Raw genomic sequence first — 230,686 nt, forward strand, 5'->3', positions numbered from 1 at the left:
TGATCGCCAACGAAATAACGAAGATGATTGGACAGGAAGGCAAAGTAGTGGTCATGGAGGGTGTGCCCGGCCAGGCCACGTCCGATTTGCGTACCGCCGCCTGCCTGGAGGAGTTTGCCGCATATCCAAACATCGAGGTGGAAAGCGGCGTGACCAAATGGCAGGCCGACGAAGGCCGCAAATTGGCCGAGGACTATATCACCAAATGGGGTGACTCGCTGTCCGCCCTGGTGGCCGTGGGCGGAAACCAGGCTGAGGGCGCCGTGGAGGCCGTAAAAGCGGCCGGTTTGGAAGGCAAGGTTCTGGTCAGCGGCTTTGACGTACAGGAACCGCAGTACGCGGCTGTAAGCAACGGTGCCGAGGCGTTTACCGTATCTCAGGGCGTATATGAGCAGGCTTACCTGAGCGTGGTTGCCGCGGTGCGGGCGCTGAACGGCGAAGAGGTCCCTCGCCAGATCAACTGCCCCATCACCATTGTCAATCAGGACAACCTGGAGAAAATGGACGAGCGCCCAGACGCTCTGCGCAGCCGCTGAGAGGCCGCGCCCAAACACAGGAAAATAATAACAGCGGCAGGGGAGTCTGCCTGAAAAAGAGCTGGGGGCCCGGCCTGCGCCGCAGCCATTGATTGAACCTCTGTGGAGGCGGCGGGCCGAGCTCCATATAATTTTACAACGAATGTATATCGGGGCCGCCCGGTTTGCAAAGGGCGGCGCCCGTTCGTTAGAAATTGCGTTTCCAGTCATGCGCGGCATGCGATTCATTTTTACAAGGAAAACACGACCTGGCGGTAAGTTCGGGACGGATGCAAAGTGGTACGCGCCGGCTGAAGGTTATCAGATAGATCACAGTGGTACTCATCATCTGAAAAGGAGAAAGAGCGGCCTATGGAGACGAATTATTTGATTGAAATGCAGCACATCACCAAGATATTCCCAGGCGTGAAAGCACTCGATGACATCAATTTTACGCTGAAGCCCGGCGAGGTGCATGTTCTGCTGGGGGAAAACGGGGCAGGCAAGTCCACCTTGATGAAAGTCCTGGCTGGCGCTTATACGCCGGACGCCGGCACTTTGTTGGCGGAAGGAAGGGAAATCACGCGCTTTGACCCTATCACGGCGAAAAAAAATGGCATCGGTATTATTTATCAGGAATTTAACCTGGTGCCGTATCTCAGCGTCGCGGAAAACATTTATATCGACCACATGCCCCCGAAGATGGGCGTATTGGTGGACCGCAAGCAGATGCACCAGCAAGCGGACAAGCTGCTGCACGACATGAAAATGAATGTGGACGCCCATGCGCTGGCAAGCGAAATTCCCGTGGCGCAGCAGCAGATGGTAGAAGTGGCAAAGGCCCTGACACATGACTTGAAAGTATTGATTATGGACGAGCCCACGGCTTCTCTGTCCGAGGTGGAGATTCAGCAGCTGTTTGAAATCGTTCGCTCGCTCACAAAACAGGGCATCGGCGTGATTTATATCTCCCACCGCTTGCAGGAGATCTCCCAGATCGGCGACCGCATCACCATCATGCGTGACGGCAAATATATTTGCACTAAAGACGTGAAAGACACCTCCCCGGAGGAAATCGTAAAACTCATGGTTGGCCGTGAGATTGTGGATCTGTATCACCGTAACCGGCAGAAGCCGGGTGAGGTGGCACTCAAAGTGGAGCACCTGTACTCGGAAAAGGAGCGCCTGAGCGACGTTGGCATGGAGCTGCGCCGGGGCGAAATCGTGGGCTTGGCGGGCCTTGTGGGTGCGGGACGCACCGAGCTTGCGCGGGCAATCTTCCACGTGGATCCCTATGAAAAAGGCGATGTTACATTGCTGGGAAAGCTCGCCGATAAAAAGCAGAGCCCGCGCGATATGATTGAACGGGGGCTGTCACTGATCCCGGAGGACAGGAAACGGCAGGGACTGTCTTTGATTTTGCCGATCGCTCAGAACATTGTAATGGCAAGCCTTTCCAAAATCAATCCGCGTGGGTGGATACGGGCCGCAGCAGAGAAAAAATGCGTGGACCAGTACATAAAGGAACTCAACGTCATCACGCCTTCCAGCGAACAGCTGGCTGGCAATCTGTCCGGCGGCAACCAGCAAAAGGTCGTTCTGGCAAAATGGTTGTGTACAAAGGCGGAAGTGATTATTTTCGACGAGCCGACACGGGGCATCGACGTGGGTGCCAAAAAAGAAATCTACGCCTTCATGGACGAACTGGTCAAAACAGGCAAGGCGATTTTGATGATTTCTTCCGAGCTGCCCGAGATCATCGGCATGAGCGACCGGATCTATGTCATGCGTGACCGCAAAATTGTGAAAGAGCTTCAGTCAAACGAGGCCACGCAGGAAATGATCATCTCTTATGCCATGGAAGGAGCCATAGAAGAGGAGCGTCAGGATGGATAAAATAAAATCAACGTTTAAACGGGTCCCTATCATTCTTTGGTTTATCGTGGTTCTTATTGTTTTGTTTAGCATCCGCTCCGACCAGTATCTCACAATGCGGAATCTGCTGGTTTTGCTGCAGCAGGGGTCCGTGTTGCTGGTGGTGGCCTCGGCGTCGACCTTCGTCATCATCAGTGGCGGGCTGGACCTTTCTCTGGGCGGCATTCTGACGCTATCAGGCGTGACGGCCGCGCTGGCAATCAACGCTGGGCTGCCTATTCCGACGGTGCTGATCACGGGCGCGCTCACAGGTTTTGTATGCGGCACGCTGAATGGCTTTTTGATCTCTGTATGCGGGCTGCAACCGTTTATCACGACACTGGGCACACAAGGTGTTTTTTACGGTTTGGCTTTGGTTTTGACCAATAAGCAGGGCATTCCTGTTTCCAACGAGGCATTCATTTCCTTGGGCGGCTTGATCAATCGCACTATTCCCATGGCAGCGATCTGCTGCGCAATATTTTACCTTTTCGCCATCGTTGTGCAGGACCACACCCGCTTGGGCCGGTATACCTTTGCCATTGGCGGTAACGAGGAGGGTGCCAGGCTGTCAGGAATTGATACGCGGCTTTGGAAATGGATCGTGTACGCTTTCGCAGGCTTTTTGACAGGACTTGCCGCCGTGATTCTGGTTGCCCGCCTGGAAGTGGCCGACCCGCTGGTGGGAACCAAGTGGGAATTTGAGGCTATTGCATGCACGATCTTGGGCGGCACCAGCATGAATATCGGTAAAGGTGATGTAAAGGGGACAATTCTGGGTGTTACGCTGCTCACGATTATCCGCAGTGGGCTCAATGTCATCCGCGTGCCTTCTCTGTGGCAGTCGGCAGTCATCGGCACGGTTATTATTCTGGCGATTGTGTTTCAAGTGAGTACAACTGCAAGGGGGGAAAAGAAATGAGCGGATCTCGGCTGAAAAATAGAAAACGATTGTCCACCAGCGCCGTTTCGTCGGTCAGCCGTCTGGCGGTTCTGCTGATCATCATTATCATGGGCTGCATCATCGATTCGTCGTTCCTGAGCATGCGGAATATCAGCAACAATTTGGCCAACGCCAGCATCCTTATCGTTTTGGGGATTGGGCAGACCATCGCAATCATTACCAACGGGCCGGATCTGTCCTCTGGCTCCGTCATGACCATTTGCGGCGTGATCGCCGCGATTCTGATGAAGAGTTACGATGTCAATTTTGTGCTTGCCATACTGCTGGCGGTGTTGGTAGGATGTTTTTTAGGAGCGCTGAATGGATATATGATCGCCTATGTAGGTCTTCCGTCCTTCATCTCCACCTATGGCCTGCAGTGGGCCGTATTCGGGTTTGCCTATGTGATCCTGAAAGGATATGTTCTGTACGATTTCGATCCTACATTCCGTTTCATTGGAAACGGAAGCCTGTTTGGTTTTTTGCAGATGACCACGGTGGTCATGGTCGTGTTTGTGATTTTTGGCACTTTGCTGTTGAAAAAGACGAACTTCGGGCGGCAGTGCTACGCCGTCGGCTCGAACCGGGAGGCAGCCAACATGTCCGGTATCGACCCTCAAAAGGTCATCATGAAGGCATTTATCCTCAGCGGCATGCTTTCCGGAGTAACGGGAATTTTATACGTTGCACGCATGAATACGGTGCAGTCGGACATCGGCAGCGCGTATCTGCTGCCCGTGCTGGCCACCGTCTACATGGGCGGCACCAGCGCCTCGGGCGGTGAAGGCGGCATTTGGGGTACAGTGGTGGGCGCGCTTGTTATGACCATGGTCACCAACTGCCTCAACCTGCTGGCAGTGCCCAGCGAATGGAGAGACGCCATCATCGGCGTGCTGATCATTGTGACGGTACTGCTGGACATCACGGTGAAAAAACGCATGGCCAAAAGAAAGCGTGTGACAGTATGAAGTTTATGATGAAAAACGAAGGCGGGCAGTACACCCCGCCGGGCCACGATGTGAATGTGGTCTCACGATCTGTTTTCAAAGGCGGCGTGGACGTGCATGTGACCGTTTTTCCGCCAAGGGCGGGCATGGCGCAGGAGGTGCATTCGGCCCATGCCCATGTGTTCTTTCTGCTGGAGGGCTGCATGAGCGTTTTGCGGGATGGCATACTGCTGCGGCAGCTTTCGGAAGGGGATGCGGTGTACATCCCTGCGGGAGAGGCGCACGAGATTAAAAATGGCACGCAGGAGCCTATGACATTTCTGGCCATTACATTCCCGGAACAAAACCCGGTGGACTGAACAGAAGGGAGGAACGGACTGATGCGCTATTATATGGGCGTGGACAACGGCGGAACTTTCATTAAGGCCGTGATTTTTGACGAGACCGGCATGGCAGTGGCGCAGGCGCACGAGCAGATTCAGCTGATCACACCGAAGCCGGGCTTCACAGAACGGGATATGGAGCTATTGTGGCAATTGAACGCCAAGGCGATGCGCGCGGCAGTGGAGCAGGCCGGCGTTCCCCCGGAGCAGATCAAAGGCGTCTCTTTCTCCGGCCACGGAAAAGGCCTCTATCTGTGGGGAGAGGGGACACCCGCATACAATGGCATCCTGTCTACAGATTCTCGGGCAGTCGCCTACGCGGACAAAATCAACGGAGGGCCTGCCGCCGACGCGCTGTTTAAAAAAACTGTACAGAAGGCACTGTGCTGCCAGCCGGTGGCGCTGCTGCAATGGTTCCGGGACAATGCGCCCCACGTGCTGGAACACACGAAGTGGATCTTCGGGGTGAAGGACTATATCCGCTACCGGCTGACAGGCCAGGCTTTTGCTGAGATTACTGATTTTTCCGGTTCAAACCTGGTGAACCTGAAAACGCGCAGTTATGACGATGAGATTCTGGAATTGCTGGATCTCTCTGCAATCAAGGGCAAATTACCCCCGTTGCGGGCCTCCACAGATGTCTGCGGGGCAGTCACCAAAGAAGCGGCCCGGCAGACAGGGCTGGCGGAGGGAACCCTCTGTGCTGCGGGCATGTTTGACATCGATGCCAGCGCCATCGCCATGAACATCGTCAATGAGGAGTACCTCGCGGTGATCGCAGGCACCTGGAGCATCAATGAATTTATTGCCCGGCAGCCCATCGACGATCGATCGGTCATGATGAACTCCATTTACTGTACGCCGGGTTATTACCTCGTTGAAGAGAGCTCGCCCACCAGCGCGTCCAATTTGGAATGGTATATGAATACCTTCTTGGCGGATCTTAAAAAGCGTTGCAAAGAGCGGGGCGAAAACGCGTATAGGCTGGCGGATGAGCTGGTGGAAAGCGTTGCGCCGGAGGATACAGAGGTTTATTTCCTGCCGTATATCTATGGCTCTAACTATAACGGCAATGCAAAGGCGTGCTTTATAGGTTTGTCCAGCTATCACACCCAGGCACACGTCATGCGGGCGGTGTTTGAGGGCGTGACCTTTTGCCACATGGCGCATATTGAAAAGCTGTTGGCCCACAGGCCCGGGGTGAAGGCCATCCGCTTGGCCGGGGGCGTGACCAACTCTGAAATATGGAGCCAGATGTTCGCGGATGTGACCGGGCGAAAGGTGGAGATTATCCGCACAAAAGAGCTGGGGGCCTTTGGCGCGGCGCTGTGTGCGGCGGTGGCCTGCGGCGGTTACAAAAGCATGGAGGCTGCTGCGGCCAGCTTGGTAGCGGTGGAGAAAAGCTATACACCGGTGGCTGCATGTGCGGAAATATACCGCAAAAAATATGAGAGGTATCAGCGGCTTGCACAGCTGCTGGAGCCGCTGTGGCATTGAATACGGCTGATAGAAAGTAAGGGGATCATATTTCTGATAAAAAGAAATTTGCCTGCTTACTTATTGGATATCCAACAAGTTGGAAAGTTGAAAAAAGGTAATTCCACTAAACAGGATGTAGATTCATTTAAAAAAATCAGTAAAACAAAGTTTATTTATAAGAGGAGAACTATTATGCAAAAAGTGACAAAACCGTTCAATTTTGCCCGGATGGGTACTGCGGAGGAGTTTAAAAATACCATGACGCAGGCGGGCCTGCCCTTCCCTGTGGACGAGAATGTGGACGTGCTCGCCACTCCGGTCAAACTGGGAAACAAAGTGATCCCCAACCGCATGTGCATTCAGCCGCTGGAAGGCTTTGACGGCAATCCGGACGGCTCGCCCTCCGAGCTGATCTTCCGCCGCTATAAACGCTACGCCGAGGGCGGCGCGGGCCTGCTGTGGTATGAATCCATCACCGTGGCCGACGACGGCCGCTGCAACCCGCTGCAAATGGTAATCAAGCCCTCCACAGTCAGTGAGATCAAGCGGCTGGTGGACGAGTCAAACGCGGCGGCAGTTGCCAAATATGGCCGCCGGCCCTATAACGTGTTGCAGCTCACCCATTCCGGCCGACGCAGTACGGACAAAGACTGGAACCCCACGCCGCTGGCGGTAGTACCCAACCCTTATATCGACCACCACAACAGCATCGATGGCCGCAGCGGCAAAATCACCTTTGCCACCGATGAAAAAATTGAAGAAATCATTCAGGGCTTCATCAACGCCGCCACACTGGCATATGAGGCAGGATTTGATTCTGTTGACATCAAGGTATGCCACGAGTATATCCTGCGTGAATTGCTGGCAGCCTATAACCGTCCGGGCAAATTCGGCGGCAGCTTTGAGAATCGCACCCGCGCCGTCTTCATGATTATTGACGGTATCCGCAAGAACTTGGGAGACAAGTTGGACATCTGCGTGCGCCTGAACGCCTACGACTGCATTCCCTATCCCCACGGCTGGGGCATGAAAAAAGAGGAAGGCGTCATGGAGCCTGACCTCACCGAGACCATCCAGCTGTGCAAGATGCTGGTGGGAAAAGGTGTCAGCCTGATCAATATTTCCACAATGATGCCCCGCTACCAGCCCTACGGCCGCGGCTATCTGGCCGAGCTGGAGGGTTCGGAGATTAATCCCTATGCGGGCACTTATCATCTGCTGAAGGCCACGAAAGAAATTAAAGAGGCGGTGCCTGAGGGTGTGTTTGTGTGTACGGGTCTTACATGGTTGGAGCAGTTCGGCGGCAGTGTGGCGGCCGGCGGCATCAACCAGGGCTGGTTTGACATCGGCGGGTTTGGCCGTCAGGGCTTTGCCTACCCGGATTTTGCCTACGATCTGATGAATGACAAGACCATGCATCGCTATAAATGCTGTGTCACCTGTGATAAGTGCTATGACTTGATTCAGAAAGGGCACTGCCAGACGGGGTGCGTCGTCCGTGACCAGGAGGTCTACCTCCCGTTGTACAGAAAGAACGTACAGGGGAAATAAAATTCTAGGCTGTGTGCGGGGCGTTGCTCCACGCACAGCCTATGCTATGGAGAAAAGTCATGAAACACTATCAGCTGGGACTTTATGAAAAATCAATGCCGGCAGAGCTGACTCTGCCGGAAAAACTGGAACTGGTCCGTACATACAGGTTCGATTATCTGGAGATGAGCATCGACGAGACCGATGAAAAAATCGCCCGGCTGGGAATGCCCCTCACGCAGCGGGCGGAGCTGCTGGCCGCGGTGCAGGCTACGGGCACGCCCGTCGGCTCCATCTGCCTGAGCGCCCACCGGCGCTATCCGCTGGGCAGCGGCCGGCCGGAGGTCGTGGAAAAAAGTCTCGCTATCCTGCGAGGCACTGTGGATTTGGCGGTGCAGCTGGGCGTGCGCACCATCCAGCTGGCGGGCTACGACGTGTACTACGAGCCCTCCGGCGAAGACACGCGCCGCCGGTTTGAAGATAACCTGCGCCTTTGTGTGGAATATGCCGCGGCCCGGGGCGTGATGCTGGGCTTTGAAACGATGGAAACCGATTTCATGAACACCGTGGCCAAGGCGATGCATTACGTAGAACAGATAAACAGCCCTTATCTGGGAGTTTATCCCGACGTGGGCAATCTGACCAACGCGGCGCTGAAAACCGGCGGCAGCATTGCGGTTGATTTGCGTAAAGGCGCGGGCCATATATGCGCCGTACACTTGAAGGAGACACGCCCCGGCGTGTTTCGCGAGGTGTCCTTCGGCACGGGCCATGTAGACTTCCAAGCGGCAGTGGGCATGGCGCTGGCGCTGGGGGTGCGGCGTTTTGTCACAGAATTCTGGTACACCGGCTCGCCCCATTGGCGGGCCGACATTGAATCTGCGAACCGGTTTGCAAGAAACTTGTTCGCGTGACGCAAGGAGGAAAAGCGATGCAGGAACATTTGAAGCAACTAGTCTATGAGGCAAATATGCTGCTCCCTCAGTACGGTCTTGTCACCTTCACCTGGGGCAATGTATCGGCTGTAGACCGTATTGCGGGAGTGCTCGTTATTAAGCCGTCTGGCGTGGAATACGCCGCCCTGCAGCCGGAAGACATGGTAGTAGTGGATCTGGCCACGGGAGAAAAGCGGGAAGGCGCGCTGAACCCATCTTCTGACACGCCTACTCATCTGGCTCTCTACCGCGCCTTTGAGGGGATCGGCGGCGTGGTGCATACGCACAGTCGGTGGGCCACCATATACGCCCAGGCTGGTATGGGGATCGTCCCCTTTGGAACCACCCACGGGGACTATTTCTACGGAGAAATCCCCTGTACGCGGAAGATGACCCCCGAAGAGATCGGCGGTGTACCGGGCCATTACGAATGGGAGACAGGAAACGTGATTGCAGAAACCTTAGCGGAAAAGCGGGCGGAGGACGTTCCGGCGGTTTTAGTGCACAGCCATGGGCCATTCGCATGGGGGAAAGATGCCAAACAGGCGGTACATAACGCCGTGGTGCTGGAAGAACTGGCTTTCATGGCGTGGCATGCACAGATGATAGCCCCGGGTCTTACATCTATGCAGCGAGAATTACTGGACCGGCATTATCTGCGTAAGCACGGGACGCATGCTTATTATGGGCAAAAGTAGCAGCGATTTGGTAGAAAAACATTGGTTTCAGGCCGGCAAGAATGGGGCTGCATTTTTTTCGTTTCCCAGTTGCGCCGGAGATATGATCGACCCGTTTACCGACTCGGACATAGTCAGAGTTATAAAAATTGCGGATTAAAAATGTACTTTGTTCAATAAAGCATAACGAAAGAACGGGGGATATTCCTTCGTTCCAGTCTGTTGAAAAAGTCCAGAAAAATCTGGACTTTTTTGTTGTATAAAGAAAACTCCGCGTTAGACGCGGGGCTGGGTAGAGCTTTAGCGATGAGGCATAACAAAAAGCTCCTTTTGATGTAGAATAAACTTGCGGTCTGGCAACTGCAAGAAACATCAAGAGGATGGATAAACGGCCAATTGACACAGGAGGAGACTGATCCGTCTATACAGGTAGCAGATAACAATCTCTTTGCGTGTGCCAGACCGTGTCCACACCAGTTAAGCGCGGCCAGTAAATAAGGGCTACGCCCGTTAAAATATCTTTATAATAGTATATAGGAAAGTCAGGCACCGTTTTGACACCACATCTTCCTACAATTTCTATTGAACCAGATCCACTCCTGCCTGAAAAACCCTTTGCATAAAACCTTCATCATCTAACGCTTTCGGCCCGCCAGCCGCAAACAGCGTATCAGTGATTTTCACGCCCAAACGCTCCAGAAAGCGGGCGATAGGTTCGACGTTTTGGCAAAACGAGTTCTCGTCCGGGCTGGCATGGGAAAACATAAGGGCTGCCTTTTTCCCTGTCGGCATTTTACCCGGCTGATTCTCGGCTGTACCGAAGGCGTATAGCCGGTCAAGAAATGTTTTGGACTGCGCATTGATACCGCCCATATAGATTGGAGCGGCGAAAACCAGGCGGTCCGCTCTTTTTATTTCTTCCGTCAATGGTGGCATGTTGTCTTTCTGGCTGCATTCAATATGTGATTTACAATACATGCAGGCCTGGCATCCTCGAATATTCAAATCGTTCAGGAAAAACTCCTCAGTTTGCGCACCTGCTGAAGTGGCACCCGCGAGTATCTGCTTGACAAGTTTGTCCGTACTGCCGTTTTTCCTTGGGCTTCCCATAAATGCAATTACACGCATATTTGTTTTCACCTTTATCTCTTGTTCAAATATATCAGTCTGCACATACAACATCAAATTTTATTCAAGTTTGAGCTGCAGCCGGCTGAAGGCTCTTATCCATCATATACAATTTTTTCAAAAACGGTATGCCTAATGAAATAGCGGTCACTGTCGTCAAAATGTCCGCAACGCACTGTGCATACATCAGGCCACTGAGTTGCCATAGTGCATTAAACAGGTAGAGCAACGGCAAATAGAGCAGACACTGACGTCCAAGATTCACGATGGTCGCCTTGATAGCCTGGCCAGTTGCCTGGAAGGTCACCATCATCGTCATCTGAACAGCCATAAGAGGGATGCTCCACGCCTGCGCGTGCATAATCCGCAGCCCAAGATCGATCAGTTCCTGCTGACTGGTAAACACCCGCATAAATATGGGGCCGCAAAAGAGAAAAAGGCCAAGGAATGCGAAACACGCGGCTGTACCGGAAAGTATGGTAAACTTGAAGGCCTGAATCAGCCGGTGAGTGTTGCGCGCGCCATAATTGTAACCCGCAAACGGCATGTAACCCGTCACATAGCCGATAACGATCATTACGACCATAATGAGAAGCTTGCCTGCGACGCCGAAGGCGGAGATTACATTGTCACCGTAGCTGGCGGCCAGATTATTGGTCAGAACATTTGCCATACTCATAACGATCTGGGAGATAGAGGATGGCAGGCCGATTTTCAGAATCTCCCCATAGATGCGGGTACTCGGTTTAAAGTCTCTGGGTGAAATGGACAGGATGCTTTTCCCCCCGGTGTAGACGGTAAGATAATAGATAACTGCAAGGCAGTTTCCAATCACCGTTGCCCATGCCGCTCCGGCGGCTCCCATATGAAAGCCGAGGATGAACAGCGGGTCAAGTATAATGTTAGTCACCGTGCCAATCACCATTCCGGTCACTGCCTGATGTACTTTACCCTCCGCGCGGAGCATCGCCGGCAGGATGATCTGCATAGTCAGGATGACACTGCATCCGCAGATCACGGAGAGGTAATCTTTTGTTGGGCTGATTGAGGTACTGCTCGTACCAATCAGGCCAAGAATCGGGTTCATAAAAAGGAGGCTGATTCCGGTCATGACAACCATGATTGCGGCTGAAGAATAAAACGCCACCGCGCTGGTATGGCGAGCTTCTTTATAATTCTTAGCGCCCAGGCTTCGTGATATGTAGGAGGGTGCACCGCTGCCGACAATATTACCAACGGCCTGGATCATCATAAAAACAGGAAACGCCAGAGAGATCGCTGCCAGCTGCACGGGGTCATCAAGCAGCCCAATAAAATAAGTATCTGTAAGATTGTAGATAAGCTGAATGATTGTGCTGAGCACCGTAGGGATTGCCAGCTTGAGTATGGCTTTGTTGACCGGTGCACTTTCCATAAGTTCAAAATTTGTGTTTTGCAATATAAATGGTTCCTTTCTCGTTGACTTGCACTGATTATTAAAGTAAAATAAAAGTAGTAGCATTGATATGATGGTACAATAAATGCTACTACTTAATGAATATAGCACCCAAATTGCCCGTTGTCAAGAACGGTTATCGGAGGCTGTTATGGAACAAAAACACTTTGTCGAAAAACTGTTATATCTTCTGCCTTACTGGAACAATTTAATTATCCGGCCCTTCAAGAAATCGCTAAAGGACTCCATGAGCCTCCAAATGTACTATGGTCTGCAGCTTTTGCAGCATCACGGGGTTATCAGCATGTCGGAACTTGGGAGGTTACTTGGTACTCCAAAGCAGCACACTACAAAGATAGTGCAAAAATTGGTTCAATACGGTTTTGTAGAACGAATATCAGACGAAACGGACCGTAGAGTCATCAAGATTCAAATTACTCCAAAAGCTCTGGATTATATTGAATATTGCAAACAAGGGGAAACATTTACACAGTGGTTGGAGCATACGCTTGGCGTGGAGGAGATGGACAAGCTGGAAACAGCTATTGAAACAATTTTAAATTTGCTAATAAAGATTGAGAAAAATTTAAATTAAAAATTGATTCACAATTAACTCATGATATTTTAGTATATGATTTCTGTTATGTGCAATAACGAAATACCCTAAAGGATAGCCTGATAACCAATGCCTTTTCTCGTAATTATTTCAAAATTACCCTTATCAGCGAACTTTTTTCGAATCCTGCAGATGTATATGCTGACCATTTTTGAATCGCAATCAGGACAAATGCCCCATGCGCAATCCATCAGCATCTGACGGCTAAATATTTTTTTAGGGTGGGAAAATAATGTGAAGAGTAATAAAAATTCTTTTCTTGTCAATTGAACTGGACCCTGCGGGGTAATCCCTTGGAAACTGTCACAATCAAGGATTGTTTTGCCCAGTGCGACTTGTCCGTTTGTATTGACGCCATATCTGCGTAGCAGTACCCTTATCTTCAACAAAAGTTCCTCAAAATCAATCGGCGGTGTCATATAGTCGTCTGCACCGGCCTCAAATCCAATTTTTTTCTCCTGAAATGAAATCCTTCTGTTTATTGTTAGTATAATAGGGATGAATATTTGATTGGATCTTAATTCAGCAACCAAATCGTAGACTTGCAACAGAAGCGTGTCTGTGTCTGCAATAATTAACTGGATTCTGGTCTCATCCAACGCATCCCGAATTTCCTGTTCTTTATTGGCCAAAAGGACCGCGAATTGTTCCTTTTTCAAAAATACTTTGAGGGATCCGCGGAATAAATAGGAGTCACTAACAATCAAAATTGTTGCATAAACCATTTTGTTACCTCGATTTTGTTATAAACTTTAGAAGAGATGCGGGAAGACTCATTCCCGCATCTCTTCTAGGATTAATCGCCAAGCAGAAGTTCATCCGGGTCAATTTGATTTTGATCTTTCAAAGGGAGTGTGTCAGCTGCCTGCGTTTTTGGAGGGCGATTCTTTTTATTGATGATCAGGTAAAAACTCGGCAGTAAAAATAGAGTAAGCAGCGTGGATGCGGTCAGACCGCCGATGATCGTGACGGCCATACCCTGCATCATTTCAGAACCGGAGCCGATCCCAAGTGACGTAGGAATCATGGAGAGGATTGTTGTAAGGGTAGTCATCAGTATGGGGCGCAGACGGGTACGCCCTGCCATAATAAGCGCTGTCGATACATCAATACTCGCCCGGTACTGGTTCGTGGTATCCACAAACAGAATACCGTTGTTTACCACTGTGCCTACCAACATTAAAAATCCAATTAATGAAGTTATGCTGAGGGTTCCGGTTGTCAGATAAAGAAGGCCGAAAGAACCGATCAGGCTGAATGGGATACACAGCATCACCATGCCGGAGAACTTCATCGATTCGAATTGTATGGCCATGACCATGAATACCAGCAGCACCGCTGTCAGAATCGCGGTCAGCATTGAGGTAAATCCTTCCACCATCATCTCTGTCATTGTGCTTTGTACCAATTCTATCCCTTCGGGCAACTCCATGGAACTCACATGGCTGTTGATGGCTTTTTAGGCGGAGGATTTTGCAGCGTCGGTCGGATCAGCAGTGATGGTGACCTGGTAAGCACCGTTTTTCCGGGTGAGAGTCTGCGGGCTGTCTGAATAAACGAGTGAAGCAACATCCGTCAGCGGAACAGATTTTCCTATGGGGGAAGTCAGTGTGATGCCTTTGATATTGTTGACCGCCTGGTAGCGGCCTTGCGGATACTCAACCCATAGGGTGTAGTCCTGCCCGTCCATCGACAGAATGGCCGTCTCAACACCGCTCATTACTGAGCGTACGCTTGAGGAAATTTGTGCAGGGGTAAAGCCGACCGCTGCTGCCTTGATCGGGTAGATTAGAAGTTCTCCCTGTACGCCGCCGCCGGACGCGCTGGAAGCGGCTTTCAGTATGCCGGGCACATTGCGCATCATCTCAGCGACCTGATCAGCCGTCTCACGCAGGAGATTAAAATCGTTGCCCTGGAGAGCGACATCAATTCCGGAGCCGCCCATCATCATGTCGGTGCTGGAGCTGCTGGAAACGCTGACTGCGCAGCCTTCCATGTTAACCGTAGCCTGCTGCCATTGAGCTACCGTTTCCTTGGTAGAATGTATGCGATCGTCTTTCAGATATGCGGTCAGAGTTGCACTGATTGAGGAATTGGCCCCCAGGCTCTGTGCTCCGGTGGAAAGCAGATAGCGCTCCACATCTGGATTGGAAACCACCAAATCCTCCAGCTTTTTCAGGGTTTTATCGAGTTCTTCCGTCTTCAGGCCGGGTCTTGTTTCTACTTTTACAGAAATGGTTCCTTCATCTACTGAGGGCATTAGTTCAAACTCAAGCTGTGTGCACAGGAGGAAAGAGCCTGCCAGCAAAATTACTGCAAATAGGGCAGCTATAACCTTGTGTGGCAGAATCTTCTGCATGAGCTTTGTATAACCCTTTTCCAGCTTTATCATCAGGCGGGAGATGGGAATGTCCGTTTTTTCACGAGGCTGGTAACGCATAAAGCAAAACGGTACAAACCTGATTATAGATATTCAGTCCCGAATGAAAAACGGGAAAGGCCCCGCCTACGAACGGTGGATGAAAATATTTAATCTGAAACAGATGACCGCGACGCTCCAATATTTATAGGAAAACGGCCTGTTGGAATACGGACAGTTGGAAAAACGGGCAACGGAAGCAGCAGACCGTTTTCACGTTCTTTCTGAACAGATCAAGTCCATCGAGGCCACTATGAGCACCAACGCGGAGTTAAAGGGCGCGGTGGTAGACTACGCGAAAACCCGGCCTGTGTTAAACGGTTACAAGGCCGCGAAATACAGCAAAAAATATCTTGCGGAGCATGAGGCCGAGGTCACGCTTTACCGGGCGACGCAGGAAACATTTCGGCGCGTCCTGTCCGGGGCGAAACTCCCGAAGATGGACGTGCTCAAAGCTGAATATCAAAAGCTGGCGGCGGACAAACGGGCCGCATACAGGGAGTACCGCGCGGTATGGAAGGATATGCAGGAGGTTATTACGGCGAAGGAAAATATCGACCGCCTGTTTAGCCTGACGGATGCGCAGAAAAATAAGGAACAGGAGCGATAGCAACATGACGCAACAAAGAGCGCAACGCGCACACTTCGGGCCAAGTTCCGAGCTGTTGACAAAGGCCCACAAATTTATTTTCTCGTGAGCTGCCGGACATAAAAAACAGCGTCTTGGGAGTTATCCCAGGCACCGGATCATCCGCTTTAAGTTCAATGCGGTCGTGGACAGGAGACAGTGGTCTTCCGCTGCCTCTATTCCTCGTCGCAAAACGCGTGTTAAATTGTGTCCCCACTTCTGCGCTGCGAAAGACCCCTCGCACCAGATCTGCCGCAGCCGAAGGGCCTCCTGGTATTCCGGCTCCTGCTGCCGACTCAGGTCCCGCCGGACCGCCGGCTCGAAATAACTGCGCTCAAGCTTTCGGGCGCCGTTTTTTCGGCACTCGCTCAGGCAGTTCTCCTTCAGGGAACACGTCTGACAATCCCGCCTGTCCGCCGAATAGACCCAGTGCAGCCCGCCCGCGCTCCGCCGCAGCGTATTCAACCAATGGTAACCGTCGTTTTCTTCGTCATAGCGAAAAGCGTCCCGCTTAATTTCCACGCCGGTCTGGTCATGCGATTTTATGGGGCAGACGCAAAAGGTGATTCCGTGTTCGCCCAGCACCTGATGTGCCAGCGGAAAATCGTAGATCGCATCCGCCGTGGCACATTGAATCGGGACGATCTCCCGGTGGACACGCTCAAGCTGGTCGGGATACGGCGCTACGTCGCTGACGTCTCCGGATGTTACCGCCACGTCAAGAATAATCCCATGGTCGGTGTCCAGTGTCTGATGGCTCAGATAGTGCATTCCCTTGGGCTTTCCGGGACGGTTGAGGTAACCGGCCTCCGAGTCCGTCCGGCTTACCTGCCTGTGAGGACGACGGCGGTCACGCTTGATCTGTTTCACACGTTTCTTTTGTCGCCGGCCTGTTTTTCGTGCCAGCTCCGTTTGTGCCGCCTGCTCATATTGGTCCAGACGTTCCCGATAAACGCCCGGCTCCTCCTCGACCTCTCTCAGGTATTCCGAGGCGCGGGAGGCCCGGGCCTTGACGTGCGTCGAGTCCGTGCCGACAACTCGACCACTGACAAGACCCGCCTCCACGCACTGCCGAACTATCTCTTCGAACAATCGGCGGAATACCTTGCGAAATAAGGGCCGTCTCCGCCGGTTCTGAGAAATGGTACTGTGGTCCGGTACCGGCTCGAACAGGTCCAGCGCCGCTTCCAGCTTCCGCAAAAAGTGGTCCTGCGGCACCAGATCCTCGATCGTGTACGTACATAAGCTCAACTGCATCGGCCCCGTTTTCCCCTGCATTTCTCCCGCCCCTTTCCTTTCTTCTATTTTACCATATCTCCGACGGGTATGGGGCCTTTGTCAACACCTCGAACTTGGCCCGAAGCCATAGGACAGAATCGGTGCGGCTTCGACAACATTGTTGCCTCTCTTATATGGATGGTGAAATATGGGTGGAGCCAAGCATGAAAGGGGTTTTTACTATGAAGATTTTGCTTCTGTTATCGAGTGGTTCATCGACAGGCTAGCCGATCTGGACTGTTACCTGAAAGGTTATGTGATGGGATAAACAGAAATGATACCACACAAGGAAAGCGGGCCAAACGGCCCGCTTTCCTTGTGCATAGTAAATAAATCCAACTTCTACATGAAACCAACTATATATCTTGCCAGACATATTCCTAGAATCTTAAAGAAAATATTAAGTCTTCAATCCGAAGGGGATAACCGTGTATAATTTGCTATTTCAATTGTTACAAGCTTTTTCCCACGTCCACATTTTGGTGAAGACAGGGGACAGTTTCTTGAGCAGCCATTGCAATGCTTGGATTGTAAGAAGTGTTGCAATTCACTGTCATTTTCAGCCACTATATTTTTTCGTTTAAACCAAGATAACATAAGACGACCTCCTTACGGTTCGTTTTTAACAGACCAAACTGTGTTGCGAAAGACTTATATCAGCAAAGCCATCTTGGCTACTGTCACATCACAGATTTCATGTTCTATTGCACATGCCTCACGGTTGGCCAGAGCTTCTCCGACATTCAGTATACGCATTAAAAATAGTTTGATGGTTTCGTATTTTAAAACCAAACTTTTAGCTGCTTCAATTCCATATGCAGTTAAAAGAATTGGACCAAATTTCTCATGCTCAATAAGACCCAAGTCCAATAGCTGCGAAACCGCTATAAACGCGCTTGGCTTTGATACGGACATCCTCCACTCAGCTATATCAATCAATCGGACAGACTTGTCATTTTGGTGCAAGAAGCATATTGCTTTCAAATAATCTTCAAGAGAGGCTGTTATACCCTGTTTGTTTTGTCACTCCTTACCGGTGCCATCCCCTGAACCCTCCATATCCGAAATGCTCAAAATCAGGCCCCTTGTCATTATCGCCGCGCCACTCATTAATGATTCGTGTCAAGTATTCGCTTAACTGAAGTTGCTCTTCATCAGAGAGGCAATCAAATAAGGATTCAAGACCAAGTTGCTTATCATCTTGAATTTCAGCATTTGCACCCTTGTCTGTCAAGCGAATTATCATGGCTCTTTTGTCGTTTTCCATTGTGGTGCGCATAATGTAGCCCTTTTGCTCCAATTTTCTCAATAAGGTTCCAAGAGACTGAGGTCGCATATCCAGCAGCTCCAGAAGCTCTCTCTGCGTTATTTCCGGCTTCATTTTCAGGATTTTTAATATCCTCCCTTGCCCACGATATGGGTTTTCCATCAATCCCATATTATGATGGTTATGATGGTGGTTTCGGATCAAAATCCATTGGATTTGCATGAGTTGTTCTACGAGTTTACTATACCTGTTAGTATTCATTATTTTCGCCTCCTTGTCAGTCGGTCAAAATCATTTGATTGTTATTACCAGAATTCAATACGATCAAATTACATCTGACAGGCTCAAAACCAAATACACGGTGCGGTTTGTCAACGTAAAGGATTTTCTGTATGCTGCGCCCGCCTAATTTTCCGGGAGCAAGCAAAAATGTTTGAATCGCTTGTTTCGAATATTCTCCTGACATAGCCAATTTACAAAGGTAATCAATCAATACCCCCGGCAATGCAATCTCCACCTTAGGAGAAATCAGGATATTTTGTATAGCCATTGAGTCGTCCTCCTCATCAGTAGCACAATAGTAAGCTAGCTTCATTTATAATTATAAAGCTAGCTTACTATTGTGTCAAGAATTATTTTTAGAGTAGAACAAAAACAATAGTTAATCGGATAGGATATGAAACGGCTATGCGCTGGGCAAAAGGTAAGTACGCCTTTTTCGTCGCTACCCATATTGACCGCCAGCATATCCATAACCACATTTTACTACAATTCTACGGCCCTTGACTGTACCCGGAAGTTCCGGGATTTTCTCGGTTCGGCACGCACGCTGCGGAGGCTGTCCGACCGCGTATGTCTTGAAAACGGGCTGTCCTATATCGCCCATCCGAAACTGAAAAGCAAGGGCCAGTACAAGCATTACGGACAATGGCTTGGCGGCAGTAAGCCGCTGACATTCCAAGAGCGCCTAAAGGCGCAGATTGATATTTGCCCTCAAGGGAAAATCTTAAAAATGTGCAAGTGTCAATACACTTGCCCTGCTTGCCATTTAGTGGAAAGCCTGAAAATGCACGAAAAGTGAATGTCTGTTTTTACATATTGGTGCCTATAAGATTGATTTGCCCAAGCTAATCGAAGTTTTATTGTCTGGATTATACACCAGCAATTTAAGATTTTGATTATCGAAAATATCAAGGCTTACAAAATCAAAAGTAAGTTTACCTAATGTCGGATGCATAAGATTTTTTACGATATCCGACATGCTATTAACATCATATAGCGCCCACCAAGCAGCAAATTTCTCACTTTTATTTTTCATGTCTTGTATAAATCCACTAAACCATGGGTCATCAATATGCCTTGCAAAAGTTGCATGAAATCTTGCTAATATCTCTTTTGCATGTAATTCCCATTGTTCAAAAAGTGACATGTAATCTTGATTGCAAAACATCATATAGATTATGTTTCGTTCGGATGAGGGAAGCTGGCTGAAATCCCCAAAAACAATCGTCGCATATTTATTCCATTTAACTAAATTCCAATGGCAATCGGTAATATATGCAGGGCAATATAATAAATCCAGCTTTTCAAGAAAATTGATTACTCTATCATTAACAGTTTGATATGCCTCTATTTGTTGCGGTAAAGGCTTATTCGCTAAAGCATATAAATGACTACGCTCTTCGTCGGTTAATGAAAACACTCTTGACAGACTATCCAATACAGCATCGGATACATTTATTGCGCGTCCTTGTTCAAGCCATGTATACCATGTAAGTCCTATTCCTGCCAATTGAGCAACTTCCTCACGACGCAGCCCCGGTGTTCGCCGCCTTGCACCAACTGAAAAACCTATCTTTTCCGGCTTGATTTTGTTCCGGCAAGCTTTAAGAAATTCGCCCATTTCAGTATATCTATTTGGTTCAGCTTTTTTCATTATCTTCCTCCTATCCTATTAGTAATAATAATAGTATAAATAGGCTACTTGTACTAGTATAACACAATTGATACAATAACACCATAAAAACTAGAATGGAGGTTTTAGCATGAAATACTATTTATTAGAGGGGACCTTTGTAGAAAATCATCCCAAAGGGGAAGAGCTGAAAAAAGCAATGGCTAACCACTTCACTTACCTAAAGATAGGATTAGAAAACGGTTCTGTACTGCTAACCGGTCCCATACCCGGTGGTAGTGGCGGCATTGTCATAGTGAAATCGAGTGATATACAAAAATTCTGTGATGATGACCCTGTAGTAAAAGAGGGTATTCAACAATACCGCATTATCGAATTTTCCTCGAACGACTATCAGGAGTGCCTCAAGCAATGGTTTGAATAAGCGTAAAGGCCATACCCGAAGAAATCAAGGGAAAGGCCCAAAAAATTGTTATTGAATTGACAAATCATGATAAGGAGCATTGGAAGTGAGCAATCTTGTAAGCCAGGTATTAGGAATAAAATACCCCATCATTCAGGGGGCAATGGTATGGGCAACTTCGCCGTCTCTGGTAATTGGAGTGTCCGAAGCAGGAGGTCTAGGTGTCCTAGGCACAGGTAACGCTACTCCTGACATACTTCAAACGTTGATACGCGAGGTCAAAAAGGCAACAGATAAGCCTTTTGGAGCAAATTTGTTAATGATTCCCGATTTATTAGAAGCAGTCGGGCCGGTCTGCATTGCAGAAAAACTCCCTGTCATATATGCGGGTATCCTTGCAAACTTGGATATTGAGTTGGCAAAAAAACATTTTTTCCGCTGGCACGAGGCGGGCATGAAAATTGTGTTTAAGGCCTGTTTTATTAGTGACGCTCTAAAAGCGCAGGAGGCCGGGGCGGATGTGATTATCCTAAAAGGTTGGGAAGGCGGCGGTCTTGTAAGCCAAGAAACCACATCAGTTCTGATACCACAAGGCGCCGACTGCATAAATGTCCCCTTAGTAGCCAGCGGCGGCATTTGCGACGGAAGAACAATGGCTGCGGCATTGACGTTAGGTGCACAAGCGATTGAGATGGGTTCAGCGTTCATGCTTGCAGATGAATGCGATATAGCAGATGCTTGTAAGGATGAAATTATCAAAACTGGTGATATGGGAACAGTTATGACTGGTTTTAACATTTACAACACAAGCAGGCAGATACGCAATAAGTACACGAACGACATTACTGCATTTCAAGAGAATAACCCCAAAGAAATAGTCATGGTGGGCTTCAAAGAAAAAACAGCCGGGGCTGTGAAAAGAGCCATGCATGAAGGTGATATTGTGAATGGTTCTATTATGGTTGGGCAAATCGTACCATTGCTGAAAGAAAAACGACCAGCCAAAGAAATTATTGAAACGACGGTATCTGACTGCGAAAGGATATTAGGCCGGACAGTTAGATAATTTGACGGTTATAATTCGTAACCGCTCTAGTGTTTAATACAATAACTAGGTGTACGGTCCTATGGTATAATGGTACAAAGCCAAACAGAGAGGAGACGGAAATACTGTGGGACAAATATTACACGGGAGCGCCCGAACGACAGAGACAACCCGCCGAGCAATACAAAATAGTCAAGAGAGTTTAAGGACGTTGGCAACTCGATATGGCATCAATCCGAAGACGGTTGCCAAATGGCGAAAACGCGACAGTGCAAGCGACCTGCGGATGGGACCCAAAGTACCTTCTTCCACTATTTTGACCAAAGAGGAAGAGGCACTCATCGTTGCCTTTCGCAAGCATACCTTGCTGCCACTGGACGACTGCCTGTATGCGCTTGAAGAACCCATACCTCATTTGACCCGATCTTCATTGCATCGTTGCCTCAAGCGGCATGACATCAGTCGTCTGCCTGATCTGAAAAAGGAAATCGAACCCAAGAAAAAGTTCAAGGAATACCCCATCGGCTTTTTCCACATCGATATCACAGAACTCCGGATGGAACAGGGGAAACTCCACCTTTTCGTGGCAATAGACCGCACTTCAAAGTTTGCAATGGCGAAACTATATGATAGAGCTACAATGAAGTCGGCAAAGGGTTTCTTGGAAGCCCTTAATCGAAGCTGTGCCTTATCGCATCCACACTATTCTGACAGACAATGGCATTCAATTCGCTGATCTTCCAAAGAACCGTAACGGTGCAACTGACATGCTTCGTGGGCATCCTTTCGACCAAATTTGCTGGGCAAACGGCATTGAACACCGGCTTACCAAGCCCAATCATCCGTGGACGAATGGTCAGGTTGAGCGCATGAATCGTACCATAAAGGATGCAACGGTCAACCGCTATTACTATGAGACTGGTGACGAGCTTCAAAAGCATCTGGACATTTTTATTGCCGCCTATAATTTTGCTAAACGCCTAAAAACTATTCGCGGTCTGACTCCCTATGAGTTTATTGTAAAATCATGGGCTGAAAACCCTGATCTCTTCCACTTTGACCCGTCCCATCTCAATCTGGGACTGTACACCTAGTTGACATTTTTGGCTGTATTGGATACAATATCATAAAAATGTGCGGAGGCGTATAATATGTTTACCTGTGCCCAGTGTGGTATGCTCGCTTGCAGCATGGACCATCCCGAGAAAATTCCTAAAAACTGTCCCATGCATGAACAAAAGTTTTTTGATGAGAGCTTGGCTGAATACGAGAAGCCGGAAAATCATGATTTTTACATACAATCGACCATAATAGAGGGCATCGGTTATGGCCAATGGGTGCGATTGAAGGAAATAATTGAGTTATGCAAGCAAATGGGATATAAACGAATTGGTATGGCGTTTTGCAGAGGCCTGAGAAAAGAAGCAAAGATAATTGATGATATTCTTCGTAAAAATGGACTTGAAGTTATCTCGGTCATCTGTAAAACCGGCGGCATTTCCAAGGAGAAGATTGGTGTACCGGAGGATTGCAAAGTGCATCCAGGAACCTTTGAGCCTATGTGTAATCCAGTTGTGCAGGCGCGCTTGCTAAATGAGCAGAATACAGAATTTAATATTGCGGTCGGCTTGTGTGTTGGACACGATTCTTTGTTCTATAAATACTCCCAAGCATTCGTAACTACATTGATCGCAAAAGACCGTGTGCTTGCACATAATCCGATCGGTGCTGTATATTGTGCGGAAGGGTATTACAAAGAAAAGCTAAATTTTTAAATATAAAAGACTGGATACAATCTATGTTTCCAGTCTTTTTTGTTATTCGTTTAAAATGTGTTGACTTGCATTTCGCCAAGAAACAGAGTACAATAGCAAATATAAAAAATGTATCCAAAGTATTTGATTTAACACCAGTGGGGATTGTATGGAGCCGTTAAAAAAGAATCAAATGAAAGATTATATAGTAGCTATGCTCCGAGAGGAGATTTTTTCCGGTTCAATTAAGGACGGGGAAGAACTTGTGCAGGAGTTTCTCGCAGAAAAGCTGGGGGTTTCCCGCATGCCGGTCCGGGAAGCGCTGCTGCAACTGGAACTGGAAGGTGTGCTGCAGCGGCTGCCAAATCGCCATATGCGTGTAGTTGGAATGACAAGCGATACTGTCAAGCAAAATTTTTCCGTACTTTTTGCAGTTGAAAAAGAAATTGTATCCATTTTAGTGCAACAGGGAAAAGATATACAATTCGCACGGGACGCTTTTCGACTCTATCAGCTTGCAGTACCCTTGCAAGGAATAGCAGAATGTGCAAAAAGGGAGCTCTTTTTCCACAATCAGCTTGTTCGCTGCCTTGAAAATCCTTTCTTAACACAGGTGTATCAGAAGCTTTCTTCTGGTTACTTTGCTTATGTGCTGGAACATCGCAAACGTCATTGGAAAAACATATTAAAAGAATTTGAACAATTACTCATTGCCATAGAAGAAAAAAACTTAGCTGCTTCAAATCAGATTCTTCAAAAATATTTTGAACAAGCGACACAAGCCGCAATAGGAGGAAACCCCATTGACAAACCTAAAGCCAATTAAGCTTTTACCCGCCCGAGAGCAAGTTGCGTCTGCGCTTCGAAAGGCTATTCTTTCGCGTGAACTTCAAGAAGGAGCTGAACTGACACTGGAGAGTGTTGCTGCACAGTTGGAAGTTTCCAACACCCCGGTTAGAGAAGCATTACAGATCCTTTCCAGAGATGGACTGATTAAGTTGCGTCCTAACAAAGGTGCTATTGTACTTGGTATTAATGAAAAGACTATCCGTAATCATTATGAAACCCGTGCCATCCTCGAACGGGAAGCCGCGGCATTGGTATGTCGCTACAATGCGGACATTAGCGGGATAGTCAATGCTTATGAACAGGCAGCGGAAGCCTTGGATCAGAACAATTCTAAGGATTATTCGAATTATAATCAATCATTTCATGTTGAAATATGGTCAGCATCAGGAAATGACACCATGAAAACACTGCTATCTTCGCTATGGAATGGGCTTTCAATGGGACATAAGGTAACTGAAGAGGATTATGCGCACCTTTCTATTCAGGAGCACAAGCGGATATTGGACGCGCTGATTGACCGTGATGAGATGCGCGCAAAGGAGCTTATGAACGCTCACATTATTCGCAGCATGGAAAATATCCTTACAAATCTGCAAAAATAACTGACTAGACACTATTTACAATTTATTAAGAAATTATTTTGCAATACGATGAAATTTAGACTAATATGTTGACAATATAGAAAGAAGGGGATAGTATTTGATTAATAAATGGATACATTATCACATATCAATGATGTGTCCAGAGGAGGAGGATTTTCATGAGCCAAATTGCTATTACCCTATTGCTTTTAGTTTTTGCCATCGTTATGTTCGTGTGGGAAAAAATCCCTCTGGCGGTCACCTCAATGATCGTATGCCTCGGTCTGGTCGTAACACGTGTCATCGAGCCGGGGGACGCCTTCAAGGGCTTTATTGACAGCAATGTAATTTTGTTTGTAGCGATGTTTATCATCGGCGGCGCTTTCTTTGAAACAGGTATGGCAAATAAAATTGGCGGGCTGGTCACAAAATTTGCGAAAACTGAGCGCCAGCAAATTGCGGCAGTTATGGTCGTAACAGGTATTATGTCCGGTTTTCTTTCAAACACAGGTACTGCAGCAGTATTAATACCGGTCGTTATTGGTATTGCTTCCCGTTCCGGTTTCCATCGTTCAAAGCTACTCCTCCCGTTGGTGTTTGCGGCAGCAATGGGTGGAAATCTCAGTCTGATAGGTGCTCCTGGAAACGCATTTGCACAGACGGCACTGCAGGAAATCGGGTTGGAATTCGGCTTTTTTGAATACGCCCTGATTGGTCTTCCTGTTCTTATCGTGGGGATTCTCTTTTTTACCACAATTGGTTACAAGATGCTGCCTGTGCGTGAACCAGGCGATGATTCCACATTCCAGGAAAAACAGGATTTTAGCAATGTGCCTGCATGGAAAAGCTGGGGGTCCTTTGTGGTTCTTGCCATTACAATCATATGTATGATTTTTGAAAAGCAAATTGGCATCAAATTACATATTATCGGTTGTATTGGTGCGATCATTCTGGTACTTACAGGAATCATTACCGAGAAGCAGGCCTATAAATCGATTGATATGCGTACAATTTTTCTTATGGGAGGCATGCTGGCACTGGCAAATGCGCTGAATTCCACTGGCGCGGGTAAAGCGATTGCAGATACTGTGCTTGGTTTACTTGGTGCAAATCCCTCGCCATTTGCGATTCTCGTTGCGTTGTTCCTTATTTCCTGCATTTTGACTCAGTTTATGTCAAATACAGCAACAACATCGATGCTTGTGCCAATCGGTATATCCTTGGCGGCTTCGCTTAACGCCGATCCCCGTGCTATCATGATGGCGCTTGTCATAGGTGGTTCCTGCGCATATGCCACTCCAATCGGCATGCCTGCCAACACAATGGTTTACACTGCGGGCGGATACAAGTTTATCGACTATGTGAAAGCCGGATTGCCTCTGGTAATTTGTTCCACGATCGTTTCCCTGATATTGCTTCCTATTTTCTTCCCGTTCTTCCCGGCCTAACAGATATTTGAAATTATTATTTCAGGAGGATCTCTAATGGATAAAGAACAAAGTATTCACAGTATGACCGACAAAATGGCGAAATTTATTGCCCATGTTGGTAAAAAGCTTCCAGACGATGTAGAAGCCAAGCTGCTTGAACTTAGGCAAAAAGAAACCGGTAAACTGGCAGCCACTATTTACGACACGATGTTTCTTAACCAGAAACTGGCATCGGATCTAAATCGTCCGTGCTGTCAAGATACTGGTGTGCTTCAGTTTTGGGTAAAATGCGGCGTGAATTTTCCTCTTATCGGAGAATTGGAAGGACTTTTAAAAGATGCGGTTGTACAGGCAACCTTTTCCGCGCCTCTCCGCCATAATAGTGTAGAGACTTTTGATGAGTACAACACAGGTAAAAATGTGGGGAAAGGTACGCCAACTGTTTTCTGGGATATCATTCCAGACCGCGATGACGTTGAAATCTATACGTATATGGCGGGCGGTGGCTGCACATTACCTGGCAAAGCGATGGTGCTTATGCCCGGCGCGGGTTATGAAGGGATTACAAAGTTTGTTATGGATGTAATGACAAGCTATGGCTTGAATGCATGCCCGCCGCTTCTGGTAGGTGTAGGAGTTGCTACTTCAGTTGAGACCGCCGCTTTGCTTTCCAAAAAAGCCCTGATGCGCCCGATTGGAAGCCATAATGAAAATGAGCGTGCAGCAAAAATGGAGAAGCTGCTTGAAGATGGTATCAATAAAATCGGGCTCGGGCCGCAGGGAATGTCGGGCAACTATTCGGTGATGGGTGTTCACATTGAAAATACTGCACGGCATCCTTCCACCATCGGCGTTGCGGTAAACACTGGCTGCTGGTCACACAGACGTGGACATATTATTTTTGATAAGGATCTAAATTATACCATTACATCGCATACGGGGGTAACACTATGAGTGAAAAAAAAATACTGACGACTCCGATAAAAGATTCTGACCTTGAAGGTATTCATGTCGGGGATATCATCTATTTAAATGGCTATTTGGTTACTTGCCGTGATGTGGCGCATCGCCGCCTGATTGAAGAACATCGTGAACTCCCGGTTGATCTGAAAGGGATTGCTATACTGCATGCGGGACCAATTGTTCGCCCCCTGGAAGATGACAAATTTGAGATGGTGTCTGTTGGCCCTACTACAAGCATGCGGATGGAAAAATTCGAGAAAGAGTTTGTAGAGCAGACCGGTGTAAAAATTATTGTTGGAAAAGGAGGCATGGGCCCCAATACTGAGGAGGCTTGTAAAAAATACAAGGCGCTTCATGTAGTATTCCCTGCTGGTTGTGCAGTGCTCGCCGCCACAGAAGTCGAAGAAATTGAACGTGCGGAGTGGCGCGATCTTGGAATGCCTGAAACGCTTTGGGTTTGTCGCGTTAAAGAGTTTGGCCCCTTAATCGTTTCGATTGATACCGACGGACGCAACATGTTTGAAGAAAACAAAATAGTCTTTAACCAACGCAAAGATGAGGCTATCCAAGAAATCTGTAAGCAGGTTAGCTTTATCAAGTAATTATTGAAGGTTACGTTTAACTATAAAATATGTGGTAATTTGAACACAAAAGCCCGGAAAAACAGTTTTTCATTGTTTTTCCGGGCTTTTTAACAGAAAATTTTTAGACGGAAGAATCGGAATGTTAAAATATGAAATTAACCTTCAATTACCTACAGTGTGGACGGTACCAAGGTTAGTATAGTAGCTGGTTATAATATGTTTCTGCGGCCCTATTAGCTCCAAAAGCATCCACGCCGCCAGCAACAACATACGTACCTACTGTTCCCGCCGTAACCGCTGTAGAAATGGCTCCTGTCGTGCCAATGCTTGCTGCGACTCCGCCTGCTTAAAACACCAACTGCTCCTGCCGATGCAACTACAGCCACTATAAACATTGCAGTCAGTACTGCTATACCTATTGCAGTGCCAATAGAGCCCCATTCAGGTGAAAGACCTGTTTTATCCACCAACATTATGGGGTTATTACCGCATCGAAGTACTCGCCACAGTAGCGGAAGGGATTGGAATCCAGCTTTTCGGGATTCTGTTCGTTGCCGAAGGCATCATAACGGTAGGCTTTCAGCACGTTGCCCCAAGCGTCCGCGCGTTGGATAACATCTCCGTGGGCTTTGAACAGATAATACTGGTTGGTGCCGTCCTGTTTGCGCGTAATCAAGTTATTATTCGCAGTATAAAAAGAAAATATGTTAGCAGCCGCCGGATAGAATCCGGCGGCTGACCATTTTAAGTGTGATTTTAGATAAATATCTCTTTCGATAAAACCATTATCGAATTACAAAGTGCGTAAGCAACACCTAAAGGGAGAAATGCAGGTATGAAAGCCCATTTTTTATAATTTTTTCTGACATATACATAAAGGTTGGAGAGTATCACTTCTATCACGATACTAACAGGCAACATAACTACTGCGGAAGATATTGCTTCCGATAAATTGAGCGCCTTTACGATCAGATCCATTATTACTCCGATAATCAGTAAGAGCGCAATTAAAAGTTTGTTTCCGTTACTAAAGAATTTCATTCGTTAGTTGCTCCTATCACCATATGTTTGCAAGCTTCATAAGAAAAGACTGAACATCAAAATCCGAACTAAAACTACCTCCAATTCCTAGGTAAGCGCTTGCCCCTATAGTGACTTTCCCGCTTGTACCTGTCGTATTTACCCATTGATCGTCTGTAGACCAGGGGACAAATTTCCCTATAACAAATACGTCGTTTTTCTCCTTAGTAACCTGTGCTTTCATCTCGTATTGGAGAAATGAACCACCTATCGAAGCTTCTTGAACCGCTAGAGGTTTAATTTTACCATTAGCTATTCTGAATCCTATAGTATCCAACTTTGCTACTGCCGAAACACCTGTAGGGGAAACATCAGTACTTGCGCCTAACCCAATTCCTGTTCCAGCAGGAAAAGAAAATGAGTTAATAAAGACTTTCCCCGAATCGATTAGGTGTACAGTCCCAGATTGAGATGGGACGGGTCAAAGTGGAAGAGATCAGGGTTTTCAGCCCATGATTTTACAATAAACTCATAGGGAGTCAGGCCGCGAATAGTTTTTAGGCGTTTAGCAAAATTATAGGCGGCAATAAAAATGTCCAGATGCTTTTGAAGCTCGTCACCAGTCTCATAGTAATAGCGGTTGACCGTTGCATCCTTTATGGTACGACTCATGCGCTCAACCTGACCATTCGTCCACGGATGATTGGGCTTGGTAAGCCGGTGTTCAATGCCGTTTGCCCAGCAAATTCGGTCGAAAGGATGCCCACGAAGCATGGCAGTTGCACCGTTACGGTTCTTTGGAAGATCAGCGAATTGAATGCCATTGTCTGTCAGAATAGTGTGGATGCGATAAGGCACAGCTTCGATTAAGGCTTCCAAGAAACCCTTTGCCGACTTCATTGTAGCTCTATCATATAGTTTCGCCATTGCAAACTTTGAAGTGCGGTCTATTGCCACGAAAAGGTGGAGTTTCCCCTGTTCCGTCCGGAGTTCTGTGATATCGATGTGGAAAAAGCCGATGGGGTATTCCTTGAACTTTTTCTTGGGTTCGATTTCCTTTTTCAGATCAGGCAGACGACTGATGTCATGCCGCTTGAGGCAACGATGCAATGAAGATCGGGTCAAATGAGGTATGGGTTCTTCAAGCGCATACAGGCAGTCGTCCAGTGGCAGCAAGGTATGCTTGCGAAAGGCAACGATGAGTGCCTCTTCCTCTTTGGTCAAAATAGTGGAAGAAGGTACTTTGGGTCCCATCCGCAGGTCGCTTGCACTGTCGCGTTTTCGCCATTTGGCAACCGTCTTCGGATTGATGCCATATCGAGTTGCCAACGTCCTTAAACTCTCTTGACTATTTTGTATTGCTCGGCGGGTTGTCTCTGTCGTTCGGGCGCTCCCGTGTAATATTTGTCCCACAGTATTTCCGTCTCCTCTCTGTTTGGCTTTGTACCATTATACCATGGGACCGTACACCTAGTATAACACAGATTTAAAAAAAGCAAATCTGCAAGACTTGTCACATAGGAGATCTCCATGATTTTCTATATACAGTATACAAATCATTTTTGCGGCTACAATCTCATCTGCTATCATCTGTGCCTATGTAGAAATTTGGATACGCTTCAATTATTCTGTCTGAATCCATTCCGACATCTCAAAGGCAATCTTGTCAATGATGGCGCAATGCTCTGTCAGTGAGAAGTAGCTCACGATATATCTCTATCTTATATTCGTGATATTCGTGCAGATAGTTCAGGCGGAGAAGCCCATGTTTCCCCAAGTCACGGGGTTAGGCTATTCCGCCAATTTCGATATTGGGGTACAGCAATTCATTAATCTCTGTCTATTCAAATTCAAAGTTTGCCATAAAACAAATCTTCCAATAAAGATTATTTACAATTCATCGGTAATCGTTTAGCTGTGTGCTAAACAACTATGATTTTCGTAAACATCCTTATCGGAGGACTGCTAAGAATTTGACGCGTTTTTTATAACTAAGATGCGCATAAAAGGATTCAGAACATATTTGTTAGAACTTGGTCAGAACTGGTAGGCATTTGTGTTAGAATTCCCAGAAAGAGAGAAAAAAGAAAGCCCGTAAACAAGCATTACAAGCCTATTTGCGGGCTTTCCTCTTGGTACGAGTGTTCATAGCGACAAACTCGGAAATCCGCATAAAATAAAGGCTTTTGGCATCAGGCAAACGAATATTACGCTTACTGTATGACTAATGGTCTTGTCTAACATCAAAACAGATGATATATTGATGTTGGAAGAGATAAAGATGGCAGGAAAGATTGTAGAAAAAGATCCGACAATCAAAATAGCAAAGCAGCGGCTGAGCGTATTGGAAATGGCCGAGATGCTCGGGAATATCTCTGAAGCATGCCGTCGCGGGGGTATGGACAGGACGAGCTTCTATGAATGGAAGCGGCGATTTCAGACGCATGGGCTGGAGGGGCTCAAGGACATGCCGCCTATTCCCAAGTCGCAGCCCAATCAGACAACCCCCGAAACAGAAGCTGCTATTCTGGAATGCAGCCTCGCTCATGCGTCCTGGGGCTGCGTGAAACTGTCTGATTTTTTGAAATTGCAAGGGATTTCGGTCAGTTCTCCTACCGTACAAAAGATCCTCACCCGCAATGACATGGCGAGTGTCTACGATCGCTGGCTCAAGGTGGAAGAACGCCATCTGGAGACAGGCATAGAGTTGACTGCCGAGCAGGTGGCTAAGATAGAAAAATACAACCCCTGTTTCAAGGAACGGCATGTGGAATCGTCGCACCCAGGTGAACTTTTGTGCCAGGACACCATGTTTGTCGGTAACCTGAAAGGGGTCGGAAAAGTATATCTGCATGCCTGCGTTGATACATACGGCTCCTATGCCTTTGGATTCCTTCATACCGGCAAAAAGCCGGAGTGTGCCGCTGCGCTGGTCCATAATGATGTGCTCCCGTTTTATCAGAAACACGGACTATCTGTCGGTGCCATTTTGACCGATAATGGCAGGGAGTTCTGTGGAACCGAGAACCATCCATTCGAGCTTTACCTTGCCCTAAACGACATCGAGCACCGGCGGACAAAGGTCAAATCCCCCAAAACCAACGGCTTTATTGAACGCTTCAATAAGACTGTGCTGGACGAGTTTTTTCGTATTGCTTTCCGTGAGAACTTTTATGAAAATGTGGAGGCGCTGCAGGAGGACTTAGACCAGTGGCTCGTCCACTATAACACCCAACGACCTCACAGGGGTTACAGAAACCGTGGGAAACGCCCTTTTGATACCGTGTTGGAATTCGCTTCATCTGTTAGACATGACTCTTAGTTATACACGCTTACAATAATTTCAACTTTTTCTTTAATGTCTCGATAAGAACATTTATTGAATCTGCTTCTTTATAATTTATATATTTATAATCCTGCACAAGTGGTGGGAGATCTTCATGTGGTACATCTATATTAAAGATAATAAAAGCTTTATCTGAATTGTGCATTCTTCGCTGGACAAAGAAATTTAATTCATTTTTAGTCCAACCATTGGGTGAATTTAAAAAACTTTTAGATATACATATTACACCTATATCGCTTCTGTCCAAACCCTCATTCAATTTTTCAGTTATGCTATCTCCTGGTTCTATTTTATACTTATCATACCATGCATGTATTTCGCTTTTTTGTAGCTCATTGAATATATCATCCATGATTTTATTATCTTTGCTTGAGTGTGATAAAAATATTCTAGATGCTTTTTTGAAGCCCGAGTTTGTTTTCCATATTGAATTCATTTTTTGTTTGCTTGGGAATAGGAATAAAAAGTTTGGGTTATCTGTAATAATTGAATCAACTTCAGACTCATCAATAAAAGTTGCGGAATTGTAGCCACAACTCTGAAAAGATTCAAAAATATCATCAATAAAATAGTTGAAAATTCTTCTTTTACTTGGATAATTGCTTTTTATAAAAGATTCAAAATCATCTACGCCTTTTTCAAAAGAGGCAAACAGTAGCATTTCCGGATTATATGGATTATTATTTACAAAAAGTCCACAGCCCACTAGGGTGTTAGAGTCATATCGTTTCAAAATATCTTTTATAAATACTTTTTCTTTCATTCTCTCGGAATAATTAAGGCTAAATATGTACATTTTAGTTTCCACTCAAATCATCTCATTAACAATACTATTTTTCCAATAATATCATATTCTTGAATGACTTGCAAGAAAGGTTTATAGACAAAAACAGGCTGACATCATCAGCCTGTCTTTGTCGTTATGACCACTTGAGGGTCATTCGCAGTGGTCCGAATAGCGGGACTTGAACCCACGGCCTCTACCACCCCAATTTGACCTTAGCGGTTTTATAGGAGGTTTTGTAAGTTTATCAAGTCTCTCCTTGTTTTTGGAAAGTGGCTATAAATGTGGTTTTACGGGTGTCAGGCATGGTAAATGCTGTAAGTTCTTTGCACATTGGATAGAAAACTAACTGGCAAAGTGGCTCATCACTGCACAATAAAGCAGCCAAGCATTTGAGCAAAGTTACTATCCGAAAAAGTACCGACGACTCTGATGAATGCGTCTGCGGCCATACCGTTGTGACCAAAAAGCGCTCAAGGTTGGGCAGTAGTACCGAGAACTTGATTGAACTAACTGAACTGTTCCAATTCAAGAGAGTTCATCTGGTGAGCCTCAAGGAGTCTATAGTACTTCACTAGCACCGGGAAGTTGCTGTTTATGCTTATTAGCGCGATTGCGCAGTTCGAACGAGATTTTATTGTTGGCCAGACAATGGAAGATTTAAAGGCCGCTAGAGCATGTTCAATGCAATATCAGATTGATATTCATCATTGATTTGCTATGGCTGGTTAATCTTAATTATTGGAATTGCTATAGACTGTATTTCCTACAAACGTACAAACATTTACTAAAGATTAAATACAAATAAGTCTGCAATCGTTGACTACAGACTTATTTGTATGAACACTTTGTAACAGCTATTTTGATTGTTACACAAACCCATTCATTTAGAACTCGATTGTTTAAAGAATACAGCAAGTCGTGCTAGGTTATATTCATCGTTCTTTTTTATAACTTTGATTGCATTTTTAGCATCTTTTGCAACTAGATATTCAGCAATATTTCTATGGGTTTCAATGCCCCAATTTTGGCTGTCATGAAGCCGGTTCATTTCTTTAAAACAAAACAAAATCATATTTTGGCAGCTTTTTACAGCTTGTGTAAAAAAGACATTGTGCGCACTCTTTATAATCGCAGCATGAAAATCTAAATCGGCCTGTGAATAGGAATTAAGATCTCCCACAGATTTTTTCATTCGCTGCAAAGCACTTCCAATCTCAGCATAATCATCTGCGGTTGCATTTGTGATCGATAATTCAATCGCCCGAAATTCAAAACAGGAACGAAATTCAAGAAAGCTGGTAAAGTCTTCTTCCGATATTTGCAGCGTAGCATTTGCGGCAGGCGCTTGATACCCCGATGGAAAATTCTTGGGATTGGAAACATAGGAGCCCATGCCCCTGCGAGTGACAATTAACCCCTGGGTACGTAATCGTTGCAAAGCTTCTCTGATCACTACCCTGCTAACGTTAAAGAGCTCGCAGAGCTGATTTTCAGAGGCAAGCTTATCTCCTTCATGCCATTGGCCGGAATAAATCTGTTCAGACATCTGACTGTAAACTTCATCCACCAAATTTTTCTTTTCGATAGGTATAATATCCATCCGCTCCGACCCTTCCACCCACTATTCTCTTGTCCTATATTATACAGGTAATTATAGAGCATTCGAATAAATATGTCAATAAAATCAATTCATTATTTGCATATGCTACAAAATTATTGAATCAATAGCTTTTTTATTGACATTTAAATTATTTTAATGTAGTATCATGTAGTACAACGATCAAGTGTCGTTCGCACTCACAAAATAGAAAGGGGAAATGTACTATGAAAAAATTGATTGCAACATTTCTGTCAACGCTTCTATTGGCAACCGTTGCCGGCTGTGGCTCAGCCGGACAACCGTCCTCTCCACCGTCCCCCGAAGCCACATCTTCTGCCTCCACTGAGCAATTGGAGCCCTCATCAGAATCGAATGCTGGGGGAACCGGCGCAACAGATGTCAATTTCCCAACGCGGAATGTTGAGATCATTGTTGCGTCCGCAGCTGGCGGGGGCAGTGACTTGCTTGCCCGTGCCTTGGCAACTGAGCTGAAATTCTCACAACCTGTAGTCGTGGTCAACCGTACCGGCGCGGGCGGCGCAATTGGAACAATGGATGCCCTGACAGCCAAACCTGATGGGCATACGATTCTGCTGGGTATGGTAGGACCTTTTGAAACACAACCCCATCTTTTGGATGTTCAATACAACTTAGATGATTTTCGGTATATTTCTGCCTTGACCTATGAGCCTCTGTTCCTGGTGGTCAAAGCGGATGCCCCATGGAGTTCAGTACAGGAGCTAAAGGATGCCTTTGCCAGCGGAAGCGGCAACACACTGAAATTTGGCAGCTCTAGCCAGGGTAGTGTTCCTCATCTGGCACAAGAGGTTCTCTACAAACAGCTGAATATCTCTGCCGATCATGTGCCATTTGATGGTGCAAATTCCGCAGTGGTTGCCTTGTTAGGCGGACATATCGACGCACTGACAGCTCACTTGGGCGAAATTAACAACTATGTAAGTTCCAAGGAATTAAAAATCCTAGGCGTTTATTCCCCGGAACGCTCTGAACTGGCCCCGGATATTCCCACGATTAAAGAACAAGGATATGATATTGACATCAGCGCTACGAAATTTATTGCAGTGAATAGCCAAGTTCCGGATGAAATAGTTGAAGTTATTCGCAGTGCTGTGGAAGAAGCAAAAAACAGCGACTCTTTCAAAGAGTTTTTGAAGGTTAACTATTCAACGCCTAATGATATTTCAGAGGAGGATCTCAAGGCGCAACTGAAAAGAGAAAGTGAAATGTACAGAGTTGTTATTGAACAATTGGGACTTAAGAACCAGTAAAAATGATTTGCGGTTGCCTGTTATAAACGGCAACCGCACTTAAAAAATGTATAAACCAGGGGGAGAGATCTTGTGAATCAAGCAAAGAACATTCTGCTCATTTTATGTGATGACATGGGGTATTCCGATATCGGCTGTTATGGGGGCCTGATTGAGACGCCAAATATTGATCGTCTTGCCTGGGAAGGGACCCGTTACACAAATTTCTATAACTGCCCCCGGTGCGCACCATCCAGGGCCAGTTTGCTCACCGGTTTGCATCCTCATCAGACTGGGATTGGTATTCTGACTTACAATGACGGCCCATTGGGATATCCAGGTACTTTGAATCAGCAGTGCATGACCATTGCGCAGGTTCTTACCGACAAAGGCTATAGAAGTTATCTGTCAGGTAAATGGCATCTGTCGGGTGATACCCGCAACGAAAATGAAAATTGGCCTTTGCATCGTGGTTTTGATCATCACTTTGGAACGCTGGCTGGATCCGGTAGTTATTATAACCCGCATACGCTGATGCGGGACAATCAGAATATTGAACAGGAGATTGTCGGTCGGGACTTTTATTATACAGATGCCATCACCGACAACGCAGTCAAGTTTATCCGCGAACACCGGCAGGCTTATCCTGAAAGCCCATTTTTTCAATATGTAGCCTATACGTCTCCACACTGGCCCCTACAAGCGCCCGAAAATGTGATAGCCAAATACAAAGGGCACTTTGATGAGGGATGGGATGTTTTACGTACACGCAAGCTTCAGCAAATGGTTAAGCTGGGTATTATCAATCAGGCATGGGCAGAATCGCCCAGAGATCCACAAATTCCTGCGTGGAAAGATATAGCGGATAAGGAATGGTACGCCAGGTGTATGGAAGTATATGCGGCCCAACTGGATGTAATGGATCAGGGAATTGGCAGGATTCTTTCTGTATTGGAAGAAATGGACGAGTTGGACAACACATTGATCTTTTTTCTTTCGGATAATGGTGGTTGCAATGAGGAAATCAAAGCTCATCCACAACCCGGCGCTGATATTATCCCGTATGCCTGGACGCGTGAAAAAGATCCCATTTTGGTGGGTAACCACAAAGACCACATGCCCGGAGGCGAGGACACCTTCCAAACATATACTTATTGGGCGAATCTTTCCAATGCACCCTTTCGCCTTTACAAGTCTTGGGTACATGAAGGTGGCATAGCAACCCCGCTGATTGTGCGCGGAGCCGATGCAAAAGCAGGAGAAATCTCCCACCGGCCTGGACAAATAACGGATATTGCTGCAACAATTTATGAGGTAGCGGGTATAAATTATCCCCAAAAACACCAAGAGCAGCAAATGATCCCGTTGGAGGGTTGCAACCTGTTTGCTAAAGAACAGGAAGGGCGCCCTCTCTTTTGGGAGCATCAGGGCAATGGTGGCGTTCGCAAGGGGAAATGGAAAGCAGTATGCGAATACCCCAAGGCATGGGAACTTTACGACCTGGAAGCTGACCGTTGTGAGTTGAATGATCTAGCTCTCACCCATAAAGATGTGTTGGAGGAACTTGTTTCATTCTACTATCAATGGGCACAGCGGTGTGGCGTCCTACCCAGAGATCGAATTTTGTCTATACCTGGTCGCAAGACGGTACATAATCCCTTTTGCGACTGGATGATTTAGGAGGGTGGATATGGCGAAAAAAACGAGAAATGACCTGATCTTTTATGCTGCATTTGTGGTGTTTGGTATTCTTTTGTGGTTTGCCATTCCACAGTTGATTTCTGGGAAACCGGGGTTCCAAGTTGATTCGCGCCTTTTTCCCAGGCTGATTGCGCTTCTTCTCATTTTTGTCGGTACGTGTAGCGCGATCACAACCTGGGTCGGGAACCGTAAAACCAATCTTGCCGCGGTACTGGCGGGCACTACTGAGAATACTCCTGCCGAGGAGGATGAGGAGGCAGTACCTGCGGGGGACAAAACCGGTACAATCCGGGTAGTGCTCATGGCGGTTTTCATGGTTGCATATTCTCTGATGATTAAACCAGTCGGATTTATACCCACAACTGCAATCATTGTAACCGCTGTTTTGCTGCTACAAGGAGTACGCAAGATTCCTTCTTATATTGCTGTTTATGTTGCAAGTGGAATCCTGTACTGTATATTCCGTTATCTTTTGATGGTTCAATTATAGGGAGGAAAACTAATGGATGTGATTGGAAGCGTCTTCGCATCACTCTTTACTTGGGAAAGCCTATTGTTCCTGAATATCGGTCTGGCAGCCGGGATTATGGTTGGAGCTCTGCCTGGCCTTACCTCTGCAATAGGCGTTGCGCTCTTACTCCCCCTAACCTACGGGTTGGACTCTGTCACCGGCGTACTCCTGCTTCTGGGAGCGTACTGCGGCGCGGTTTATGGCGGTTCTATCACTGCCATTCTTATTAAAACGCCGGGCACGCCTGCGGCGGCGGCTACGCTGCTGGATGGTCACACACTCGCGCAGAAGGGACATGCGGGTCTTGCGCTGGATTCTGCTCTCAAGGCCTCCACATTCGGTGGAGTCTTCAGCGCATTGCTGCTTTTGTTTGTCGCCCCCTTGCTTGCGAAGTTAGCGCTGCAATTTGGGCCCGCTGAATATTTTAGCCTAGCTGTGTTTGGATTGACCATTATTTCCGGGATCAGTGGTAAATCACTTGGTAAGGGACTGCTGATGGGAATCGTGGGTCTGTTGTTCACCACGGTCGGAGTTGATCGAATTTCGGGTAATGCCCGCTTTACCTTTGGCGTCAATGCACTATGGGGAGGCATTACCATGATTCCCGCTATGGTTGGTCTGTTCGCAGTCAGTGAGCTGCTGGTTAAGATGAAGGCCGGCAGGGAAGCCCGCAGTACCGCCATGCAATACCAAAAAGAAAGCCTCTCTATCAAGAAATTCTTTTCTTACAGTAACACACTGGTAAAGTCCAGCCTGATTGGGTCTTTTGTGGGGGCGGTGCCAGGCACAGGGGCTTCTATTGCTGCCTTTATGAGTTATAACGAGGCGAAGCGATGCTCCAAAACGCCCGAGCTGTTCGGAACTGGTCATATTGATGGCATTATGGCACCGGAAAGCGCCAACAACGCGGTAACCGGTTCTGCGATGATTCCACTGCTCACATTAGGAATACCTGGTGATACCGTCACTGCAATTATGGTTGGCGCGTTAATGATGCAGGGAATTGTGCCGGGACCACAACTGTTCGTGGAACAGAAACACTGGGTCTACAGCATTATGGTTGGGCTTTTGATTGTAAATATATTTATGTTTTTGCAGGGTAAGCTCTTTATCAAAGCGTTTGTGCAGGTAACCCGGGTATCTCAGCAAATCTTGATTCCTATTTTGTTGGTATTGTGTGTCATTGGTGCTTATGCGGGCAACAACACAGTTGTTGACATTGTTATCATGGTTGGGTTCGGTATCGTGGGGTATTTCCTGCGCAAGTTTGAATTTCCGCTTACGCCAATGGTTATTGCACTGGTGCTTGGTCCATTGGCGGAAGAAAACTTGCGGCGGGCGTTGATCCTGTCTGATGGCAGTTTCGGCACATTTATTGCGCGACCGATTAGCGCTTTATTTCTGCTGATAGCCCTTTTTACCATTGCATGGCCATTTCTCAAGAAGTATCTAGAATGGAGGAGAGCCGTAAAACAGGCGTAACCAAATGAAAATTACAAATATAAAAACCTACAATGTTCGTCCTCGATGGTGTTTTTTAAAAATAGAAACAGATGAAGGCATTACCGGGTGGGGAGAGCCTATCATCGAAGGCAAGGCAGATACAATTCGGGCTGCGGTACATGAGATGAGTGACTATTTGATTGGTCGTGACCCAAGACAGATTGAAGATATCTGGACCACTCTGTACCGGGCGGCGTTTTATCGGGGCGGACCGATTCTGATGAGTGCCATCTCCGGTATTGATCAGGCATTGTGGGATATAAAGGGCAAGTTTTATAACGCACCTATATATGATTTGCTTGGAGGAAAATGTCGAGATACAGTCAAAACATACTGCTGGATTGGGGGTGACAGGCCTACTGATGTAGCCGCCGCTGCTCTGGATAAGAAAAAGCAGGGATACCAAGCAGTCAAGATGAATGCCACAGAGGAGCTGCAGTATCTAGACAGTTATGAGAAGATAGACGCAGTGCTAAAGCGCGTAGCCTCAATCCGTGAAGCGGTGGGAAAAGGCTTTGGTATTGCCATCGATTTTCATGGAAGGGTTCATCGACCAATGGCGAAAGTGCTTGCCAAAAAACTGGAAGAATTTGATCCGTTATTTTTGGAGGAGCCGGTGCTTTCGGATCATATGGAAGCATTTCCTGAAATCGCCGCAGCCTGTAATATCCCGATTGCAACAGGAGAACGTCTATATTCCCGCTGGGATTTCAAACGGTTACTGCAAACTGGTGGTGTGGATATTATCCAGCCTGATCTCTCCCATGCGGGAGGAATTACCGAGGTGCGTAAGATAGCTGCGATGGCGGAATGCTATGACATTGCACTGGCACCGCATTGCCCTCTGGGGCCAATTGCGCTTTCCGCCTGCCTGGCTGTCGATTTTACGACTTATAATGCGGTCATCCAGGAGCAGAGCGCAGGTATCCATTACAATGTTGGCCGCGGCCTGATGGATTACGTAGTAAATAAAGACGACTTTGCTATAACACAGGGGAAAATATGCCCACCAGTCCGCTCCGGTTTGGGAGTTGTCTTGAACGAGGAGATTATACTGGAAGAAGCGGTACATAACCACAACTGGAAAAACCCCATCTGGAGGCATGAAGACGGTTCCATCGCAGAGTGGTAGAGAAGGTTTGTAATAGATATGCGGGAACGGGTAATTAACGCTATACCGGGGTATAAAATGATTGCAATTATTCGGCGCGATTTACACCGTCCCGGCGTGTGCGCAGGAATACCGGGCCATTACCGCAAAGTTGTAGTCAAGATTAATGTGGACCTTTTATGATATATGAAAGGGGGAGAGGTTTGAAATATGGTAGATATTCTTTTACAGGTGCGTAAATATCGCATCATCGTCGCTCTGCGGGGGATTCAGCCGAAGGATGTAACGGCTGCCGCCCGCGCCCTTTATGACGGAGGAATCCGTCTGCTGGAAATCACTTTTGACCAAGCGGACCCAAATACCGAAGCTAAGACCGCAGATGCCATTTCAGCCGTTCGCCGAGAATTTACCGATCGCATATTGGTCGGCGCCGGAACCATCCTGACTCCTGACCAGGCTAAAGTGGCTGTGGAGGCCGGTGCGGAATACCTTCTGTCCCCGCATTTTGATCCCACCGTGGTTACAGCCGCCCGCGCACTGAATGTTCCTTCCATTCCCGGCGCTTTTACTCCGAGCGAGGTCGCGGCAGCCTGGGAGGCCGGAGCCTCTATGGTCAAGCTCTTCCCGGCGGGAAAGCTTGGTATCCCCTATCTAAAAGACATGGCGGCTCCTCTGGGACATATCCCGCTTTTGCCCATGGGAGGAGTGGATTTGGCCAACATGAACGACTATCTGGCTCTTTCAAACGTGGCCGGTATTGGAATCGGCTCCGCAATCGTGAAACGTTCACTGATCGAGAAAGGCGACTTTGAAGGCCTATGCAAATTGGCGCGCAGCTTCACTGAAAAGCTGCCGCAGTAATGGAAAAGGAGAAAAGCTGATGGGCTCTTACATCATCACGATCGACAGCGGTACTACCAATACACGCGCCTTTCTCTGGAATGATGACCGCCGGGTAGTCGCCCGGGCAAAGCGGGAGGTCGGCGTGCGCAATACCGCCATCGACGGCAACAACAGGAAACTCAGGGAGGGCGTAAAGGATTGTATCCATGAAGTCCTGTCCAAGTCCGGACTCGGGGAATCTGACTTAAAGAGCGTATTGGCAAGCGGCATGATCTCATCCAACGTTGGGCTGGTGGAGATTCCCCATTGTGTGGCTCCTGTCGGTATCGGCGATTTGGCTGCCGCAGCGAAACAAGTATCTCTTCCCGAAGTCTGTTCCGTACCCATCACCTTTATTCCCGGCGTCAAAAATGCCGTTGAAACGGTTGACCTGACTAATTTCGAGTCTATGGATATTATGCGTGGTGAGGAAGTTGAGAGCGCCGCACTTATGGAAATATTCCCTCAGGGACGGGAATATCTGTTCTTACTGCCGGGCTCACACATGAAATTTGTTTCAGTGAATGCCGGTGGGAAAATCACCGGATGCCTTACCAGCATCAGCGGTGAATTGCTTTCCTGCATTACAAACGATACCATAATCGCAGATGCAGTCAATCGGAAATTTGCTTCTGCGGAAACCTATGACCGCCAAATGGTACTCTTGGGCTACGAGACCGCAAGGAAAACCGGTATAGGTCGGGCATGCTTTTCGGCCCGTATCCTTAGCCAATTTTCCGGGCAAAGCTCTGAGATGCTTTCAAATTACATTTTAGGTGTGGCTCTTCAGAGTGATGTGACCAGCATTCGGAACTCTGGTGCCCTGACCGTCGGGCCACAGACCGAAGTGGTGATTGCGGGCAATATGCCCGTGCAGCAAGCTATATCGGATATTCTGAAATATGACGGTTACTTTCGGAACATTCACGCCTACATACCGCAATCCGACATCCCTCTTTCTGCTCTGGGTGCGTGGACTATCATGAATGTACATTGAGAACCTTGCTCTTTCGAACGGCGTTTTGGCGCTCCGGGTTATGCTTATAAAATGATCCCAATGTAGACGAGCAATCGACCGAAAAGCTGCTTCAGCGTACCTGTGGTACAGCTGGAGCAGCTTTTCCTTTCATTAATCTCATCCAGCATCTTTGGTGTCAGCCGCTTGTGAAAGTACGCTATCAGCAACGGGTCGAACGGCGGTCATCTGCAGAAGTATTGGAGAATGGCCCTTTCTAGGTCTAGAGTGCTGCTTCTTCGTCACAATAACCGTTCAGCCTAATGTTGCACATAGCCACTGTCAACCGAAGCGACTTGGCTAACTGCTCTTTTAGTTCGTAAAAAGTTTGGCGTACCGCAGTTCAATCTCCTCCCAAGGGATGATGCGGGACTTTTTGATCGATCTGTTTTCCGGATTTAGCTTCATCCCAAGGCTGCACCGAAATATCTCAGACTGAGTTGATTGTAAAAAATTAAATCTATTATATTTTCCAATGCTTAATGATAACTTTAATAATAGTAAAAAGGCAGATCAGCAGGCTGGTATACCTTGATATTAGGATGTCACGTTCCAATGGACAGGCCATATCCACAACTGGGGTCAGATTTTCCTCTGACTCAGCGTCGATTTCCCAAGCAGGATTAAGTCTTTCCTCTTCGAGGTATTAGCATAGCTTCCTCTACAAATTCTTGTTTAGCCTGTGATTCCAGACCAAGTTTAACCGTGCAGACACCAGCATCACATGGTCTCAGGATTGGAAACAACGATTACCTCGGTACCAAGATTTCTGTAATAGGACAGATACTCTTCCGGAGTATGACTGTCTGTAATCAATGTAAAGTGCTGATTGAGAGCAGAAACGTGAACAAGATTTTTCTTGCCCAGTTTAGTGTGGTCGGCCAGTACGACCACATGCTTTGACGAAGAAATGACAGTAGAAAAAACACCGGCTTCCAACAAGTTATAAGCATATAGATTTCCGTTTTCATCTAAAGCGGAGGAACTGATGAAGGCACAATCAATCGTAAAATCGGAAATCATTTTTTCTGCGATATAGCCGGTTGCATTGAGCGAAGGAAGAATCAGTTGGCCGCCGACCATTATTACGGTGTTTTTATCCGATGCTGCTAAAATGGTAGAGATATATAAATTATCCGTAATGATGGGAACGGAAAGGCCGGGACTCATTTGTTTGGCCATACAATAAATGGTCGATCCAGAACCTAAAAAAATAGAATTCGGGTGGTTTGAGCAAATATGTGTTTGAAGATATTCCACACCGTGGCGCCCAATCGCCGCCTTGCATTCATAATTTACACCAATCCTTAGCTCAAACGCGGCCTCGGATTTCTCGCTTTGCCGAACGCTGGCTCCGCCGTGAAAGCGTGAGATTTTTCCTTGTTTTTCTAAGGCGGCCAAATCTCTGCGTATTGTCATCTCCGAGACTTGAAAAGCCGCAGTCAATTCAAGGGTGCTTACATTTTCGTGATTTTCAATGTAGTCGTAAATTTGTGCCAATCGTTCTCGTTTCATTCATTTCACCCAATGATTGTTGAATTTGTTTAATTTACCCAGTTGTTGACAGGCGAAAGCAAGTCGCTACAGAAAAAAGTCAAAATACAAATTCGTATATGTTTGATATTAATATAACATCTTTTCTTTTTGGATGCAATAGCAATTCGCACATAACAAACATTTCTGAGTTGTGCACCCAAACAAATTTAACCAAATCCAAACACTATTTTGCAAAATTATATTGACTCGTGCAAATATAAATGTAAAAATAAGAGCGCGATCAAAATCCGAACAATCATCAAACAGTATTCGAACATTGGATGCGGGGTGAAGTTCGTATTCGCGGACAAAAATTAATTTTTGGAGGATTGAAAATGAGAAGGTTAATCGCATCTGTTCTTGCAATTGCTTTTGCGCTCTCGATCACGGCCTGTAGCGGCCAGTCTGAAAGTGTTGCATCGACACCGGTATCGGCATCCCAATCAGAAGTGGCATCCCAATCTGTAGCGGCATCGCTACCCGCTGACCAGTATAAATTAACAGAGAAGGGGACTCTGACGCCCGAGACCATCGAGGCGCTTGCAGGGACTAAACTTACCGGAAAAACGATTTCTGTAGGAACCATGGCCATGCCTTTGGGACTTCCTGTTTACATTGCCAAGGAAAAAGGGTTGTTTGAAAAGGCTGGGCTGGATGTGTCAATCGACATTTTTGCTTCCGGAACCCCCATCAACGAGGCGATGGCTGCAAAGCAATTTGATATCGCTGTCAGTGGCTGGGCATCCGCGTTTGCTCTTGCTACCGGTGAATACACTTACATTGGCGACGGATGCATGTCCTACTACGGGCAGAAGATCTTCGGACGTCCGGACGCCGCATATGCGAGCGATACCTCTTCTGGCATCGACGGTGTACTCGGCTCGGCTGAAACCATTAAAAACGCAGTGGTTCTGGCCCCCTCAAATACCTCTTCTCATTTCCTTACACTGCAATATGTGAAGGCACTCGGTCTGGAAACGAGTGACATTGAATTCACAAACATGCAATATGCGGATGCATATTCAGCTTTTATCACTGGTAATGGGGATTTAATTGCAACCACAAACCCGTATAATCAGCAGCTTACTGATGCGGGCTACGTGGAAGTATGCGACCTGAATAATATTCTGGACTGCATGATCGCGGATGCGGTGTACTGCCAGAATGATATGATGGACAAGAGCCGCGCTGCTGACATTTTGGCCTTTATGGACTGCTACTATGTAGCGGCTGACATGCTGGTAAAAGACCCGGATTCGTTATGGTATAAAGCTGGTATGGAGTGGTATGCAGAAAACGGATATACTTACACGGATGAGGATATGTTGCAAGAAATTGACTCCCGTACTTTTAATACTTATGATACGCTGTGCACGCCGGAACATCAATTCGGCTATGGTATGGTCGTTTTGACAGAATTCTACAATAGTGTGGATTCCATTGAGGATGAGGGTGTGGAGAATACTAAGAACTGTATTGATCCTTCCTTTGTAATAACCTTGATGGATGCGCATAAGCAGGCGACCTAACCTGAATTTATCGGAAGCCGATTTATTATGCAAAATGGAGGAACTCAGATGTTGCATTTGAATTCCTCCATACTTTTAGGAAGTGAAGGTAAAAATGAAAAAATTAGCGCGCCATAAATATTTGTTGATTTCATGCCTGTCCATTGTGCTAATTTTGTTGACATGGTATTTATGCGTAGACATTCTCAACATGGTAAGCGGATCAGCATTCCCGAAACTGACCAAAACGATTAGCACATTTATCAAAAAATTCACGACGGCCGCTCCGGACGGGGCAACCTTGACAGTGCACTTTTTCAACAGCATTAAGGTTGCGCTTTGGGGATACGTCATGGGCGTCATCGTGGGGGTACCGCTTGGCATACTAATGGCCTGGTTTCGAAAATTTGACATGTTCGCACGTCCTCTGTTTGACTTGATCCGTCCTATCCCAGGAATTGCATGGATCCCGCTGTTCATTTTGATGTTTGGTATAGGCGTGTTGCCCAAAGCGCTTGTGATTTTCCTGGGGGTACTGATCCCCAGTACAGTCAACGCTTACACTGGCATAAAACAGACTTCTGACGTTCATTTGTGGGTGGGTGATGTTTTCGGGGCAAGCAATGCGCAAAAGCTTTTTAAAATTGCGATTCCGACGGCAACGCCGATGATTTTTACTGGCCTTCGTGTGGCGATGGGATCTGCCTGGTCCGCTCTCGTGGCAGCTGAACTTCTGGCTTCCAGCAGTGGTTTAGGCTATCTCATTCAGATTGGCCGATCGATCAGCCGGTCCGATCTGGTGCTGGTGGGAATGATCTGCATCGGCGTGACGGGGGCTCTGCTGGATGAATTACTGCATCTTGTGGAGATTCGAGTTGCAAAGGGGATGAATGCCAAATGAAAAAGAAGAAAACACCTGAAGTCTGGATCTGCGGCATTGTTTCCGTTTTTGCATTTTTATTATTATGGCAAATTGGTTGTTCGGTATCTGAATTAGGCAAAATGATTCCCGGTCCGATCACTGTGACCGGCGCGGTTTTAAAAAGTATGGTGTCGCGTTCCATCGGCGGGCATACTCTGTGGATCCATATCGGTTACAGCTTGCTGCGCGTATTGACGGGATATATTTTGGGCTCTGCACTGGGGGTTGTAGTGGGTCTGGCAATGGGCTGGAATAGGGTAGTAGAAGCGTTTATTACTCCTATATTCCGTTTGATACGTCCTATCCCCCCCATCGCTTGGATACCCATTTCTATTTTGTGGTTTGGCCTTGGATTTCAAGCAAAAGTCTTTTTGATCGTGTTGGCCTCTTTTTGCAATGTGACGTTGAATGCATGGGCTGGTGCCAAAAGCGTCGACCCCCAATTAATCGGTGCGGCTAAAATGCTGGGCGCCAGCAAATCTCAAATATTTTTTACAATCGTGATGCCTGCCTCGGTGCCGCAAATTTTTGCGGGTTTGCAGGTGGCAATGTCCAGCAGTTGGACAACGGTACTCGCGGCAGAAATGGTACGTTCTACAGAGGGCTTGGGATGGATGATCGTCACCGGACAAACGAATCTTGACATGACGCAAATCCTCGTGGGCATTGTTGCAATTGGTGTTGTCGGCTTTATTCTGGTTGCGGTCATGAGAAGAATGGAGGACATCTTATGCAGATGGAACAAAGGAAAAAGATAGAGCCTGTAATACAATGCGACAATCTCTGCAAAACTTTCCGCACGCCTGGCGGAGATCAGGAAGTCATTCGTAATATTTCACTGGATGTACAGGAAAATGAGTTTGTGGTCCTGTTCGGGCCGGGACAGTGTGGAAAGACGACGTTCTTGAATATGATTGCCGGACTGGAGAAAAGCACCGCCGGTACGGTGACGGTAAGTAGAAAATGTGTGACAGAACCCGGACCGCAGCGTGGAGTGGTTTTTCAGTCTGTTGCACTGTTCCCCTGGTTGACGACGATGGGAAATGTTGAATACGGACTGAAGATGGCCGGTGTTAAAAAGGAAGAACGTCAAAAGCGCGCGCAGAAATATATTGATCTGGTCGGCTTGCAGGGCTTTGAAAACACTTTCCCCGTAGAGCTTTCCGGCGGCATGAAGCAGCGTGTGGGCATTGCGCGCGCATACTGTATTGAGCCGGAAGTGATGCTGCTGGATGAACCATTTGGTGCATTGGATGCTCAAACGCGTTACCTGATGCAGGAAGAGCTGGAACGCATCTGGCAGACGGCAAAGAGGACAGTTGTTTTTGTCACCAATAATATTGAAGAGGCATTGTATCTTGCAGACCGCATCATCGTTCTCAGTCCATGCCCGTGTTCTATTGTCAAAGAGTTTGAGATCGATTTACCCCGCCCTAGAAATTACACGTCCCAGGAATTTCTTCATTTGCGCAAAGAGATCGATGCGACGATAAACAGTTCAACATAAGGAGAGTCTTATGGAAAATGATGTAAAGGTTCAGGTACGTCACCTGACTAAAAAATTTGGCGATTTGCTGGTATTGAACGATGTATCGTTTGATATCATGCGTGGAGAGCTATTGTGTGTCGTTGGACCCACCGGGTGCGGAAAAACAACTTTTCTGAACACGCTGACGAAGATATATGACATCACATCCGGAGAAATATTGGTAGACGGAAAGCCGGTAGATCCCAAGGTACAGAACATTTCCTACATTTTTCAGGGCGATTCCACGATGCCGTGGCTGACAGTAGAGCAAAATGTTGCCTTTGGGCTGGAGATAAAGCACTGCCCGGAAGATCAAAAGAGAGAACTTGTGGAAAAGTATCTCAACGTAGTAGGCTTAACAGATTATCGAAACTATTACCCCAAGCAGCTTTCCGCCAGTATGCTGCAACGAGTCAGCATTGCCCGCGCGTTCGCAACGGAGCCAGAACTGCTGCTGATGGATGAACCCTACGGGCAATTGGACATAGATCTGCGTTTCAAACTGGAAGACGAGTTGGTAAAATTATGGAAAATGACCGGTACCACCGTGTTGTTTATTACGCATAATGTGGAGGAAGCAGTCTATCTGTCCAGTCATGTTATGGTCCTTACCAACAAGCCTACCACGGTCAAAACGATTCTCAAAAATGATCTTTCCCGTCCGCGCGATATCGCGGATCCTGCATTTGTTGAAATGCGCAATGAAGTTACGCGCTTGATTAAATGGTGGTAAGCCGAAAATAGGAGTTGAGCAATCATGGATAAAAAACCTTTAAATGTAGTATGGTTTTGTACAGACCAGCAGCGATGGGACACCATCCACTGTATGGGAAATCCTTATATTCACACGCCGCATATCGATAAATTCGCTTCTGAGGGTGTTGCTTTTTCACGCGCATACACCCAGTCCCCGGTCTGTACGCCGAGCCGTTCCTGCTTTTTGACCGGGCGGTATCCGCGCGCGACACGCGATACATATAACGGCAGCGAGGTTTATTCTAAAGATGAAGTACTGGTTACCAAGATGCTTGCAGACCAGGGCTATACCTGTGGCCTGACAGGAAAACTCCATCTGACGGGAGCTTGCGGAAGAATGGAGGCCCGTACGGATGATGGTTATAGCTACATGCAGTGGAGTCATCATCCCCATGACGACTGGCCGAAGGGGATCAACTGTTACCAAAATTGGTTGGAGGAAAAGGGGCTTAAATGGGAAGATATTTATGGCGGGCGCTACACCAGTCTGGCAAAATTCCCACCGGAACAAAACCCTAATTTTACAGGAAAGGATGTAGGTGTTCCGGCAAAATATCACCAAACAACCTGGTGTGTTGAAAAAGCAATCGAATTTATCGAAACGTGCAAAGATACATCAAAGCCGTGGCTGGTCAGTATCAATCCTTTTGATCCGCATCCGCCGCTGGATCCGCCTCAGGAATATAAGGACCGCTTGAAAGTGGAGGATATGCCGCTTCCCCTGTGGGAGGATGGCGAGCTTTGGAATAAAACGCCTATCCAACAAAAGGACTATTATATTGGCGGGCAAAATGGATCGACAGAATCTATCACCAAAAAAAGTGAATACGACAAAAAAGAATATATTCGAGATTATTACGCGCAAATTGAGCTGATTGACGATCAGTTCGGCAGGTTGATGGAATATCTTGACCGCACTGACCAGCGGGAAAATACGCTTGTTATTTTTATGAGCGATCATGGCGATATGTGCGGTGATCACGGCGTATATTGGAAAGGTGTCTATTTTTATGAAGGCCTTGTCCATGTTCCTCTTATCATGTCTTTGCCTGGCATCATTCAGCAAAATGTTGTAAGTGAGGCATTGATCGAGTTGGTGGACATTGCGCCGACCATCCTGGAATTGCTGGGAAAAGAAGTGCCCCAATATATGCAGGGCAAAAGTTTCGCCAAATTGCTGAAGGGCAAGGCCCCGCTGCACAAGCATAAAGAATCTGTTTATTCAGAATATTACTGGTGCGTCAAAAATGTGGACAGGGAATACGGTACCATGTATTTTGACGGACGCTACAAGATCGTCAATTACCATTACCGTCCCTATGGAGAACTGTACGACTTGCAGGAGGATCCCCACGAATTTCATAACTTGTGGAGCGAACCGCATTATGCGGAGCTGAAGGCAGAGCTCATGAAGAAAAATTTCGACGACGCCATTATGAAAAATATGGATTACATTTTGGAATACAAGTACGAATTCTGAAGCGTAATACATGTTTGCGATTAACGGCAATAGAAAGGAAATATTTTATGGCATTGGTGAGTTCGCTGGAAATTTTGTCGGACGCGCAAAAAGGCGGTTATGCCATCGGCGCATTTAATGTGGAAAATATGGAGATGGCGGAGGCCACTATAATGGCGGCGGATGAAATGAAGGCACCCGTGATTTTACAAACGACGCCCTCCACCGTACGTTATGCGAGTCTTGAACTATACTGTGCAAACGTAAAAGCAATTGCCGACCAGGTGAAAATTCCGGTCGTTATGCACCTTGACCATGGCAGCAGCTTTGAACTCTGTGCTCGGGCATTCCGTGCAGGATATACGAGCATCATGATCGATGGAAGCCATCTGCCCCTGGAGGAAAACATTGCGCTTACGAAGCGTGTTGTCGATATGTGCATGCCGGCGGGCATTCCCGTTGAGGGCGAGATCGGCCGGGTAGGCGGGAAGGAAGATGATACCGTATGCGAAAACGCAGGCTATACGATCCCTGCCGAAGCGATTCGCTTCGAAGCGGAGACCGGGCTCTCGAGCATGGCGGTGGGTGTGGGTACGGCGCATGGAGTTTACAAAACAACACCGGTGCTCAACACCGCGCTCGTCAGCGAATTACGCAACATGCTTACGGTACCCATGGTGCTGCACGGAGCGTCGGGTCTCTCCGACGAAGCGGTACGGGAGTGCATACGGCGCGGCATTTGCAAGGTGAATTTTGCAACCGAGCTTCGCATCGCCTATTCCGACGGTATCAAGGAAGTGCTGAGAGAGGCCCCGGAGACCTTTGACCCAAAGGCATACGGAAAGATCGCCCGCGAGAAAGTGAAGGAACTCGTCAAAAATCGCATCCGCGTGTGCGGATGCGACGGCAAGGCGTAAGAAGGTGAACGTATGGGTGAGGTGCTGCTCGGTATCGATATTGGAACCTCCGCATGTAAGGCGGCAGCTTTTACGACAGATGGCAAGGTGTTGGCGCAGGCTACGGAAAACTACAAAGTTTACTACCCGCAGCCCGGCTGGGCCGAACAGGACCCTGAAGAATGGTGGAGAGCTGTATGTCGTGCGATCCGCGCAGTGCTGGAAAAAGGTGTGTGCGCGCGGGATGTGCAGGGGGTGGGCGTAGATGGACAAAGTTGGAGTGCCATTGCGGTAGACCGAGAGGGAAACGTGCTTTGCCGCACTCCTATTTGGTTCGACACACGCGCGGTCCCTCAATGTGAACAAATGAAAGTATTATGTGGCTGTGAGAAGCTGTTTTCCGTCAGCGGGAATCCCTTGCAGCCAATGTACACCATGCCCAAGGTACTGTGGTATAAGCAGAACAGACCCGAGGTCTATACCAAAGCTGATCAAATATTGCAGTCAAACAGCTTTATCGCCTACCGGCTTACCGGTGTTTGCTCCCAGGAACACAGCCAGGGATACGGCTGGAGCTGCTATGACGTGGCTGCGAAAACCTGGGACGCAGAGCTCTGCGCAGAGCTTGGCGTGCGGCCGGAGCTGCTGCCTTTGCTTGTGCAGAGTCACAACGTGATTGGCGGGATTACCGTCAGGGCAGCGCGGGAGACCGGCCTTGCAGTAGGCACGCCTGTGGTTGCGGGTGGCCTTGACGCGGCGTGCGGAACCCTCGGCGCCGGTGTGACAGGACCCGGCCAAACGCAGGAACAGGGCGGCCAGGCGGGGGGCATGAGCATTTGCATCGGCGCCCCCCGCGCGGAGAAACGGCTGATTCTGAGCCCGCATGTAGTGCCGCAAATGTGGCTGCTGCAGGGAGGAACGGTGGGCGGTGGCGGCGCAGTAAACTGGTTTTTACAGGAATTCGGCGCTGCAGAGCATATGGTTGCAGAACAAAGCGGAACGAATCCTTTTCAGGAGATGGACAGGGGTGCAGCGGATATTCCGGCGGGCAGTGAAGGACTCGTATTTCTGCCATATCTCGCGGGTGAGCGAAGTCCGCTGTGGAACGCAAAGGCTAAGGGCGTTTTTTACGGGATTGACTTTTCCAAAACGCGCGCACATTTTGCGCGCGCGGTGATGGAGGGCGTGGCCTGCTCGCTGCGACATAATCTGGAGGTGGCGGAAGCGGCGGGCGCCCATACCAAAACCTTGCGTGCCATGGGAGGCGCGGCAAACAGTTCACTGTGGATGCAGATTAAAGCGGACATAACGGGCAAGCGCATTGAGGTGCCATCATCCGACACGGCAACGGCTCTTGGGGCCGCCATCCTGGCAGGTGTAGGCACGAATATATATGCGGACTTTGATGAAGCGGTGCGCCGTACCGTGCATATCCGGTGTGCCTACGAACCGTGCGAAACGAATCTGGCGGTGTACAGCAGTACCTATCAGATCTATCGTGAGCTATATGAGAATTTGAAATCTTTGATGAATAGGAAAACGATAATATGAAAGCAGCAGTATTATATGCGAACGAAGATATTCGTTACGATGATTATGAAACACCATCGGTAAAGCCCGGCACGGTGAAAGTACATGTGCGCGCAACGGGGATCTGCGGCAGCGATGTGCCCCGGGTGCTCAACCATGGAGCGCATTTCTATCCCGTGGTGCTCGGGCATGAGTTTTCGGGTGACGTAGTGGAGGTCGGGGAAGGCGTCACGACTATCCGGGTGGGTGATACGGTTTCAGGCGCGCCGCTTTTGCCGTGCATGAAGTGTGCCGACTGCCAGAACGGAAATTTTTCCCTATGTAGACACTACAGCTTTATAGGAAGCCGGGAGCAGGGAAGCTTTGCGGAGTATGTGGTGATGCCGGAGAAAAACGCGGTGAAGTATGACAGCAGTATCCCATATGAGCAGGCGGCCATGTTTGAGCCGTCCACTGTGGCGCTGCATGGGCTCTTTTGCAGTGATTACCAGGGCGGCGGGTGCGTTGCGGTGCTGGGGTGCGGAACCATTGGGATTTTCACGTTGCAGTGGGCGAAAATATTCGGAGCGAAAAAACTGGTGGCGTTCGACATTGACGAAGGACGACTGGCGCTTGCAAAGCGCATGGGCGCGGACGAAGTTGTAAACACCCAAAGCGAAGACTACATAAAGCGGACGATGGAAATCACGGAAGGATACAAATTCGACTATGCGTTTGAAGCAGCGGGAAATCCTGCCACGATCCATATTGGCTTTGAGGTGGCGTCCAACAAAGCGCATGTATGTTGCATTGGCACGCCGCACACAGATATGAGCTTTACGCCCCGCGAGTGGGAAAATATGAACCGCAAGGAATTTAAGCTCACCGGCAGCTGGATGAGTTATTCCTCGCCGTTTCCGGGTAGGGAATGGACTCTTACGGCCCACTATTTTGCTACCGGACAATTGAAATTCGATCCGGATTTTATCTTTAAAAAATATCCTCTGCGGCAAGCCGCAGAGGCGTTTGCAGAGTTCCGTCATCCCGAAAGGGTCCATGGAAAGATTATGCTGATGAACGGGTGAGGTGACGATCACATGATTTTGACAGTTACACTCAACGCATCGGTGGATAAATCCTATGTTGTAGACCATCTGGACCCGTACAAAGTGATGCGCGTCAAGGAAGTGAACAATACCGCGGGGGGAAAGGGTCTGAATGTATCCCGCGTGGCAGCGTTGGCCGGAGAGCCGGTTACGGCCATGGGTTTTATAGGAGGGCACAACGGGCGATTGTTCGAAAGCCTGATCTTCGTACGCGGCATTGAAAAACGTTTTACGCACATCAACGCCGAAACGCGCTGCTGTATCAACGTGCGCGATCTCGCAACCAACAAAAGCACGGAGTTCCTTGAGCCGGGCAGCTTGGTGACAGAGGACGACCTCGCCGCGTTTTTGCACGACTTTGAAACGCAGCTCCCTCTATCCCGCATTGTCACGATCTCCGGTAGCATGCCGAAAGGCGTGCCGGCTGATTTCTACGGCCTTCTCGTGGAGCTGGCACGGCGCGCGGGAAAACCCGTTTTATTGGACTCAAGCGGCGAGGCGCTTCGTGCCGCACTGAGCGCATATCCAACCTTTATAAAGCCCAACGCGGACGAGATCTGCCAATTGCTTGGGAAAACAGTAAGCTCTCGGCAGGAGGTGATTGCTGCTGCGCGGCAGCTGCACGATGGCGGTGTTGATACTGTGGCGGTCTCCCTTGGCAGAGACGGCGTGCTTGTAGTGAGCGGCGAGGGCGTTTATCGTGGCATCACTCCGAATGTGCCCGTGGTGAACACGGTGGGCTGCGGCGACAGCATGGTGGCCGGATTCGCGGTCGGCCTCGCGCGGGGAATGGCTCTGCCGGAGCGGATCCGCTATGCCGTGGCCATTTCCACCGCTAATGCGCTCACGCAGGAAACCGGCAGTTTCCGTGGAGAAGATCTCGAGGCATTGCTGCCGCAGATCCAGGTGGAGAGGCTAAGCGCCTTTGCGTGATGGCGTCACTTTTAAAGCAAGTCTCAGTCTTCCCGGTCCATATTCCTCGATTATTTGCTGCAACCTGCTTTTTCTTTCCCTGCTATAATAAAATCTCCATTGCCTGTTTTATCTTATCAGACAATGGAGATTTACATAATCTATATTCACCTAGTTCCTCAAAAGTCTGTAAATATCGGTAATTGCAGGCCATGTCTTTGTTTTCTTGGCACTTTTAATCTGTAATTTTTGAACCTTGGGGTGGGCACAATTGTCTTAAACAGTTATGTAATGCCTTGACTTTTACCATGCCGATAATCGCTCTCCCATAGGATCCACCGTAAATGCCATTGCATCACTTAATTGTACCAGCTTACTGATCTTTACACTCGTATAGTCAGGGTCGTCCCAAAGGTTATGAGTTTCCTTCGGGTCTTTAGACAGATCATAAAGTTCCCCCTCCTTCGTGCTATGGACATTCACCAGTTTATACCGGCCATCAAAAACCATTGTACACTGAGCGTTGGGGGCTTTGTGCCAAGGCATGGAATTGTAGTATTCACAGTAAATACAATTCTTATGACGATCCTCACAATTTGGGTCTGTCAGCAAATCCCACAGAGATTTTCCCTGCATTTGAGGCTGCGTATCCAAACCGATTGCTTCCGTTAATGTGGGGGACAAATCCACCAGCTCCACCAGTGCGCTGCTGCTGAATCCTTGCCGGATTGTACCAGGGCAGGAGATGATCAAAGGAATGTGGGTGGCACCTTCATAAAAATATGGGCCCTTTAGATAAATACCATGATCTCCGAGCATCTCGCCATGATCGGAGGTAAAGATGACAATAGTGTTTTCTAACTGCCCCAATCGTTCCAACGTATCTATCAGACGGCCAACCTGCTTGTCAATAAGATCCACCATGGCATAATAGGATGCTTTCATCAGCCGATGTTCCCAGTCGCTCATGTTGTCATAGATAATAGCTGCATTGTTGGAATCGTGATTGTTATAAGCACCCTTATGGTCCAGCTTTTGGAACAAAGGCTTGTCATCCAGTTCCCCCGGAGCATAATTCGGCAATGGAAGATCGTCCAAGCAATCCATATAACGATCCAGGTATGCTTTGGGTGGATCAAAAGGATGGTGAGGGTCATAGATGTTCAGGGAAAAGAACCAAGGGTTTTTGTATTCCACATTTGCCTCAATAAAGTTGAGCGCTTTCTCCGTACACCAGGTGGTCTGGTGGTACTCCTCATTCATGCCGTATTGAACCAATTCCGTGCCTTCCACGTTGCAGGCGGAAAACCGTTGCCCTTTTTCCCGCAGCCACTGAAAATATTCGTGTGTGGCCCAGCCATCGTGACCGCCATGGGACCAATGAAATACGTCGTAGCCGTCGTCAATGCGTTCTTCCATGCCTTTGCAGATATCTGGATTACAGGGGTTGAGATGCAGCTTGCCAGACAGGCCGCAGACATATCCCTGCTCGGAAAATATTTTACTGATGAGTTTTTCGTCACGCGGAATCCTTTGGCCGTTTTGGCGGCAGCGGGTTGTACGTGGGTACCGGCCGGTCAAAAAGCTGGCACGGCTGGGAGAGCAGGTAGGGTTTTGACAATATGCCCGCTCAAACCGTGTGCCATTCTGAGCCAAACGATCGAGATTTGGTGTATGCACATACGGGTTCCCGTAACAGCCCAGGGTGTCCCAGCGCTGCTGGTCGGTACAAATCCATAGAACATTATATTGTGCGTTTTTACTCATTTTTTTAGCTCCTTTACCACCACTTGATGAGATCGGTGATGCGGTTGCGCATCTCGACAAAGTCGGGATGCGTGATATCCCTGGGACGGTCAAAATCATCGATAATGACTTCTTTAATGGAAGTGGGCTTGTTGGTGAGCACCAAAATCCGGTCTCCCAGATAAACAGCCTCTTCAATATTATGGGTAATGAAAACAACTGTGGTGTTTGTCTGTTTACATAAGCGGACAACCTCGTCCTCCAGCTTGAAGCGCAGGTTAATGTCTAACTGCCCGTAGGGTTCATCCATCAGCAACAGTTCAGGCTGGGTAGCAAACGCCCTTGCAATCACAACCCGTTGCAGCATGCTGGCGGATAACTGCCGGGGATAATAGCTCTCAAACTGTTTTAACCCTACTAACTCCAGCGCATCATCCACTTTTTTGTCAATACCATCGTACTGCTGCTTGATTTCCAGCCCAAATCGGACATTTTGCCTGACCGTAAGCCATTCCATCGCGGAATACTCCTGAAATATATAGGTAATGTTGTGCTTTTGCAGGTCAACAGGTTCCCCTTGAAACAGTATGCTGCCCGAGGTGGGCTCATACAGATGAGTCAAACTGTTGAGGAAGGTGGTTTTGCCACAGCCTGTCGGGCCCACAATACAAAGAAATTCGCCTTTGTACACGTTAAACGTGATATCATTCAACACCAACAGGTCTCCAAACCGTTTGCTGAGGTTTTCTACTTTAACAATTGCATTCCGGTTCACGGCTGCCCTCCTTCCTTATCAACAACCCGATCCATCGCCGCGGTAATCTCCTTGCGCAGACGGAGAAATTCCGGATCCATCACGCTGCGGGGACGGGGCAAAGCAATATCGTATTCCGCGCAGATACGGCTGGGGCAGTTGGAGAGAAGAATAATGCGATCCGCAAGGAAGATTGCTTCCTCAATGTTGTTTGTAACAAATACCACTGTTCGTTTCTCATTCTGCCAAATTTTTTCTAACGATTCCTGCATCATATAGCGGGTCTGAGCGTCGAGGTGGCCGAAGGGTTCGTCCATAAGCAACACGTCCGGGTTGTTGCAGTAAGCTCTGGCGATTCCTACCCGCTGTTTCATGCCGCCGGATAACTGGATGGGATAACTGTTTTCAAAGCCAGTCAATCCCACAAGATCGATAAAATGCTGTGTATCCCGCTCCCGCCGCTCTTTAGATACGCCGCGTGCTTTTGGGCCAAACTCTACATTTCCCTTGACTGTTAGCCAGGAAAACAGCGCCATGGTTTGGTAAACCACCGCACGGCTGCTGTCCGGCTCCAGAACCTGTTTGCCGCCATGTCGAATCTCGCCGGAGGTAGGCGGCTCGATGCCCGCCAGCATATACAGAAGGGTTGTTTTGCCGCATTGGCCGGGCCCAAACAGCACCAGAAACTCATTTTCACGCACATCAAAGGAGATACCATCCAGAATCAGAAAATTCTGCTTCTTGGAGGGGAAGCTTTTTGTAAGGTTTCTGCAGGACATTTTGCTGTTATCTAAATTCCCTGATTGTTCCACACCAAAAATCTCCTTTCCAAGAGCCGCATGCCAGTCGCCAGTAAAAAACCCACGATCCCGATGGCGATCATGCTGGCAATCATCTGTGCCATATCGTTGACCTGCTGCCCGGCAATGATTACCCAACCGATTCCATAGGAAGACCGGATCATTTCGGCGGCCAGCATGGTCATCCATGCGTTGGATAACGCTACCTGCGCTCCGGAGAAAATCTGCGGAACCGAAGAAGGAACTACAATCTTAAAGAAAAGCTGGTTATTTTTTGCGCCCAGCATTTTAGCCGCGCCAATAAGTTGCCGGTCGGCTTTTATGCTTCCGGCGTAAGCGTTCAGGGTAAAGGGGACGAAAGATGCCACAAAAATTAAGAAGTACTTGGATTTTTCCTCGATACCCATCCAAAGGATGGCTAATGGGATCCATGCCAGTGGCGCGATTGGGCGCAACAGGTCAAACAAAGGCTTGAACGCAGCGCGGACATATGGAAACCAGCCCATTGTCAGGCCCAGCGTTATACCCAGCAGAGCGGCCAGGGAGTATCCCACAAATACGCGGGAAAAGCTCCATGCCACATGACCAATGACTGTATAAGGTCCTATGGGCTCCACCAGGGCGCGAAAAAACCGCACGATTACTGTGGTCGGGCTGGGGAAGCGGGTGGTACCCGTGATCCAAATAGCCGTCTGCCACAGAATAAGCAGGGATAAGAAGGAAATAATACCCAAAACAATGCTTTCCATACGTTTTGGGTCAATGCGCTTTTTCACATCATGCTCCTCCTTTCACAAAAGTAGTTTCCAGATAGTCAAGGATTGCGGAGAGGATAAAACCAATAAAGCCAATGGTAATCATACCGACAACCACTACGTCGGCGCGGATAAGCAGGCGCCCCATTTGAATCATAAACCCCAATCCTTTAGAGGAACCCAACATTTCGGCGGCTAAAAGAGAAGTCCATGCTGCGTTGAGGGACACCTTCATTCCGGTAAAGATAAAGGGCAACGCCGTGGGAACAGCAACTTTCCACAATGTGCGCATACGGGAGGCCCCAAAAGTTTGTGCCACCCAGATATGCACCGGCTTAGTGGCCTTGATACCGGTGTACGTATTGATGACGCAGGGAATAAATGCTGATAAAAATACGATGGAAGCCTTGGCCAGTACACCGATTCCCAGAAGAATAATCATGATAGGGATAAACGCAATGGGCGGGATAGTGCGCAGAAAATCAAACACCGGCTTGGTCAGCAGGTCGAACCGGTGGAACCATGCCATGAAAATGCCCAACGGTATTCCAATCACACATCCCAGCGTAAACCCTGTCAGCGATACCTGGAGACTGGCCAATATATGTACACCAAGTGTCGCTCCGTCTGGAGCTGTGTTGTGCAGTTTTTCGACGAAGGTTTGGCAAACCTTGATCGGTGACGGCAGGGATGTCGGCGGAACTGTTTTCAGCACGTCCGTTGTTAGATACCAAATCAGAAGAAATAAAAGAATGGATAACGCGGATACGATTTTTAGGCAAAATCGTTTTGACACTTGCATACATATCACCTTTTATAAAAGCGCTGAACCGTTCCGTTTTAGATGCCCGGTCCAGCGCTGTTTTTTATGAGGGATGCTGTAACTATTTGCTGTTATAGGCTTCCAGCGCCTTTTCCAACAGCTCCGGACGTATGTTGTTAAACACCCGCTCCAGGTCTTCCTGGCTGATTTGCTCGGTGGAAGCGAAAAACTCGGCCATACGCTTAAAAGAAGCGGTTGTGTCGCTGCTGGTGTAATCGGCCACCGTCAGGAAGGGGCGCTCCAGCACCTGGTTGCGTACATCATCAGGATTTACTTCCTGCCCGTTTACCTTGTACCAGTCCACCATGGCGTCCAGCAGGACCTGATCATCTTGGAATGCATCGGCACAGCGCAGCATCTGTGTCAGTAGGGCTACCAGGGCGTCCTGGTTCTCGGGCTTATCATAGAATTTACGGTTTACCACGACGTTGTCGTAATAAGGGCAGTTGGCGGAACTCATGTTTACCGCGGAGATATAACCCTCTTTAATGTAGTTGTCCGTAGTAGGATAGGCGGTTGCTGAGAAGTCTCCTTGGCCAGAGACAAATGCCTGGTATCCTTCGGCGTGGTTCATGTTGACCATGCTGATGTCCGATTCGGACAAGCCCATGGCGTTCAGGTACTCTGTCAACAGCAGGTGATGTCCGCTGCCGATGGGAAACATGAAGACCGCGCCCTTAATTGTATCGGGGTCGCCGTACATGTCGGGATATTCGGGCAAGTATCCTTTTATTTGAGCAACTGGGCTATCCGGGCGAACCATAAAATCTATGCCTGCAGAACTGTCCTCATGAGACATGATATGTACCGCGTCATATACGCTGCAGGAGAGAACGCCAGCCGCTCCGATGGTAGCAATATCCCATAAATCGGCGCCGAGCGCTTCATTCATGGGGGCCCCGCTTTGGAAGGTGCTCAGTTCAAGTTTAAAACCGTTTTTCACATCCCAACCCTGCTGGCTGATATAATACATGGGAAGACTCAGTTGCTGGGGCATAGCGGCTACGCGGATCTTAACCGGTTCACCAATCGACGTGTTTTCCGAAGCAACTTCGTTTTGTTGCGCTGGCTGGGCATTTGAGGTCCCTTCAGATGCAGGCGCCGACGACAATGAGGTACCGTTCCCTCCGGCGCAACCGCTGATACACGCCGTTAAAAGGCAAAGGATTATTAGTAGGCTCAACCGTTTTTTCATTTGTTAATGCATCCTTTCTCAAAACAATTTTTTAAAGGTCCGCAAAAAACTTAGTGTTATTATGATACACTGTTTTTGCTCAATAGCGTTATCAGGCAAATGACATTACATAATTTTTTTCTGACATTCCATACGATTTAAAAGAGGAATGTTATAAAAAAATTGATCTTTTATTACAAAATTGACAATATTTAAAATTGTAATTCGATAAGAATTTTGTCATAATAATTATGGTGGGTTTTGACTAAGGTTCTGTCTTGTATTGAGATAAAGAGGTATTGTATGTACAGTATAAAACAGATGTTGCAGTATTCGGTATCTGCCATGCTGGTGTTGTTGACTGCGTTGATTACCGTTCCTTTTGCGATCTATAATGAACACAACATGTTGCAGGTGCTCAGCGAAGATAGACAGGATAGCCTGAGCTTGATATCCCAAAAAGCCGACGCCATATTCAGCAGCGCCGGAGCGATCTCGGATTTGCTATACCGCGACGAGTTAATTGCCGGTACGATTATGAGTGACAGTACGGATATGTTAAATCTTCCTTCTATAAAAGCGCAGATTGATCAGACCTACACAAAATATTACGAGGCCTTCAAGCAGATTGATGTTTCGTTTTACATCGTCTGCATCGCTAATAACGGGTTTCAGTATTCTTCCAGAAGCGATTATAAAGACACGGATTTTCAAAGAATCCGTTCTTTTTCCTGGTTTACTAAGCACATTGCCAGTAAAACCAATCGATACATTATTAATACAGTTAACGAAAGGGATGGAAATTTCAGTATTGCGGTCATCCGCAACTTGTTTACTCAGGACGGCGCCTATTCTGGCTCCATTTTTGTATGTGTGCCTGAATCCATATTGAGCAACACCTATAATAATCTGATTGATAAGCAAAATAAAATATACATACTTGATACTTTATCTGTCGCGATCTCCAGCAATGACAAGTCAAAGCTGGGCACGGTTCCCTTTGTCGTCCCCGACTACCGATTTGTAAGAGGCAACGAAAATTACTCGATCCATCAATCTCAGAATCAGAAGTTTTTCAGTGCGAAATTCACATCGGAAACTACAGGATGGACAATCTATGAGCAGATACCGCTTGTCCTGATCCGGCGGCCAATCCGCCAATTACTGGGACAGGTAATTGCCATTGCAATTTCCGGTTGCATGCTGTCCATTTTGCTATCAACATTACTAGCAAAGAAAATATCCCAACCACTACAGGGCTTTTGCAGCGAAATGGAATTTTCTATTGCTAACTATTTCGAACCGATTGCTGTAAATTACAGCCTTTCGGAAGTTCAAACCATGCGTTCACAGTTTAACCGGTTGTTGGATAAAATCGTATCTCTCATGGAAGGAATTCGTCAGAAGGAGGCTGAGGTCAACACTGTAAAGTTCAACTTTTTAAAGGCGCAGATCAACCCGCATTTTCTTTATAATACGTTGTTTTCCATAAAGTGTACCGTTCTAATGAATCAGCCTCAAAAAGCCTCAGAAATGATTGAGATCTTAATTTCACTTCTACGCAATTCCATTAATTCCAACGATAGCGAAAACAGTTTGTTGGATGAATCTATTTACCTGAGGAAATATGTGGAGCTACAAAACCTTCGTTACGATCATAATATTGCTTTATCCATCAATTTGCCGGAACGCTTTTACACAGCTCGTATTTTACGTTTTCTACTGCAACCCATTGTTGAAAATGCAGTCTTGCACGGCTTGCCTCCTGATGGAGGAAAAATTATTATTAACGTAATGGATGACGAACCAGATCTGCTGATTGAAATCTGTAATAACGGCAGGTCTTTTACCGAAAGCGAACTGCAAGCAGTATTACTCAGCAAAGAAAGCGAACAGCCAAAAAGAAAGAATTCGTCCACTCATATAGGTCTAAATAACATTCAGCAGCGAATTCAGTTGCATTATGGAAAAAATTATGGATTATTTATACGAGACAATCCTGACTACAATACCGCTGTTTGCATGCGTCTGCCAAAAATAAAGTAAACGGCCGAAAGGGGAATTTTGTGCGAAATATACTTGTCATTGATGATGAATACCCGATTCGGGAATGGCTGTCTCGTACAATCCGAAGTCACTTTTCGGATTGCCATGTTGAAAGTGCAATAAACGGTCTTGACGCCCTGCGAAAACTTGATGATATTGATTATCACCTTGTAATTTCAGATATCCGCATGCAGCAGTTGGATGGTATTGGATTGCTGGAACAAATGCAGAACCATTATCCACGGGTTGGGATTATTGTTCTAAGCAGTTATGATGATTATGAATATGTACGATCCGCCTTTAAATTTCATGCCACGGATTATCTGTTAAAAGCAGAGATAAATGAGGAGCGGCTAATACATGCCATCAATCATTTTTTTACAAGTTACTATCAGAACAGCAACAGTGACACATTATCTCAGTTTATCGCCGAGGCCGTAATCCAAAACAATATTGAGGATAAAGCATTTAGAGAAAGTACGCTATCGGAAAATATGCCTGAGCACGATTATTTTTGTTTTCTCACAAAAGCAGAGAGTTATGATTCCAGTGAAATAAAGCAGTATGTACCGGTTGATGACTCCCTCCTCCTGCGTTTTTATGTACCCGTTACCAATGGGATATCAATGGGATGCGCTGAATTTCATTGTCAGCCAAGCAGATTGTTGCAGATGCAAAGCCAATTTGCATTTTGCAGTGAACTACAAAAGTGCAATCGGCTTGCGCTGGTAGTATCCTCTCCCGTTACTGCAGGGCTTGAGAAGTTGCTGTATTTGTTAAAGCAATTATACATTCATCGAAATATAAATTTTTATGGAAAAAGTGTCTACATATTAGGTTATCATCCACAAAATATGGATGCGGATGTAGAGGATCTATACACCGTGTTGCTACAGGCCACGACAAGCTCAGAAATGATCAATATTCTGCATGAAGTAGATAAATTCTGCACCGTATTGGAACAATATACCTATCCCAACATAGACTTTTTGAAAAGTGCAATGGTAAATGTCTGTGAGCATGTCAGTCGTTTCATCTGTGCTAAAGAACACGGCGGGACCCACATAGCCACGCTTACTAGTAATATCCAGGGCAGCAATCATATAGGACAGTTAAAAGACATTGTCAAGCAGTATATTTCTGAAGAACAAAGCAGCATGCCTTTAATCGAGGCAAGAGGATCAGAAAGGATACAGAAGGTCTTAAAGTATTTGGAACAGAACTATATGAAGCCACTCAGTTTGTCCTCTGTGGCGGAGCATGTGCAGGTAAATCCGGAATATCTGTCCAGGCTTTTCAAAAGAAATATGAATGTTAATTTTAACGCTTATTTATGCGACCTAAGATTGCATAAAGCACTTGAATTAATTCAAGGTTCCAATAAAAGAATACAAGATATAGCCTACGCTGTGGGCTTTCAAAGTTTTGCCTATTTTTCCAAGTGCTTTAAAGTCCAATATGGAGTGTCTCCTCTGGAATGGCGTTCTTCGAAAAAGGACACTCCATAATAAAGTCTATTTTCTATTAAATCAATGATGGTACAGTTGTAACGCATGGAACCGTTCGTAAGAAAAACATATGTAAAATCTGTACACCAGACCTGATTGGCTTTGTCTGCCATAAAGTTTCGCTCCAACAGGTTTGGATAGGTTTTGTGGGCATGTCCCTTTTTGTACCCAGGGCGCTTACGGCGGCAGACACATTGCAGATGAAGCTCTTTGTTCATATATTTGTGAACCGTAGTTTTACTTAAAAGCATCTGGTTTCTTGCAAGGAAAACACGCGTACTCCTATGGCCAAGGATTCCGCTGAATTCATGATAGATATCCTTGATCTTACAGCAAATCTCACTTTTCTTTCCATGGTAAGCAGTCTTGGTTTGTTTCAGATAATTGTAGTATGCGTTTGGAAATATTCTCATTCGTTTTAACAGCCAACGGGTTCCGAAATTCCTCTGATGTATTTCAATGAATCGATATGCCACTAATTGATTCCCTTCGCAAAGAATGCCGCTGCTTTTTTTAGAAAGTCGTTTTCCTTTAGATATTGTAATTCATTAGGCAAGAGCGTTACAAGTTTACTACAAAGGGGCGTTCTCAGTGATGTTTATGGCCAAACATAGAGACAGCATTGCCGCAATTCTTATAGTTGCGGGATTTTCCATATGGATTCCTATATTTATTTTTAATTTGTCTGCATTATATTTTTTCGTATCTTCTGCGTTTGGGATTATGGCATTAGTTATTTTAGGCAACAAAAGACCAAAAAAGGTTCGCGCGGCATTATGCTTCCTTTTAATTATTTGCTTTTTTATATTTGTTATGGTTGGTTATATTATCGAATTTGCAAATAATTCGAAAATAAACAGAACAGTTATGAAGTTGGCTCCTAAACATACTCAAGCAATCAAAGTTACCCAGATTTATGATTTGATAAATCAGCCTGAATCAGTATATATTTATTTTGGAGGCACAACCTGTACTGCTTGCATTAACTTTCAGAAAGTATTTGAATTAGTTTATGATAACCCTGAACCCACTGTTTACTATTATAATGCCGAAGAAATGCCAATTGATGAGGCCAAAGCAGTTTTTGCAGAACTTGGGCTTAAATATGTTCCTATAATTGTTAAAATTGATAAAGGTGTTATTACTGATAGTGTTAACAATGCAGATCGCAATCAAATCAAACAATTATTGATGTGTACAACTAAGAGTCATATCTAGCAGATAAAGTAAACACCAGTGCGGTATCTAGGGGACTTTTTCCTCGATTCCTGTAGTCCCTGTGAGGCCGCTCAGTATTGTAATGAACAAGCCACAGATCCAGAGATCTACCTAATAGTTTTCACTCCCAAATACAGAAGGAAGCAGATATATAACCAATTAAGGGCAGATATACAGCAAAACATAAGAGATTTATGTAAATGGAAGGGGGTAGAAATAATAGAAAGGCATATGATGCCGGATCACATCCATTTATTATTATCAATACCGCCCAAAATGAGTATTTCAAGTTTCATGGGGTACCTCAAAGGGAAGAGCAGCCTGATGATATTTGATCGGCACGCAAATTTGAAGTACAAATATGGGAATAGACATTTTTGGGCACGAGGGTATTACGTGGACACAGTTGGTAGGAATAAGAAGCAGATTCAAGAATACATAAAAAAGCAACTGGAGGAGGACCAGCTAGCGGATCAGATGAGTCTAAAGGAGTACACAGACCCGTTTACGGGTAGCAAGAATACCAAGGCATAAAAAAACACCCCTTTAGGGGTTGCCCGAAAAAGCAATGCAGGTGGCAGATCTTTCGGGACCCCTTAGGGGTATTGTTTGTATTGTGCCCTTCTAGGGCCATTCAAGCCTCCGGCTTAGCCGGAGGCTTTGACTTATTTCCCGAAGATTATAAATGGCGCTATTGTATTACTATGTGTATCAGCATTGCCTTTGATTTCTAATCAAAAGGTTCATACTAATATTCCAACAGATAATTATCAATGATTTGATTGGAGCCCAGCAGGGCATCGCTGTCCAGCTTCTTCTGGCGTAAATCCTTGTCGCTGTTCAGAAGGGCGCTGTACAGAACGTCCACGACATAAAGAAACATCAGGCTGTTTGAGAGCGACAAAGCGTTGCGGGTGATGATCTTAACGCTTGTGACAAACTTAAAATCCACAAGGCTGCTCAGCTTCGGAGAATCGTAGCTTGTTATGCTGAGTATCTTTGCGCCGCGATCCTTACAAATATTGACCGCTTGAAAAATGTCGCGCATGAGGATGGACGGTACAATCACGGCCACAAGATCCCGACTCTGCACACCAGAGGCGAACATCCGCATACTATTGGCATCGGTCACGCATTTTACATTCAGCCCCACCATGCTTAGCTTGAATTCCAATTCCATGGCGGCAAAAGCGGTACCGGCAGTAGAAAATATGTAGATACGGGTGGCGCTTTTGATACCGGCTACCGCTTGGAGGACGGTATTTTCATCCAGCATCGCGGAGGTATTCAGAATCATTTGGCGGTAATCGCGGCTGATAGATGACGTAAAGGTCATATCCTCAGGCTCGCCGCGTTCTTTCATATTATTATAGTAATTTTCCTGGGCAAGCGCGACTTTAAAACTGTTGAAACCTTTGAAACCCAGCTTTTTGCAGAAACGATTGATGCTTGCCTCCGAAGTGTTTGTGTTTTTTGCGATGGCGGATATGGTGCTGGTAACCACATCCTCAGAATAATTCATCACATATTGAGCAATTTCGTTTTCGATGACGGTGAGGCTGGGCTGCATGGATATTATTTTAGATATGACAGCGGCCATAGAATATCACCTCTTTTGTATGACAAAGACATACCAAGAATCGTTTTCCAAAATTTCACTACTTGAATTCATAATGATTATACAACTATAGCATAAATAAAACAATCAGTAAATATCATGCTATTAAAAAGAAAATATCAAAAACTATCAATCGATATAAAAAAATCTATCAAAATGATTGACATTATTTGAAAGCAGTGCTAATATTATCCTATAATATTTATCAAAGTGTGATAAATTTAGTTATAATGTACATATAAAATTTTAATCGCTACTGTAACATGTTGTTTTATCCCGTCCAGTCCCAACTTAAATTTTCAACAAAGGCGGTATGACAATGGCAAATTCAATTTATGACCGGCAATTTGATGTTATTGTTGCGGGAGGAGGGGTATCCGGCTGCGCCGCCGCAGTTGCGGCCGCCCGTTGTGGCGCCGACGTGCTGGTGGTGGAACAAGGCGGATACCTCGGAGGAACTCTGACAAGCTGTGGGGTAGGACCCATGATGACTTTTCACGCCGGTGAAAAGCAGGTAATCCGCGGCTTCATGCAGGAAGTAGTGGACGCGCTTGTAAATAGGGGATATTCTCCCGGGCATGTACCGGACACCAAGCAGTACACTGATACGGTGACGCCCTTTAACGCCGAGGGATTAAAGCTTGTACTCGACGAACTGTTGACCAGTGCCGGCGCAACGCTGTTATTCCACAGCTTTATCGGAGCGGTAAACCGGGAGGGCGATCGGCTCACCGGGCTGACTGTTTGTAACAAGGATGGGTTAAATTCGATAAAGGCCAAAGTGATTATCGACGCTACCGGCGACGGGGATATTGCCGCCTGGGCCGGAGCGGTAATGACCCGGGGCCGCCCTGAGGACGGCGCGGCGCAGCCCATGACAATGAAAATGAAATACTGCAATGTAAACACCAAGGTACTGAAAGCGCATGTGTTGATGAATTTAGAGGATTTCCCGCAGATGAGAGAACATGCCGATCTGCTGCGCCGCGACATTCCGATGGACCTCGAGGGGTTTTCCGGTGAGGTGGCGCAGGCCAAGGCGGCCGGGGAGCTGGAGATGGCGCGGGAAAACATCCTGATGTTTGCTACCGACAGGGAGGGCGAGTACATACTGAACACCACCCGCATCATTGAGCATGATGCTACAAGCGCGGCGAGCCTCAGCGATGCCGAGCTCGTCGGCCGCAGACAATGTGATCAGCTTGACCGTTTTATGCGCAAATATGTGCCCGGCTTTAAAAATGCCCTGCTGGAATTCACCGGCCCTTCAGTTGGAGTGCGCGGCTCGAGACAATTGGTCGGACGTTACACCCTCACCGCCGCGGATATCCTTGCGTGCAGGCGTTTTGACAGTGTAATCGCTCACTCCGGCTACCCTATTGACATACACAACCCCAAAGGGGAAGGGACAACCAGCACTTTTTTAAACGAACGCGGAAGCTATTATGACATCCCTCTCGAGGTGATGATATGCGAAGAGATCGCCAATCTTGTCGTGACCGGCCGATGCTGTTCCGCCACTTTTGAAGCGCAGGCATCCCTGCGATTGTCTCCCAGCGCCGGTGCGATGGGGCAGGCGGCGGGAGTCGCGGCTGCTCAGGCTGCCTCGAAGGGCGGCGATGTGAGCGGTGTGGACGTTGCCGCCGTGCAGGCCGCGCTCAGAGAACAGGGCGCATATCTTGAAGTCAGATAAATGAAAATTGAGCAATAATCAGTTCAGGCTTTACATCTCATTTTTTACCGGTTTATTTTGGCGAGGCCGCCAATAGAATATGAGGAGGAATTATTATGGCAACCGTACAGGCAATCGGCATCTTTATCATCTTTGCGGCGTGCGTGGCGCTTATGATGCTCCGCAAGCTGCCAACCATCCTTGCCCTGCCAATCATGGCCGTGGGCATTGCGCTGGTAGCCGGCATTCCTTTCATGTCGTCAGACGGTGAAAAGTTCACCATAGCCAAGGACGTGCTTGAAGGCGGCGCGATGCGCATGAGTACAGCGATCGCCGGGCTTCTTTTCGGCGGATGGTTCGGAAAGATACTCACCAAGGTCGGCATCACACGCACCATTATTCGCAAAGCGGCTGAGTTGGCGGGAGACAAGCCTCTGCCAATTGCTCTGGCCTTCCTGCTTGTCTGCTCTATCATTTTTGCTGCGGCCAACGGGTTGGGCATGGTCATCCTTGTGGGTACGATCATTGTCCCCATCATGATCAGCGCCGGAGTCGACCCCTTGACAGCCGGCGCCGTACTCCTGCTGTCCAATGGCATTGGGGTGACTTTCAGTGTAGGTACGCTGGGTGTTTACATAGACACTTTGGGCCTCCCCCTGGAAACAGTCACTGGTTATTCCTGGCTGTGCGGGATTCCGCTGATCGTTGTCTCGGTGGTAATGCTGGTGTTCTGGATTACCAAAAGTCGCAAGACCCGTAAAGCTTGGGCAATGCCGACATTGGAGGGGGAGCAGGTTTCCAGTGAAAGGAATGTCCGTACCATCGCCTTGATCAGCCCGCTGGTTCCCATTGTGCTGGTATTTGCGTTAAAAATGCAGCTGGTACCCGCAATCATGGTCGGCATCGTGGTCACGCTGATTCTCTCCACCCCCAAGAACGTGGTGCAGGTGGTTTCCAGCGGCTTCGTCGAGGGCATTCAGGATACGGCGGGAGCGGCGGCGCTGATGATCGGCATCGGTATGGTGCTGAAGTCTGTCATGGCTCCGGAGGTTGCCGCCGTACTCAATCCAGTGATCTCCGTTATTATTCCCGGTAATCCGATCATGTTCGTTTTGCTGTTCGGCTTGCTGAGCTTCCTGGCGATTTATCGCGGCCCTCTCAATGTATGGGGACTTGGCAGCGGGATCGTTGCCCTTCTGGCAGCCTCCGGCATGAATCCCATCGCCGCCATGGTAGCGCTGCGTCTGGATTCCAACGTGCAGTCGGTATGCGATCCTACCAATTCCCACAATGTCTGGGTATCCGACTTTACGAAAACCGATGTTAACGAATTTTTGAAAAAAACGATTTTATGGATCATGGCCTCTACTTTCGCAGGCCTGATCATAGCAAGCTTTATTGTGTTATAACAAAGATTTTGGAGGCCATTAGATGGGCAAGGTCAGAATAGGAATCGATGTCGGCGGGACTTTCACCGATGCGGTTGTGATTGACAATAACAGTTTTGAGGTCATCGCGAAGAAAAAGATACCAACAACCCATCGTGAGGGTGTAGCTCATGGAGTTGTGCAGATTATTTCCGAACTGATGAAGGAACACGGTATTCTGCCACAGGACGTAACGTTTATCGCCCATGGTACGACGCAAGCCACCAACGCGCTTTTGGAAGGCGACGTGGCCAGTGTCGGAGTCGTAGGCATGGCGACCGGTATGGATGCGTACGGCGCCAGGAACGATACTGCCATTGAGAACATAGAGCTCGCGCCGGGCAAATATCTGAAAAGCGCCGCCACATTTTTAGACAGCAGGCAGATGACCGATGAAGACATCGAATCCGCTATAACCGGGCTGCTTGGGCGTGGGGCGCAGGTCATCGTCGCCAGCGAAGCCTTCGGCGTGGATGACCCCGCCAACGAGCTCAGGGTCATGCAAAAAGCGCGCGACAGGGGTTTATACAGTACCGGAGGCCATGAGATCAGCCAACTATACGGCCTTAAAATGCGCACCCGAACCGCCGTGGTCAACGCCAGCCTGATCCCGAAAATGGTGGAGACGGCTGATATGACCGAACAGGCGGTTAAGGATACCAAAATAGAGTCCGACCTGATGATCATGCGTTGTGACGGCGGCGTAATGAGCATCGACGAAATGCGGGGGCGCCCGATTCTGACCATGCTTTCCGGACTTGCCGCAGGGGTAGCCGGAGCCCTGATGTATGAAAAGATATCCGACGGTATTTTCTTCGAGGCGGGAGGCACCAGCGTCGATATCAGCGTGATTAAAAACGGCAGAGTCATGATCAAGTATGCGCAGGTGGGCGGCCACAAGACCTATCTGCAAAGCCTGGACGTGCGGACCCTCGGTGTGGCGGGTGGCAGCATGATACGCGTCAGGGACGGCAAAATCGTCGACGTAGGCCCACGCAGCGCACACATAGCGGGGCTTGAATATGAATGCTTTGCCTCCGAGGGCGCAGTCGCCGGCCCCAAGATCCGCCTGGTCAGCCCGCGTTCCGAAGATCCCTGCGAATACGCCGTCGCCGTCGCTCAGGACGGCGCGGAATATTCGCTCACGCTGGCCGGAGCCGCCAACCTTCTGGGATATGTGCCGGAAGGCGACTACGCCCGCGGCGTGCAGGCTTCCGCCAGAGCGGCCTGGCAGGCGCTGGGCGAGCATATGGGGACCGGAGCAGAACAGGCGGCCCGGCAGGCGATTGATCTGGCAACAGACAAGCTGGCTGCCGTGGTGGAGGATCTTATAGACGAGTATGAACTGGACAGGGGCTACATCACGCTGGTAGGCGGCGGCGGCAGCGGATCGGTGGTCGTGAACGCGCTGGCGGAAAAGATGGGAGTTAAATGCAGGATCGCCAAAAATGCGCCCTACATTTCTACCATCGGCGTGGCCCTTGCCATGGTCCGTGAGCAGTTGGAGCGTACCGTCCAAAGTCCCACCGACGCCGATATCAAAAAGATACGCGCCGACGTCATCGAACAGATCGTCCGGTCCGGCGCGAAGGAAGAAACGGTCGACGTAGCGATCGAGATAGATGCGCAGAAAAACATCCTGCGGGCAATCGCTACCGGCGCCACCGAGCTCAGGCAAAAAGACCCGGGCGCGGGCACCGCATCGAAGGAGCAGCTGAAACAGGTCGCCGCCGAAGCGCTCGGCGTGGAGCACGATCAGGCCCAGTTTGCCTGCTCTGCCGGCCGCTGGTCTGTGTTCCACGCTAAGGTGCCGAGAAAAGCGCTGTTCGGGTTCATTAAACGCTCGACGCAAAGGCTCGCTGTGGTGGACAGGGAGGGCGTGGTACATCTGCGCAGGGAAAATGTCCGGTATCTCAAGTTCCGCAAAAAGGACAGGGAGCGCAGCTTCAACCCTTTCCTGGACGAAAATACGACCTATTCTGACGCCAACGCCACGATACCCAAGGTGTTCATATTCTACAAGGAAAAGATGCTCGATTTGACCGGTATACAGACCGCCGATCAGCTTTATTCCATTTTGGACCTGGAAACTGAACTGTTACAGCCGGAAGAGGAAATCATCGCGGCAATGTATAAATAAAGGAGAAGCGAATGATCGATGACCGTATACTCGCGCTGTATGAGCTCTCACAGGATATGCTCTTTCATAAAATCCCCGCCGGTCGGCTGAATTACTATATCGACGGTTCTCTGGCGGCCGGCGAAGCGGCGGCACGGCAGTTTTCCGGATGTGATATTTTCGATCTTTACCGCCAGTATGGAATTGTCGTGGATTACCGGACCAATCGCAGTTCAAGCTTCGGCGTCACGCTGCGTGGTCAGGCAGTCATGGGCGAGAAAGAGTGCAGGGTGGAACTATATACCGATTCCATCCGGGCACTGGTGGAGCACAGTAATTATGACGGCTTGCCGGAACTAAATTATGACCGCGCGCTGCGTATTCACCTTTCTCATGAATTTTTCCACTTTTGGGAGTATAAAACAGGAACATCGGTAACGGAGCAGCTGGACAGTGTGGAAACCATAAGGCTGTTCGGCCTTTCGCGAAAGGCAAAGATTAACCGTTGCGGCGAGGTTGCCGCGCATGCGTTCGCCAAGAGGCTGCTCGGGCTTCCCTGCCTTCCGAACCTGTACGATTATATTTACCTGATCGGTACCGGCAGAATGGCGCGAGGGGCTTTTGAGTCCAGGATTGAGACTTTAACGGAGATACTGGCGCCAGTGAAGGCCATTTAACGTGAGCAACCTCGAAAACCAGGTTGTCCCCCCCGCACCCGCAGATTCTGATGTCGTAGGGGACGTACCGGTTTTGACGCAGATGCACACCCGAGCGCACATCTATCGGGTTTTTCTCAAAGCGGCAGCCTATTTGCTACGGCACACCATCGAGTCGTGCGGAATGGACATCAGGAGGCGGATTCTTCTGGCAATGCCAATCTGAAAGGTGATATGAAGCGGTTGACACAGCTCTTGCTGTAACGGCAAACCCATCATAAAAAACAGAGAGAAAGAGGAAGACATCATGGCAAAGGTACAGATCATTTCAACAAGCTGCAACCGGCGTGAATTGGAACTTGAGCAGGTCAAAGCATACTTTCTGGGAAATGACTATATGGTGTCGGAAGACGATTTTGAAACCGATCGCGAGGCCGATGTGATTCTGCTTTCCACCTGCGGATTTACCCGGGCGGCCGAAGACTTTGGCCTTCAGACACTTAAGCGGATCGAGTCAGAGAAGAAGAAGGGGTGCGAGGTCTATGTTGGCGGCTGCCTACCCAAGATCAACGGCAAAGTATTGGATGGCTACATGACCTTTGACCCCCGCAATTACGAGAAACTTGATGAATATTTCGATATGAAGTACAAATTGTGTGACTTCAGGCGCCCCAATATAATCGGTGCGTGGCAGTTACACCCCACCTATCGAGAACACGGACTAATGTCGGCCGATCCGTTAACCAGAGACGAGATCGGTGTTGAAACCTCCAAAGAAAATCTGCGTTCGGTAAAAGAGATCGCAGCCATCATCCGCGAGAACAACGAGTCTACGTTCCGCATCCAGTGCATGCTTGGGTGCGCCTGCAACTGTTCTTACTGCGCGATCAAGTTTGCGATCGGCAAAATCCAGAGCCGTTCTCCGGAGGAGATACTTTCCGAAATGAAGGAAGGCATTGCCGGGGGATACGAAAACTTCCTGCTGGAGGGGTATTCACTCGGCAGTTATGGTTTGGACATCGGGACTAATCTGGGCGAACTTCTCGACCAAGTGATCGAGGTAATCCAAAACCATCCGGTCCGGCTGAGTGTGCCGGATGTATCGCCGCGTTACTTGGACAAATGTGTTGACCAATCCTTACACGTTTGCGAAGGCGATGGAAGATAGCGAACTCCATGTCACCTTCAAGCCTCAATCGTCGGCAAGCGGCGACAGCGATAACAGCGGCGACAGCTCTACCTATACGCCCCCCGCGCCCTCCTCGCCTTGGCTTGAACAAAATTCTGCGCAGGAACTCAGCACAAACGAACAGAACCGTCAAAACGGATTTTTAAGAACCTCGTCAAGCGGCAAGCACGGCGTGCGCAAAAGTTCGTTCGCGGCATTTGGCGGCCTGCGCTTCGAGCACGATACTGTCTTAAATAACGCGGTACAGGTGAGGCTCTACATCGATCAGTCCGAAAACATAACAAAGGATACCCTTGTATCTGGCTACGTTACAGGCACGGAAGTGGAAAGGACCCATAAAACGTTTGAAAGATGGTTCGCCAATCAGCTTCGGGTCATTCATTTCGACCAGCAAGAGGATTGGGGCGTTACCGTAAGAATTGCCGCAAAGGTCGATCTGTCCGGTACGGATACCCAAAATTTGTGCTTCTACAGCTATAACAGGGCGACTAACGCCTGCCGGCGCATCGCGGTACCTGCTTACTGGACTGATCAAAACGGATACCTGCGCTTTATGACGCCTTATGCTGGGGATATTATCATCAGCGAAAGGCCGCTTGAACGCAAATAAACCGTAAATTTGGTACTGTACACTATCTGAATTTCCGCGCTTAATAGCCGCCTTATTATGATTGGTAGAAAAATCCAACAATCAAATATCGCGGCTTTCGCCCTGTCTGTCAGGCTTTCCTGCGGTGGAGGCGTTAAGCTTACTCTATTTTGTATATCAACGTGCCTTTATCGGCAAGTTGAAACAATTTACCTGCAAATCATATTGACAGGAGGTTGCATATGAAGCGTTCACAAATTAATGCCGCGATCCGAAGAATGGAGGAAACAGCAAAAAAGCATGGATTTATGTTGCCGCCCTTTTGCAGCTGGACTCCGGAAAATTGGCTGGGTAAGAGCCATGCGTACGACGAAATCCGTGAAACCATGCTCGGCTGGGACGTGACCGACTACGGCGAGGGAAAATTCGATGAGCTGGGATTTACCCTGATTACTCTGCGCAACGGCAAACTGAACAGCAAGTATCAAAAGACCTATGCCGAGAAACTGCTGATGCTGGAGGAATGCCAGTATTCCCCCATGCACTTTCACTGGTACAAAATGGAGGACATCATCAATCGAGGCGGCGGCAATATCCTGATTCAGGTCTACAACGCGGCCCCGGACGAGAAGCTGGCAGATACCCTTGTCACGGTGTTTTCGGATGGACGTCGATATACCGTGCAGGCCGGGACACAAGTTCGGCTCTGTCCCGGCGAGAGCATCACCATTACACCTTACCTCTACCATGATTTTAAAGTTGAGCCCGGAACCGGGCCGGTGCTGCTGGGAGAGGTCTCCATGTGCAACGACGATGCCAACGACAACCGTTTTTACGAGAAATTAGGACGCTTTCCCGCCATCGAGGAGGATGAGCCTCCCTACCGGCTGCTCTGTAACGAATATCCGCCAACGGTGGAAGGGGAAAAGGCATGAACGATCAATCAACGTTAACGGGAAAAAAATACGACGTCGTTGCTTTGGGCGAAGCGCTCATTGATTTTACCGAAGCGGGTCGCTCACCCTCTGGGATGCGCCTGTTTGAGCAGAACCCTGGAGGTGCTCCCGCCAACCTGCTCAGTGCGCTGTCACGCCTCGGGGCAAAAACAGCCTTTATCGGCAAGGTGGGGCAGGATATGCACGGCCGGTTTCTGCGCATGACGCTGGAAAAAGTCGGTATTGATACCCGGGGACTGATCATGGCAGAGAATGTGTTTACCACCATGGCCTTTGTCTCACTGAATGGCGGCGAGCGGGAATTCTCCTTTGCGCGCAAGCCGGGTGCAGATACCTGCCTGGCTGCGGGAGAACTGAACCTTGAAGTCCTGGACAATACAGCGGTATTACACATCGGTTCTCTTTCCCTGACCGATGAGCCTGTCAGGACCGCGACCTACGCAGCGGTCCAACGAGCCAAAAAAGCCGGGGCGATCATCTCTTACGATCCCAATTACCGCGCCTCCCTGTGGAGCAGCAGGGAAGAAGCTGTTTTGAGAATGCGGGAGCCCTTGCCTTTGATGGACGTTATGAAGCTGTCAGATGAGGAAACTGAGCTGCTCAGCGGTTATCGTGACCCGGAAAAAGCGGCAAAGGAGCTAAGTGATCGGGGAATCGGCCTGATAGCGGTGACTCTTGGAAAAGCGGGGGCGCTTGTATGTCGAAAGGGCGAATGTCGCATGATACCCGGCTACGATCTTCCCGCCACCGATACCACCGGCGCGGGCGATGCCTTTTGGGGAGGCTTTCTCTGTCAGCTGCTGAAATCAGGTAAACCGCTTGAAGCGGTTAATCTGGAGGATGCCGCTTCTTTTGCGCGGTTCGGCAATGCTACCGCCACCATTTGCGTCAGTCGTCGGGGCGGTATCCCGGCTATGCCCATTTTGCAAGAGGTGATAAGATTAATGCAGCGCTAACCTATGCCGTGATTTCACCCGCGATTTCACCCGCTCATCAACTTTTCCGGGGCAATATAGTTGTGTTGCCTCCGGCGAGAAAATCATGCAGGTATGTAATGTTGGAGATCGGATATTTATGGAACTGTAGTATACGTTATAAAAGTGGCGGATGTACAATCTAAGTGCAACAGGCTGAAATAAAAAGGCCCATCGAGACAACCAATATGATAAAATGGGAGTTACGACACAACCATTAACATTAGGTGGTTACTCGATAAGCTACAACCATCTTACCATAAGCGAACGCGAGTGTAAGCAATGCCTACGTATCATCTGCAGATAATGTGGACTGGCTGGAGTTGCGGGCGGCTGACTTCGGGAAGACCCGCAAGCAGGCGCTCAAGACGCAGGGCAACCTGACGCTCGCCCGCACGGTGACGACCGCAAATGTCACGATCCCGGCAGGGTATATTTTCAAAACGGAGCCAGACAGAGACGGCAATGTGCTACGATATATCTCCACCAGCGCGCGGTGGTATTTACCGCGGGCAGCACCAGCTGCAGCGTGCTGGTGGAAGCCGAGAGCGCTGGCAGCGATTACAATGTCCCGGCAGGCAAGATCACGCAGAGCCTGATCCACATTGAGAGTGTGACCGGCATCACAAATGCGGAGGACTGGATCACTCGCGAGGGCAGCGACGTTGAAGAGATCGAGAGCCTGCGCTCCCGCACACTACAGCAATTCCAATCAAGAAAGCGAATAACCGGATTCACGAAACCAGCCCATAATATCAGAAGCTGTTCTCATAGACGTTTGAGCAAAGTATGTATATGAGAAATCATCACCATGGTTTTCTCCGATACTGTTTTAATTTTATGTGATTCCATATTTCGAGGAAAAAGCTTTGACGCTTTCACAGCTGCTTCCTAAACACTTTGTGGAGTTTTACAACTACAAGTTTACGGGAGGACGTATGGATGGAAAGGAAGGGGGTCTATCCATCGCATCGATAAGAAGTTTGGGGCTTGTGATTAAGGAAACACTCAATGCAGCTGTAATTCTGGAATATATCAGCAGAAATCCAGCAGCGAATGTGCCTTTACCTCATGCAGAAGAGAAACATCAGGTGGGAATTTTCCTCAATGCAGAAGAAGCCAATGCTGTGTTGAAAGCATTTCGAGGACACCATTTGCAGCCATTAGTGTACATAACGCTCCTATAATATTATCAAATTTAAAGGAGCGAATCAAATAATGAATTATGGATACATAAGAGTGAGCAGTGATAAACAAACTGTCGAAAATCAGAGATTTGAAATTGAAAATTTTGCTCAAAGCAATAGCATTAATATTGATGGTTGGATTGAAGAAACCATTAGCGGTACAAAAAATTACGATAAACGAAAACTAGGTGCCCTACTAAAAAAAGTCAAGAAGGATGATTTAATTATTTGCGCAGAACTATCTCGTCTAGGTAGAAATCTGTTTATGATAATGGAAATACTGAATCTCTGTATGACAAAAGAGTGCAAAGTGTGGACTATCAAAGATGGATATCGGTTAGGAGAAGACATTCAAAGCAAGGTTTTGGCCTTTGGCTTATCGGCCGAAATAGAACGTAATTTGATTAGTCAGCGAACTAAAGAGGCACTGGCAAGGAAGAAATCGGAGGGTGTTATTTTAGGTCGCCCTAAGGGCAGTAAATCTGCGAAAGTCAAACTTACAGGTCATGAGGAAGTCATTCGAACTTTATTAGAAAAAAATGTATCTAAATGTGAAATAGCAAGAATTTTTGGTGTTAACCGTATGACTGTTGCTTCATTTATAGTAAATAATGGATTACAATAATTTAGATGTGTGATTTGGAAATCAGTATGGTTGCTGATTGATTACACAACGCTATAGAAATCTGTCGAATAATCCTTGTTTACATTCTCTCGGTTATTTGCTAAAATTGAAGAAGGTTATTATGAACCTTGACAAATGAACATGGTATCTCGCAATGCAACGTGAGCATTGGGCGAGCGACGAGCCGAAGGGCGCTAACGGATTTTAATATCCGGCGATATACCTTGCGGCTGTTACTGCTGTGTGGTACAGCGGAATTGCTACAACCTCAATGTGCAATCATGATACTTCTGCCATGGCGGCAGGCCTGAAAGACGGCAACACGCATCACCCTGATTTGCGAAAGAATCGGGGGCGGCTGTTATGGGATTTGCATAACCAGCAAATCGGCATTGTGGACTGGAAACCTTTTTATTACGCCTTTATTATTTTATGAATATCAACTTTTTAAAAAGAAACAGCCGGTTCCAAGGAGATTATATGTTCATTTGCAAAATAGAATTGTGACCGAGTAGCTCTGTGTGATTTTTCGCACAGAGCTATTTTTGTGTCCATTTGAGGGTAAGAGTGCAAAAATGCCTACATAGGGTATTTTGCACTCTTACCCTCATTTCTTTTTGCGGAGAGTGTCAGACAACGGGGACGGATTCACACCCAAAGGGTGTGGCAAGCGTCCTATCTGTCGGACATCCGTCCACACCCCTAGTGGTGTGCAGATAGTTTTCCTGCTCCACAGAGGGAGAAAAACGCAGATGATTTTGCACCCTTGGAATCCAATTCAGGAAGGAGTGCTACCATGAACAGAACCCATAGAATTTCATTTCGGGTATCGGATTATGAACTGCAACGGATACAGTCCAAGGTCAAAAAATCAGGTATCCGAATGTCAGATTTTTGCCGTCATGCCGTGCTGGGAAAAGAAGTCCGCAACATCAAAGGATTGGACAAGTGCAGTTATGAGTTAAATAAAATCGGTACAAATCTTAATCAGCTCACGGTACTTTGCCACCAGCGGTCAGTACAGAATCCCAATCTGGAAGAAATGCAGGCACAGCTTTCCGCTGTGTTGGAACGCATTTACATAACTCTTGGAGGTGATAACGATGGCGATTGTCAAACCGATTAAGGTGCGTGTCGGCAACCTTGCAGGACTGCGGGCGGGGCTGGACTATATCAAGGATGACCGAAAGACCCAAAACGGCGCACTGGTCCACTGCAAGGACTTGCTAAAGGGCAAGGAATACCAGCAGATGGTTATCACCAAACGTGCCTTTCACAAAGACACAGGACGGCAATATGCTCACTTTGTGCAAAGCTTTGACCCAAGAGACAACGCATCCCCTGAACTGGCATACAAAATCGGTCAGGAGTTTATCAAACGGTATGAGCATTTTCACGGCTTTCAAGTGGTGATGGCGGTGCATACCAATGAAGCGCATATGCACGTTCACTATATCATCAATTCTGTCAGCCGTGAGAATGGCTGTAAATGGCAGTCCAGTCCAGAAGACTTGAAACGTATGCGTTCCCTCTCTGATGAACTCTGTTTAGAGCATGGCTTGTCCGTCATTGAACACGGTAAAAAGGGGCATCGTTCCTATGGAGAGTATGCCCAAACAGCAAGTTGGAAACGGCAGCTGGCACAAGACATTGCAGACAATCTTACCCTTAGTCACAACTGCGTTGACTTTATGCACCGCATGGACCGGCTTGGAATTAATGCTTATGTGGGTGAAAAAAGTGTTTTATTTACCATTCCTGCCGGTGTATACGGCTTACAATCCGAACGTAAATGTTCCAACCGGAAGTTGATGTCCTACGGCGATTTTAGCATAGAAAACTTTAAGGATACATGGAACTGTAATACCGCACTTGCAAGAATCGGGCGCAGTGATATGCAGCTGTTGCAGGAGGCTTTACTGGAACTGGGGCAGCTACATTGCCCAGATACTCCAGACCGCTATCAGGATATGTATTTTCGAGATATTGCCTTCGACGGCATGACAAAGCAGGAAATCGAGATTGCTCTCTCCCGCAAGGCACTGGATTCTATGCTAGGAAAAGCACGGCAGGCAACACGAAAAGGCACAGGCAGAGAGCCAGCAGGCGGGACTACTTTTAGCCACCATAGCCGATACCCTTGCAGAGGTGCTGCGCTGGCAGGAGGAGCAACAAAACGGCACATCTCATAGCGTTTATGCAACTTATGAGGAAGAAAACGAGTTTGAACTATAAAAATAAGAATTTGTCTGGACGCGGCGCGGGATTCATTCTATAATGGATTCACAGTCGCCGATAGTCCTAAAGTCAGGAGGACTGTATGGCAAGTAATACAACGAAGGTATGGAAAACAGCGGCGTACATCCGCCTTTCGAGGGAGGATGCCGACACAAGAAGTGGTGAAAAGGCCGAAAGTGAAAGTGTGGTGAACCAACAGCAGATAATAGGCGATTTTATCGCTTCACAACCAGATTTGGGTGACCACTTGACCTTTATTGATGACGGACTGACTGGCACGAATTTTGACCGTCCCGGCTTTCAGCGAATGATGGAGGAAATCCATAAGGGCAATATTAACTGTGTAGTGGTTAAGGATTTATCCCGATTCGGTAGAAACTACACTGAAGCAGGCGTTTACATGGAGCAGGTATTCCCGATGCTGGGTGTTCGATTTATCGCCATTAATGACCATGTGGACAGCTTTCTGCGCCCTGCGGAGATGGATAGTATTCTGATTCCTCTGAAAAATCTGCTTAACGATTCATATAGTAGGGATTTATCCATCAAGGTACGCAGTGCCATGACCGCCAAGCGGAAACGTGGGGAGTTTATCGGTGGATATGCCTGCTATGGGTACTTAAGAAATCCCAAGGACAAAACAAGGCTCATTGTAGACAATGAAACAGCTGATATAGTCCGGGATATTTTTAGGTGGTACATTGAGGGACTCGGCAAGACACCAATTGCCAAACGGCTGAATGCGCTGAGTATTCTCTCACCCGCAAAGCAGCGCTTTATCCGCAATGAGCGAGAGGGCTACCCAAAGCATGAGTATGCGAACAGGATGTCGTGGCTTTGGAGTTCACAGACAATTACCACGATACTGGAGGATCCCACTTATCTTGGGCATATCACGCAGAATAAACGGTCACAGGTCAGCTACAAGAATTATAAGAGGATGAAAATTGATAAGTCCGACTGGATTATTGTAGAGAACACCCACGAACCGATTATTGACCAGTACACCTTTGACCGCGTGCAGGGGCTGATGAAACTGCGTACCAAGTCTACGCTTAAAACTGGCAATGTGTATTTGTTTTCGGGGCTGCTCCGCTGCGCTGACTGCAAACGGGCAATGGAGCGTGTTGTGGTAACCAAGAAGAATGGCAAGGTATATGTCAATTACCGCTGCCACACCTATACAGCCTATTCCCACGATGCCTGCACAAAGCATACCATTGCAGAACATGAAATTTATACAGCAGTTCTGCAAACCGTTCAAAAGCATACGCAAATACTGATGGATTTTGAAAAGGTGCTTAAAAAGCTGGATTACCAAAGGCATCGCCAGAGCCAAGCGGACAGGCTGGATAAGAGTATTTCAAAAAAGCAACAGGAGCTTGCAGAAGTTGAAAGCATCAAGCTGGAACTGTATACCGACCTCAAAAAAAGCATCATTTCGCAGGACGAATACGTTTCCTTAAAATCAGGTTATGCAGAGAAAGCCACCTCTCTGACGGAGCAGATTGCATCGCTCCGAGAGGAAAGGCAGAACCTTGAACATCAGGAGGCACTGCAAAATGAATGGTTGGAGCGGTTTAAGCAATATCAGGATATAGAAAGCCTGAACCGCAGCCTTGTGACCGAGCTAATTGAGCGCATTGATGTGCATGAGGGCAGGCGGCTCACCATTCACTTTAAGTTTCAGGATGAATTTGAAAAGGTTCGGGAACTTGCTGAGCAAGAGGTAAATGATCTGCAAACGGCGGTTTAGCAACAAAATAAGTGGGGTGGCTATCAGTTGTGCATTTTGATAGCCACCCCATGCAGATATGGAAACAACAGGAGACATCTATACGCACATCTCACAAATGCGCCGCCATTCTATGGCGAAAAATATTCAAAATATCTTTTTACTATGACTTTTAAAGGCCCTCTAAACGGTTCGGAATACCGCTTAGAGGCCTTTCGGGGACAATCTTGCCTCCAAAAGACGTACCAGTTTCAAGGTTAAAAAAGATATGATAAACAAACGAAAAGGAGTTGGAAAATTTGCAGCTTAGTTCGCTTGATAATGCTGCATAAGGAGTGTCTTCTCCATTTTACGATTGTTGCCTGGTTGCTGCAGCAACAGGTTTAAATAGATTGATTTTGTACATCTAATGTGATACAATATATATACTAAGTAAGATTAGAGCCGTAAGTTTGAAACAACGTAAAAACGGGGAAAGCAAAAGTGTAAAAAACAATTCCATTATGCAGTGCTACGCAAAAGGGTCTATAGTTTTATCCTGTTTTGTCTCTAACGGCGTGGCGGAAAGGAATGGTCATAATAATGAAAAAATCTACAGCTATCAGTATTCGTGTTGATGGAGACTTGAAAGAAAAATCCGAAAAAATTATGGCGGAATTCGGATTGAATATGACAACGACTGTAAATATGCTGCTGCGGCAAATTGTCCGGGAGCAGGCTATCCCTCTTTCGTTGACGGCAAATCCTGATGCCAAGCTAAAGGACGACCTCATCTTTGCACAGTTAGAGCGGATGGCTGGATATAAAGGCTTATCCGGTGACGAGATGGCAAACAGACTGGACGTTCTCATTGCGGAGGCGGGGAATGACGCACAGTAAATATTCTGTCGTAATTTCAAGCAGAGCGGAAACAATGTTGGTGCAGCATGTAACATTCCTGTCGCGGGTTAGTATTTCCGCTGCTAAAAAGCTTAGTGCTGCTTTCCGGAGTTCGCTCCGCGAGCTTGAGCAAACACCTGAACGGTTTCCTCTCTTGGTATTGGACGGGATTCCGACCGGCTTGTACCGAAAATATCTGTTCTATAATCGATATAAATTGATATTCTTGATTATTGAAAGAACGGTGTACATTGACGCTGTAAGGGATTGCCGCCAAAACCCAGAGAACCTAATCTCCTAAATATGACACAATATGTTATATCATTATTTCAACCCAAATATGAGCAATGGATAATTAAAGCATATACAAAAAGTCGAGGGTATTCTCCGGTTTTTTGTATTTTAACCTGATATACCCATGCTGCCAGACACAACCCAAATATTCTCATCAGTGGCACGGACGTCCGCTTTATTTTTCGGCATACTAAGCCACAAAAATGATATCCACACCGTATTGTTCACATAGAGCGACCGCACAACGGGTAGAAATGTGATGCTTTCCCACTAACGGGCAGGTTCTAAATGGTAAATAAAAACCCGTAGACCAGCTTATAAAGCCAATCTACGGGTTTCGCTTTTGGCCCGAATAGCGGGACTTGAACCCACGGCCTCTACTTCCCAAATGTCGGTCTGAGCTTTCAGCGAGCACTGTCCGGCATTCTTTGTTGCTCTATGGCACTGGTGCTCTTACTCTTGGACACTTTCCAGCCCTGCGTGTTTCATAGTTTTCTTTCGCCTTTTGGGATTTTGTATGGGATTGATTCTGTATATTAAAAGATGTGGCTCGGTGGGTTTGGACTTATTTTTTAAGGATGCGTACCAGATAGGCAATGTCCAGCAGGTTCACCGTTTCAAATTTGCCTTTGTAAAACACGGCAAAATTATTGAATACGCAGGGCAGCGCTTTCGACTTTTGCAAGGTATCCACCTGAATGAGCGACACGGGAACCGCACTGGCTTCGCAATACTGTCCGACCTTTTCGATCACCTGTGGAATATATGGGCATTGCAGATCGTAATAAATCGTCAACTCGTCGGATGGGATCTGCTCTTTCTTGGCGTTTTCCGTAAATCTCGGCGTTGTCCCGTCAAAGGAGAGCGCCAGCAGTTCATAGCCGCCGGGCGTCGCGTCCACCGTTTCAAAGCCGAATTTTTTCGCAAAGGCCTGGTCGGAAAGCCAGGTCTTTTGCTTTTTCGCGCCCAGCATACACACACCGGACCGGCCCTTCGCTTTGGCATCGGCAAGGCAATATTCCATCAGCATTTTTCCGTATCCTTTGCCCTTGTATTCGCCGTTAGTCCACAGGCAGTAGATGTAGAGATAATTCTCGCCGATAACGGGCACCCACGCCGTTTCCAGCGGCGCGTATTCGATGAAAACGCAGCCCTTTGCGTCAAGCTTGCGGAAAACGTGCCCTTCGGAAAGCCTCTGGGTTAGCCACTGCCGCTTGGCCTCCACGCCCGGATGGGGCTTTTTGCTGCGGATGATGCAGCACAGGTGCTCGGCGGCAAGGTTTTCCGCCGTCAAGTTGATAAATTGATGTTCCATACTCCCTCGCTCCATTTTGCTCAGATTTCATACGACTTTTGCACGCCGGCAAATCCCGCGTCCGCCAGGATTCACGCAAGCTCTAACATTCTTTCGCCGGGCGTCACGCCCCAGAATAGTGCAATCAGCCGCATGGTGCGCCCTTCTCAGATAACAATTCCCTTGCAGTGGTCAATCTCATGCTGAATAATCTGGGCCGTCCAACCGGTGAAGGTTTTGAAACGAGTTTGAAAGCTTTCGTTCTGGTACTGCACCTTAATGGATTTCCATCGTTTCGTTTTTCGCGTGCCGGTCAGGGAAAGACAGCCTTCCTCCGCCTCGTAAGGCTCGGCCCTTTTGACAATCTCCGGGTTAAACATGACCATATAGCTGCCCTCATTGTCAAAGGCGATAATGCGCTTGTTGACGCCAATCATGTTGGCCGCCATGCCCACGCAGCCGTCCTTGTGGGCGGCTAAGGTTTCCAGCAAATCCTGAGCCATGGGCAGGTCAGCCGGGATGGCAGGCTCCGCCTTTTGAGCAAGGAACGCGGTATCCCGCATGATTTCCCGAATCATAAGGACCTCCTGTGCAGCTCATTTTCAATAAGCTCTCGTGATAGCTCTATTGCTCGAATCGTGCCGCCATAGCGGTTATATTGCCCGCTGCCCGGCTCGTACTTTGACCGTGCTTTTTTGCATTTGCGGATGATGGAGGCCAGAGGCTCCAATGCTGGGGTGAGGGTTGGGTCGCAATCCTTTACCATATCGCCACCACCAAGCAAAGCTGACCCCATTTTCAGGGCCTGAATGCGGTTTTTGAGCAATGTGTGTTGCGAGGTTCCAGGGGCAAATTTAGACTGTATCCGCTCACAGCGCTCAATGACCGAGGTAACCACCTTTAGAGCGTCTATCCGTTCCTGCTCTGTCATGCATGCACCTCCTCCCAGCTTCGCAAAATCGCCACCTGCTTCAGTGTATGAAACCAATGCTCGCCGTCCTCCATGACGGTCAGTCCGCAGCCGAAGCGGTGGACAAATTCCTCCACCGTGGTCCGGTCGGTCAGGTTGTCCGTGCCCGCGTAGAGAATAGCGGTGTCTGTGCTCCAATCAGTGACGGAATGCTCTTTGGCATATTGAAGGTAGCGCCAGGACAGGGTTTCGCCAAAATCAGTGGAGATTTCGCCCTCCCGCTCCAGCCGTACTTCATCCATGGATGCCCAGAGCATCATATTCCGAATAAGCTTCTCCATGTCCAGTACCGGGGAGACAAACAGAGCCTTTTCCAGCGGCTCTCCAGCGAAAGCCTGCATGGAAAACCACGCACCGATGCTGGTAGCCCGCAGAGCGATATGAACCCAACGTTGCTGAGCATACGCCAGCACAGAACGCAGCTCCGGCACGGCATGCCAAGGGTCAAAGCCAAGTTCACCACCCTGGCGCTCTCCATGCTCGGGCAGGTCGATGGCAAGCACCTGCCAGCCCTTGGGGCACACGATTTCCGCAAAGGCTTCTCCCTCTTCCTTGCAGCCGCATTTTCCGTGGACAAAAAGATACAGCCTGTCGCTCGGCTCTCCATACAGCACAGCCGGGATGTTATCAATTTTAAATCTTTCTTCTCTCATCTGTAAATGTCCTTTTTTATTTGCAATCCTCAAAGATGTGTGAGGAGATATATCAGCAAAACAATTGTTAATAGTGTGATTTCTTGCTGTTTCCAGTTTACCTCAAGACGCCGGCGTTGGCAAGTAATCCTCTAATTGACGCTCTTTTTGAGGGCATAAAAAATATGTAGCTATTCTCTCAATCTTATGGTATTGTGCGTCACTAATGAGGGGAGGTGATAACCATGCGCAGGATGCTGGAGGAATTCTATTACCATAAGTGTAAACAGCAGCTTGCCGATGCTAGATGTATCAATGGATGATTCCTTGTGACTCACTAGATGGACATCCCTGGATTGGAATAGCTCCATTATTTGGTACCGGTCATCTTTCCTATAGATATTACAATTTTGTATGTACTTTATATCCTATATAGCGCACAGTAATAATTTCAAATTCCTGTAATCTTTTCAATCGCTTACGAAGCCGATTGATATACACGTCAACCGTGTGCAAATTGAGGACATCATCCTGTCCCCAAATAAACTCCAGAATTTCCTGTCTTGTAAAAATACGACCTGGATAGGACAATAGCATAAATAAAAGGCGGAATTCTTTCGGAGGAAGCGTAGTTATAAGTTCAGGCGATTGGATTTCCAATTTGCTGAAATCCAGTATTGTGCGCCCGATAGAAAGCTGTTTTGGGGGATACACGTAACGCCGCCTTAAAAGCGCGTGAATTCGTAAGACCAATTCTTCTAAATCTACTGGGTTTGTAATATAGTCGTCAACGTCTAATTGGAACATTTTCTTTTTATATGCGAAGGACGCCTCGTCTGCAACCACAATGACCGGAACAGTTTTACTATATTCCCGTATAGAACAAAGTAATGTTATACCGACCGTTTGGTACACAATATTCAGGACAATTAAATCGGCATTTCTGCTTCTAAGAGCGGAGAGCGCTTCCTCGCAACCCGATGCTGTTAAAATTTTAAATCCTTGTTTGCGCAGATATAATTCTTCTGCCTTGCGTACTTTATATTCTCCATCTACAATCAGGATAACGAGCATGCGTTTTTCACCTCCGGAAAAATCAGTGGAGAGTCTCTAGAAAATTGTCACCATGATTTTTACATCATCCTATTGCTTTCAACGGCCTGTTGCCAATGCTCCTTTTACGAAAAAAATCCGGACACCGCTTTGCCGATTTTTTCAAAAACTGCTTTTATTCGCCCTGTGACATTGGTACTGTCCGTTCCATTTACCGTCGGTACAACTTTTTCCTCGTCATCATCAAGCGCTATTTCCTGTGTCCGCAAAATGACTTGTAAACTGCGAGGCTCGGTATTTTCAGGGGAGGTAAACGATACTTTCTCCGCTTCGACATCGATATCGAGAATACCGTAATCTTCATCCAGTTGAGTCCACTTGCTTTCAATAATATTGGCCAAACTCTCTTTTTGCTTTTGCAGATTTTCCATCTGGTCAGTACTGTTGGCGGCGTTTGCTAAAATGTTTTGCGTCCCGTTCAGAACTTGCACTGCACCCTCGTTGAGCTGTTCCTTGCAGCCATCTAATACCTCTTTGGCTGTATCTGAAAATGCCTGAAGGCTTGAAAGCAGACCGCTTGTGCCATACATGGTTCTAGAAAGTGTGCTCATTGTTCCATCATCCAGCAAATCGTCGCTCATATTAGAAATCTCATTTATGATTCTACTGCTCCCACCAGCAGTATCGGAAATCATGTTGCTGGCTGAGGAGAGTAACTTCAGCATTTCTGAAAGCAGCTGCATTAATTCTACTGTCTCTTGGCCTGCCGCTCCGGAATCTTGTATTTGGCCGAGAAGCGAATTGATTGCGTCCATTAGCTCCGCCATCTGTTTCTGAAGTGCCTCAACGTCAACTTCATCCGAACCGCCATTCAGCGTAATCAACAACTCCATTAATTTTGCCTGTATCCCCTGTACCTGCTCAGGGTCGGCCGTCTGCAGCTTTTCCAGCATGTCCTGAACCCGTTTGAGCAGCTTTTGTACCTGAATACTGCTGCCCTGTGCCTGATCAAGTGCATCTACCACATCGTCAAATTCGTCACCGATATTCTCCAGATAATCCGCATTATCAGACGCATGTTCGCCCAGCCGGCGGAGCTGGTTGGTAAGTGCCTGCATGGATTTTATCAGCTGGCCGTAGCGGATGTTTATTGCATCCTCGGAGTCGTAAAGAGTCTGCCGCGCATTGTCCAGCTTTGCAAGGCCGGATTGTGTTTCCCTGAAACCTCCCGACATTCCATTGACTGAGCGCAGCAGAATATCAATACCAGTGCTTATAGCCTGACTGGCATCTTCTATTTCCTGTTTATCCTCTTTAAGATCGGCCAGAAAATCGAGCTTGGAAACAGTGGCCGGTACCATGGCCATGAGAACCCCTATACTCTCAAAAGAATCGCTTCCAATTTCAAAATGCAGCGAATCTTCGTCTTTCGGCAGAACGGCATATGCTGCAATCTGGTAGGAAGCAAGCGATTGGAACTGTGCCCCCGGAGCGGTGAAACTATAATTATCCTCCCGGTTGGAAAGCATGGCGACCACTAAAATAAAATTCTCCTTAAAGTAGCTGTTGGCGGATTCGTTTGGAATGGCGTCCACATCAACCGATACGACCCCAGATGCACCGGGCAGATCTTCCGCTTTCGCAGGGACTCCGTTGAGTTTGTAATTTACGTCGAAAGTCCACGGAAAACGCATGGCTTCTTCCCGGGGCTTTACCTGATAGTAGAACCGATTGTAAGGTACCGTCTCGGTTAAATTAAATACGGTTTTATTCCCGTCGGTTTGAGGTTTGTCAAGGCTGGTCATATTAATCACCGACGCATAATCCCCGTAGTCTATAAGTTCTGTGTTTCCATTTAAGTCACAGCCCTTGACGATGCTTGATTCGCTGACGTTTCCGTAATAGTCCATCGTAACATAAGCAGTTTCATCGACTGTAACAGCCGGCGTTTTCGCGATGGCGGGCAGATTTAAGGTTCCGAGCAGTATACCTGATGCTAAACACAGGGACATGCTCTTTTTCCAAAATTTTTTCATTTGGCATTTTCTCCTTTGTTTCTGATAAACCTTCTGTGCAATGCAGCGGCAAGCCCGGTGAACCGAACGATTGGACTCTGACGCCGTAGCTTCCTGAGCAAACCCTTTTCTTTGAGCTTGATAATTTTTGTCATGATTTCCCGGTCTTTAAAAATGATGTTGTCCAGGAGGGTCAGCAGCGTTGGAAGAAAGCTAAGTACAAAGAAGGTACTCAGCAGTGCTCCGCGACCGAGAAGTCTCCCGAGATTGCTGATTGCCCCGACAGAGGAGATAAAATACAACCCGTAGCCAACTACAGTCAGTACAGTGCCGGAAGTCAGGATAGACAGCGCGCTTTTGGTGATGGCCTGTACCGCGGCTTTCTTTTTATCTGGTTCGGCTGCCCGGATCCCGAGGTAGTTGTTGGTAAGGAGAATAGAATAATCGACTGTGGCGCCCAACTGCATACTACTCACCATCAGGTAGCCTAAAAACACCATTTTTTCTCCCACGAGGTAGGGTAATGCCATATTGATAAAGATTGCAACCTCAATTGGAATAATTACTGCCAGCGGCATCGTGACTGAACGGAAGGTAATCATAATGACCAAAGCCACTCCCAAAATAGACAGCCAGTTTACGATGCCGTAATCGGCTGTTATGGTATTTTTCATGTCCTGCGTGGCCGAAGTCATGCCCAGAAAATGAGTGTCTTGGGGATAATATTGATTAACAATTTCCCTGATCTTGTCCGCACAGGAAAAAGAATAGGGGCTTTCCACATCGCTGATTACATTTACCAAGATACGTGCGTACCGTTCGGTATGAAGCTGCTCCGTTATACTTTTGGGCAAAAAATCTTCCGGAATTCCTTCCGGCATGGTGCCCGCCATTGACGTTGCGGAACGTATAAAAGGCAGGCCGTCCAAATCATCTGTTAATCGTTTTTCCAGCACGGGGCTCTCGTTGGGCACGAGGATAATCAGCGGATTGTTTTGTCCAAATACCTCATCAATTTTCTTTTTTTCTTCATAGGCTCTTGTACCCTCGCCAGAACTGATCACAGACACGCCATACATAAAGTCGTTCATTCCCTGGGCTACATAACAGGGAACAACCGTCAGTAAAACAAAAAGACCTACCAAGTAGCGGATTTTGAAAAGGCCACGAGCAAATTTGTCAAATGGAGGAACGAATGGACGGTGCTGCGTTTTATCGATCCATTTATGCCAGCGGATAATCAGAGCCGGCATGAGAAAGAGCACCGTGAGCATACTGAAGACGATACCCTTTGCCATGACAAACCCCATATCCCGCCCGATGGAAAACTGCATGAGAGCCAGCACGATAAATCCAATAATAGTGGTGGCCCCGCTGGAAACAATGGAGGAAATAGAAATCCTTACGGCATTCATCATGGCCTGTTCTACTGAAAGCCCTTTGGCTTTTTCTGCCGTAAAAGTATGCAGCAGGAAAATCGAGTAATCCATCGCTACCGCTAATTGCAAAATGGCAGATACACTGAATGACAAAAAGGAGATTGTTCCGAATATAAGGTTGCTCCCCATGTTGATGATGATAGCAATGCCCATAGTGAGCATAAATAAAAATGGTTCGAACCATGAATTGGTGGTCAGCGTGAGAATTCCCAGTATAATAACTACTACAAAGAACATTGCGCGTACAACTTCTTCTGCCAGCGTTTCGCCCACTGTCTTGTTGTCGATTGCCGGACCAGAGAAATAACCTTTATCTCCCAACAGTCCCCGGATTTCGTCCAGTGCCGCATAGGTACGTTTGTCGGCATCCCCGTTTACAAATTGGATGTCCATAACCGCGTATCCGTCCCGATAATAATCCTCCAGATCCTGTGTGGCCAGATATTCTTCCGATACATAGATCTGTCCCATCGTATCTGCCCAGGATACCTGATCGACACCGTCAATCTGTGCGATTTTTTCTTTGTAGGCCATGGCTTCGTAAATCGATACATTCCCAATCATTACACGGGCGCTGCCGGGGTAGCTGAATTCCTGTTCCATAAGATCAATTCCCTGCGTAGAAGGTGCCTCCGGGGGAAGGTATTCCGTCAAGTCGTAGTTGATATGTACCAGAGGAATACTGAGAATAGACAGCACAACCATTACCGCAAAAATAATTTCGATCTTTTTACGCTGATTGACAACAACATCTATCAGCTTTTCCGTAAATAATGCGTGCGCTTTTACCATGTAGTTGCCTCCAAATTTATTTCGAAATTTTACACACTTGTGATTTTTTACACAAATGAATCATATTGCGATTGGATAGAAATTACAACGGCAATCCGCTTTCATTATGTGGATAAATCCACACTGACTAGGAAAGATGTGGAAAATAAAAGGAGGAGTATCTGTCTGAGATACTCCTCCTTTTATATGAAACAGGAACAATTCATTTTTGTAACAAGATCGCGTCAACCCCATGAAACGCAAGGATACTTGCTGTCTTTGCCAACTCCTCCAGGGATACCGTTTTATTAGAGTTAAACCACGAAAGATAAGCCGAGATAATGCCTGAGGCAATAAACTCAAAGCAATAGGGTAAAATTTCATTATTAAGGCCTGGCTTCGTTTGTGCATTTTTCAAAATTTGAATTATAATGACACTTTTCACTTTTTCAAGCAAGGAATGATAAGCGTTTGAGTTTACAAGTCTTTGATAAAAATCAAAATCATCATAGATAAGATCGGTCAGGTTTTTAAATAAAGGATATGGGTCCTGGCAAATCTCTAAAATATCTTTTTGCCCTAAAATCGCCAAAAGGCCACTGATCAGCCCGTTTTCAATCTCATCGAGAATGTCATGGATTCCGTTATAATGGATATAAAAGGTTTTTCGATTAATGTCTGCTTCTTCCGCAAGTTCCTTAATCGTAATTTGCGAAACATCCTTTTCGCCCATTAATTTAATCAGCGCGGTTTTAATGGCCTTTTTGGTTTTAATGGGACGCCGGTCAGGGTGTCTGCCCTTTTCTGTCGACCGTTCCTTTTCGATACTCATTCGCTTACCCCCAAAGCCAGAAGCATTCGTTGTTATTAAATTTTACTAATCCATATTATAATACACACGTGGGTAAAATTCAACAAAGTATGTTAGAAGTAAAAAAGCAATCTTCCTTGCACAGTGAAGAAAGATTGCTCGCCAGTCTTTATAGGCATTACCGGGTTCCTCTGTTATCTGTAGTTTGTAAAGCTTGCTTGAACTTTTGCCAGGCATTGCTATATCTAGTGGGTTTGAGCATGGGGAATGCTTTTAGAATTCTCATATGCTGAATGCTGCTCAAATGCAGCAATGCGATCACTGTAAAATTCGCTTTCTTCAAATTTCTCAAGGACAGATTCTTTAATTGCTTCCGCTCGTTGCCGAACGCATCGTAGCGGTAATCTTTCAGCACATTGCCCCAAGCGTCCGTACGCTGGATAACGTCCCCGTGGGCGTTGAACGGGTAATACTGGTTAGCCCCGTCCTGTTCGCGTGCAATAAGATTGATATCGCGCAAATAACGTGCCGTTCACTTTAAGTTTCAGGATGAGTTTGAGGGGTGGCTATCAGTCGTACATTTTGATAGCCACCCCATGCGAACATAGAAACGACAGGAGATATCTACACGCATATCTCGCAGATGCGACGTCATTCGATGGCAAAAATATGGGAAACACTTTTTCCTTGTAGGGAGCTTTCAATGAGGCGACTGCATAACGGGTAGAAAATGGGTAGAAATGCAGTGCTTTGCCGCTAAACGGGTATGCCATGGATGACAAATAAAAACCCGCAGACTAGCTTATCAAGCCAATCTACGGGTTTTACTTTTGGTCCGAATAGCGGGACTTGAACCCACGGCCTCTACCACCCCAAGGTAGCGCGCTACCAAACTGCGCCATATCCGGACAACACCATCTCTCGGACAGCTATATTATATTACCATAACTTCTCTTGAAATGCAAGAGGATGTTATAAATTTTTTATATATCCGCTTTTCCAGCATTGGTAACAAAGTGCTCTATATTTTTCATTGCCGCCAATATCGATCTGATCACCGCTGTATAATATTTTTCCATCCTGTACACGCGCATTCATAATTGCTTTGCGGCCGCAAATACACATGGATTTTATTTCACGAATACTGTCGGAAACTTCCAGAAGACGTTTACTGCCTTCAAACAGCTTCCCCATATAATCGGTTTTCAGACCATAACAGCGAACGATAATACCTTGGTCTACAATTTCCCGAAGCTCGTTAACTTGTAATTCCGTTAAAAACTGAGCCTCGTCTACAATGATCATATCATACTCTTTTTCGCACGCAAGTGTATCTGTAATTTTCCAGTTCCGCTCAATCAGTAAGGCATTAGAACTGATGCCGATCCGGGACCGTACTACTGTCGATCCGTCCCGATTGTCAATGCTTGGCTTCAAAAGGATTACTTTTTTACCCTGTTCTTCGAAATTGAACTTTGTCATCAGTGCATTCGCAGTCTTACTGGATCCCATTACACCATAGTAAAAATACATTTTCACTTGCCATGTCTCCTTAAACGTCTTTCATTTTTATTATAAACTTTTTTATAGATGGAAACAATCCTGGTTTTGAAGAAGTATTGGCATTATGTATAAATTGTGCCGCTAAAAGCATGAAAATTGTCATCTCATATTTTTATAAAACTGGAAGAATCTAAGATAATAAGAAAGGAATCGGGAGAAACAGAGAGATAAATCAAAATTGTTGCAAAAAAATAAGTAGAAACGAAAGAATTTATCGGGAAAATTGGAAAAAATCCCTTGACTTTTGCAATTCTTATGCTATATTGATTATTGCAGTTTTTGCATCTGCAAAATCGGCGACAATTTATCGCCTAATAACGGGTGCGTCATCAGGTGCACAGCGATTAGGACTTCGGTCTAATTCCTTTTGCGGGTAAGCGATAAGAAGTCACCGGGGGACGTAAAGACGTCCTAAATTCCGCAAAGGGGGATGCATAAATGAAAAATAACAACATTGTCAGTCTCAGAAACATTTCAGTGGATTTCGACGGGGACCCAATCCTCATTGGATTGAACCTGGATATCCGCGACAAAGAATTCGTTACCCTCCTTGGGCCATCCGGATGTGGGAAAACCACAACACTCCGGACAATTGGCGGTTTTGTCAATCCCAAGGCCGGTGACGTTTTTTTTGATGGCTTGCGAATCAACGACCTGCCGCCTTATAAGCGCCAGGTAAACACCGTGTTCCAGAGGTATGCGCTGTTTCCGCATCTCAACGTATTCGAGAATGTGGAATTCGGCCTGAAGCTCAAAAAGTTACCGGAAAATGAGCGCAGAAATCGCGTGCATGAGATTCTGGATTTGGTAAATCTGACCGGTTACGATCATCGAAATATCAACCAGTTGTCTGGTGGCCAGCAGCAGCGTGTGGCAATTGCACGCGCTTTGGTGAACCATCCGCGCATGCTTCTTTTGGACGAGCCGCTCGGCGCGCTGGATTTAAAGCTTCGAAAAGAAATGCAGATTGAACTCAAAAAAATCCAGCAGGCGCTGGAGATTACATTTGTCTATGTGACCCATGATCAGGAGGAAGCGCTTACGATGTCCGATACGGTTGTGGTCATGAATGACGGAGATATTTTGCAGGTGGGAACCCCGCAGGATATCTATAATGAACCGAAAAACGCTTTTGTCGCCGATTTTATCGGCGAAAGCAACATTCTGGACGGCGTAATGTATGAAGATTGCCTTGTAGAATTTGCAGGGAAAAAGTTTAAATGCGTTGACAAGGGCTTCGGTATACTGGAGCGTGTAGATGTGGTGATCCGTCCGGAGGATATCCGCATTGTGGATCCTGAGAATGCCCCGATTACCGGTGTGGTGGAGTCGGTCATTTTCAAGGGGGTGCATTTCGAAATGCTTGTGGAGGCGCACGGACGCCGATGGATGATCCATTCCACCCGATGCGAACAGCCAGGGTCCTTTATCGGAATGGAGGTAGACCCTTTCGATATTCACATTATGCATAAGATGGAGGCGGAGTCATGAATTCGAAATCCATTTCCGCTCCTTATCTGCTGTGGATGATCGTGTTTATCCTTGCCCCGCTACTTCTGGTGGCATACTTTGCCGTTACGACTCCGGAGGGGACCCTCACGATGGAATACGTCTCCCAAGTGGGGGAATATACGCCGGTGCTGACCCGTTCGGTATGGCTGGCGTTTGTTTCGACTGTCATCTGTTTTCTGATCGCATACCCGCTGGCATTCATTATTTCCCGCAAAAGCGGAGCGGGACAGCGCAGCATGATCATGCTGATTATGCTGCCGATGTGGATGAATTTTCTGCTCAGAACCTATGCGTGGATGACTATTCTGGAAAAAAACGGGTTGATTAACCGCTTTCTTGCCCATTTTGGCATCGGGCCGCTGAATATGATCAATACGTCCGGCGCGGTTGTATTGGGAATGGTTTATAACTATCTGCCGTTTATGATTCTGCCGCTCTATTCCATTATGGTGAAGATTCCTGACAGCCTGATTGAGGCGGCGCAGGACTTAGGCTGCAATACCAGGCAGGTGGTAACGCGCGTATTGTTCCCATTGTCTGTACCGGGCATCTCTTCGGGTGTGATTATGGTTTTTGTGCCGTCAGTCTCTACCTTTATTATATCCCGTATGCTGGGCGGCGGCGGAAACCTGCTGATAGGAGACCTGATTGACCTGCAGTTCCTTGGAAATGCATACAACCCTCACCTGGGTTCTGCCATTGCATTGGTGCTGATGGTACTGATTCTGCTGTGTATGAGTGTCACCAATCAATTTGGTGATGAAGAGAAGGGCGGCATTCTCTGATGAAATGGCTTTCCAAATCTTATGTGGGCGCAGTTTTGGCGTTCCTGTATGCACCGATTCTGGTGCTGATCGTATTTTCGTTCAATCAATCCAAATCCCGCGGCGCATGGACCGGTTTTACCTTTGGGTGGTATCAAAAGCTGTTTACCAACCAGCTGATCATCAGCGCATTAATTAACACGCTGATTATTGCGGTCGTATCATCCATTGTTGCCACGATACTGGGAACAATGGCGGCTATCGGGATTTCCAATATGAAGCGCTGGATGCGCGGCGTGGTGATGAATATCACGTATATGCCAGTGATCAATCCGGAGATCGTTACCGGCGTCTCGCTGATGCTCCTGTTTGTTTTCATCAAGAATTTTGGGATGAAGTTCGATTTCGGATTCCTGACGCTGATATTGGCACACATTACTTTTAATGTTCCATATGTCATTTTAAATGTACTGCCAAAGCTGCGGCAGATGGACAGTTCGCTCTATGAGGCCGCGCAGGATTTGGGCTGCAGCCCGCTTCAGGCATTTCTGAAAGTGGTGATACCGGAAATCATGCCGGGCATCGTTTCGGGCTTTTTAATGGCGTTTACCTATTCACTCGACGATTTCATCATCAGCTACTTTGTTTCCGGCGCAACTTCCCAGACACTGCCGATTGTGATCTTCTCGATGACCAGGCGGAAGGTAAGCCCGGAGATCAATGCACTTTCCGCCATCATTTTCCTGGTGGTTCTGACAGTGTTGCTGATTGTGAATCTGAATGACGCCCGGATGGAACGGGAAAATCAGGCGAAAGTGAGGGCGCGTGTATGAAAAAGTTTGCTGCTCTCGTGATTGCCGCTGTTGCGGTGCTTTCTCTTTCTGTTCCTGCCTATGCGGAAGTGGAAGTTGCTGATGAGTCCTACTATACTCGCTTTCAGGGGCAGGGGAAAACGCTGAATGTGCATAACTGGGGTGAATACATCGCTGACGGTTCCGACGACAGCCTGGATGTGGTAAAGGAGTTTGAGGAGCTGACCGGTATTCAGGTGAATTATACCACGTTTTCCACAAATGAGGAGGTTTACGCGCGCCTTCGAAACGGCGGCGCGAACTATGACCTCCTAATTCCCAGCGATTATATGATTGCGCGCATGATCCGGGAAAATATGCTGGAAAAGCTGGATTTCAGCAACATTCCGAACTTCAGAAATATCAACCAGAGTTTTTTAAATCCTGTTTTTGACCCTACTGGCGAATACTCCGTCCCTTATACGTGGGGCACGGTGGGCGTTATTTATAACAAAGAGATGGTGGATGAAGAGGATCTCGGAAGCTGGGATCTGCTTTGGAACGAGAAATATATGGGTCAGATTTTAATGTTCGCCAACCCAAGGGACGATTTCGGCATTGCGCTCAAACGTCTTGGTTACCCGATGAACCCTGAAAACACCGAACAGCTTGCGCAGGCTACCGATGAATTGAAAAAGCAAAAGCTGCTGGTTCAGGCGTATGTCATGGATGAGGTGTTTGATAAAATGATCGGCGGCGAGGCCGCCATTGCGCCTTATTACGCGGGAGATGCAATTACGATGATGGTGGATAACCCGAATCTGGACTTTTTTGTCCCGAATGAGGGAACCAATCGTTTTGTTGATGCTATGGTAATCCCCAAAGGTGCAAAAAATAAAGAATGCGCGGAAATGTTTATTAATTTTTTGCTGGAAGCTGAAGTTGGCGCCTCAAACATTGAGTATATTGGTTACAGCTCACCGAATGATGCGGCGCTGGCTATTCTGCCGCCGGAGATTACCGAAAATCCGGTGGCTTATCCGCCTGAGGATGTCATTGCAAAAACGGAATTCTGGAAAGACCTGTCACCTGAACTCAATCTGGCCGTCGACGATGCGTGGACTGAACTGCTTTCTTCTGATGACCAGTACAGCCGATGGCTGGTTCCGGTTTTCCTGATCGTTGCTTTGGGCGCTTCAATTACGATTAACGTTGTACGGGCCCGGCGCAAACGCAGGGAACGCGGCATGTTCGGCACAAATTACCCAGCAAGACGTCTGTAGAACTGAAAAGCAGAACGGGATGCATTTTGCATCCCGTTCTGCTTTTTTGTACTACTTGCAGATTAGCAGCATCCGCAGCCATTGTCATTGGTACCGCCAACGCAACCGCAACCGTTATTGCAGCCGCCGCCGACGCCAAAGCCACCCCATCCAAAGAGGATGATGATAAGGATGATAATCCAGAGGAAGTTGCCACCAAAGTTATTATTGTTGCATCCCATGAGAAATGACCTCCTATAAGTGATTTCAACTTATACTATGTAAACAGCGGCAGTTCGGTGACTGCGCATAATCAGCTTTTGATGTGACAATATTAGGAAGGGAATGACATAGGTATGAAACAGGGCAAATAATGCTCTGACTTGTGAGGTGGTCTATCATGTTCAAATTCAACGGCTTTACCCCCAAAGCAAATGTGGCAATTAATTGCGCACTGGACGAAGCCTGCGCGCTTGGCCACACCTATATGGGCAGCGAACACCTGCTGCTTGGACTTCTGGAAGAGGGCAGCGGGGTTGCATATACAGTTCTGCAGAAGAGCGGCATCAACGCTCAGCAGATTAAGGATCTGCTTGTAAAGACAGTAGGCAGGGGAATTAAATCCAGCCTGACACCTGCGGATATTACGCCAAGATGCAAAAGAATCTTAGAACTGTCGCTGATGCAGGTAAGGATGAACGGTATTCCGCTTGCGGGCACGGAGCATATTTTACTGAATCTTTTAAAAGAAACCGAAAGTTATGGAGTACGCTTTTTAAAACAGCTTGGAACAGAACCGGACTCGATCAGCAGGCAGCTCGGGGACTTTTCGCAGAGCTGCGCCGCAGATCTGCTGGGACTAAGAAAGCCTGCGCCGACGCGCTCCAGAGCCGGTGTTAAGACTCCGCTGCTGGATAAATACGGGCGTGACCTGACCGAACTTGCCCGTCAGGGGAAATTGGACCCTGTAATCGGAAGAAATAAGGAAGTGGAGCGTGTGCTCCAGATTCTGACCAGAAGAACAAAAAATAATCCATGTCTGATCGGCGAGGCCGGAGTGGGGAAAACTGCGATTGCCGAAGGAATTGCCCAGCGCATTGCGGATTCCGATGTGCCCCAGCAGATCAAAGACAAACGGTTTATCGCGCTTGATTTGACCAGCATGGTGGCGGGTACAAAATACCGCGGTGATTTTGAAGAACGCATTAAAAACACGATAGAAGAGGTGATCAATGCCGGAAATGTAATTCTGTTCATTGATGAACTTCATACGATTATTGGAACGGGCGCAGCGGAAGGCGCGGTAGACGCGGCCAATATTCTCAAGCCACAGCTTGCAAGAGGCGAGTTTCAGCTTGTAGGCGCAACTACGACTGACGAATACCGAAAATTTATTGAAAAAGACAGTGCGCTGGAACGCCGATTCCAGAGTGTGACGGTTGGGGAGCCATCCGAGGGGGATACGGTTGAAATCTTGCAGGGCCTTCGTGAAAAATATGAGGCACATCATAAGATGCATATTTCAGATGAGGCAATAGAAGCTGCCGTTACCCTTTCCGCGCGCTATCTGCCGGAACGCAGGCTCCCTGATAAGGCAATTGACCTGGTAGATGAAGCCTGTTCACGCGTCAGGATGAACACGTTGGCGGTTCCGAACAGTCTGAGGGAACTGGAAACGCGTCTGGAAGGACTCAAGGAGGAGAAAGAACATGCGATTGCTTCGCAGGACTATGAATGCGCCGCGCGTATCCGTGACCGGGAGAATGAACTGAAGCTGCGGCTGGATCAGGCGCAGTCCGAGTGGGAGGAAGCCGGAGACGGAAGCAGCCGCAAGCTGACCGCACAGGATATTGCGAGATTGATTGCCGATATTACCGGAATCGATGTCACGCATATTACAGAAGTGCAAAGCGAACGCCTGCTGCATCTGGAGGACGATCTGCACCGGCGGATTGTGGGGCAAACGGAGGCTGTCCGAGCCGTGGCAGGGGCAATCCGGCGCTCCCGTGTCGGGCTGCATGATCCCAACCGTCCATTGGGTTCCTTTATCTTTCTGGGGCCGACAGGCGTAGGGAAAACCGAGCTTTGTAAGGCACTGGCGGCATGCCTGTTTGGAGACGAAAAGGCAATGGTGCGGCTGGATATGTCGGAATATATGGAGCGGCATGCTGTTTCCAGGCTGGTAGGGCCTCCTCCCGGTTATATTGGCTATGATGAAGGAGGCCAGCTCACCGAAAAAATCCGGCGCAGGCCATACGCCGTTTTGTTGCTGGATGAGATTGAAAAAGCGCATCCCGATTTTTTCAATATGCTGCTTCAGGTTTTGGAGGACGGGGTTCTGACAGACTCCCAGGGCAGGCAGGTCAACTTTAAAAATACGGTGATTATCATGACGTCCAACATCGGTGCGCGTCTGATTACCGAGCAGGGGCGGCTGGGATTTTCCGAGGATGGCGAAACCGGAATGAAACAGGATGAAATCCGGCGGGTGATGATGGGGGAACTGAAGAAATCCTTCCGTCCGGAGTTTCTCAACCGTGTGGATGAGGTCATTGTGTTTCATAAGCTTACAAAGGAAGAAACTCTGCAGATTGCCGGAAATATGCTCATGTCGCTGAAAAAACGCGTGAACGGGCTGCATGTGGAAATCCGGTTTGATGAATCGGCGGCGGCACATATTGCGCAGGAAGGATTTGACCCTGTTTATGGTGCCCGCCCGCTTAGAAGAGCCATCCAGAACCAGATTGAAGACGAACTTGCGGATGAACTGCTGCGGGGGAAAATAAAAGCAGGCGACAAGGTTCTTTGCTCTTACGGAAAAAACGGATTCAGCTTTACACTGGAAGACGTTGCAAATGCGGGAGGCTGTGCTATAATCATATCAGCGGAATCATGACAAAATACAGGACGGTGCAGTATATTGACGAAACTAGTTCTCTTCGATTTGGACGGAACCCTGCTGAATACGCTGGATGACTTGGCGCATGCCGCAAACTTTGCGCTCAAGCGCCACGGACTTCCCGAACATCCGGTAGAAGCCTATAAGCAGTTTGTGGGCAACGGCATTGTGAAGCTCGTGGAGCGGATGACTCCAAAGGAACGGCGCGGCGACACGGCGCTTCTGGATTCACTGAAAAAAGACTTTGATGCATATTATGCAGAACACAGTCTCGACCGTACCTGCCCTTATGAAGGCGTAACAGAATTGCTCCATTCGCTGAACGGGCGCGGCATCACATGTGTGGTTTTATCCAACAAGCCGGATGAGTTTACCAAATCGCTTTGTGAACGGTATTTTGGCAGTCTGATTCGTGTTACGGTCGGACACCGGCAGGGATATCCACACAAACCTGATAAAGCACTGGTGGAAGAAATGCTGAAACTGGCCGGATTTCAGGGACAGAACAGTGTTTATGTAGGGGATTCCGGAGTGGATATGCAGACTGCAAAAAATGCCGGGCTTTTTGCGGTAGGGGTTCTCTGGGGTTTCCGGGGCAGGGAAGAACTGGAGGAAAACGGTGCGGATATCCTGATTTCGGTTCCCGGGGAACTGTTAAAAATAATTGATGCAAGGACTTGACAAACGGTTTCTGATCGTGATAAGATAAATCCAATATCACAAAGACGATGACGGGGACGGCGGGAACAACAGTCTGCCCACAGAGAGCCGGTGTTTGGTGAAAACCGGTGGCAGGTGGTTCTTTTGCTTATCACCCCTGAGTTGGGGACTAAACGGCCTGGGCCCAGTAAGTTTCCCCGCGGGATCGCGTTATAGATCGCAGGCTTGTTTGAGTCTGGCAGAGCGGCATATTGATATGTCATTTGGGTGGTACCACGGGTTGTATTCATAAACTCGTCCCTTGCGAGGGGCGGGTTTTTTTGTTATTCAAAAATAAATTTTGGAGGTAATGTTATGCAGGACCAGCAGAAGGATAACCAGCTGAAAGAAATTGCACAGCGAATTCGGACCCTGCGGGAGATTATGGAAATCCCGGTTGCGGAAATGGCTCGTGAAACAGGAATGACTGCGGAAGAATATATGGAATGCGAAGAAGGCAAAAGCGATTTCAGCTTTACCTTCCTTTATAATTGCGCACAGCTGTTTAGCGTGGATATGATTGAACTGCTGACAGGGGAGCGCCCTCACCTGTCGTTTTACTCGATCGTCCGCAAGGGCACCGGACTGAAAATCAACCGTAGAAAAGGCTTTACCTATCACCACCTTGCTTATCGGTTTTCGGGGAAAACTGCGGAGCCATTTCTGGTTACAGCCCCATTCTTTGAGGAGGAGCAGAATCAGCCGATCCACCTCTCTTCTCATGAAGGGCAGGAATTTGACTTTGTATTGAAGGGCCAGCTCAAAGTACGCATGGAAGACCACGAGGAATATCTGGAAGCTGGCGACGCGATCTATTATGATTCCGGCCACGGCCATGGGATGATTGCAACCGGCGGCGAGGAATGTGTATTTCTTGCGGTTGTAATGAAGGATGAGCATGAGAAAGGGGAACGGCAGGCATGAGTATGGAAAACTTTTATCAGCGGTTCTGCAGGGAGGGTTTTGACGAAAAAGGGGTGCTCAACTGCTTTGAGCCGCTTCCCGCAGATAATTTTAACTTTGCCTATGATGTGGTAGATGAAATTGCCTGTATGGAGCCGGACCGCCGGGCTATGGTCTGGTGCAATGTTGCGGGGGAGGAACGCATCTTTACGTTTGGCGAAATGAAAAAATATTCCGACCAGTGCGCCCAGATGCTCACCGCGCATGGCGTCAAAAAAGGCGACATGGTGATGCTGGTGCTGAAAAGGCATTATGAATTCTGGTTTACAGTGCTGGCGCTTCACAAGATCGGGGCGGTAGGGGTTCCCGCAACCAATTTGCTGACAACGAAAGACATCCTCTACCGCTTTGAGGCGGCAAGCATTACAGCCTGCGTATGCTCAGGTGAATGCGCGATCACCGAGCATGTGGATGAAGCGTGCGAAAAGTACAAAGACATTCACACAAAATTGATTGTACGCGGCGAACGGGAAGGCTGGATCAACTACAATCAGGAGCTGGAAACCTATGATGGAAATTGGGAACGCCGGGAAACATCGAAAAATGACCCGCTTCTGCTCTATTTCACTTCCGGTACGACCGGGTTCCCCAAGATGGTGGTTCATACGCACGACTACCCGCTTGGGCATATTGTTACCGCACGCTATTGGCACAATGTCCATTCGGATGACCTGCATCTGACCGTATCCGAGAGCGGCTGGATGAAATGCGTATGGGGGAAACTGTATGGGCAGTGGCTTGCCGGCGCATCAATCTTTGCCTATGATTTCGATAAGTTTGTGCCCTCGGATTTACTTCATATGATGGAAAAGTACCGGGTTACGACTTTCTGTGCGCCGCCCACCATCTATCGGTTCTTTATTAAGGAGGGGCTGGGGGATTATGATTTGTCCTCCCTGCGTTATTCCACCACGGCGGGTGAGGCACTGAATCCGGAAGTTTATCACCGCTGGCTGGAATTTACCGGGCTCAAATTGATGGAATCCTATGGACAGACTGAAACGGTTATGCAGACCGCGAACTTCGTTGGAACGACGCCTAAACCGGGTTCCATGGGCAAACCCTCTCCGCTCTATCATATCAAGCTGGTTGACGAGGACGGAAACGAGGTGCCGTCCGGTGCGGTTGGTGAGATCGTAATTGATACAACAAAACCCCACTATGCACTGTTTAAGGGGTATTACCGCGACGAGGAAACAACCCGTAAATCCTGGCATGACGGCCTTTATCATACCGGCGACACCGCGTGGATGGATGAGGACGGATACCTTTGGTATGTAGGGCGCACGGATGATGTGATTAAGGCGTCCGGATATCGCATTGGACCGTTTGAAATAGAAAGTGTGCTGATGGAGCACCCCGCCGTGCTGGAATGCGCGGTCACCGGCGCACCCGACCCGATCCGCGGAACTGTTGTGAAGGCGACGATTGTCCTAACCAGGAATTATCAGCCCTCCGAGGAACTGAAGAAAGAACTTCAGGCTTATGTAAAAAAACAGACCGCCCCCTATAAATACCCTCGCATCGTGGAGTTTGTAAGCGAATTGCCGAAAACCATCTCGGGTAAAATCAGGCGTACGGAAATCCGCCAGAAAGACGGACAGAGTCACTGATATTTTTAACTGCTTTTTAATTTAGATGATAAGCGGGCCGGCTTTTTTAAAAGCCGACCCGCTTATCATCTTCTCGTTCTGTCAAAAATTTAAGGGGTTCGAAATATCAGGGCCGCCGGACCGGATGAGTATCTATATACAAATGGAGATTGACAGCCATAAAATCCAATGCTGATAATGCGAATAATAGGAAAATCCTTCATAAAAATGATTATTTATATCATATCTCACTATTTATAATTATTTTTTGATTCAAATCACACAATAAAGGATGTGATAAAACTTAACATGGAACGAATAATTGGAGGTTAGTAAGTTGGGAAAGCAATTAACGGATAAAGTCAGTTGGGTCGGCAAGGTCGACTGGGAGCTTAAAAAATTTCATGGCGACGAGTATTCGACACGCAAGGGTTCGTCCTATAACTCTTATCTGGTACGGGATCAGAAAACGGCCCTGATTGACACGGTATGGCAGCCATTTGATAAAGAATTTGTTAAGCGGCTAAAACAGGAAATTGATTTAAAAAAAATTGACTATATAATCGCCAACCATAGCGAGATTGACCACAGCGGCGCATTGCCCGAGCTGATGCGGGAAATTTCTGGCACTCCCATTTATTGTACAGCTAATGGCATAAAAGTGATCAGAGGGCATTATCATCAGGACTGGAATTTCGTGACCGTCAAAACCGGGGATACACTTGAACTCGGCGGCAGCAAGCTGATTTTTGTGGAGGCCCCGATGCTCCATTGGCCGGATACCATGATCACCTACATGACGGAAGAAAATATTCTGTTCAGCAATGATGCTTTTGGACAGCACTATGCAACAGAATCCCTGTATAATGACACGGTGGATCAGGCAGAGCTCTTTACAGAAGCGCTGAAATATTATGCCAATATCCTAACGCCTTTCAGCACCTTCGTAACAAAAAAGATTTACGAAGTCCTGAACCTGAATCTGCCGTTGAACATGATCTGCCCGAGTCACGGCGTGATTTGGAAGGATAACCCTGCACGAATTATAGAGCAATATCTGAAATGGGCCGACAACTATCAAGAAAACCGGATTACGTTGGTTTACGACACCATGTGGAACTCTACGCGCAAGATGGCGGAGGCGATCGCCGCAGGCATCCGTGAGATTGATTCTTCGGTTACGGTAAAGCTGATGAATTCAGCCAAAGAGGACAAAAACGACATCATTTCCGAAGTGTTCCGCTCCAAAGCTATTCTGGTCGGTTCGCCAACCATTAACAATGGCTATCTTTTCTCGATAGGAGGGCTGATGGAGATGATGAAAGGACTTAAATTTAAAAATAAGAGCGCAGCTGCGTTTGGAAGCTACGGCTGGAGCGGCGAAGTGATTAAGCAGCTGACCGGAGAACTCGAAAACAGTGGTTTCCGGGTTGTAAACGATGGCCATAGGGCTCTATGGGTTCCAGATGAAACAGAACTTGCTGCCTGTGTGGAATATGGAAAACAGTTTGCAAAGGCGCTTTAATCCTTAAAAATTTTGGAATAGTAGGCGGCTTGAATTGAACCTTGAAAATTGGATGTTAAAATAAAAAACCTTTTGTTATAGGATACCTATAGCAAGAGGTCTGGTCAGGTCAGGTAAAAAGATTTGTCTTATGTGTTAAGACTGGGCTGGTTCATTTTTGGAACTTACGGCTTTTCAGCAGTTGGGCAACGTACTGTCGTCTTTTATGGTTTATTGCTATTTTACTGAGCGATCAGAGCTAAAAAGGAACAACATAAAAAAGCCCTCTTAAACGGTGAGTTTAAGAGGGCTTTTTGGAAAGTTAGGTGAATATAGATGCCACTATTCTCTTTATGATGCTCATTTATCTTTGTTGAGGATTTCTTTAATTTGCGGGATAGATAATCCGTCTATTTTCAACTTCTTAATCAAAAGAATGCGTGCAACGGTTTCCTCCCTTTTATATCGGCGTGTCAATTTCTCTTCTGCCTGTTCAAAGGGCAGCATGTTTTCCTCTGTATAAAATTTCAGTGTACTATAGCGACAATTTGTAAGCCGTACCAATTCACCTATGGATATGAAATCCGATGTTAATATGGTTTCCATAGAGCGTTGCCTAGACATGATTCAACTCCTTCATATTGGCCGTTTCGGGAGAAGACGCACACCATGGATTGGTACTCTGCTGTAGATGGCCTGCGGAATCGCCATGTAGACAATATTATCAATTTTGATAAGCGGAATCTGCCCCTCTTGCAATACTGTAAATGCATGACCATTTGACTCTAACCGAGCTCGCACATCGTCTAACCTTTTATCTGCATTGGAGAACCATGCTTCTGTATCAATAAAAACAGATTGTGAACGTTCAAGCACCGGGAACGCAAAATTTACACCGCTTGCAAAAGGAATCTTCATAATCTTTTTTTTCATATGAAGGAATCCTTTGATGGCTATTTCGATCCCTCGATGGATACGGATTGGGAACACTGCTTTTGCCAGTGAATCACGTTGATATAATTGATCCATTCTGGCAGCCACTTTTTCCAGCTCGTTCTGTGAAAATAAGTCATGCATGCATCCGCTTTCACGAAGAAGCCAAATCATACAAATTGTCTCATCTGTTACCGCACCATCTTCCAGAAGTTCTGCTCGAAGATTCTCTGCGATTCTTGTGTATTCCTGAACATTGCTGCGATATTCTCTGATCGTAACGCCAGAGCTATTATAATACAGGTCGCACCCTAAGAGATTGGGGATTTCTTGAAGTAAATCGGTTTGCTTTAAAGAATTTGCGATTGTGTGCTCAAATTTTATGAGATGACTATTGGAAAGCATAGAAGCCTTCTTCAACCACCATTCTAATTTGCCCCCTGCTTCATCATTTTTGTGAAGTAGAGGTTTTAAAATAATCTTCCGGTAAGGCATTATATTCGTTTGATCAAGTATATCATTATGCAAAATTAATTTATCCTCAGTTTGTGTAAAAATGCTGTCCAAGTAGGCCTCTAAAATAACCGCGGCTGCCATGCAACGAAGGGCCACTTTCTTTACAGTAGTCATGTGAAGACTATTCTGTGCATTTAACGCAATCATCGAAAAGTTTTGCGCTAACTTTAGCTCTGTCATAACAATTCCCCTATTAATTATTTTGTTGATATTGTTTGCGTCACCTTATTACTTATTACTTACTACTTATATATCATATTCAAATTACTTTGTCAAGTGATTGATATGCTGATTTTATTATTTATAATTTCATAACGGTGCAATTCAGCAATTCAAACTATGACGAGTTGTCGGCGTTTGGACGTCATGCCGTCGTCTTTCCTGGTTTATTGCTATTTTGCTGAGCGATCAGAGCTAAAAAGGAACAACATAAAAAACCCGCTTAAACGTAGTGTTTAAGCGGGTTTTTGGCGGAGAAGGAGGGATTCGAACCCTCGAGGCGCTTTTGACGCCTACACGATTTCCAGTCGTGCGCCCTCGACCAACTAGGCGACTTCTCCAAGCTACCTTTAATCGGCGACTTGATTATTATATAATATTTAAGAAGAAAATGCAATACTTATTTTAAAATTTTGCTATAAAAAATTGGAAATGCGAATATTGAATAATTTATACTGCTTGGCAAACGCTAACGCAGGGTGATACAGATGATTAAAACCAAGGAATATCTGATCATTTGCCTTGTGGGAGCAATTGGTTATAGTATGATTGAAATCCTTTGGCGGGGTTACACACATTGGACAATGAGTATCACAGGCGGAATTGGATTTCTACTTCTTTATTTAACAGATCTTCATATGCAAGGTCAAAATCTGTTTTTCCGGGCATTGGCAGGAACAGCGGTTTTGACATTTGTAGAACTAGTGGCCGGATGTATAGTCAACTTGATTTTCCGTATGGGTGTCTGGGATTATTCAAGTCATATCGGAAATTTGCTGGGACAAATATGCCCTCTTTATTGTATGCTCTGGTTTTTACTGTGCATATCAGTAATGCCGCTGGGCCGCCTGATTCATTATTACATGAATTAAAACCTTATATAAAAGAAAAACTGTCCGCAAAAATGCGGACAGTTTTTCTTTTAATTGATAAAACGGGCAAGAAACTCTCGCGTACGTTCGTGTTTCGGGTTGGAAAAGAATTCCTGAGGAGCACCCTCTTCCAGTATAATCCCTTTATCCATAAAGACCACTCGGGAGGAAACATCGCGTGCAAATCCCATTTCGTGCGTGACAACAATCATTGTAAGGCCGGTATTAGCCAATTCCTTCATAACTGCGAGTACGCCGCCTACCATTTCAGGGTCAAGGGCGGAAGTGGGCTCATCAAACAGTAAAATTTCAGGGTCCATACAAAGTGCCCGCGCAATCGCTACGCGCTGTCTTTGTCCACCTGAAAGCTGAGCAGGGGAGGCACCCATAAAGTTCTCCATGCCAACCCGTTTCAACAGTTCCACTGCGCGGGCACGACTTTCCTCTTTGGACCGTTTTAATACGGTCATCTGGCCGGCCATACAGTTTTTCAGCACATTCATATTGTTAAACAGATTAAAGGACTGAAAAACCATGCCGACGCGGGCGCGATGTTTGTTTACGTCAATATCACCCTTCAGAATATCATTGCCGTGAATCAGAATTTCTCCCGCGTCCGGAATTTCGAGAAGGTTTATGCAGCGCAGGAGCGTAGACTTTCCGCTGCCGGAAGAACCGATCACAGTGATGACATCGCCTTTATTGATGCTAAACTGGATGTCGTTGAGGACTTCAAGGTTCCCAAAATGTTTTTTCAGATTTCGAATTTCAACCAAGTGATCCATCTTGACACCTCCCGATAACGCGGTTAACTACGTAGGAAATCTTATTTTGGGGCTTTTGTTTAACCCGCGCCTCAGGAACTGTCTGCGACGTTGGATAACTGGAAGGCGGACGGTCCATTTTTACCTCTATGGCCCGTAAAATCCGGGTAGTTGTAAAGGTCAGAACCAGATAAATCAATGCGGTTACTAAAAAAGTATCTGTATATTTGAAGATACTGCCGGCAATTTTATTGCTCTGGAAAAACAGTTCTGTAACAGAAATGGCATTGAGCACAGAGGAATCTTTGATATTTACCACAAACTCATTTCCAATGGCCGGAAAGGCATTTTTGATGCCCTGGGGGAGGATCACATGCAGCATTGTCTGGGCAGAAGTCATACCGATACTCCGGGCAGCCTCTGTCTGACCGATATCGACCGACTGAAGCCCGGAACGAAGAATTTCTGCCATATACGCGCCCGTATTGATCGATATAATACAAATGCCAGCGGGAATCGGGTCCCAATTAAATACCGGCTTTAGACCGTAATAAAGGAATACAGCCTGCACCATCATTGGAGTACCACGGAAAAACTCGATGTAAATACTTGAAATAATAAAAACGATACGTTTCACAGTTTTATGAAAAACCGATTCACGCGCTTCAATTTTTGAAGCGACCGATCGCGCACTTCCTACGAACAGACCGATTACAAGTCCTGCCACCGTTCCAGTCAGAGAAATGAGAAGCGTAGTCTGAATACCGGCCCAAAACATGGGCCAGTATTTGCCTACAATTGTAATTGCGGAAGCAATCATAATTTAACAATCCAATCTTTTTTGATATCCCTGCATTATTCCTGAGCGGGCTGGCGGGAAGTAGCGTCAATCATCCACTGCTGACGGGTTTCTTCGTCTATCGTGTCAGTAGCGCCCTGAACAGCATCCAAAAGCGCGGTATTGCCTTTCTTGACGGCAATGGAAACGGAAGTATCCGCTTCAAAGCCTTTGCCGGACTCAAAAGTAATATATTTCAGGTCCGGGTTGGTAGCGGTAACACCGACAGCAACAGGCAATTCCGCCGTCAAAGCGTCAACTTCCTTATTCTGAAGTGCTACAACCATTAAAGGATAGGTGGCGAGGGGAGTGGCATGCTGGACGCCGTTAATCTGTTCAATGACATCGTCATAAAGAGTATTGATCTGTCCAAGCACTTTTTTACCGCTGAGTTCCTGAATATCCTTGATATTGGCTACATCGCTGTCAGAACGCACAATAACAACCATTTCACTCTGATAATAAGGAGTTGTGAAATCCACGTTTTCAGCACGCTCTGGGGTGGCGGTCATTCCCGCGATGATCGCATCGATTGCGTCATTATTGACTGCCGGTTCCAGGCCCTCCCATGCGGTAGGCTTGATCACGAGCTCCAGCCCCAGCTTGTCCGCAATATATTTAGCCATGACAACGTCATAACCGTCCGCATAGGAATTGCCGCCGATATCGATGGAAGTGTCTGTTTGTTCCAACTGTGTCCAGTTAAACGGCGCGTAGGCACACTCCATTCCAACTGTAAATTTGCCTGGCTCTACAGTTGTAAAAGTTGCGGAAGCTTCCGATGAAGAAGCAGCTTCTGACGAAGAGGCTGGTGCAGATGAGGCCGCTTCTGAAGAGGAAGAACCGGCGTTGCCACCGCAACCGGCAAGCAGCATGCAGGCTGCAAGGCCTAAAGCAAACATTTTTTTCATTATCATTCTCTCCCATTTTACAAAGATGATTATGCCATAGTAGCATATTTTGACTTTATGTTACAGTTTAAGGTGATGTCGCATCAAAGTCAAGTGCTTTTCGAAAGATTTTAAATACATTGCAGATAAAACCATTTAAAATAAGAAGAATTTCCGGTCATCTAGACCATAATAGAAAAAATTGCTAAAATTTAAAAAAGTTAAGAAAAATATTTTATACCGGCTTTTTATGATTAGGCAGGGTTGATCTGCAAAAAAACTGCCGCCAAAGGCGGCAATCAAATTTTAAAGCTGAATTTTATTGAGAATTCCGTTAAGAGCTGCAAGAGCAACGCCGTAATTTGTGATAGGAACACCTGCTTCACGAGCTTTCGCAATGCGGGAGAGAACATAGCGCCGGTTAAACATGCAGGCACCGCAATGGATAATTAAATCATAACCGGAAAGATCATTCGGGAAGTTGGGGCCGCTGACAACATCTACCGTCAGCAGGCTTCCGGCTTTTTTCCGAAGCATCCTGGGAAGCTTGACTCTTCCGATATCCTCCTCAAGCGGGACATGCGTGCAGGCCTCGGCAATCAACACACGGGAATGCTCCGTTAGCCGATCGATTGCCGACGCGCCGGCGGTAAATTCCGTGATATCACCTTTTACAGCCGCCATGAGCACCGAGAAAGAGGTGAGCTTACTTTCGGGGGGCTTTTTGGCCCAGACCTCCGCAAATGCCTGCGAATCGGTAATAATCAGCTGTGGCGGAATCGTCATCGTTGCCAGAGCCTGTGACAGCTTATCGGTGGTCACGCTCATCACCAGGCATTTATGATCCAGAAGGTCACGCAGGGTCTGCACCTGGGGCAGGATCAGGCGTCCCTTTGGAGCCTGAATATCCTGCGGCATGACCAGAAGCACCAAATCGCCTTCCTGCACAAGGTCACCGGTGATGCTCTTTTTTTCATAGTCTTCGGGCAGCCTGCGAATTACCGCGTCAACCAGTTCCCGGATTCCTGTTCGTTCTTTGGCAGAAACAATCAGGGGAGTAATGCCGAATTCCTTTTGCACTGCATTTGATAGCTCGGGTACATTGTCTAGCAGGTCGGCCTTATTAATTACCGCAATGACAGGGGTGCCTTGTTTTTTCAGGCCGGTAACCCACTCAGCTTCCATTGTGAGATCGGTCCCGCAGATAACCAGAATCGCAACATCGGTTTTCGCAAGGGCATCGCGGGTTTTTTCAACCCGCAATGCGCCAAGCTCCCCCTCGTCATCAAAACCTGCCGTATCAATCAGCATACACGGGCCGATCCCATAAATTTCCATTGCCTTATAGACAGGATCGGTAGTAGTTCCGGCGATATCGGAAATGAGAGCGGTATTTTGATTGGTAATCGCGTTGATCAAAGAGGATTTCCCGCTGTTTCGGCGTCCAAAAATGCCAATATGGAGGCGGTTTGAACTGGGCGTACTGGTAAGGCTCATTTTAAATTCGCTCCTTTTCGGGGTTATTTATAAGACTTAAAAGCGGAAATCCCGTTGGTCATTTTCAATATCGGCGAGATGCTGAACCGTAAGGGCACGGACTTTTTCATTTGGGATGAGAGGAATTGTGTCGAGTATCATCTGTTCGCCTCTCCGGCGGGTTTCCGGGCCGGCATAATCGATTAAATACTCTTTTAAGGTCATGAGCGCATTCGGCTGACAGCAGTTTCCGATCTGCTGAGTTTTCACCAGCCGCATAAAGCGGTCTCCTGTCCGTCCTTCCCGATAACATGCGGTGCAGAAACTGGGAATATATCCAAGGTCAAGCAGCCAGCCGATCACTTCATCCAGCGTACGGTTATCATTGACGTCGAACTGAGAAGTGTTTTCTTTTTCAGGCTCTACATAACCGCCGACGCTTGTGCGGGAGGCGCCGCTGATCTGCGAAATGCCGAGGTGCAATACCTTTTCGCGGGTCTTCTGCGATTCACGTGTGGAAATAATCATGCCGGTATAGGGGACCGCAACGCGCAGAACCGCAACAATCTTCTGGAAAATTTCATCCGATATCGCGTTGCTGAAATTCTGGGGGTCAATATCATCTGCCGGACGGACACGGGGAACGCTGATGGTATGCGGCCCTACGCCGAACCGTGCTTCCAGATGTTCGGCATGCATCAGAAGCCCGACAAAGTCGTATTTATACAGATTCAGGCCGAACAGGACGCCGCAGCCGACATCATCAATGCCGCCTTCCATCGCCCTGTCCATGGCTTCGGTATGATAGGCGTAGTTGCTTTTGGGCCCCGCCGGATGCAGATATTCGTATGCCTGTTTGTTGTAGGTCTCCTGAAAAAGAATATAGGTACCGATGCCGGCTTCTTTCAGGCGGCGGTAATTTTCAACGGTAGTTGCTGCGATATTTACATTGACACGGCGGATAGCGCCGTTTTTATGCTTGATGCCATAGATGGTCTTGATGCTTTCCAGAACATATTCAATCGGGCAGTTCACCGGGTCTTCGCCTGTCTCAAGCGCGAGACGCTTATGCCCCATATCCTGCAGCGCCACAACTTCCCGTACGATTTCCTCCTGCGAAAGCTGCTTACGTGCGATATGCTTGTTATGATGGTGATAGGGACAGTAACGGCACTCGTTGACACAGTAATTGGAGAGATAGAGCGGCGCAAACAGGACGATGCGGTTTCCGTAGTTTTTCTGCTTGATCTCCATCGCAAGCTGATAAATCTTGTCCAGATAAACGGGATCATCGCATTCCAGCAGGACAGTGGCTTCTCGGTGAGACAGGCCCTTCAGAGTGGCGGCTTTTTCCAGAATTTGATCAATCAGGGCAAAGTCGTCCTTGTGGGCGGCCGCGTACGCGAGGGTCTCCTGTATCTCAGCATCGTCGATAAATTCTGTCGCGACCTTTGACTTCGGATTGTACATGGCAGTTACTCCTTTAAATTTATTTATGTCAGGACCGCTCGGGGAAATAGTCTCCACGGTCCACGACTAGCTCGTAACCAATGCGATTCATTCGGTTTTGCAGGCAGAAGCGGCATTCTGCCGCCTCCTCGCCTGTACAGATTTTGTTATCATACAGTGCATATTTTTTACGCACACCGACAGGGGAAAGGTTCGGCATCACGACATTGGCCCCGGCCAGAATCCCGCGCTCGCGCCCATCCGGCGCGATTGTTCCCAGAGCGGTAGTCGCCGGGAGCAGCACGCTTGGCATCATCAGGCGAAGGACGCCGAGCAGGAACAGCGTCTGATCAAGCGTACCGGCCGGATAACTGGCAAAAGGGGTCTGATGATGGGGGATAAACGGACCGATGCCGACCATTTGGGGCTGCAGCTCATGGAGAAAAAGCAGGTCGTCCGCGAGATTTTCCGTGGTCTGAAACGGGGAGCCGACCATAAATCCCGCGCCTACCTGATAGCCAAGGGATTTTAATTCCCAAAGACAGGCTTTGCGGTTTTCTGCAGTCTGGCCGTCGGGGTGCAGCATGGTATAATGATACGGATCGGCGGTTTCGTGACGCAGCAGATACCGGTCGGCGCCCGCTTCCCTGAAAAGGAGATAGGCTGCGGTATCTTTCTCACCGATGGAAAGTGTGATGGCGCAGTCCGGCCAGCTTGATTTGATCAGCCGGACGATATCGGCAATCTCCTGATCAGAATAATAGGGGTCCTCGCCACCCTGCAATACAAACGTCCGGAACCCGAGGTCGTACCCGTTTTTACAGCAGGACAGAATTTCTTCCCGGCTCAGGCGGTAACGCTGCGCGTCGGGGTTCCCGCTGCGGATCCCACAGTAATAGCAGTTACGGCGGCAATAGCTGGTAAATTCAATCAGTCCCCGGGTATAAATCCGGTTGCCGAATTGTTTCAGAGAAGTTTTACGCGCTTTTTCAAACAGGTAGGAGGCATCATCCTCGCTGTGTCCGCACAGCAATTCCACAAATTCTTTTTTTGATAAAACTCTATCCTGTGCGAGCCGGTCTATCAGTTGTTTCATCAGACAGAATCCTTTCCAGCGGGCAGCTTGGAATAAACGGTTTTAATGCTTACTCCCTTTAGCTGTCCCAGCTTGCCTGAAAGGGAGCTGATGACATTGTTAGGAGCGTCAATCACAATACTGATAATACTGATCCCTTTCTGACGGTAAGGGATTCCCATGCGGCCGACAATATAAGCTGCGTATTCATGTAGGATAGAGTTTAGCAGATCGACTGCATTGGGTTCATCGATGATAATACCAATTAAAGCAATCCGTGTTTCCATAACATATTCTCCTTCAAAACAAATAAAAAATCCCCCCTGACCGAAAATGGCAGGGAGGCGGTGAGCCAAATACAATACCGCCGCCTTGCCGGTTGGGAAATTCCCTTCTGTTTAGGCTGCTGAATTCCGATGGAAACCTTTGTATTCGGAAAAATTCCTCTACGCAGATCATTGTCTTAAGTCTAACACAGTGCGTGTCCGTTGGCAAGAAGGAATTTGCTGGCTTGCCTTTGCTCTAAGCAATTGTTATACTGAATCATAGGCGTTTAAAATGATTTTTGACAAAAGAGGAGAATTCATGTTCATACAAAAGGTGCACAAAGAAGACCGGGAAGAATTTTTTGAACTGCTTGAGGAGTTTTATCACTCCGATGCAGTACTGCATCCAGTACCAAAAACACATTTTGAGCGGGCATTCAATGAGGCTGTCTCTCAAAGCCCCTATTCGACTGCCTATTTGTTGAAGACAGAAGGGAAAACGGCAGGATTTGTCCAGCTCGCTTTTACATTTTCAACGGAGGCAGGCGGCAGGGTCATTTGGGTAGAGGAACTGTATGTGCGCCCACAATATCAGGGAAAAGGAATGGGCAGTGAATTTTTTCGGTTTCTGGAAGAAGAATACGGAGCGGGTACGGCGCGCATCCGCTTGGAGATCGAACCGGACAATGCGAGAGCACGAAAGCTATATGAAAAAATGGGATTTCAGAGCCTGGATTATCTCCAGATGGTAAAGGATAAGCCGCTGGATTCATTTCATACGGATTAAACAAAAACAGCCGGCCTAAATACGAGTAGTCATAAAGACAACTTGTGAACCGAGGGTCAAGGTAAACTGAATACGAAAAAAGCAGCCGCACAGGACAAAATCCTGTGCGGTTGCTTTTATAATTGTTGTGTTGCAATGCGTTCATGCACAAGAGGCAGGACTATTTTGTCTATCTCTAAACGGAAATCGTTATCCTCAATATACTTTGTGCAGAAATCTTGATTTTGCTGCAGTCGAGCAATGACCACATCCATGATATTGTTTTCATAGGCTACTTGGAACATATCCATTGGATTCTTTGCACGGAGCTGCATTTCTGGGTTTTTAGCCATGTCCTCGACAAACTGCTCAATAACCTTATCCATTTCTGTAAATGTTGTGCCTAAACGTTCATTGAGTTTAGCAATGAGTTCACTAAGGGTAGCCTTTTCTTCTTCCGGCGGCAGCCCTGCACCGTGTCTACCTCCTGGTAGGACTCCAGTTTCATTTTCAAGTTGTATTTTGCCTTCAAAGATTTTCTGCAAACGATAGTATTGCAGAGCTACGTCATTATCCAAGTTTGGAGTTTTGCTCTTACCATCCGCAGGAAGCTTGCGGAGCAAACACTTTGAAAAGGCACTAAACTTGTGCAGGTCAGAATCATTAAGCTTAATGATATGACAGATAAAAGAATACAGGCGGATAAACTTCCTCAAGGTGACCTTGAATTCTTTCTGTTCAAGCTCGCTTTCCATTGCACAATATCTGTCTATTGCGGGATCAAGATAGGGGCTGAGCTTTCCGAAGTCCAGCTCGGTTTGCTTTGCAGAATCTTTAAAAAAGATTCTTGCAAAGGATTTAACTTCTGACTCCGTGTAAATGCGGTAGCCATCCAAAGTGGTTTTTAGATCATAGACCAAGTTAGGATCGGTAATGTCATCCACATCAGTGCGCTCATAATAAGGCTGGAACGCTTCGAAAATCTCCTCTTTGGTGTTTGCGAAATCGAGCACAAAGGTATCGCTTTTGCCATAGCACATACGGTTTAGGCGGGAAAGTGTCTGTACCGCTTTTACGCCAGACAGCTTCTTATCCACATACATAGTATGTAGCAGTGGCTGGTCAAACCCTGTTTGGTACTTTTCTGCTACCAATAAGATTTGATATTCTTCACCCTCAAAACGCTCTGGCAACTCGCTCTCTGCAAATTTGTTGAGCCCTGACTCAGTATAATCCGCACCATTGTCCTTAACTATTCCGGAGAAAGCGACCAATACGCCGAGATCTTTATACTTCATCTTTTTTATGTATTTCAGGAACTCAAAATAGTATCTAACAGCATGAAGCCTTGAACCGGTAACCAGCATAGCCTTAGCTTTGCCACCAATTTCATGCTGAGTAACACTGCGAAAATGCTCAATGATGATTTCTGTTTTCTGCGCTAAATTGTGTGGATGCAAACTTAAAAATTTACCCAAAGCCTTATTTGCCTTGCTTTTACCATAGAGAGGATCGTCCGCGATCTTTTTGCCCACTTGGAAATATGTTTGGTACGTCGTATAGTTTTCCAATACATCAAGGATAAATTTTTCCTCAATCGCCTGCCTCATACTGTACACATGAAAAGCATGCGGTAAGCCATCTGTCCCGCGAGTGCCAAAAATCTCCAGTGTTTTTTGCTTGGGCGTTGCAGTAAAGGCAAAGAAGGATAGATTCTGTTGAATGCCGTGACTTGCCATCTCTCTGGCTACTTCATCTTCACTGTCATCTGTCTGGCTCTCAATGCGAGCTTCTGTTTCTGCAAATTGATGGAGCTTTTCTTCAATCTCATCATCTCCCTTTGTTTCAATTTCCGCTAAAGCTTCCTTGAGCTTTTCACTCGCCTTGCCTGTTTGTGAGGAATGAGCTTCATCTACAATAACGGCGAATTTCTTTTCTGAGGAGTGCTCCACTTTATCCAAAATAAACGGAAAGGTCTGCAAGGTGGTGATGATAATTTTAGCATTGTTATTCAGGGCATCGGTAAGCTGCTTTGATTTAGATATACTGCTTTTTTCATCAATCCGTGCCACAACACCGTCTACATGCTCGAATTGATAAATGGTATCTTGCAACTGCCGATCCAACACTCGCCGGTCAGTAATGACAACAATGCTATTGAATACTACCTGACTTTCACTATCATGCAGCGTGGATAAATGATGTGCCAACCACGCAATTGAGTTTGATTTGCCCGAACCGGCAGAATGTTGAATCAAATAGTTATGCCCAGCACCGTTTTCCTTTGCATCAGAAATTAAAAGGCGAACGACTTCAAGCTGATGATAACGAGGGAAAATCAGACTTTCTTTCAACTTCCCTGTTTTTGTGTCCTCCTCTTTTTTGAGGTGGAGATATCGTTCGATAATGTCCAACAAGCTATCCTTTACAAGAACTTCTTCCCACAAATAAGCAGTACGGAAGCCATTAGGGTTGACCGGGTTTCCTGCACCACCATTGTTTCCCTTGTTGAACGGCAGAAAAACAGTACCCTTTCCTGCAAGTTTAGTGGTCATATATGCTTCTTCGGTATCAACCGCAAAATGCACCAATGCACCTCGCTTGAAAGCAAACAAGGTGTCTTTGTTGCTGCGGTCTTCCTCATACTGCTGGATGGCGTTGGAATAGCTTTGACCAGTAAGTGGATTTTTCAGCTCCAGTGTAACGATAGGCAGGCCGTTCAGCAAGAGGACTGTATCCACAGAATCCTTAGGCTTGGAAACGCTGTGATGCACCTGCCGCATAACCGTTAAAATGTTTGCTTGGTAGCGTTCAACGGTAGTCTTGTTCATCTGGTTGGCGGGTTTAAAGTAGCACAAAGTAACTTCTACACCCAAGTCTTTTACGCCGTGGCGCAGTACATCAAGGGTACCACGATTTTTCAGCTCGTCCGAAAGGCGCTTAATAAAGTTTTGCTGTACACGGTCTCCATGCCGTTTGCAAAGACTTTCCCAAGACTTCGGCTGCGTATTTTGAATGAATCGCAATACAGTTTTTGTGTCCATGCCAAGCAATGCATCAAAGTTGGAGGGATTTCCTTTTTCATAGCCGCCAAAGGTTGTCAGGCTATATTCAATTTCTGTTTCAAATACTTTTTCTCTGGTATCCAATGCCATTAGCTATCCCTCCGCTTCGTTTTGCTGCCGTATCCGCATGGGGTCATATAGTTTTTCCTCATCCACTCCAACGCTTTCAACCAGCGGGATCTGTCAATCCGTTTCTTTTCTTCGCTCCAATGGGTCAGCACTCCGTTTTCAAAGGGACGGTTTCATAATCACGCAGAGATGTATTTGCAACCTGATTTCCCTTAGCGTCCAAATAAATGGTACCGTTTTCATCCTCTGCACTAAGCACATTGTAAAGCAGTGTTCTCTGCTGCATAGCAGTGAGCTTGTGCTTTTTTACCACTGGCGCAATTAATGCTTTAAATTGCTTTTCATCGCTGTAAACTTCATTGCCCAAGGCGACCAAATCATTTTTAAGGTCAATCAAATCCTGTGGCATTGGCTGACCGTCTAAATCATTTTGTGACCAGCTCCATGTACAGTTTTTCTTTTTCTGAAAGACAATAGGCAAACTGTAAACACGGTCTTCGCAACAGGAAAAGTTGTATCGGACAGGGCGTTCGACCGTAACTTTCCAGTATCCAAAATCCTCGTTGTCAAAAATCTTGCTGTACTCATTGGGTAAAAAGTCTTTATGAATACCAACAATCTCATTGATCTGTGTATCGGTAATTTGATTTCGTTTGCTGCCTAAGGATTTACGCATCTTTTCTGAAAAATCTGCAGCGTTAATCAGCTGTATCTTTCCTTGACGCAGTTTGCTTTTTCGATTGGTGACAATCCAAATATAAGTGGAGATGCCGGTGTTATAAAACATCTGGTCAGGCAGAGCGACGATGGTCTCCAGCCAGTCGTTTTCAATAATCCAACGGCGAATTTCACTTTCACCGCTACCGGCATCACCGGTAAATAGTGGAGAACCATTAAAAACAATGGCAATACGGCTGCCACCCTCATCAACAGGTTTCATTTTACTAATCATGTGTTGGAGAAATAGGAACGAACCGTCAGAAATACGAGGTAGGCCTGCGCCAAAGCGCCCGGCAAAACCGAGCTTTTCGTTTTCTTCTTTGATTGCCTTGTCATACTTCTTCCATTCCACGCCGAAGGGTGGGTTGCAGAGCATGTACGAAAAAGTTTTTCCGGCAGTACCATCCTCAGTAAAACTGTTGCCACGATAAATGCGGTCATACTGTTGCCCCTTAATCAGCATGTCCGATTTGCAAACAGCATAGGTCATCGGGTTAAGCTCTTGCCCATAGCAATCTACATAAATTGTTTGATTAAGCGACTTCAAATAATCAGAACCAATCGCCAGCATGCCACCCGTACCGGCCGCAGGGTCGTACAGGGAGGTCATTTTACCATCTTCGGAAAGCTCGGCACCGTCCTCGTTAAAAATAAGCGATACCATTAACCGAATAACTTCACGAGGGGTAAAGTGTTCACCGGCTGTCTCGTTGGAAATTTCCGAAAAACGGCGAATCAATTCTTCAAAGATATAACCCATCAAGTCATTGGGTACCTTTTCCGGACTCAGATCAATTTCATCGGCATACTTGGAAATAATCATATATAGAAGCCCGGCTTTATCAAGCCGTTCAATCTGGGCATAAATATTAAATGCCTCCATAATTTCTTGCACATTGTCAGAAAAAGAGGTTATATAGTCACGCAGATTTTCTGCAATATTGGGTGCATCGTCTTTTAGCTTTCTGAAAGTAAAGTTGCTTTTGTTGTAAAACTTCATGCCGGTGGCTTGTTCAAACAATTTTTCTTTGACCTTGTCACCAAAGTTGGAGGTCTTGTCAATTTCTAAAACCTTGTCCTTCGTTGCCAACAAAACGCTATCCAAACGGCAAAGCACGGTAAAGGGTAAAACAACATCACCATATTCACTCTGCTTATAGTCACCACGGAGCAAATCGGCAATTTTCCAAATAAAGTTTGTATACTCATTAATATTCAGGCTGTTCTGTTGGCTCATCTTTTTTATCCTCCAATGCGGTTATTATTTTCTTGATTTCTTTAAATGTGTCAGGGGGGATATCTTTTCCTTCTGCTAATCGGAGGACGTCCCACCACGCTTTTCCGTCTTCTGCAATTAGATATCTATCAATATCAGGGGGTGCAACCTTTGCAATATCCGAGTATTTGTCCAAAAGACCATGCTTGTCTTTTTCAGATAAAAGCAAGTTTTCGGATAGCCGCAGCACAACCGCTTCTGTAGGAAAACCATCACCTTTTTCAATGTCATTAAGTGTTGAAAAGTTCATATCGCACTCAGCGGCGACTTTGCGAAGTGGATTCATATCACGGGGCATCTTTTGCCGAAATTTATTTACCAATGCACCAAACTTCACTTTGTCTTTTCGGGCTATCTTCAAGGAAACACCTCCTTTCTAATATGTATGTTGTAAACTTATAACACACATATTATAGCAAGTAATTGTGCATACTGTCAATCTTCTGGGGTTATATATTTTCTTGTAGCTATGATTTTCTAATTGTGGTATCTTGTGTTGCTAAAGGAGGGCGGGAATATGCCAAAACGATTAGACGACCTGTACCATAGCTTTTTTAAGCAACAGGATTTTAATGAGCTTAGATTATCCGTGGAGGAAAACCACAAAATTTTGATTGACCGTCTGTCAAAGGAAGATAGAAAAACAGTGCTGCGAATCATTGATGCCTTGGGAATGATTTGTAACTATCAAAGCAAGGCGAGCTTCTTCCAAGGCTTCGGGCTTGGAATGGATCTTACAACGGAACTGAAAAATTATGACCACAGTCTTGAGGAGGTTCTCAATGACTGTGGTCAATTTTTTATGCCGAAGGGAGAAGCCGATGATGAAAAAGAAAGCTAAAACTATTACAGCAGTATCAGCATTAGCAATTATTTCTCTGTTGATTGTTCCCTTGCATAATCAATCTCCTCAAGAGCCGCCAGTCTCCGACACAGGCCCCGATTCTGCATCCTTATGCCTCGATAGGGACAAGACCCCACCAGCAGAGAACAAAGCCCTTGTGAGCGAGGAAACTGCCGAAATCAGCACCAGAAACCCACCGCAGGACAACACTCCCTCAGAAACCGATTTTGAACCGTCACGCCCGGCTGAAAGCACTGAGATTTTGACCGAGAGCAGCGCTCCGAGGGATAGCCCTACCTCCTCCCCAGTAACATCAAAAAACACAGTGACGGCAACGGCTCAAGAGCCAAGGATGGGTGACACTCGTACAGTGGACGGTCAAAAGCAGGTCTACTTCCTCGGCTTTGGTTGGATTGATGATAACGATGAGCCCAATGTTGCAATTTTCATGGACGGTGATGGTGACATCAATAAAATGGTGGGGTGTATGGATTAGAACCGAAAGCAAGTGTCCTATTCTACCCCACAACAAAGGCTGTTCCAACGGGAGCAGCCCTTGTTATTTTGCATAGAGAATTGCGAAACACGCACCCTGTTTAATCTACCTTAATTTTTTCCAGCATTTCTTCACCCGTAATTTTCCCATCAAGATAATCGCTCCGAGCCTGCCGCGCCAGCTTTGCCCATCGGGCATACTCCTCCGAGGACATGTCCTTGCCGCTAAACTCTTCCGGCAATTTACCGTCCGCACGGTAACGACGAGAGTACACCTTGTTGTACTCGGTCAGGAAAGCCAGCAAATAATCGTTTCCCTGCATACCCTGATCATAAAACAGCTTTGCTCCAACCTGTTTGCAGGTGCGATTGCCGTTATAAGGCCGGTCGCAAAAATCTCTCTTACGCTTATCGGTCAACACAAAATAGCGGCTGCACAGTTTGCAACGCTTAACGAACCGTGCGTTTTTCAGCATCTCGGTAAACTCAAAATAGAGCATCTCATCCAAATATTCAAACAAATAGTATGGCATCAGACTGACACCCTCGCCATCTTGGTGCATGATTTCCAAAAGCTCATCTGTCTCCCGTAGATTCCAATCATGGATATCCTTAAGCGTATCCATATCCACCTTGCCATTTTTCTTCGGCAGCAACTCATATTTTATTTTCACAGCAGCCTCGGCAAAGCCGGGGTACTCCGATACAAACTCACAAAGCCGCTGGGACATTTCCTTGTCCGAGTGGCTTTCTCTATCTAAACAGGTGGTAACCGCTTTCGTACATACCTCCTGCAGCTCTAAAATGTGTTCCAATTCCTCTATACAGGTTGTAAGCGGTCTGAGCAAGGCAGCCTCAAAATCGTCTTTGGCATAGATGGGTTCTTTCAAAATGTTGTTCAGCAAGCCCACCAAGAAGAAATAGACATAGCGGTGCTTGCCCGCAATGGTTTGCGCAACATCAAATACTTTATTTCTGATTATCTCGTAATTTTCCATAGTGAGCGGAATGGCTTTCATTTCGGTGAGCAGTGTTGTGTATTTTTCGAAATCCATTTCCACAAATTCAATCAGTCCATTCCCAATAAACTTTTGTGCGTACTGAGTCACCTTGTCCGGATAAGCGTAAGCCATAGAATAAATCAGCTTATCATTTCCCTCAAAAACTTTGATCAGCGGGTACTGTTCCATAGGCACTCCTCTCGCAAATAATCGATTTTCTGTAAAACGGCATTTCTGCGATTCGCTGTGTATTTCTGTTTCTGGATATAGGACAATGGTATCACAAGGAATAGAAGTTTTCAACATTCGATTTATTGCACATTTTAAAGCAAATCAAATTAAGAGGAGGAATTAAAATGTCAAAGAAATTAGAAACCATGGATGCGGAAACCTTGATGACCACACCCATGGCACCGCTGAAATTCATTGTCAGCGGTCTGCTACCCGAAGGACTGCATGTGCTGGCTGGCTCACCGAAAATCGGCAAGAGCTGGCTGGCACTGTGGATCTGCTTACAGGCGGCAAAGGGTGAAAAGGTATGGGAATTCGAAACGCTAAAAAGCGAAGTCCTGTATCTCTGTTTAGAGGATAGTTTCGCCCGTATCCAAAGCAGGCTGTTTGAAATTACCGATGAAGCACCGGCGACACTTCACTTTGCCATTATGAGCGACACTATTGGAAACGGTCTGGAAGTCCAGATTGAAAATTTCATCAGAGAACATCCCGGCACGGGACTGATTGTCATTGACACCCTGCAAAAGGTTCGTAAAACGGTTTCTTCAAACGTGAACCCCTACGCCTCCGATTATGATGACATTAACGCATTAAAGCAAATTGCGGACCGTCACCATCTTGCCATCCTGCTCGTACATCATCTTCGAAAAACAGGCGATGCCGATCCGCTCAATATGATTTCGGGAACCAGCGGTATTGCTGGTGGTGCTGATACAAACTTTGTACTGCAAAAAGACAAGCGAACGGAAAATACCGCAACGCTCATCTGCACCGGCAGAGATATCGAGGGACGGGAATTGTTCTTGGAGTTCAACAAAAACAAATTTTTATGGGAGCTGCTGGAACCGATTGAAATCGAGCAGCTGATTATACCCGATGAAATTTTTCTTCTCTGTGATTTTATAAAATCGGCAGGCAGCTTCACCGGGACGGCAACCGAGTTGATAGAAAACTTGAATCTGGATTGCAGCCCCGCAATTCTGAAGAAGAGAATCATTAAGCATATGGAGCATCTGGGTAGAAACGGTATTCATTATTCGGAGAATAGGACTTTTGAGCGACGGGAATTTACTCTCTGTTATGACGGTAATGACGATATGACGGCAGAATCAAGCCCCCAGAACTTGCCGTCTTTGCCGTCAGCACTGTCACAGCACAGTAATCTCGCTGCCGTCACCCCCTGTTTGCCCCTGTGTGGCGAGATTGACGGTGGAGTGGCGTAACTCCACCTAACCCAAATGAAACCACAAATTGAGCCACTGTTGCAGACGACTTCGGATTCACCCTTATTTCAGATAAAACGTGGGCGCTTCAGCTACGATTTCTCACCCGTTGGGTGAGGCGAGCAGAGCGTCGGGCTATACGCCCGCCACAGCTCGCTCGGGGCAGAAGCCCCGGGCCCCACTTTATAGAGCGCCGTTGGCGCAATCAAAATCGAAAGGAGAACCGCCAATGAAAAAGAAACCCTTTGCCTTTCGCATCAGCGAAAGCACCTATAAAACCTTAAAACGAAAAGCCAAGCGCGGCAAGGTTACCATGACGGAATTTTTAGAACGAGCCATAACCGATAAAGAGATTGTTGTAGTTGATGGAGTGCAGGAGCTCATCAGCGAACTGAAAGCCATCGGCAGAAACCTTAATCAGCTTACCACCCTTGCCAATATGGGAAAAGCGGATACCGTTTACCTTGCAGAAACCAAGGCTCAGCTAAGCGGTATCTATGAAAAGTTGTCTGCACTCTGCGAGGTGAACCGGTAATGGCAACAGTCAATTTCATTCCCTGCAAAAAACAAAACGCTTTCTCTATGCGAAATGAAATCGAGTATATTCTACAGGATTTCAAGGTGTGCATCGAGCCGGAGAAATCCAATTGTGACCACACCGTCAACTACCAAACCTATTGCGAGGATGCGGATAAGACCGGCTGTATCCGCTTAATTTCCGGCAAAGACTGCTGTCCCGAAACAGCCTTCCAAGAATTCATGGCAACCAAAAACAGCTTTAAAAAGGCTGACCAAACCATGTTTTATCACTACGACCAAGCCTTTAAGGACGGCGAAACCATTTCACCCAAAACCGCACATGAGATTGCTGTTAAATTTGCGGAGGATAATTACCCCGATTATGAAGTGGTTATCGCCACTCATGTGGACAACGAGCATCTGCATTCTCATTTTGTTATCAACTCGGTCAGCTTTAAAACCGGAAAGAAATTGCACCAAGGCCCCAAAACACTACTAAAGCTTCGGGCGTATTCAGACCAAATTTGTCAGCAATATGGGCTGACCACCCTTGAGCCATACACTGGCGGCAAGTCTCAAAGTCTTGCTTTCCGAGAATACCGTGCCGCCGCCAAGGGGCAGAGCTGGAAGTTTTCATTAATGAACGCAATTGATACAGCGATGAAAAACAGCGGCACAAAAGCCGATTTTATCAAGAATATGGAGCGGCAAGGCTACTCGGTAAAATGGACAGAGAACAGAAAATACATCACCTACACCTGCCCGAACACCATGTCCTGCCGGGATATTAAACTCCATGACGACCGCTATTTAAAGGAGATGATGGAGCGTGAATTTGAGCTTAGAAGAATTGAAGCAGCGGAACGCAGGCTCGCAGCCAGTCGAACCGATTCTCCAGAAGCCATTGAAGAACAGCCCGTCTTGTCCTCTGACACAGGAGAAGCTGGACAACCTGTTTTACAATCAAGGACTGATTTGGGATGGAATCGAGAACTTGGAGAAACAGCAGAAAACCTTACAACAGCAGCTCCACAGCATCAAAACACAGCTGAACAATCTACCTGCGGGGTCGGAGCTGGAGCAAATCAGCAAGAGCCTGCTGCAGATACAGCAGACGTTGTCACAGGCTGGGAAACAGAAAGAGAAGCATTTTTCTTTGCCGAAGCTGCGGCTGCCGCACCTGACATGGACACCGCTGTGGATAGTAATTCCCTTGATCTTGCTGGCATTGGCGGCAGTGTGGTTCAGCTGGGGCGCGCTTTGGAAAGGCTGGACAACCCTGTTCCCCTAAAGGATGCCTCCAAGAAACCACCGCAGCACACCAGCAGGAAGAAGAAATTAGCGGTCGGCCAAAAGGAAGATGACCACAGCGGACACGATTTTGAAATGAAGATGTAAAGGAGATGCGATATGACAAACGAGAAATTAGCGGCACAGCATTATCTGAAAACCAATATCCTCGGCGCTTACGAAACCGCCGATATCATTTGGCAAAGCGACAGCGAGGGCACCTCTCACCGTACCTTTGCAGACAGCTTTGTTTACACAGATGAAGCCTCCCACACCATTGAACGGGATATGGTAGTGGAGGACAGGGTGTTCCGGGTGCATTCCGTGTTCCCCTTAAAAAGTATTTCTACCCCCACAAAAAAAATGCTCTCGGTGATTGAAAGTGACTTCGAAAAAGCGCTCCAAGACGCTTGATTTCAGTAGACTTGTGGAACCTGTTACGGTATGCTTGGGTTACCGTATTCAGTTTGCCACAACAAGAAGGAGGATTTTAAACGATGGCAAACAACGAAAAATATACCATACTCTACGGCAGACTGAGCCAAGAGGATGACCGGGAGGGTGAAAGCAACAGCATCCAGAATCAGCGGTTGATTCTCACCAGATACGCTGAGGAAAAGGGCTTTGGCAATATTCGTTTTCTGTTCGATGACGGGTTCAGCGGAACAAACTTCAACCGTCCTTCGTGGAATGAGATTATGGGGCTGATTGAAAACGGGCAGGTGGAAACCCTGATCGTCAAGGACATGAGCCGCCTCGGCAGGGATTATCTGCAAACAGGCTTTCTCATGGAGCATACCTTCCCCAACAACAATGTTCGTTTCATTGCGATCAATGATGCGGTGGACACGCTCTATGGGGACAACGATTTTGCTCCGTTCCGCAATCTTTTTAACGATTTTTACGCAAAGGACTGTAGCAAAAAGATTCGGTCGGTGAAGAAAGCACAGGCTGAACGAGGGGAACGGGTTGGAACAAGGCCGCCCTATGGGTACAAAAAAGACGAGAGCAATCCCAAAAAGATTGTTCCCGATCCAGAAGCCGCCGAGGTGGTCAAGCACATTTTCAAGCTGTGCGCCGAAGGCAGGGGCCCCAAGCAAATCGCAAGACAGCTCACCGAGGAACAGGTGGTAAATCCAAGCAACTACTATTTTAATCAAACCGGCGTGGCACTGACGAACTTGGATACTACCAGACCCTACAGGTGGAGAAGTAACTCTATCGTCAATATTTTGAACGATGAAACCTATCTCGGACACACGGTCAGCATGAAGCACACTACTGCATCCTATAAAAACAAAAAGCAGATTATCCGCCCGGAATCCGAATGGCTGAGGTTTGAGAACACCCATGAGGGCATCATCGATCAAGAAATTTGGGACATCGCCCATACGGTTCGGGAACACAAAAAGCGTCCGCGAAAGCATATGGAGAACCCCAACCCTTACTCGGGACTTGTATTCTGCGCTGATTGCGGAAAGCCTTTGGTTCTGCATCGTGCTCACACCATGGACGAGAGCAAAAACAATTTCGCCTGCTCCACCTACAAGCAGTATGGCAAGGAAACCTGCTCAGCCCATTACATCCGGGAAAGCCAGCTTGCTACGGTGATTTTGGATGACCTGAAGCGTGTCACTCACTTTGCAAGGCAGGACGAAGTGCTGTTTGCGGAGTGCATCAACCGCAAAAACACTGCTGATACGAGAAAAGAAATCACCGCACTGCAAAAAGAGCTGGAGATTATGCGGAAAAGGGATTTGGAGCTTACCGCACTTTTTAAAAGGCTCTACGAGGATAATGTGCTGGGGCGTATACCCGATGAGCATTACCGAACCCTGTCCGATGAGTATACCGTAGAGCAAAAAGCCTTACGGGAACGCATGCCAAAGGCAGAAGTGAGAATGGATAAACTCAAGAACTCCCTCGCCAACGTGGACAGGTTTATTGAAAAGGCGAAAAAGTATACCGACCTTACCGAACTGACTCCTGAACTGCTTCGGATGTTTATTGCAAAAGTTGTGGTAGGCGAAAAGGCTGAGAAATACTCCCGTACCGCTCCGCAGGATATTTGGATTCACTACCGTGACATTGGGATGCTGAACGATGTCAAAGAGGAATTTGACATTCCCTCTATGGAAGAATTCTATGGAATGGACAATGAAATGATGTTTGATGATGAGCTGCCAGCTGCAATTTAAGGCATAGCAAAAGGCGGACAGCCGAAACTGTCCGCCTTATACCCCGCATTTTTAGGTGGTTCACAAAGTATCTTTATGAACACTCGCTTAAGGCCGGCTGTTTTTGTTTAATCAGCTTTCGCGCGGTTTCCAGCGCGGAAAAGTTCTGGAATCCCGGCGGGAGGGCTTCACACCATCCCGAAAAGCAGGGCGTTCGCCAACTCTGCGAGGCACATCGCCGTAGCGGCCCAATTTCGGCGCTTCAGCGGAGATGGAAAAGTGTACTTCCTGTCCCCGGATTTTAGCTTGCTTCATTTCGTCCAGCACAGTTTGAGCATCGCTTTCGGACATTTCGATTAGGGTATGCCCGTCAAAAATATTGATTTTGCCGACCGACCGGGGAGAAAGCCCCGTGGCATCCACGATAGCCCCGACAATAAAGTTTGGAGCTATGCCTTCCTGTCTGCCGGCATCCAAACGAAGTATCACCCGTTTGCCGCCGCGCAATACCTTGTCCGCCGCAACCGGAGATTTAATGCTGGGAACTGTCTTTTTATCTTTGGAATAAATCATCTGAGCCAAGACGCATGCAATATCAAGCATTTCCACTTCCTGCTGCGCCGCAAGTTCTTCGAGCTGGTTCCGGTATTTTTCATAACCTCTGGCTTCAAGTGTTCGTTTTACTTTTGAAGCGAACTTTTCTTGCTTTTTTTGCAGAATATCTTCGGTGGCTGGCAATTTAGCTTCCGCAATTTCTGCGTTTGTAAAGCGGCGAAGATCCTTCATCGTATTCAGCTGGCGCCAGTTGCAGACCAGCGTATGGGAGGAGCCGGTTTTCCCCGCGCGACCTGTACGGCCAATGCGATGAATATAAAACTCAAATTCCTGAGGAATGTCAAAGTTGTAAACCGCGTCAATGTCCTCAACATCGATGCCTCGCGCCGCAACATCGGTAGCAACAAGAATGCGGATTTTGGCGTCACGGAAAGACTGCATGACCTGCGTGCGTGCTGTCTGCTTCATATCTCCGTGAATACCCGCCGCTTTAAAACTATGCTCTGTCAGATAGGCAGTCAGATCATCTACCATTGCTTTTGTATTGCAGAAAATAACCGCGCGGCGCGGCTCGTGGTATTGGAGAAGAAGATCGATCGCTTCCATTTTGCGGGATTGAGGAACCTGATAAAAATATTGCTCCGTGGTGGCGATGGTGCGCTGACCGGTTCGGATATCAACAGTCTGGGGATTACGAAGAAAATTTTCCGTAATTTTCAGAATTGCCGGAGGCATTGTGGCTGAAAAAAGAACGGTCTGGCGGTCCACAGGGGTCTGGTCAAGGATTGCCTGAATATCCTCCAGGAATCCCATGTTCAGCATCTCATCAGCCTCGTCCAGAATTACCATTTTCAGGCTGTCCAGACGCAGTGTGCGCCGGCGCAGATGATCCATGATGCGGCCCGGCGTGCCGATTACGATATTGGATGTTCGCAGCTGACGGATTTGAGCATCCATCGGAGCGCCGCCGTAAACCGCCGCCACCGCTACCCCCGGCTTATATTTAGCATATTTGCGCATTTCCCCGGCAATCTGCATTGCAAGTTCACGGGTAGGGGAAAGTACAAGCACTTGTGCATGCTTGTCGGATCCGTCTGCCATCTCTACGGCAGGAATTCCAAAAGCGGCAGTTTTGCCGGTTCCGGTGCTGGATCTTCCGATAACGTCCAGCCCCTGAAGCAGTAACGGGATTGCTCCGGCCTGGATGCCGGTAGCAGCTGTATAATTCATATCCTTTACAGCCCGTGTAAGTTCGGGGGAAAGGCCGATTGATTCAAATAAAGTTTCACTCATAGGCAGGTTATACTCTCTCTTTCTTTCTAAAACGGTAACTTCATCAAAAACAGAGATATTCGAACTCTCTGTCAAAGCCTATTCTGCGCATAACAGTTTACCCTGTATTCAAACAGGTGTTCCTAACAGAATAACATTACGTAACAAAATTATAATTGTTATTTTATATATTATCACAAAAAATAAAGTTTGTCGCAGGTTTTGCCAACATTTATTTGTTAAAATTTTAAAAATAATTTCTGCGAAATTTGTGAACTATCACAGCATTGCTTGTAATAGAAAGGGCATTATGTTAGTATTATTAAGGAATTAAGACAAATCATTCTAGAAAGGAATAGAGAAGAATAATGAAGAGTATTTCAAAAGGCTTGTTGGCGCTGATTATCGTAGTGGTGGTTATCATCATTGCGGCAGTCTCCGTATTCGGCGCATATAACGGAATTGCTCTTGCCAAGGAAAACGTAGATACGCAGCAAAGTGCTATTCAAACCCAGCTTCAGCGCCGCAGCGATTTAATACCAAATCTTGTCAATACAGTAAAGGGGCTTTCCGCACAGGAACAAAATGTAATTGACAGCGTGACTGAAGCGCGCGCGCAGCTGGCAGGTGCCAGGACGATGCCGGAAACAGCGGCTGCCAATGATGCGCTTTCCGGTGCGCTTTCCCGCCTGATGGTTGTGGTGGAAAACTATCCGGATATCAAATCAAGCACCGCTTATATTTCACTGATGGATGAACTCGCGGGAACGGAAAACCGCATCGCGGCATCCCGTGTCGACTATAACGAAGCGGTAAAAGCTTACAACAACAGAATTATTACCTTCCCGGGACGCCTTTTTGCAGGCATGTTTGGGTTTGAAAAGGCTGAATACTTTACAGCTCCGGAATCTGCACAGTCTGCTCCGGAAGTGAATTTCCAGGGATAAGATGAATTGACTGGCTTGAGGTGGAACATGAAAAAAATAATTGCAGCTCTGGCGGTATGTCTGCTGCTGTTTTCGCTTTGCGGAGCGACTTATCCGGAACCCACTAAGGCTTTTTACGCAAACGATTTTGCTGAAGTGCTTTCCGACACAACAGAGCAGGATATTATGAGCCAATCGGCCTCTCTGGCGAAGGAAACCGGAGCGCAGCTGGTTGTGCTTACCGTAAAAACGCTGGAAGGGGAAGAACCGGCGACTTACGCGCTAAATGCGGGCCGGAAATGGGGCATCGGCGACGAGGAAAAGAATAACGGCGTGCTGCTGTTGCTGTGCCCCGATGAAGGCGAAGTCTATGTTGCGGTAGGCCGTGGCCTGGAAGGGGCGCTCAACGACGCAAAAGTTGGGCGGATGATTGATACCTATGCGATTCCTTCTTATAAATCTGGCGACTTTGATACCGGCACTCATGAACTGTATAAGGCATTGCTTTCGGAGACTATGAAGGAATATGGACTGGAAGGCTTGAAAGGCTATGAAGCTCCGGCTGAAGAGCGCGGCAGCAGCCCGTTTGGAATATTAATGCTGCTTTTAATTTTCCTGCTGTTTATGGGCGGCGGGGGAGGCATGCTGTTTGGCAGACGCCGCTGGTATCGTGGAGGCGGCTTTTTCGGCGGTTTCCCGGGAGGCTTTGGCGGCGGTGGTTTCGGCGGAGGCGGATTCTCCGGGGGCGGCGGTTTTTCCGGTGGAGGAGGGTTCTCCGGCGGGGGCGGCAGCTTCGGCGGCGGAGGATCAGGAAGAAGCTTTTAATTGAAAAAATGATATGGACAAGGCCGGATTGCATACAAGCAGTCCGGCCTTGTCAGATAGCCTTTATTTTTGATTTTGACTTTCCTGATAGAATTTGCAGCAGACCTTTAGAACGCATCGCTCACATGCCGGACGTCTTGCCACACAAACAGCGCGCCCATGAAGCACCAGCCGGTGGCAGAAATCGTTGGATTCTTCCGGCGGAAGCAGGGGACGCAACTGGTTTTCGACCTTTACGGCATCCTTGCCTTCCGATAGCCCCAGAAGATTGGTTATGCGGATACAGTGCGTATCGACAACGACTGCGGGCTTATGGAAGATGTCGCCGACAACGAGATTTGCGGTCTTGCGCCCGACACCCGGAAGGCATGTCAGTTCTTCCACTGTATCCGGCAGCACGCCATTATACTGATCGACAAGCATCCGGCACATGGCCAGAATATCCCTTGCTTTTGTTTTATAAAGCCCACAGGATTTAATCAGATTTTCAATGTCGGATAGTTCGGCATTTGCAAACGCTTTCACTGTCCGGTATTTAGAAAACAAATCCTTGCACACGATATTGACACGGGCATCAGTGCATTGAGCAGCCAGACGTGTTGCAATCAGCAGTTCATGCGGCTTGCGATATTCCAGCGAGCAAACCGCATCCGGATATTCTTTTTTGAGCAATTTAACTGCCAGCAAAGCTCTTTCTTTTTGATTCATGTCAAAGCCTCCTACTAAGCGCTTCAAGCAGCGGCGCGATTGTCTTTTGCCCAAAAAGCAACAGGCTGCAAACGCTTCAAAAATAAAATTGATTATCAATATTCATATTATACGGCTTTTCATTTCTTCCGTCAACCGGATCGGCAGAGGAAATCAACGGAAAAATCTTCTTGATATTTGAGCCGAAAATGCCTAAAGAGATAAAAGTGTGCTATAATTAAATTATTGATTGCATAATATTGACTGCATAATTAGGAGTGTGTGCTGTGAACGTGAAAAAATATAAGCTGCTGACCTATCTGGGAATGCTTCTTCTGATCGCGCTTTATATCTTTGTCGAGGCGCCTAACCTGAATCCGTTTTTTTATGCGGACGGCGCGTTCTTCTGGGCGATTGTCATAACCGCCTTTATAGGTGTTTGGGCATTGTTTCGCTTTGGTGAACTGACAATCCAGTTTATTCCCGGCTCGAAAGGGAGGGCAGAACGTCCGTTTAACTATGTGCCCAATGAAAAATTCCCAAAATGGATAAAAATATTGCTGGTACTGCCCTGGGCGTTCCTGATTATCATGATGATTGCGTCATCATTCATTTTTAACTGGAAAACCTACCGTGATCAGTTGGGAGAATCCAATGTCGTGCAGTTCTCGAGTGACATGCAGGCGGTCGACTTGGCTCAGGTACCGATTGTCGATAAAACGCTTGCACTTAATCTTGCGGATAAGAAGCTGGGCGAACGCGCAGGGCTTGGCAGCCAGGTGGTAATTGGAAGATATGACGCGACGATCCAGAGAGTCAATGGAAAGCTGGTCTGGGCGGTACCGCTCTATCATTCCGGGTTTTTCAAATGGCTGACAAACCTTTCAGGCACTCCCGGTTATATTCTCGTTTCCGCCACAGATGTCAACGATGTGGACTATATGGAAAATTACCGTGTGAAGTATCAGCCAAATAACTATCTGCTTCATGATATCAAACGTCATACAAGGTTCGGGGGCGCGTGGTTTGACGGGATTACGGATCCGTCTTTTGAAATTGATGATAACGGCCAGCCCTATTGGGTTTATACTACCTACCGCAATCTGCGTGGATTTAATCTGCCGGAAGCCACCGGCGCATGGGTGGTCAACGCAACCACCGGGGAGATGGCCAAATATACGATCGAAACTTTACCAGGATGGATTGACCGTGTCCAGCCGGAAGATTTTATTATCAGCCAGATTGATAACAAGGGAGAATTTGTACGCGGTTGGCTGAATTTTGCCGATAAGGATAAATTCCGTTCTTCTCCCGGACACATTATTGTTTATAACAATGACCGCTGTTATTTATTTACCGGAATGACCAGTGTTAGCGCTGATGAGAGCGCGATTGGTTTCATCATGGTGGATATGGTTTCGAAAGAGTCGATTGTTTATCAGATGGCTGGCGCTACTGAAAATGCGGCAATGAGTTCCGCGCAGGGCAAAGTGCAGCATCTGAATTATTCGGCAACTTTCCCGTTGATTTTGAATCTTGACGGTCAGCCTACCTATTTTATGGCGCTGAAAGATCAGGCAGGCTTAATTAAACAGTACGCATTTGTCTCCGTTACCAATTATTCCGTAGTAGGAACCGGCGAAACAATTGAACTGGCTATGCGTGACTACCGCCAGAACCTGAAAAGCGGGGGAATCTCAACGGTCATTGAATCTGAGGAAACCGAGAAGATTACCGGAACGGTCCTGCGAATTGCTCCGGAGATTGTTGAAGGGGACACGGTATATAAGATGATCCTGAATGAGTATCAGGACAGAATTTTCATTGTTCCCGGTATGCTGAGTGATGAACTGGCACTTACCAGAGAAGGCGACCGTGTGGAACTGGAATACCCGAAAAGCGAAAACCTGATTTTCCAGGCAGAGGCATTCGACAACATGGCCTTCCAGCAGAAATAGTATGGAACAGGGACGCTCTCCACTTTGCAGAGAGCGTCCCTGTTTTCAATTGACGAAGGAATCCGCTGGGGGTATAATAAATTTATAGACGGTTGCGTATATTTAGCACGTACTATCTATAAGACGGAATGAACAAACGCGGAACGGAGGGTGCGCAATGAAGAAGATCACCGGAGTAGGGGCGTGCGAAGGAATCGCAATCGGGAAACTTCGTGTGTTCGATAACACAGTATCAACCATTGCGCCGCGGACAGTTCAGGATATTGAGGCGGAGCTTTCACGTTTCCATGATGCTCGTCAGCGTGCAATTGATAAGATTGAGGAACTGCGCGGCATAGCACTGAAAAAAGTCGGCCCGGAAGATTCGATGATTTTCAGAATCCATCAGGTACTTTTAAACGATCATGCCTATATTGCGCAGGTGGAATCAGCGATTACCGGCGGACATGTTTCCGCCGAATATGCCGTTCAGCAGGTAGGCGCACAATTTGCCTCCATGTTCCGTCAGATGGAAAGCCCATATATGCGGGAACGAAGTGCTGATGTAGTAGACGTTTCCAATCGGATTATCAGTATGTTAAACGGAGAACATGTGCGCGATCTTTGTGAAGGAGAGGAACCATTTATTTTAGCCGCGCAGGATCTGCTGCCCAGCGAGGCAATTCGAATGGACCGCAGCAAGGTTCTGGCGGTCGTTACCTGCACCGGTTCCAAGACGTCACATGCCGCGATTTTGTCCCGCACGATGGGAATTCCGACCGTGGTGGGAACAGGAATGCAGCTTTCTATGCTGAATAATGGGCAGACGATTGTGGTGGACGGAGCGAGCGGTGTTGTAATTCCCGACCCGGACGAGACAATTTTATGGGAATATGAGCGTAAACGTGCCGCGTACGAAAATGACCGGCAGCGTCTGGAACAGCTTGTAGCGGTTCCGAGCCGTACTTTGGATGGAACCGCGGTTTCGGTTTGCGCCAATATCAGCCATCCGGATGATGTGGATTCCGTTTTGGAAAACGGGGGAGAAGGAATCGGATTATTCCGGACGGAATATCTGTATCTGGACAATGACCGTTTCCCGACAGAGAAAGAGCAGTTTTTGATTTATAAATCTGTGTTGGAACGAATGGCCGGCCGGCGTGTAGTCATTCGGACGCTGGATTTAGGTGCGGACAAACCCGCACCGTGCCTTCATATGCCCCATGAGGAGAATCCCGCCATGGGCTGCCGCGCCATTCGCATCTGTCTGCGCAGGCCTGATATTTTTATAACTCAGGTGCGCGCTTTACTGCGTGCGTCTGCATATGGAAAACTGTCTGTCCTGATTCCAATGGTTACGTCGTTAGATGAAGTCCGCCATGTAAAGCAGACATTTGCATCCTGCATGGCTGAATTAAGAGAAGAAAAAATCCCTTTTGCGAAAGTGGAACTTGGAGTCATGATTGAAACACCTTCCGCCGCAATCCTGAGCGATCAGCTTGCGAATGAGGTGGATTTCTTCTCATTCGGTACGAATGATCTTACGCAATATGTTCTTGCGGTTGACAGGATGAACGCTTCCATCAGCGAACTTTACGACCCGGCTCATCCGGCAGTGCTCAGGCTGATGCGCATTGCTGCTGAAAATGCCGCCAAAAACGGAATTTGGTGTGCTGTGTGCGGGGAATCAGGCTCAAATACGGATTTGACGGACCTCTATCTTTCCATGGGTATTACTGAATTTTCCGTTGCGCCTTCCTCCATTTTAAGAGTACGCGACAAAATTTGCTCCATTGATTTATCCAAACAGGAAGTCAGTTTTGTCTAGTCTTTATTTTGAAAAGCGCTTGCAAATAATCAAAAAATACGTTACAATATGTTCACTCATAGCAGAGTAGAAGTCTGTGCGTTAAGTGCTGTCCGAACGGGGAGTTGTCGGATGGACGAAAAGGAAACTTGCGGTACAGTCTTCGCATCCCGCTGCTGCATCCAAAGAGCGACCCCTCTTTTCATGTAGCAAACTGTTACATGAAAGGAGGTTTTTTTATGTTGCAATCTATTCGTGTGTTTTTTGCGGATCTGCGCAAGATGCCTGCACTGGTGGAGTCTTCTGTTCAGGAACTGCGCCGCGTTTCTTCCCTGACGGGCGCGGCCATGCTTTCCGCGCTGAATGTGATTCTCAACCAGTTCACAGTGGTGCTCAGCCTGACGCAAAAACTCGGGTTCTCGTTTCTCACGGTCGGAGTTTCGGGTATGCTCTATGGCCCGGTGCTGACAGGGCTGATTGGTGCGGGGACAGATATCCTGAAATTTTTCGTGGGACCGCCCAACGGGCCATTTTTTCCGGGCTTTACATTGAGTGAGTTCCTGCAGGGCTTTCTCTATGGGCTATTCCTTTACCAAAAACCGATAACCTTGAAACGTACTTTCGCAGCCAAGCTTACGACAACTTTGGTAATCAACATGACTCTGACCCCACTTTGGCTGTCAATGATGTATGGCGATGCGTTTTATGTATTAGTCGGCGCCCGCCTCTTGAAAAATGTTTTGATGCTGCCGATAGAAACCGCGCTGCTCTATTTTCTGCTGAAAAAGGTGCGTGAGTTCCGGCCTGTTCGAAACGAAAACAACCACATTTAGCTATATAAAAAAGTCCAACAGCTGTTGGACTTTTTTATATTACCCGGCTAAATTTATTGTATATAATATCTAATTAAATGAACTTAAAGACAAGATCATATATAAATAATATTCAAAAATTGAGTTTTATGTTTCCAAAAGAGCAGCATTAGACGATAGTGAATTTGTATATAACAGGAAATCGTAATTTATTTTAACGAGTTATCTTGCAATTCCCGCCTTTTTTGCTATAATATAGTGTATGCAATTGAAAGACAGTTGTTTTTCTAATTGTGAAATTCCGACATGAATTTAGGAGGAAAATCAGATGAAAAGAATTCTTGCGGCGTCAGTGGCGGCAGTTCTGGCAATTGGAACTTTGGCAGGCTGCGGATCAAAGGCAACAAATGATACATCCGGCGCTGGTTCGGCTGACGGGGATGTCATTAAGATCGGTATTTTCGAACCACTTACCGGTGCGAATGCAGCAGGCGGTCAGCTCGAGGTAGAAGGCATGATGCTGGCCAATGAAATGCGCCCGGAAGTGTTGGGCAAAAAGGTTGTTCTTGTGCAGGCTGACAATAAGTCAGATAAGGCGGAGGCGACTACGGCCGCGGCTCGTTTGATTGAAAAAGAGAAGGTGGCCTGCATTCTTGGTTCCTGGGGATCCTCTCTTTCGATTGCTGCCGGTGACCTGGTAAAAACAAATAAAGTCCCGGCTATCGGTGCATCCTGCACCAATCCGCTGGTAACCCAGGGTAATGATTATTATTTCCGTGTCTGCTTCATTGATACCGATCAGGGCCGCATTGTTGCAAACTATTGCGCGGATAATTTTGGCGCAAAGAAAGTTGCGGTAATTCAGGAAGTATCCAATGACTATTCCACCGGACTTGTCAAAATATTCTCTGAAAACTTTAAAGCCAAGGGCGGAGAAATTATTGACGGCGGAAGCTATCAGACCAATGATACCGACTTCTCCGGTATTCTTGCCAACCTGAAGTCTTCCAATCCGGATGCCATCTTTGCTCCCGGCAACTACACGGAATCCGCTATGATCATCAAGCAGGCCCGTGCACAGGGGATCACCGCTCCGTTTATCGGCTGCGATACATGGGAAACCGGTCCGTTCATTGAGGTTGGCGGCTCCGATGTGGAAGGCGCAATTATGACCACTTTCTTCGATGACAAAAACCCGGTCAATGACGAAGGCAAAAAGTTCGTTGAGGCATACAATAAAAAATATCCGGATAAACAGGGAAATATCGACTCTGTTGCGGCTCTCGGCTACGATGCCTATATGCTTGCGCTGGACGCGATTGAAAGAGCCGGTTCCACGGATGGTACCGCTGTGCGCGATGCCATTGCGGCGACAAAGGATTTCCAGGGCGCAACCGGTGCAATTACAATCAATGAAACCGGCGATGCGGATAAAGACGTCGCGATTATCAAAACGGTGAAGGACGGCAAATTCACTTTCCTGGATACCGTTAAGATGAAATAACTCCCTTTTGTTCCTGACAATTGGCAAGCGTATCCTTTTTATAAGGGTACGCTTGCCGGTATTTCTATCGGTTATTCAAAATTTAGTATTCGAGGTAAGCTGCTATGACGATGGCGACATTTATGCAACAGTTGACAAACGGCATTTCATTAGGCAGCCTCTATGCGCTAATCGCCATAGGCTACACAATGGTTTATGGTATTTTGCGTCTAATCAATTTCGCTCACGGCGATATTGTAATGATGGCTGCCTATTTTGCTTTTTTCGGAATCGCGGTGTTTCATATCCCGTGGTATATTACTTTTTTGGCGGTAGTTCTTCTGACTGCGCTGCTTGGTATCGTCGTGGAACGTACGGCCTACCGTACGCTGCGCGACGCTCCCAGAACATCAATTTTGATCTCGGCAATCGGCGTGTCCTTCTTGCTTGAGAATCTTGCTACTTATCTGTTTTCCGGAATTCCCAAAGCGTTTCCGGAATTTAAATTTATGACAACACCATTCAGCGTTGGCGGAGTCTTGATTCAGCCGTTGGTCGTTGTAGTACCGGTAGTGACAATTCTTCTTTTGTTTGTTTTGCTGTTTATCATTAATAAAACAAGGCTGGGCATGGCAATGCGCGCTGTGTCAAAGGATTATGAAACCGCACGCCTGATGGGAATCGAGATCAACGGCGTCATCTCCGCTACATTTGGAATTGGTTCCGGCCTGGCGGCGGTGGGTGCGCTGATGTGGGGGATGAAATATTCGAGCATTCAGCCGCTGATGGGTGTTATGCCGGGATTGAAATGCTTTATCGCGGCAGTCATCGGAGGTATCGGCAATATTAAGGGTGCGGTGCTCGGCGGATTTATCCTTGGCCTTGCCGAGATCCTGCTCGTTGCATTTCTGCCGTCCCTGACAGGGTACCGTGACGCAATCGCGTTTATTATATTAATTATCATTCTGCTTTTCCGTCCAATGGGTATTTTGGGCGAAAAACAGACCGATAAAGTGTAAGGAGGCTGCGGCGAATGGGAAATAGCGTCAATGCCTCTGGGGCAAATCAAAAAAGCAACAGGATGAAATATGTCCGAATCGGAATCCTGCTGGTAGTCGTTCTGATTTTTGTATTCATCGCGGATATTACCGTGAATTCTTATGTGCGCAGAATTTTAAATCTGTGCGCGATCTATACGATACTTGGCCTTTCTATGAATCTTGTAAACGGCTTTACTGGTCTGTTTTCTCTGGGGCAGGCGGGATTCATGGCGGTGGGAGCCTATTGCGTAGCCGTATTCACTGTACCCGTTGAATCGCGGGCTGCAATGTTCTATCTGGTTCCGCAGAACCCCGCTATTGCTAATCTGGAGCTGCCGTTTGTGGTTGCGCTCCTGCTCGGCGGATTTGTATCGGCTTTCTTCGCATTCTTGATCGGATTTCCTGTTCTGCGCCTGAAGGGCGACTATCTTGCAATCGCTACGCTTGGTTTTTCCGAGATCATCCGTATCGTATTTACAAATACGCAGACAATCACGAACGGTGCGCTTGGAATAAAGGGAATACCGACCATTAACAGGCTGTGGTGGACTTTTGGTATTGCGATTTTAGTCGTGATATTTATGTTTTTGTTAATTAATTCTACTTACGGGCGAGCTTTTAAGGCAATTCGAGAGGATGAAATTGCTGCGGAGGCCATGGGCATCAGCCTGTTTAAGCATAAGGTTCTGTCCTTTACAATCAGCGGCTTTCTGGCCGGCATCGGCGGCGGTCTGTTTGCGGCCCTGCTCGGAACGGTTGACCCCAAGCAGTTCTATTTTACCTTGACTTACAATTTCCTGCTCATCATTGTGCTTGGCGGCATGGGAAGTATTTCCGGTACCATTATTTCCGCATTTATTGTTACAGCAGGCTTGGAGTGGCTTCGTCTGCTGGATGAACCGCATGCAATTTTTGGCTGGAACGTTCCGTTGTTCCGTCCCGGCCTGAGAATGGTTGTCTTTTCAATCTTACTGATGGCAATCGTTTTATTCTGGAGCCGCGGGCTTATGGGAAATCAGGAATTGTCCTGGGAATATGTGAAAAAGGTGCCTGACAAAGTGCGTAATGCGTTTCGGATAAAATCCGCCAAAGGAGGTGCCGCAAAGTGAGTATTCTAAAAACTGAAAATGTTGTCATGCAGTTCGGCGGCGTTGTCGCGGTGGATTCGCTCAACATTGAAGTGAATGAGGGCGAGATTGTAGCGTTAATTGGACCGAACGGGGCGGGAAAAACGACAGCATTTAACTGTATTACCGGTGTTTACATCCCCACAAGCGGGCGCGTGTTGTTTGAAGACCAAAATATCACAGGAAAAAGCCCTGATAAGATTACAAAACTCGGTATCGCCCGCACCTTCCAAAATATCCGGTTGTTTAAAGATTTGACCGTAATGGAAAATGTGCTGATAGCCAAGCATCTTCATGTAAACTACAATTTTCTTTCCGCGACCCTGCGTTTGCCAAAAGCTTTGTACGGGGAACGGCAGATGAAGAATGAATGTGAAGAGCTTTTGGAGCGGCTTGGTTTGACTGCGGTAAAAAACGAAATCTCCAGCTCTCTGCCTTACGGTATGCAGCGCCATCTCGAAATTGCACGTGCTCTGGCGACAAATCCCAAACTTTTGCTGCTGGATGAGCCGGCGGCGGGAATGAACCCCCATGAAACAGATGAACTGACCGCATTTATTAAGACCGTAAAAGATGATTATCATCTTACGGTGTTTATGATTGAACACCATATGGATCTGGTTATGGAAATTTCCGACAGAATTTATGTACTGGACTTCGGTCAAACAATCGCCAAAGGCACGCCCGATGAGATCCAGAATAACGATCGTGTCATTCAGGCTTATTTGGGGGTGCAGGAAGATGCTTAAAATTGAAGACTTACGTGTTTCCTACGGCGGTATCGAAGCTGTCAAAGGAATCAGCCTGGAGGTGCCGGAAGGCAGTATTGTAACGCTGATTGGCGCGAATGGTGCGGGAAAAAGCACGACGCTGCGCGCAATCTCCGGGCTGGTGAAACCGAAGTCGGGCAGAATTTTATACATGAATGAGGACATTACCGGAACAGCGACCGAACAGGTTGTTGCAAAAGGGATCACTCTGGTCCCCGAAGGGCGCCGTGTTTTTCCGGATCTATCCGTTTATGAAAACCTGAAAATCGGTGCTTATCTGCGCAAAGGGGAAGACCTGACGGATGATTACAACTGGATTTACGATTTGTTTCCGCGGCTGAAAGAACGTTCCTGGCAGATGGCGGGAACACTTTCCGGCGGAGAACAGCAGATGCTTGCGGTTGGGCGGGCATTAATGAGCCATCCGAAGCTGATGATGATGGATGAACCATCGTTGGGGCTTGCGCCGTTGGTCGTACAAGGCATTTTTGATATTATTAAAGAAGTCAATAAACGGGGCGTAACCATTTTGCTGATTGAACAAAACGCAAATCTTGCCCTTCGCGCAGCAAATTTTGGCTACGTGCTCGAAACGGGGACGATTAAAATGTCCGGAACCGGGCAGGAGCTACTTGCAAATGAAGATGTAAAAGCGGCTTATCTTGGCAAAAAGAAAAAATAGAGTAATAAAAATGTCTGTAATGTTTTAGCATTGCAGACATTTTTTATGTCAATTTTACATTAAATCATGTAAAAGCAAAAATTATAAACTATTTTGTAGGACTGTGATATAATGTAACGGTAAAGTAAAGAATTTGTAAAAAGGGGAAGCGTTAATGACAATTTCGCTTGCGGATTTTCTAGGCAGACTTTTATCCAGTCCGGCGCTTGTTATAACGGTCATATTGACTACAGGAGTGATTATGGTAAACGGCTGGACGGATGCTCCAAATGCGATTGCTACCTGCGTATCGACACGCTCCATGGCTCCGAGAACCGCAATCCTGATGGCGGCAGTTTTTAATTTTTTAGGCGTTTTTTGCATGACAATGCTCAATGCAACCGTCGCGGAAACGATTTACCGTATGGTTGATTTCGGCGGCGATACACATGCCGCGTTAATAGCGCTTTGTGCGGCTTTGTTCGCAATTGTGCTTTGGGCTACAGTTGCATGGTGGTTTGGGATACCGACCAGCGAAAGCCATGCATTGATTGCGGGTATTTCCGGAGCCGCCATTGCTTTGCAGGGGGGAATATCCGGTATCAATGGAAATGAATGGATCAAAGTGCTTTATGGGCTTTTGCTTTCCACAATTTTGGGCTTTGGCATGGGCTGGGGCACGGTTAAAATAGTCGAATTAATCTGTAAAAATTTGAATCGACGGCGCACCACTCTGTTCTTTCAAGGTGCGCAGATAGCCGGCGGCGCCGCTATGGCTTTCATGCATGGCGCACAGGACGGACAAAAATTTATGGGCGTCTTTATGCTGGGTGTTTTTTTGGCGAACGGGCAGGGAACCGTCAGCAATTTTCGGATTCCTATATGGCTGATGGCATTTTGTTCAATCGTGATGGCGCTTGGTACTTCTATTGGCGGCTATCGGATTATTAAAGCGGTGGGTATGGATATGGTGAAATTAGAAAAGTATCAGGGATTTTCAGCAGATATGACAGGTGCAGGATGCTTGCTGATTGCTTCCATTTTCGGTACGCCCGTATCTACGACCCACACAAAAACAACGGCCATCATGGGAGTTGGGGCTGCCAAGCGGCTTTCGTCCGTAAACTGGGGCGTTGTGAAAGAAATGGTATTTACATGGATTCTCACGTTCCCAGGATGTGGCCTGATAGGATTTTTAATGGCAAATTTGTTTTTACACCTCTTTAAAATTTAGTGGCCAATCAGAAAGGATGATTATTATGAATCTGAAATCCAAAAAAAGTTATTACGATATCTTTGTGGAAATGGTCGATTATTCCTGTCAGGCCGCTTCTATGCTTCACGAATCTTTATGTGATTTTCAAAAAGAATCTTTACCTGAAAAAATGCTGGAAATTCACAAGATCGAACATTCAGCCGATATATTGCAGCATGAAACAATGAATATGCTGGCAAAGGAATTTATTACACCAATCGAGCGGGAGGATATTATCTCGCTGTCCAGTGCGATTGACAACGTGACAGACAGCATTGAAGATGTTTTAATGCGGGTATACATGTTTAATATCCAGGAAATCAGGCAGGAAGCTCAGGGCTTTTCTTCTGTCATTGTGCAGTGCTGTGCAGGACTGAAAACGATGATGGAAGAGTTCCATAATTTCAGAAAATCTACTGTCATTCATGACTTGATTGTAAATATAAACCGGCTGGAAGAGGAGGGCGATACACTTTATACCGAGGCATTGCGTAATCTTTTTGTAAATGAAAAAGATCCTGTGCAGATTTTTGCATGGGCCCAGATGTTCGAGCGATTGGAAAAATGCTGTGATAAATGCGAGGATGTTGCGGATGCCATAAGCAGTGTCATTATGAAAAACGAATAGGGTAAACTGAAAAGATTCTGGTCGGTTTTGCCGGCAGAATCTTTTTTGTTTGATACAATAGTCGAATTTTGTATAATCTTGCGATTTTAAGAAGTAATTGGTATACTGAATACAGAAACAAAATCCTCAATATTTAATTAGGATGTGGTTCTGCTGAATTATTTAGCTTGTTGTATGACAGCTTGTTTGCTGACTTTTGGCTGCGCGCTTTCCTTAAAAGCGCAGGCGGAACCATTTTTAGATGAGTGCGATAGTCTGAACCAGAGCGCAGAGAAGTCCTACGTTAATTTTATACAAAATATTGATGATTTCTCTGCATATAGTGGCTGGAGTTCCTGTGGTGACAACACCATTTTTTCTATGGCTGCGAATAAGTCGTGGGTGGATTATCATGTTAAAAATGCAAGTGAACTGTACGTAGAATTATACAGCGATGGGGGGACCTTTGCTACAGTCGCAGATACGGGAGCTCTACAAATCGGTCTGACAAAGATGAATCAGCTTTCCAATATGTATCGCTGCAAGTATCAGAGACCACAGGATAAAGTGTATTTATATCTAGACAGCCAAATATATAGCTTGAAATGTGACCAGTATGCGTTAAGCTTTATACAGGACTCGGGCAACTTTGAGGATGATGATCCCTATTATGGCGCAAATGCGGAAATATCCCAAGACGGTTTGACTTATAGTCCAATACAGCTGAATTTTGATCGGGTTTTGTGGCAGAACCGTGAAAATTATGGTAATTACTTTCGGGAGTTTTATAGTGCCAGCCTTCCGGAGGAAACGAATTATGTGAGATTGACTTTATATGGATATAACAGATTGCCTGGCGGGTGGAGCGATTTGCCAAACTATCCAATGCTGTCGCGCGTAGTCATAACCAGAAACGAACCTGCGGTACCGTCGGAACCTCCGAATGAAGACTCTTCATCCAGCCCGGAACTATCGTCAGCGCCAGAATCAACCGTTTCCAACAAGACCCATTCAGACGACGATAACGATTCGACTGAATCCCAAAGGCTTATTCGCAGTAAAAATGCAGAAATAGACCACTCTTCTGGTGAAGAATCTTTGCCGATGAAGGAATCAATTGGAAATTCGGTTCAGAAAAATATAGAATATTTCCCTGCACAAGCGAGTAGTTCATCTGGTGTTACAAGCAAAGACCTGCAATTGAGTGTTCCACTATCAGGGCAGGACACTTTGCAGGAGCCGGACCAAAAACGATTGCCTCTTTATCAAGATAAGGCGGAGCAAACCGGTAAAACCTTCGAAAACTTTTTGATGCCGGTACTGATATTGCTGCAGATTGTGGCGGCAATCTTTTTCCTGAAACCCCAATGAAGTTGACAAATAGTATACACGGCTTATAATAGATATTATCTTATACTGGGGTTTTGGACGGTTTGCGCATTGTATCAGAAGCGCAAAGTGGAAGTGCGCCAAGGAAAGATTGGAGTGAGAAGACAAAGATGGCAGTCAACGAGCATCGGCTTTGCATGGGCTGCATGTCTGTGCGCAATGAAGAAGGACGCTGTAAGCAATGCGGATATGATCCTTCCGCGCCTGCAAATATTAACTTTATTCAGCCGGAAAGCCGGTTAAATGAGAAGTACATAGTCGGGAAACTTGTGTCCAGTGACCCGGAAGGGGCCTGGTATGTGGGTTATGACTGTGAGAAAGAAACCCGTATCTGGGTCCGGGAATATGTCCCTGCAAGCATCACCCGCAGGGACCACAGAGATTTCAGCGTTCAGCCGCTGGCCAGTTCAGAAGCCCAATACAAGGCTTTGATGTCTGATTTTGAAGATTTGTGCGGTTCGGTCATGAAACTGTCTGAATCGAGCCATGTTCTGCCGATTGAAGAATTAGTGCACGCCAATCACACGGTGTATGCGATTTACCGTTATCTGAAGACGATAACGCTTGAGAGCTTTTTGGTTCGAAGCGGCGGAAAGCTAAGCTGGCGCTATGCAAAAAAGCTATTAATGCCGCTTTACCATTCTGTGGTAAATCTACATAAACTGGGTTTGATTCATCGAGGTTTGTCTTCCCAGACGATCCAGCTGGATCAGTCCGGAACTCTCTGGATAAGCGGGTTTTCCATTGCCGCAGCCCGTACCAATAAGAGCGAAATTTCTGCCCAGCTTTTCCCTGGCTACTCCGCGCCGGAGCAGTATTCTCTGAACAGCTGGCAGGGGACCTGGACGGATGTTTACGCACTGGGTGCGATTACGTATCGTACGATCACAGGGCAGACGCCCCCCGCCGCCCTGGACAGAATCTATGGGGATGATTTGTTGGATAAACAGATTATTTCCAGTGATATCACTGAAAATATTGTAGAAACCATTAACAGAGCCCTCGCTGTTGAGGTGGAGGACCGTATTCAGACTGTAGAAGCGTTTATAGCAAGCCTCCTTGCTACGGAAGGCTCCAATACGGCGGTTTATGCTTCCCCCGCGCCGCACAGAAAAATGGAAGGTCCGGATATCCTTCACAATCAGCAGGTTGCCTATCAGAATGTACCTGCGAATCGCGGAGGTCAATCTGAAACCTATCAGGGCGGAATTGAGCTTATGCCGTCCCCTGCAATGGAGTATGAAATGAAGGATCATGTAAAGGCATCTGGAAGCACCGGAAAAAAGCAAAAGAAAAAGCGCACACATCCGGTACTTTCGCTGATATTATCTTTATTTGTTGCAACAAGTCTTTTGGCAGGTATTATGTATTGGATTGCAAATACTTATTTGAGTGATTTAATTCAGCCTGCGAGTGCTTCTTCCTCATCAGAATCATCCAGGACAAACACCGGTGAGGACTATGTGGATGATGGTGATGAAGACAGTACCTTGATACCCAAACTGGTCGGTAAAACCGCAGATTCCATTAAAGGCAATACAAATCTTGCGGAACGGTTTCAATTGGAGTATGTCGAAAAATTTAACAGTGATTATGAAAAAGGCGTAGTGTTTGATCAGCAGCCTGTTGAAGGGACCCCAATAGAAGGGATTGACAAAATTACGCTGTATGTTTCCAAGGGAGTCGAACAGGTTGAACTTCCTGATCTTGTCGATCTGCCGATTGAGGAAGCAACCGCGACGCTGACGGAACTGGAGCTTCAGTTTACAGTGATTCCTGTATTTAACAATGACTATGAACCGGGCGTTATTATTTCAACCGATCCGGTTGCCGGCACAATGGTTGATAAAAACAACGGTACAGTTTTGCTTAAAATTAAAAAAGAACTGCTTGAGGACGATAAACAAGAGGAAGAAGACCCGGGAGACGGCCCCAGTAAAAGTAATAAGAGCAGTAAGTCTTCAAAATCTTCCTCCAAAAGTAAAAGTAAAGACACCGAGAGCCGGTTGATTCATTCCAAGAATAATTAGCAGATTATTTAAAATACTAAAAAAGCGCCCGCAAACGCGGGCGCTTTTTTATAAAATCTTTTCTGAAAAAAAATTATTATTTTTTATAAAAAATTATTGATTATCTGATTTTTGCAACATATAATAGAATTGTGCATAAGTATATGCACGTGTGTTGAGTGGAAATATTGAATTTATCAACAGTGGAGGAGTAAAAATGAAAACATTGCTTTATGTGGCCCCATTAGCTGGTGCATTGGCGTTGATCTGTGCATGGTGGCTCGCTGCGTGGATTTATCAAAATCAAACAGGGACTGACCGTATGCAGGAAATATCATCTTACATACGTGAGGGAGCCATGGCTTTTTTGTTTCGGGAATATCGGACCATCGTTATTTTTGGCTTGGCAATGTTTATTATTCTGACTTTTGCAATAGGGATCGGGACTGCACTGACCTTTTTACTCGGGGCGCTTTTCTCAATATTTGCCGGTTTCTTTGGAATGAGGACAGCTACCTCGGCAAATGTGAGAACGGCGGCGGCAGCCAGAAACGGCATGCAGCAGGCGCTGAAAATTGCATTTCGGGGCGGGGCCGTTATGGGGCTTTGTGTCGTAGGCCTCGGCGTTTTAGGTGTGGGTGGTCTGTTAGCTGCATTGGGCTATGAAAATGCGAATTTACTGACCGGATTCGGTTTAGGCGCTTCTTCCATTGCTTTATTTGGACGTGTCGGGGGCGGTATCTATACAAAAGCTGCGGATGTCGGGGCTGACCTGGTTGGAAAGGTGGAAGCGGGAATCCCTGAAGATGACCCTAGAAATCCGGCGGTCATTGCCGATAACGTAGGCGATAACGTAGGCGATGTGGCAGGAATGGGGTCCGATCTGTTCGAATCCTATGTTGGCTCTATCATTTCAGCAATTACGCTTGCTGTTGCGATGCCGGAAGTGGATCCGCTGACGGGTTCGCTGTTTCCGCTGGTGCTTGCTTCGGTGGGAATTGTAGCATCCATTATTGCAATTTTTATGGTCGGCGGAAAAAAAGTGTCTAATCCTGCAAAGGCGCTTAACGCTGGCACGTATGTCAGCGGCGCAATTGTGGCTGTTTCTTCCTTTTTATTGAGCCGCTGGTTTTTTGGCAATCTCAGCGCCTTTCTTGCGGTTGCGGTGGGCTTGGTCGTGGGAATTTTAATCGGAAATGTCACGGAATACTATACATCCGGCGACTATAAGCCGGTGCGGGGAATTTCCAAGCAATGTGAAACAGGCCCGGCTACCACGATCATCGATGGGCTTGCTGTTGGTATGCTGTCTACTGTCTGGCCGATCCTTTTGATTGTGGCAGGAATCCTGGCTTCCTACTATTCCGCGGGACTTTACGGGATTTCGCTTGCCGCAATTGGTATGCTTTCCACAGCGGGAGTCGTTGTGGCGGTAGATGCTTATGGGCCTATCTCTGACAATGCAGGAGGTATTGCGGAGATGTCCAACCTTCCCCATGAAGTCCGCCAAATCACCGACCGCCTGGATGCTGTCGGAAATACAACCGCGGCGATTGGAAAAGGGTTTGCGATCGGTTCCGCAGCGCTGACGGCGCTGGCGCTTTTTGTCTCGTATTCTCAGATTGCGAAGATTTCAAGCATTGACCTGTTGTCTCCCAAAGTAGTCGGCGGGCTGCTGATTGGAGGGATGCTGCCGTTTTTGTTTTCCGCATTGACAATGAAATCTGTTGGCAAGGCAGCGTTCCAGATGATTGAGGAGGTGCGCAGGCAGTTCCGGTCAAATTCCAAAATCATGGAAGGGACGGAAAGTCCGGATTATGCCAAATGTGTGGACATTTCCACTGCGGCGGCTCTGAAAGAGATGGTATTCCCCGGCCTGCTGGCTGTTGTTAGCCCGATTGCCACCGGGATTGTCCTGGGAGTGGAAGCGCTTGGCGGGCTTCTGGCAGGTTCACTTGTGACGGGCGTGCTCCTTGCCATCATGATGTCCAACGCCGGCGGCGCGTGGGACAATGCCAAAAAATATATTGAAGAGGGCAACCACGGTGGAAAAGGTTCCGATTCACACAAAGCTGCGGTTGTCGGAGATACCGTCGGCGACCCGTTCAAAGATACGTCAGGACCCTCAATTAATATCCTGATCAAGCTTATGACCATTGTATCTGTGGTGTTTTTGCCCCTTTTTATGAGGCTTTAATCATTGACCATTCCAAGCAGAGCTGCGCGGACGGTTATCCGTCCGCGCAGCTCTGCTGATACCTTAAAATTCAAAACAGAATAACGAGAATAAATTTTTCAGGTTTTGGACACTTTATTGATTGACAAACAGAGCTCGGTATGTTAAAATTCGACATAGTTTTAGAGTCTTTGTAGACTGCTGTGTGATTAAGCAAAACGAACTTGACCATTCTTTTCAGAAAGAATTAAGGCCATACGGACAGCCGGGTCAACTGCCGATTGCAGCTTTTGCTGCATTATTGATTGAGTTAGAAGCTCAAATTTTATAAGTTGGTTACTTCATAACCATGTGTATTCATTGCACAACACTTGTGAAACGGTCAATAAGAGTAGTAAAAGTAAGTTTTTGCTATATAGACTCTAATATCTGCATAGAGAATAACAAAATTGGATGAAAATTCAATTGTTAATAATATTGTGGAATATGACTCAAGTGATTGTTGCGGTGGAATACTGCGCGGTTACTTGAGTTTTTATTTTGGGGAGTGTGAACGATGGAAAACAAGCTGACTTTATATGGGTTCAACAATCTTACGAAGTCCCTCAGTTTCAATATTTACGATGTATGTTATGCGAAAAGCGAACGGGAGCAGCGGGATTATGTAGCTTATATCGATGAGCAGTATAATTCGGAAAGGCTGACTGATATTCTCTATCATGTCACGGATATGATAGGCGCGCATGTGCTTCATGTTTCCAAGCAGGATTATGATCCGCAGGGGGCCAGTGTTACCTTTCTGATCGCAGAAGAAACGATGCTGCCTGCGAAAAACGGAGAAACACTGGTTGCTCATTTGGACAAAAGCCATGTAACGGTTCATACTTATCCCGAATTTCACCCCGATACCTCTATCGCCACCTTCCGTGTTGACATCGATGTCGCCACGTGCGGCGAAATTACACCTCTGAGTACATTGGATTTTCTCATCGGGAGCTTTGATTCTGATATTATTACGATGGATTACCGGGTCAGAGGGTTTACAAGGGACATCAGCGGCAAAAAGCTGTTTATGGATCATAAAATCACTTCCATTCAGGATTATGTTGATGAAAAGACGCTGGAACGTTACGATGCGATTGATATTAATATCTATCAGTCCAACCTTTTCCACACGAAAATGCTGATTAAAGAGGTAGACCTTCAGAATTATTTGTTTAACACGGATGTATATGAGCTGCACCCCAAAACACGGCTTTCCATTACAAACAGTCTGCGCAAGGAAATGATTGAAATTTTCAGCGGCGTAAATGTGTACTAAAAGGGAGGAGAGAAATGGACTTGTCTGCGCAGGAGCGAGCTCCGATTCTGGAAGCTTTGCAGAAATTTAAAAAGCAGCGGGTGGTTCCGTTTGATGTTCCCGGCCATAAGCGCGGCAGGGGAAACAGGGAATTGACCGATTTTTTAGGGGAACAGTGTGTGACAATTGATGTGAACTCGATGAGACCTTTGGACAATCTCTGTCATCCAGTTTCCGTTATCAGGGAAGCGGAGCAGCTGACAGCAGAAGCTTTTGGCGCCTCACACGCATTTTTTATGGTGAACGGCACGACTTCGGCTGTACAGGCTATGGTGCTGTCCGCCTGTAAAAAAGGCGAAAAGATGATCGTTCCACGGAATGTGCACCGCAGCGTTATCAATGCCATGATTATTGGCGGAGCAATTCCTGTCTATGTCAATCCCCAGACCAACCGGCAGCTTGGCATTGCGCTGGGCATGTCTGTTTCTGAAATTCAGAAAGCAATTGAGGAAAATCCCGATGCAAAGGCGGTTTTTGTCAATAATCCCACCTATTACGGCATCTGTTCCAACCTAAAGGCGATTACAGAGCTGGCACATCGCCATCATATGCAGGTTCTGGTTGACGAAGCACATGGAACACACTTCTATTTCGGTGAAAATCTGCCGGTATCCGCGATGGCAGCCGGAGCGGACATGGCGTCCGTCAGTATGCATAAATCCGGAGGATCGCTTACACAGAGTTCTTTTCTGCTGACAGGAAAAGCGGTCAACGCGTCCTATGTCCGACAGATCATTAACCTGACACAGACAACTAGTGGTTCCTATCTTCTGCTTTCCAGCCTGGATATTTCACGCCGGAATCTGAGCCTGCATGGGAAAGAACAGTTCGGGCAGGTCGTAGAGATAGCGCAGTACGCCAGAAATGAAATTAACCGAATCGGAGATTATTACGCTTACTCGAAAGAACTGATCAATGGCGATACCATCTTTGATTTCGATGTGACAAAACTGTCTATTCATACGCTCGAAATCGGGCTTGCAGGAATCGAAGTTTACGATATTCTGCGCGATGAATATGACATTCAGGTTGAGTTTGGAGATATCGGTAACATTCTGGCCTATATTTCCATAGGCGACAGACAAAAAGACATCGAACGTCTTGTCAGCGCGCTGGCGGAAATCCGACGCAGATATAAAAGAGATAAAACAGGAATGCTGGAACAGGAATACCTCTCTCCCAAGGTGGTTCTGCCTCCGCAGCAGGCTTTTTATGCGGACAAGACTTCTGTTCCAATTGAAGAGAGCGCCGGTCATGTCTGCACAGAATTTGTGATGTGCTATCCGCCGGGAATTCCGATTCTGGCTCCCGGCGAAGAAATTACCCCAGAGATTATCGAATATATTCAGTACGCGAAAGCAAAGGGCTGTTTTCTGACAGGTGCGGAAGATATGAACACCGACCGGCTGAATGTATTAAAGGAGGAAGGCTGATGGAGCTTTGGTATTCGGAAAAGCACACGCCGAGCGTGAAATTTTCAATTCAGGTCGAAAAGCAGCTTTACAGCGGAACAAGCCCGTTCCAGCGGATAGATGTATTTGAATCCCAGGAATTCGGCAGATTTTTAACGCTGGACGGATTCATGATGCTGACAGAAAAAGACGAGTTTATCTACCATGAAATGATTACACATGTCCCTATGGCGGTGCATCCCTCTGCCAGACGGGTTCTCGTAATCGGCGCCGGGGACGGCGGCGTAGTGCGGGAATTGACCCGCTATCAGAGCATTGAACAGATTGACATGGTCGAAATTGATGAACAGGTTGTTCGGGTCTGCATGGAATATCTTCCCCAGACGGCCTGTGGTTTTGAAGACAAAAGAGTTTACATTTTTTATGAAGACGGCCTGAAATTTATCCGAAGATGTGAAAACAGCTATGACCTTATTATTGTGGATTCAACCGACCCATTTGGACCTGGCGAGGGGTTGTTTACGAAAGAATTTTATGGAAATTGCTATAATGCTCTGAAGGAAGACGGCATTATGGTGAACCAGCATGAAAGCCCTTTCTACGAGGACGACGCAATCGCGATGCAGAGAGCGCACAAAAGAATCGTGGAATCTTTTAAAATCAGCAGGGTCTATCAGGCCCATATTCCAACCTATCCGTCCGGGCACTGGCTGTTCGGTTTCGCGTCCAAAAAATACCATCCGGTGGCAGACCTGCACGCGAAGCAGTGGAATGAGCTTGGGCTGAAAACCCGCTACTATAATACGAACCTGCATAAAGGTGCTTTTGCTTTGCCGAATTATGTGGAGGAGATGCTGTCCGATGTGGAATAAGAATATTGAGACCTTCCTTGGGTGTGACAGCGAGTATCCAAAGGCACAGCTTGTGATTTTCGGAGTGCCTTTTGATTCCACAACCTCCTACCGGCCGGGAACAAGGTTTGCAAGCAAAACCATGCGGGGGGAGTCGTATGGCATTGAAACATACAGCCCGTATCAGGACAGGGACCTGGCAGAAATTGCAGTTTTTGACGGCGGTGATTTGGAACTGCCGTTCGGAAATACCATAAGAGTGCTGAACGAAATTGAAGCATGTACCGCTCAGGTCGTCAAAGACGGGAAACTGCCGGTTATGATCGGGGGCGAACATCTGGTAACACTCGGGGCTGTCCGGGCAGTTCTTCAGAAATTCCCGGACCTGCATGTCATCCAGTTTGATGCGCATGCGGATTTGCGGGAAGACTACTTGGGAGAACAGTTGTCTCATGCAACTGTGATGCGCCGTATTTGGGATTTAACAGGGGATGGAAGGCTGTTCCAGTTTGGAATCCGTTCGGGAGAAAAGGCCGAATTTGAATTTTCTAAAAATCATACGATTCTGAACAGATTTAATTTTGCAGATTTGGATAAGATCGTAGAACGATTATCTGGAAAGCCGATTTACTTTACACTGGATTTAGACGTTCTGGATCCATCAACATTTCCCGGAACAGGAACCCCAGAGGCGGGAGGCGTCGACTTCCCGGAATTGTTGGATGCCATTCTGCAAATCAGCAAATTAAACATCGTAGGCTGCGATATCAACGAGCTTTCTCCCGTCTACGACCAGAGCGGGAGATCCACTGCGGCTGCCTGCAAGATTCTGCGGGAAATGCTGCTTGCTTTCGGCGGAAAAGAAAAATCAAACTAACGGGAATTTAGGAGGTATTTAGAATGGGAAAAGCTTTAATTATCGGCTGCGGCGGTGTTGCCAGTGTAGCAATTCATAAGTGCTGCCAAAACAGCGAAATTTTTGAGGAGATCATGATCGCGAGCAGAACCAAAAGCAAATGCGATGCTTTAAAAGCAAAGCTGGACGGCGGAAAAACAAAAATCCATACCGCACAGGTAGATGCGGATCATGTGGAGGAACTGATTGCCTTGATCAACCGCTTTCAGCCTGATGTTGTGCTGAACCTCGCTTTGCCCTATCAGGACCTGACGATCATGGATGCGTGTCTGGCTACAAAAACAAACTATGTCGATACGGCAAATTATGAGCCCCTTGATACGGCGAAGTTTGAATATAAATGGCAGTGGGCGTACCGGGAGCGCTTTGAGAAAGCCGGCATCACCGCATTGCTGGGGTGTGGTTTTGACCCGGGAGTGACCGGAGTATTTTCTGCTTACGCGCAGAAGCACGAATTTGATGAGATCAACGAAATAGATATTCTGGACGCGAACGCAGGCGATCACGGTTATCCGTTTGCAACCAATTTCAACCCTGAGATCAATATCAGGGAAGTCAGCGCAAAGGGCAGCTACTGGGAAAACGGAAAGTGGGTGGAAACAGAACCGATGGAAATCAAACGGGTCTATGATTTCCCCGAAATCGGCGAGAAAGACATGTATCTGCTTCACCATGAGGAACTGGAGTCTCTGGCGCTTCATATAAAAGGCATCAGAAGAATCCGTTTCTTCATGACTTTTGGTCAGAGCTATCTCACCCATCTGAAATGTCTGGAAAATGTCGGCATGACTTCGATTGAACCAATCGAATATAACGGCATGAAAATTGTTCCGCTGCAATTTTTGAAGGCTGTGCTGCCCGATCCCGCCTCCCTTGGCCCGAGAACGAAAGGGAAAACCAATATCGGCTGCATCTTCAAAGGGAAAAAAGACGGCAAAGAGAAAACCTATTATCTCTATAACGTATGTGATCATCAGGAATGCTACAAGGAAGTGGGTTCGCAGGCCATTTCCTATACAACCGGTGTCCCTGCAATGATCGGCGCAATGATGGTGATGAACGGGACCTGGAGGAAGCCGGGCGTATTTAATGTCGAGGAGCTTGATCCGGACCCGTTTATGGATGCGCTGAATCAATGGGGACTGCCGTGGCAGGAAAGCTACCATCCTGACTTGGTGGATTAAACGATGGGGCTTGGATTTGATTTAAATGCGGTTGAAACCCCGTATTACATCGTCGATGAAACCCTGCTGATTAAAAATCTTGAAATTTTAAAAAAGGTAATTGACCAGACGGGCTGTCATATCCTTTTGGCGCAAAAAGCCTTTTCCATGTATTCGCTTTATCCTTTGATTGGGAACTATCTAAACGGTACTACTGCCAGCGGTTTAAACGAGGCAAAATTGGGCTATGAGGAGATGGGCGGCGAAACGCATATTTTTTCTCCCGCATATTCAGAAAAAGAGTTTGATGAAATTCTGAACATCTGCGACCATATTATCTTCAACTCTTTTTCCCAGTGGCAGCTTTTCCGGAAAAAAGCGTTGGCATCAGGCAAGCAATTTGGTATTCGGATTAATCCGGAGTGTTCAACACAAGATCATGCCATTTATGACCCATGTTCTTTCGGTTCGCGGCTTGGGGTTACGCTTGAGAGTTTTCGACCGGATTTGCTTGACGGAATCAGCGGGTTTCATTTCCATACACTGTGCGAGCAGAACGCGGATGCATTGGTGAAAACGCTTGAAATAGTGGAGCAAAAGTTTGGCAAATTTTTCAGCCGCATGAAGTGGATTAATTTTGGCGGAGGACATCATATCACCCGGAATGACTACGATGTGAATGCGCTGGTTGCCTGTATCAGGCGGTTTCAGGAGCAATATGGGCTTGAGGTTTATCTGGAACCGGGCGAAGCGGTCGCTCTCAACACCGGATATCTTGTCAGTACGGTGGTGGATGTGATCGAGAATGGCATCAAAATCGCAATCTTAGACACTTCCGCCGCCTGTCATATGCCGGATGTCCTGGAAATGCCCTACCGCCCTAATATTGTGGACGCCGGTTTGCCGGATGAAAAACAGTTTATTTATCGTTTGGGCGGCCCGACCTGTCTTGCGGGAGACATCATCGGGGATTACTCCTTTGATCAGCCCCTCCGAAGAGGAGATAAACTGGTGTTCTGCGATATGGCACATTATTCGATGGTAAAGAACAATACCTTCAACGGTATGAATTTGCCGTCCATTGCAATAGCAGACAAAGATCATCGGGTAAAACTGGTCAAAAGCTTTGGCTATGAAGATTTTAAGGAACGCTTATAACAAGAGAGCCGCCCTGCGTGCAGGGCGGCTCTCTTGTTATTGATTCAGAATTACAATTCAGAACGGTAGAAATTAATCAGGCACCCGTGAACCAGAATCTTCTTTTCGTCCTCCGTTAGGTTTCCAATTCTAAGGGTAATCGTTTTGACTTGACCGCCCAATACATAGGCGGGAATGGATTCCGCGCCTTCCAGAATTGCCGTACGGATATTGGGAATATAGAGATAATCGTCTTTCGCGAATTCCGGGTTTCCGTCAAGAAGAAAAGGCACCATTCCCCAGTTGATCAGGTTGGAGCGGTAACGCTTTGTCGCATATTCCTGCGCCAGATTTGCCCACGCGCCTAAAACACGCTGACAGGACGCTGCCTGTTCACGCGCTGAACCGTCGCCGGGGCGCACTGCGTAGATGGTGCTTCCAATCCCGACCTCGGCAGGGTCAAGAGATTCCATATCGGGAACCGTTTTCAGCTTTTCATAAACGCCGGCAAGCTGCGCGTTGACCGATGCCATATCGCCGCCTTCCCGGGCAATTTCCAAAGCCTGGACCGCTTTGGCATTGCTGACATACAGCGGGTCTTTGCGGCTCAGGGTGAATTCCGCCAGCCGCAACGGGTTAGAACGGAAAGAGGAAGTCTCGCCGGAAGGAATCAACTCGTCGGTCGTCGTCACAGGGTCGGTAATAAAAGAAACCACTTTCAGCAGCAGATGTTCCGTTAACGAGGGAATAACCGGCCAATCCTTAATATTGGGACCGAATTGCAGCTGTACCTCCGGTTCCGCTTTGCCCGTACCGTCATAAACACGTTTTTCATAGATTCCCTGATCAAAATAGTATTTCGGATGAGAGAAATTCACGTCCAATTCCGTTGCCGCAGTCAGGCGCCCACCGTTGATCGCGGTCGCGGCAACAGAACGGGCATCCATTAAAGCAACGGAAGCAATCTGTCCCTCGCCGGGTTTGCTGCCCTCGCGGTTCGGGAAATTCCGGGTGGTGTGGCGGATGGACAGCTCTCCGTTGGCAGGGGTATCGCCCGCGCCGAAGCAAGGCCCGCAGAACGCGGAACGGACAACAGCACCGGAAGCCATAATCCGGGAAATCGAACCGTTGCGCACCAGTTCCAGATAGTTGGGCTGGCTGTCGGGATAAACGCTCATTGTAAAATTACCGTTGCCGACCGAATGTCCGTCAAGAATATCGGCAACATCACAGAGATTGTCAAACGTGCCTCCCGCGCACCCGGCAACGATTCCCTGATCGACATGGATTTCGCCGTTTCTCAGCTTGCCGAGCAGATTCATGGAGAGGTTCTTGTTGCCCAGCTGTGCCAGGCAGTCCTTTTCCACCTTAGCCAGAATATCCGCCGCATTTGCTTTCAGCTCGGAAATGGTGTAAACATTGCTGGGGTGGAAGGGGAGCGCGATTGACGGTTCGATTGTGGAAAGATCCACATAAATCATCCCGTCGTAATAGGCAACATCACCCGGTTTCAACTCCTGATAAGCATCGGGTCGGCCATGGATGCCAAAATAGTCCTTGGTTTCGCTGTCTGTGCACCAGATGGAGGACCAGCAGGTGGTTTCGGTCGTCATAACGTCTATTCCGTTGCGGAACTGGATCGGCAGATTTGCAATCCCGTCTCCCACAAATTCCATTACTTTATTTTTAACACAACCGTTTTGATAGGTTGCCCCGATAATGGCCAACGCAACATCATGAGGTCCGACCCCTTTTTGCGGTTTGCCTGTCAGGTAAACGCCGATTACATCGGGCGCGGACACATCATACGTGCGGCCGACCAGCTGCTTTGCAAGCTCGCCGCCGCCCTCACCGACCGCCATGGTACCCAAAGCGCCATAGCGTGTATGACTATCGGAGCCTAGAATCATCCTGCCGCAGCCGGCCATCATTTCACGGTTGAAGGAGTGAATGACCGCAAGATTGGGCGGGACGTAAATCCCACCGTATTTTTTGGCGGCGGAAAGGGCAAACATGTGGTCGTCCTCATTGATGGTGCCGCCTACCGCACAAAGAGTATTGTGGCAGTTAGTTAACACATAGGGCATCGGGAATTTCGTCATGCCGCTTGCTCTTGCGGTCTGAATAATCCCCACATAGGTAATGTCATGTGAGGTCAGGGAATCGTAACGAAGCCGAAGCTGTTTCTCATGATCGGAAGTGTTATGTTTAGATAGAATGGAATAAGCAATCGTATTTCTTTTTGCGGATCGCTTATCAGTTGTTTTGCCTGCTTTGGCAAGCTGTACGGGGGATTCATGGCTGTCCGGAATGATTTCGGTCCCGTTTATCAGATAAACGCCGGTATCATAGAGTTTGATCATGTGACACGTCCTTTCAACAAATCATATAACAGGAAGCCCGGGGAACCGGGAAGTTCTCCGGCTTCGTTCGCGCGTATTGCTGAAAACCGCCTGCGGACGGCAGTTTTATCCAAACATGGTATATGGTGGAACTTTTATCGGCAGGCTTCAAAATAGATTGGCAATTGTGAAAATGCTGAATGATTTTACATCACTTTTGCAGGATGATCTCATTTATAATTCATATTTTACCTATTCTAATCATACAGCTTTCCCCATGAATAGTCAATATCATGCCTTGTGAACAAAAGTTTCCGGCTAATTTTCAAACATTTGTTCGATTTTTTTGTGAAATTGCATTTACTAATTGATCATTCAGTGGTAAAATAACTAAGACAATATGATGGTACTGATCAGATCTGTGAGAAAAGGGAGGCGTAACGAGTGCCCGATCAGTTTTTACTTCGCTCCAGTTATAAACCCACCGGTGACCAGCCGGATGCGATCAACCAGTTGGTGGACGGGATTCTCTCGGGCGCTCGTGAGCAGACGCTTCTTGGCGTAACGGGTTCAGGCAAGACCTTTACAATGGCGAATGTGATTGAACGGGTGAATCGCCCGACGCTGGTTCTTGCACACAATAAAACGTTGGCGGCACAGCTTTGTTCAGAATTTAGGGAGTTTTTCCCTGAAAATGCCGTGGAGTATTTTGTCAGTTATTATGACTATTACCAGCCGGAGGCTTATATTGCCCATACCGACACCTATATTGAAAAGGATTCGGCAATCAATGATGAAATTGAAAAATTGAGGCATTCGGCCACAGCGGCTTTAGGGGAACGGCGCGACGTCATCATCGTTGCCAGTGTATCGTGCATTTACACATTGGGAGACCCGATTGATTATAAAAACATGGTTATTTCCCTGCGTACCGGGCAGACCAGGGATCGGGATGAGCTGATCAAAAAACTGGTGGAAATTCAGTATGAGCGCAACGATATCAATTTTGTCCGCAATAAATTTCGTGTGCGCGGCGACGTGGTGGAGGTTTTTCCGGTTTATTCGGGCGATACGGCGGTCCGTATTGAATTCTTTGGGGATGAAATCGACCGCATCAGCGAAATCAACACCTTAACCGGCGAAGTTAAGAATGTGGTGACCCATGTGGCGATTTATCCTGCGTCCCATTATATCGTGCCGCGGGACAAAATGAATGCCGCCATAGACGATATTCGAAAAGAATGCGACGAGCGGGTTGCCTATTTTCAAAGGGAAGGAAAGCTGATTGAGGCGCAGCGCATCGCGGAACGCACCAACTATGATATTGAGATGCTGCAGGAAATCGGCTTTTGCAAGGGAATTGAGAACTATTCGCGCGTCATTTCCGGACGTGCCCCCGGCAGTACCCCTTACACGCTTCTCGATTATTTCCCGAAGGATTTTTTGTTGTTTGTGGATGAGTCCCATGTGACACTGCCGCAGGTACGGGGAATGTATGGCGGAGATCAGGCAAGGAAAAAGAACCTCATCGATTATGGCTTCCGGCTTCCGTCCGCCTTTGACAACCGTCCGCTGAATTTCGACGAGTTTTACGGGAAACTCAATCAGACGATATTCGTCAGCGCAACCCCGGGAAACCTGGAGCGTGAAAAAAGCACCCAGATCGTGGAGCAGGTCATCCGGCCGACGGGCCTTGTCGACCCCGAGGTTGAGGTGCGGCCCATTGAAGGCCAGATTGACGATCTGCTGTCAGAAATTAATCTGCGGGCGCAAGTTGGGGAACGCACGCTTGTAACGACACTGACCAAAAAAATGGCGGAGGATTTGACCGCTTACCTGGAAAATATGGGAGTCCGCATCCGTTATATGCATCATGATATCGACACGATCGAGCGGATGGAAATTATCCGCGACCTGCGCCTTGGCGAGTTTGACGTGCTGGTTGGCATCAACCTGCTGCGCGAAGGGCTTGATATTCCGGAAGTATCTCTGGTCGCGATACTCGACGCAGACAAAGAAGGTTTTCTGCGCAGTGAAACCTCGCTGGTACAGACGATAGGGCGGGCGGCCCGAAATGCGAAAGGCAAGGTCATTATGTATGCCGACAGCGTAACGGATTCTATGGAGCATGCAATCAGGGAAACCTACCGCCGGCGTGAAATACAGATTGCGTATAACAAAGAACACGGGATCATCCCGCAAACCATTAAAAAAGACGTTCGTGATATTCTTGAAATTTCCGCGAAAGACGAAAACGGAGACCGCAAAAAGAGCGGCAAGAAGATGTCTCATAAAGAGCGGGAGGCATTGATTGCTAAACTAACAATGGAGATGAAAAACGCCGCCAAGATCCTGGAATTTGAGCATGCCGCTTATCTCAGAGATAAAATTACGAAATTGAAAGCGGAAAACGAACGTCCCAGCAGAGTCCCAAAATAATTCTACTGAATGGAAGAGTACAAAAATGGCATTGGATAAAATTATTATCAAAGGTGCGCGTGAGCACAACTTAAAGAATGTGAATCTGGAAATTCCGCGTGACAAGTTAATTGTCTTTACAGGACTTTCCGGTTCCGGAAAAAGTTCACTGGCGTTCGACACGATCTATGCGGACGGGCAGCGGCGCTACGTGGAAAGCCTGTCCAGCTATGCCCGCCAGTTTCTTGGGCAGTCGGAAAAACCGGATGTGGACAGCATTGAAGGGCTTTCTCCCGCGATTTCCATTGATCAGAAAACAACATCGAAAAATCCGCGTTCCACAGTCGGCACCGTGACGGAAATTTACGACTACCTGCGTCTGCTTTACGCCCGAATCGGAATTCCGCATTGCCCGGTCTGCGGTCGCCCGATTGAACAGCAGACTGTAGACCAGATGGTGGACAAAATTATGGCTCTGCCGTCCGGGACAAAGATTCAGGTGCTGGCGCCTACCGTCCGCGGACGCAAGGGGGAACATCTCAAGGAATTTGACGCCGCCCGCCGTTCCGGTTATGTGCGGGTCCGCGTGGATGGCAGTATTTACGACTTGTCGGAAGATATCAGGCTTGAGAAAAATAAAAAACATACCATCGAAATTGTTGTGGATCGTTTGGCCGTTAAAGAGGAAGTCCGTTCCAGACTTGCGGATTCTTTGGAAACTGCGTTATCCCTTTCGGGTGGCCTTGTGGTAATTGACGCAGGGGAAGAGCACGGGGAGCTGAACTTTTCCCAAAATTATGCCTGCCCGGATCACGACATCAGCATTGAGGAACTGACCCCCCGGATGTTTTCTTTTAATGCGCCTTACGGAGCTTGTGAAAAATGCACCGGGCTTGGGACATTTCTAAAGGTTGACCCTGATCTGGTGATTCCCAATAAACGCCTGACCGTTCGTGAGGGTGCCATTCGTGCTTCCGGCTGGTATTATGCCGAGGGTGGAATTGCGCAGATGTATTATGAAGGCCTTGCCAAACACTACCATTTTTCGCTGGATGTGCCGGTTTCCCAGCTGCCGCCGAAGGTGATCGATCTTCTGCTCTACGGTACAAAGGGAGAAAAAATCCAGCTCTATCGGGAAACGGGAAGCAGTAAAGGCTCTTACTTTACAGACTTTGAAGGTGTCGTAAATAATCTGGAGCGTCGCTTCCGTGAAACAAATTCCAACTGGATGCGCGATGAAATCACAACATGGATGAACAGCGTTGAGTGCCCGGTCTGTCATGGTGACCGTTTGAATAAAACCGTTCTGGCGGTGACCGTCGGGGGGCTGAATATCAGCGAGTTCTGTAAGCTTTCGGTGATACAGGCTTTGGACTTTTTGGACAAGCTGCAGCTGACCCCGCGTGAACAGATGATTTCCGATTTGATCATTAAGGAAATCCGTAATCGCCTGGGGTTCCTGCAAAGCGTCGGGCTGGAATACTTAACGCTGGCGCGTTCTGCCGGAACGCTTTCCGGTGGAGAAAGCCAGCGAATCCGGCTGGCTACCCAAATCGGTTCCTCGCTGATGGGCGTGCTTTATATTCTGGACGAGCCTTCCATCGGCCTGCATCAGCGGGATAACGACAAATTAATTGCGACTTTGAAGCGTCTGCGTGATCTTGGAAATACGCTGATTGTGGTAGAGCATGATGAGGACACAATGTACGCCGCCGACTATATTGTTGATGTGGGCCCGGGCGCCGGAATTCACGGAGGGGAAATTGTCTGTGCGGGAACCATCGATGACATCAAGGCCTGTGGGCACTCTATCACGGGCCAGTATCTGTCCGGCAGAAAAAAGATTGAGATTCCCCAAATACGCAGAAAAGGCAATGGAAAATCTTTAAAAATCATCGGTGCGGCCGAGAATAATTTAAAGGATGTCGACGCTGAATTCCCGCTCGGGGTATTTACTGTAGTAACCGGTGTGTCCGGTTCCGGCAAAAGCTCGCTGATTAATGAGGTACTGTTTAAGCGCCTGACAAAGGAATTGACGAACCCGCGTGTAAAACCGGGTAAACATGCCGAGTTGCAGGGGATCGAATACATCGATAAGGTAATTGACATCGACCAGTCTCCGATCGGACGCACTCCGCGTTCGAATCCCGCCACCTATACCGGTGTTTTTACAGATATCAGGGAGATTTTTGCGCAGACCAATGACGCAAAAATGCGCGGTTACAAATCCGGCCGGTTCTCCTTTAACGTGAAGGGCGGCCGCTGCGAAGCCTGCGAGGGGGACGGCATTGTCCGCATTGAGATGCATTTTCTGCCCGATATTTATGTGCCATGTGAAGTATGCAAAGGAAAACGTTATAACAGGGAGACGCTGGAAGTCAAATATAAAGGCAAGTCCATTTATGACGTGTTGGAAATGACTGTGGAAGAAGCGCTGGACTTTTTTCAGAACGTGCCTAAGATTGCGCGCAAGCTGCAAACTTTAATGGATGTTGGGCTTGGCTATGTTAAGGTCGGCCAGCCCGCAACCACGCTGTCTGGAGGAGAAGCACAGCGGGTAAAGCTTGCAACAGAGCTTTCCCGCCGGCCAACCGGGAAAACGGTTTATATTCTGGATGAGCCGACGACCGGTTTGCATACCGCCGATGTGCATAAGCTTATCGAAGTCCTGCAGACAATTGTAGATTCGGGGAACACGGTCATTACGATTGAACATAATCTGGAGGTTATCAAAACTGCGGATTATATTATTGATTTGGGGCCCGAGGGCGGTGACCGGGGCGGCACCATTGTTGCAACGGGAACTCCGGAAGAAATCTGCAAAGTGGAACGTTCTTATACCGGTCAATATTTGAAAAAAATTCTGTATCCGGCAAAATAGGTGGTTTACAAACGTACACTCATATAGTATACTTTTTGTGATGGATAAATAAATTTTTATCAATCTGGGCCGCTCCCGGTTTGCAGACAAGCTTAAATCATTGTTGATATGCTGTAAGGGAAGTTTATAATCCTTATGATCAAATAAAGTTGAAAAAAGACAGAAATTTTGGAGGGGAAACATCATGTCAGCAGTAAAAATTACAGACAGCATTTATTCTGTAGGGATATTGAATCCGAATATGCGCATATTCGATATCGTAATGACTACCGAATATGGTACCTCATATAACTCCTTTCTGGTGAAGGGCACAGAGAAAAATGTGCTGATTGAAACGTGCCACAAAACGTTCTTTAAGCACTATCTCAACAATATCCGCGAGGTCATTGACCCTGCCGATATTGATTATATTGTACTGAACCACAACGAGCCGGACCATTCCGGCGGTCTTGCACAACTGCTGGAATATACGCCGAATGCAACCATTATCGCCTCTCAGGCGGGCTCTATCTATTTAAAAAATATTACGAACCGGGCAGACCTTAAAATGCAGGTAGCCAAAAACGGCGATCTGCTGGACATTGGCGGAAGGACACTGCGGTTTATCAACGCGCCCTTCCTGCATTGGCCCGATTCTATGTTCACCTGGGTCGAAGAAGAAAAAACGCTCTTCAGCTGTGACTTTTTAGGCACGCATTACTGTGAGCCTTATCTGTTTGACTATAACCTTGCCTATCCTGAAAAATTCAAAGTCGCATTCAAGGGCTACTATGACGCTATTTTCGCGCCGTTCAAGCCTTATGTGCTTGCCGGTCTGGAAAAAATCAAGGATCTGCCGATCGAATTTGTATGCAACAGCCACGGCCCGATCATTACAAAAGGCTGCATGCTGGATTATGTGCGGGAAAAATATCGAGAGTGGAGCCAGCCGGTAAAAAATGAAAAATTAACGGTTCCCATTTTCTACACAACCGCGTATGGCAATACAGGGCGAATTGCCGACGCAATCCGTCAGGGAATTTTGGAGTCCAGGCCGGACGCGGATGTTACCACCTACGATATGATTGAACATGATATGAACGACCTATCTGAACTGCTGAATTGCTCGGATGCGTTTGCGCTGGGCAGCCCGACGATCAACGGCGACGCGGTTCCGCCCGCATGGGTTTTGCTGAGCCATGTCGACGCGATCAATAACCGGAAAAAACCGGTTTTGGTATTTGGTTCTTATGGCTGGAGCGGCGAGGCCGTACCGAATTTGTCCGCGCGTCTGAGCGGCCTGAAGATGTCGTTATTCGGAGAAGGGTTAAAAGTTTGCTTTATTCCCTCGGAAGAAGATCTGAAAAAGGCGTGCGAGCTTGGCAAGGCTTTCGGAGAGACTCTGAAATGACGTGGTATTGGGGGAGCGCTGTTCCTGGCGCTCCCTGTTTTATACCGTCGAACCTTGAATATTTTTGCCCAAAATGCTATGATAAATCAATCTCGCATGTTATTTGAATGGGATAGAGGAGATGGAAATTTGCCGGAACAGGTACAACAGGCGGTCAGCAACCAGGAAATAGCCGCGCAGATGGAATATGCCGGGCGTGCAAAATCATTGCTCTCACAGCGCTATTCGCATCCGCCCATGGCGTACGTGCATTCCTTTGGCTGTCAGCAGAATCAGAGCGATGGTGAAAAGATCAAAGGGCTGCTTGCCCAGATCGGATACGGCTTTACCGACCAGGTGGAAAACGCCGATCTTGTCATCTACAATACCTGTGCTGTCCGTGAAAACGCGCAGGATCGCGTTTTTGGAAATGTAGGCGCGCTGAAACCGGTCAAGCAGGAAAGACCGGATATGCTGATTGGGCTTTGCGGATGCATGATGCAGCAGAATTCTGTTTCTGAAAAAATTAAAAAAAGCTATCCCTATGTCGATCTTGTTTTTGGAACACACGCGCTCCACTTGCTGCCTGAATTACTTTTCAGACGGGTTTCGGGAGAAAAGCGCCAGTTTTCCAACGCGGAAGGCCCCGGAAGAATTGTGGAAGGGCTGCCGCTGCGCCGGGATGGGAGCATTAAGGCCAACCTCCCGGTGATGTATGGCTGCGACAATTTCTGCTCCTACTGCGTTGTCCCGTATGTGCGGGGCAGGGAGCGCAGCCGCAGGCCGGAGGACATCCTGTCCGAGGCAAGGGAGCTGGTCAGGCAGGGCTACCGGGAAATCACCCTGCTTGGGCAGAATGTAAACTCCTATGGGAAAGGGCTTCCCGAGCCGGTTGATTTTTCCGATCTCTTGCGTGAAATCAACCGCATTGAGGGCGATTTTCAGATACGGTTTATGACCAGCCACCCGAAAGACTGCACCAGAAAACTGATTGAAACGATCGCGGACTGTGAAAAAGTATGCCGCCACATTCATCTGCCGGTACAAAGCGGCAGCAACCGGATTTTAAAAGCAATGAACCGCCGTTATACGGTGGAAGGGTATCTGGAGCTGATCGACTACGCGAGAAAATGCATTCCGGGCATCACTTTTTCCAGTGATATTATCGTCGGCTTTCCGGGTGAAACCTATGAGGAATTCCGGCAGACGGTGGAGCTGATCAAACGGGTGCGTTATCATACGCTGTATACGTTTATCTATTCTCCGAGAGAAGGGACAAAAGCAGCCTCCATGGAGGACCCAATTCCGGAAAAAGAAAAATCCCGGTGGCTGAGGGAACTGCTCGCGGAGCAGGATGTGATTCGGGGTGAGCTGCAAAATAATCTGATCGGAAAAACGATCCGGGTGCTTGCGGATGGTGAGGGAAAAAGCGGCGAAGGCTGGATTTCGGGGCGGACAGCTTCCAATGATATTGTGGAATTTATTGCCCCGAAAGAAACGATAGGCTCTTTTATAACTGTCGAAATTGAACGCGCGTTAAACTGGGCGTCTTTTGGCAAACTAAAATAGGGTGACCAAATTTATAAACTGGAGGATTCACAATGGATGTTATATCAATCGCGAGGGAACTGGGAAAAGCGGTTCAGCAGGACGAACGTTATATTAAAATGATGGCACAGCAGCAGACAAACGACGAGGACACCGCTTTGCAGCAGTTGATCGGAGAATTTAACCTGAAACGTGTCGCGCTGAACACCGAAATCAATAAAGCCGATAAGGATCAGGAAAAGGTAACCGCCATTAACAGCGAAATCAAAGAGATCTATGGAAAAATCATGGCAAATGAAAATATGCAGTCCTATAATGAGGCGAAAGCGGAGTTGGATTCTTTGATGGATTTTGTTCTTCAGATTCTGCGCGGAAGCGTGAACGGGGAAGACCCTGATCTGATCCAGCAGCAAAGCGGATGCTCGGGCAGCTGCTCTTCCTGTGCGGGCTGTCACTAATTTATAATCTCGGAGGTCGCCGCAGATGGAAATCAATATGGAAAATCTATCGCCAATGATGCAGCAGTATTTTGCCATCAAAGAAAAGCATAAGGATCATATCCTGTTTTTCCGCCTCGGCGACTTTTATGAGATGTTTTATGATGACGCGGTTGTGGCGTCGCGCGAGCTGGAGCTTACATTGACGGGGAAAGTGTGCGGGCAGGAAGAGCGGGCGCCCATGTGCGGCGTGCCCTATCACGCCTGTGATGTTTATATTTCCCGACTGATCAAAAAAGGATATAAGGTTGCTATCTGCGAACAGATGGAAAATCCCGCGCTGGCAAAGGGCGTAGTCAAGCGGGAAGTTATCCGGGTGGTGACGCCCGGCACTCTGATCGAGAGCAACATGCTGGCAGAAGACGCCAATAATTACATTGCGTGTATCCTGTGCGACACAAAAGGATGGGGGCTTGCCTGCGCCGATATTTCGACAGGGCAGGTCTTTGTGTCGCAGTTTGCTGCCTCTGGGCAGGAGGACGTCATCAACGAGTTGTCCCGTTATAATCCCAGCGAGATTATTTTTAATGAAGGGGTTCTCGATCAAACGGCTGTCACCAAATTCATGAAAGAAAAGCTGCACTGCCTTGCCGACTTGTGCGATAACGAAAAGTTTGAGCCGGCTGTTGCGGAGCAGCTGATCGTGCGGCATTTTTCCAGGGAACTGCAGGATCTGGGGCTGCAGGACAAGCCTATTTCCGTTCGTGTCCTCGGTGCTTTGCTGTCTTATTTATATGAGACGCAGCAAAAAGGTCTGGAGCGCATTACCGGCATCAACTGTGTTAACGCGGAGCAGTATATGGTGCTGGATATGACGGCACGCCGCAATCTGGAACTGACGCAGACGATGCGTACCGGGGAAAAGCGGGGCACCCTGCTCTGGGTGCTTGATAAAACCAAAACCGCAATGGGCAAGCGTCTGATGCGCAGCTTTCTGGACAAGCCGCTTGTAAATCCCGCCATTATTAACAAGCGGCTGAACGCCGTGGAAGAGCTTTATAACGACCTGATGCTGCGCTGTGATCTGACGGAACAGCTTTCGGGAATCTTTGATCTGGAACGTTTAATGACCCGTGTGATTTACGGCAGCGCGTCTCCGAGGGAATATAAATCGCTGGAATACACCTGCCGGGCATTGCCGCAGCTGAAGGCGCGGCTGGCGGACTGCCGAAGTCAGTATCTGCAGGAGATTGAACGAACTCTCGACCCGCTGGAAGACCTCTGTGAACTGATCGGGAGAGCGATTGTCGACGAACCCCCTGCAGCCCTGAAGGACGGAGGGGTCATCAAAGAGGGGTTCAGCGAAGAACTGGACAGCCTGCGTTCGCTGGTACATAATACGAAACAAATTTTAGTGGAGATCGAATCGGCAGAGAAAGAAAAAACAGGTATCAAAAATTTAAAAATCGGATATAACCGTGTATTCGGATATTATATAGAGGTTACCAAATCCAATCTGAATCTGGTTCCTGAAACCTATATCCGCAAGCAGACTTTGGCAAACTGTGAGCGGTATATTACGCAGGAATTAAAGGAACTGGAAGAAAAAATTCTGACCGCCGGCGACCGCATCGCAACGCTGGAAGCGGAAACATTTGAACAGGTTCGGGTCAAGGTTTCGGCCGAGCTGCACCGTGTGCAGGCGACTGCCTCCGCTGTAGCCAGCCTCGACGTATTCTGTTCGCTTGCAACCGTAGCAAGCAACAATGGCTACTGCCGCCCGGATGTCAATCTGTCCGATGAAATTGTTATTCGGGAAGGACGTCACCCGGTTGTAGAGCAGTTGATGGGCGGGGCGCCCTTCGTTGCCAATGATACGGCACTCAACCGTTCGGACCATATGATTGCAATTATCACCGGCCCAAATATGGCCGGAAAATCCACTTATATGCGCCAGACGGCGCTGATTGTACTGATGGCCCAGATCGGCAGCTTCGTGCCCGCGGCGTCCGCTTCCATCGGCATCGTGGACGGCATCTATACGAGAGTCGGGGCTTCCGATGATCTCGCTTCCGGGCAGTCGACATTTATGGTGGAAATGACCGAGGTTGCACAGATTATGCGGGAAGCGACCTCCAGAAGCCTTCTGATTCTGGATGAAATCGGCCGCGGTACTTCGACATTTGACGGCATGAGCATCGCGCGTGCCGTGATAGAATATATAGCGGACAAGCGCCATATCGGTGCAAAGACGCTGTTTGCTACCCATTATCACGAGCTGACCGTTCTGGAGGACGAAATCCCCGGGGTTCAAAACTACAACATTGCTTGCAAGAAGCGCGGCGAGGACATCACATTTCTGCGCCGGATTGTTCCGGGCGGGGCTGACGACAGTTATGGGATTGAAGTTTCCAGACTTGCGGGTGTACCGGACTGGATTATTAAGCGCGCGCGTCAGGTGCTGAACCAGCTGGAAGAGGGCAGAACAGTCTCACCGGCTAAAAAGAAACCGGCCACGGAACAGGGTTCCTCACAAATTTCATTTGAGGCTATTGTGCCTTCCGAGGTGGAGGAAACCCTGCGCAAAACGGACGTCAATACGCTGACCCCAATCGAGGCGCTGAATAAACTGTATGAAATGAAAGAACTGCTGAAAGAATAAGAGGAGGTGGACACATGGCGAAAATCAATCTTTTAGACAAGCAGGTGGCGGAACTGATCGCTGCCGGCGAGGTCGTGGAGCGCCCTGCGTCCATCGTCAAGGAACTTGTGGAAAACGCCGCAGACGCAGGCGCTACTTCCATAATCGTTGAAATACAGGGCGGCGGAATCCGGCTGATCCGCGTCACCGATAACGGCAGCGGCATTGAGCGGGCCGATGTGGCCAATGCATTCCTGCGTCATGCTACCAGCAAAGTGCGCGTCAGCGAGGACTTAAGCCATATTACAACCATGGGTTTCCGCGGGGAGGCTCTGGCGTCCATAGCCGCGATGTGCAGGGTAGAACTGCTGACCAGAACCCGGGAAGAAGTGGCCGGCACCTTTTATTCCATTGCAGGCGGCGAGGAAGAACGGCTGGAGGACGCTGGTTGCCCGGTCGGCACCACGATCACAGTCCGCGACGTTTTTTATAACACCCCCGCGAGGATGAAATTTCTGAAAAAAGATGTTTCGGAAGGGAACAGCGTTGCCGCTGTTGTGGAAAAAGCGGCATTGGCAAACGCAGGTGTTGCGTTTAAGTTCATCCGTGACGGAGCCGTAAAGTTGCAGACGCCGGGTGACGGTCAGCTGATTTCCGCAGTCCGCTGTATTTTGGGGCGTGAATTTGCCGAGGGCTCAATTCCGGTTCGGTATCAGCAGGGCCAGTTGGTGCTTGAAGGATGTATCTGCAAGCCTTTCATTGCGCGCGGTTCCCGCACGATGCAGAATTTTTTTATCAACAACCGGTTTGTACGCTCGAAAACCTGTATGGCGGCGCTGGAAGAAGCCTACAAGAATATGCTGATGATCGGGAAATTTCCCTCCTGCGTATTGAACGTGACGATCCCGCCCTATGAGGTGGATGTCAACGTTCATCCCGCCAAGATAGAGGTCCGGTTTGCGAATGAAAAAAGCATCTTTGATCTGGTCTACTACGGCTGCAAAACGGCGCTTGGCGCAAGCAGCCTGCAGCCTGAAATAAAAGCGGAAGATGTAAAGTATAGTCCCTTTTCAATATCGCAAAGTCAAGAAATTCCGCGTCAGGAGCGGATGAGTGCCAGCCAGTACCGGCTGGTGGTTTCTGAACTGCCGGAGAAAAAAGCGGAGGTTTATTCACCAGTTAGCAATCGGACACAACCGCTCGCCGCAGAAAGACTTTCGTTTACGGAAAAGCCTGTTCCCCGTTCTGTATCTCCGACGGGGGAACCAATGCGTGTTCCAAGCCTGCAACCGTCGGCCGCTACGGCGGTGCTGGAAAGTGAGAACTTTTTGGACGAAACCTATGATCTGCGCAAAAAGCCGATGCTCGACATCGAAGCGGAACCTGAGCAGGTTCCTCAACCGATGCCGCAGGACCCATACGAAAACGCCCGGCTGATCGGAGAGTTGTTTGATACCTATTTGGTTTTGCAGAATGAAGACCAGATGATCCTGATCGACAAACATGCGGCGCATGAACGGCTTTTGTTTAACCGCCTGACGTCCGGCGGGATTGCGGGCGAAAAGCAGTTGCTGCTCGCTCCTGTATCGGTGAAACTGACGCCGGATGAGCATGCCGCCATTCTGGACAACCTGAAGCTTTTGTCGGACGCCGGGATTGCAATTGAAAATTTCGGGGACGGATTTGTGGTCGTGCGCGAAGTGGCGCCGGTTTTGGCCAAAACCGATCTGGAGCTGGTTGTGACAGAACTTGCGCAGAAGCTGCTCAGCTATAATCATCATCTATTGCCCAGACAACTGGAAGATTTGTATCACACGATCGCCTGCAAGGCGGCCATCAAGGCACATGACAAGACTTCATCACTATCGCTCAAGCAGCTGGTCACCTTGCTGAGAGAGGACGGAAGTGCAACGCATTGTCCGCATGGGCGGCCTGTTGCAATTCGCATGTCCCGTTACGAGATTGAAAAAAAATTTGGCAGACTTGGATGAGGCTTTTATGACTGAACCAACAAAAAGGATACCGCTGGTGGCTGTGGTGGGGCCGACAGCATCCGGAAAAACGGGCCTTGCCGTGGAACTTGCAAAAGCGTTTGACGGGGAAGTGATTTCCGCTGATTCCATGCAGGTATACCGGCAGATGGATATTGCGACTGCAAAACCTACGGCAGAGGAGATGTCCGGCATCCCCTATCATCTGATTGATTTCCTGGAACCTGACGATGCGGCTTTTTCCGTCGCGGATTATGCGGAATTGGCGCATGCCGCGATCAGCGAAATTGCCGGACGAAAAAAACTTCCGATTCTCGCCGGTGGAACCGGTCTTTACGTGAACGCTGTTGTGGATAATATCAACTACGCGGAGATCCGGAATGACGAGACTGTTCGTCTGGAACTCGAGTCTGTTGCAAGGCAAAAAGGAAATCAGTTTCTGCTTGGACAGCTTGCTGCGGTTGACCCGGAATTGGCCGCGGCGCTGCATCCCAATAACCTGGGCCGGATTATCAGAGCGCTGGAGGTTTACCGGCTGACAGGCATCCCTATGAGTGAACATCAGCGGCGGTCCCGTATGGAGGGGCCGCGTTATGATTTATGCATGCTTGGCCTTTCATTTGCCGAGCGGAAAAACCTTTATGACCGCATTAACCGGCGTGTGGATATCATGATGGAAGAGGGTCTTTTGGAAGAAACGCGCAGAATCAGCCGCATCTATGGCGGGACAGCGCGTCAGGCAATCGGTTATAAAGAGCTGGAGGCATGCCTGAACGGTTCCGCCACCTTGGAAGCCTGTGTTGCCGCGTTAAAGCAGGCGACCCGGCGCTATGCAAAACGGCAGATGACCTGGTTCGGAAGGGATCCGCGTATCCACTGGCTGACTGTTGACAGTTTTTATGATCATTCGATGCTGTTGGAAGCCGCAAAAAACATCATTCACAACAGCGGTATTTTATGATATAATAAACAAACAGATAAAACAGATCAATATGAATGCAATAAACAACGAATTTTGCTTTGCAACAGGGAGGGTAATGATGAAACAGCTTAATCTGCAGGATGTTTTTCTAAATCAGGCGCGGCGTGAAAAAATTACGGTCACGATCTATCTGACGAATGGCTTCCAGTTTAAGGGCATTGTGAAAGGCTTTGATTCTTATATTGTCATCCTGGACTGTGAAGGACGCCAGAACCTTGTTTATAAGCATGCAATTTCAACGATCATCCCGGCCAAACCCATCAGCATTTTGGATTCCTGCGAAGCCGGCGGTGAAGAATAGTATCCTATGAAAAATACTTTAACACAGAGGATCGTGCTTGCAATATTAGCGCTGTTCCTTTTCGTTTATGTGGGCTTTCAGGTATACCGTTTTCTGAATTCCCGTTATAGGACGGAAACGGCCTTATTATATACTGTATCCGAGTCTTCCAGGATTACCGGAATTGCGCTTCGGGATGAACTGATTCTGGATGACCGGATAGGCAATGAGGTGGCTGTCTATATGGTTGAAGATGGTGCCAAGGTGTCTATCCATTCACAGCTCGCAGAGGTTTTCCGGAATAAGGCGGATGCCGAGGCAACCGCTAAAATGAGGGAACTGGAAATCAAGCGCGGTTTGCTGGAAAAGTCACAGGATCCGGGAACGACCTCCTACGCGCACACCGACGTACTGAACAAACAGATTTTCAGCGAAGTGGGGAGCATCGTTGATGCGGTAAATACGGATACGCTGATCAATCTGCAGAATACGGCGGACAAGCTGCTCGTGCTGATCAATACAAAACAGATTGCAACAGGCCAGCAGAATGATTTCCAGAATGCAATCGACCAAATCAGCGCGGAAGAAGATTTTTATGCCCAAAAGATCACCGAAGAACCCCAAATTATTCAGTCGCCTCAGCCGGGTTATTTTATTCGGGCGATTGATGGTCTTGAGAACAAAGTTGATATGGAAGAATTGGATCAACTTGATGCCAGTCAATTGTTCCAGCTTATGAACCAGCCGGCACAGAAGAAAAGCAGGCCGGATGGACGCGTTGGCAAATTGATGGTCGACCACAACTGGTATTTTGCCGCAACCGTACCGGATGATGAGATTGCCAAATATCGCCTTAACGGGATTGTAACGCTGGATTTTAATATCAGCGGGTTAAGCCCTGTTACGGCTACGATCTGCAATGTCAACAAGGACCCGGAGAAGGGGAATGTGGTGATATTCCGCTGCGGCTACATCAATGAGTCCCTTGTGAACCTGCGTATTGCGCAGGCGGATGTCCAGTTTAAATCTGTGACAGGGCTTCGTATCAGTGAACAGGCCATCAGGTTTGTAGGCATGCAGAAGGGCGTCTATACCCTGGTTGGTGACAAGCTGCTGTTTCGACCTGTTAATGTGGTTTATGAAGACGTCGGATTTGTGCTTTGCAGGGATAACGATCCGGAATATGCCAATAACCCGGATTTCGGTCGCGGCTTGCAGCAATTCGATGAAGTTGTAATTGAGGGGATGAATCTTTATGACAGTAAGCAGGTCGGATGACAATTCTATTGCTCATACAGTTCGCTGTATTTCAGATCATATACGGGAAGCATGTGTAAGCTGTGGAAGGAATCCGGCGGATGTCCGCTTTATGGCTGTTACGAAAACAGTTGACGCGGCACGGGTAAATGAAGCGATAGACGCAGGAATCACCTTGCTGGGAGAAAACAAGGCACAGGAGCTTTGCGCAAAATATGAAGACTATCATAAAAGTGGTGTTGAAATCCATTTTATCGGCCATTTACAGACCAACAAGGTACGTCAGATTATCGATAAGGTAACGATGGTCCAATCTTTGGACAGTATTCCATTGGCTGAGGAGCTGCAACGCCAATGCGAAAAGCATCAAAAACATCTGGATTGCCTGGTGGAGGTAAATATTGGAGAAGAGCAGACAAAATCCGGCATTTTGCCTGAGTTATTGCCAAGATTTTTAGAGCAGATGACCAATTTTGACCGTATTCATGTCCGTGGAATGATGGCTATTCCGCCGATTTGTGAAGATATCGTACAAAAAGAACATTATTTCTCCAGCATGTATCAACTATTTATTGACATCGGGGAGAAAAAAATAGATAATATCAATATGGATTTTCTATCCATGGGTATGTCTGACGATTATTCGATAGCCATTAAACATGGGTCCAATCTCGTCAGGATTGGGAGCGCGCTTTTTGGTCGGAGGAATTACCCCAATAAAATTTAAAATTGCGGCGATCCTGTTTTTTGCAGGACGCGGCTGTTGAGATATTGAGAGGGATGTTGTTATGGGAATCATGGACAAATTCAAGAATTTTATCGGAATTCCTGAAGATGAATATTACGAGGATGATGTAGACTTCCTTACCAATGACAATCCGCGGGATTCACGTGCGCCGCGCGAACCGGAGGAGCCATCTGCCCATTCTGAAAACAGTAAACGTGGAAATAAAGTTGTGAATATCCATGCGACCACACAGCTTCAGGTGGTGCTGGTCAAGCCGGAACGGTTTGATGACGCTTCTTCAGTCGCAGATCACCTCAATGATAAACGTACTGTGGTACTGAATCTTGAGTCTACCAATAAGGATGTTTCCCGCAGACTGATAGATTTTCTGTCAGGTGTGGCTTATGCGAATAACGGACAAATTAAACGCGTGGCGAACAGCACCTATATTATCACGCCTTATAATGTTGATATTATGGGAGACCTGCTGGACGAGCTGGAAAGTAACGGTGTGTTCTTCTGATGAAGCCTGTTTACCTGACAGACAAGCAGGATAAAGCATTTGCCGCTCATATTTCAGATCTGTTTTTGTCTGCACAGCAGAACGCAATGACCCGCTTTTCAGGCTTTCTGGACATGCACCAGCTTACTTTGGCGCGTCAGGTTGCCGTGTCAAGCGGGTATTCCAATTATTTGTTTTTTTCAGGTTATCCGGAGGGGGAACGGGCTATGCTTGGGGTTTTTTCTTTTTATGGAGAGCAGGCCCCCTTTCCGATTATACCGATTACCCTGCGTTTTCGTAAAGAAGACCCCATTGGACACAGAGACATTTTGGGTGCTTTCCTCGGATTGGAAATCAGACGGGAGGCGGTAGGCGATATCCTGGTAGGTGAAGGCGCGGCGGTTGCGTTTGTTACGGAATCGGTGGCGCCTATCCTGCTGAATGAATTAAAGAAGGTTGGGCATTGCGGTGTGAAAGTTTGTCAGGGGATGCCCGAAACTCTGCCTCCGCTTCATAACTATTTGGACATTCCTGCGACTGTCAGTTCACTCAGGCTCGATTGCATTGTGGCGGCGATAGCAGGAATTTCCCGTGAAAAATCATCTCAGACCATAGGGGCACAGCTTGTATTCGTGAATGGTGCTTCTCAAAGTGAACCTTCTTGGAATGTTGCCGAAGGTGACGTTATTAGTATCCGTGGATTCGGTAAGTTTTTATTCGCAAGCGTTAACAAGGTTACCAAAAAAGGCAGATTGCAGATTCTCTGCAAAAAATATGTATAAGAGAATAAATCTGGTTCAGATTTTAAGATATTAGGGGGATGTTTCATTGTGCTGAATCCAAACGATATTGCCGGCAAAAAGTTTGACAAATCGATGGGCAGAGGCTATAAAGCCGATGAGGTGGATAGCTATCTTGTTCAGCTTTCGAATGAAGTGGGCGCGCTTCTTGCGGAAAAAAGTGAGCTGGAGCAAAAATTGATTGTTTTGGCCGAAAAATTGGAAGAATATAAGCAGGATGAAGAAAGCCTACGTTCTGCACTTGTCGGCGCTCAGAAACTGGGAGACAGTGTCGTGCGCGACGCAAAAGCGAAAGCATCGTCTATTATAGAAGAAGCAAGTATAAAGGCGAATCGGATAGTTGAGAACTCCAAACAGGCGGTTGAAAGCCAAAAAAACAGTTTTCTGCGTATGCAGCGCGAAGTGGCTACCTTTAAAAGTAAGCTGCAGCTGCTGTATAAGCAGCACTTGGAGTTGATCAGCAGCATTCCCGTAGATGAAAATACTGTGACCGCGGCAGCCTCATCTGCTGCTGCCCCAAAGGCCGAGCCTGAACCGGAATCCGACTATGTCGACCCGGCAGATGTCCCGCTCCCGCAGGGCGATGACTTCGGAGAAGAAATGCCCGCGATGGAGCCGCTGGAGTACACCGAAGACAGCGGGCTTTCTTATACGGAGGAACAGGAGCTTGAACCGGTTCATTCTCCGGCCGCGGACCCGGGACATCGCGAGTCCCGGTTTGGCCCGCTCAAGTTTGGTAAAGAATATGACATCAAGCGTGATGATAATAAACGCAGACGATAGATCAAAGAATCTGTTAAATAGACAAACAAGGAGAGATATATCCAATGTCCGAGCAGGATTACAGTAAAACATTGAACCTTCCTAAAACCGATTTCTCGATGCGCGCAGCATTGCCCTCCAAAGAGCCGGGTATGGTTTCCAAATGGAATAACGAACAGCTCTACCAGAAGCTGATGCAGAAAAATGAGGGTAAACCTCTCTTCGTACTGCATGACGGGCCGCCGTATGCCAATGGAAATATTCATTTGGGAACCGCGCTGAATAAGGTGCTGAAGGACATCATTGTTCGTTATAAAAATCTGAACGGTTATAGATCTCCTTATATTCCGGGCTGGGATACACACGGCCTTCCGATTGAACTCAAAGCGCTGAAAAAAATGGGCGTATCCCGCAATATTCCGCCCGTGGAATTGCGACATCACTGCCGTGAGTTTGCGCTCAGCTATGTCGATATCCAAAGAGAAGAATTCAAACGTTTAGGGGTTATTGGTGACTGGGAGCATCCGTATCTGACACTAAAGCCGGAATTTGAGGCCAAACAGATTGAGCTGTTTGGTGCCATGGCAAATAAAGGCTATATTTATAAAGGTTTGAAGCCGGTTTACTGGTGCCCTACCTGCGATACGGCATTAGCTGAAGCGGAAATTGAATATGCCGAAGACAAATGCCATTCTATCTATGTGAAATTCCAGGTGGTAGACGATAAGGGCGGCAAGCTTGCGGAGCTGGGGGCAAAGGACCTGAGCAAGACCTACTTTGTGATCTGGACAACCACCACCTGGACGCTGCCGGGCAATATGGCAATTTGCGTTGGCCCCGCTTTCGAATACTGTGTGGTGGCCGCCAACGGTGAATATTATGTGCTGGCGAAAGATTTGGTGGCGGAATCCATGAAAGCCGCCAATATTGAGCAGTATGAAATTTTGGGCTCCTGCCTTGGCAGTGAGCTGGAATATATGACCTACCGCCATCCTTTTATCGACCGCGTTTCTCCTGTCATCGTGGGGGATCACGTTACGTTGGAAAGCGGCACCGGCTGCGTCCACACAGCGCCCGGACACGGCGTTGAGGACTTTGACGTATGCGCGCAGCATTATCCCGAAATTGAAGTCATTGTTCCGGTCGACCATGAGGGCAAACTGACCGAACTTGCCGGCGAGTTTGCGGGCTTGACGACAGAAGACGCTAATAAGGCGATTGCGAAGAAGCTGGAAGAACTGGGCCGCCTGTTTGCGATTCAGAAAATCATCCACCAGTATCCGCACTGCTGGCGCTGCAAAGACCCGATTATTTTCCGCGCAACCGAGCAGTGGTTCTGTTCGGTTGATGATATTAAAGAGCAGACAATCGACGCGATTAATCAGGTCGAATTTATTCCCCCGTGGGGACAGGGCCGCATGATTAACATGGTGCGTGACCGCAGCGACTGGTGCATTTCCCGCCAGCGTACCTGGGGTGTCCCGATTCCGATTTTCTATTGCAAGTCCTGCGGGAAATACCATGTCGACGAGGCAAGTATTAAAGCAGTGAGCGATCTTTTCCGCGAGAAAGGATCTGATGCGTGGTACACAACGGAGGCCGCCGACATTCTGCCCAAAGGGACAACATGCAAATATTGCGGAGGGACGGAATTTACAAAAGAGTCCGACATTATGGATGTCTGGTTTGATTCCGGGACATCCTATGCGTCGGTGGTCTATGGAAACCCTGATCTGAAATGGCCGGTCGACCTTTATCTGGAAGGGACCGACCAATACCGCGGCTGGTTCCAGTCTTCGCTGCTGACCTCTATTGCATGGAAGGGGAAAGCGCCTTATCAGTCTGTCTGCACCCATGGATGGGTTGTGGACGGGGAAGGCCGTAAACAGTCAAAATCGCTTGGAAACGGGATTGAGCCTTCGGAAATCACAAACCAGTATGGCGCGGATATCCTACGCCTGTGGGTTGCATCTTCCGACTATCATGCCGATATCCGCATTTCCGGCGATATTCTCAAGCAGCTTTCCGAGGTTTACAGAAAGATCCGCAATACCGCGCGCTATATCCTTGGCAATATCAGTGATTTTGACCCCAACAAAGATCTGGTTCCGCTTGAGCAACTGACAGAACTGGACAAGTGGGCGCTGGCGAAGTTTAACGACTTGGTCGCGCTGGCGAAGCAGTCGTATGATCGCTATGAGTTCCATATGGTTTATCACGCACTGCATAATTTCTGTACAATCGATATGTCCAACTTCTATTTGGATGTCATTAAGGACAGACTATATGTAGAGGCGGCAGATTCTCTGAACCGCCGTGCCGCTCAGACCGCGATCTATCACATTCTGCGTGGCCTTGATATCATCCTTGCCCCAATTCTTTCGTTTACTGCCGAAGAGATTTGGAGCTTCATGCCTGCTGACGTAAACTATGACGGGGATTCTGTCATGTTTAATGAGATGCCGAAGGTGATGGAGAATCTTGTGGATGAAGCGTTTATGAATAAGTGGGATCGGATTCATGCGGTGCGCGACGATGTGCTGAAAGCGCTTGAAGAAGCAAGAAATGCGAAAGTCATTGGAAAATCTCTTGAGGCGCAGGTAACGCTTCACTGTGATGAGGAACTGTATGCGTTTCTGTCCGAGGTGGAGAAAGAACTGGAGCCTGTCTTCATTGTATCCCAGGTGCATCTCACAAAGGAGGGCGCGGGACAGTTTAACGGCAGCTGCGCCGGATTAAGTATTGATGTGGCGAAAGCGAACGGCCACCATTGCCCGCGTTGCTGGGTCTACAGCGATACGGTGGGCAAAAACGAAAAACATCCTGATTTGTGCGCACGCTGTGCGGAAATTATCGGGTAAAAAATTCATAACTGCGGCGCTTAAAGGCTCCTTTAAGCGCCGCAGATTATATCAGCAGAAATGGAATGATGATGTTGTGTCAATGGCACTTTTAATATTGATGATGTCCGGAGTTTTGGTGGTAATCGATCAGCTTTTGAAAATCTGGATGCTGGACCATCTGGCGGGGTCTCCGTCTATTATGATTATCCCGGGGCTTCTGCAATTAACCTATGTTGAGAACCGTGGGGCCGCTTTCGGAATTTTTCAGGGCAAAGTCGGCATCCTTTCGGTTCTGACCCTGGCGGTCATTATAACTGCTATTATATTGCTGCTGATGGGCAAATTTAAGCCTAAAATGGTGCTATGGAGTGTCGGCCTGATTATTGCGGGGGGGACAGGAAATTTAATTGACCGCATGTTCAGGACGTTTGTAGTAGATTATCTGGATATTTCTCCCTGGTTTAATTTTCCTGTTTTTAATTTCGCGGATTGCTGTGTTGTCATTGGTACCTCGCTTTTATTGATTTACTTACTGTTTTTTGAAGGAAAAGAGTCAAAAAAACTTCCCGAACAGGCGGACGGTGAAGAAGTTGGATAAACAGATCTATGATGTGGAAGAAGAGGACGCGGGGACACGGGTTGACAAATGGCTGGCTGATAATGTGGAATTCCTGACCCGTTCTGCGATTCAAAAGCTGTGTGAAAGCGGTTGTGTAACGTTAAATGACAAGATTCTGCCTAAGAACTATAAGCTTCAGGGCGGGGAAAGTCTTCTGCTCACTTTGCCGGACGCAAAGCCGCTTGATGTGGAGCCACAGAATATTCCCCTGGAAATCGTGTATGAAGATGATGATTTGCTGGTTGTGAACAAGCCAAAAGGGATGGTTGTTCATCCCGCTCCCGGAAATTATGATAAGACGCTTGTCAATGCGCTGCTCTATCATTGCCGGGGCAGTCTTTCCGGAATTAACGGAGTTCTCCGGCCCGGTATTGTCCACAGAATTGATAAGGATACCAGCGGCCTTTTAATTGTTGCGAAAAATGATTATGCGCACAATCTGCTCACCGAACAGATAAAGGCGCATAGCTTTACACGGGTCTATAATGCCGTGGTTTACGGCGGATTTTCCGAAGAAGAGGGCACTATTGACCTGCCCATCGGCCGTTGTCCCACAGACCGCAAAAAGATGTGTGTAATTTATCAGAATTCCCGTAACGCAGTCACGCATTACCGGGTGCTGGAACGGTTGGGTGCATTTACGAATTTGGAGTTGCGGCTGGAAACGGGCAGGACACATCAAATTCGAGTTCATATGGCTTACAAGGGGCATCCGGTAGCCGGGGACCCGGTATATGGACCTAAAAATGTGATTACCAGGCTCCACGGGCAATGCCTCCATGCACGGCTGATCGGCTTTATTCATCCCCGAACCAATCAATATATGGAATTTTTCAGTGAACTGCCTGCATATTATATGTCTTTCCTGAAAAGTATTTCACAGTGAATCCTTGTAAAGCATATTTCTTTACAGATATTTGCGGGTAAAGTTGCTGCATAAAATCCCGGCTTTTTTGCATAGACTGGAAAGCGGAGGGATGTGCGAATGAGAAAACGGCTTTTTGCAGCGGCAGCGCTGTGTCTTTGCGGAATAGCAATTTATTTTGCAGTATATTCGATCGGCGCAATTACTGCCAACGCGCCATATGAGCGGTTGGAAAGTCTCCCTACAATTGTGATTGATGCAGGGCATGCGGAATCAGTTAATGCAAAAAAATGTAGTTGGCCTGGAAATTCCGATAAAATCTATAAAATTACTGGGAAGATTGAATTGACAGGCCGTAAAATTGCTGTTATACTATTTATGTAATTTTAAGATTGTCCTAATGAATGTTTTAAGATGCATCATACGAGACACAGAATCGTATCTCGTCTTCTGGTAAGGAAGGCGAGTTTTTTATTGCAGAATTTATTATTTACTTTATGAACAGATTCGCTGATGATGTAAAGAAAGGAACTATAAAATGTTAAATCAGTTTTCTAGGACAGAACTTTTGCTTGGAAAAGAAGCCATGGAAAAGCTGAACAACAGCAGGGTGGCTGTATTTGGAATCGGCGGCGTCGGCGGGTTTACAGTTGAAGCACTGGTACGCAGCGGAGTCGGAATTTTTGATTTATTTGATGATGATAAAATTTGTTTGACCAATCTGAACCGGCAGATTATTGCAGTTCGAAAAACAGTAGGACAGTATAAGGTAGATGTCATGAAAGAACGTATTCTTGACATTAATCCAAACGCGACTGTCTATACACATAAAACTTTTTATTCCCCCGAGGTTTCCGCAGATTATGATTTTTCCAAATATTCTTATATCGTTGACGCAGTCGACACCGTAACTGCGAAACTGGAGTTGGTCGAGCAGGCCAGAAAGGCGAATGTGCCGATTATCAGCTCGATGGGTGCGGGAAATAAACTTGACCCCACTGCCTTTGAGGTGGCTGATATTTATCAGACATCGGTATGCCCGCTCGCAAGGGTCATGCGCCGTGAATTGAAAAAGCGGGGAATCGACAAGCTGAAAGTTGTTTATTCTAAAGAACAGCCTCTGACGCCGATTGACGATATGGCAATTAGCTGCCGGGCCCATTGCATCTGCCCGCCTGGAACAGCCAGGAAGTGCACGCAGAGAAGGCAGGTCCCGGGCAGTACTGCATTCGTGCCGTCGGTTGCCGGATTGATTATTGCGGGCGAAGTCATCAAAGATCTTTCGGGTACGATTCATTCAGCAGGCAGGGATGCCTGTGTGCAATAAGGAGTCTATCATATGAGCCGTGAGTTAGAGAAATGTCAGTTGATTGAAAGAAGCATCATCAAAAGATTTCGCAAGGAGATCTGGAACCCTTTTATCGAGGGGGTTAAACGTTACCAACTGATTCAGGCGGGCGACCGGATTGCTGTCTGTATGTCCGGCGGTAAGGATTCCATGCTCTTGGCAAAATTAATGCAGCAGCTTCAAAAGCACAGCGAAGTGCCGTTTGAATTGGAATTTCTTGTGATGGACCCGGGTTATGCGGAAATAAACCGGCAGAAGATTATAGACAATGCCGCGCTGATGCAGATTCCGATTAAGATTTTTGATTCTAAAATCTATGATATTGTTACCGGTATTGAGCAAAATCCCTGCTATCTTTGCGCCAGAATGCGAAGAGGGCATTTATACAAATATGCGCAGGAACTGGGCTGCAATAAAATAGCGCTGGGACACCATTTTACGGATGTTGTGGTGACGACCCTTATGGGGATGCTTTATGGGGCGCAGATTCAGGCTATGATGCCGAAGCTGCACAGCACAAATTTTCCGGGAATGGAATTGATACGTCCATTATATTGCGTGCACGAGGAACAGATTATCGCGTGGAAAAATTATAACTGCCTGGAATTCATTCAATGTGCATGCCGCTTTACGGAAAACTGCCCGGTAAATGAAAATGAAGCCGGTCAGTCGAAACGGAAGGAAGTAAAACTGCTGTTAAAGCAGCTGAAAGTCGGAAATCCTCAGGTGGAAAAACATATCTTTCAAAGTATTCACTCCGTAAAATTGGATACCTTGATCGGATATAAAAAAGATGGTGTCGAGCATTGTTTTTTGGATGAGTATGATAAGAACAGTCAGCTTCCGGAAATAAAGGAGGAAGACTCGATTCTATAATTCTTGGATTGGTTACTTATATCAACTGGGTCTCTCGTTCCAGCCGGAGCAGGAGACCCGGTTGATTCTGTTTTAAAGTCATATGCGAAGCCTTATTCGTCATAAACTGATATAAAATCAGTTTATGGGGTGATTGCATGTATCAGATGACAGTAAAAAATACAATTTCTGAATCAAGCAAGGAAGAACTGGAACGGCAGGTAAACCAAAAGTTCTCAAATATCCTGCTTGCCCAAAGCCAAAAGACTACCCAACAGCTGCCAAATGATATATAATAAATGAGGACTTTTTTATGAAGAGAGTCGCTGTTTATTGCAGACTGTCGGAGGAAGACCGGGACAAAAAAGAAGAGTATGATGAAAGCGAAAGTATTCAGAACCAGAAGTCCATGCTGATACACTACTGTATGGAAAAAGGGTGGCAGGTGTACAAAGTCTATTGTGATGAGGACTATTCCGGGGCTGACCGAAACCGGCCCGAATGGATGGAAATGATTCGGGACTGCGAAGAAGGAAAAATAGATATCGTTCTGTGCAAAACACAGTCTCGTTTCAGCCGTGATATGGAAATGATTGAGCGATACATTCATGGAAAGTTTCTCGAGTGGAATGTTCGTTTTATCAGCATTGTGGATCATGCGGACACGGAGGTGGCAGGGAACAAAAAAGCGCGGCAGATCAATGGGCTCATCAATGAATGGTATCTGGAGGACCTGTCCGATAATATTCGCAGAACGCTGACCCACAAAAAGAAAAACGGGCAATGGACAGGATCTTTCGCCCCTTATGGATATCAGATTGATCCCGACGATAAAAACCGGCTGATTGTAGATTCTGTGGCCAGCGAAGTGGTAAAAGATATTTTTAGGATGTTTGCCGGAGGGATGGGATACATAGCGATCGCAGAGCAACTGAATGCCCGCGGTATTCTGAACCCTACGCTTTATAAAAGGGCGCTCGGAAGCTGCTTCCGGACCAATGAGTCCCGTATCACTTCAGAGCTTTGGACAGACAGCACCATTTTTTATATTCTTCACCAGGAAATCTATACCGGAACTTTAGTGCAGGGAAAAACGCATAAACTAAATTATAAAGATCACAGAAGAGTACCGGTCCCAAAGGAAAACTGGATTCGGTGCCCGGGAACGCATGAGCCGATTATTGACGAGAGTCTTTGGACTGCTGTGCATGTAAGGCAGAAGGAAAAGACGCGCTGCTCTTTTTCCAATGCGGCAGGCGCAGGGACCAGACATATTTTCAGTAATAAGGTTTATTGCGCTGAATGTGGCAACCGAATGTATAAAACAAGCAGCCGGGGGGCAAATGGACGCTATAGCTATTTAAAATGCCGTACTGCCAAATCATCTGCAAAAGCCTGCGAAAATTCGAAATTCGTTCGTCTGGATGTTCTGCAGGAAGTTGTTTTGGATGAAATCAATCAATTGATTGAGACTTATTTCAATCCAAATCTGATTCAAATGCCCTCTCAAAAGCAGCTGCTTTCCAAAGAGACTGCCTTGCGGCTGGAAAGTGAAAGCCTTGAAAAAGAACTCGCCGCACAGAAAAAGTTTTCTGCCAGGCTCTATATGGATCATATCAACGGCAAAATGAGCGAGGAACAGTTTGCTGTTTTGAATGATGAATGGCTGTCCCGATACAGCCAACTCATAAATCGTCAAAAAGCAGTTGAAAAAGAGCTGTCATCCTTGCAGGCTGTTGCTCAAAAGACACCGACCGATCGAAATGAGCTTTCCCACTTTCAAAAATTTGGTCAGTTAACGCATGAACTGGTAAATGAGTTTATCCAATCTATATGGATTGGTAAAATTCAGGAAAACGGTACTCGCGAAATAGAAATCAGATGGAATTTTGAGTGACTGTAACATGCTTTTTTGGATTATCTGACACAGGGCATGGTGGGTATGACGGAGGAGCTGTCGGAAGTAATCATGTAGTCGAAAAAGATATTAATTTGTCGATTGCGCTGAAGCTGTATGATATGCTGCGGATTAATGGGTTTAAAGCCGTGTTGACGCGTGACAGCGACATCTCTCTTCATGATGACGATCATGCTTCCAACCGAAAAAAGAAAAATTCGGATATTATGAAGCGCTTTGCAATTGCCAAATCTTATGATAATGCAATTTTGCTAAGCATTCATCAAAATAAATTTATGCGTCCCAAATATTTCGGCGCGCAGGTCTTTTACGGACCCCAAAATGAGGAAAGCGAGCGACTGGGAAAGATCATGCAGGCCCGGATGATCAACATGCTGAATCCGGAAAATACCAGGCAAAGCAAAAAATGCACAGACAGCGTTTATCTGGTCTATAACGCGCCGATGCCGGCCTTGCTGATTGAATGCGGATTTTTATCAAATCCGGAGGAAGAACGCCTGCTCAATACAGAAGAGTATCAGCAAAAGGTTGCGTTTACGATTTTCTGCGGTACGATGGAATATTTGGGTCTGGAATATCAAGGGGAGGGTGGTGAAGCCTCCTCCTCAGAACAGGGGACTTAAAACGAATGGCAGTAACAAAAAACAGAAGTATCTATGTATGCGCTAATTGCGGCTATGAGACACCTAAATGGTATGGGCGCTGCCCCGACTGCGGAGAGTGGAATACGCTGACAGAAGAGGTGCGCCAGCAGGTAACCGCCTCAAAAGCCGCAAAATTGACTGCGCAGACAGCGCCAAAAGTAAATTATACCCGCCTGTCCGAAATCTCGTCAGATGACAGTCAACGCTATAAAACAGGTGTGGGAGAATTGGACCGGGTATTGGGCGGAGGGATTGTTGCCGGCTCGGTTATGCTGCTTTCAGGAGACCCGGGAATTGGAAAATCCACACTTCTGCTGCAAATCTGCCAATGTCTTTGTAAGAAACTTAAAATTCTCTATGTCTCAGGGGAAGAAAGCGCCCGACAGCTGAAACTGCGTGCAAACCGGCTTGGAGTGACCGGCAGCGACCTTTATATTTCCGCGACTACCGATATTGAAAGCCTGATGGAAACCGTCCGGCAGTTGTCGCCGGATATCGTGATGGTTGACTCCATCCAAACGATGAATCTGGCTTCTCTGACACCGTCTGCCGGAAGCGTCACCCAGATTCGAGAGTGTACGCAGGTTCTAATCGGAATTGCGAAAAGCAACGAAATCCCTATTTTTATTGTAGGGCATGTTAATAAAGAAGGCGCCATTGCCGGCCCCAAAATGCTGGAGCACATGGTGGATGCGGTACTGTATTTTGAAGGGGAACGTCAGCAGAGTTACCGCATTCTCCGCGCAGTCAAAAACCGGTATGGCTCCACCAATGAGATTGGCGTGTTTGAAATGGTGCAAAACGGTTTGCAAGAGGTCAGTAACCCTTCGCTTATGATGCTTACCGGACGCCCGTCAGGTGTTTCCGGTACTTGTGTTGCCTGCGTTATCGAGGGAACCCGGCCGATACTGGCGGAGGTACAGGCGCTGGTATCGAAAACCGGTTTTGGTACGCCACGCAGAATGTCGACGGGATTTGATAATAACCGCACCGCTCTGCTGTTGGCTGTACTTGAAAAACGGGGAGGATATTTTTTCGGAAACCTTGACACTTATATCAATGTGGTGGGCGGCCTGCGACTGGACGAGCCTGCTGCCGACCTGCCCGTCGCAATTGCTTTAGCGTCAAATCTTCTTGATAAAGCAGTTTCGGACGATATTGCTGCTTTCGGCGAAGTTGGACTGGCCGGGGAGATCCGGTCGGTCAGCAATATTCAGCAACGGGTCAAAGAAGCATATCGGCTTGGATTTACCACCTGCATCATCCCCAAACAATGTGTAAAATCGGTCGACACCAGTGAAATGCGCGAACTGAATCTGATTGGAGTGGAGAACATATCACAGGCCATCTCGATAATCAGATAGGTCTGCATAAGGATCAGTATGCGTAAAATAGCCGCAGCCGCCGTTTTTGCAGTTTGTAATGTAAGTGATTTGATCAAGAGCGCAATAGCCTTGCTGCTGATAATAGCAGTCTTTATCGCATGGAATAAGATGGATTCTGGATTCTTTTGCACTTGACATAGAACAAAACACCTCCAAACTAATTTCAGGTTTCATTGACTATCATAACCGGTTAAACGCCAAATCATTCTTTGGCAAAAAGAATAAATCCCCCAGTACGGCAGAAACTAACCTCGTGAATTGAGGATGGATTTTGACTGAATGGGGGTTATTTTTTGGCTTTGAAACAAATAGCGGCTCTGCTGCTGGCTGCAGGGTCTTTTGGTGTTGCCGCTGTTATGCCGGCAGCAGTTTTGCAAATGGTACCGACAGTGACCTGTATTACACCAAAACAGGTCCTTTATGAAAAAAGGATTAACGCGAGCGGTACGATTGAAGCGCAAAACACCAAAGAAATTTATCTGGAGACGCCGGTGATAGCAAGTTCTGTTCATGTATCAGTAGGGGATTACGTAAAAAAAGATCAGGTTCTGGCAACAATTGATACAACGCTTACTAAAAGTATTATGGAACAGAGCATCCCTGCAAAGGATCTCGCAAACTTATTTTCAGAGGATCTGCAGCAGGCTTCAGACCTGGCGGGACTATATTCGGTTTTGCAATCTTCTCCGCTCGGATCCAACATTGGATCTTTTGAAGACCTTGTTTCCGCTGCTTATGGCTCGACAGATGAATCCCTTACCCCAAATTCCTATATCTATGTTCCGGAAACGATCACTGCGCCGATGGATGGCATCGTGACTTCCGTGGAGGTTAAAAGTGATGTCCTGTCGCGTACTGCAAAACCGCTTATTACCATTTCGGATACCGGAAGTTATGCGGCGATGGTAACGGTCGGGGAGTCCTATAGCTCCGATATCCAGGTAGGAGATCCCGCTGTTATCACAGGTACCGGGTTCGCAGAAAAAAGCTATGAAGGACATATCAGCAAAATTTATCCTGTTGCCAGAAAAGCATCCGGCACAGCGGTGCAGGAGACAGTGGTCGATGTTGAAATTACAATAGATAACCCGGATGACTCTTTAAAATCAGGATTTACTGCAAGGGCAGAAATCATGACAAATGCGCGGCGCAACATGCTAATGATTCCCTATGAAGCAATCCAACAGGATGAAAATAATATTGAATACGTGTACGTAGTGCAGGATTCCAAAGCTGTGCGAAGAGATATTACTACAGGGCTTGAACTATTAGATGGCGTTGAAGTAACAAATGGGCTTGGAGAAAATGAATTATTGGTAACAAATGCTTCGGCGGTTAAAACCGGAGTCCGTGTCCGTTTACTAAGGGGGTAGAGCATGTGCTGGCCGATAGTTTAGTGTGCAGCTTTCGAAACCTTGGAAGAAAAAAATTCAGAAGTTTCTTGACAATCTGCGGAATCGCAATTGGGGTTGCTTCCGTAGTTTTGATTGGGTCTATTGGAGAGATCGGTAAAGACACAATCAATCGGGAATTGAGTTCTTTGGGCCTTGGAAGCGTTACTGTGAGCGCAGATAAAAAGTTTACGAGTTTAAAGTTGTCGGAGGAAGATTTAGCGCTGATCAGGAGTACGCCATCTGTACGCAGCGCCTCTCCGATTGTTGTAGATTACAGCAGCGTGCGCATGCGCGGACTGGTCGCCAATACGGTACTTTGGGGACTGGATGGTGCAAACAGCCAGATTATTACATTGAAACCGAAACACGGAAGACTCTTGAATCAAACTGATCTGGCCGGCGCTGCCGATGTATGTGTCGTAGATTCTAATATGGCCAATATGTTTTATCATAGGGAAAATATTGTAGGCAAACATCTTGACGCTATGATAGGGGGGAGCTATGTCACTCTTGAAATTGTAGGCGTTGCATCTTCGGGCGGAAATATTCTTCAAAGTATGGTAGGCGATGTAATACCCTCTTTTGCTTATATACCTTATACGACTTTACAGCGATATAAAGGGGAGTCTTCATTTGAACAGATTGCCGTCACTCTTCGTAATCCGAATACCATCGATTCTGCTGCGGAACAGCTCACCGCAATGATGAATCGTTCTCACAATCTGGAACGTGGGTTCAAAATAGACAATATCTCCCAGCAAAAAGACACTTTAAATAATATGTTGAGCGTCGTAACGATCATTCTCTCTGCTATAGCCGCGGTTTCGCTTGTAGTTGCGGGGCTTGGCATCATGACAGTGATGATTGTATCCGTAAATGAGCGTACCAGGGAAATAGGAATTAAAAAATCTATTGGAGCAACAAAAGGCGTCATTATGATCGAGTTCATGATTGAGGCTTTTGCGATATCAGTAATTGGCAGTATAATGGGAGTAATCGTCGGCCTGAGTTTAGTTTGGATAGGGTGTACCGTCGTTAAGGTCCCATTATTAATTAATATCAAACTCTTGATGTCCAGTGTTGGACTATCTGTAATGGTCGGAATGATATTCGGAGTTTATCCAGCGACCATCGCAGCTAAAATGCGACCAGTTGATGCTTTGCGTATCGAATGACAGAAAAAAGCCGCAATAAATTGCGGCTTTTTTCTGTATATATTAAACGATAATATTCTTGACAAACTGGACAGGGGGTGATAGACTGGAAGAAAATAACAAGTAATTTCGCTAAATAAAAATTGTACAGATTGTGCTGGAAGTAAATTTCCAGCACTTTTTCATTTGTAACACATTATTGGAATGGCTGCGCATCTGATCTGCGCGGCAGCTTAAAAAATATGTGTTACAAAAAACAAAGGCAGGGGAAACCCTGCCTTAGCTGTTTTTAAGATTCTTTAATTGGTTTTCATTTTTTTTTGATTCATCATCAATTTTTATATCTGTCCTTCCTAGCAGTAAATCAATAGATGTGCTGTATATATCTGCTATTCTTGCTATGTCGTTGATGTCTGGAAGTCGTTTTCCGTTTTCCCAGTTGCTGTATGAGCCTTGTCTAATTTTTAGCTGTGCAGAAATTTCTTTTTGCGTTAATTGAAATTTCTCTCTGAAATATTTTAGTCTCATAGGAATTATTTCTGTATAGTCAACCATATTATCACCTCAAATATATTGTATCAAATGTCGGAATGAAATAATGTCGTTCTGACATATTTTTTTACTTCCGTATATTGCATTGTGACATATTTTGTGATAATATTTCAATATGAAATATGTGGTAATATTTCAAATTGATTTTAAGAGGTGTTAGAAAAATGACAGGTTTTGTAATTGGTAAGGTTCTTGCACCGGAAGTGATGAAGTTTAAGGACAAACAAAAGCTGAATTTCGGACTGCTATCCGGTAAATCGTCTACGTTGTTTGATGTGTGGAGTGATGACAAAGTATTTGACAGAGCCTCTGCATTAAGGGACGGAGATACAATTGTTGCAATTGTGGGAACTTCGGTAGATGACAAAGGGCGGCTTCGTAACTATTTTAGGGATTTTGCAATCTCGCCCGATGGTCTGCGCGAGGACATTATGTCTTTGTTTGCTCCGGTCAATGCAAAGTAGGCGTGAGCATATGCGGGTATTTTTCAAGACTATGGCTGTTTCAGTTGTCGCTTTGGTTATGATCTACGGTTCGGCCTATCACTGTTTCGCGGCGGATACGATTGGAGAGAGTGTAGCGATCGAGGAAAGTGTAGCGACCGGAGAAAGTGAAACGACCGGAGAAAGTGAAACGACCGGAGAAAGTGAAACGATCGAAGGAAGTGAAACGACCGAAGGAAGTGAAACGACCGAAGGAAGTGAAACGACCGAAGGAAGTGAAACGACCGAAGGAAGTGAAACGACCGAAGGAAGTGGAACGCCCGAAGAGAGTGGAACGCCCGAAGAGAGTGGAACGCCCGAAGAGAGTGAACCAGCCGTAGAGAGTGGAGCGGCTGAGGATTTGCACTATATCCGCGTTTACATAGAATTTTTCGTTTATTTCTGCATTCCGGTTATTATCTGTTTTGCGTTCGATTGGTGGTTTTACTGCCTGATCAAACCAGTATTTGAGGACTAGCAGTCCTTGAAAATAAATTATGAGAGAGGTTTTGTCATGAAAAAGTTTTCGTTGCGGTCATCTTTTGAGACACTCAAGCGAAAAGCTGTTCCTGCTGTTATGTGCGCATCTCTTACCGCCATGACTGCGGTAACCGCTTTCGCGGAAGAGCCTATTGATGCTGATCTGGCGGTAACGCCCGAGATGCTCCAGCCGATTCTTACAGGAGTTTCGGCAAATGTGAAGGTAATTCTTCCGGTTGCCATTGGTATTTTTATAATCCTCTTCGGTCCTCAGCTGGCGATGAAGATTATCAAAAAGTTTGCGAAGCCGTAATTTTGCGAAAAGGAGGGGGGAAAGGATACAAGAAAATCCTTTCCCCTTTTTCGTTTCTTGTAACACAAAGTTCTCGCCCTGGTGCGCAGCTGCCGCGGCAGGAATGTGTTACACACAGGAAAGGCAGGGATAACATGGATAGTTGGGTAGTGTACGACGTGTCGTATCTGTATCGGTTCTATGACATCATAAAGCAGTCTATCGGTAATTCTATCAATGTTGGAATCTTGGTGTTCGCGGCTGTTTTTGCGTGGTTGCTGGTGTCGCGTATAGTCAAGAAATTTTCAAAGTAAGGAGGTGGTTATATGAAAAGGGTTCTTTCTGCGGCAGTTTCCGCGCTGTTGGTTGTTGCTCTGTCGGTTGGAGCATTTGCGTCTACGTATCCTTTGGAAAATGAGCCGATGTTTTATGAGCAAGACGGCGATACATATATTGGAACCTTGGTTACTTCGACTTTGACAAATGCTCAAAAGGATTTTTTACGGGCATGGTTGGAAAGCGATACAAATATGTTGGCCTATTCGCGTAATTCATCGCTTACACATGGGCAAATTGTCTTTTATATATTTTCATCTAATACTGTTTTAACTTCATCGTCAACTTCATCAGATACAGCTTGGGCGACTCTACAGTTTGCGAGTGGTGCGCAATTTTCTTCTCTCAATTTTGATGCTGTAACTGGTAAACAGGTAGGGGATGGTACTTACTGCAATACGTCTGGAACTTCTAGGTCTGTTGGCAGTTCTAATTCTATTGGCGTTGGCACTCTTATTAGCGGTACTATATTTGATAAATTTAGCAATGTTTCTTTGCCGTCGTCTGCGCTTTTAGATTTCGAGGGCAGATTGTATTTAGAAGATGATGATGGATTGTTGGAAGGGGATGAACCGCCCGCATCATCCAGCGAGCCAGAGACTTCTGAACCGGCTTATGAGTTTCCGGAGGTTCAGCCAACGGATAATCAATATATTGCATATGACGTTACTGTCTGGAATAGGGCGGCAGATGTTATTAAACAGTCGGCGGGAAACTCCATCAATATTAGTTGGTTGATTCTTGCTTTGGTCATGGGTTGGCTGTTGGTCTCCAGAATTGTAAAGAAGCTATCGAAGTAAAGGGGGAAGAAGATGAAACGGCGGCTTTTGTCTGTGCTTGTGGCTTCGGCTATGTTGTTCCTGTTGGCGGCTCCGATCTGCGCCGCCACTCTTCCAACTGCAACGGAAAAAGATGGTGATACATATGTCGGTACTTTTAGGATGGCTGACCAAACAGACCTGTATAAACAGTTTTGGGACGACTGGAAGCATAGCGACCGGAATGTAATGCTTGCCGGTGCCGGTGGAGAGTTCTTTTGGTTCCTGATTGTTCCGGAGGGTGCAAGCCTTGCCTTTTTCGATGATTCGTCTAATAGTCCGCAGTTTGTGCGAATGACATGTAATAAAGCAATTGATTATTTACGGTTTAGCGTAAGTGTGTCTGACAGCGAATCTATTGAAGTTGAAGAAATGGGAACCCTGTCAGCTGGTACAGCTTTGCAGAGTGTCCGCTATGTTGTTTCTGGTACTTATTTCAATACAGTAAGCTATCATTTTTCAGATTTCAGCTATGACTACCTTGTGGATTATGAGGGTACTTTGTATCTCGTGGATGATCTGGACGGAGATCAGGACGAGGACAGCGGCTTGCTGGCATGGTTGAAAAACATATGGGATTGGCTTTCGTCCTTCTGGGAAAAGCTGAAATCCTTGTTTATCAGCTTGTTTGTTCCTTCCAATGGCTATTTCAGTGACTGGTTTAATGAGATTAAGACAGCATTTGAAGCTAAGACAGGGGGGCTGTCCACTCTGTTTGACAGTATTTCCGGTTCGTTGGGCGGTTTATCCAGTTCGGGCAAATCCACATTGATACTTAAAACTTCGGATAATTACCTGTTTTCAGGCTATAAAGGTGTATCCGTTGACATACTGGCAGGGGTTAAGGACGTGTTGGTGTGGCTTCGCTCATTCCTTAATGGGCTGGTCATTATCTATACTGTGATCACCTGCTATAAACAGCTTATCAGAGTGATTAAGACGTAATTGTAACACAATGCTGTAATGGCTGCGCAGTTGATCGGCGCGGCAGCTGAAAAAATATGTGTTACAAAAAGGAGCGTAGAGTATGACAGCTTGGTACATATTATTCTTTTTATTATTTGTCTTGGGCGTGATTTCTTATTTTGTTGTTGATGGATGGGAGCATCCGAGGGTTAAACTTTTTTCTATTTTGTTATTCGGTGTTTCGGGTTTGGCTTTCTTTTGTGCAATAGTTGATCCAGTTTATGCAGAATCTGAACGTAATGAGGTTTCAAGCTATATCCTTTCGATTTTGAATGATGGAGATAAAGATGTTTATCGGTGTGTTGGCGTTTTGGAAAGTGGAATATCGTTCGATGTCGAATTGCATGATTTGTTTTTCAGTTGTGATGATAACGCTGTTTTGGTGAAATATGCGGATAGTGGATTTCTAAGCGATAAGTTAAATCGCGGAACGCCCTATTATGATTTGATCTTACCCGCCGATTCAGGGGGTGAACAGAATGATAATTGAGGGCATCATGAACGTGCTGAAAGTGGTGATTTTGTTTATCATCGGTCTGTTTCCCAAACTTCCGGACATGAGCATATTGTCTCAATCGGTGAATTCGGTTACAGCAGTATTCAGCGCGGTTGATTCATTTATCAGTGTCAGTCTTTTGGGATTCTGTTTCGGGGTGCTGTTTATCTTTACTCACATTGATTTCATATGGTCAATCATTATGTGGGTCATAAGGAAAATTCCGGGGGTGTCATGATGTCAGCAATAGACTTTACCGCCATTGTCGCGGATACATTCAGTCCGATCATTCATCTGTTTTGGACAGTGCTGGGCGTGGCCTTCGGCGGCTCGTTGGTTCTGGTTTGCGGCTTTATTCTGTTTTTCTTTTTCCGGTATCGGGTAAATCCTTTTAAGGTGCGGCCTTTCTATCTGGCATTGCTAAAGATAAAGTTTAAACCATATGATCTTATGCGTTGGTGGCTTTGGGACTTTCTGACGCGCAAGAGCAGATCGAATCGGTTTCGGCCTTTTGGGTTTTCTATCTTTGTCGGCCCGCAGGGGAGCGGAAAAACGGTTTCTATGGTTGAATATTTGTGGGAGATGAAGAGGAAATATCCCAATTGCAAAATTGTCACCAACTTTACGTTTTCCGGTGCTGATAAGCATATGGAAAGCTGGCGCGACTTGCTTACCTATCGCAATGATGAAAACGGCGTTATTTTTGCGATAGATGAAATACATAGCGAGTATAGCTCCGCGAACTGGAAGGACTTTCCCGAAAGTATTCTTTCAGAAATCAGCCAACAGCGAAAACAGCGAATCAAGATAGTTGCAACCGCGCAGGTATTTAGCAGGGTAGCGAAGCCGATCAGGGAACAGGCTTTTAGCGTGATCTGCTGTAAAACCTATTTCGGCCGTCTTACCCGCAATGTGGAATATGATGCGGCCGAATACAGTACCAGCGACACTCCGTATCAGGTAAAGAAGAAGTGTCGGCCGCTCTGGAAGTCGATGTTTGTGCAGTCCAATTCATTAAGGCATAGTTATGACACATACGAGAAGATTCAGCGTATGGAAAAGGTTGAGTTTATCCCGCGCAATGAGAGATAAACCGCCATTAGTGTTTTTTTCAGTCGGCGGGAGCCGACGAAAAAACACTTGGCGGTTATCAAGATCGGAGTGTAACACAAAGTAGCGATGCTGCAGCTCACGCCTGGGCGATAAATTGTGTTACAGGATTGGAGGGGCATTATGGAATTATTGTTTGAGCACTGGTTTATGATTACACCTTTAGGCGTTCTGTTCGGGTTGTGCCTTTCGGATATTCTTAATTGGATGTTGATGCAAAAGTAAGGGAGTGTTTTTGATGATTAATATTGCATTTGCTGTTAGTTCGTTTGTTTTGATTCTAATATCTCTTAGAGTCAGATCACTTTCTTATATTTCTTTACTCTATTCAGTTTTTGTTTTGGGATTTGTGGTTGCCAGATGTTTGATGTAAGGAGTGTTTTTGATGGCAAAGAATAACATTCGGTCGTTTCGCTTTTCGGACGAAGTGGCGGCGATCATCGAAAAGTTTAAGGGTGATAGTTTGAACGATAAGTTTGAAAACTTGGTGTTGTACTGCTTCTGGGAGCGTAAAAAGATAGATGATCAGCTTGTCCAGAAGCGCAAGGAGTATGACCGGCTCTGTAAACAGGTGGAGGAAAAGCGGAAACAGCTTTATGAGTATGACTCTTTGGTGGAGGAGAAACAGCGGCTTAATAAGGCAATAACAAAGATTGTAATTGATGTGATTGACTACAAAGAGCGGCTTAATAAGGCTATGCAGGAGGATGTAACACAAATAGATCTCGCCGGCGATCGATCGGATCCGGAGAAATGTGTTACAAAAGCTGGATAAGGGAGTGTAGAGTATGTTTTTTATTATTTCGGCGGTATGTTTAGGAATTTTGATTTTATTTTTCTTTATTCTAAGTCGTTTTGATTCAACCTGTGAAGTGAGTGAGGCCGTTGTTAATCTTCTTATGATAGGTGCTGCTATGGCTTTTATAGGTACAATAACTTTCCTTGTTTTGGGTATCTTTAATCTCCCATATTTTGAAGTACAACGTTATGAATTGCGGGATTATTCTTTGACTGTTACTGAATCGCCGCTTTTTGGCTCTGGTTATAGTGAGAGATTCACAGGGACTACATATGACCATATGGAATTTGAACTTGATTTGCATGAGATACGTAAAGAGGGTAAGGAACCTGTATTGGTAAAGTACGAACGTAAACTTTTGGGTGTTTCATCTTATCGCTATGATTTGATTTTGCCTGCCGATTTGGTTGGTGAAAAAGCAGGGTAAGGGGTATTGATGATGTTTAGTACATTATTTTTAGGCGTTGTGTTTTTAACTTTTTTGGCAATAGGTATTTTATTATTACTTGGGATAAGGTAAAGGGGGTAAAGGGGCACAGCCCCTTTGTCCAGCGCGCCGAATGGCGCATAATTCCTTACTGCCCTTGTTGCAGTTGGCCTGTGCCAGCACGAGGTTTTGAGGGGCTTTGCATCGTGTAAAGTCCAGATGCTTTTCCCTTTGTCCAGCAAAAAAAGTGTAACACAAAACCCGCCCAGGGAACCGGCGAACCGGCGCGGGAAATGTGTTACAGCGGGCGGCGTGAGCCGCCCAAAGCCCCCGTATTGTATCACGGGGGCACTAACCACAAAGAAAATACCTGCAAAGCCTTTTCTCATGCGGGTTTGAGGGGTTTTAAAAATGCATGAAAAAAATGATATAAAAATCCTTGTTGACTGGCTCACTTTTACGATAGGATTTGAGTGTTTTTTGGAAGATTCGGTAGATAATGCGGACGATATTGGAGAGACACACGAATGCATTTTACGGCTTGCTTCGGATGTGTTTGGCTTCAATGATTTGGAATTCAAGCCAATTAATAGCATATATGGCTATACGATACGCTATGCGGCAGGGCCTAATAATAACATTCGTATTGCATGGGGCGGGAATACAAAAACAATTATGTTTGATCTAACTGGTGAGGGTTGCCGCCTGTATGAAAGTGTAAACGAGAAATTAGACTGGTACGAACTGATTAAAAAAGTGCAAAAATACCGTACACATAATATCAGCCGTCTTGATGTGGCTTGCGATACCTTTGGCTTATTGGATATGGGCAAGCTGTTTAAGTTCACACGTGAAAAACGCTATGTTTCCCGCTTCAAGTCTGAACCGTTGGTCAAGATGATGCGTGAAGAAACCATTGATTTTGGTGCTACAACAAGCCGTGTGATGCTTCGTATTTACAATAAGTCTTTGGAGCGTATTTGCAAAGCTGGCGTTGATGCGGCAGACGTCCCGGAAAATTGGATTCGGTTGGAATTACAGTTACGCAATGATGGTGCGGACAGCTTTATAAGATCGTGGCAGTCTACCGGGAATATTTCTACTGCGTATTATGGGTTAATGTCAAACCAATTGCGTTTTGTGAAAGAGCGGAATGAAGAAAATCCGCAAAGGTCTATTTTAACACCATGGTGGCGTAAGTTCCTTGGTAATGCGGAGAAGATTCCTATGGCTTATAAGGGCGGCCTAGAGTATAATTTGCAATCGCTTCAACGGTATGTGTTCCATCAGGCCGGGAGCTCCATAAGAACGTGGTGTGAATTGAATGATTATGATATGGATAAGTTCAAAGAACTGGTGAAGTATAGGAAGTTGAACGAGCGGCAAAGAAACCTCGTAGATACTATGACAGCGGGTGCGGATGAATGAAACGTGGATACATACCATCGAAATATGGCTGGTACGATTGCTGGAAATGCTTGTGTGAAGTCTGCACGAGGGTGTATTGTCCGAAATGCAGACGGAAGTCAATGGCGGCATTTTGTATAGCCATGAGACAGCGCGGGTCATGCCCAACGATTAAATGCGATTGGTTCGTTCACAAGGAAAAGCACAAAGTATATCGGATTGTACGCAGATATAAGAAACCGGATTGCGTTCTTGAGAAGCTCAACGAGATTCTTGACAAATTAGACGGGGGGTGATAGACTGGAAGAAAATAACAGGTAATTTCGCTAAATAAAAATTTCCTGTAATAAGGGGGAGAGAAAATGGCAGAATATCAGGATTGCCCGGATTATTTAAAAGAATTCTTATTTTACATTCTTACTATTCGAGGACGCTCTAAACGCACAGTTGACGCTTATTATATCGATTTGCGTACATTTTTAAGATACATAAAGTGTGTTAAAATAATTAAACAGGACCCGGATAATCAAGATGATTTTTCGAAAATACAAATTAAAGATATCTCAATTGAAGATATTTCATCAATAACTCTTTCTGATGTCTATGCGTTTTTATCATTTGCAGCGAATGATCGTGATAATAATGCTAAAACCCGTTCCCGTAAGGTGTCTTCAATCAGATCTTTTTTTCGTTATCTAACAGTAAAGTCAAATTATTTAAAAACGAATCCTGTTGAAAATTTGGAAGTACCATCAATAAAGAAATCTATGCCGCGTTACTTGACCCTGGAAGAAAGTTTAGAATTGCTGACACGTATAGAGTCGAGCAATTATGAACGGGATTTTTGTATTGTAACACTTTTCCTAAACTGCGGTATGAGGCTTTCGGAATTAGTCGGTATTAACTTGTATGACATCAGAGAAAATACAATCAGACTGCTTGGTAAAGGTAATAAAGAACGAATGATCTATTTGAATGATGCGTGTCAAAATGCAATATCAGCCTATTTAGATGTACGCACACCGCCAAACAATGAAAAACACCGGGATGCCTTATTCCTTTCTTCACGTGGAACTCGGATTACGCCAAGACGGGTGGAACAGATCATTGCTGACTGTCTCAGGCAGGCAGGCTTGGAAGGACAAGGTTATTCTCCCCATAAGCTTCGCCATACTGCTGCTACGCTGATGTACCAGCATGGCAATGTGGATATCCGTGTGTTGAAGGAGATATTAGGCCACGTCAGTCTTTCAACAACTGAAATATATACTCACGTATCAAATACTCAAATGGAGAATGCAGCTAAAAATTCTCCGCTTTCTAATGTGACTCCCGTAAAGAAAAGACGTGCTCCTAAAGTTTCAAAGAGTGATTAAACCTCCCAGTTTATAAAAAAGGACTGCGTCTATCAAAGAAATCAATAAACAAATAACAGTAAATGCTACAAATTTCATACAGTAGCGGCGAACACGGGAAGAGTCTGTTTGCTGCTGCGCAAGTAATGTCATTCGGAAAAGAGAAACAGCCATTAATAAAGATGCCCTGCATGCCAAAATCAGCAAACAGGTTCCCATTAATAATACCGGAAACAAAAGAACCAGTATATATCGTATCGCCGAGAACCCATATTGCGCATAAAGCATTCCAATTGAAAAACCATAGCCTAAACCTTTAAATATGGGTACAAAAATAATAATAGGCTGAGAAATCGTGCAAAACCCACAGACAAACAATAAGACCAGCATTACAAATAAGGAACTGAATGTTGCCGCCGCGACACCCAAAAAGGAAGCTGTCTGACGGCGTTCGATATAACCGCCAAGTACAGCTTGCATCGTAGTTATCGTAGTGCTGTCAGCGTTTCGGATCAGCAACGTTCCAGCCAGCATTCCAAGCAAAAACAGGCCGGCAAGCAGATGATTCAATCCAAAATGTGTATGAAACGGCCGCAAAGCCAACCTCTCACGTCTTTGTGAAACTGGTTTTGCGGTCATTTGCTGATAGATCTTGTCCAAATTATAAGTATTCCAACTCATTGCAGCCATCCTTTCACTTTAACTTCTCATAGAAAGCATATGATGGCTGACATTTTTTTATTCCTTGCGGAATACTGCCCTTCTTCCCTCTTCCCTGTAGATGGTAATTTTTCACTTTCCAAGCTCATAAGCACGTTTGATCGTATCATCAAAGCACTCCAATAAAGCCTGATTAAAGTGATTTCTTGAGAGTGCCTCCAAGCCTTTAAAAGTAGTACCACCCTTGGATGTAACCATGTCGATCAGTTCCTGATGAGTCTTCCCTGTTTCCATCATCATTTTAGCGCAACCGATCAGGCTGTTGCAAAAAAGCCGGTTCGCAACTCCCGCATCAAATCCTAATTCGACGGCCCGGTCAACAAACACTTTTGCAAAGAGATAAATATAAGCCGGGCTGCTGCCATTCAGAGGAATCACTTCATTCATCATGTCCGGTGAAATCTCTTCCACCTTGCCTGCAGATGCAAACACTTCTTTGATAAAATGAAATTCTTCTGCTGTTGCAGGCTCAATACGGCTCAAAGCGATAGAACCATATCCTACCAAAAGAGGTGTATTTGGCATAACCCGAATCACTTTAGCGTCAAATCCAAGTTCCTGCTTAATTGCTTCAGCACTGATACCGGCCATGATTGTTACGAAAACTGTTTTAGGATTTGCATAAAGCTTAATCTCTGTCATTACATCTGTAAAGTTTTGCGGCTTCACAGATAAAACAACATATTCGCAAGCAGACACCAATTGCCCAATTGTATTGCAGGCATGAAATCCACAGTTTTGATAACTGTCACAGACATCCCGGTTAACATCGTAAACCGCGATTTCATCTGCGCTAAGCATCCGCGATGAAATAATTCCGTTGATAATTGCTCCAGCCATTTTACCAGTTCCAATAAACCCAATTTTCAACAAATCACTCCCTTAAAGTGTCGCCGCCTTAATCATAATTGCGCATTCGACACGTTTCTTTTCCAGTTCACAGGACAATTGAAACGGTTTCAGGATATCTCCGCAATATTGCATGCTGTTGGCGTTACATCCCCCGGAACAGTAAAATTTGGCCCAACAATTTTTACATTCCTTTTTACCGTAAACAGTGGCCGATGCAAACTGTTTCTTCCGTTCAAAGTCAAGTGACTGGCTGAACACATCACCCATCTTCCAATCGGTGTGCCCGACAAACTGATGACAGGGATAAACATCGCCGGAAGGCGTAACAGCAACGTATTCGTTGCCGCAGCCACAGCCACGCAAACGTTTAATTGCACAGGGACCTTGATCCAAGTCAATCATGAAGTGGAAAAAGTTGAAATCTTCCTTGGTTCCTGCCCGTTTTACCATGATGTCGGCTAAACGTTCGTATTCAGCAAAAACCTCAGGAAGATCTTGTTCGGTTAAAGCATATGGCGCTGAAGGATCAGCCACTACCGGCTCCACCGAAATCTGATCAAAGCCCAGACTATTTAAATGCAGCACATCATTTGCAAAATCCTTATTAAACTTTGTGAAAGTACCTCTTACATAGTACTGGTCAAACTGGCCATTCCGGCGCTTTTCTACCAAACGCTGGAATTTTGGAATAATGCTGGCATAGCTCCCCCTGCCGTCAACATGGGGGCGCATAGGATCATTGACTTCTTTACGGCCGTCAATGGACAATACCACATTGGACATTTCCCGGTTGATAAAATCTATTTTATCATCGTTCAGCAAAATGCCGTTCGTTGTAATTGTAAAGCGAAATAGCTTGTCATGTTCTTTTTCAAGCGAACGTGCATATTTTACAACTTCTTTGACCACATCAAAGTTCATCAGTGGCTCGCCGCCGAAAAAATCGACCTCTAAATTATGCCGTCCATAGGAATACTTAATCAAATAGTCAATTGCCGCTTTTCCAATCTCGGCAGACATCAACTCCCGATGCCCCATATATTCGCCGGAATCCGCGAAACAATATTTGCAGCGCAGATTGCAGTCATGGGCGATATGTAAACACATTGCTTTCACCGGGGATGGCACCATCATCTTTGCAAATTTATCATAATCATCTGAGGAAAATAATTGGTCTGCCTTGTGCAGAGTAAAAATTTCCTGATAAGTTTCTTCAATTTCCTGTCTGGTATGCCCCTGTTCAAAACGCTGAAACAGCCAGTCCGGGCATTTTTCGGTGAGCTGTTCGTCCAAACAGCCGAGCATGTCGTAAAACAGATCATCCACAATATGTACAGCACCGCTGTTCACATCAAGTACGATATTGTAACCATTTAGCTTATATTGATGTATCATTCTAATTCTCCATAATGAAACTTTAGCGTAAAAGGATAATGGCAGTTCTGCAACTGCCATTATCCTCAAACAAAAAATCCAATTTATTTGTTTTTGTTTTCACATTTCTGATTAGCAACAGTGCAGGAAGTTTTGCAGGCGGATTGGCAGGATGCCTGACATTCGCCGCAACCGCCTTTAACAGCGGATTCTTTTAAGTTCGCATGGTTAATCGTTTTTACGTGTTTCATGACTTATATCCTCGTTTCTTTGAATTTGCCCAATTATTATATCATGTTTCTGGCAATAATTCAATCATCTGCATTTTTTTCTTTTGTTGACTCCGGCTACTCCGCCAATGGAGCCGGCAAGAAGAACGGCAACCAATTTTGTCAGTGCCGCTATGCCAAAATCCCCTCCACATAATGCGAGACTGGCCAAGCTTAAAACGCCAAACAGGCAAATTCCACACACCAGCCCCATCAGCAACCCCTTTTCACGGGACATGCCGGAACTGATCAGTCCAGCAATCATACCGCCAAAAACGAATGTCAGAGTTGCCATCAGTGTGACAGCAGATTCTGGAACATCCTGAAGCTCCATAACCACAGACATGAAAATCAGCAATAACAGACACGCCGCCACGCCCGAAATAATTCCATAAGTAATTGGGCGGAAAAAACGTTTCGCCCCCTGCATATTAGGCTGCTTCAAATAAATCCCCCCTTTTTGTACAAGAGTATTCATTTGTACAGCCCAATATGCCAGTCCGTTTATTACTTAACAGCAGGAGCTTTTTCGTGCGGAGTGTTATTCTGCTGGATTGCCCAGCGGGCAATCCGGATTTTATTCCGGTCAGAACCCGTTTCAATTAAAAGGCTGTCATCACGCATAGAAATAATGGTTCCGATAACACCGCCAATTGTGATAATCTCATCTCCAACTTCAAGATTGGAGCGCATAGACTGGGTCTCTTTTTCACGTTTTTTTTGTGGCCTGATCAGCAAAAAATAAAAAATGACAAAAATCAGGACTAACGGCAAAAAGCTCATCAGAGTTCCGGCGGTGCCAGCCTGTGTAGCTGTAGCATCCAGTAGTAACATTGAAACGACCTCCAAATTTTATGAAAAATTTTAGACATTGGTATTATTATACTGTTTTTTTGTATGTCATGCAAGTACTTTATAAAACATGCATCCATTAAATTCTGCGCCCTAAAATTGGTACCCAGTGTTTATAAAAAGTTTCAAAAGTTCCATTATCCAATGCTTCACGAATTTTTTCCATCAGCGTATTATAAAAATACAGGTTATGCATGACTCCCAGCCGGGAAGCTAAAATTTCGTTCGAACGGAACAAATGACGAAGATAAGCCCTGCTGTGGTCACGGCATACAGGGCAGCCGCAGTGCTCATCCAACGGATGCGGATCGGTTTTATATTTTTCATTATGCAGGATACGGATACCGTCCCATGTAAACAGGGTTCCGTGACGCGCATTGCGGCTCGGCATCACACAGTCAAACAGGTCAATCCCTCTGTGTACCCCTTCCAGGATGTTGACAGGCGTCCCTACCCCCATTAAATAACGCGGCTTATCAGATGGCATATACGGTTCGACAGCCTCAATCGTATCATACATTTCCTGTACTGTTTCCCCTACCGCCAGACCGCCGATGGCATAGCCGTTTAAATCAAGCTCTGCGATTTCCTGCATGTGTTGAATTCTCAAATCTGTGTAAGTAGAGCCCTGATTGATGCCGAACAGCATCTGGTGAGGATTCAGTGTATCTGGCAAAGCGTTCAGCCGCTCCAGTTCCTTTTTGCAGCGCACAAGCCATCTGGTCGTCCGAGCGATCGATCTGGATACATAGTCATAAGGCGCGGGATTTTCTACGCACTCATCGAAAGCCATGGCAATCGTGGATGCTAAATTGGACTGGATGCGCATGCTTTCTTCCGGCCCCATAAAAATCCGATGGCCGTCTAAATGACAGGCAAACGTAACCCCTTCCTCTTTAATTTTGCGCAGCTTCGCAAGGGAAAATACCTGAAACCCACCGCTGTCTGTCAAAATGGGACGATGCCAGTTCATAAACTTGTGAAGGCCGCCCATTTCGCGGATAACATCATCCCCGGGACGAACATGCAGATGATAGGTGTTGCACAGTTCAACCTGACACTTTAAGTCTACCAAGTCGATAGAGGAAATGCCGCCTTTAATCGCAGCCGAAGTGCCCACATTCATAAATGCGGGGGTCTGCACGGTACCATGTACTGTCTCAAATTCCCCTCGCCGCGCATGACCTTCTTTTTTCATTAATCTGTACATTTTTCATTCTCCTTATACAATCAGCATTGCGTCCCCGAAACTAAAAAATCTGTAATGCTCTTTAACAGCGGTTTCATAAGCTTTCATCGTGTGCTCATAACCTGCAAACGCACTGACCAGCATAATCAAGGTGCTTTCTGGAAGATGGAAATTCGTAATCAGGCCATCCAATACTTTAAACTGATAACCCGGATAAATAAAAATGCTGGTGTTGTCGTCGTCTTCACGAATTTTCCCGAGCTTTGTGGCTACAGATTCCAAAGTGCGGCAGCTGGTTGTTCCAACCGCGATCACGCGATTCCCTCTTTTTTTCGTTTCATTGATCACATCCGCGGTATGTTTTGAAAGATGATAGTGTTCGGAATGCATATGGTGCTCCGTAATTTCCTCCACCTTAACCGGGCGAAAAGTGCCTATTCCAACATGCAACGTTACATCGACAACATTGATTCCTTTCTTTTGAATCTTTTCAAGCAGCTCTTTTGTAAAATGCAAGCCGGCGGTCGGTGCCGCGGCGGAACCAAGCTCTTTGGAATAAACGGTCTGATACCGTTCATTATCCTGAAGCTCCTTTGTAATATAAGGAGGCAAAGGCATCTTTCCAATCTGTTCCAAAATCGGATAAATATTGGAGCCCTCATAATGCATATGAACCAACCGGTTTCCGCCTTCCACTGTTTTCAGGATTTCAGCAGTCAAAAGACCGTTTCCGAATACAAAGCGTGCGCCTTCCTTTGCCTTTTTTCCCGGCTTGACCATAACCTCCCAGACATCTCTTTCTTTTTGTTCCAAAAGAAGAAATTGCATGGCGCCTCCGGTTTTTTCCTTCGTTCCAAAAAGCCGTGCGGGAATGACTCTTGAAGTATTGACTACCAGTGTATCTCCCGGATTCAGAAAGTCAATGATATCATAAAAGTGATAGTGGTCTGTTTCTCCTGTCCGGCGATCCAGCTTTAATAAACGGGAATGATCCCGGGGTTCTATCGGTGTTTGCGCAATCTGATCTTCAGGCAGATCAAAAAAGAAGTCCGATTTTTTCATTTTTTCAGGTCCTCCAAATTTCCAGGCAATTTATTGTGTTAAATCATCATATTTTGTTGACATCAGCGATTTTCAATGATAATATTATAAAAAATAGAATCATCGAGTATATATTATATTAAGCCGAACCGGTAGAGGCGCGTCTTTCATCAGTATCCGGACCTAGACTGCCAGAGTCGTTAAAAGCCGTGTGAAAGGGACAGACGCCGAAGAAAGATGCTGGCAACATTTTTCTGGGCACATGGTCGAAAGACGTGTGACTGTCATCATGTAATATGATGGAGAGCTATGGGTGGCAACGGGATACGTATGTCCTGTGTCAATCACGATAACTTCTCTATTATATTGCAATTTGCGCCGGTTTTCAACCGGTTTTTTTAATATCTGAACGTATGACGTAAAATGATTCGATTGAAAGGAATGTCGAGCAATGAAAGAATTTCATGTTGGTGTTGTTGGCGCAACAGGTATGGTTGGACAGAGATTTATTTCTCTGCTGGAAAATCATCCTTGGTTCCGCCTTGTCGTGGTAGCCGCTTCCCCCCGTTCAGCGGGAAAAACGTATGAAGAAGCAATCGGTAACCGCTGGGCGATGCCTGCCCCGATGCCGGAAGCTGTTAAAAAGATGATAGTCATGGACGCTTCCGATGTGGAAGCGGTCGTGAAAAAAGTTGATTTTGTTTTCTGCGCGGTTGATATGAAAAAAGATGAAATTAAGGCGCTGGAAGAGGCTTACGCGAAGGCAGAATGCCCGGTCATTTCCAATAACTCCGCTCACAGGTTTACCCCCGACGTTCCTATGATTATTCCCGAAATCAACGCTGCCCATGCCGAGATTATTCCCGCGCAGCGCAAACGCCTTGGCACGAAACGCGGCTTTATCGCTGTAAAGTCCAATTGCTCTTTGCAGAGTTATGTCCCCGCCCTGCACCCGCTGAGGGCTGATTTTGGCGTCACAAAGTCACTTGTCTGTACCTATCAGGCAATTTCCGGTGCCGGAAAGACCTTTGAGACCTGGCCGGAAATGATTGATAACGTGATCCCGTTTATCGGGGGCGAAGAAGGCAAGAGCGAAAATGAGCCGCTGAAGATCTGGGGAGAAGTAAAAGACGGAGAAATTGTGTCTGCGAAATCCCCTTCCCTCACAGCACAGTGCCTGCGGGTTCCTTGCAGTGACGGCCATATGGCTGCGGTGTTTGTCAGCTTTGACAGGAAACCCACTATTGAACAGATCAAAGAAAAATGGGCCTCCTATTCCGGTGAACCGCAGGCTCTCAATCTGCCCAGTGCACCGAAGCAATTTCTGCACTATTTTGAGGAAGAAAATCGTCCGCAGACCAAGTTGGACCGTAATCTGGAAAACGGCATGGCGGTCTCTATCGGCCGGCTTCGCCAAGATACGCAATACGATTACAAGTTTGTTTGCCTTTCCCACAATACCCTGCGCGGAGCAGCGGGCGGCGGTGTTCTGCTCGCTGAATTGCTCGCGGCAAAAGGTTATTTTGATTAATCTGACATAATACTATTGGTAAAGGATTGATTCATCGTGAAAAATACGATTTTCACAGGCGCTGGATGCGCGATCATTACCCCAATGCATGAAGACGGCTCCATAGACTGGGAAGAGTTGGGCCGTATTATTGACCATCAAATTGCTCATGGAACGGATGCGATTGTGATTGCCGGTACGACCGGAGAGGCCTCAACATTCAGTGATGAAGAACATGTGGAGTCCGTCCGGTTTACCGTAGACAAGGTTGGCAGACGCGTACCAGTTGTGGCAGGCGTCGGGAGCAACCACACAGATTACGCTGTATGGCTTTCGAAAGAAGCGAAAGCAGCTGGCGCTGATGCGCTGCTGCATGTGACGCCCTATTATAATAAGACCTCCCAACCGGGGTTGATTCGGCACTTTGAAGCCATTGCAGATGCCACCGATCTGCCAATCATTTTATATAATGTACCCAGCCGCACGGGGATGAACATTAAGCCGGAAACCTATCTGGCGTTATCTAAACACCCCAATATCGTGGCAGTGAAGGAAGCCAACGGAAATCTTTCCGCAGTTGCTCAAACACGCTATCTTTGCGGTGATAATCTTGATATCTATTCCGGAAACGATGACCAAATTGTTCCGATCCTCTCTTTGGGTGGGAAAGGCGTCATTTCCGTACTTTCCAATATCATGCCAAAAGAAACGCATGATATCTGCCAGCTTTACTTTGACGGCAAAACGGCAGAAAGCGCAGCACTTCAAATCCGGTTGATGGGACTCATTGACGTCCTGTTCTGTGATGTAAACCCCATTCCGGTTAAAGAGGCAATGAATCTGCTCGGCTGGAAAGCCGGACATTGCAGATTGCCGCTTGTTGATATCAGTGATGCGGGCAGAGAACTGCTGATAAAAGAAATGAAAGCCGTTAAACTCCTTTGATGAGCGGCTGATGGAGGTTCAAATGAAAAGGATCCTGCTGTCCGGCTGTAACGGAAAGATGGGGAGAATGATTACCGCCTGTGTGCGGGAACGAAACGACTGCACAATCGTAGCCGGAATTGATATTTCCGGGACGGTTTTGGACGCCTATCCGGTATTTACCTCTCTGGTTGAATGTTCGGTTGAGTCTGATGTCATCATTGATTTTTCCCACCCAAGTGCGCTCGGACCTCTGTTAGAATACGCTGTGCATGCCCATGTGCCGGCTGTAATCGCTACTACAGGGCTTTCTGCCGCCCAAATTGCCCTGATTCATGAAAAATCCAAAGAGGTTCCACTGTTTTTTACCTTTAATATGTCGCTTGGCGTCAACCTTTTGGCACAGCTGGCAAAAAAAGCCGCATCGGTACTTGGGGATCAGTTTGATATTGAAATCATTGAAAAACATCATAATCAGAAGATTGATGCCCCAAGCGGTACCGCGCTGATGCTTGCAGATGCGGTTTCAAGCGCTTTGGCCAATGAGCCTCAGTACATTTATGATCGACATGCCATACGTAAAAAGCGTTCTAAAGACGAGATCGGAATTCATTCGGTGCGCGGGGGAACAATTGTAGGAGAGCATGAAGTTATTTTCGCCGGCCGTGACGAAGTCATCACACTTTCCCATTCGGCGGCCAGTAAAGAAGTATTTGCCGTTGGAAGCATCAATGCCGCACTGTTCCTGTGCGATCAGGAAAATGGCTTATACGATATGGGAGATCTTGTTTAATCGGCAGAGAAAGGAAGCGCTGAATATGAATGGCGTGTCAAAGATGACAATTTGTGAAGATGTGGCTCTTGTCACTTTCCACAAGGTACCAAACAATCTTTCTTTGATATCAGAGATTTTTTCTGAGTTTTCAAAAGCAGGAATTAATTTGGATATGATCAGCCAGACTGCCCCGCAGGGCCATTTGATTGATCTTTCGTTTACTCTGCCTTCGAGTCAGCTTATTAAAGTACTGGAACTGGCCGGACGCTTCCGCGAAAAAAGTTCGGAGTTAAAACCGATGATCAGCAATGGGAACTGCAAGATTCAGCTTTATGGTGAAGAAATGCGGTCAATGTACGGGGTTGCGGCTTCCGCGATCGCTGCGATAGAAAAAACAGGTGTCGAACTTGCTCTCATTACAACGAGTGAAGTGGATATCTCGCTTTTGGTAACACAACCACACTTCGGTGAAGCTGTTGAAGCCTTGGAAAATGCCTTTTCCGTTCGTGCGGAATTCTGAACAAAATGAATTCAGGCGGAAGAACTGATCAGTTCTTCCGCCTGTTGCTTTTACCTAAATTTCATTTTGAAAAGTAAAAAAGCCTGAGCTTCTCATAGAAACATAATCGGAACCAGCAAAAATAAAATGGTCAATTAATTTAATTTTTGCCACTCCCAACGCCTGATAAATAATTTGTGTAGCTACAAGGTCCGCATTTGATGGAATCGCAAGACCATTCGGATGATTATGCGCAAGAATTACCGACATTGCAGAACAGCGAAGTGCAATTTCAAGAATATTGCGGGTATACATGGGTGCGGAATCAATCGTACCTTCAACAATAAAGTCACCATAAGCCACGCCGCCTTTATTATTCAGACATAGCAAGAAAATCTGTTCTTTTGTCCGTCCAATAAATTTCGGCCGAAGAAATTCACCAATTGCATCGATTGTCGTTAAGGTAACTGTTTTTTGATCACAATCATCTAAATAACGACGAGCCAGATCGGGAATCATCTTGATGAGGGTGGCAACATTGTGGCCTACCCCTTCTACCTTGCATAGCTCATCAAAATGTGCATTGAAAACCGCAGACAGCGAACCAAACTGTTTAAGCAGCCGATGTGCCAATTCGTTGGTATCCCGTTGAGGCACTGCGTAAAATAAAAGCAACTCCAGCACATTGTGTGTTTCAAAATCATCCAAACCATTTTTTAAAAAACGGTCCTTCAAACGTTGCCTATGCCCTTCATGAACGCTCGACATCCGCACACCACCGTTGATTTCCTTTTATTTTTTATTAGCCAGATTTCTGCTGCCGGGCTTTATTGCCGGGAACTTCCCCTCTTTGCATAGCGGACACTCATCAGCCTCCCAGGAAGTCACTTCAATCGGATAAACTGACTTGAACGGAACCCCAAAATCCACAGTCCCGTTACTGCGATCCACAATAGAACCAATTCCGACAACAATGCCTCCGGCCTCTTTGACTAATTCCGCTACTTCCTTAACGGAGCCGCCGGTTGTTACCACATCTTCAACAAGCAGGCAGCGCATGCCTTGTGTCACTTCGAATCCACGGCGCAAAACCATCTTTCCGTCTACACGTTCGGTAAAGAAATTTTCACATCCAATCGCACGACTTACCTCATATGCCATTTGTACCGCTCCCATGGCAGGCCCGATCACAACATCTATTATTTCATCTTTATATTGTTCTGCTAAAGCAGCACAAAGTTCTTCACTGTATTTCGTGTGGCGAAAAATTTTCGCGCACTGCATATATTTATCCGAGTGCCTTCCCGATGTAAGTAAAAAATGTCCTTCCAAAAGGACTCCGGATTCCCTTAATATTTCCTCAACTCGTTCACGTGTTATCATGGTTGCTCCCTCACTTGTATTAGATCATTTATTTATTATTATATCAAACGAAAGTATTTTTGCAAATAGAATCTATCGAATATCAGTTAAATATGCTATAATTATCCGCATACACAGGTTTTGGAGGATATTATGAAACAATTTGTCATTAATACCAACGATGCCGGACAGCGCGTTGATAAGTTTCTAGCGAAAGCTGTTCCCTTATTGCCGCAGTCTTTGCTCTATAAGTCAATCCGTTTGAAACGGATCAAACTGAATGGGAAACGCTGCGATAGTTCCACACGCCTTACCGAAGGCGACGAATTGTCTCTTTACCTCAATGATGAATTTTTCGCAGAATCAGAATCCAGGCAATCATTTTTACACGCTCCGACAGCGCTTTCCATTGTTTATGAGGACGAAAATATCCTATTGATCGATAAGCGCCCCGGACTGGTCGTACATGAAGATAACCAGCATACCGTAGATACTTTAATCAACCGCATTCTCCATTACCTGTATCAGAAAGGCGAGTATGACCCGAGTGCGGAAAACAGTTTTGTCCCTTCTCTTTGCAACCGTATTGATCTCAATACGGGAGGGATTGTAATTGCCGCCAAAAATGCAGCTTCCCTGCGCATCCTGAACGAAAAAATAAAAGAGCGGGAAATCATGAAGCAATACCTTTGCATTGTACACGGAACGATGCCGTTAAAAGAAGATACATTGAAAGGCTTTCTGTTAAAAGATACGGAAACAAATATGGCGAAAATTTTTGACCATCCAGTAAAAGATGGCCGAACAGTTCTCACACGTTACCGGGTGTTGGGACAAAACGGCAGATTTTCTCTGCTGGAGATTGATTTGCTTACCGGACGAACACACCAAATCCGAGCGCATCTTGCCTCCATTGGGCATCCTTTGCTTGGGGATACCAAATATGGGCACAACCGTGATAACAAAGGAACAGGATATAAATCGCAGGCACTCTATTCCTATAAACTAACTTTTTGTTTTTCAACCGACGCAGATATTTTAAATTATCTGAACGAAAAAAGCTTCGAAGTGAAGCAGATTTGGTTTCGAGATGATTTTCTTACTGGAAAAATTAAATAATATAAGAACAAAGCCCGTACTGTCACCAGTACGGGCTTCTCTTTATGCGCCTTTAGAAATTGTTTCACAACGGGATTCGCAGGTTACAATCGCGCCTGTCGGACAAGCGGCGGCACAGGCACCACAGTTTGTACACTTAGCAGGATCGATTGCAGCCAGGTTGTCGGTAACGGTAATCGCGCCGGATTCACAGGTCTTCTCACATTTTTTGCATCCGATACAACCGTTTTTACAAACTTTTCGGGTAAAAGCACCCTTATCATGTGAGCTGCAGCCCACATAAACCGTGCTTTTTTTAGGGATAATGTTAATTAAATGATTCGGACAAACCTTTGCGCACATGCCGCATCCTACACAAGCAGACTTGTCAATGATTGCAATGCCGTCTACAATTGAAATCGCTCCGTATTTACATACATCGACGCAATCACCGTAGCCGAGACAACCGTGTGAGCAGCTTCCTTTGCCCTGATAAAAGAAATTACAGGCTGCACAGGATTGTTTGCCGCGGTAATCCATGATGCTGTCGGTTGCGTAACAGTTGCCGGAGCAACGGACAACCGCATACTGCGGTTCCACATCTTCACTGACAACGCCGAGGGCTGCGCTTACTTTTTTCGCGACCTCACCTCCGCCGGGAATACACAGGTTTGTTTTTGCCCCATTATGGGCGCAGGCTTTTGCATAGTCATCACAGCCAGCATAGCCGCACGCACCGCAGTTTGCACCCGGCAGTTCAGCCCTGACGGCTTCAAACAATTCGTCGGCCGGTACAGCCATTACTTTTGCAGCAATAACCAACAAGATGGAAGCCAGCAGGCCGATTGCGCCTACAATTATAATCGGTAATATCATTTTGCCCTTGCCTCCTAACTATTTGAACAGGCCGTCAACGATACCGCTGAAGCCCATAAAGCTGATCGAACAGATGGACGCTGCAATCAGTGTAATCGGGATACCCTGAAAAGACTTCGGGACTGTGGCGGATGCATCGACACGGGAGCGTACGCCGGAAAACAGCACCATTGCCAGCAGGAATCCCAGTCCGGAACCAATCGAGTTCACCATTGACTGTGCAAAGTTATATCCTTCATCGAGGTTCAAAATTGTTACACCCAGCACAGCGCAGTTGGTGGTAATCAGCGGAAGGTAAATGCCCAGCCCGCGATGCAGAGCAGGGATATATCTTTTCAGGACCAGTTCGATAAATTGCACCAATGCGGCAATAATCAGAATAAACACAATGGTTTGCAGATATGTCAAATCTCTGGGTACAAGCACATAGGTATAAATAGGCCATGTGGCGGCGGTGGCCAGCGCCATAACAAATGTAACCGCTACGCTCATTCCAAACGCGGAATCCAGCTTTTTACTGACTCCAAGGAACGGGCAGATTCCCAGAAACTTTGCTAAAACGTAGTTGTTTACAAGAACCGCGCTGACAAGAATAATTGCAAATTCTTTCATCAGTTACAGCCTCCCTTCTGTGCAACAGAGCAGACAGATGCAGACGGACAGCCTGCACAGCCAAATTCTTTCTTTTTAATTGCTTTGCCCTTCGTCAGGAAGTTCACCAGCGCGATCAGCGCTCCGAAAACCATAAAGCCGCCGGGGGCAAGCAAAAAGACAATGACAGGATCCCATAAATTTGCAGTGATCGTGTAACCCATCCAGGTGCCGTTTCCAATCAATTCACGGATGGAACCCATGCAGAACAACGCAAGCGTAAATCCAAGCCCCATGCCAATACCGTCACAGGCAGAAGCCAAAACGGTATTTTTATTTGCAAACATTTCAGCGCGCCCAAGGATGATACAGTTCACAACGATCAGCGGCAGATAAACGCCGAGGGCTTTGTCCAAAGCGGGGGCATAAGCCTTCACCAAAAACTGAACGATCGTTACAAAACCTGCGATGACGACGATATAGCAAGGGATGCGGACCTTATCCGGAATGATATTTTTCAGAAGAGAAATTACCACATTTGACCCGATTAAAACGACCATTGCCGCCAAACCCATTCCGATACCGTTGACAGCCATGGTGGTAACCGCAAGTGTCGGGCAAGTACCAAGAATCAGGACCAAGGTAGGATTTTCTTTAATAATACCGTTTAATAATACCTGCCAATTGCTCTTTTTCGTTAAATCACTCATTGTTTATGCACCCTCCCCTACAGCCTCAAAAGCAGTATATGCGGTTGCAACCGCACGCAGGAACGCTTTCGAGGAAATGGTAGCTCCGGTAATGGTCTCAACGCCTTCCAGCTCCTTGTCTTTTCCGACGAACTGGCCGGTAAAGGACGGCATCCCGGTTTTTGAGCCCAATCCCGGAGTTTCTGAATTGTCAAGCAGCTTTGTGCCGGTAATTTTCCCATCAGAACCAATGCCGACCATAATTACATAAGCGCCGCCAAAGCCCTTGTCCTGAACTTTGAATGCCCATCCGGCACCGCTTTCGTCCTTAGCCGCAATCAGCAGTCCTTCAACGCCGTCGACCTGGACCTCAGTGAATGAGGTCGCGGCAGGAAGCACTTCCGACATTGCCTCATCGGATGCTTTCTTTTCCGACTGCGCAATCAGAGGCGCCGTTACATTATAGGTAGCGCCAAGCAGTCCCGAAGTAATGAGACAGATCGCTGTCAATACAATAATTGGTTTCAGTAACTCTTTCATATGCGCCCCTCCCCCTTATTCTGTTTTCTGCGCAAAGACAGCTCCAAACGGTTTTGTAATCGTGAGGCTGTCAATATGCGGTGTGATAATATTCATCAGCAAAATTGCGTAAGACATTCCTTCCGGATAAGAGCAGAAACTACGGATAATCATTGTAATGAAGCCGATGCCGATTCCGAAAATGGCCTTGCCCTTATCTGTAACGGGGCAGGTGGAATAATCTGTAGCCATAAAGAACGCGCCGATCATAGCACCGCCCGAAAGAACCGCATAAAACGGATTCGCACCGAAGAGAAGCGCAAACACAAAGATACTTCCAAGCGTAGATACCGGAATTACCCAGCTGATAATTCCCTTATAGATCAGGAACAAACCGCCCAGGAGAAGCGCAATTGCGCAGGTTTCCCCAAGTGAGCCGCCGCGGGCGCCTAAGAACATCTGAAGAAGCGAAGGCAGCTGCTCCATCTTGCCGCTCAGCGGAGTCGCGGAAGCAACCATGTCAACTCCCATGACGCGAATAATCTGGCCCGGAGTGGCTCCGGCAATAGACTCCATCGCTCCGCGTAAAGGCGCTACCCAGGAAGTCATATGGCCCGCAAAGGAGACTAACAGAAAAATGCGGGCGGTCGCCGCTGGGTTTGCAAAATTGCACCCGATTCCGCCAAACAGGCATTTTACCACAACAATCGCGATAAAAGCGCCAAATACGATCATCCACAATGGCAATGTAACGGGTACATTGCAGGCAAGAATGATTCCGGTTACCACGGCACTGCAGTCCCCAATGGTGGGTTCTCTTTTTGTCAGTATGGTAAACAGATATTCAAATAATACACAGGACAGCACGCTGACCACCGTCAATACTAAAGCCCGAAACCCGAAGTAATATACAGAAGCGAGGATGGTAGGAACCAAAGCAGCTGAGACCGTCAGCATAATTTTCTTTGTGGAAATGGAATCTTTAATATGCGGGGACGGTGTCATAATCAGTTTTGAACTTTCAGCTGCCTGGACTTGATTTTCCGTTATAATTGAAGCCAATTGATAGCCCTCCTATTCTACTTTTTCGCTGCCGCGCGCAGTTTTTGTTTTGCCAGTTTATTTGAGAATGTCAGATCACGTTTTGCCGGACATACATAAGAACAGCTTCCGCACTCCATGCAAAGCATGACTTTGAGCTTGTCTAACAGTTCAAGGTTATCATTTTGCGATGCAAGTTCAATCTGGCGGGGCATCAGATGATACGGACATGCATGCATACATCTGCCGCAGCGAATACAGGCTTGTTCGGGTTCAACTTTTGTTTGACTTTCATCAAAGGCAAGCATCGCGTTATTGTTTTTCAAGACCGGATATGTATCATCAAATAATAAGATACCCATCATCGGTCCGCCCATCATCAGTTTTTTGGGTGTACAGGAGTACCCGCCGCAAAATGCGATTACATCGGAAAAATGCGCGCCGATAGGCGCTATAACATTCTTGGGCTCTTTAATAGCTCCCCCGTCAACCGTCAGGCATTTGCTTACCAGCGGCATGCCGGTACGCAGATACTGGCCAATAAACGCGGTGGATGTAATATTATTGACGATCACGCCCGCATCAGACGGCAGCATCCCCTCTTTGATCACCCGGCCGGTGGTTTCAAAAACTGCTACTTTTTCAGCACCTTTTGGATAAATTGCATTTAAACTGCAAACCTCAATACTGGGGTCTTTTTCCGTGAGCCTGCGCAGCAATTCGATCGCCTGCGGCTTATTGCTCTCCACCGCAATTTTTACCTGCGTAATCCCAACGTATTTTTTGATAGCAGCAATTCCGTCAAGCACATCTCCTGAACGCTCAATAATGGTACGGTAATCAGACGTAATGTACGGTTCGCATTCGGCAGCGTTCACCACCAATGTGTCTACCTCTGACAGGTTTTTGGGGTTCATTTTGATATGTGTAGGAAAACCCGCCCCGCCAAGGCCAACCAGGCCGGATGCCCGGATAGCTTTTACAAAATCCACATGGTTTTCAATGACCGGTGGTTTCACAGACTCGTCAACTGTCTGCTGCCCGTCTGTTTCAATGATCACAACCTGTGTTCTGGAACCATTGGCAGTAACCAACTCCGTAATATTTGTCACGGTCCCGGACACGCTGGAATGGATCGGTGCGCTCAAAAAAGCTGTACTGTCCCCAATCAGTGTACCCACCTTCACGGCATCGCCTTTTTGGACGGCCGGCGTACAGGGTGGTCCCATGTGCTGCGACATGGAAATGCAGACCTCTTTCGGGATCGGCATTGCAGTGCTTGGACAATTTTCAGTATTCTTGAAGTGTCCGATTTTCGCACCCTTCATTGTTTTCTGCAAAAAACTCATTCCCTTTATTCCTCCTCTGAGAATAATTGCTGTATATTGCAATTTTGATATCGGATGATATCAAAAGAACATTCGGTTCATGTACGGTTTCAAATACCGTAATAAAATTCCTGTCAGCAACCCCATTACAATTCCTGAAACCAAAAGGATGGGAGAATAATAGAATACCATGCTGCTTTTTAATACAATAGATGCCGCGATCAGCTGGCCGGCATTATGAAAAACGCCGCCGCATATGCTGATAAACAATTCGCTGCTTTGATGCTTCCTGGACATCAGCAGCGACATAACTGCCACTGAAAGTACCCCTCCCATAAGGCTCATCGCTGCCCCGACAGGACTGCGCAATAAAACAAAGAAAGCTTTCAGGATGGCTAAGATAAATGCTTCCTTTTTTTTGAAAAAAAAGAGGCAATACATTATGACCACATTCGACAGGCCCAGTTTTATGCCGGGAATCGGAACCAATCCCGAAAAGCCGGACTCTACGATACTGAGCACAACAGAAAGCGCAAACAGCATGCCAAGCAGCGCAACCCTGGACGCGCGGTTTTTCATGATTTCACCCCGTTAAACTGGTAGGAGCCGGAAGAGTCTGATGGCGCAAAGCTGTCTTTCAAGCTTTCTGAGATATACACATTTCGATCTTTATCGACAACAATTAATCCGCAGTTCAGCGAATCAAGATGTTCAAGCGCAAATGCTTTCCCTTTAATAAACAGATAGGTAGACATAAAATCTGCATAAGCGCCATCGGGCGTCACAACAGAAACAGACATCAGATCCGTTCTGGCCGGCCATCCGGTCTCCGGGTCCAAAATGTGATGATACCGGATTCCATCCTGCTCAAAATATCGCTCATAGTCTCCGGAAGTTGCCATTGTTGAATCCGGCAGTGTAACGATCCCGATATAATCATTTGCACTGCCTCTCGGGTCACGCACCCCGAATTTAAAGGGCTGATGATTCGGCTTTTCTCCAATCACCATCAGATTCCCGCCAATTGAGATGTAGCCCGATGTGATACCGTAATCCAGTGCGGTTTTTCGGGCAAGGTCACAGGCAAACCCTTTCGCGATTCCACCGACATCCACCGCCTGTCCTTTATGCTCCAGATAAGCTGTTTCGGTTTGTAAGTCAAGCGCTAAATCCCGATAATTCACTAATTCAAGCAGCTGATCAATGACCTGTTCCGACGGCACCTTTGGATGCTCGGCAGTAACATTCCACTCTTGAGTCAGAGGGGCGACTGTAATATCGAACACTCCTTCGGAAAACTTTCCATACTCAAGGCAGAGGGAGAGCAACTCTAATGTATCATCGGAAACAGCAACAGGGCCGATTCCGGCATTCTGATTCAATTGATCAATTTCGGAGCCGTTTATGTATCGGGAAACTTTATTCTCGAACTCGGAAAGGGTTTGCTCGATCGCCAGTTTCGCTTGTTCCGCGTCTTTCCCGTACAACTTATATTCTACCACGGTATCCATCAGAAAAGAAGTACCCACAGCAGGCTTTTGATTTTGAGAGAGCGTGTAATAGGTGCCCGCTGCTGTCGCAGCAACCAAAACACATACTAAAAATATATTACGCTTTTTTGCCAAATAATCACCCCTTTCCTGTTTATATTGGAAATTTCGTCAAATTTCTAACAAGCAGTAAAACACCCCGCAAAAGCGGGGTGTTTTGGTCTGATTCAATTTTGAACCAGTTACTCTTTGCATTCGCTGCAATCCTCTTCTCCACAGCCGCAGCTGTCATCATCTTCAAGGTCAAACTCAAGCAGTTCCCCACAATTCGGGCAAGTAGTCTGACCCTTCTCTAACATTTCAGAATCGATACAAACAACGTCTCCGCACGTTGGGCAGCAGACTTCATAAATATCTTCGTCGAGATAATCTTCGCTGTCCTCGTCGTCTTCATCATCCTCGTCATCTTTACCGCAGCTGCACTCGTCGTCTTCATCGTCCAACTCGTAGTAATCTTCTTCAAGGGAACCAAGATCTTCGTCAATAGTGTCCACCTGTTCACTGAGTTCATCAATTTCCGCTTCCAGATCTGAAACCGTCAGTGCCATGTCGTCGAAAGCACCGATCAGAGCGCGAATGACTTTGCCCTCTTTTGTGGAATCATCAATACCAAGCCCTTCGGCGAGGCCCTTAATATAGGCAGCTCTTTCAGTAATTGTCATGAAAATTACCTCCCTTTTGCAATTATCATCTTGGACAGGGTTTGCAAGACATTATGCCCCGAACAAGAGGTTTTATGCTCTCTCCATATACTCGCCGGTACGGGTATCTACCTTAATGTGATCGCCTTCATTAATAAAGAGCGGAACACGGATCTCCGCGCCGGTTTCCAGTGTTGCGGGCTTGGTTGCATTGGTTGCGGTATCGCCTTTAAAGCCGGGATCTGTTTTTGTTACTTCCAGTTCAATGAAAAACGGCGGCTCTACACCAAAAACGTTTCCTTTGTAAGAAAGAACCTTGACATCCATGTTCTCCTTTACAAATTTAAAATTATCACCGAGTGTAGACGCACTGATCGGAATATTTTCATAAGTTTCATTATCCATGAAATAATAAAGGTCTCCGTCACGATAGAGATACTGCATGTCTCTTCTTTCAATATAAGCGGTAGGAAATTTGTCCGTGGGATTGAACGTTCTATCGGTAACGGCACCGGTAATGACGTTTCTGATTTTTGTTCTGACAAACGCAGCGCCCTTACCGGGTTTTACATGCTGAAACTCTATGATCTGGACAACGTTTCCGTCCATGTCAAAAGTTACGCCGTTTCTGAAATCGCCCGCTGAAATCATAAGTTTACCTCCAAATGTTCTGATACATTAAACATCCCCACGTTTCTCCGCGGGCAAATTTGTACCATCCAGATTAACACTCTAATTTTATATTAAAATCACAAATTTTGCAAGACCCTTTGATAAATTATGTCCGGAAAGAGCAGAATTAAACGACCATGAGCTGCTTGGGGGAACCTGTCAGAAGACTGCAGCCGGATTCGGTAATAAGCGCCATATCTTCAATGCGCACGCCGAACTGCCCCTCAATATAAATTCCGGGTTCCACAGTGATTACCATGCCCGGCTCGCAAATTGTCTTATCTGAAATCGAAAAAGCCGGTCTCTCATGAATTTCAAGGCCAACAGAATGCCCTGTACTGTGTCCGAAGCAATCACCATATCCTGCGTCTGCAATGATGTTGCGCGCGGCTGTGTCCACATCTTTACAAGGAGTTCCTGCCTTAATAGCCTGAATTGCAGCAAGCTGTGCTTTCAACACGGTGTCGTAAATGAGTTTTTGCTTGTCGGTAACCGCTTTGACTGCCACTGTGCGTGTCATATCGGAGCAATAACCATCCACAACACAGCCAAAATCCATCGTAATGAAATCACCCGGCTCCACCGCTTTACCGGTCGGCACGCCGTGGGGCATGGAAGAGTTTGCGCCTGAAACCACAATAAATTCAAAAGAAGGACGTTCCGAACCGTGCCGGTTGGTATAGTCCAGCAATTCACAGGCAATTTCTTTTTCTGTCATTCCGGGGTGGATATAGCCGCAGATGTGCTGGAACGCGCCATCGGTAATTTCCTGCGCTGCCCGGATACTTGCCAGTTCTTCCGGCGACTTGATCATCCTCATACGGCGGATTGCATCGTCGATCTGTTTGTCAGAAATGAATGATGCGTCCGGCAGTAACTCCCGAAACCGGGATAACTCCGACACCGTCATATACTCGCTTTCAATTACAATGTTTCTGATTGAATGGCGCTTAATCAGTTCGGAAAGCTGCGCGGATAGTTTTTCCTGCAAAATTACTTCGCAGTCACGTATCACAGCACGAGCCTTTTCATAGTAGCGAAAATCGATGATAAAATATGCTCCCGCATTTTTAACCATCAGCAAGGTCCCCGCAGAAGACTGGAAACCGGTAAAATACTGCCGGTGAACACCGGAAGTAATCAGTACGGCGTCTATACCGTCCGGAAGCTGTTTCAGGATTGTTTCGATTCTGCTCTTCAAAAATGACATCCCCTGTAAACATAGTTTTATATTTTAGAATTTATATCTGTGCAGGCGGCGAGTCTCCATTTAACGACTGCAAATACATCTTTTTCATTGCCACGGCATCCTCAGCCTGTGTACCGGCGGATTCACAAATGATAGTAGGGGTGTAGCCTTTGCGGGCAATCAATTCGGCAAGCGGTTCAAAATCCGGTCCAAACTGCGTATCCGCAAAAGTGAGGTGGCGTTTTTCTCCGCCCGGCCTTGTATATTCAATTTTGCTGAAATGCGCATGAAACAGGCTGGCTCTATAAACACCAATTGCATTTTCCACCTGCTCCAATACCCGTTCAAACGCCTGCGCACTGCTCAGACCGCCATAGGTGCGCGCATTAAGATGTCCGAAGTCCAGGCATGGCAGAAGCCGCTCGTCCAGTTTGCACAACGCAAGCACTTCCTCCAGCGTTCCGAGTTGATTCAGTTTGCCCATTGTTTCAGGACAGATATGAATATCGTGCAGCCCGGATTCATCCAAAGCCGCAATACACTTTTTCATGGTATCGGCTGCAAGTGTAAGAGCCTCTTCCCGGCTTATTTTACCGCAGGACCCTGTGTGCACCACAATGCGGTCTCCACCCATCGCATGGACAGCCTGAGCGGACTGCAGCACATAATTGACGCTGTTCAGCCTTTTTTCTTCTTCTACGCTGGACATAGAAATGTAATAAGGGGCGTGAATGCTGAGTTGAATTTGTTTGGCCGCCGCGGCGCTGCCCAGTTCGGCTGCTGCGGCTTGTGAAATTTTCACACCGCGCCCGCACTGATATTCATAAGCGGACAGCCCCATCTTCTCGAGGTACTCCGGGATTTGAATGTTCTTGCGATACCCCATGGCAGTAAAGCTTTCCGAATTTCCGGCGGGTCCAAACCGAATGATGCTCATAAATGATCTCCCTTATGGTAATTCTGCAGCACAACCCGTTCAAGACGGCGTTTCATTCTGAGAAACAGGAATGGCTCTTTCTTGATTGGTTCGACGAGAATAGAAATCACGCCGGTACTTTTTGCACATAAAACATCTGTAAACAGCTGATCGCCAACTACCGCCAGATATCTGCTGTCGGCTTGCAGACGCTTTATGGCGCGCCAAACACCAAACCCCAGAGGTTTAGCTGCATTGGCAATGTAACCTACCCCAAGCTTTTTTGCAAACGGCGCCACTCGTTTTGCCTTATTATTAGATAAAATCAACAGCCGTATTCCCGCCTGTTTGACTTCCTGAAGCCATTGCCCTACCTCATCCGGCACTTCCGGATTGTTATGCGTAGTCAATGTATTATCCACATCCAACAGCAGTACCTTAATTTTATGGTCTAGCAGCCACTGAGGCTCCAATTCCCAAATGCGGTGAAAATAATAGTCTGGGTAAAGAAACAGTATGATCGCCTCCAGTTTTATACGGCAAAGGTTCTATGGATAGTATACAGCGAATCAGCCGTCTTTACAAGAAAAGATAAAACGGACAGGAAATTTCCTGTCCGTTTTATAAAGCATATTATTTGAACTTGCGCTTACGAGCAGCCTCAGACTTCTTTTTGCGTTTGACAGAAGGCTTCTCATAGTGCTCTCTCTTTCGAACTTCAGCAAGAACACCGGAGCGAGCGCAGGAGCGTTTAAATCTACGCAGAGCGCTGTCTAAAGACTCGTTGTCTTTGATTCTGATTTCTGACATTTACCAATTCCCTCCCCACGCCAACAGGCCGGAGTCTATATCCTTCACTGCAAAGTAGATGGATAACGTATTTTATTATACAATAATCTTGTATAACTTGTCAAGCCATTTGCTGGAAGAGCAAAATACTATTTCGCCACGAGATTTACCAGCTTGCCTTTTACGACAATTTCTTTTACGATCGATTTTCCTGCGAGGGCTATCTGAATCTCAGGCTGATTTTTTGCTGCACAAAGCATTTGCTCTTCCGTACTGTCGGCTGCGACTGAAATACGGGCTTTTATTTTACCGCAAATCTGCACAACAATTTCAACCTGCGCATCTTTGCACTTGCTTTCCTCAAATGTCGGCCACTTCTGCTCATTGAGCATGCCGCCGAATTTCGCCTGTTCCCACATTTCCTCGGTGATATGAGGCGCAAAAGGGTTCAGCAGCAACAACAGCGTCTTTAACTCTCGGTGGTTGATGGAGCCATGATCAGCGATTTCATTTAACAATGTCATCATTGCGGCAATGGCCGTATTGTATTTCATTGCTTCAATATCTTCGCTGACCTTTTTAACGGTCTTGTGGAAGCTGCTTTCCAGTTCGGGGGAATACTCCTCCCCGTCTTTTAGGAGATCGAGCAAACCGTAAATACGCTCTAAAAAGCGCTTGCAGCCTTTAATGGAACTTTGGGACCATGGAGCACTTTTTTCAAAATCACCGATAAACATTTCATAAAGGCGCAGCGTATCCGCTCCGAAATCACGCACAATATCATCCGGATTCACGACATTCCCACGCGATTTGCTCATCTTTTCGCCATTTTCACCGAGAATCATTCCGTGACTTGTGCGTTTTGCATATGGTTCCGGTGTATTAACAACACCGATGTCATACAGGAATTTATGCCAGAAACGGGAATAAAGCAGGTGAAGCGTTGTATGCTCCATGCCGCCGTTGTACCAATTGACAGGCATCCAGTAGTTCAGTGCCTCTTTGGACGCGAGCGCATCCTGACTGGTGGGGTCGCAGTACCGAAGGAAGTACCAGGAGGAGCCGGCCCACTGCGGCATCGTATCCGTTTCGCGCTTTGCCGGACGTCCGCATTTGGGGCAGGTAACATTCACCCACTCGTCAATCGCGGCAAGCGGGGAATCGCCATCCCCCGTGGGTTCATAGCTCTCGACCTCCGGCAAGCGGAGCGGGAGCTCGCTTTCTTCCACCGGCACATAGCCGCAGTGATCACAATGAATAATCGGGATCGGCTCTCCCCAATACCTTTGACGAGAGAATACCCAGTCGCGTAATTTATAATTGACTTTCGGTTCTCCTTTATGCTGTTCGGACAGCCAGGAAACGATTTTCTGCTTCGCCTCCTCAACTGTGAGGCCGTCCAGAAATCCGGAGTTTACCATCACGCCGGTCGCACAGTCGGTGAACGCTTCTTCCTGCACATTGCCGCCCTTGACGACCTCGATAATCGGCAGACCGAATTTTTTGGCAAATTCCCAGTCGCGGGTATCGTGGGCGGGAACCGCCATAATAGCGCCCGTACCATAAGACATCAGGACATAATCTGAGATAAAAATCGGAATTTCGGTATTGTTTACCGGGTTGATTCCGCAGACACCCTCCAGCATAACGCCTGTTTTATCCTTTGCAAGTTCCGTACGCTCGAAATCGGATTTCTTTGCGGACTCCTGCTGATAAGCGCGCACGGCATCCAGATTCCCGATACGGTCCGCCCATTTCTCAATATAAGGATGCTCAGGCGAAATGACCATGTAAGTTGCACCAAAAAGGGTATCGGGACGGGTTGTAAAAACAGTGAGCAAGTCCTCGGCCGTCGTGCCGAAATCGACCTGCGCACCGGTAGAACGCCCAATCCAATTCTTCTGCGAGGTTTTAACGCGTTCAATATAATCAACCGTGTCAAGGTCGTCGATCAGGCGCTGCGCGTATTCTGTGATTTTAAGCATCCACTGGCTCTTAACACGATGCACGACCTCGCTGCCGCAGCGTTCACAGACGCCGCCGACCACTTCTTCATTGGCCAATACCACTTTGCAGCCCGTGCACCAGTTGACGGACATTTCCTTCTTGTAAGCAAGTCCATGCTTAAAAAGCTGAAGGAAAATCCACTGCGTCCATTTATAATAATCAGGGTCAGTCGTATTGATTTCACGGTTCCAGTCAAACGACAGTCCAAGGCTTTTCAGCTGAGATTTGAACCGCGCCACATTTTGTTTTGTAACAATTTCCGGGTGGATATGATTTTTAATCGCATAATTTTCGGTCGGCAGACCAAAAGCGTCCCATCCCATCGGATAAAGGACATTATAGCCCTCCAAACGACGTTTTCTGGCCACAATATCCAGTGCTGTATAAGAACGCGGATGACCGACATGCAGCCCCTGCCCGGACGGGTAAGGAAATTCAACAAGCGCGTAAAATTTAGGCTTTGTATAGTCGGTTTCCGCGGCAAATACATTTCTGGATTCCCAGATATCCTGCCACTTTTTTTCTATGGCTGCGAAATCGTACTTCAATTTGTACACTCCCTGTCAACGCCCTTTGAAAGGCGCGCAATCATTAATCTTCCAGTTTGAGCGCGACCTTTGGCGCATCTGCCCATAGCCGCTCCAACGAATAAAATTCACGGGTCTGCTCATAAAACAGATGAACAATTATTTCGGTATAATCCAGCACGACCCACATGCCGGACTGATATCCTTCGACACGCAACGGCTCAAAACCTAAAGAGGTCATCCCATCTTCCACAGCGTCACACAGCGCTTTCACCTGCGTACTGGAAGAACCGGATGCAATAATAAAATAATCACCCAACGTGGTCAGGTCTTTGATTTCAATGGCGGTGATGTCCTTCGCTTTTTTATTGTTCAGCATAGAAGCCACCGCGTGAACTTTCTCAATAGCTGTCAATGCATTCACCTCTGTTCCATTAATACTTGATATAATAATTATATGCTTCAAAGCTGTCCCGGCTGATTCCCCGTTCATGGCTGATTAAGTCGCCCAGAATATAGCACATCGCATATTTCATGGCCGGGCCGACCGCTGTTTCGGCAAGCGTGCGCATTTTTTCAATGTCGGGATAGCTGCGGTCCTTACTGGTCAGATCCGCCAGATAAACCACTTCATCCAAAAGGGTCATATTCCCACAGGCAGTCGTGTGATAGCGTACCGCCTGCAAAACATCCTCGTCATAAATTCCCAGTTTCCACTTCATGAATCCGCAGGCCGCCATACCATGCCAAGTCTTAGGCTGATCCTGTTGAACACTGTCAAGAATAATACCATATTTCGTAAGCCATTGCAACTGTTCCTCACGCGGCATTTCCTTGCAGATATCATGCAGCCATCCAGCCGCCATGGCTTTTTCAAGATCACAGTCATAAATGCGGGCCAGCTTCTCAGCCTGCTCCACCACACACCGGGTATGGTAATACCGTTTATCGGACAGCATTTCTTTGGCAAGTTTGTCCAGTTGTTGGAAATCATATTCCATGCAGTCACTTCCCCATGGCGAAAATCTATCGGTATAACCCATGTTCCCGGATATATTCGGCAACTGTGGGTGCAACCAGCCCGTCAAGAGACTCCCCTTTAAAAATCTTTTCCCTCACCAATGTTGAAGAAATCGGGAGAGGCTCAAACTCGACCAACTCGCAGCAGGCCCCCAGCGCTTCCAGCTTACGGCGCTGTTCTTCCATTTCATCGTCGGTCGAGCTGGCTTTACGCGCCCCGGCACAGAGCACTGCAAGCTGTAGAATACGCTGCCAGTAGTACCAACTGGTGAAGGAGCAAAACATGTCACTGCCCATAATCAGAAAGAAGCGGTCACGCGGATAGAGCAACACCAGCTGTTCCAGTGTGTCGACAGTACGGCTTTTCCCCTCCCGTTTCAGTTCAATATCACTCACTTCACACAGCGGATCATCAGCAAACGTCAGCCTGCACATAGCCAGCCTGTGAGAAGCGCCCACAAGTCCGCTATCGGACTTGTGGGGCGGAATATTTGCGGGAATAATCAGCAGGCGGTCCAAATGCAGCGCAGAAATATAAGCCTCTGCCAGCTTTACATGTCCGTTATGCACCGGATTAAAAGTGCCCCCTAAGATACCTGTCCGCATCAGTCCAGCTCGATAACCGGTTTTTTACTGTTGCGGCGGTAAAGGACAAACCGGGTTCCGATGGTCTGCACCACCTCGGAAGCTGTTGCTTCCGCCAGCTTTTCAGAAATTTCACGCAATGATTCTGGAGAAGTCTCCAGAACCCGCATTTTGATCAGCTCACGTGCGGTTAAAGCATCATTGACCTGTTTGATCAGAGCATCATTGATACCGCCTTTTCCCACCTGTAAAATGGTCTCCATAGGATTTGCCAGTCCGCGCAGCTTTGCTCTTTGTTTGCTTGTCAGCATCATTTTTCTCCTATCTATGGTGTTGTTCTAATTTTTCGGCCAGTATTCTGAGCGCCTTGCCTCGATGGCTGCACGCATCTTTTTCTGAATCGGACAGCTCGGCAAAAGTTTTGCCGTTTATCATAAACAAGGGGTCATATCCAAACCCGCCGTTCCCGCACGGTTTAAAGCCGATCAAACCCTCGCAGACTCCTTTGGCGTCAATTTGCGAGCCGCCTTCGTCGATAAAGCAAATGTGCGAAACGAATCGCGCAGTACGCTCTTTTTCCGGAACATCCCTGAGTTCCTCAAGCAGGTGCTGCATTTTCACAGAATAAGACGTATCTTCACCGCAATAGCGTGCGGAATAAACGCCGGGGGCACCTTCGAGTGCATCAATACACAAGCCTGAATCATCTGCCACAGCAGCCCGGCCGGTCAGCCGGTGTACGGCATCTGCCTTGAGAAACGCATTTTCAGCAAAGCTGGTTCCGTTTTCTTCCACAGATAGTTCCGGCAGGACGTCTTTCTGAGCCGTGACCTCAATTCCAAACGGGGCGAAGATTCGGGCAAACTCCCTGAGTTTACCGGCGTTGCCGGTTGCTGCGATCACATTCATGAGCGGTTCTCCTCCGGTTCATCCTGCTCTCCGGTAAACAGCGCATCCACAAAGTCCTGCGCGTTAAACGGGCGCAGGTCGTCAAGCTGTTCGCCCACGCCGATATACTTAATCGGCACCTGCAGTTCAGATTTGATCCCAATGACTACCCCGCCGCGGGCGGTACCGTCCAGCTTGGTCAAAATGATTCCCGTAATACCGGCCGCTTCCTGAAACTGCCGTGCCTGGTTGAGTGCGTTTTGTCCGGTCGTGGCATCCAAAACCAGCAAAACTTCCGTATCGCAGCCGGGGGCTTCCCGCTGGATGACGCGGGATATTTTGGAAAGCTCGTCCATCAGATTCTTCTTGTTATGGAGCCGTCCGGCAGTATCGCAGATAATAACATCCGAGCCGCGCGCTTTCCCCGCCGTAATTGCATCGAATACCACGGCAGCCGGATCGGAGCCTTCTGACTGCCGGACCATTTCCACTCCTGAGCGGTCCGCCCAAATTTGGAGCTGGTCAATCGCCGCAGCGCGAAAGGTATCTGCGGCGCCAAGCAAAACTTTTTTGCCTTCAGCTTTGAGATTTGCCGCCAATTTACCGATGGTAGTGGTTTTCCCCACCCCGTTTACTCCAATAACAAGCAGAATGGAAGGCCGGGTACTGATATGCAGCTCTTCATCACCCGAAAGCATAGCTGCGATGATTTCTTTGATTAGCCCCTTGACCTCGCTCGCATCCGTGATTCCACGCTTTTTTACCTGTGTGCGCAGTTCGTCACAGATACGTCCTGCGGTCACGGCCCCGACATCGGACATAATCAGCGTTTCTTCCAATTCTTCAAACAGCTCTTCATCAATTTTGGTAAACGAGTTGACAATCTCGTCCATCTTCTTCGCCATAGATTCCCGCGTTTTTTTAAGCCCTTCGGCAAGCTTTCCAAAAAAGCCCATTTAGACCCTCCCGTATCATTTATTTCAGCCCAAGTTTGCTCTCAATCTCGCTGACATTCAGCTCCAGCAGCTTGGACACGCCTTCCTCCTGCATCGTAACGCCATAGAGGACATCCGCTTCTTCCATAGTTCCGCGCCTGTGCGTGATCGCGATAAACTGCGTTTTGTCGCACATCGTACGGAGATACTGCGCGTATTTGGTAACGTTGACATCATCAAGCGCGGCTTCAATCTCGTCCAGCAGGCAAAATGGGGATGGACGTACCTTTAAGATTGCGAAATAAATCGCGATTGCAACGAATGCCTGCTCGCCGCCTGAAAGCGCGGCTAAATTTTTGATCAGTTTGCCCGGCGGCTGCACATAAATTTCAATGCCGGACTCCAGAATGTTAAGCGGGTCCGTAAGTGTCAGTTCCGCCTTTCCCCCGTCAAACAGTTCAGTAAAGATCCTGGAGAAATGAACGGATATTTTCTGAAAGTTGTCCGCAAAAATCTTCTGCATGTCCCCCGTCAGTTCCAGAATCATCCGATTGAGTTCCGCACGGGAATTTTCAACATCCTCAATCTGCGTTTTCAGAAACTGATAGCGTGCGGAAACCTCTTTATATTCTTCAACGGCACTGACATTTACGTTACCAAGAGCTTTAATCTTAGACTTTAACTCGCCGAGACGTCTTTGCGCCGCGGTTTCATCCTCTATCGGCTGCACAAACTCTGCGGCCTGGGAACGGCTTATTTCATACTCATCCCACAGGCGGGCGATAATGGAATCATACTCTGCCTGAATGGTT

220 protein-coding genes, 2 tRNA genes, 3 pseudogenes, 2 riboswitches and 1 other annotated feature (2 of these 228 running past the window's edge) are annotated in these 230,686 nt (G+C 47.0%); of the genes and pseudogenes, 141 read left to right on the plus strand and 84 right to left on the minus strand.

What is annotated here, in order from left to right; translation table 11 throughout:
* The 9 genes from C1A10_RS16345 to C1A10_RS16390 all read left to right on the plus strand — a co-directional run.
* Positions 1–536: the 3' portion of a sugar ABC transporter substrate-binding protein gene (locus tag C1A10_RS16345; protein WP_101911268.1), read on the plus strand. 571 nt of this gene lie to the left of the window's left edge; 536 of the gene's 1,107 nt are visible here — the last part of the coding sequence; the start codon falls outside the window, past its left edge; it ends in the stop codon at positions 534–536.
* A 351-nt stretch (positions 537–887) separates the two neighbouring features.
* A complete protein-coding gene (locus tag C1A10_RS16355) occupies positions 888–2,411 on the plus strand; it encodes a sugar ABC transporter ATP-binding protein (RefSeq protein ID WP_101911270.1) in 1,524 nt (507 codons plus the stop codon).
* Positions 2,404–3,351: an ABC transporter permease gene (locus C1A10_RS16360; protein ID WP_101911271.1), complete on the plus strand. Its 948-nt coding sequence runs from the start codon at positions 2,404–2,406 to the stop codon at positions 3,349–3,351. The genes C1A10_RS16355 and C1A10_RS16360 overlap by 8 nt, the downstream gene beginning before the upstream one ends.
* A complete protein-coding gene (locus C1A10_RS16365; protein WP_101911272.1) occupies positions 3,348–4,340 on the plus strand; it encodes an ABC transporter permease in 993 nt (330 codons plus the stop codon). The genes C1A10_RS16360 and C1A10_RS16365 overlap by 4 nt, the downstream gene beginning before the upstream one ends.
* A complete protein-coding gene (locus C1A10_RS16370; RefSeq protein ID WP_180951191.1) occupies positions 4,337–4,678 on the plus strand; it encodes a cupin domain-containing protein in 342 nt (113 codons plus the stop codon). The genes C1A10_RS16365 and C1A10_RS16370 overlap by 4 nt, the downstream gene beginning before the upstream one ends.
* Positions 4,679–4,699: 21 nt before the next feature.
* Positions 4,700–6,199, plus strand: a complete 1,500-nt coding sequence (locus tag C1A10_RS16375; RefSeq protein ID WP_101911274.1) for an FGGY-family carbohydrate kinase — start codon at positions 4,700–4,702, stop codon at positions 6,197–6,199.
* A 174-nt stretch (positions 6,200–6,373) separates the two neighbouring features.
* A complete protein-coding gene (locus C1A10_RS16380) occupies positions 6,374–7,732 on the plus strand; it encodes an oxidoreductase (protein ID WP_101911275.1) in 1,359 nt (452 codons plus the stop codon).
* A gap of 59 nt (positions 7,733–7,791) precedes the next feature.
* Positions 7,792–8,625 carry an L-ribulose-5-phosphate 3-epimerase gene (locus tag C1A10_RS16385; protein ID WP_101911276.1) on the plus strand — a complete coding sequence of 278 codons (834 nt, stop codon included), beginning with the start codon at positions 7,792–7,794 and terminating at the stop codon, positions 8,623–8,625.
* A gap of 17 nt (positions 8,626–8,642) precedes the next feature.
* The gene (locus C1A10_RS16390) at positions 8,643–9,344 is read left to right on the plus strand and encodes an L-ribulose-5-phosphate 4-epimerase (RefSeq protein ID WP_101911277.1); all 702 of its coding nucleotides are present in this window, start codon (positions 8,643–8,645) and stop codon (positions 9,342–9,344) included.
* Between the two features lie 558 nt (positions 9,345–9,902).
* Here C1A10_RS16390 and C1A10_RS16395 read toward each other — a convergent pair.
* Entirely contained in the window at positions 9,903–10,451 is a 549-nt protein-coding gene (locus C1A10_RS16395) for a flavodoxin family protein (RefSeq protein ID WP_180951192.1), read from the minus strand.
* Between the two features lie 64 nt (positions 10,452–10,515).
* Positions 10,516–11,889 carry an MATE family efflux transporter gene (locus C1A10_RS16400; RefSeq protein ID WP_180951193.1) on the minus strand — a complete coding sequence of 458 codons (1,374 nt, stop codon included), beginning with the start codon at positions 11,887–11,889 and terminating at the stop codon, positions 10,516–10,518.
* Positions 11,890–12,037: 148 nt separating this feature from the next.
* Between C1A10_RS16400 and C1A10_RS16405 the strand changes: the two genes are divergently transcribed.
* Positions 12,038–12,481 carry a MarR family winged helix-turn-helix transcriptional regulator gene (locus C1A10_RS16405; protein ID WP_180951194.1) on the plus strand — a complete coding sequence of 148 codons (444 nt, stop codon included), beginning with the start codon at positions 12,038–12,040 and terminating at the stop codon, positions 12,479–12,481.
* Between the two features lie 68 nt (positions 12,482–12,549).
* Here C1A10_RS16405 and C1A10_RS16410 read toward each other — a convergent pair whose 3' ends face one another.
* Positions 12,550–13,227 carry a response regulator transcription factor gene (locus tag C1A10_RS16410; protein WP_101911281.1) on the minus strand — a complete coding sequence of 226 codons (678 nt, stop codon included), beginning with the start codon at positions 13,225–13,227 and terminating at the stop codon, positions 12,550–12,552.
* Between the two features lie 71 nt (positions 13,228–13,298).
* Positions 13,299–14,942 (minus strand): annotated as a pseudogene (locus C1A10_RS18815) (efflux RND transporter permease subunit).
* Between the two features lie 142 nt (positions 14,943–15,084).
* Here C1A10_RS18815 and C1A10_RS16425 point away from each other — a divergent pair.
* The gene (locus tag C1A10_RS16425; RefSeq protein WP_423241422.1) at positions 15,085–15,531 is read left to right on the plus strand and encodes a hypothetical protein; all 447 of its coding nucleotides are present in this window, start codon (positions 15,085–15,087) and stop codon (positions 15,529–15,531) included.
* A gap of 120 nt (positions 15,532–15,651) precedes the next feature.
* On the opposite strand, the gene C1A10_RS16430 is transcribed toward C1A10_RS16425, so the two are convergent.
* The 4 genes from C1A10_RS16430 to C1A10_RS16445 all read right to left on the minus strand — a co-directional run bounded on the left by C1A10_RS16430 (position 15,652) and on the right by C1A10_RS16445 (position 18,644).
* Complete coding sequence (locus C1A10_RS16430) at positions 15,652–16,827, minus strand: transposase (protein ID WP_101911284.1); 1,176 nt, start codon at positions 16,825–16,827, stop codon at positions 15,652–15,654.
* Between the two features lie 651 nt (positions 16,828–17,478).
* Positions 17,479–17,835 carry a metal-dependent transcriptional regulator gene (locus C1A10_RS16435; protein ID WP_278309142.1) on the minus strand — a complete coding sequence of 119 codons (357 nt, stop codon included), beginning with the start codon at positions 17,833–17,835 and terminating at the stop codon, positions 17,479–17,481.
* A gap of 22 nt (positions 17,836–17,857) precedes the next feature.
* Entirely contained in the window at positions 17,858–18,355 is a 498-nt protein-coding gene (locus C1A10_RS16440) for a MarR family winged helix-turn-helix transcriptional regulator (RefSeq protein ID WP_101911286.1), read from the minus strand.
* Between the two features lie 16 nt (positions 18,356–18,371).
* On the minus strand, positions 18,372–18,644 hold the full coding sequence (locus C1A10_RS16445; protein WP_101911287.1) for a hypothetical protein: 273 nt from the start codon (positions 18,642–18,644) through the stop codon (positions 18,372–18,374).
* Between the two features lie 107 nt (positions 18,645–18,751).
* Here C1A10_RS16445 and C1A10_RS16450 point away from each other — a divergent pair.
* Positions 18,752–19,076 (plus strand): annotated as a pseudogene (locus C1A10_RS16450) (relaxase/mobilization nuclease domain-containing protein); the annotation flags it as partial.
* A 123-nt stretch (positions 19,077–19,199) separates the two neighbouring features.
* Here the strand turns inward: C1A10_RS16450 and C1A10_RS16455 are convergent.
* Entirely contained in the window at positions 19,200–20,030 is an 831-nt protein-coding gene (locus C1A10_RS16455) for a helix-turn-helix transcriptional regulator (protein WP_101911288.1), read from the minus strand.
* 109 nt (positions 20,031–20,139) lie between these two features.
* On the opposite strand from C1A10_RS16455, the gene C1A10_RS16460 reads away from it, so the two are divergent.
* The 9 genes and pseudogenes from C1A10_RS16460 to ttdB all read left to right on the plus strand — a co-directional run bounded on the left by C1A10_RS16460 (position 20,140) and on the right by ttdB (position 27,636).
* Positions 20,140–20,433, plus strand: a complete 294-nt coding sequence (locus C1A10_RS16460; protein ID WP_101911289.1) for a YciI family protein — start codon at positions 20,140–20,142, stop codon at positions 20,431–20,433.
* An 85-nt stretch (positions 20,434–20,518) separates the two neighbouring features.
* Positions 20,519–21,478: an NAD(P)H-dependent flavin oxidoreductase gene (locus C1A10_RS16465; RefSeq protein ID WP_101911290.1), complete on the plus strand. Its 960-nt coding sequence runs from the start codon at positions 20,519–20,521 to the stop codon at positions 21,476–21,478.
* A 106-nt stretch (positions 21,479–21,584) separates the two neighbouring features.
* Positions 21,585–22,551 (plus strand): annotated as a pseudogene (locus C1A10_RS16470) (IS481 family transposase).
* Positions 22,552–22,608: 57 nt separating this feature from the next.
* Positions 22,609–23,232: a DUF1847 domain-containing protein gene (locus tag C1A10_RS16475; protein WP_101911291.1), complete on the plus strand. Its 624-nt coding sequence runs from the start codon at positions 22,609–22,611 to the stop codon at positions 23,230–23,232.
* Between the two features lie 148 nt (positions 23,233–23,380).
* A complete protein-coding gene (locus C1A10_RS16480) occupies positions 23,381–24,037 on the plus strand; it encodes a GntR family transcriptional regulator (RefSeq protein WP_101911292.1) in 657 nt (218 codons plus the stop codon).
* Positions 24,015–24,662 carry a GntR family transcriptional regulator gene (locus C1A10_RS16485; RefSeq protein WP_101911293.1) on the plus strand — a complete coding sequence of 216 codons (648 nt, stop codon included), beginning with the start codon at positions 24,015–24,017 and terminating at the stop codon, positions 24,660–24,662. The genes C1A10_RS16480 and C1A10_RS16485 overlap by 23 nt, the downstream gene beginning before the upstream one ends.
* A 158-nt stretch (positions 24,663–24,820) precedes the next feature.
* Positions 24,821–26,089, plus strand: coding sequence for an SLC13 family permease (locus tag C1A10_RS16490; RefSeq protein WP_101911294.1), 1,269 nt, complete (start codon positions 24,821–24,823; stop codon positions 26,087–26,089).
* A gap of 36 nt (positions 26,090–26,125) precedes the next feature.
* Entirely contained in the window at positions 26,126–27,025 is a 900-nt protein-coding gene (gene ttdA / locus C1A10_RS16495) for a L(+)-tartrate dehydratase subunit alpha (protein WP_101911295.1), read from the plus strand.
* On the plus strand, positions 27,022–27,636 hold the full coding sequence (gene ttdB / locus C1A10_RS16500; protein ID WP_101911296.1) for a L(+)-tartrate dehydratase subunit beta: 615 nt from the start codon (positions 27,022–27,024) through the stop codon (positions 27,634–27,636). Before ttdA ends, ttdB begins: the two co-directional genes overlap by 4 nt.
* Before the next feature lie 454 nt (positions 27,637–28,090).
* On the opposite strand, the gene C1A10_RS16505 is transcribed toward ttdB, so the two are convergent.
* The 3 genes from C1A10_RS16505 to C1A10_RS16520 form a co-directional block, all read right to left on the minus strand.
* Positions 28,091–28,294 (minus strand): hypothetical protein, encoded by a 204-nt coding sequence (locus C1A10_RS16505; RefSeq protein WP_101911297.1) that lies wholly within the window; start codon positions 28,292–28,294, stop codon positions 28,091–28,093.
* A gap of 381 nt (positions 28,295–28,675) precedes the next feature.
* Positions 28,676–28,975 (minus strand): hypothetical protein, encoded by a 300-nt coding sequence (locus C1A10_RS16515; RefSeq protein WP_101911299.1) that lies wholly within the window; start codon positions 28,973–28,975, stop codon positions 28,676–28,678.
* Between the two features lie 110 nt (positions 28,976–29,085).
* Positions 29,086–30,051, minus strand: a complete 966-nt coding sequence (locus tag C1A10_RS16520) for an IS481 family transposase (RefSeq protein WP_101909027.1) — start codon at positions 30,049–30,051, stop codon at positions 29,086–29,088.
* Between the two features lie 853 nt (positions 30,052–30,904).
* Here C1A10_RS16520 and C1A10_RS16530 point away from each other — a divergent pair.
* Positions 30,905–31,960, plus strand: a complete 1,056-nt coding sequence (locus C1A10_RS16530) for an IS481 family transposase (RefSeq protein ID WP_101911717.1) — start codon at positions 30,905–30,907, stop codon at positions 31,958–31,960.
* Between the two features lie 10 nt (positions 31,961–31,970).
* On the opposite strand, the gene C1A10_RS16535 is transcribed toward C1A10_RS16530, so the two are convergent.
* Positions 31,971–32,792 (minus strand): toll/interleukin-1 receptor domain-containing protein, encoded by an 822-nt coding sequence (locus C1A10_RS16535; RefSeq protein WP_101911300.1) that lies wholly within the window; start codon positions 32,790–32,792, stop codon positions 31,971–31,973.
* Positions 32,793–33,651: 859 nt separating this feature from the next.
* On the minus strand, positions 33,652–34,371 hold the full coding sequence (locus tag C1A10_RS16540) for a FadR/GntR family transcriptional regulator (protein ID WP_145997756.1): 720 nt from the start codon (positions 34,369–34,371) through the stop codon (positions 33,652–33,654).
* Between the two features lie 224 nt (positions 34,372–34,595).
* Here C1A10_RS16540 and C1A10_RS16545 point away from each other — a divergent pair, with 224 nt between their 5' ends.
* From C1A10_RS16545 to C1A10_RS16575, 7 genes are all read left to right on the plus strand, one after another.
* Positions 34,596–35,660 carry a tripartite tricarboxylate transporter substrate binding protein gene (locus C1A10_RS16545; RefSeq protein WP_101911302.1) on the plus strand — a complete coding sequence of 355 codons (1,065 nt, stop codon included), beginning with the start codon at positions 34,596–34,598 and terminating at the stop codon, positions 35,658–35,660.
* Between the two features lie 72 nt (positions 35,661–35,732).
* Entirely contained in the window at positions 35,733–37,319 is a 1,587-nt protein-coding gene (locus tag C1A10_RS16550; RefSeq protein WP_207654736.1) for an arylsulfatase, read from the plus strand.
* Between the two features lie 10 nt (positions 37,320–37,329).
* On the plus strand, positions 37,330–37,830 hold the full coding sequence (locus C1A10_RS16555; RefSeq protein ID WP_101911303.1) for a tripartite tricarboxylate transporter TctB family protein: 501 nt from the start codon (positions 37,330–37,332) through the stop codon (positions 37,828–37,830).
* 12 nt (positions 37,831–37,842) lie between these two features.
* Positions 37,843–39,333 carry a tripartite tricarboxylate transporter permease gene (locus C1A10_RS16560; protein ID WP_242968961.1) on the plus strand — a complete coding sequence of 497 codons (1,491 nt, stop codon included), beginning with the start codon at positions 37,843–37,845 and terminating at the stop codon, positions 39,331–39,333.
* Positions 39,334–39,337: 4 nt separating this feature from the next.
* On the plus strand, positions 39,338–40,486 hold the full coding sequence (dgoD, locus tag C1A10_RS16565) for a galactonate dehydratase (RefSeq protein ID WP_101911304.1): 1,149 nt from the start codon (positions 39,338–39,340) through the stop codon (positions 40,484–40,486).
* 189 nt (positions 40,487–40,675) lie between these two features.
* Entirely contained in the window at positions 40,676–41,326 is a 651-nt protein-coding gene (locus C1A10_RS16570; RefSeq protein WP_101911305.1) for a bifunctional 4-hydroxy-2-oxoglutarate aldolase/2-dehydro-3-deoxy-phosphogluconate aldolase, read from the plus strand.
* A gap of 19 nt (positions 41,327–41,345) precedes the next feature.
* Positions 41,346–42,344: a 2-dehydro-3-deoxygalactonokinase gene (locus C1A10_RS16575; RefSeq protein ID WP_101911306.1), complete on the plus strand. Its 999-nt coding sequence runs from the start codon at positions 41,346–41,348 to the stop codon at positions 42,342–42,344.
* 738 nt (positions 42,345–43,082) lie between these two features.
* On the opposite strand, the gene C1A10_RS16580 is transcribed toward C1A10_RS16575, so the two are convergent.
* Positions 43,083–43,877, minus strand: coding sequence for a DeoR/GlpR family DNA-binding transcription regulator (locus C1A10_RS16580; protein WP_101911307.1), 795 nt, complete (start codon positions 43,875–43,877; stop codon positions 43,083–43,085).
* A gap of 356 nt (positions 43,878–44,233) precedes the next feature.
* Between C1A10_RS16580 and C1A10_RS16585 the strand changes: the two genes are divergently transcribed.
* From C1A10_RS16585 to pfkB, 10 genes are all read left to right on the plus strand, one after another.
* Positions 44,234–45,427, plus strand: a complete 1,194-nt coding sequence (locus tag C1A10_RS16585; RefSeq protein WP_180951195.1) for an ABC transporter substrate-binding protein — start codon at positions 44,234–44,236, stop codon at positions 45,425–45,427.
* A 94-nt stretch (positions 45,428–45,521) separates the two neighbouring features.
* On the plus strand, positions 45,522–46,307 hold the full coding sequence (locus C1A10_RS16590) for an ABC transporter permease (RefSeq protein ID WP_101911309.1): 786 nt from the start codon (positions 45,522–45,524) through the stop codon (positions 46,305–46,307).
* On the plus strand, positions 46,304–47,086 hold the full coding sequence (locus C1A10_RS16595) for an ABC transporter permease (protein WP_101911310.1): 783 nt from the start codon (positions 46,304–46,306) through the stop codon (positions 47,084–47,086). Before C1A10_RS16590 ends, C1A10_RS16595 begins: the two co-directional genes overlap by 4 nt.
* On the plus strand, positions 47,059–47,835 hold the full coding sequence (locus tag C1A10_RS16600; RefSeq protein WP_423241423.1) for an ABC transporter ATP-binding protein: 777 nt from the start codon (positions 47,059–47,061) through the stop codon (positions 47,833–47,835). Before C1A10_RS16595 ends, C1A10_RS16600 begins: the two co-directional genes overlap by 28 nt.
* Positions 47,836–47,845: 10 nt before the next feature.
* Positions 47,846–48,589: an ABC transporter ATP-binding protein gene (locus C1A10_RS16605; RefSeq protein ID WP_101911311.1), complete on the plus strand. Its 744-nt coding sequence runs from the start codon at positions 47,846–47,848 to the stop codon at positions 48,587–48,589.
* A 24-nt stretch (positions 48,590–48,613) separates the two neighbouring features.
* On the plus strand, positions 48,614–50,092 hold the full coding sequence (locus C1A10_RS16610) for a sulfatase family protein (protein WP_101911312.1): 1,479 nt from the start codon (positions 48,614–48,616) through the stop codon (positions 50,090–50,092).
* 47 nt (positions 50,093–50,139) lie between these two features.
* The gene (locus tag C1A10_RS16615; RefSeq protein ID WP_101911313.1) at positions 50,140–50,988 is read left to right on the plus strand and encodes a class II fructose-bisphosphate aldolase; all 849 of its coding nucleotides are present in this window, start codon (positions 50,140–50,142) and stop codon (positions 50,986–50,988) included.
* 12 nt (positions 50,989–51,000) lie between these two features.
* Positions 51,001–52,518, plus strand: coding sequence for a xylulokinase (locus C1A10_RS16620; RefSeq protein ID WP_101911314.1), 1,518 nt, complete (start codon positions 51,001–51,003; stop codon positions 52,516–52,518).
* Entirely contained in the window at positions 52,515–53,561 is a 1,047-nt protein-coding gene (locus C1A10_RS16625) for a galactitol-1-phosphate 5-dehydrogenase (RefSeq protein WP_101911315.1), read from the plus strand. Before C1A10_RS16620 ends, C1A10_RS16625 begins: the two co-directional genes overlap by 4 nt.
* Before the next feature lie 12 nt (positions 53,562–53,573).
* Positions 53,574–54,515: a 1-phosphofructokinase gene (gene pfkB, locus C1A10_RS16630; RefSeq protein WP_101911316.1), complete on the plus strand. Its 942-nt coding sequence runs from the start codon at positions 53,574–53,576 to the stop codon at positions 54,513–54,515.
* 282 nt (positions 54,516–54,797) lie between these two features.
* Here the strand turns inward: pfkB and C1A10_RS16635 are convergent, their stop codons facing one another.
* From C1A10_RS16635 to C1A10_RS16660, 6 genes are all read right to left on the minus strand, one after another.
* Positions 54,798–56,261, minus strand: a complete 1,464-nt coding sequence (locus C1A10_RS16635; protein ID WP_101911317.1) for a sulfatase family protein — start codon at positions 56,259–56,261, stop codon at positions 54,798–54,800.
* A gap of 13 nt (positions 56,262–56,274) precedes the next feature.
* Positions 56,275–57,015, minus strand: coding sequence for an ABC transporter ATP-binding protein (locus C1A10_RS16640; RefSeq protein ID WP_101911318.1), 741 nt, complete (start codon positions 57,013–57,015; stop codon positions 56,275–56,277).
* Positions 57,012–57,806, minus strand: a complete 795-nt coding sequence (locus tag C1A10_RS16645) for an ABC transporter ATP-binding protein (RefSeq protein WP_242968962.1) — start codon at positions 57,804–57,806, stop codon at positions 57,012–57,014. The genes C1A10_RS16640 and C1A10_RS16645 overlap by 4 nt, the downstream gene beginning before the upstream one ends.
* A complete protein-coding gene (locus tag C1A10_RS16650) occupies positions 57,785–58,570 on the minus strand; it encodes an ABC transporter permease (protein WP_101911319.1) in 786 nt (261 codons plus the stop codon). The genes C1A10_RS16645 and C1A10_RS16650 overlap by 22 nt, the downstream gene beginning before the upstream one ends.
* Before the next feature lies 1 nt (position 58,571).
* Positions 58,572–59,351, minus strand: coding sequence for an ABC transporter permease (locus tag C1A10_RS16655; RefSeq protein ID WP_101911320.1), 780 nt, complete (start codon positions 59,349–59,351; stop codon positions 58,572–58,574).
* Between the two features lie 82 nt (positions 59,352–59,433).
* Positions 59,434–60,567, minus strand: coding sequence for an ABC transporter substrate-binding protein (locus C1A10_RS16660; protein ID WP_145997757.1), 1,134 nt, complete (start codon positions 60,565–60,567; stop codon positions 59,434–59,436).
* Positions 60,568–60,849: 282 nt separating this feature from the next.
* Here C1A10_RS16660 and C1A10_RS16665 point away from each other — a divergent pair, with 282 nt between their 5' ends.
* The 4 genes from C1A10_RS16665 to tnpA all read left to right on the plus strand — a co-directional run bounded on the left by C1A10_RS16665 (position 60,850) and on the right by tnpA (position 65,852).
* A complete protein-coding gene (locus C1A10_RS16665; RefSeq protein ID WP_101911322.1) occupies positions 60,850–62,592 on the plus strand; it encodes a sensor histidine kinase in 1,743 nt (580 codons plus the stop codon).
* Positions 62,593–62,612: 20 nt separating this feature from the next.
* Positions 62,613–64,100 carry a response regulator transcription factor gene (locus tag C1A10_RS16670; protein WP_180951196.1) on the plus strand — a complete coding sequence of 496 codons (1,488 nt, stop codon included), beginning with the start codon at positions 62,613–62,615 and terminating at the stop codon, positions 64,098–64,100.
* A 594-nt stretch (positions 64,101–64,694) separates the two neighbouring features.
* Complete coding sequence (locus C1A10_RS16675; protein WP_101911324.1) at positions 64,695–65,318, plus strand: thioredoxin family protein; 624 nt, start codon at positions 64,695–64,697, stop codon at positions 65,316–65,318.
* Positions 65,319–65,423: 105 nt separating this feature from the next.
* Positions 65,424–65,852: an IS200/IS605 family transposase gene (tnpA, locus tag C1A10_RS16680; RefSeq protein ID WP_101911723.1), complete on the plus strand. Its 429-nt coding sequence runs from the start codon at positions 65,424–65,426 to the stop codon at positions 65,850–65,852.
* 214 nt (positions 65,853–66,066) lie between these two features.
* On the opposite strand, the gene C1A10_RS16685 is transcribed toward tnpA, so the two are convergent.
* Positions 66,067–66,918 (minus strand): MurR/RpiR family transcriptional regulator, encoded by an 852-nt coding sequence (locus C1A10_RS16685; RefSeq protein ID WP_101911325.1) that lies wholly within the window; start codon positions 66,916–66,918, stop codon positions 66,067–66,069.
* A gap of 337 nt (positions 66,919–67,255) precedes the next feature.
* Between C1A10_RS16685 and C1A10_RS16690 the strand changes: the two genes are divergently transcribed.
* The 16 genes from C1A10_RS16690 (at position 67,256) to C1A10_RS16765 (ending at position 83,182) form a co-directional block, all read left to right on the plus strand.
* A complete protein-coding gene (locus C1A10_RS16690) occupies positions 67,256–68,629 on the plus strand; it encodes an FAD-dependent oxidoreductase (RefSeq protein ID WP_101911326.1) in 1,374 nt (457 codons plus the stop codon).
* Positions 68,630–68,724: 95 nt separating this feature from the next.
* Positions 68,725–70,017 (plus strand): citrate transporter, encoded by a 1,293-nt coding sequence (locus C1A10_RS16695; RefSeq protein WP_101911327.1) that lies wholly within the window; start codon positions 68,725–68,727, stop codon positions 70,015–70,017.
* Between the two features lie 22 nt (positions 70,018–70,039).
* On the plus strand, positions 70,040–72,175 hold the full coding sequence (locus C1A10_RS16700) for a hydantoinase/oxoprolinase family protein (RefSeq protein ID WP_101911328.1): 2,136 nt from the start codon (positions 70,040–70,042) through the stop codon (positions 72,173–72,175).
* An 11-nt stretch (positions 72,176–72,186) separates the two neighbouring features.
* Positions 72,187–72,831: a hypothetical protein gene (locus tag C1A10_RS16705; protein WP_101911329.1), complete on the plus strand. Its 645-nt coding sequence runs from the start codon at positions 72,187–72,189 to the stop codon at positions 72,829–72,831.
* Position 72,832: 1 nt separating this feature from the next.
* Positions 72,833–73,036, plus strand: coding sequence for a hypothetical protein (locus C1A10_RS16710; RefSeq protein ID WP_101911330.1), 204 nt, complete (start codon positions 72,833–72,835; stop codon positions 73,034–73,036).
* Positions 73,037–73,117: 81 nt separating this feature from the next.
* Complete coding sequence (locus C1A10_RS16715) at positions 73,118–73,978, plus strand: hypothetical protein (protein WP_101911331.1); 861 nt, start codon at positions 73,118–73,120, stop codon at positions 73,976–73,978.
* Entirely contained in the window at positions 73,968–74,609 is a 642-nt protein-coding gene (locus C1A10_RS16720; RefSeq protein ID WP_101911332.1) for a hypothetical protein, read from the plus strand. The genes C1A10_RS16715 and C1A10_RS16720 overlap by 11 nt, the downstream gene beginning before the upstream one ends.
* A gap of 221 nt (positions 74,610–74,830) precedes the next feature.
* Entirely contained in the window at positions 74,831–75,523 is a 693-nt protein-coding gene (locus C1A10_RS16725) for a D-lyxose/D-mannose family sugar isomerase (protein ID WP_101911333.1), read from the plus strand.
* On the plus strand, positions 75,520–76,500 hold the full coding sequence (locus tag C1A10_RS16730; protein ID WP_101911334.1) for a carbohydrate kinase family protein: 981 nt from the start codon (positions 75,520–75,522) through the stop codon (positions 76,498–76,500). The genes C1A10_RS16725 and C1A10_RS16730 overlap by 4 nt, the downstream gene beginning before the upstream one ends.
* A 514-nt stretch (positions 76,501–77,014) precedes the next feature.
* Positions 77,015–77,317: a baseplate J/gp47 family protein gene (locus C1A10_RS19000; RefSeq protein WP_479724268.1), complete on the plus strand. Its 303-nt coding sequence runs from the start codon at positions 77,015–77,017 to the stop codon at positions 77,315–77,317.
* A 139-nt stretch (positions 77,318–77,456) separates the two neighbouring features.
* Positions 77,457–77,705 carry a hypothetical protein gene (locus C1A10_RS16740; RefSeq protein ID WP_101911336.1) on the plus strand — a complete coding sequence of 83 codons (249 nt, stop codon included), beginning with the start codon at positions 77,457–77,459 and terminating at the stop codon, positions 77,703–77,705.
* A gap of 31 nt (positions 77,706–77,736) precedes the next feature.
* Entirely contained in the window at positions 77,737–78,330 is a 594-nt protein-coding gene (locus tag C1A10_RS16745) for a master DNA invertase Mpi family serine-type recombinase (RefSeq protein ID WP_101911337.1), read from the plus strand.
* Positions 78,331–79,126: 796 nt separating this feature from the next.
* The gene (locus C1A10_RS16750; protein WP_101911338.1) at positions 79,127–79,456 is read left to right on the plus strand and encodes a plasmid mobilization protein; all 330 of its coding nucleotides are present in this window, start codon (positions 79,127–79,129) and stop codon (positions 79,454–79,456) included.
* The gene (locus tag C1A10_RS16755; protein WP_101911339.1) at positions 79,434–80,522 is read left to right on the plus strand and encodes a relaxase/mobilization nuclease domain-containing protein; all 1,089 of its coding nucleotides are present in this window, start codon (positions 79,434–79,436) and stop codon (positions 80,520–80,522) included. Before C1A10_RS16750 ends, C1A10_RS16755 begins: the two co-directional genes overlap by 23 nt.
* A 128-nt stretch (positions 80,523–80,650) precedes the next feature.
* Positions 80,651–82,324 (plus strand): recombinase family protein, encoded by a 1,674-nt coding sequence (locus C1A10_RS16760; RefSeq protein WP_101911340.1) that lies wholly within the window; start codon positions 80,651–80,653, stop codon positions 82,322–82,324.
* A gap of 561 nt (positions 82,325–82,885) precedes the next feature.
* Positions 82,886–83,182 carry a type II toxin-antitoxin system RelB/DinJ family antitoxin gene (locus C1A10_RS16765; RefSeq protein ID WP_180951197.1) on the plus strand — a complete coding sequence of 99 codons (297 nt, stop codon included), beginning with the start codon at positions 82,886–82,888 and terminating at the stop codon, positions 83,180–83,182.
* 859 nt (positions 83,183–84,041) lie between these two features.
* Here the strand turns inward: C1A10_RS16765 and C1A10_RS16775 are convergent.
* The 11 genes from C1A10_RS16775 to C1A10_RS16825 all read right to left on the minus strand — a co-directional run bounded on the left by C1A10_RS16775 (position 84,042) and on the right by C1A10_RS16825 (position 93,994).
* Complete coding sequence (locus C1A10_RS16775; RefSeq protein ID WP_101911343.1) at positions 84,042–84,791, minus strand: GNAT family N-acetyltransferase; 750 nt, start codon at positions 84,789–84,791, stop codon at positions 84,042–84,044.
* A gap of 146 nt (positions 84,792–84,937) precedes the next feature.
* Positions 84,938–85,348: a peptide deformylase gene (locus tag C1A10_RS16780; protein ID WP_101911344.1), complete on the minus strand. Its 411-nt coding sequence runs from the start codon at positions 85,346–85,348 to the stop codon at positions 84,938–84,940.
* Positions 85,345–85,701, minus strand: coding sequence for a hypothetical protein (locus C1A10_RS16785; RefSeq protein ID WP_101911345.1), 357 nt, complete (start codon positions 85,699–85,701; stop codon positions 85,345–85,347). The genes C1A10_RS16780 and C1A10_RS16785 overlap by 4 nt, the downstream gene beginning before the upstream one ends.
* A complete protein-coding gene (locus C1A10_RS16790; RefSeq protein WP_101911346.1) occupies positions 85,698–86,393 on the minus strand; it encodes an alpha/beta hydrolase in 696 nt (231 codons plus the stop codon). The genes C1A10_RS16785 and C1A10_RS16790 overlap by 4 nt, the downstream gene beginning before the upstream one ends.
* Before the next feature lie 381 nt (positions 86,394–86,774).
* Positions 86,775–87,446, minus strand: coding sequence for a response regulator transcription factor (locus C1A10_RS16795; protein WP_101911347.1), 672 nt, complete (start codon positions 87,444–87,446; stop codon positions 86,775–86,777).
* Positions 87,447–87,550: 104 nt separating this feature from the next.
* Positions 87,551–89,461, minus strand: coding sequence for a hypothetical protein (locus tag C1A10_RS16800; protein ID WP_101911348.1), 1,911 nt, complete (start codon positions 89,459–89,461; stop codon positions 87,551–87,553).
* On the minus strand, positions 89,458–91,671 hold the full coding sequence (locus C1A10_RS16805; protein ID WP_101911349.1) for an efflux RND transporter permease subunit: 2,214 nt from the start codon (positions 91,669–91,671) through the stop codon (positions 89,458–89,460). The genes C1A10_RS16800 and C1A10_RS16805 overlap by 4 nt, the downstream gene beginning before the upstream one ends.
* Positions 91,672–91,873: 202 nt before the next feature.
* Positions 91,874–92,482, minus strand: coding sequence for a TetR/AcrR family transcriptional regulator (locus C1A10_RS16810; protein WP_101911350.1), 609 nt, complete (start codon positions 92,480–92,482; stop codon positions 91,874–91,876).
* A gap of 157 nt (positions 92,483–92,639) precedes the next feature.
* Positions 92,640–92,981: a hypothetical protein gene (locus C1A10_RS16815; RefSeq protein WP_101911351.1), complete on the minus strand. Its 342-nt coding sequence runs from the start codon at positions 92,979–92,981 to the stop codon at positions 92,640–92,642.
* 311 nt (positions 92,982–93,292) lie between these two features.
* Positions 93,293–93,369 (minus strand) — tRNA-Pro (locus C1A10_RS16820).
* Positions 93,370–93,433: 64 nt separating this feature from the next.
* Positions 93,434–93,994 (minus strand): thymidine kinase, encoded by a 561-nt coding sequence (locus C1A10_RS16825; protein ID WP_101911725.1) that lies wholly within the window; start codon positions 93,992–93,994, stop codon positions 93,434–93,436.
* Positions 93,995–94,462: 468 nt separating this feature from the next.
* Here C1A10_RS16825 and C1A10_RS16830 point away from each other — a divergent pair, with 468 nt between their 5' ends.
* Genes C1A10_RS16830 through C1A10_RS16845 form a run of 4 tightly spaced genes read left to right on the plus strand, consistent with a single transcriptional unit; the run spans position 94,463 to position 98,374 of the window.
* On the plus strand, positions 94,463–95,515 hold the full coding sequence (locus tag C1A10_RS16830) for an ABC transporter ATP-binding protein (RefSeq protein ID WP_101911352.1): 1,053 nt from the start codon (positions 94,463–94,465) through the stop codon (positions 95,513–95,515).
* The gene (locus tag C1A10_RS16835) at positions 95,512–96,321 is read left to right on the plus strand and encodes an ABC transporter permease (protein ID WP_101911353.1); all 810 of its coding nucleotides are present in this window, start codon (positions 95,512–95,514) and stop codon (positions 96,319–96,321) included. The genes C1A10_RS16830 and C1A10_RS16835 overlap by 4 nt, the downstream gene beginning before the upstream one ends.
* Positions 96,321–97,133: an ABC transporter permease gene (locus C1A10_RS16840; protein ID WP_101911354.1), complete on the plus strand. Its 813-nt coding sequence runs from the start codon at positions 96,321–96,323 to the stop codon at positions 97,131–97,133. Before C1A10_RS16835 ends, C1A10_RS16840 begins: the two co-directional genes overlap by 1 nt.
* Entirely contained in the window at positions 97,130–98,374 is a 1,245-nt protein-coding gene (locus C1A10_RS16845) for an ABC transporter substrate-binding protein (protein WP_101911355.1), read from the plus strand. The genes C1A10_RS16840 and C1A10_RS16845 overlap by 4 nt, the downstream gene beginning before the upstream one ends.
* Positions 98,375–98,436: 62 nt before the next feature.
* Here C1A10_RS16845 and C1A10_RS18605 read toward each other — a convergent pair whose 3' ends face one another.
* A complete protein-coding gene (locus C1A10_RS18605; RefSeq protein ID WP_180951198.1) occupies positions 98,437–98,595 on the minus strand; it encodes a hypothetical protein in 159 nt (52 codons plus the stop codon).
* A gap of 158 nt (positions 98,596–98,753) precedes the next feature.
* Between C1A10_RS18605 and C1A10_RS16850 the strand changes: the two genes are divergently transcribed.
* From C1A10_RS16850 to C1A10_RS16870, 5 genes are all read left to right on the plus strand, one after another.
* Positions 98,754–101,249 (plus strand): ATP-dependent Clp protease ATP-binding subunit, encoded by a 2,496-nt coding sequence (locus tag C1A10_RS16850; protein ID WP_101911356.1) that lies wholly within the window; start codon positions 98,754–98,756, stop codon positions 101,247–101,249.
* 24 nt (positions 101,250–101,273) lie between these two features.
* On the plus strand, positions 101,274–101,933 hold the full coding sequence (locus C1A10_RS16855) for an HAD family hydrolase (RefSeq protein ID WP_101911357.1): 660 nt from the start codon (positions 101,274–101,276) through the stop codon (positions 101,931–101,933).
* 38 nt (positions 101,934–101,971) lie between these two features.
* Positions 101,972–102,217 (plus strand) — a binding site (T-box leader).
* 49 nt (positions 102,218–102,266) lie between these two features.
* Positions 102,267–102,875, plus strand: a complete 609-nt coding sequence (locus C1A10_RS16860) for a helix-turn-helix domain-containing protein (RefSeq protein WP_101911358.1) — start codon at positions 102,267–102,269, stop codon at positions 102,873–102,875.
* Positions 102,872–104,527, plus strand: a complete 1,656-nt coding sequence (locus C1A10_RS16865) for an AMP-binding protein (protein ID WP_101911359.1) — start codon at positions 102,872–102,874, stop codon at positions 104,525–104,527. Before C1A10_RS16860 ends, C1A10_RS16865 begins: the two co-directional genes overlap by 4 nt.
* Before the next feature lie 316 nt (positions 104,528–104,843).
* On the plus strand, positions 104,844–106,031 hold the full coding sequence (locus C1A10_RS16870; RefSeq protein WP_101911360.1) for an anaerobic nitric oxide reductase flavorubredoxin: 1,188 nt from the start codon (positions 104,844–104,846) through the stop codon (positions 106,029–106,031).
* Between the two features lie 339 nt (positions 106,032–106,370).
* Here C1A10_RS16870 and C1A10_RS16875 read toward each other — a convergent pair whose 3' ends face one another.
* The 3 genes from C1A10_RS16875 to C1A10_RS16885 all read right to left on the minus strand — a co-directional run bounded on the left by C1A10_RS16875 (position 106,371) and on the right by C1A10_RS16885 (position 108,019).
* Positions 106,371–106,634 carry a helix-turn-helix domain-containing protein gene (locus C1A10_RS16875; protein ID WP_101911361.1) on the minus strand — a complete coding sequence of 88 codons (264 nt, stop codon included), beginning with the start codon at positions 106,632–106,634 and terminating at the stop codon, positions 106,371–106,373.
* A 12-nt stretch (positions 106,635–106,646) separates the two neighbouring features.
* A complete protein-coding gene (locus C1A10_RS16880; RefSeq protein ID WP_101911362.1) occupies positions 106,647–107,639 on the minus strand; it encodes a hypothetical protein in 993 nt (330 codons plus the stop codon).
* A gap of 288 nt (positions 107,640–107,927) precedes the next feature.
* Positions 107,928–108,019: transfer RNA gene (locus tag C1A10_RS16885), tRNA-Ser, on the minus strand.
* A gap of 147 nt (positions 108,020–108,166) precedes the next feature.
* On the opposite strand from C1A10_RS16885, the gene C1A10_RS16890 reads away from it, so the two are divergent.
* Positions 108,167–108,550: a putative ABC transporter permease gene (locus tag C1A10_RS16890; protein WP_101911363.1), complete on the plus strand. Its 384-nt coding sequence runs from the start codon at positions 108,167–108,169 to the stop codon at positions 108,548–108,550.
* Positions 108,551–108,600: 50 nt separating this feature from the next.
* Here C1A10_RS16890 and C1A10_RS16895 read toward each other — a convergent pair whose 3' ends face one another.
* The 7 genes from C1A10_RS16895 to C1A10_RS16925 form a co-directional block, all read right to left on the minus strand.
* Entirely contained in the window at positions 108,601–109,335 is a 735-nt protein-coding gene (locus C1A10_RS16895; RefSeq protein ID WP_101911364.1) for an amino acid ABC transporter ATP-binding protein, read from the minus strand.
* The gene (locus C1A10_RS16900) at positions 109,319–110,134 is read right to left on the minus strand and encodes an amino acid ABC transporter permease (protein WP_101911365.1); all 816 of its coding nucleotides are present in this window, start codon (positions 110,132–110,134) and stop codon (positions 109,319–109,321) included. Before C1A10_RS16900 ends, C1A10_RS16895 begins: the two co-directional genes overlap by 17 nt.
* A 35-nt stretch (positions 110,135–110,169) precedes the next feature.
* Positions 110,170–111,063 (minus strand): transporter substrate-binding domain-containing protein, encoded by an 894-nt coding sequence (locus C1A10_RS16905; protein ID WP_242968963.1) that lies wholly within the window; start codon positions 111,061–111,063, stop codon positions 110,170–110,172.
* A gap of 285 nt (positions 111,064–111,348) precedes the next feature.
* The gene (hydF, locus tag C1A10_RS16910) at positions 111,349–112,539 is read right to left on the minus strand and encodes a [FeFe] hydrogenase H-cluster maturation GTPase HydF (RefSeq protein ID WP_101911367.1); all 1,191 of its coding nucleotides are present in this window, start codon (positions 112,537–112,539) and stop codon (positions 111,349–111,351) included.
* Between the two features lie 36 nt (positions 112,540–112,575).
* Positions 112,576–113,988, minus strand: a complete 1,413-nt coding sequence (gene hydG / locus C1A10_RS16915; protein WP_101911368.1) for a [FeFe] hydrogenase H-cluster radical SAM maturase HydG — start codon at positions 113,986–113,988, stop codon at positions 112,576–112,578.
* Positions 113,989–114,016: 28 nt separating this feature from the next.
* A complete protein-coding gene (gene hydE, locus C1A10_RS16920) occupies positions 114,017–115,063 on the minus strand; it encodes a [FeFe] hydrogenase H-cluster radical SAM maturase HydE (protein WP_101911369.1) in 1,047 nt (348 codons plus the stop codon).
* Positions 115,063–115,329 (minus strand): TM1266 family iron-only hydrogenase system putative regulator, encoded by a 267-nt coding sequence (locus C1A10_RS16925; protein WP_101911370.1) that lies wholly within the window; start codon positions 115,327–115,329, stop codon positions 115,063–115,065. The genes hydE and C1A10_RS16925 overlap by 1 nt, the downstream gene beginning before the upstream one ends.
* A 298-nt stretch (positions 115,330–115,627) precedes the next feature.
* Between C1A10_RS16925 and C1A10_RS16930 the strand changes: the two genes are divergently transcribed.
* Positions 115,628–116,095 (plus strand): GNAT family N-acetyltransferase, encoded by a 468-nt coding sequence (locus C1A10_RS16930; RefSeq protein WP_101911371.1) that lies wholly within the window; start codon positions 115,628–115,630, stop codon positions 116,093–116,095.
* Between the two features lie 116 nt (positions 116,096–116,211).
* Here C1A10_RS16930 and C1A10_RS16935 read toward each other — a convergent pair whose 3' ends face one another.
* From C1A10_RS16935 to C1A10_RS16945, 3 genes are all read right to left on the minus strand, one after another.
* Positions 116,212–119,229 carry a type I restriction endonuclease subunit R gene (locus C1A10_RS16935; RefSeq protein ID WP_101911372.1) on the minus strand — a complete coding sequence of 1,006 codons (3,018 nt, stop codon included), beginning with the start codon at positions 119,227–119,229 and terminating at the stop codon, positions 116,212–116,214.
* A gap of 124 nt (positions 119,230–119,353) precedes the next feature.
* Positions 119,354–121,165, minus strand: coding sequence for a type I restriction-modification system subunit M (locus C1A10_RS16940; RefSeq protein WP_242968964.1), 1,812 nt, complete (start codon positions 121,163–121,165; stop codon positions 119,354–119,356).
* Positions 121,137–121,565, minus strand: coding sequence for a hypothetical protein (locus tag C1A10_RS16945; RefSeq protein ID WP_004616723.1), 429 nt, complete (start codon positions 121,563–121,565; stop codon positions 121,137–121,139). The genes C1A10_RS16940 and C1A10_RS16945 overlap by 29 nt, the downstream gene beginning before the upstream one ends.
* 156 nt (positions 121,566–121,721) lie before the next feature.
* On the opposite strand from C1A10_RS16945, the gene C1A10_RS16950 reads away from it, so the two are divergent.
* Entirely contained in the window at positions 121,722–122,045 is a 324-nt protein-coding gene (locus C1A10_RS16950; RefSeq protein WP_101911373.1) for a DUF6809 family protein, read from the plus strand.
* Complete coding sequence (locus C1A10_RS16955; protein ID WP_145997759.1) at positions 121,987–122,544, plus strand: DUF6550 family protein; 558 nt, start codon at positions 121,987–121,989, stop codon at positions 122,542–122,544. Before C1A10_RS16950 ends, C1A10_RS16955 begins: the two co-directional genes overlap by 59 nt.
* Before the next feature lie 100 nt (positions 122,545–122,644).
* On the opposite strand, the gene C1A10_RS16960 is transcribed toward C1A10_RS16955, so the two are convergent.
* Complete coding sequence (locus tag C1A10_RS16960) at positions 122,645–123,733, minus strand: DUF6076 domain-containing protein (protein WP_101911375.1); 1,089 nt, start codon at positions 123,731–123,733, stop codon at positions 122,645–122,647.
* A gap of 167 nt (positions 123,734–123,900) precedes the next feature.
* Between C1A10_RS16960 and C1A10_RS16965 the strand changes: the two genes are divergently transcribed.
* From C1A10_RS16965 to C1A10_RS16985, 5 genes are all read left to right on the plus strand, one after another.
* On the plus strand, positions 123,901–125,001 hold the full coding sequence (locus C1A10_RS16965) for an AAA family ATPase (protein ID WP_101911376.1): 1,101 nt from the start codon (positions 123,901–123,903) through the stop codon (positions 124,999–125,001).
* Positions 125,002–125,230: 229 nt separating this feature from the next.
* Entirely contained in the window at positions 125,231–125,536 is a 306-nt protein-coding gene (locus C1A10_RS16970) for a plasmid mobilization protein (RefSeq protein WP_101911377.1), read from the plus strand.
* Positions 125,536–126,918, plus strand: coding sequence for a relaxase/mobilization nuclease domain-containing protein (locus tag C1A10_RS16975; RefSeq protein ID WP_101911378.1), 1,383 nt, complete (start codon positions 125,536–125,538; stop codon positions 126,916–126,918). Before C1A10_RS16970 ends, C1A10_RS16975 begins: the two co-directional genes overlap by 1 nt.
* Before the next feature lie 12 nt (positions 126,919–126,930).
* Positions 126,931–127,224 carry a hypothetical protein gene (locus C1A10_RS16980; RefSeq protein ID WP_101911379.1) on the plus strand — a complete coding sequence of 98 codons (294 nt, stop codon included), beginning with the start codon at positions 126,931–126,933 and terminating at the stop codon, positions 127,222–127,224.
* Positions 127,225–127,307: 83 nt separating this feature from the next.
* A complete protein-coding gene (locus tag C1A10_RS16985; RefSeq protein ID WP_101911380.1) occupies positions 127,308–129,008 on the plus strand; it encodes a recombinase family protein in 1,701 nt (566 codons plus the stop codon).
* A gap of 111 nt (positions 129,009–129,119) precedes the next feature.
* On the opposite strand, the gene C1A10_RS16990 is transcribed toward C1A10_RS16985, so the two are convergent.
* The gene (locus C1A10_RS16990) at positions 129,120–130,835 is read right to left on the minus strand and encodes a DEAD/DEAH box helicase (protein WP_101911381.1); all 1,716 of its coding nucleotides are present in this window, start codon (positions 130,833–130,835) and stop codon (positions 129,120–129,122) included.
* Positions 130,836–131,182: 347 nt separating this feature from the next.
* Between C1A10_RS16990 and C1A10_RS16995 the strand changes: the two genes are divergently transcribed.
* Both C1A10_RS16995 and C1A10_RS17000 read left to right on the plus strand, forming a co-directional pair.
* Positions 131,183–131,761 (plus strand): LemA family protein, encoded by a 579-nt coding sequence (locus C1A10_RS16995; RefSeq protein ID WP_180951199.1) that lies wholly within the window; start codon positions 131,183–131,185, stop codon positions 131,759–131,761.
* 27 nt (positions 131,762–131,788) lie between these two features.
* Positions 131,789–132,565 carry a TPM domain-containing protein gene (locus tag C1A10_RS17000; RefSeq protein WP_101911382.1) on the plus strand — a complete coding sequence of 259 codons (777 nt, stop codon included), beginning with the start codon at positions 131,789–131,791 and terminating at the stop codon, positions 132,563–132,565.
* A 63-nt stretch (positions 132,566–132,628) separates the two neighbouring features.
* On the opposite strand, the gene nth is transcribed toward C1A10_RS17000, so the two are convergent.
* Complete coding sequence (gene nth / locus C1A10_RS17005; protein ID WP_101911383.1) at positions 132,629–133,273, minus strand: endonuclease III; 645 nt, start codon at positions 133,271–133,273, stop codon at positions 132,629–132,631.
* A gap of 266 nt (positions 133,274–133,539) precedes the next feature.
* Between nth and C1A10_RS17010 the strand changes: the two genes are divergently transcribed.
* From C1A10_RS17010 to nspC, 19 genes are all read left to right on the plus strand, one after another.
* Positions 133,540–135,210 carry a hypothetical protein gene (locus C1A10_RS17010; RefSeq protein ID WP_101911384.1) on the plus strand — a complete coding sequence of 557 codons (1,671 nt, stop codon included), beginning with the start codon at positions 133,540–133,542 and terminating at the stop codon, positions 135,208–135,210.
* 157 nt (positions 135,211–135,367) lie between these two features.
* The gene (gene ptsP, locus C1A10_RS17015) at positions 135,368–137,017 is read left to right on the plus strand and encodes a phosphoenolpyruvate--protein phosphotransferase (RefSeq protein ID WP_101911385.1); all 1,650 of its coding nucleotides are present in this window, start codon (positions 135,368–135,370) and stop codon (positions 137,015–137,017) included.
* A 60-nt stretch (positions 137,018–137,077) separates the two neighbouring features.
* Positions 137,078–137,174, plus strand: a riboswitch (THF riboswitch).
* Between the two features lie 61 nt (positions 137,175–137,235).
* On the plus strand, positions 137,236–137,829 hold the full coding sequence (locus tag C1A10_RS17020) for a folate family ECF transporter S component (RefSeq protein ID WP_242968965.1): 594 nt from the start codon (positions 137,236–137,238) through the stop codon (positions 137,827–137,829).
* Between the two features lie 307 nt (positions 137,830–138,136).
* Complete coding sequence (locus C1A10_RS17025) at positions 138,137–139,312, plus strand: ABC transporter substrate-binding protein (RefSeq protein ID WP_101911386.1); 1,176 nt, start codon at positions 138,137–138,139, stop codon at positions 139,310–139,312.
* Between the two features lie 104 nt (positions 139,313–139,416).
* Entirely contained in the window at positions 139,417–140,310 is an 894-nt protein-coding gene (locus tag C1A10_RS17030; protein ID WP_101911387.1) for a branched-chain amino acid ABC transporter permease, read from the plus strand.
* A gap of 62 nt (positions 140,311–140,372) precedes the next feature.
* The gene (locus C1A10_RS17035; protein WP_180951228.1) at positions 140,373–141,440 is read left to right on the plus strand and encodes a branched-chain amino acid ABC transporter permease; all 1,068 of its coding nucleotides are present in this window, start codon (positions 140,373–140,375) and stop codon (positions 141,438–141,440) included.
* Positions 141,437–142,207, plus strand: a complete 771-nt coding sequence (locus C1A10_RS17040) for an ABC transporter ATP-binding protein (protein ID WP_101911389.1) — start codon at positions 141,437–141,439, stop codon at positions 142,205–142,207. Before C1A10_RS17035 ends, C1A10_RS17040 begins: the two co-directional genes overlap by 4 nt.
* Complete coding sequence (locus C1A10_RS17045; protein WP_101911390.1) at positions 142,200–142,910, plus strand: ABC transporter ATP-binding protein; 711 nt, start codon at positions 142,200–142,202, stop codon at positions 142,908–142,910. Before C1A10_RS17040 ends, C1A10_RS17045 begins: the two co-directional genes overlap by 8 nt.
* A gap of 154 nt (positions 142,911–143,064) precedes the next feature.
* Entirely contained in the window at positions 143,065–144,123 is a 1,059-nt protein-coding gene (locus C1A10_RS17050; RefSeq protein WP_101911391.1) for an inorganic phosphate transporter, read from the plus strand.
* A 25-nt stretch (positions 144,124–144,148) separates the two neighbouring features.
* Entirely contained in the window at positions 144,149–144,772 is a 624-nt protein-coding gene (locus tag C1A10_RS17055) for a DUF47 domain-containing protein (protein ID WP_101911392.1), read from the plus strand.
* Between the two features lie 186 nt (positions 144,773–144,958).
* A complete protein-coding gene (locus C1A10_RS17060; protein WP_145997760.1) occupies positions 144,959–146,122 on the plus strand; it encodes a hypothetical protein in 1,164 nt (387 codons plus the stop codon).
* Between the two features lie 128 nt (positions 146,123–146,250).
* A complete protein-coding gene (locus C1A10_RS17065) occupies positions 146,251–148,170 on the plus strand; it encodes a PASTA domain-containing protein (RefSeq protein ID WP_101911394.1) in 1,920 nt (639 codons plus the stop codon).
* Between the two features lie 196 nt (positions 148,171–148,366).
* The gene (locus C1A10_RS17070; protein WP_101911395.1) at positions 148,367–150,346 is read left to right on the plus strand and encodes a sodium-translocating pyrophosphatase; all 1,980 of its coding nucleotides are present in this window, start codon (positions 148,367–148,369) and stop codon (positions 150,344–150,346) included.
* Between the two features lie 535 nt (positions 150,347–150,881).
* Positions 150,882–151,646, plus strand: a complete 765-nt coding sequence (speD, locus tag C1A10_RS17075; protein ID WP_101911396.1) for an adenosylmethionine decarboxylase — start codon at positions 150,882–150,884, stop codon at positions 151,644–151,646.
* A 14-nt stretch (positions 151,647–151,660) separates the two neighbouring features.
* Positions 151,661–153,118 (plus strand): aminotransferase class I/II-fold pyridoxal phosphate-dependent enzyme, encoded by a 1,458-nt coding sequence (locus C1A10_RS17080; protein ID WP_101911397.1) that lies wholly within the window; start codon positions 151,661–151,663, stop codon positions 153,116–153,118.
* On the plus strand, positions 153,118–153,969 hold the full coding sequence (gene speE / locus C1A10_RS17085) for a polyamine aminopropyltransferase (RefSeq protein WP_101911398.1): 852 nt from the start codon (positions 153,118–153,120) through the stop codon (positions 153,967–153,969). The genes C1A10_RS17080 and speE overlap by 1 nt, the downstream gene beginning before the upstream one ends.
* Positions 153,959–154,825, plus strand: a complete 867-nt coding sequence (gene speB / locus C1A10_RS17090) for an agmatinase (RefSeq protein ID WP_101911399.1) — start codon at positions 153,959–153,961, stop codon at positions 154,823–154,825. Before speE ends, speB begins: the two co-directional genes overlap by 11 nt.
* A gap of 23 nt (positions 154,826–154,848) precedes the next feature.
* The gene (locus tag C1A10_RS17095) at positions 154,849–156,048 is read left to right on the plus strand and encodes a saccharopine dehydrogenase family protein (RefSeq protein WP_101911400.1); all 1,200 of its coding nucleotides are present in this window, start codon (positions 154,849–154,851) and stop codon (positions 156,046–156,048) included.
* A gap of 3 nt (positions 156,049–156,051) precedes the next feature.
* Positions 156,052–157,185, plus strand: coding sequence for a carboxynorspermidine decarboxylase (nspC, locus tag C1A10_RS17100; RefSeq protein ID WP_101911401.1), 1,134 nt, complete (start codon positions 156,052–156,054; stop codon positions 157,183–157,185).
* Between the two features lie 50 nt (positions 157,186–157,235).
* On the opposite strand, the gene C1A10_RS17105 is transcribed toward nspC, so the two are convergent.
* Positions 157,236–159,527 carry a hydratase gene (locus tag C1A10_RS17105; RefSeq protein WP_101911402.1) on the minus strand — a complete coding sequence of 764 codons (2,292 nt, stop codon included), beginning with the start codon at positions 159,525–159,527 and terminating at the stop codon, positions 157,236–157,238.
* A gap of 423 nt (positions 159,528–159,950) precedes the next feature.
* Here C1A10_RS17105 and uvrB point away from each other — a divergent pair, with 423 nt between their 5' ends.
* The 26 genes from uvrB (at position 159,951) to C1A10_RS17235 (ending at position 191,147) form a co-directional block, all read left to right on the plus strand.
* Complete coding sequence (gene uvrB / locus C1A10_RS17110; protein ID WP_101911403.1) at positions 159,951–161,945, plus strand: excinuclease ABC subunit UvrB; 1,995 nt, start codon at positions 159,951–159,953, stop codon at positions 161,943–161,945.
* Positions 161,946–161,970: 25 nt separating this feature from the next.
* A complete protein-coding gene (gene uvrA, locus C1A10_RS17115) occupies positions 161,971–164,805 on the plus strand; it encodes an excinuclease ABC subunit UvrA (protein WP_101911404.1) in 2,835 nt (944 codons plus the stop codon).
* Between the two features lie 184 nt (positions 164,806–164,989).
* Complete coding sequence (locus C1A10_RS17120) at positions 164,990–166,195, plus strand: FprA family A-type flavoprotein (RefSeq protein WP_101911405.1); 1,206 nt, start codon at positions 164,990–164,992, stop codon at positions 166,193–166,195.
* A gap of 129 nt (positions 166,196–166,324) precedes the next feature.
* Positions 166,325–167,743: a tRNA (N6-isopentenyl adenosine(37)-C2)-methylthiotransferase MiaB gene (gene miaB / locus C1A10_RS17125; protein ID WP_341456933.1), complete on the plus strand. Its 1,419-nt coding sequence runs from the start codon at positions 166,325–166,327 to the stop codon at positions 167,741–167,743.
* Positions 167,744–167,775: 32 nt separating this feature from the next.
* The gene (locus tag C1A10_RS17130) at positions 167,776–168,180 is read left to right on the plus strand and encodes a YlbF/YmcA family competence regulator (protein ID WP_101911406.1); all 405 of its coding nucleotides are present in this window, start codon (positions 167,776–167,778) and stop codon (positions 168,178–168,180) included.
* 37 nt (positions 168,181–168,217) lie between these two features.
* Positions 168,218–170,821, plus strand: a complete 2,604-nt coding sequence (gene mutS / locus C1A10_RS17135) for a DNA mismatch repair protein MutS (protein WP_101911731.1) — start codon at positions 168,218–168,220, stop codon at positions 170,819–170,821.
* 14 nt (positions 170,822–170,835) lie between these two features.
* On the plus strand, positions 170,836–172,791 hold the full coding sequence (gene mutL / locus C1A10_RS17140; RefSeq protein WP_101911407.1) for a DNA mismatch repair endonuclease MutL: 1,956 nt from the start codon (positions 170,836–170,838) through the stop codon (positions 172,789–172,791).
* A 7-nt stretch (positions 172,792–172,798) separates the two neighbouring features.
* Positions 172,799–173,752, plus strand: coding sequence for a tRNA (adenosine(37)-N6)-dimethylallyltransferase MiaA (gene miaA / locus C1A10_RS17145; RefSeq protein WP_101911408.1), 954 nt, complete (start codon positions 172,799–172,801; stop codon positions 173,750–173,752).
* 76 nt (positions 173,753–173,828) lie between these two features.
* A complete protein-coding gene (gene hfq / locus C1A10_RS17150) occupies positions 173,829–174,074 on the plus strand; it encodes an RNA chaperone Hfq (protein ID WP_101911409.1) in 246 nt (81 codons plus the stop codon).
* 6 nt (positions 174,075–174,080) lie between these two features.
* A complete protein-coding gene (locus C1A10_RS17155) occupies positions 174,081–175,331 on the plus strand; it encodes a biotin/lipoyl attachment domain-containing protein (RefSeq protein ID WP_101911410.1) in 1,251 nt (416 codons plus the stop codon).
* Positions 175,309–176,037 carry a YggS family pyridoxal phosphate-dependent enzyme gene (locus C1A10_RS17160; protein ID WP_101911411.1) on the plus strand — a complete coding sequence of 243 codons (729 nt, stop codon included), beginning with the start codon at positions 175,309–175,311 and terminating at the stop codon, positions 176,035–176,037. Before C1A10_RS17155 ends, C1A10_RS17160 begins: the two co-directional genes overlap by 23 nt.
* A gap of 61 nt (positions 176,038–176,098) precedes the next feature.
* Positions 176,099–176,560 (plus strand): cell division protein SepF, encoded by a 462-nt coding sequence (locus C1A10_RS17165; RefSeq protein ID WP_101911412.1) that lies wholly within the window; start codon positions 176,099–176,101, stop codon positions 176,558–176,560.
* Positions 176,560–177,321 (plus strand): YlmH family RNA-binding protein, encoded by a 762-nt coding sequence (locus tag C1A10_RS17170; RefSeq protein WP_101911413.1) that lies wholly within the window; start codon positions 176,560–176,562, stop codon positions 177,319–177,321. The genes C1A10_RS17165 and C1A10_RS17170 overlap by 1 nt, the downstream gene beginning before the upstream one ends.
* A 48-nt stretch (positions 177,322–177,369) precedes the next feature.
* Complete coding sequence (locus tag C1A10_RS17175; RefSeq protein WP_101911414.1) at positions 177,370–178,122, plus strand: DivIVA domain-containing protein; 753 nt, start codon at positions 177,370–177,372, stop codon at positions 178,120–178,122.
* Positions 178,123–178,166: 44 nt separating this feature from the next.
* Entirely contained in the window at positions 178,167–180,962 is a 2,796-nt protein-coding gene (gene ileS, locus C1A10_RS17180; protein WP_101911415.1) for an isoleucine--tRNA ligase, read from the plus strand.
* An 82-nt stretch (positions 180,963–181,044) separates the two neighbouring features.
* Positions 181,045–181,542 carry a signal peptidase II gene (lspA, locus tag C1A10_RS17185; RefSeq protein ID WP_180951200.1) on the plus strand — a complete coding sequence of 166 codons (498 nt, stop codon included), beginning with the start codon at positions 181,045–181,047 and terminating at the stop codon, positions 181,540–181,542.
* Positions 181,535–182,449 carry an RluA family pseudouridine synthase gene (locus C1A10_RS17190; protein WP_101911417.1) on the plus strand — a complete coding sequence of 305 codons (915 nt, stop codon included), beginning with the start codon at positions 181,535–181,537 and terminating at the stop codon, positions 182,447–182,449. Before lspA ends, C1A10_RS17190 begins: the two co-directional genes overlap by 8 nt.
* A gap of 99 nt (positions 182,450–182,548) precedes the next feature.
* Positions 182,549–182,812, plus strand: a complete 264-nt coding sequence (locus C1A10_RS17195; protein WP_101911418.1) for a hypothetical protein — start codon at positions 182,549–182,551, stop codon at positions 182,810–182,812.
* Positions 182,813–182,966: 154 nt separating this feature from the next.
* Positions 182,967–183,755, plus strand: a complete 789-nt coding sequence (locus C1A10_RS17200) for a tRNA threonylcarbamoyladenosine dehydratase (protein WP_101911419.1) — start codon at positions 182,967–182,969, stop codon at positions 183,753–183,755.
* 12 nt (positions 183,756–183,767) lie between these two features.
* Complete coding sequence (locus C1A10_RS17205; RefSeq protein WP_101911420.1) at positions 183,768–184,652, plus strand: tRNA lysidine(34) synthetase; 885 nt, start codon at positions 183,768–183,770, stop codon at positions 184,650–184,652.
* Between the two features lie 137 nt (positions 184,653–184,789).
* A complete protein-coding gene (locus tag C1A10_RS18610) occupies positions 184,790–184,927 on the plus strand; it encodes a hypothetical protein (protein ID WP_180951201.1) in 138 nt (45 codons plus the stop codon).
* Positions 184,928–184,944: 17 nt separating this feature from the next.
* A complete protein-coding gene (locus tag C1A10_RS17210; protein ID WP_101911421.1) occupies positions 184,945–186,528 on the plus strand; it encodes a recombinase family protein in 1,584 nt (527 codons plus the stop codon).
* Complete coding sequence (locus C1A10_RS17215) at positions 186,525–187,172, plus strand: N-acetylmuramoyl-L-alanine amidase (RefSeq protein ID WP_101911422.1); 648 nt, start codon at positions 186,525–186,527, stop codon at positions 187,170–187,172. Before C1A10_RS17210 ends, C1A10_RS17215 begins: the two co-directional genes overlap by 4 nt.
* 5 nt (positions 187,173–187,177) lie before the next feature.
* The gene (gene radA, locus C1A10_RS17220; RefSeq protein WP_101911423.1) at positions 187,178–188,557 is read left to right on the plus strand and encodes a DNA repair protein RadA; all 1,380 of its coding nucleotides are present in this window, start codon (positions 187,178–187,180) and stop codon (positions 188,555–188,557) included.
* Between the two features lie 314 nt (positions 188,558–188,871).
* Positions 188,872–189,951, plus strand: coding sequence for an efflux RND transporter periplasmic adaptor subunit (locus C1A10_RS17230; RefSeq protein ID WP_101911425.1), 1,080 nt, complete (start codon positions 188,872–188,874; stop codon positions 189,949–189,951).
* A gap of 5 nt (positions 189,952–189,956) precedes the next feature.
* On the plus strand, positions 189,957–191,147 hold the full coding sequence (locus C1A10_RS17235; RefSeq protein ID WP_101911426.1) for an ABC transporter permease: 1,191 nt from the start codon (positions 189,957–189,959) through the stop codon (positions 191,145–191,147).
* Positions 191,148–191,405: 258 nt separating this feature from the next.
* Here C1A10_RS17235 and C1A10_RS17240 read toward each other — a convergent pair whose 3' ends face one another.
* Positions 191,406–191,681, minus strand: a complete 276-nt coding sequence (locus C1A10_RS17240; protein ID WP_101911427.1) for a helix-turn-helix domain-containing protein — start codon at positions 191,679–191,681, stop codon at positions 191,406–191,408.
* Positions 191,682–191,842: 161 nt separating this feature from the next.
* Here C1A10_RS17240 and C1A10_RS17245 point away from each other — a divergent pair, with 161 nt between their 5' ends.
* From C1A10_RS17245 to C1A10_RS17295, 12 genes are all read left to right on the plus strand, one after another.
* Positions 191,843–192,142, plus strand: a complete 300-nt coding sequence (locus tag C1A10_RS17245) for a hypothetical protein (RefSeq protein ID WP_101911428.1) — start codon at positions 191,843–191,845, stop codon at positions 192,140–192,142.
* A 10-nt stretch (positions 192,143–192,152) separates the two neighbouring features.
* The gene (locus C1A10_RS17250) at positions 192,153–192,638 is read left to right on the plus strand and encodes a hypothetical protein (RefSeq protein ID WP_101911429.1); all 486 of its coding nucleotides are present in this window, start codon (positions 192,153–192,155) and stop codon (positions 192,636–192,638) included.
* A 36-nt stretch (positions 192,639–192,674) separates the two neighbouring features.
* A complete protein-coding gene (locus tag C1A10_RS17255; protein ID WP_101911430.1) occupies positions 192,675–192,953 on the plus strand; it encodes a hypothetical protein in 279 nt (92 codons plus the stop codon).
* A gap of 305 nt (positions 192,954–193,258) precedes the next feature.
* Positions 193,259–194,068, plus strand: a complete 810-nt coding sequence (locus C1A10_RS17260) for a hypothetical protein (RefSeq protein WP_101911431.1) — start codon at positions 193,259–193,261, stop codon at positions 194,066–194,068.
* Positions 194,069–194,080: 12 nt separating this feature from the next.
* Positions 194,081–195,031, plus strand: coding sequence for a hypothetical protein (locus C1A10_RS17265; RefSeq protein WP_101911432.1), 951 nt, complete (start codon positions 194,081–194,083; stop codon positions 195,029–195,031).
* 82 nt (positions 195,032–195,113) lie between these two features.
* Complete coding sequence (locus C1A10_RS17270; RefSeq protein WP_101911433.1) at positions 195,114–195,542, plus strand: hypothetical protein; 429 nt, start codon at positions 195,114–195,116, stop codon at positions 195,540–195,542.
* Positions 195,532–195,786 carry a hypothetical protein gene (locus C1A10_RS18265; RefSeq protein WP_145997761.1) on the plus strand — a complete coding sequence of 85 codons (255 nt, stop codon included), beginning with the start codon at positions 195,532–195,534 and terminating at the stop codon, positions 195,784–195,786. Before C1A10_RS17270 ends, C1A10_RS18265 begins: the two co-directional genes overlap by 11 nt.
* Positions 195,786–196,640 (plus strand): zonular occludens toxin domain-containing protein, encoded by an 855-nt coding sequence (locus C1A10_RS17275; protein WP_180951202.1) that lies wholly within the window; start codon positions 195,786–195,788, stop codon positions 196,638–196,640. Before C1A10_RS18265 ends, C1A10_RS17275 begins: the two co-directional genes overlap by 1 nt.
* A 403-nt stretch (positions 196,641–197,043) precedes the next feature.
* Positions 197,044–197,433: a hypothetical protein gene (locus C1A10_RS17280; protein ID WP_101911435.1), complete on the plus strand. Its 390-nt coding sequence runs from the start codon at positions 197,044–197,046 to the stop codon at positions 197,431–197,433.
* A 13-nt stretch (positions 197,434–197,446) separates the two neighbouring features.
* Entirely contained in the window at positions 197,447–197,884 is a 438-nt protein-coding gene (locus tag C1A10_RS18615; RefSeq protein WP_101911436.1) for a hypothetical protein, read from the plus strand.
* A gap of 411 nt (positions 197,885–198,295) precedes the next feature.
* On the plus strand, positions 198,296–199,312 hold the full coding sequence (locus C1A10_RS17290) for a replication initiation factor domain-containing protein (RefSeq protein WP_101911437.1): 1,017 nt from the start codon (positions 198,296–198,298) through the stop codon (positions 199,310–199,312).
* 341 nt (positions 199,313–199,653) lie between these two features.
* On the plus strand, positions 199,654–200,667 hold the full coding sequence (locus C1A10_RS17295; RefSeq protein ID WP_101911438.1) for a tyrosine recombinase XerC: 1,014 nt from the start codon (positions 199,654–199,656) through the stop codon (positions 200,665–200,667).
* Here C1A10_RS17295 and C1A10_RS17300 read toward each other — a convergent pair.
* From C1A10_RS17300 to queA, 8 genes are all read right to left on the minus strand, one after another.
* A complete protein-coding gene (locus tag C1A10_RS17300) occupies positions 200,653–201,327 on the minus strand; it encodes a stage II sporulation protein M (protein WP_145997763.1) in 675 nt (224 codons plus the stop codon). The two genes, C1A10_RS17295 and C1A10_RS17300, sit on opposite strands and share 15 nt — an antisense overlap.
* Positions 201,328–201,438: 111 nt before the next feature.
* Complete coding sequence (proC, locus tag C1A10_RS17305) at positions 201,439–202,236, minus strand: pyrroline-5-carboxylate reductase (RefSeq protein WP_101911440.1); 798 nt, start codon at positions 202,234–202,236, stop codon at positions 201,439–201,441.
* Positions 202,237–202,248: 12 nt separating this feature from the next.
* Positions 202,249–203,613 carry a thioether cross-link-forming SCIFF peptide maturase gene (gene scfB / locus C1A10_RS17310; protein ID WP_101911441.1) on the minus strand — a complete coding sequence of 455 codons (1,365 nt, stop codon included), beginning with the start codon at positions 203,611–203,613 and terminating at the stop codon, positions 202,249–202,251.
* Positions 203,614–203,696: 83 nt separating this feature from the next.
* On the minus strand, positions 203,697–203,843 hold the full coding sequence (scfA, locus tag C1A10_RS17315; protein ID WP_101911442.1) for a six-cysteine ranthipeptide SCIFF: 147 nt from the start codon (positions 203,841–203,843) through the stop codon (positions 203,697–203,699).
* Positions 203,844–203,907: 64 nt separating this feature from the next.
* Complete coding sequence (locus C1A10_RS17320; RefSeq protein WP_180951203.1) at positions 203,908–204,306, minus strand: TIGR04086 family membrane protein; 399 nt, start codon at positions 204,304–204,306, stop codon at positions 203,908–203,910.
* A gap of 62 nt (positions 204,307–204,368) precedes the next feature.
* Entirely contained in the window at positions 204,369–204,695 is a 327-nt protein-coding gene (yajC, locus tag C1A10_RS17325) for a preprotein translocase subunit YajC (RefSeq protein ID WP_101911444.1), read from the minus strand.
* A gap of 97 nt (positions 204,696–204,792) precedes the next feature.
* Entirely contained in the window at positions 204,793–205,923 is a 1,131-nt protein-coding gene (gene tgt / locus C1A10_RS17330; RefSeq protein ID WP_101911445.1) for a tRNA guanosine(34) transglycosylase Tgt, read from the minus strand.
* A 12-nt stretch (positions 205,924–205,935) separates the two neighbouring features.
* Positions 205,936–206,964, minus strand: coding sequence for a tRNA preQ1(34) S-adenosylmethionine ribosyltransferase-isomerase QueA (gene queA / locus C1A10_RS17335; protein ID WP_101911446.1), 1,029 nt, complete (start codon positions 206,962–206,964; stop codon positions 205,936–205,938).
* Positions 206,965–207,088: 124 nt separating this feature from the next.
* A riboswitch (Lysine riboswitch) is annotated at positions 207,089–207,261 on the plus strand.
* 133 nt (positions 207,262–207,394) lie between these two features.
* On the opposite strand from queA, the gene asd reads away from it, so the two are divergent.
* Genes asd through C1A10_RS17355 form a run of 4 tightly spaced genes read left to right on the plus strand, consistent with a single transcriptional unit; the run spans position 207,395 to position 210,672 of the window.
* Positions 207,395–208,474 carry an aspartate-semialdehyde dehydrogenase gene (asd, locus tag C1A10_RS17340; RefSeq protein WP_101911447.1) on the plus strand — a complete coding sequence of 360 codons (1,080 nt, stop codon included), beginning with the start codon at positions 207,395–207,397 and terminating at the stop codon, positions 208,472–208,474.
* A 36-nt stretch (positions 208,475–208,510) separates the two neighbouring features.
* A complete protein-coding gene (gene dapA / locus C1A10_RS17345) occupies positions 208,511–209,398 on the plus strand; it encodes a 4-hydroxy-tetrahydrodipicolinate synthase (RefSeq protein ID WP_101911448.1) in 888 nt (295 codons plus the stop codon).
* Positions 209,399–209,420: 22 nt separating this feature from the next.
* On the plus strand, positions 209,421–210,170 hold the full coding sequence (gene dapB, locus C1A10_RS17350; RefSeq protein WP_101911449.1) for a 4-hydroxy-tetrahydrodipicolinate reductase: 750 nt from the start codon (positions 209,421–209,423) through the stop codon (positions 210,168–210,170).
* Positions 210,171–210,195: 25 nt separating this feature from the next.
* Complete coding sequence (locus C1A10_RS17355) at positions 210,196–210,672, plus strand: ACT domain-containing protein (RefSeq protein ID WP_101911450.1); 477 nt, start codon at positions 210,196–210,198, stop codon at positions 210,670–210,672.
* 54 nt (positions 210,673–210,726) lie between these two features.
* On the opposite strand, the gene C1A10_RS17360 is transcribed toward C1A10_RS17355, so the two are convergent.
* The gene (locus C1A10_RS17360) at positions 210,727–211,419 is read right to left on the minus strand and encodes a JAB domain-containing protein (RefSeq protein ID WP_101911451.1); all 693 of its coding nucleotides are present in this window, start codon (positions 211,417–211,419) and stop codon (positions 210,727–210,729) included.
* Between the two features lie 24 nt (positions 211,420–211,443).
* Positions 211,444–212,034 carry an orotate phosphoribosyltransferase gene (gene pyrE / locus C1A10_RS17365; protein WP_101911452.1) on the minus strand — a complete coding sequence of 197 codons (591 nt, stop codon included), beginning with the start codon at positions 212,032–212,034 and terminating at the stop codon, positions 211,444–211,446.
* A 132-nt stretch (positions 212,035–212,166) separates the two neighbouring features.
* Between pyrE and C1A10_RS17370 the strand changes: the two genes are divergently transcribed.
* On the plus strand, positions 212,167–213,132 hold the full coding sequence (locus C1A10_RS17370; RefSeq protein ID WP_101911453.1) for an RluA family pseudouridine synthase: 966 nt from the start codon (positions 212,167–212,169) through the stop codon (positions 213,130–213,132).
* A 42-nt stretch (positions 213,133–213,174) separates the two neighbouring features.
* Here the strand turns inward: C1A10_RS17370 and C1A10_RS17375 are convergent, their stop codons facing one another.
* The 22 genes from C1A10_RS17375 to smc form a co-directional block, all read right to left on the minus strand.
* Positions 213,175–213,987 (minus strand): RnfABCDGE type electron transport complex subunit B, encoded by an 813-nt coding sequence (locus C1A10_RS17375; protein WP_101911454.1) that lies wholly within the window; start codon positions 213,985–213,987, stop codon positions 213,175–213,177.
* 18 nt (positions 213,988–214,005) lie between these two features.
* Positions 214,006–214,599, minus strand: coding sequence for an electron transport complex subunit RsxA (gene rsxA / locus C1A10_RS17380; protein ID WP_101911455.1), 594 nt, complete (start codon positions 214,597–214,599; stop codon positions 214,006–214,008).
* On the minus strand, positions 214,599–215,288 hold the full coding sequence (gene rsxE, locus C1A10_RS17385; RefSeq protein ID WP_101911456.1) for an electron transport complex subunit RsxE: 690 nt from the start codon (positions 215,286–215,288) through the stop codon (positions 214,599–214,601). Before rsxE ends, rsxA begins: the two co-directional genes overlap by 1 nt.
* Before the next feature lie 3 nt (positions 215,289–215,291).
* Entirely contained in the window at positions 215,292–215,807 is a 516-nt protein-coding gene (locus tag C1A10_RS17390; protein WP_101911457.1) for an RnfABCDGE type electron transport complex subunit G, read from the minus strand.
* Positions 215,808–215,822: 15 nt separating this feature from the next.
* Positions 215,823–216,848 (minus strand): RnfABCDGE type electron transport complex subunit D, encoded by a 1,026-nt coding sequence (locus C1A10_RS17395; protein WP_479724269.1) that lies wholly within the window; start codon positions 216,846–216,848, stop codon positions 215,823–215,825.
* A 17-nt stretch (positions 216,849–216,865) separates the two neighbouring features.
* Complete coding sequence (rsxC, locus tag C1A10_RS17400; RefSeq protein ID WP_101911458.1) at positions 216,866–218,176, minus strand: electron transport complex subunit RsxC; 1,311 nt, start codon at positions 218,174–218,176, stop codon at positions 216,866–216,868.
* 60 nt (positions 218,177–218,236) lie between these two features.
* A complete protein-coding gene (locus C1A10_RS17405) occupies positions 218,237–218,734 on the minus strand; it encodes a Gx transporter family protein (RefSeq protein WP_101911459.1) in 498 nt (165 codons plus the stop codon).
* On the minus strand, positions 218,731–219,780 hold the full coding sequence (locus C1A10_RS17410; protein WP_101911460.1) for an FAD:protein FMN transferase: 1,050 nt from the start codon (positions 219,778–219,780) through the stop codon (positions 218,731–218,733). Before C1A10_RS17410 ends, C1A10_RS17405 begins: the two co-directional genes overlap by 4 nt.
* 107 nt (positions 219,781–219,887) lie before the next feature.
* Positions 219,888–220,367 carry a CD1247 N-terminal domain-containing protein gene (locus C1A10_RS17415; protein ID WP_101911461.1) on the minus strand — a complete coding sequence of 160 codons (480 nt, stop codon included), beginning with the start codon at positions 220,365–220,367 and terminating at the stop codon, positions 219,888–219,890.
* Positions 220,368–220,439: 72 nt separating this feature from the next.
* Entirely contained in the window at positions 220,440–220,997 is a 558-nt protein-coding gene (gene efp, locus C1A10_RS17420; protein WP_101911462.1) for an elongation factor P, read from the minus strand.
* A gap of 148 nt (positions 220,998–221,145) precedes the next feature.
* Entirely contained in the window at positions 221,146–222,219 is a 1,074-nt protein-coding gene (locus C1A10_RS17425; protein WP_242968966.1) for a M24 family metallopeptidase, read from the minus strand.
* Positions 222,220–222,259: 40 nt separating this feature from the next.
* Complete coding sequence (locus C1A10_RS17430; RefSeq protein WP_101911464.1) at positions 222,260–223,144, minus strand: TIM barrel protein; 885 nt, start codon at positions 223,142–223,144, stop codon at positions 222,260–222,262.
* Complete coding sequence (locus tag C1A10_RS17435; RefSeq protein WP_101911465.1) at positions 223,141–223,659, minus strand: YqeG family HAD IIIA-type phosphatase; 519 nt, start codon at positions 223,657–223,659, stop codon at positions 223,141–223,143. The genes C1A10_RS17430 and C1A10_RS17435 overlap by 4 nt, the downstream gene beginning before the upstream one ends.
* A 97-nt stretch (positions 223,660–223,756) precedes the next feature.
* A complete protein-coding gene (rpsU, locus tag C1A10_RS17440) occupies positions 223,757–223,933 on the minus strand; it encodes a 30S ribosomal protein S21 (protein ID WP_006875892.1) in 177 nt (58 codons plus the stop codon).
* Positions 223,934–224,061: 128 nt separating this feature from the next.
* A complete protein-coding gene (gene leuS / locus C1A10_RS17445) occupies positions 224,062–226,467 on the minus strand; it encodes a leucine--tRNA ligase (RefSeq protein ID WP_101911466.1) in 2,406 nt (801 codons plus the stop codon).
* Positions 226,468–226,510: 43 nt separating this feature from the next.
* Positions 226,511–226,870, minus strand: a complete 360-nt coding sequence (rsfS, locus tag C1A10_RS17450; RefSeq protein ID WP_423241424.1) for a ribosome silencing factor — start codon at positions 226,868–226,870, stop codon at positions 226,511–226,513.
* A gap of 10 nt (positions 226,871–226,880) precedes the next feature.
* Positions 226,881–227,447, minus strand: a complete 567-nt coding sequence (gene yqeK / locus C1A10_RS17455) for a bis(5'-nucleosyl)-tetraphosphatase (symmetrical) YqeK (RefSeq protein ID WP_180951205.1) — start codon at positions 227,445–227,447, stop codon at positions 226,881–226,883.
* A 25-nt stretch (positions 227,448–227,472) separates the two neighbouring features.
* A complete protein-coding gene (gene nadD, locus C1A10_RS17460) occupies positions 227,473–228,072 on the minus strand; it encodes a nicotinate (nicotinamide) nucleotide adenylyltransferase (protein WP_101911469.1) in 600 nt (199 codons plus the stop codon).
* The gene (gene yhbY / locus C1A10_RS17465) at positions 228,072–228,362 is read right to left on the minus strand and encodes a ribosome assembly RNA-binding protein YhbY (protein ID WP_101911470.1); all 291 of its coding nucleotides are present in this window, start codon (positions 228,360–228,362) and stop codon (positions 228,072–228,074) included. The genes nadD and yhbY overlap by 1 nt, the downstream gene beginning before the upstream one ends.
* A gap of 10 nt (positions 228,363–228,372) precedes the next feature.
* Positions 228,373–228,960, minus strand: a complete 588-nt coding sequence (gene rdgB, locus C1A10_RS17470; RefSeq protein ID WP_101911471.1) for an RdgB/HAM1 family non-canonical purine NTP pyrophosphatase — start codon at positions 228,958–228,960, stop codon at positions 228,373–228,375.
* Positions 228,957–229,895 (minus strand): signal recognition particle-docking protein FtsY, encoded by a 939-nt coding sequence (gene ftsY / locus C1A10_RS17475; RefSeq protein WP_101911472.1) that lies wholly within the window; start codon positions 229,893–229,895, stop codon positions 228,957–228,959. The genes rdgB and ftsY overlap by 4 nt, the downstream gene beginning before the upstream one ends.
* A 19-nt stretch (positions 229,896–229,914) precedes the next feature.
* Positions 229,915–230,686 carry the end of a chromosome segregation protein SMC gene (gene smc / locus C1A10_RS17480; RefSeq protein ID WP_101911473.1) on the minus strand. The gene runs 2,798 nt beyond the window's last position, so 772 of the gene's 3,570 nt are visible here — the last part of the coding sequence; its start codon lies off the right edge, out of view; the stop codon is at positions 229,915–229,917.

Source organism: Marasmitruncus massiliensis (genome assembly GCF_900186535.1).
Classification (GTDB): domain Bacteria; phylum Bacillota; class Clostridia; order Oscillospirales; family Ruminococcaceae; genus Anaerotruncus; species Anaerotruncus massiliensis_A.

What these genes read in the sequence shown, in the direction of transcription:
- C1A10_RS16355 (WP_101911270.1), top strand. Translation starts at nt 888, where the DNA reads ATGGAGACGAATTATTTGATTGAAATGCAGCACATCACCAAGATATTC.
- C1A10_RS16360 (WP_101911271.1), top strand. Translation starts at nt 2,404, where the DNA reads ATGGATAAAATAAAATCAACGTTTAAACGGGTCCCTATCATTCTTTGG.
- C1A10_RS16365 (WP_101911272.1), top strand. Translation starts at nt 3,348, where the DNA reads ATGAGCGGATCTCGGCTGAAAAATAGAAAACGATTGTCCACCAGCGCC.
- C1A10_RS16370 (WP_180951191.1), top strand. Translation starts at nt 4,337, where the DNA reads ATGAAGTTTATGATGAAAAACGAAGGCGGGCAGTACACCCCGCCGGGC.
- C1A10_RS16375 (WP_101911274.1), top strand. Translation starts at nt 4,700, where the DNA reads ATGCGCTATTATATGGGCGTGGACAACGGCGGAACTTTCATTAAGGCC.
- C1A10_RS16380 (WP_101911275.1), top strand. Translation starts at nt 6,374, where the DNA reads ATGCAAAAAGTGACAAAACCGTTCAATTTTGCCCGGATGGGTACTGCG.
- C1A10_RS16385 (WP_101911276.1), top strand. Translation starts at nt 7,792, where the DNA reads ATGAAACACTATCAGCTGGGACTTTATGAAAAATCAATGCCGGCAGAG.
- C1A10_RS16390 (WP_101911277.1), top strand. Translation starts at nt 8,643, where the DNA reads ATGCAGGAACATTTGAAGCAACTAGTCTATGAGGCAAATATGCTGCTC.
- C1A10_RS16395 (WP_180951192.1), bottom strand. Translation starts at nt 10,451, where the DNA reads ATGCGTGTAATTGCATTTATGGGAAGCCCAAGGAAAAACGGCAGTACG.
- C1A10_RS16405 (WP_180951194.1), top strand. Translation starts at nt 12,038, where the DNA reads ATGGAACAAAAACACTTTGTCGAAAAACTGTTATATCTTCTGCCTTAC.
- C1A10_RS16410 (WP_101911281.1), bottom strand. Translation starts at nt 13,227, where the DNA reads ATGGTTTATGCAACAATTTTGATTGTTAGTGACTCCTATTTATTCCGC.
- C1A10_RS16430 (WP_101911284.1), bottom strand. Translation starts at nt 16,827, where the DNA reads ATGCAGGGGAAAACGGGGCCGATGCAGTTGAGCTTATGTACGTACACG.
- C1A10_RS16440 (WP_101911286.1), bottom strand. Translation starts at nt 18,355, where the DNA reads ATGAATACTAACAGGTATAGTAAACTCGTAGAACAACTCATGCAAATC.
- C1A10_RS16445 (WP_101911287.1), bottom strand. Translation starts at nt 18,644, where the DNA reads ATGGCTATACAAAATATCCTGATTTCTCCTAAGGTGGAGATTGCATTG.
- C1A10_RS16455 (WP_101911288.1), bottom strand. Translation starts at nt 20,030, where the DNA reads ATGAAAAAAGCTGAACCAAATAGATATACTGAAATGGGCGAATTTCTT.
- C1A10_RS16460 (WP_101911289.1), top strand. Translation starts at nt 20,140, where the DNA reads ATGAAATACTATTTATTAGAGGGGACCTTTGTAGAAAATCATCCCAAA.
- C1A10_RS16475 (WP_101911291.1), top strand. Translation starts at nt 22,609, where the DNA reads ATGTTTACCTGTGCCCAGTGTGGTATGCTCGCTTGCAGCATGGACCAT.
- C1A10_RS16480 (WP_101911292.1), top strand. Translation starts at nt 23,381, where the DNA reads ATGGAGCCGTTAAAAAAGAATCAAATGAAAGATTATATAGTAGCTATG.
- C1A10_RS16490 (WP_101911294.1), top strand. Translation starts at nt 24,821, where the DNA reads ATGAGCCAAATTGCTATTACCCTATTGCTTTTAGTTTTTGCCATCGTT.
- ttdA (WP_101911295.1), top strand. Translation starts at nt 26,126, where the DNA reads ATGGATAAAGAACAAAGTATTCACAGTATGACCGACAAAATGGCGAAA.
- ttdB (WP_101911296.1), top strand. Translation starts at nt 27,022, where the DNA reads ATGAGTGAAAAAAAAATACTGACGACTCCGATAAAAGATTCTGACCTT.
- C1A10_RS16540 (WP_145997756.1), bottom strand. Translation starts at nt 34,371, where the DNA reads ATGGATATTATACCTATCGAAAAGAAAAATTTGGTGGATGAAGTTTAC.
- C1A10_RS16545 (WP_101911302.1), top strand. Translation starts at nt 34,596, where the DNA reads ATGAAAAAATTGATTGCAACATTTCTGTCAACGCTTCTATTGGCAACC.
- C1A10_RS16555 (WP_101911303.1), top strand. Translation starts at nt 37,330, where the DNA reads ATGGCGAAAAAAACGAGAAATGACCTGATCTTTTATGCTGCATTTGTG.
- C1A10_RS16560 (WP_242968961.1), top strand. Translation starts at nt 37,843, where the DNA reads ATGGATGTGATTGGAAGCGTCTTCGCATCACTCTTTACTTGGGAAAGC.
- dgoD (WP_101911304.1), top strand. Translation starts at nt 39,338, where the DNA reads ATGAAAATTACAAATATAAAAACCTACAATGTTCGTCCTCGATGGTGT.
- C1A10_RS16570 (WP_101911305.1), top strand. Translation starts at nt 40,676, where the DNA reads ATGGTAGATATTCTTTTACAGGTGCGTAAATATCGCATCATCGTCGCT.
- C1A10_RS16575 (WP_101911306.1), top strand. Translation starts at nt 41,346, where the DNA reads ATGGGCTCTTACATCATCACGATCGACAGCGGTACTACCAATACACGC.
- C1A10_RS16580 (WP_101911307.1), bottom strand. Translation starts at nt 43,877, where the DNA reads ATGAAACGAGAACGATTGGCACAAATTTACGACTACATTGAAAATCAC.
- C1A10_RS16585 (WP_180951195.1), top strand. Translation starts at nt 44,234, where the DNA reads ATGAGAAGGTTAATCGCATCTGTTCTTGCAATTGCTTTTGCGCTCTCG.
- C1A10_RS16590 (WP_101911309.1), top strand. Translation starts at nt 45,522, where the DNA reads ATGAAAAAATTAGCGCGCCATAAATATTTGTTGATTTCATGCCTGTCC.
- C1A10_RS16595 (WP_101911310.1), top strand. Translation starts at nt 46,304, where the DNA reads ATGAAAAAGAAGAAAACACCTGAAGTCTGGATCTGCGGCATTGTTTCC.
- C1A10_RS16600 (WP_423241423.1), top strand. Translation starts at nt 47,059, where the DNA reads ATGCAGATGGAACAAAGGAAAAAGATAGAGCCTGTAATACAATGCGAC.
- C1A10_RS16605 (WP_101911311.1), top strand. Translation starts at nt 47,846, where the DNA reads ATGGAAAATGATGTAAAGGTTCAGGTACGTCACCTGACTAAAAAATTT.
- C1A10_RS16610 (WP_101911312.1), top strand. Translation starts at nt 48,614, where the DNA reads ATGGATAAAAAACCTTTAAATGTAGTATGGTTTTGTACAGACCAGCAG.
- C1A10_RS16615 (WP_101911313.1), top strand. Translation starts at nt 50,140, where the DNA reads ATGGCATTGGTGAGTTCGCTGGAAATTTTGTCGGACGCGCAAAAAGGC.
- C1A10_RS16620 (WP_101911314.1), top strand. Translation starts at nt 51,001, where the DNA reads ATGGGTGAGGTGCTGCTCGGTATCGATATTGGAACCTCCGCATGTAAG.
- C1A10_RS16625 (WP_101911315.1), top strand. Translation starts at nt 52,515, where the DNA reads ATGAAAGCAGCAGTATTATATGCGAACGAAGATATTCGTTACGATGAT.
- pfkB (WP_101911316.1), top strand. Translation starts at nt 53,574, where the DNA reads ATGATTTTGACAGTTACACTCAACGCATCGGTGGATAAATCCTATGTT.
- C1A10_RS16635 (WP_101911317.1), bottom strand. Translation starts at nt 56,261, where the DNA reads ATGAGTAAAAACGCACAATATAATGTTCTATGGATTTGTACCGACCAG.
- C1A10_RS16655 (WP_101911320.1), bottom strand. Translation starts at nt 59,351, where the DNA reads ATGCAAGTGTCAAAACGATTTTGCCTAAAAATCGTATCCGCGTTATCC.
- C1A10_RS16660 (WP_145997757.1), bottom strand. Translation starts at nt 60,567, where the DNA reads ATGAAAAAACGGTTGAGCCTACTAATAATCCTTTGCCTTTTAACGGCG.
- C1A10_RS16665 (WP_101911322.1), top strand. Translation starts at nt 60,850, where the DNA reads ATGTACAGTATAAAACAGATGTTGCAGTATTCGGTATCTGCCATGCTG.
- C1A10_RS16675 (WP_101911324.1), top strand. Translation starts at nt 64,695, where the DNA reads ATGTTTATGGCCAAACATAGAGACAGCATTGCCGCAATTCTTATAGTT.
- C1A10_RS16685 (WP_101911325.1), bottom strand. Translation starts at nt 66,918, where the DNA reads ATGGCCGCTGTCATATCTAAAATAATATCCATGCAGCCCAGCCTCACC.
- C1A10_RS16690 (WP_101911326.1), top strand. Translation starts at nt 67,256, where the DNA reads ATGGCAAATTCAATTTATGACCGGCAATTTGATGTTATTGTTGCGGGA.
- C1A10_RS16695 (WP_101911327.1), top strand. Translation starts at nt 68,725, where the DNA reads ATGGCAACCGTACAGGCAATCGGCATCTTTATCATCTTTGCGGCGTGC.
- C1A10_RS16700 (WP_101911328.1), top strand. Translation starts at nt 70,040, where the DNA reads ATGGGCAAGGTCAGAATAGGAATCGATGTCGGCGGGACTTTCACCGAT.
- C1A10_RS16705 (WP_101911329.1), top strand. Translation starts at nt 72,187, where the DNA reads ATGATCGATGACCGTATACTCGCGCTGTATGAGCTCTCACAGGATATG.
- C1A10_RS16715 (WP_101911331.1), top strand. Translation starts at nt 73,118, where the DNA reads ATGGCAAAGGTACAGATCATTTCAACAAGCTGCAACCGGCGTGAATTG.
- C1A10_RS16720 (WP_101911332.1), top strand. Translation starts at nt 73,968, where the DNA reads ATGGAAGATAGCGAACTCCATGTCACCTTCAAGCCTCAATCGTCGGCA.
- C1A10_RS16725 (WP_101911333.1), top strand. Translation starts at nt 74,831, where the DNA reads ATGAAGCGTTCACAAATTAATGCCGCGATCCGAAGAATGGAGGAAACA.
- C1A10_RS16730 (WP_101911334.1), top strand. Translation starts at nt 75,520, where the DNA reads ATGAACGATCAATCAACGTTAACGGGAAAAAAATACGACGTCGTTGCT.
- C1A10_RS16740 (WP_101911336.1), top strand. Translation starts at nt 77,457, where the DNA reads ATGGATGGAAAGGAAGGGGGTCTATCCATCGCATCGATAAGAAGTTTG.
- C1A10_RS16745 (WP_101911337.1), top strand. Translation starts at nt 77,737, where the DNA reads ATGAATTATGGATACATAAGAGTGAGCAGTGATAAACAAACTGTCGAA.
- C1A10_RS16750 (WP_101911338.1), top strand. Translation starts at nt 79,127, where the DNA reads ATGAACAGAACCCATAGAATTTCATTTCGGGTATCGGATTATGAACTG.
- C1A10_RS16755 (WP_101911339.1), top strand. Translation starts at nt 79,434, where the DNA reads ATGGCGATTGTCAAACCGATTAAGGTGCGTGTCGGCAACCTTGCAGGA.
- C1A10_RS16760 (WP_101911340.1), top strand. Translation starts at nt 80,651, where the DNA reads ATGGCAAGTAATACAACGAAGGTATGGAAAACAGCGGCGTACATCCGC.
- C1A10_RS16765 (WP_180951197.1), top strand. Translation starts at nt 82,886, where the DNA reads ATGAAAAAATCTACAGCTATCAGTATTCGTGTTGATGGAGACTTGAAA.
- C1A10_RS16775 (WP_101911343.1), bottom strand. Translation starts at nt 84,791, where the DNA reads ATGGAACATCAATTTATCAACTTGACGGCGGAAAACCTTGCCGCCGAG.
- C1A10_RS16780 (WP_101911344.1), bottom strand. Translation starts at nt 85,348, where the DNA reads ATGATTCGGGAAATCATGCGGGATACCGCGTTCCTTGCTCAAAAGGCG.
- C1A10_RS16785 (WP_101911345.1), bottom strand. Translation starts at nt 85,701, where the DNA reads ATGACAGAGCAGGAACGGATAGACGCTCTAAAGGTGGTTACCTCGGTC.
- C1A10_RS16790 (WP_101911346.1), bottom strand. Translation starts at nt 86,393, where the DNA reads ATGAGAGAAGAAAGATTTAAAATTGATAACATCCCGGCTGTGCTGTAT.
- C1A10_RS16795 (WP_101911347.1), bottom strand. Translation starts at nt 87,446, where the DNA reads ATGCTCGTTATCCTGATTGTAGATGGAGAATATAAAGTACGCAAGGCA.
- C1A10_RS16800 (WP_101911348.1), bottom strand. Translation starts at nt 89,461, where the DNA reads ATGAAAAAATTTTGGAAAAAGAGCATGTCCCTGTGTTTAGCATCAGGT.
- C1A10_RS16805 (WP_101911349.1), bottom strand. Translation starts at nt 91,671, where the DNA reads ATGGTAAAAGCGCACGCATTATTTACGGAAAAGCTGATAGATGTTGTT.
- C1A10_RS16810 (WP_101911350.1), bottom strand. Translation starts at nt 92,482, where the DNA reads ATGAGTATCGAAAAGGAACGGTCGACAGAAAAGGGCAGACACCCTGAC.
- C1A10_RS16825 (WP_101911725.1), bottom strand. Translation starts at nt 93,994, where the DNA reads ATGTATTTTTACTATGGTGTAATGGGATCCAGTAAGACTGCGAATGCA.
- C1A10_RS16830 (WP_101911352.1), top strand. Translation starts at nt 94,463, where the DNA reads ATGAAAAATAACAACATTGTCAGTCTCAGAAACATTTCAGTGGATTTC.
- C1A10_RS16835 (WP_101911353.1), top strand. Translation starts at nt 95,512, where the DNA reads ATGAATTCGAAATCCATTTCCGCTCCTTATCTGCTGTGGATGATCGTG.
- C1A10_RS16840 (WP_101911354.1), top strand. Translation starts at nt 96,321, where the DNA reads ATGAAATGGCTTTCCAAATCTTATGTGGGCGCAGTTTTGGCGTTCCTG.
- C1A10_RS16845 (WP_101911355.1), top strand. Translation starts at nt 97,130, where the DNA reads ATGAAAAAGTTTGCTGCTCTCGTGATTGCCGCTGTTGCGGTGCTTTCT.
- C1A10_RS18605 (WP_180951198.1), bottom strand. Translation starts at nt 98,595, where the DNA reads ATGGGATGCAACAATAATAACTTTGGTGGCAACTTCCTCTGGATTATC.
- C1A10_RS16850 (WP_101911356.1), top strand. Translation starts at nt 98,754, where the DNA reads ATGTTCAAATTCAACGGCTTTACCCCCAAAGCAAATGTGGCAATTAAT.
- C1A10_RS16860 (WP_101911358.1), top strand. Translation starts at nt 102,267, where the DNA reads ATGCAGGACCAGCAGAAGGATAACCAGCTGAAAGAAATTGCACAGCGA.
- C1A10_RS16865 (WP_101911359.1), top strand. Translation starts at nt 102,872, where the DNA reads ATGAGTATGGAAAACTTTTATCAGCGGTTCTGCAGGGAGGGTTTTGAC.
- C1A10_RS16875 (WP_101911361.1), bottom strand. Translation starts at nt 106,634, where the DNA reads ATGTCTAGGCAACGCTCTATGGAAACCATATTAACATCGGATTTCATA.
- C1A10_RS16880 (WP_101911362.1), bottom strand. Translation starts at nt 107,639, where the DNA reads ATGACAGAGCTAAAGTTAGCGCAAAACTTTTCGATGATTGCGTTAAAT.
- C1A10_RS16890 (WP_101911363.1), top strand. Translation starts at nt 108,167, where the DNA reads ATGATTAAAACCAAGGAATATCTGATCATTTGCCTTGTGGGAGCAATT.
- C1A10_RS16895 (WP_101911364.1), bottom strand. Translation starts at nt 109,335, where the DNA reads ATGGATCACTTGGTTGAAATTCGAAATCTGAAAAAACATTTTGGGAAC.
- C1A10_RS16900 (WP_101911365.1), bottom strand. Translation starts at nt 110,134, where the DNA reads ATGATTGCTTCCGCAATTACAATTGTAGGCAAATACTGGCCCATGTTT.
- C1A10_RS16905 (WP_242968963.1), bottom strand. Translation starts at nt 111,063, where the DNA reads ATGAAAAAAATGTTTGCTTTAGGCCTTGCAGCCTGCATGCTGCTTGCC.
- hydF (WP_101911367.1), bottom strand. Translation starts at nt 112,539, where the DNA reads ATGAGCCTTACCAGTACGCCCAGTTCAAACCGCCTCCATATTGGCATT.
- hydG (WP_101911368.1), bottom strand. Translation starts at nt 113,988, where the DNA reads ATGTACAATCCGAAGTCAAAGGTCGCGACAGAATTTATCGACGATGCT.
- hydE (WP_101911369.1), bottom strand. Translation starts at nt 115,063, where the DNA reads ATGAAACAACTGATAGACCGGCTCGCACAGGATAGAGTTTTATCAAAA.
- C1A10_RS16925 (WP_101911370.1), bottom strand. Translation starts at nt 115,329, where the DNA reads ATGGAAACACGGATTGCTTTAATTGGTATTATCATCGATGAACCCAAT.
- C1A10_RS16930 (WP_101911371.1), top strand. Translation starts at nt 115,628, where the DNA reads ATGTTCATACAAAAGGTGCACAAAGAAGACCGGGAAGAATTTTTTGAA.
- C1A10_RS16935 (WP_101911372.1), bottom strand. Translation starts at nt 119,229, where the DNA reads ATGGCATTGGATACCAGAGAAAAAGTATTTGAAACAGAAATTGAATAT.
- C1A10_RS16940 (WP_242968964.1), bottom strand. Translation starts at nt 121,165, where the DNA reads ATGAGCCAACAGAACAGCCTGAATATTAATGAGTATACAAACTTTATT.
- C1A10_RS16950 (WP_101911373.1), top strand. Translation starts at nt 121,722, where the DNA reads ATGCCAAAACGATTAGACGACCTGTACCATAGCTTTTTTAAGCAACAG.
- C1A10_RS16955 (WP_145997759.1), top strand. Translation starts at nt 121,987, where the DNA reads ATGACTGTGGTCAATTTTTTATGCCGAAGGGAGAAGCCGATGATGAAA.
- C1A10_RS16960 (WP_101911375.1), bottom strand. Translation starts at nt 123,733, where the DNA reads ATGGAACAGTACCCGCTGATCAAAGTTTTTGAGGGAAATGATAAGCTG.
- C1A10_RS16965 (WP_101911376.1), top strand. Translation starts at nt 123,901, where the DNA reads ATGTCAAAGAAATTAGAAACCATGGATGCGGAAACCTTGATGACCACA.
- C1A10_RS16970 (WP_101911377.1), top strand. Translation starts at nt 125,231, where the DNA reads ATGAAAAAGAAACCCTTTGCCTTTCGCATCAGCGAAAGCACCTATAAA.
- C1A10_RS16975 (WP_101911378.1), top strand. Translation starts at nt 125,536, where the DNA reads ATGGCAACAGTCAATTTCATTCCCTGCAAAAAACAAAACGCTTTCTCT.
- C1A10_RS16980 (WP_101911379.1), top strand. Translation starts at nt 126,931, where the DNA reads ATGACAAACGAGAAATTAGCGGCACAGCATTATCTGAAAACCAATATC.
- C1A10_RS16985 (WP_101911380.1), top strand. Translation starts at nt 127,308, where the DNA reads ATGGCAAACAACGAAAAATATACCATACTCTACGGCAGACTGAGCCAA.
- C1A10_RS16990 (WP_101911381.1), bottom strand. Translation starts at nt 130,835, where the DNA reads ATGAGTGAAACTTTATTTGAATCAATCGGCCTTTCCCCCGAACTTACA.
- C1A10_RS16995 (WP_180951199.1), top strand. Translation starts at nt 131,183, where the DNA reads ATGAAGAGTATTTCAAAAGGCTTGTTGGCGCTGATTATCGTAGTGGTG.
- C1A10_RS17000 (WP_101911382.1), top strand. Translation starts at nt 131,789, where the DNA reads ATGAAAAAAATAATTGCAGCTCTGGCGGTATGTCTGCTGCTGTTTTCG.
- nth (WP_101911383.1), bottom strand. Translation starts at nt 133,273, where the DNA reads ATGAATCAAAAAGAAAGAGCTTTGCTGGCAGTTAAATTGCTCAAAAAA.
- ptsP (WP_101911385.1), top strand. Translation starts at nt 135,368, where the DNA reads ATGAAGAAGATCACCGGAGTAGGGGCGTGCGAAGGAATCGCAATCGGG.
- C1A10_RS17020 (WP_242968965.1), top strand. Translation starts at nt 137,236, where the DNA reads ATGTTGCAATCTATTCGTGTGTTTTTTGCGGATCTGCGCAAGATGCCT.
- C1A10_RS17025 (WP_101911386.1), top strand. Translation starts at nt 138,137, where the DNA reads ATGAAAAGAATTCTTGCGGCGTCAGTGGCGGCAGTTCTGGCAATTGGA.
- C1A10_RS17030 (WP_101911387.1), top strand. Translation starts at nt 139,417, where the DNA reads ATGACGATGGCGACATTTATGCAACAGTTGACAAACGGCATTTCATTA.
- C1A10_RS17035 (WP_180951228.1), top strand. Translation starts at nt 140,373, where the DNA reads ATGAAATATGTCCGAATCGGAATCCTGCTGGTAGTCGTTCTGATTTTT.
- C1A10_RS17045 (WP_101911390.1), top strand. Translation starts at nt 142,200, where the DNA reads ATGCTTAAAATTGAAGACTTACGTGTTTCCTACGGCGGTATCGAAGCT.
- C1A10_RS17050 (WP_101911391.1), top strand. Translation starts at nt 143,065, where the DNA reads ATGACAATTTCGCTTGCGGATTTTCTAGGCAGACTTTTATCCAGTCCG.
- C1A10_RS17055 (WP_101911392.1), top strand. Translation starts at nt 144,149, where the DNA reads ATGAATCTGAAATCCAAAAAAAGTTATTACGATATCTTTGTGGAAATG.
- C1A10_RS17065 (WP_101911394.1), top strand. Translation starts at nt 146,251, where the DNA reads ATGGCAGTCAACGAGCATCGGCTTTGCATGGGCTGCATGTCTGTGCGC.
- C1A10_RS17070 (WP_101911395.1), top strand. Translation starts at nt 148,367, where the DNA reads ATGAAAACATTGCTTTATGTGGCCCCATTAGCTGGTGCATTGGCGTTG.
- speD (WP_101911396.1), top strand. Translation starts at nt 150,882, where the DNA reads ATGGAAAACAAGCTGACTTTATATGGGTTCAACAATCTTACGAAGTCC.
- C1A10_RS17080 (WP_101911397.1), top strand. Translation starts at nt 151,661, where the DNA reads ATGGACTTGTCTGCGCAGGAGCGAGCTCCGATTCTGGAAGCTTTGCAG.
- speE (WP_101911398.1), top strand. Translation starts at nt 153,118, where the DNA reads ATGGAGCTTTGGTATTCGGAAAAGCACACGCCGAGCGTGAAATTTTCA.
- speB (WP_101911399.1), top strand. Translation starts at nt 153,959, where the DNA reads ATGTGGAATAAGAATATTGAGACCTTCCTTGGGTGTGACAGCGAGTAT.
- C1A10_RS17095 (WP_101911400.1), top strand. Translation starts at nt 154,849, where the DNA reads ATGGGAAAAGCTTTAATTATCGGCTGCGGCGGTGTTGCCAGTGTAGCA.
- nspC (WP_101911401.1), top strand. Translation starts at nt 156,052, where the DNA reads ATGGGGCTTGGATTTGATTTAAATGCGGTTGAAACCCCGTATTACATC.
- C1A10_RS17105 (WP_101911402.1), bottom strand. Translation starts at nt 159,527, where the DNA reads ATGATCAAACTCTATGATACCGGCGTTTATCTGATAAACGGGACCGAA.
- uvrA (WP_101911404.1), top strand. Translation starts at nt 161,971, where the DNA reads ATGGCATTGGATAAAATTATTATCAAAGGTGCGCGTGAGCACAACTTA.
- C1A10_RS17120 (WP_101911405.1), top strand. Translation starts at nt 164,990, where the DNA reads ATGTCAGCAGTAAAAATTACAGACAGCATTTATTCTGTAGGGATATTG.
- C1A10_RS17130 (WP_101911406.1), top strand. Translation starts at nt 167,776, where the DNA reads ATGGATGTTATATCAATCGCGAGGGAACTGGGAAAAGCGGTTCAGCAG.
- mutS (WP_101911731.1), top strand. Translation starts at nt 168,218, where the DNA reads ATGGAAAATCTATCGCCAATGATGCAGCAGTATTTTGCCATCAAAGAA.
- mutL (WP_101911407.1), top strand. Translation starts at nt 170,836, where the DNA reads ATGGCGAAAATCAATCTTTTAGACAAGCAGGTGGCGGAACTGATCGCT.
- miaA (WP_101911408.1), top strand. Translation starts at nt 172,799, where the DNA reads ATGACTGAACCAACAAAAAGGATACCGCTGGTGGCTGTGGTGGGGCCG.
- hfq (WP_101911409.1), top strand. Translation starts at nt 173,829, where the DNA reads ATGATGAAACAGCTTAATCTGCAGGATGTTTTTCTAAATCAGGCGCGG.
- C1A10_RS17155 (WP_101911410.1), top strand. Translation starts at nt 174,081, where the DNA reads ATGAAAAATACTTTAACACAGAGGATCGTGCTTGCAATATTAGCGCTG.
- C1A10_RS17160 (WP_101911411.1), top strand. Translation starts at nt 175,309, where the DNA reads ATGACAGTAAGCAGGTCGGATGACAATTCTATTGCTCATACAGTTCGC.
- C1A10_RS17165 (WP_101911412.1), top strand. Translation starts at nt 176,099, where the DNA reads ATGGGAATCATGGACAAATTCAAGAATTTTATCGGAATTCCTGAAGAT.
- C1A10_RS17170 (WP_101911413.1), top strand. Translation starts at nt 176,560, where the DNA reads ATGAAGCCTGTTTACCTGACAGACAAGCAGGATAAAGCATTTGCCGCT.
- ileS (WP_101911415.1), top strand. Translation starts at nt 178,167, where the DNA reads ATGTCCGAGCAGGATTACAGTAAAACATTGAACCTTCCTAAAACCGAT.
- lspA (WP_180951200.1), top strand. Translation starts at nt 181,045, where the DNA reads ATGGCACTTTTAATATTGATGATGTCCGGAGTTTTGGTGGTAATCGAT.
- C1A10_RS17195 (WP_101911418.1), top strand. Translation starts at nt 182,549, where the DNA reads ATGAGAAAACGGCTTTTTGCAGCGGCAGCGCTGTGTCTTTGCGGAATA.
- C1A10_RS17200 (WP_101911419.1), top strand. Translation starts at nt 182,967, where the DNA reads ATGTTAAATCAGTTTTCTAGGACAGAACTTTTGCTTGGAAAAGAAGCC.
- C1A10_RS17205 (WP_101911420.1), top strand. Translation starts at nt 183,768, where the DNA reads ATGAGCCGTGAGTTAGAGAAATGTCAGTTGATTGAAAGAAGCATCATC.
- C1A10_RS18610 (WP_180951201.1), top strand. Translation starts at nt 184,790, where the DNA reads ATGTATCAGATGACAGTAAAAAATACAATTTCTGAATCAAGCAAGGAA.
- C1A10_RS17210 (WP_101911421.1), top strand. Translation starts at nt 184,945, where the DNA reads ATGAAGAGAGTCGCTGTTTATTGCAGACTGTCGGAGGAAGACCGGGAC.
- radA (WP_101911423.1), top strand. Translation starts at nt 187,178, where the DNA reads ATGGCAGTAACAAAAAACAGAAGTATCTATGTATGCGCTAATTGCGGC.
- C1A10_RS17240 (WP_101911427.1), bottom strand. Translation starts at nt 191,681, where the DNA reads ATGGTTGACTATACAGAAATAATTCCTATGAGACTAAAATATTTCAGA.
- C1A10_RS17245 (WP_101911428.1), top strand. Translation starts at nt 191,843, where the DNA reads ATGACAGGTTTTGTAATTGGTAAGGTTCTTGCACCGGAAGTGATGAAG.
- C1A10_RS17250 (WP_101911429.1), top strand. Translation starts at nt 192,153, where the DNA reads ATGCGGGTATTTTTCAAGACTATGGCTGTTTCAGTTGTCGCTTTGGTT.
- C1A10_RS17255 (WP_101911430.1), top strand. Translation starts at nt 192,675, where the DNA reads ATGAAAAAGTTTTCGTTGCGGTCATCTTTTGAGACACTCAAGCGAAAA.
- C1A10_RS17260 (WP_101911431.1), top strand. Translation starts at nt 193,259, where the DNA reads ATGAAAAGGGTTCTTTCTGCGGCAGTTTCCGCGCTGTTGGTTGTTGCT.
- C1A10_RS17265 (WP_101911432.1), top strand. Translation starts at nt 194,081, where the DNA reads ATGAAACGGCGGCTTTTGTCTGTGCTTGTGGCTTCGGCTATGTTGTTC.
- C1A10_RS17270 (WP_101911433.1), top strand. Translation starts at nt 195,114, where the DNA reads ATGACAGCTTGGTACATATTATTCTTTTTATTATTTGTCTTGGGCGTG.
- C1A10_RS18265 (WP_145997761.1), top strand. Translation starts at nt 195,532, where the DNA reads ATGATAATTGAGGGCATCATGAACGTGCTGAAAGTGGTGATTTTGTTT.
- C1A10_RS17275 (WP_180951202.1), top strand. Translation starts at nt 195,786, where the DNA reads ATGTCAGCAATAGACTTTACCGCCATTGTCGCGGATACATTCAGTCCG.
- C1A10_RS17280 (WP_101911435.1), top strand. Translation starts at nt 197,044, where the DNA reads ATGGCAAAGAATAACATTCGGTCGTTTCGCTTTTCGGACGAAGTGGCG.
- C1A10_RS18615 (WP_101911436.1), top strand. Translation starts at nt 197,447, where the DNA reads ATGTTTTTTATTATTTCGGCGGTATGTTTAGGAATTTTGATTTTATTT.
- C1A10_RS17290 (WP_101911437.1), top strand. Translation starts at nt 198,296, where the DNA reads ATGCATGAAAAAAATGATATAAAAATCCTTGTTGACTGGCTCACTTTT.
- C1A10_RS17295 (WP_101911438.1), top strand. Translation starts at nt 199,654, where the DNA reads ATGGCAGAATATCAGGATTGCCCGGATTATTTAAAAGAATTCTTATTT.
- C1A10_RS17300 (WP_145997763.1), bottom strand. Translation starts at nt 201,327, where the DNA reads ATGAGTTGGAATACTTATAATTTGGACAAGATCTATCAGCAAATGACC.
- scfB (WP_101911441.1), bottom strand. Translation starts at nt 203,613, where the DNA reads ATGATACATCAATATAAGCTAAATGGTTACAATATCGTACTTGATGTG.
- scfA (WP_101911442.1), bottom strand. Translation starts at nt 203,843, where the DNA reads ATGAAACACGTAAAAACGATTAACCATGCGAACTTAAAAGAATCCGCT.
- yajC (WP_101911444.1), bottom strand. Translation starts at nt 204,695, where the DNA reads ATGTTACTACTGGATGCTACAGCTACACAGGCTGGCACCGCCGGAACT.
- tgt (WP_101911445.1), bottom strand. Translation starts at nt 205,923, where the DNA reads ATGTACAGATTAATGAAAAAAGAAGGTCATGCGCGGCGAGGGGAATTT.
- queA (WP_101911446.1), bottom strand. Translation starts at nt 206,964, where the DNA reads ATGAAAAAATCGGACTTCTTTTTTGATCTGCCTGAAGATCAGATTGCG.
- asd (WP_101911447.1), top strand. Translation starts at nt 207,395, where the DNA reads ATGAAAGAATTTCATGTTGGTGTTGTTGGCGCAACAGGTATGGTTGGA.
- dapB (WP_101911449.1), top strand. Translation starts at nt 209,421, where the DNA reads ATGAAAAGGATCCTGCTGTCCGGCTGTAACGGAAAGATGGGGAGAATG.
- C1A10_RS17355 (WP_101911450.1), top strand. Translation starts at nt 210,196, where the DNA reads ATGAATGGCGTGTCAAAGATGACAATTTGTGAAGATGTGGCTCTTGTC.
- C1A10_RS17360 (WP_101911451.1), bottom strand. Translation starts at nt 211,419, where the DNA reads ATGTCGAGCGTTCATGAAGGGCATAGGCAACGTTTGAAGGACCGTTTT.
- pyrE (WP_101911452.1), bottom strand. Translation starts at nt 212,034, where the DNA reads ATGATAACACGTGAACGAGTTGAGGAAATATTAAGGGAATCCGGAGTC.
- C1A10_RS17370 (WP_101911453.1), top strand. Translation starts at nt 212,167, where the DNA reads ATGAAACAATTTGTCATTAATACCAACGATGCCGGACAGCGCGTTGAT.
- C1A10_RS17375 (WP_101911454.1), bottom strand. Translation starts at nt 213,987, where the DNA reads ATGATATTACCGATTATAATTGTAGGCGCAATCGGCCTGCTGGCTTCC.
- rsxA (WP_101911455.1), bottom strand. Translation starts at nt 214,599, where the DNA reads ATGAAAGAATTTGCAATTATTCTTGTCAGCGCGGTTCTTGTAAACAAC.
- rsxE (WP_101911456.1), bottom strand. Translation starts at nt 215,288, where the DNA reads ATGAGTGATTTAACGAAAAAGAGCAATTGGCAGGTATTATTAAACGGT.
- C1A10_RS17390 (WP_101911457.1), bottom strand. Translation starts at nt 215,807, where the DNA reads ATGAAAGAGTTACTGAAACCAATTATTGTATTGACAGCGATCTGTCTC.
- rsxC (WP_101911458.1), bottom strand. Translation starts at nt 218,176, where the DNA reads ATGAGTTTTTTGCAGAAAACAATGAAGGGTGCGAAAATCGGACACTTC.
- C1A10_RS17405 (WP_101911459.1), bottom strand. Translation starts at nt 218,734, where the DNA reads ATGAAAAACCGCGCGTCCAGGGTTGCGCTGCTTGGCATGCTGTTTGCG.
- C1A10_RS17415 (WP_101911461.1), bottom strand. Translation starts at nt 220,367, where the DNA reads ATGACAATTACTGAAAGAGCTGCCTATATTAAGGGCCTCGCCGAAGGG.
- efp (WP_101911462.1), bottom strand. Translation starts at nt 220,997, where the DNA reads ATGATTTCAGCGGGCGATTTCAGAAACGGCGTAACTTTTGACATGGAC.
- C1A10_RS17430 (WP_101911464.1), bottom strand. Translation starts at nt 223,144, where the DNA reads ATGAGCATCATTCGGTTTGGACCCGCCGGAAATTCGGAAAGCTTTACT.
- rpsU (WP_006875892.1), bottom strand. Translation starts at nt 223,933, where the DNA reads ATGTCAGAAATCAGAATCAAAGACAACGAGTCTTTAGACAGCGCTCTG.
- yqeK (WP_180951205.1), bottom strand. Translation starts at nt 227,447, where the DNA reads ATGGAATATGATTTCCAACAACTGGACAAACTTGCCAAAGAAATGCTG.
- nadD (WP_101911469.1), bottom strand. Translation starts at nt 228,072, where the DNA reads ATGCGGACAGGTATCTTAGGGGGCACTTTTAATCCGGTGCATAACGGA.
- yhbY (WP_101911470.1), bottom strand. Translation starts at nt 228,362, where the DNA reads ATGCTGACAAGCAAACAAAGAGCAAAGCTGCGCGGACTGGCAAATCCT.
- rdgB (WP_101911471.1), bottom strand. Translation starts at nt 228,960, where the DNA reads ATGAATGTGATCGCAGCAACCGGCAACGCCGGTAAACTCAGGGAGTTT.
- ftsY (WP_101911472.1), bottom strand. Translation starts at nt 229,895, where the DNA reads ATGGGCTTTTTTGGAAAGCTTGCCGAAGGGCTTAAAAAAACGCGGGAA.